Consider the following 229,802-nt stretch of genomic DNA (forward strand, 5'->3'; position numbering starts at 1 on the left):
ACATCGGGCCGTCGCCCTTACGCTCGGTTCATGTCAGAGGTCTACGCGGTCCGCCGCACCCGGCTCAGGGAGCGCTGCACTGCGGGTGGCAGCGCGGCGGCGCTGGTGACGCGACCCGTGAACGTGCGGTACCTCGCGGGGGCCGCCCCGCAGGGTGCCGTCCTGCTCCTCGGCAAACGCGAGGACCTGCTGGTGTGCCGCGTCGCGCCGGACGACCGGCCCCACGAGGGCCGTCCGGACGAGGCCCTGCGGGTGCATGTGCTGCCCCAGCCCTCCGGCGACCCGGCCGTCGCCGCGGCCGGCCTCGCCCAGGCCCAGGGTGCCGACTCGCTCGCCGTGGAGGAGCACCATCTCACCGTGGCCCGCCACCGGGCCCTCGCCTCGGTGGCGCCCCGGCTCCGCCTGACCGACCTGGGCACCGCGGTGGAACAGCTCAGGGTCGTCAAGGACGAGGAGGAGATCTCCTGCCTCAGGATCGGCGCCGAGATCGCCGACCAGGCCCTCGGCGAGCTGCTGGAGTCGATCCTCGTCGGCCGCACCGAGCGGCATCTCGCCCTGGAGCTGGAGCGTCGGCTGATCGACCACGGCGCCGACGGTCCCGCCTTCCCGACCTCGGTCGCCACCGGTCCGAACTCCGGCCGCCGCGGCCACCGGCCCACCGACCGCCGGGTGGAGGAGGGCGACTTCCTCACGGTCTGCCTGGGCGCCGCCTACCGCGGCTACCGCTGCGAGATCGGCCGCACCTTCGTGATCGGTACCTCGCCCGCGGACTGGCAGATCCAGCTGTACGATCTGGTCTTCGCCGCCCAGCGGGCCGGCCGCGAGGCGCTGGCGCCGGGCGCCGCCTGCCGGGACGTGGACCGTGCCGCGCGGCAGGTGCTGGACTCGGCGGGGCACGGAGAGCATCTGCAGCCGCTCACCGGCCACGGGGTCGGACTCGAAATCCACGAGGACCCGCAACTGGCCCCCGCGGCCATGGGTAAACTGGACGCTTGCGTGCCGGTCACCGTCGAACCGGGGGTCCACCTCCCGGGGCGGGGTGGTGTCCGGATCGATGACACGCTCGTCGTGCGCCCCGAGGCGGACGGCGGACCCGAGCTACTCACCATCACGACCAAGGAGCTGCTCGCCCTCTAGGCAGGTGCGTGCCCCGGGGTCGTCCACGTAAGTCCAGGAGATTGAAGCAACCGTGGCTTCCACGAACGACCTCAAGAACGGCATGGTGCTCAAGCTCGAAGGCGGCCAGCTGTGGTCCGTCGTCGAGTTCCAGCACGTCAAGCCCGGCAAGGGCCCGGCCTTCGTGCGCACCAAGCTGAAGAACGTGCTGTCCGGCAAGATCGTCGACAAGACCTTCAACGCCGGCGTCAAGGTCGAGACGGCCACCGTCGACAAGCGCGACATGCAGTTCTCCTACATGGACGGCGACTACTTCGTCTTCATGGACATGGAGACGTTCGACCAGCTCCACGTGGACCGCAAGGTCGTCGGCGACGCCGCCAACTTCCTGGTCGAGGGCTTCGAGGCCACCGTGGCCCAGCACGAGGGCGAGGTGCTCTTCGTCGAGCTGCCCGCCGCCGTGGAACTGACCGTCGCCGAGACCGAGCCGGGCGTCCAGGGCGACCGCTCCACCGGTGGCACCAAGCCCGCCACGCTGGAGACCGGCCACCAGATCCAGGTCCCGCTGTTCATCACCACCGGTGAGAAGATCAAGGTCGACACCCGCACGAGCGACTACCTCGGCCGGGTGAACAGCTGACCGTGGCTGCCCGCAACACGGCCCGTAAGCGCGCCTTCCAGATCCTCTTCGAGGGTGACCAGCGCGGTGCCGACGTCCTGACCGTGATGGCGGACTGGATGCGGCTCTCCCGCACCGACCCTCGGCAGCCGCCGGTGAGCGAGTACACGATGCAGCTGGTCGAGGGGTACGCCCAGCACGCGGCCCGCATCGACGAGCTGATCGCCCAGTACGCCGTGGGCTGGACGCTGGACCGGATGCCGGTCGTCGACCGCAACATCCTGCGCCTCGGTGCCTATGAGCTGATCTGGGTCGACGAGACCCCGGACGCCGTCGTGCTGGACGAGATGGTGCAGCTCGCCAAGGAGTTCTCCACGGACGAGTCGCCCTCCTTCGTCAACGGTCTGCTCGGCCGGCTGAAGGAGCTGAAGCCCTCACTGCGCCGGGACACCGACGCCCAGGCCTGACCCGGACCGCACCGTCCGCTCACCCGTCCCACAGAGGGGCCCGCACGCACCGCGGGCCCCTCTGTCGTGTCGGGGTCGGCCTCCTCGTCGTCCCGCTCACCGGTCACGGACAGGAACCGGGCGAGGACCGCGGGCAGGCACCGGGGGAGGACCATGGTCGGGCGCCGTGCGCGGAAGCGAGCCGCACGCAGAAGCGAGCCGGACGCAGGAGCAGGCGGAGCGAGCCACGCCGCGCAGAGTGACGCCGAGCGGAGAAACAACCGAGCGGAAAAACAGCCGGGGGCCGGACCATGGTGGTTCCGGCCCCCGGCGGCACGTTTCTGCTGATGGTGGCGGGACCTGTCGGCACCCGCGGCGAGGGTGGGCTCAGGACTCCTCGTGGGACGCCACCGCACGGCGCGCGTCCGCGTCCAGCACACCCCAGCTGATCAGCTGCTCGGTCAGCACGGAGGGCGACTGGTCGTAGATCACGGCGAGGGTGCGCAGGTCGTCCTGGCGGATCGAGAGCACCTTGCCGTTGTAGTCACCGCGCTGGGACTGGATCGTCGCGGCGTACCGCTGCAGCGGGCCCGCCTTCTCGGCCGGCACGGTGGCCAGCCGCTCCAGGTCCAGGACCAGTTTCGGCGGCGGCTCGGCGGCGCCGCCCGGGGTGCTGCCCGGAAGCAGCTCCTGCACGGGAACCCCGTAGAAATCGGCCAGCTCGGCGAGGCGCTGCACGGTCACGGCCCGGTCGCCACGCTCGTAGGAACCGACCACCACCGCCTTCCAGCGTCCCTGGCTCTTCTCCTCGACACCGTGGAGGGAAAGGCCCTGCTGGGTGCGGATCGCCCGGAGCTTGGCCCCGAGCTGTTTGGCGTATTCGCTGGACATATAGCTCCCCGGCACTGTGTCGACGCGGGACTGGCTTTCGGGTTCCAGACCGCGCGGCTGGTAACTCACTGTGAGGTTACGCAGCGTTACACTGCCGCGTCAAGCCGGATGGTCCGGACCGCCTCATCCGTGGTACCGCCGCCTCGCTGCGCCACTGGAGTGACGGAGCGCGTCCAGGGGAGCGACAGGGGCTGAGGAGGGGGCCGCCCGGGTGCGGGTGCGCCACCTGGTACCGTGGGCGGCGCATTGACGACGTCCTTTAAGGTCCGTCCCGTGAGGCGGAGAAGGAGGTCCGTTTCGTATGGACACGCACGCGGACACGTCCGCTGCCCGGCCCGTTCTCGAAGGCCCCGACATCCAGCGGGTGCTCACCCGCATCGCCCACGAGATCGTCGAGCGCGCCAAGGGCGCCGACGACGTGGTGCTGCTCGGCATCCCCACCCGGGGCGTCCACCTCGCCCGCCGGCTGGCCGCCAAGCTGGAACAGATCACCGAACGCCCGGTCCCCGCCGGCTCCCTCGACATCACCATGTACCGCGACGACCTGCGTCTGCAGCCGCCGCGGGCCCTGGCGCGCACCGAGATCCCCGGGGACGGCATCGACGGCCGGCTCGTCGTCCTGGTCGACGACGTGCTCTTCTCCGGCCGCACCATCCGCGCCGCCCTCGACGCCCTGAACGACATCGGACGCCCCCGCGCGGTCCAGCTCGCGGTCCTGGTCGACCGCGGCCACCGCGAACTGCCGATCCGCGCCGACTACGTCGGCAAGAACCTCCCGACGTCGCTGCGGGAGACGGTCAAGGTCCAGCTCGCCGAGGAGGACGGCCGCGACAGCGTGCTGCTCGGCGCCAAGCCGGCCGCCCAGGGCTCACGCCTGCACTGACCCCTGCGCGCGTCCGGCCCGTCCGCACGCACCCGCACCCACCCGCACGCAGGTCCGGCATGCCCTCGCCTGCCCTGAATCTCCCCTTCATGAACTTCGTCACGGAGCCCGACAGATGCAGCGCCATCTCATCTCGGCCGCCGATCTCACCCGCGACGACGCCGTCCTGATCCTCGACACCGCCGAGGAGATGGCCCGCGTCGCGGACCGGCCGATCAAGAAACTGCCCACCCTGCGCGGCCGCACCGTCGTGAACCTCTTCTTCGAGGACTCCACCCGGACCCGGATCTCCTTCGAGGCCGCCGAGAAGCGGCTGTCGGCCGACGTCATCAACTTCAGCGCCAAGGGCTCCAGCGTCTCCAAGGGCGAGTCGCTCAAGGACACCGCCCAGACCCTGGAGGCCATGGGCGTCGACGCCGTCGTCATCCGGCACAGCGCCTCGGGGGCTCCGTACCGGCTGGCCACCTCCGGGTGGATCGACGCCGTGGTCATCAACGCCGGCGACGGCACCCACCAGCACCCCACCCAGGCCCTGCTGGACGCCTTCACCCTGCGCCGCCGGCTGATCGGCCCCGACGCCGGATACGGCCAGGACCTGTCCGGCAAGCGCGTCACCATCGTCGGCGACGTCCTGCACAGCCGCGTCGCCCGCTCCAACGTCGACCTGCTGCACACCCTCGGCGCCGAGGTCACCCTGGTCGCCCCGCCCACCCTGCTGCCGGTCGGCGTGGAGAGCTGGCCCTGCGAGGTGTCCTACGACCTGGACGCCGCGCTGCCCAAGTGCGACGCGGTGATGATGCTCCGCGTCCAGCGGGAACGCATGAACGCCGCGTTCTTCCCCACCGAGCGCGAGTACTCCCGCCGCTACGGCCTGGACGCCCAGCGCATGGCCCGGCTGCCCGAGCACGCCCTGGTGATGCACCCCGGCCCGATGGTCCGCGGCATGGAGATCACCGCCGAGGTCGCCGACTCCGGCCGCTGCACCGCCGTCGAACAGGTCGCCAACGGCGTCTCCATCCGCATGGCCGTGCTGTACCTGCTGCTCGGCGGCATGGAGCCCGCCGTCACCCACTCTCGGAGCGAGGAGAAGTAACCCAGATGAGCAAGATCCTGATCCGTGGCGCGAAGGTGCTCGGCGGCGAGCCGCAGGACGTGCTCATCGACGGCGAGACCATCGCCGAGGTGGGCCGCGGCCTGAGCGCCGAGGGCGCCGAGGTCGTCGAGGCCGACGGCAAGGTGCTCCTGCCGGGCCTGGTGGACCTGCACACCCATCTGCGCGAGCCGGGCCGCGAGGACTCCGAGACCGTCCTGACCGGCACCCGCGCGGCCGCCGCCGGCGGCTACACCGCCGTGTTCGCCATGGCCAACACCTTCCCCGTCGCCGACACCGCCGGCGTCGTCGAGCAGGTCTGGCGGCTCGGCCGCGAGCACGGCTACTGCGACGTGCGGCCCGTCGGCGCCGTCACCGTCGGCCTGGAGGGCAAGCAGCTCGCCGAGCTGGGCGCCATGCACGACTCCGCGGCCGGCGTGACCGTCTTCTCCGACGACGGCACATGCGTCCACGACGCGGTGATCATGCGGCGCGCCCTGGAGTACGTCAAAGCCTTCGACGGCGTCGTCGCCCAGCACGCCCAGGAGCCCCGCCTGACCGAGGGCGCCCAGATGAACGAGGGCGCGGTCTCCGCCGAGCTCGGTCTGGGCGGCTGGCCGGCCGTCGCCGAGGAGGCGATCATCGCCCGGGACGTGCTGCTCGCCGGGCACGTCGGCTCCCGCGTGCACATCTGCCACCTGTCGACCGCCGGCAGCGTCGAGATCGTCCGCTGGGCCAAGTCCCGCGGCATCCAGGTCACCGCCGAGGTCACCCCGCACCACCTGCTGCTCACCGACGAGCTGGTGCGCACCTACGACCCGGTCTACAAGGTCAACCCGCCGCTGCGCACCGAGCGTGACGTGCACGCCCTGCGCGAGGCGCTCGCCGACGGCACCATCGACATCGTCGCCACCGATCACGCTCCGCACCCGCAGGAGGACAAGGACTGCGAGTGGCCCGCCGCGGCCATGGGGATGGTCGGCCTGGAGACCGCACTGTCCGTGGTGCAGGAGACCATGGTGGACACCGGCCTGCTGGACTGGGCCGGCGTCGCCGACCGCATGTCCTTCGCCCCCGCGCGGATCGGACGGGCCACCGGGCACGGCCGCCCCGTCTCGGCAGGTGAGCCCGCCAACCTCACCCTGGTCGACACGGCATACCGTGGCCCGGTGGACCCCGCGCGCTTCGCCTCGCGCAGCCGCAACACCCCCTACGAGGGACGCGAGCTGCCGGGTCGTGTCACCCACACGTGGCTGCGGGGCAAGGCCACCCTCGTCGACGGGAAGCTCACGTGACATCTGTATCCCCGTACGCAGCCGGGCTCGCGACCACGCTCGCCGCCCAGGAGAAGTCGGCGCCCGTGACCGACTGGGCCGCCCGCATCGGCTGGCTCGTGGGCCTCGCCCTCTTCGTCGCCCTCGTCTACTGGCTGATGCGCGAGGGCTGGAAATGGCGCGGCACCCTCCAGAGCGACCTGCCCGAGCTGCCCCAGGCACCCGAAGAGCCCGGCCCGGCCCGCCTGGCGATGACCGGCCGCTACCACGGCTCCACCACCGCCGGCCAGTGGCTGGACCGCATCGTGGCCCACGGCCTGGGCACCCGGAGCCGCGTCGAGCTGACCCTCACGGACGCGGGCCTGGACGTCGTGCGCCCCGGCGCGACCGACTTCTTCGTCCCCGCCGCGCAGCTGCGCGGGGCCCGGCTCGACAAGGCCATCGCCGGCAAGGTCCTCACCGAGGGCGGCCTGCTGGTCGTCACCTGGGAACACGGCGGGAAGCTGCTCGACTCCGGCTTCCGCTCCGACCGGGCCGAGGAGCACACCGCCTGGGTGAAGGCCCTGAACTCCATGACCGACACACAGCGCGACACGCACAGCAAGGAAGGCGCCGAACGATGACCACCGCGACCAGGGGAGCTGCACGGACTCCCGCCGTACTCGTCCTGGAGGACGGCCGGATCTTCCGGGGCCGCGCCTACGGGGCCGTGGGGGAGACGTTCGGCGAGGCCGTGTTCTCCACCGGCATGACCGGCTACCAGGAGACCCTCACCGACCCCTCCTACCACCGCCAGGTCGTCGTGATGACGGCCCCGCACATCGGCAACACCGGTGTCAACGACGAGGACCCCGAGTCGCGGCGCATCTGGGTCGCCGGCTTCGTCGTCCGCGACCCCGCCCGCGTGCCCTCCAGCTGGCGTGCCAAGCGCACCCTCGACGAGGAGCTCGCCGCCCAGGGCGTCGTCGGCATCAGCGGCATCGACACCCGCGCCCTCACCCGCCACCTGCGCGAACGCGGCGCGATGCGGGTCGGCATCTTCTCCGGCGACGCCGTCCGCGACGACGCCACGCTGCTCGCGCGGGTCGCCGAGGCCCCCGGGATGCTCGGCGCCGACCTGTCCGCCGAGGTCGCCACCGATGTGCCGTACGTCGTTCCGGCGATCGGCGAGAAGAAGTTCACCGTCGCCGCCGTCGACCTCGGCATCAAGGGCATGACCCCGCACCGCATGGCCGAGCGCGGCATCCAGGTGCACGTCCTGCCCGCCGACGCCACCCTGGAGGACGTCTACTCCGTCCGGCCCGACGGCGTCTTCTTCTCCAACGGTCCCGGCGACCCGGCCACCGCCGACCACGCCGTGTCCGTGATGCGGGGCGTCCTGGAGCGCGGCACGCCGCTGTTCGGCATCTGCTTCGGCAACCAGATCCTCGGCCGCGCCCTCGGTTTCGGCACCTACAAGCTGAAGTACGGCCACCGCGGCATCAACCAGCCCGTGCAGGACCGCACGACCGGCAAGGTCGAGGTCACCGCGCACAACCACGGCTTCGCCGTGGACGCCCCGACCGACCGGATCTCCGACACCCCCTACGGCCGGGTCGAGGTCAGCCACGTCTGCCTCAACGACAACGTGGTGGAGGGCCTCCGGCTGCTCGACAAGCCGGCCTTCAGCGTCCAGTACCACCCCGAAGCGGCCGCCGGCCCGCACGACGCCGCCTACCTGTTCGACCGCTTCGTCTCCCTGATGGAGGGCCAGCGTGCCTAAGCGCACCGATATCCAGTCCGTCCTGGTCATCGGCTCCGGCCCGATCGTCATCGGCCAGGCCGCCGAGTTCGACTACTCCGGCACCCAGGCGTGCCGGGTGCTGAAGGCCGAGGGCCTGCGGGTCGTGCTCGTGAACTCCAACCCGGCGACGATCATGACCGACCCGGAGATCGCCGACGCCACCTATGTCGAGCCGATCACGCCCGAGTTCGTCGAGAAGATCATCGCCAAGGAGCGCCCCGACGCCCTCCTGCCCACCCTGGGCGGCCAGACGGCCCTGAACACCGCCATCACGCTGTACGAGAGCGGCGTGCTGGACAAGTACGGCGTCGAGCTGATCGGCGCCAACGTCGAGGCCATCCACAAGGGCGAGGACCGCGACCGGTTCAAGGAGGTCGTGGAGCGGGTGCGGCAGAAGACCGGGCACGGAGAATCCGCCCGGTCGGTGATCTGCCACTCCATGGAGGAGGTCCTGGCCGGCGTCGAGCAGCTCGGCGGCTACCCGGTCGTCGTGCGCCCGTCCTTCACCATGGGCGGTGCCGGCTCCGGCTTCGCCCACGACGAGGAGGAGCTGCGCCGCATCGCGGGCACCGGCCTCGCCCTGTCCCCGACCACCGAGGTACTCCTGGAGGAGTCCATCCTCGGCTGGAAGGAGTACGAGCTGGAGCTGATGCGCGACAGCAACGACAACGTCGTGGTCGTCTGCTCCATCGAGAACCTGGACCCGATGGGCGTGCACACCGGTGACTCGATCACGGTGGCCCCGGCGATGACGCTCACCGACCGCGAGTACCAGATCCTGCGCGACATCGGCATCGCGGTGATCCGCGAGGTCGGTGTCGACACCGGCGGCTGCAACATCCAGTTCGCGGTCAACCCGGTCGACGGCCGGATCATCGTCATCGAGATGAACCCGCGGGTCTCCCGCTCCTCCGCGCTCGCCTCGAAGGCGACCGGCTTCCCCATCGCCAAGATCGCCGCCAAGCTGGCCGTCGGCTACACCCTGGACGAGATCCCCAACGACATCACCCGGGAGACCCCGGCCTCCTTCGAGCCGACCCTGGACTACGTCGTCGTCAAGGCGCCGCGGTTCGCGTTCGAGAAGTTCCCGCAGGCCGACTCCACGCTGACCACCACCATGAAGTCGGTCGGCGAGGCCATGGCCATCGGCCGGAACTTCACCGAGGCCCTGCAGAAGGCGCTGCGCTCGCTGGAGAAGAAGGGCAGCCAGTTCACCTTCACCGGGGACCCCGGCGACAAGGCCACGCTGCTGCGCGAGGCCGCCCGGCCCACCGACGGCCGCATCAACACCGTCATGCAGGCCCTGCGGGCGGGAGCGAGTCCCGAGGAGATCTTCGAGGCGACGAAGATCGATCCGTGGTTCGTGGACCAGCTGCTGCTGATCAAGGAGATCGCCGACGAGCTGGCCGAGGCGCCCGAGCTGACCGCGGACCTGCTCGCCGAGGCCAAGCGGCACGGCTTTTCCGACCAGCAGATCGGCGAGATCCGCGGGCTGCGCGAGGACGTCGTCCGCGAAGTGCGGCACGCGCTCGGCATCCGCCCGGTCTACAAGACGGTGGACACCTGCGCCGCCGAGTTCGCCGCGAAGACGCCGTACCTGTACTCCTCCTACGACGAGGAGACCGAGGTCGCGCCGCGGGAGAAGCCGGCCGTGATCATCCTGGGCTCCGGGCCCAACCGCATCGGCCAGGGCATCGAGTTCGACTACTCCTGCGTCCACGCCTCCTTCGCGCTGTCCGACGCCGGCTACGAGACCGTCATGGTCAACTGCAACCCGGAGACCGTCTCCACCGACTACGACACCTCCGACCGGCTCTACTTCGAGCCGCTCACCCTGGAGGACGTGCTGGAGATCGTCCACGCCGAGCGGCAGGCCGGCCCGATCGCCGGGGTGATCGTCCAGCTGGGCGGGCAGACCCCGCTGGGCCTGGCCCAGGCGCTGAAGGACGAGGGCGTGCCGATCGTCGGCACCCCGCCGGAGGCCATCCACGCCGCCGAGGACCGTGGCGCCTTCGGCCGCGTGCTCGCCGAGGCGGGCCTGCCCGCCCCGAAGCACGGCACGGCCACCACCTTCGCGGAGGCGAAGACCATCGCCGACGAGATCGGCTACCCGGTCCTGGTCCGCCCGTCCTACGTGCTCGGCGGCCGCGGCATGGAGATCGTCTACGACGAGGCCCGCCTGGAGGCGTACATCGCCGAGTCGACCGAGATCGGCCCCAGCCGGCCGGTCCTCGTCGACCGCTTCCTCGACGACGCGATCGAGATCGACGTCGACGCCCTCTACGACGGCGAGGAGCTGTACCTCGGCGGCGTCATGGAGCACATCGAGGAGGCCGGCATCCACTCCGGCGACTCGGCGTGCGCCCTGCCCCCGATCACCCTGGGCGGCCACGACATCAAGCGGCTGCGCGCCTCCACCGAGGCCATCGCCAAGGGCGTCGGCGTCCGCGGCCTGATCAACATCCAGTTCGCGCTCGCCGGCGACATCCTCTACGTCCTGGAGGCCAACCCGCGCGCCTCCCGCACCGTCCCCTTCACCTCGAAGGCGACCGCGGTGCCCCTGGCGAAGGCCGCCGCCCGGATCTCCCTGGGCGCCACCATCGCCCAGCTGCGCGAGGAGGGCCTGCTGCCCAAGAGGGGCGACGGCGGCACCATCCCGCTGGACGCGCCGATCTCCGTCAAGGAGGCCGTCATGCCGTGGTCGCGGTTCCGCGACATCCACGGCCGCGGCGTCGACACCGTCCTCGGCCCGGAGATGCGCTCCACCGGCGAGGTCATGGGCATCGACTCCGTCTTCGGCACCGCCTACGCCAAGTCGCAGGCCGGCGCCTACGGCCCGCTGCCCACCAAGGGCCGCGCGTTCATCTCGGTCGCCAACCGCGACAAGCGGGCGATGATCTTCCCCGCCCGTGAGCTGGTCGCCCACGGCTTCGAGCTGCTCGCCACCTCCGGCACCGCCGAGGTCCTCAAGCGCAACGGCATCAAGGCCACCGTGGTGCGCAAGCAGTTCGAGGGCACCGGACCGAACGGCGAGAAGACCATCGTCCAGCTCATCCACGACGGCGAGGTCGACCTCATCGTCAACACCCCCTACGGCACCGGCGGCCGCCTCGACGGCTACGAGATCCGCACCGCCGCCGTGGCACGCTCCGTGCCCTGCCTGACCACGGTCCAGGCGCTCGCCGCCGCCGTCCAGGGCATCGACGCCCTCAACCACGGCGACGTGGGGGTCCGCTCCCTGCAGGAACACGCCGAGTTCCTGACCGCGGCCCGCGACTAGCACCCGACGAGGGGGACACCACGAGCGGTGTCCCCCTCGCCATGAGGACCCCGAGGACTGACTCACCCGAGATGTACGCACTCTTCTTCCGTCTGGTCTTCCGGCGGATGGACCCCGAACGGGCCCACCACCTCGCCGTCGGCTGGATCCGCCTGGCCGCCCGCATCCCCGTCCTGCGCACCTTCCTCGCTGCCGCCCTCGCGCCCCGGTACGAGGAACTGCGCACCGAGGCCCTGGGGCTGCGCATGCACAGCCCCTTCGGGCTCGCCGCCGGCTTCGACAAGAACGCCGTCGCGATCGACGGGCTGTCGATGCTGGGCTTCGACCACGTCGAGATCGGCACCGTCACCGGCGAGCCGCAGCCCGGCAACCCGCGCAAGCGCCTGTTCCGGCTCGTCCCGGACCGCGCGCTGATCAACCGCATGGGCTTCAACAACGACGGCTCGCTGGCCGTCGCCGCCCGCCTGGCCTCCCGCACCCCGGTGTTCCGGACCGTCGTCGGCGTCAACATCGGCAAGACCAAGGTCGTCCCCGAGGAGGAGGCCGTCGCCGACTACGTGAAGTCCGCCGAGCGCCTCGCGCCTCACGCCGACTACCTGGTCGTCAACGTCTCCTCCCCGAACACCCCCGGCCTGCGCAACCTCCAGGCCACCGAGGCGCTTCGCCCGCTGCTCACCGCCGTGCGCGAGGCCGCCGACCGGGTCGTGCCCGGCCGTCGCGTCCCGCTGCTCGTCAAGATCGCCCCCGACCTCGCCGACGAGGACGTGGACGCGGTCGCCGACCTGGCCGTGGAACTCGGCCTGGACGGCATCATCGCCACCAACACCACCATCGCCCGCGAGGGACTCGGCCTGCGGTCGGCGCCCGCCCTGGTGAAGGAGACCGGCGGGCTGTCCGGCGCCCCGCTCAAGGAACGCTCTTCGGAGGTCCTGCGCCGCCTGTACGCCCGTGTGGGCGACCGCGTCACCCTGATCGGCGTGGGCGGCATCGAGACCGCCGAGGACGCCTGGCAGCGCATCCTGGCCGGTGCCACCCTCGTCCAGGGCTACAGCGCCTTCATCTACCAGGGACCCTTCTGGGCCCGCAGCATCCACAAGGGGCTCGCCGCGCGCCTGCGCACCAGCCCGTACGCCACGCTCGCCGACGCGGTCGGCGCCGATGTGAGGAACACGCACGCATGAGCCGACCGGAGCCCTTCGGCGCCCGGCTGCGCCGCGCCATGGACGAGCGCGGGCCGCTGTGCGTCGGCATCGACCCGCACGCCGCCCTGCTCGCCGAGTGGGGCCTGAACGACGACGCGGACGGCCTGGAGCGCTTCAGCCGCACCGTCGTGGAGGCGGTGGCCGACCGGGTCGCCGTCCTCAAACCGCAGAGCGCCTTCTTCGAGCGGTTCGGCTCCCGGGGCGTGGCCGTGCTGGAGCGGACCGTGCGCGAGGCGCGTGCGGCCGGCGCCCTGGTGGTCATGGACGCCAAGCGCGGCGACATCGGCTCCACCATGGCCGCCTACGCCGCGTCCTACCTGCACCGCGACGCGCCGCTGTTCTCCGACGCGCTGACCGTCTCGCCCTACCTCGGCTACGGCTCGCTCGAGCCCGCCGTGGAGCTGGCGCGGGAGCACGGCGCGGGCCTGTTCGTGCTGGCGCTGACCTCCAACCCGGAGGGCGCCGAGGTGCAGCACGCCGTGCGCCCCGACGGCCGCACCGTCGGCGCGACCGTCCTCGCCCACCTGGCCGCCGAGAACGCCGGTGAGCAGCCGCTCGGCTCCTTCGGCGCCGTGGTGGGGGCCACCCTCGGCGACCTGTCCTCCTACGACCTGGACATGGGCGGGCCGCTGCTCGCGCCCGGGATCGGCGCCCAGGGCGCCCGGGCGGCGGACCTGCCGGCGGTCTTCGGCGCCGCGGTGCGCAACGTCGTGCCGAACGTCAGCCGGGGTGTTCTTCGTCACGGTCCCGACGTCGCCGGGCTGCGGGACGCGGCCGCGCGGTACGCGGACGAGATCCGTGCGGCCGTGGGGTCCGGCTGAGCCTTCCGTGGCGGTCCGAGGCGCTCCGGAGTCCGGACACCATTTCAAATACAGGGTGATATGTCCCGAATGTCCGTCCGTGACTGAGGCTGACCAGGACTTTTCCGCTGTTCTCGCTGACTCCGGCGCCCTCGACCGCTAGTCTCCGTCGAGTGGGGACGCCTCCCAGGCCCTGCAAGCCGTGGGGGAGGACGGGCGAGCGTGTTGCTCGTGGCTCCCCAGGTGTGGGGCTACTAGGTTCCTCACCGGTCCGTATCCGACAGTTCGACATCCGAGGTGACGTAGGCGTGGCTCTTCCGCCCCTTACCCCTGAACAGCGCGCAGCCGCGCTCGAAAAGGCCGCCGCGGCTCGCCGGGAGCGGGCCGAGGTCAAGAATCGACTCAAGCACTCCGGCGCCTCCCTGCACGAGGTCATCAAGCAGGGCCAGGAGAACGACGTCATCGGCAAGATGAAGGTGTCCGCCCTTCTCGAGTCCCTGCCGGGCGTGGGCAAGGTCCGCGCCAAGCAGATCATGGAGCGGCTCGGCATCTCCGAGAGCCGTCGTGTGCGCGGCCTCGGCTCCAACCAGATCGCTTCCCTGGAGCGCGAGTTCGGCGGCACCGGTTCCTGAGTCGGGCCGGCCGCTCGGCCCGCCCTCCGGGCGGACGACGCGCCGTTCCCGGCCTGACCCGAGGGTGCCCGGACCTCGAGTGCCGGGCACCCCGGGATTGCTGGAATAATCGCTGCATGGCTGGAACACCCCGGGGGGCGTCCCCCGTGCCCCCGGACGCACGTCCGCGACTGACCGTGCTCTCCGGCCCCTCAGGGGTCGGCAAGAGCACGGTCGTCGCCCACATGCGCAAGGAACACCCCGAGGTCTGGCTCTCGGTGTCCGCGACGACCCGCAAGCCCCGCCCCGGCGAGGAGCACGGCGTCCACTACTTCTTCGTCACCGACGAGGAGATGGACAAGATGATCGCCAACGGGGAGCTGCTGGAGTGGGCCGAGTTCGCCGGCAACCGCTACGGCACCCCGCGAGCGGCCGTCCTGGAACACCTCGAGGCCGGCGTGCCGGTGCTGCTGGAGATCGACCTCCAGGGCGCTCGCCAGGTGCGCGAGACGATGCCGGAGAGCCGGCTCGTCTTCCTGGCCCCGCCGTCCTGGGACGAGCTGGTCCGCCGGCTCACCGGGCGGGGGACCGAGCCTCCCGAGGTCATCGAACGGCGGCTGGAGGCGGCCCGCACCGAGCTGGCGGCCGAACCCGAGTTCGACCAGACCCTGGTCAACACCTCCGTCGAGGACGTGGCGCGTGAGCTGCTAGCCTTGATGGGTGTTGCGTGATCGTGACGGTCGCCGTGACGGCCCCGCCGACCACACCGACTGATTTTTTCCCATCCATCGGAAGGTAGAGCGTGTCCTCTTCCATCTCCGCGCCCGAGGGCATCATCAACCCGCCGATCGACGAGCTTCTCGAGGCCACCGACTCGAAGTACAGCCTCGTGATCTACGCGGCCAAGCGCGCCCGTCAGATCAACGCGTACTACTCGCAGCTCGGCGAGGGCCTCCTGGAGTACGTCGGTCCGCTCGTCGACACCCACGTCCACGAGAAGCCGCTGTCCATCGCCCTGCGTGAGATCAACGCCGGTCTGCTGACCTCCGAGTCCGTCGAGGGCTCCGGCCAGTGAGCCGCTGAGGACGCATCGGCCCGCCCGAGGCGTCCCGAGCCGGTCGTACCGGCAGACCGCTACAAGGTTCCATCCACAGGCCCGGCATCACGACTGCCGGGCCTGTGGTGTGTCATAGAAGACGTGCGCCGCACCGGGCGCACCCGGGCCGCATCGGGGAGTGACGGTGGACAAGCCGAAGGTCGTTCTGGGAGTGAGCGGCGGCATCGCCGCGTACAAGGCGTGCGAGCTGCTGCGCCGGCTGACCGAGTCCGGGCACGACGTACGGGTCGTCCCGACGGCCTCCGCGCTGCACTTCGTCGGCGCCGCCACCTGGTCCGCCCTGTCCGGCCACCCCGTGGCCACCGAGGTCTGGGACGGCGTCCACGAGGTGCCGCACGTCCGCATCGGCCAGCAGGCCGACCTGGTGGTCGTGGCTCCCGCCACGGCCGACATGCTCGCCAAGGCCGCGCACGGCCTCGCCGACGACCTGCTGACCAACACCCTGCTCACCGCCCGCTGCCCGGTGGTCTTCGCCCCGGCCATGCACACCGAGATGTGGGAGCACCCGGCGACCCAGGAGAACGTGGCGACGCTGCGCCGCCGCGGCGCCGTCGTCCTCGAACCCGCCGTCGGCCGCCTCACCGGCGCCGACAGCGGCAAGGGCCGCCTGCCCGACCCGGCCGAGATCTTCGAGGCGTGCCGCCGCGTCCTGGCCCGCGGCGTCCGCGAGCCCGACCTGGCCGGCCGGCACGTCGTGGTCAGCGCCGGCGGCACCCGGGAACCCCTCGACCCGGTCCGCTTCCTCGGCAACCGCTCCTCCGGCAAGCAGGGATACGCCCTGGCGCGCACCGCGGCGGCCCGCGGCGCCCGCGTCACCCTGGTCGCCGCCAACACCTCCCACCTGCCCGACCCGGCCGGTGTCGACGTCGTCCCGGTCGGCACGGCCGTCCAGCTGCGCGAGGCCGTGCTCAAGGCCGCCGCCGACGCCGACGCGGTGGTCATGGCCGCCGCCGTCGCCGATTTCCGGCCCGCGGCCTATGCGACCGGAAAAATCAAGAAGAAGGACGGCCAGGATCCCGAGCCCGTCGTGCTGGTGCGCAACCCGGACGTGCTGGCCGAGATATCGGCCGACCGGGCGCGGCCCGGCCAGGTGATCGTCGGCTTCGCCGCCGAGACCGACGACGTCCTGGCCAACGGCCGCGCCAAGCTCGCCCGCAAGGGCTGTGACCTGCTGGTGGTCAACGAGGTCGGGGAGCGCAAGACCTTCGGCGCCGAGGACACCGAGGCCGTCGTTCTGGCCGCCGACGGCACCGAGACCCCGGTCCCGCACGGGCCGAAGGAGGCCCTGGCCGACACCGTGTGGGACCTGGTCGCCGCCCGGCTGAGCTGAGCTCGTGCCCGGCCCGAGGATCACTCGGGCGGCTTGTTCAGAGGTGTTCATGACCGGCGGCCATCGGGCAGAATGCCCGTGCCGCAGGTCACAGAGCTCCCGAGAGGCGAGACAGGTGGGCCCGTGGCGGAAGTCGACCGATAAACTGTCCACGGTCGGCGCCGGGTGCAGCCCCGTGCCGACCGTCAATGATCAGCCAGCAGCCGCTGCAACCCCAGGGAGCGTTGTGTCCCGTCGCCTGTTCACCTCGGAGTCCGTGACCGAGGGTCACCCCGACAAGATCGCTGACCAGATCAGCGACACCATTCTCGACGCGCTTCTGCGCGAGGACCCCACTTCGCGGGTCGCTGTCGAAACGCTGATCACCACCGGCCTGGTGCACGTGGCCGGCGAGGTCACGACCAAGGCGTACGCGGACATCGCGACCCTGGTCCGCAACAAGATCCTCGAGATCGGCTACGACTCCTCCAAGAAGGGCTTCGACGGCGCCTCCTGCGGCGTGTCCGTCTCCATCGGCGCGCAGTCCCCGGACATCGCGCAGGGCGTGGACGCGGCCTACGAGGCCCGGGTCGAGGGCGACGACGACGAGCTGGACCGGCAGGGCGCCGGCGACCAGGGCCTGATGTTCGGCTACGCCTCGGACGAGACGCCCACCCTGATGCCGCTGCCGATCTTCCTGGCGCACCGGCTGGCCAAGCGCCTGTCGGACGTGCGCAAGAACGGCACCATCCCCTACCTGCGCCCGGACGGCAAGACCCAGGTCACCATCGAGTACGACGGCGACAAGGCGGTCCGCCTCGACACCGTCGTCGTCTCCTCGCAGCACGCCAGCGACATCGATCTGGACTCGCTGCTGGCCCCCGACATCCGCGAGTTCGTCGTCGAGCCCGAGCTGAAGGCCCTGGTCGACGAGGGCATCAAGCTGGACACCGACGACTACCGCCTGCTGGTCAACCCCACCGGCCGGTTCGAGATCGGCGGCCCGATGGGCGACGCGGGCCTGACCGGCCGCAAGATCATCATCGACACCTACGGCGGCATGGCCCGCCACGGCGGCGGCGCCTTCTCCGGCAAGGACCCGTCCAAGGTCGACCGCTCCGCCGCCTACGCGATGCGCTGGGTCGCCAAGAACGTGGTCGCAGCGGGCCTGGCCTCCCGCTGCGAGGTCCAGGTCGCCTACGCCATCGGCAAGGCCGAGCCGGTCGGCCTGTTCGTCGAGACCTTCGGCACCGCCAAGGTCGACCACGAGAAGATCGAGCAGGCCATCGAGGAGGTCTTCGACCTCCGTCCGGCCGCCATCATCCGCGACCTCGACCTGCTCCGCCCGATCTACGCCCAGACCGCCGCCTACGGCCACTTCGGCCGCGAGCTGCCCGACTTCACCTGGGAGCGCACCGACCGCGTGGACGCGCTGCGCAAGGCCGCGGGTCTGTAGGCAGCAGCCCGACCGAGCGTCGCCGGGCCCGGCTCCGCGGTGCGGGGCCGGGCCCGTGCCGTACCTGTTCGGTCGTCCGGTCGGTCAGGGGTGCTGGTCGCCCGGTTGCTGTGCCTCGTCGGGACCGTCGCCGCCATCGGCGGGTGCTGCGTCGGGGCCGGAGCCGTCCGGTGCGCCGTTCTCGCGTGCGAGGCGTGCGTGCCGGTGCTCCAGTGCTTCGGCCATCTCCGTCTCCCCGGCCAGCTTGACGTCTTCGGCCAGTCGTCCGATGAAGAGCGCGAAACGCGGATCGTCCTCCGTGATGCCGATGGACTCCAGCAGCTGATCCACCCGTTCGTCGGGCGTCCGCGGTGCCGCGCGGTCCTGTGCCGGCTCGCGCTCCTCCTCCGGCTCCGGGGCGGGCGGCTGCGCGGCGAGCCCCGGGACGAAGCGGCGGAAGTCCGCCGGAACGGGCTGGTCGTGCGCGGCCGAGGCCAGCTCCGCGAGCAGCCCGATGTCCGCGACGGTCTTGTCGACCTGCTCGTCGTTCTTCGCCAGCCACCACACCACCGCGCTGCCGGGGGTCTTCAGGACGTCCTCGCCCAGGTAGGCGCGCTTGTTCTGCTCGTATTTGCGCTCGTGCTCCCAGACCGCCTCGTCCTTGCGCACGGTGGCCAGCTTCGCCAGGCGCTCACGGTCCGCGTCGTCCAGCCGCAGCCGCACGTTCTCGGCCATGGCCGTCACCAGGCCGCCGGCGTCCGGCAGCATCGTCGCCAGCTCTGCGTGGAGGCGGTGCTGGACCAGTGAGCAGCGGTGCGGCTCGAAGCGTTCGGTGACCTGCCGGGCGCGTTGCAGCACCGCGTCCACCGCCAGTGCGCCGGCGTTGACGACGAGCGGGTCGGAGGCCGGATGCTGCGGCACCCAGCGGACGGTCGCCGAGAACAGGAAGTCGTAGTCGTCCCAGTGCGAGGGCAGAGCGACGTCCCGGACGACGCACTCCCACCGGTCGACCGGTGGAATGGGTCGATCCGGTTCATCCAGGAACTCCGGAGGGATGAGCGGCCGGTGGCGGCGCTCCCAGACGAGCGAGGCGGTGGTTCCGGCACCGAGGACGGCGGCTGCCACGGGCCAGGCCCACAGCGGCCACTGTGCCGCCAGGCCGACGATGAGGACGAGCAGAGCGAGGATGACCGTGACGAAGCCCGTCACGGCCCTGTGGCCGGGGTGCATGACGTGTCTCCTGCGACGATCAGATGCGTGTGCGAAGACGGCCCTGGGCGGCGTCGATCTTCTGCTGGACGAGGGGAGCCACTCGGTGCGGCAGTGCCCGCCGGTAGAGCACCGCGAGACGGACAGGCTGCTTCCGGCAGGCGCCCACGAGGATGTCGACGAGGCGCGCGCGGTCGTCGGGGGTCGCCTGGTCCGCGGCCGACAACCACGCGTGCAGCAGGCCGTGCCAGTGGGTTCCGGGCACGTGCTCGAACAGCGCGGCCCAGCAGTCCGTGAGGCTGCCGGCGACTTCCGTGCCGACGGGCAGCGTGCGGGCGGTCGGATCCGCGGACGAGAAGGCCAGGCGGTGCGGAGACGCCAGCGCGGCGAAGAGGCGGACGTCCGTCTCGCAGCGGTCGGCCAGCCCTCCTGGCAGGCGTTCCAGCATCCGGCGGTGGAGCAGGTGGTCGCCGAGGGCCAGCTCGATCAGACGGGTCTCCGCCGGGGGGCCGGCCGGCATACGACGGGCCACATGGTGCAGTCGCACCATGGCCTGCTCCGGGTGGCGCGAGGCGAGGTCTCCCGAGCACACCGCGGTCAGGACCTCGGCGAGCGCGGGCGCCGGCGAGGCGGACGTGGCCCAGGCGTACAGCTCCTTGCGCACCGCCCGGCCGTGGTCCGGGTGGAGGGCGCCGTAGGCCAGGGCATGGACGGCCGCCTTCCGGACGGAGGGATCCGCGTGACCGGCCCAGTGCCGGGCACGCTGCAGAAGATCCTCCGGGGTGTCCGCGCCGAGTACCTGTTCGGCATAGCGCTCGGCCAGCAGAACCCGGTCGTCTTCCGTGAGCGTGCGCAGGGCGACGGCCGTGCCCACCCATTCGCCCAGGTGCGCCCGCAGACCCGGCATGTTGGTCCAGAAGTACGCGCGGACCGGGACGTCGTAGTCCGTCTCGGTGAAGGCGACCCTGCCGTCCCGGCCGGCGGCCGCCCCGATCTCCTCCAGCTGCGCGGACAGGGCCTCGCGCTCCAGAAGAGGACGGTCGTCCACCGGATGGCCGACGGTCTCCAGCAGCGACTCGCAGGCCTCGTGCACCGCGTCGGCCCGGGCACCGCGGAGCATCGCCGCGGTCAGCAGCAGTGCCCTACGCCGGCCGTCCTGCAGCTTGCCCACATGGTCGGCCACGTCTTTTGGGCTCCGGTTGAGGGCTTCCAGCGCGGCTCGGCACCAGTCGGCGAACTTCTCCCGCCGTCCGGCGGCCGCCTCCTCGCGGATGAGCCGGGCCAGGTGGGCGACCTCGCGCAGGGGTGGCTGTTTCTCCAGATGGCGCTCGATGTCGTCCGGCAGATCGCGCACGTCCCGCAGTCCGGCCTGACGGAGCGCACCGAGGAGCACCAGCCGGGCGTCCGGCCGGCCGATCGCCACCCTGAGCGGGGCGAGATCCGCGTGCAGAGCACGGGCCGGCAGGCGGGCCGGCAGGACGACCGCCAGCCGGGAACCGCTGGTGCGGACCGAGGCGTGCAGACCGGGGAGGCCGTCGTGGACGACGCGCCAGGTCGCGAGGTCGGCCTCCGACAGGTCCAGCAACAGCCCCTCGGGTTCCGGGAGCGGACGTGTCGCGAGCCGGACGTTGCCCTCGTCGTCCTCGGCCAGAACCTCGCGCAGGCTGTCCCGCAGGGCCCGGTGCTCGAACAGCAGCATGCGGGCCGCGGTGCTCCGGCCGCTCCCCGGCTCACCGTCGATCAGCACGGTGCGGGACTGTTCGAGCACCTGGCGGGCCTCGGCGAAGCCGTGAGGAGGCTCGAAGCGCCGACGCAGGTCGGCGAGCAGATCGTCGGCCAGGGGCCGGGAACGGGACGCGCGATGCTCCGGACCGCTGCCGTAGTACTGGTGGATGAACTGGGGGCCGGACCCTGTGTTGTAGACGCTTCCCGGGGCCCCGTCGAACCAGTTGTGGAAGGTGCTCACCGGGCGGTCCCGTCACGCCCGCTGTCCCGGCCGCGCTCGAAGACGTGCCGGACGCCTCCGTGGTTGTCCCCCGCCACATAGGTCGCACCGTCTCCGGTCAACCGCGGGGCGTTGACGTACTGGTCGCCCGGACCGGTGTTGAAAGCGCCCGTGTTGCCCTTGTAGATCGCCCCGGCGACGTCCCCGGAGAAGTCGCGGCCCTGCACGACCGTGCCGTGCCGTCCCCCGGTCGTCGCGTTGCTCGTGTGCGGGGCGGCCTCGTGCGCCGGACGGCCCCCGCCCTGGTCGAGCACGGGAACGAGGTCGAGCAGCTCGTCCCCGATGACCGCCAGGTCCTGCGCCGAACGGTAGGGGGTGTAGCGCAGGGCCTGGAGCTCCGCCAGCCAGCCGAGTTCGGGCGGGAGCTGCTCCCGGCGCAGCCAGCGCACCGAGGGGTCACTGAGCACGGGGACGACGGGGATGCGGCACTCCCGGGCTTCCACGAGCTCCAGCCGCACCCAGTCGTCCTCCTGCCGCAGCTCGTCGGCCGTCGCCCAGCGCGGACCGATGACGGCGAGCACCACCTCGCTGCGACGCAGGCGGGTCAGCAGCTCATGGGGGTACTCCGCGCCCGCCGGGATCGACCGTCCGTCCCGGAAGACGGCATCGTCACCGAAGCGGTGGCGCAGTGCCTCGTCCAGGGTGGCGGCGAGATGGTCCCCGTCGCCGGTGCGGTAGTTGATGAAGATCTCGTACATGACAGGACTCCGCGTGAGTGGTCGGTCGATGGCGAGGGAGGCGTCGTGGACGGCGCCGGGGAGCACTCACTGCACGGTCGGATGCAGTGCGGCCGTCAGGTCGGGCGAGAGCGACGCCACGGCGGGGACGGAGCGGAAGCGTGCGAGCGTGCGCGCCAGGCGCCGCAGGTCGAGCCGGATCGTGGCCGAGTCGGCCGCGCGCACGGCGGGCAGCAGCTCGCGGGCGAGAGAGCAGGCGTGCTCCACCTCGCCGGCGCGGGCGTGGGCGAGTGCACGGCGGATGCCGTACCGGGCCCGGGTGCGCAGCGCGTGCGGCGGCAGGCGTTCGCAGCAGGCGTCGAGCAGCTCAGCCGCCTGGCGTGGACGTCCCAGATCGAGCAGACACCACCCGGTGATCATGGTGATGGGATCGTCGAGGTTGCTGGGTCCGAGCCGAGGGGTGTCCGGGTCGGGGGCTTCGGACTCCAGCAGACACCGGGCCTGTTCCAGGTGCCGCAGGCATGCGGTGTGGTCTCCCGCCAGTGCGTGTCCCTGGCCCACGTGCTGCGCGGCGAATCCGCGGATGCGGGCGGGTACGCGGGGAGACAGCGCCCCGGATGCCAGGGAAATCGTCTCCGTGGCGTCGCCGGCGTAGTAGCTGATCAGTGCGCGGCGGGTGAGCGCGTAGGCGGACAGGACGCGGTCCCCGGCCGCGTCGGCGAGTCGCACGGCATGCTCGGTCCAGTCGAGGGCGGCCTCGTCGTCGCCCGACTCCTGGGCCATCCAGCCGGCGAACTCCGCGTGGCGGGCGGCGAGGTTCAGCAGGCCGGACTTCGTGCGGCCCGCGCAGTGGTCCGACAGGTCGCGCAGACACCGCGTCTGCTCGGCGAGCACGGGCAGCAGCGTGTGCGGCGGGGACAGCTGTCCCACGCGGCGGAACTGGGTGAAGAGGTCCCGGTACGTCGCCACCGGATCCGGACCCGGATCAGGATCCGCCGACCCGAGGCCCGGGACGTGGGCGGCGATCCTGTCGTCGAGAGGCGCTACGGCCAGCACCGACGCCGCGCCCACGGCCATGACCTGGCGCCTGGTCGGCCGTCCGTCGTCGTACGACCGGAGGACTCCGGCCGCCGTACGACGCCGCCCGGGCGTCTTTGGCCGGTCGGCCGGTGTCCGTGCGCCTCGGCGGTCCTTCACGGCCGGTACCAGGCGGGCCAGTGTTCCGCCGGTGCCGAGCACTGCGTCGCACAGGCGGGCGAACTCCGGTGTGGGACGCCTCAGCCCGTTCTCGATCTTGCTCAGTTGACTCTTGCTGTAGTGAACAGCGGCAGCGAACTGCGACAGCGTGAGACCGGCTCTGATGCGCAGACGGCGTAACTCCGCGCCGAACACGGCTGGCTCGTGCAGCACTGACCCCCCTCATGTGCCGGACCCGCCGGGCCCCTCATGTGTCCCTTCTGCACGACCAGCGTCGGCCGGAGATCGTGCCCGGGACAAGCGATCGGCGGCGTTTCCCGTTTCCAGTTCGGCTGCCTGTACCGCGGGGCCGGCGCGTATGCCCGGGGCGGCGCCGACGGCCGGATTGCGGGGGCGAATGTCCGATCCTGCGGTCTTGCGCCGCCGGACGCGGTGATCGTCCCGGCGCCGCAGGCGGCCGGTGCCGGATTCCGGCAGGCGTCCGTTGTCGGTGGCCTTTGGTAAGAATGCAAGCGTGAGCAGCGAGAACAAGGCGGGCAACGGCGCGGGGGCGCCGCCGGAGCAGCTCGCGCTCATCCGGGAGAGCGTGCGCAAGGCGAAGGCGCCCCGTGCCAAGCCGCGCACCTGGCGGGGTGCGGCGCTGGCCGAGCGGCTGCCCGTCGCGCGGGTGCTCGTCGACAAGGGCGTGCTCCACCTCGACCGGTACTTCGACTACGCCGTGCCCGCGGACCTGGACGCCGACGCCCAGCCCGGCGTACGGGTGCGAGTGCGGTTCGGGGCCGGGCGGCACCGGGTGCGCGAGGGGCGCCGGGAGGGCGGGGGACTCGTCGACGGATTCCTGATCGAGCGGCTCGCCGAGTCGGACTACAACGGGCCGCTGGCCGCCCTCGCCCAGGTCGTCTCGCCGGAGCCCGTGCTCAGCGAGGAGCTGCTGCGGCTGGCCAGGGCGGTCGCCGACCGGTACGCGGGCAGTGTCGCCGACGTGCTGCAGCTCGCCGTCCCGCCGCGCAGCGCCCGGGCCGAACAGCAGCCGTCGCCTCCTGCGCTGCCTCCACCGCCCGCCCCGGACGCGGGCTCCTGGTCCCGGTACGAGCACGGCAGCTCCTTCATCGCCTCACTGGCCTCCGGGGGCACTCCGCGAGCCGTGTGGACCGCGCTGCCCGGCCCCGGGTGGAGCGAGGAACTGGCCGTCGCCGTCGCCGCGACCCTCGCCTCCGGCCGCGGCGCGCTCGTCGTCGTGCCCGACGGCCGGGCCGCGGCCCGGGTGGACACCGCGCTCACCGCGCTCCTCGGCGAGGGCCGGCATGCGCTGCTCACCGCGGACGCCGGCCCCGAGCGGCGGTACCGGCAGTGGCTCGCGGTGCGCCGGGGTTCGGTGCGAGCCGTCGTCGGCACCCGGGCCGCGATGTTCGCGCCGGTGCGCGACCTGGGCCTGGTCGCCGTCTGGGACGACGGGGACGACAGCCACAGCGAGCAGCACGCTCCTCAGCCGCACGCCCGGGACGTGCTGCTGCTGCGGGCCGCTCAGGACCGGTGCGCGTTTCTGCTCGGCAGCCGGAGCTGCACCGTGGAGGCCGCGCAGCTCGTCGACAGCGGCTGGGCCCGCCCCCTGGTGGCGCACCGGGAACAGGTCCGGCGGGCGGCGCCCCTGGTGCGTACCGTCGGCGACGCCGATCTGGCGCGGGACGAGGCGGCCCGCGCGGCACGGCTGCCCTCGGCGGCCTGGCAGGTGGCCCGGGACGGACTGCGGCACGGCCCGGTGCTGGTGCAGGTGCCCCGGCGCGGATATGTGCCGCGGATGGCGTGCGCCCAGTGCCGGGCTCCGGCCCGCTGCCGTCACTGCCAGGGGCCGCTGCAGGGGCAGGACGCCTCGGTGCTGCGCTGCGGCTGGTGCGGCCGGGAGGAGTCCGCGTGGCACTGCCCGGAGTGCGGTGCGTTCCGGCTGCGCGCCCAGGTCGTCGGTGCCCGGCGCACGGCCGAGGAACTGGGGCGGGCCTTTCCCACGGTTCCGGTGCGCACCTCGGGACGTGAGCACGTCCTGGACACGGTGCCGGCGTCGCCCGCGCTGGTGGTGAGCACACCCGGCGCCGAACCGGTCGCGGAGGGGGGATACGCGGCGGCGCTGCTCCTGGACGGCTGGGCCATGCTGAGCCGGCCCGACCTGCGGGCGGGCGAGGACGCGCTGCGCCGCTGGATCGCGGCGGCGGCGCTGGTGCGGCCGCAGGCGGAGGGCGGCACGGTCGTGGTCGTGGCCGAGCCCACCCTGCGGCCTGTGCAGGCGCTGGTCCGCTGGGATCCGGTCGGCCACGCGATGCGTGAACTCGCCGAGCGGGCCGAACTCGGGTTCCCGCCGGTGTCCCGGATGGCGGCCGTGACCGGCCCGCCCGCGGCGGTCGCGGAGTTCCTGCGTGCGGTGGAGCTGCCCGCCGAGGCCGAGGTGCTGGGACCGGTGCCGTTGCCGGTCACTCCGCCCGGGCGGCCCCGGCGGCCGGGCGCGCCGCCACCCGGGGAGCACTGGGAGCGCGCACTGGTCCGGGTGCCGCCGGGCCGCGGCGCCGCGCTCGCCGCCGCGCTGAAGACGGCGCAGGCGGCACGCATGGCGCGGGGGAACGGCGAGCCGGTGTGGGTGCGGATCGACCCGCCGGACATCGGCTGAGTTTGTCCGCCGGGCGCCGGGCCGGCTTCGCTGGACACCGGCGGGACCTGCTGGACTTCGGCTGATGCGGAGCCGCAGTGCCGTCCGCCCACGCGTCGGCCATCGGCGCTCTTCCGGGCGTGCCGGAAGAGCGCCGGGTGCGGGGCCGTGGAAGACCGACGGTGTGCTTGTGCGCCGGACCAGGAGGAGGACGCAGGCGTCCGGGGACGGTCCGGCGGCGTATCGCTGCCGGACCGAGGCCGGACGTCAGCCGTTGCGGGGACCGGGCAGCGGAGTGGCCCGGGACTCCTCGCGCAGCGCCGGGCTGCCCGCCGTCGGCTGCGCCGGCATGGAGCGAGCCGCGGGCACCACCGGCACGCCGCCGACGTTGACCGTCCGGGTGCCCGACGGCTCCGTACGGCGCTCGGCCTCCGCGGCCGCCTGCGCGGCGGCGCGCCGCGAACCGTACCGGCGGTGGACCGCCTGCTTGGTGACGCCGAGCGCCGAGCCCACGGCGTCCCAGGAGAAGCCGAGCGAGCGGTCGAAGTCCACGGCGGCCGTGACCAGGGTCTCGACGCTGTCGCGGAGTTCCTGGGCGAGACGGACGGTCGGGGCGGGGGCGCGTCCGTAGACGACGAAGCCCGTGGAGGGGCCGGTGCGGCGCGGGCGGTAGACGTTGCCCAGCTGCGCGGTGAGCGTGCGCAGGGCGTCCACCTGCCGGCGGACCCGCTCGATGTCCCGCACCAGCAAGTGCAGGCTGGCCCGGGCCTGGGCGTCGTGGGTTGAGTGGTCGGCCATGAACAAGCCTCTCGAACCGGCGTGGAAAGGAAGCGGGCCGCGCGAGCGGCCCACGGGGTCAACTCTGTCTTGACCAACGTCCGTGACGTGTCGCTGGTCACGGTGCGGGGCGTGGACGCCGATCCGTACGCCCCCTCGCGGGCCGGGCGTGCGCTGTGCTTCCGCGACACGCGACTGCGCCGTGTTCCCGTGCGCGGGGCGTGCGGGAGTCCGGCTGCCGCTCCGCGCCGTCCAAGGTCATAAACTGGTGGGCCGCCTGCCCACCCGCCCCCGACCGAGAGGCCCGCACCCGCCCATGAAGCTCGTCTTCGCCGGTACCCCCGAGGTCGCCGTTCCCGCTCTGGACGCCCTGCTCGCCTCCGACCGGCACGAGGTCGCGGCCGTCGTCACCCGTCCCGACGCGCCCGCCGGACGCGGACGCCGGCTGGTCGCCAGCCCGGTCGCCGAGCGGGCCGAGGAGGCCGGCATCGAGGTGCTCAAGCCGGAGCGGCCCCGCGATCCGGGGTTCGTGGAGCGGCTGAAGCAGATCGCCCCCGACTGCTGCCCGGTCGTCGCCTACGGCGCCCTGCTGCCGCGCACGGTCCTGGACATCCCCCGGCACGGCTGGGTGAACCTGCACTTCTCCCTGCTGCCGGCCTGGCGCGGCGCCGCGCCCGTGCAGCACGCGATCATGGCGGGCGACGAGATCACCGGCGCGTCCACCTTCCTCATCGAGGAGGGTCTGGACTCCGGACCGGTCTACGGCACGATCACCGAGCCCGTCCGGCCCACCGACACCAGCGGCGACCTGCTCACCCGGCTCGCGCTGGCCGGTGCCGGGCTGCTCGCCGCCACCATGGACGGCATCGAGGACGGCACCCTGAAGGCCGTGCCGCAGCCGGCCGAGGGCATCACCCTCGCCCCGAAGATCACCGTCGAGGACGCCCGGATCGACTGGCAGGCCCCGGCGCTGCGCGTGGACCGCGTGGTGCGCGGCTGCACCCCGGCCCCCGGCGCCTGGACCACGTTCCGCGGGGAGCGGCTCAAGCTGATCCAGGTCGCCCTGGTCCCCGAGCGCACGGACCTCGCCCCGGGCGCGCTCGCCGCGGGCAAGAACAACGTGTACGCCGGCACCGGCTCGCACGCCGTCGAGCTGCTGTGGGTGCAGGCACAGGGCAAGAAGCCGATGCGGGCCGCGGACTGGGCGCGCGGGGTGCGCATCGCGCCGGGCGAGACCCTCGGCAGCTGACCGGCGCACCGGCCCACCGGCCCAGCGGCGGGCGACGTAGGCTGGGGGCGCGGTGACCGGCCGCCCGGAGCGCGACTGCGCGGAGGACGGCGGAGCGGCACCCGCGGCTCCGTGGGGCGGCCCGCGCGGCTCGTGAGGCGCCTCGGTCGGGGTCCTCGTCCGCTGCGAAACGGCATCACCGGCGGCAGACCACGACACCGTACGCACCGCGCACGCCCCGGCGGACCCGCTGCTGCCCCGCGCGTCCCTGTCCGGCGCACCGCCCGCGCACCCGACCGGCGCACGGCTTTCCGGCCGGCGCCCCCGCACCACGACCGGAGCACCTTTTTCGTGAGCGACACCCCCCGTCGGCCCCGCAGGCCAGCCAAGCCCTACCGGCGGCCCAAGAAGGACCCCGTCCGCCTCCTCGCCTTCGAGGCGCTGCGCGCCGTGGACGAACGCGACGCGTACGCCAATCTCGTCCTGCCGCCGCTGCTGCGCGCGGCACGCGAGAAGGAGGGGCCGGACCAGTTCGACGCGCGGGACGCCGCGCTCGCCACCGAGCTGGTCTACGGCACCCTGCGCCGCCAGGGCACCTACGACGCGATCATCGCCGCCTGCGTGGACCGTCCGCTCAGGGAGGTCGACCCGCCGGTCCTGGACGTGCTCGGCCTCGGCGTCCACCAGCTGCTCGGCACCCGCATCCCCAGCCACGCCGCCGTCTCCGCCACCGTCGAGCTGGCCCGGGTCGTCCTCGGCGACGGGCGGGCGAAGTTCGTCAACGCCGTGCTGCGCAAGGTGGCCCGGGACGACCTCGACGGCTGGCTGGAGCGGGTCGCTCCGCCCTGGGACGAGGACCCCGAGGAGCACCTGGCCGTCGTCCACTCCCACCCGCGCTGGGTCGTCTCCGCGCTGTGGGACTCCCTGGGCGGCGGACGCGCCGGCATCGAGGAACTGCTCCGCGCCGACAACGAACGCCCCGAGGTCACTCTGGTCGCCCGGCCCGGACGGGCGAGCACCGAGGAACTGCTGCGCGAGCGGTCCGCGGTGCCCGGCCGCTGGTCGCCCTACGCCGTGCGGCTCACCGAGGGCGGTGAACCGGGAGCCGTTCCGGCCGTGCGGGAGGGCCGGGCCGGAGTCCAGGACGAGGGCAGCCAGCTGGTCGCGCTCGCCCTGGCCGGCGCACCGCTGGACGGGCCGGACGAGCGCTGGCTCGACGCGTGCGCCGGACCGGGCGGCAAGGCGGCCCTGCTGGCCGCGCTGGCCGCCGAGCGCGGGGCCGCGCTGGTCGCCTCCGAGAAGCAGCCGCACCGCGCCGGGCTGGTCGCCAAGGCCCTGGCCGGAAACCCGGGCCCGTACCAGGTCGTCACCGCCGACGGCACCCGCCCGGCCTGGCGGCCCGGCAGCTTCGACCGGGTGCTCGTCGACGTGCCCTGCACCGGTCTCGGCGCCCTGCGCCGGCGCCCCGAGGCACGGTGGCGGCGACGCCCGGAGGACCTGGACGGCTTCGCCCCGCTCCAGCGCGACCTGCTGCGCACCGCCCTGGAGTCGGTCCGCGTCGGCGGAGTCGTCGCCTACGCCACCTGCTCGCCCCACCTCGCCGAGACCCGCGCCGTCGTCTCCGACGTGCTGAAGAAGATGCCCGAGGCGGACCTCCTCGACGCCCGTCCGCTCCTCGACGGCGTACCGGAGCTGGGCGACGGCCCGGACGTGCAGCTGTGGCCGCACCTGCACGGCACGGACGCGATGTACCTGGCGCTGCTGCGCAGGACCGGCTGACGGGCCCGGCCACCGGCACGGCCGCCGTGCGGGAGCGGCCGACGGCCCCCGTGCACCCGGCGCTGCCGCGCGCCACCGGCTCGAGGAACCCGAGCGTCTGACGCCGCCGTGCCGCCGCGCGGGACCGGACCGCACGGACCGGCCGCGCGGCGTACCGGCGTAGGTCACCCCACGGCGGCTGGCCGCCCGCCGGGGACGCCGCGCACCCGCACCTCGCCGGTGCCGGACAGCGACGTCCCACGGCCCCGATCCGGGCGTCGGCCCGTGCACCCCGGACCGCGTTCCGGCCGGGCCTCGCGGCATGGCAGGCTTGAGGGCATGGCCGTGCAGATCAACCCCAGCATCCTGTCCGCGGACTTCGCGCGTCTCGCCGACGAGGCGAAGGCGGTCGAAGGCGCCGACTGGCTCCACGTCGACGTGATGGACAACCACTTCGTCCCCAACCTCACCCTCGGCGTGCCGGTCGTGGAATCCCTGGCGCGGGCCACGGACACCCCGCTGGACTGCCACCTGATGATCGAGGACCCCGACCGCTGGGCCCCGCAGTACGTCGAGGCGGGCGCCTCCTCGGTCACCTTCCACGCCGAGGCCGCCGCCGCCCCGGTCCGCCTGGCCCGCGAGATCCGCGCCAAGGGCGCCCGGGCCTCCATGGCGCTCAAGCCCGCCACGCCCGTCGAGCCGTTCGAGGACCTGCTCCCCGAGCTGGACATGATCCTGATCATGACGGTGGAGCCCGGCTTCGGCGGGCAGGCGTTCCTCGACATCATGCTGCCCAAGATCCGCCGCACCCGAGAGCTGATCGCCAAGCACGGCCTGTCGCTGTGGCTCCAGGTCGACGGCGGGGTCTCCGCCGCCACCGTCGAGCGCTGCGCGGAGGCCGGCGCCGACGTCTTCGTGGCCGGTTCGGCCGTCTACGGCGCCGACGACCCGGCGGAGGCGGTCCGTGCCCTGCGCGCCAGTGCCGAGGCGGCCACCTCCAGGGCGGCCTGGGCCTGCGCCCACGGGGGTCCGCGAAGCGAAGGCGGGGCATCAGCATCGTGAACGGTCCTCCACAGGGCTGATCGAGTGCGCCGGATCTGCAAGGATGAACGGCGAATCCAGAGTGTGAACAGCAGTGCAGTGAGGAGAGCGCCGTGTCGGGTATGTCAGCGGGCCGGTCAGCAGTGCGGATGGGACCCGCTGAGCTGGTTCAGGCGGCGGCCATGGCCCGCCGTTTCTACCTCGAGGGCAAATCCAAGATCCAGATCGCCGAGGAGTTCGGGGTCAGCCGGTTCAAGGTGGCCCGGGTCCTGGAGACCGCTCTCGAACGGGACCTCGTCCGCATCGAGATCCGTGTGCCGGCCGAGCTGGACGCCGAGCGCTCCGACGCCTTGCGCGCCCGCTACGGCCTGAGGCACGCCGTCGTCGTGGAGTCCCCGGCCGACGCCGAGGAGACCCCCGACCCGGAGAACCTCGGCGAGGTCGCCGCCGACCTGCTCGGCGAGCTCGTCACCGAAGGGGACGTCCTGGGCCTGGCCTGGGGCCGTTCCACCATCCACATGGCGGCGGCCCTGGACCGGCTGCCGCCGTGCACCGTCGTACAGCTGACCGGCGTGTACGACGCCGGCACCGCCGAGCGGGGCTCGGTCGAGGCCGTCCGCCGCGCCGCGCAGGTCTCCGGCGGCGACGCGCACCCCATCTACGCGCCGATGCTGCTGCCGGACGCGGCCACCGCCGCGGCGCTGCGCAACCAGACCGGCATCGCCCGCGCCTTCGAGTACTTCGACAAGGTCACGGTGGCCTGCGTGTCCATCGGCTCCTGGGAGCCGGGCATCTCCACCGTGCACGACATGCTCAGCGAGGAGGAGCGCGCCCACTACGCCTCGCTGGGCGTGGCCGCGGAGATGTCCGCGCACCTCTTCGACGCCGAGGGCCGCCGCATCGGACGGGACCTGGGGGAGCGGTGCATCACCGTCAAGGCCGACCAGCTGCGCCGCATCCCCGAGGTGGTGGCCATCGCGGGCGGGCAGCGCAAGGCGCCGGCGATCGACGCGGTGCTGCGCTCCGGCCTGGTCACCAGCCTGGTCACGGACACCTCGGCCGCCGACTACCTGATGACGGCCGGCCCCGCCCCGAAGCCCGCCCTGAACCGGGCGGACCCCGACGGAGCCTGACGGACCCCGCAGCGGGGGCGCCGCCCGGCGCCCCCGCGCTGCTGCGGACGACACCCACCGCGGAGACGAGACGACACCGAGATGAGCGAACACACCCCGCGGACCGAGCTCGCGGACCGGGCCGTGGTCACCCTCGACCTGGACGGCGTCACCGACAAGGCCGCCCTCATGGACCGCGTCGCCGCCGCGCTGCGGCTGCCCGACTGGTTCGGCCGCAACTGGGACGCACTCGCCGACAGCCTCGGCGACCCCTCGGTGTGGCCCGCCCCGGCCGCCGAGCGCGGGCTGCTGCTCGTGGTCCGCGGCTGGCAGGCGTACGCGCAGGCCGACCCGCGGGAGTGGCAGATCGCACAGGAGGTCTTCACCGAGGCCGCGGACCGCAGCCGGGCCGTCACCGTGGCCCTGGCTCTCGGAGGAACCTCCTAACGCGTCCGCGCTGTGCTGGGCGATGCGACAGGGCATGCCAGGCCCTTTCGCATGGGAGAATGAAGTACGTGCTTTTTCCCCCTGGCTGTCCCGTCGGGGGGCCACCTTTGATCCCTTGGGATGTGCAGCACGTGCGTTTCCTCAACGACATCCAGCCCCCGTACGACCTGACGTACGACGACGTCTTCATGGTGCCGCGCCGCAGCGCGGTCGGCTCGCGTCAGGGCGTGGACCTCAGCTCCCCGGACGGCACGGGCACCACCATCCCGATCGTCGTCTCCAACATGACCGCGATCGCCGGCCGCCGCATGGCCGAGACCGTCGCCCGCCGCGGCGGTCTGGTGGTCATCCCCCAGGACATCCCGATCGACGTGGTCACCGACGTCATCTCCTGGGTCAAGAGCCGTCACCTGGTGCTGGACACCCCGATCGTCCTGGCCCCGCACCAGACGGTCGCCGACGCCCTCGCCCTGCTGCCCAAGCGGGCGCACAACGCCGGCGTGGTCGTCGACGACGAGCAGCGGCCCATCGGCGTCGTCACCGACCGGGACCTGACCGGTGTCGACCGCTTCACCCAGCTCGAAGTGGTCATGTCCCGGGACCTGCTGCTGCTCGACGCGGAGATCGACCCGCGCAAGGCCTTCAACACCCTCGACGCCGCCAACCGCCGGTACGCGCCCGCCGTCGACAAGGACGGCCGCCTGGCCGGCATCCTCACCCGCAAGGGCGCACTGCGCGCCACCCTGTACACCCCGGCCACCGACGCCGCCGGCAAGCTGCGCATCGCCGCCGCCGTCGGCATCAACGGCGACGTGGGCGGCAAGGCCAAGCAGCTGCTGGACGCGGGCGTCGACACGCTCGTCATCGACACCGCGCACGGCCACCAGGAGACGATGATCGCCGCGATCCGCACGGTCCGCGCCCTGGACCCGCAGGTGCCCGTCGTGGCCGGCAACATCGTCTCCGCCGAGGGCGTGCGCGACCTCGTCGAGGCGGGCGCGGACATCATCAAGGTCGGCGTCGGCCCCGGCGCCATGTGCACCACCCGCATGATGACCGGCGTGGGCCGGCCGCAGTTCTCCGCGGTGCTGGAGTGCGCCGCCGAGGCGAAGAAGTACGGCAAGCACGTGTGGGCCGACGGTGGCGTCCGTCACCCGCGCGACGTGGCCATGGCCCTCGCGGCCGGCGCGTCCAATGTGATGATCGGCTCCTGGTTCGCCGGCACCTACGAGTCGCCCGGCGACCTGCAGCAGGACGCCGACGGCCGCCTGTACAAGGAGTCCTTCGGCATGGCCTCCGCGCGCGCGGTGCGCAACCGCACGGCCGAGGACTCCGCGTACGACCGCGCCCGCAAGGCGCTGTTCGAGGAGGGCATCTCCACCTCCCGGATGTTCCTCGACCCGGCCCGCCCGGGTGTGGAGGACCTGATCGACTCGATCGTCGCGGGTGTCCGCTCCGCCTGCACCTACGCCGGTGCCGCCACCCTGGAGGAGTTCGCCGACAAGGCCGTCGTCGGCGTCCAGAGCGCCGCCGGCTACGCCGAGGGCAAGCCGCTGCACGCCAGCTGGACCTGACCGGCGCACCCTGCTTCCACGGCCCCTGACCGCCCGCCGCCCGCGGGGGGACAGGGGCCGTACGCATGCCCGCACACCGGGACACACTGCCCGAGCCGTGCGCAAAAGTCCGTATCCTGGTGTGCAACGAAGATCCATTTCGGGCCCGAGAACGCAATGATCGTGCGCAGGCGCGCAAGGTTGCTGCGTTACGCTCGTGAAGCACGGCCTCGTATGGTCTGCGCAGTACTCGGCGTGGCAGGGACCCCGCTCGGTGGTGCCCTGGGACGGGCGCCGCCTGCCCCCGCCGCGATCCACCACCCAGCGACAAGGAGCCCGCGCGTGCTCGATCAGGGCGCACCCCCGGACCACAGCAGCCCCGCCGTCCCCGCGACCGCCGGGGCCCGTCTGATGCGGCGCAAGTCCGTGGAACGCCTGGTCGCGGAGGGTGGCCAGGGTGAGGGTGGCTCGCTGCGCCGCTCCCTCGGCCTGTGGCAGCTGACCATGATCAGCATCGGTGCCACCCTGGGCACCGGCATCTTCGTGGTCCTCGGCGAGGCGGTCCCCAAGGCCGGGCCCGCCGTCACCCTGTCCTTCGTGATAGCCGGCCTCACGGCCCTGTTCTCGGCCCTGTCCTACGCCGAGCTGGCCGGCACCATCCCGGTCTCCGGCTCCTCGTACTCGTACGCATACGCAACGATGGGCGAGCTGATCGCCTGGGTGTGCGGATGGTGTCTGGTGCTCGAGTACGGCGTGTCGGTGGCCGCGGTCGCCGTCGGCTGGGGCGAGTACCTCAACGAACTGCTGAAGGGCACGATCGGCGTCACCCTCCCGGCGTCGCTGTCGGCCCCGCCCGGCGACGGCGGCGTGTTCAACCTGCCGGCGCTGATCGTCGTCCTGCTGGCCATGGTCTTCCTGCTGGGCGGCGCCCGGGAGTCCGCCCGCGCCAACACGATCATGGTGATGGTGAAGATCGCCGCACTGGTGCTGTTCTGCGCCATCGGCGTGCAGGGCTTCCGCTCCGGCAACTACTCCCACTTCATGCCGCTGGGCATGAGCGGTGTCAGCGCGGCCGGCGCCACGCTGTTCTTCTCCTACATCGGCTTCGACGCCGCCTCCACCGCCGGCGAGGAGGCGAAGAACGCGCAGCGCGACCTGCCCCGCGCGATCATGCTGTCGCTGGTCATCGTCACCGCCCTGTACGTCCTGGTCGCCGCCGTCGCCGTGGGCGCCAAGCCGTGGCGGCAGTTCGACGACTCCGAGGCGGCCCTGGCGCAGATCATGCGGGAGGTCACCGGGCAGAGCTTCTGGGGCACCCTGCTGGCCGCGTGCGCGGTCGTCGCCATCGCCAGCGTCGTGCTGACCGTGCTCTACGGCCAGACCCGCATCCTGTTCGCGATGTCCCGCGACGGGCTGGTGCCCAAGGTGTTCTCCCGCGTCCACCCGAAGACCGGGGCGCCCCGTGCCAACACCCTGATCGTCTCCGCGTTCTGCGGTGTGCTGGCTGCGGCGGTCCCGCTGGGCCAGCTCGCCGACGCCACCAGCATCGGCACCCTGTTCGCCTTCGCCCTGGTCAATGTCGCCGTCGTGGTGCTGCGCCGGACCCGCCCGACCATGCACCGCACCTTCCGGGTGCCGCTGTCACCGGTGCTGCCCGCGCTGGGCTTCCTCTTCTGCGTCTGGATGATGGGCAGCCTGTCCGCGGTGACCTGGGTGGTCTTCGGAGTCTGGATGGTCGTCGGACTCGTGTTCTACTTCGTATACGGCTATCGCCGATCCCGCCTCGCGGCACCCGCAGGTTGCGCGACGGCGGAGCAGTAGAACCACCGAAGACGAAGAAGTGACCCGTACCCCGTGCTGAACGATCTCGACGAACGCATCGTGCACGCCCTCGCCGAGGACGCCCGCCGCTCCTACGCGGACATCGGGCAGCTCGTCGGCCTCTCCGCCCCCGCGGTCAAGCGGCGCGTGGACCGGCTGCGCGCCACCGGAGCCATCACCGGTTTCACCGTCCGTGTCGATCCCGCGGCGCTCGGCTGGGCGACCGAGGGGTTCGTCGAGATCTACTGCCGCAGCAACACCTCCCCGGAGACCATCCAGCGCGGGCTGGAGCGGTACCAGGAGGTCGTCGCCGCCTCCACCGTCACCGGCGACGCCGACGCGATCGCCCACATCTTCGCCGCGGACATGCGGCACTTCGAACGCGTCCTGGAACGCATCGCCGGCGAGCCGTTCGTGGAACGCACCAAGTCGGTGCTGGTCCTCTCCCCGCTGGTGCGTCGCTTCACCTCCGGCTCGCCCGCCTGACGCCGGAGCCGGCCGGACGGTACCGGTACCCGCCGCACTCCCGGCGACCGCCCCGGGACGGCCCGACTCCGCGGACCGCCCCGGGACGGCCCGACTGCACGGACCGCCCCGGGACACCGGTGTCTCCGGCCGCCCCGGGGCACAGGTCTCTTCAGCCGGCCCACGGCCGTGGACCCCGACCTGCCGCCCGACCGGTCGAACAGGCGCCCGCACAGATCCCGCCGGACGGCGCCCGGCCCCTTCGACCAGCCCTTCCGCCCCCGCGCAACGAATCACCGCCGACCCGCCCCGGTACGCAACGATCGGCGCCTTACCCCGCAACAGCTGATGCTTGTCCGCGCGAGCCGGGCGACCGTACCGTCGTAACGCCTTCGTCAGGCGCCCCGATCACCCCCTCACCGGCGAGGATTCCGCATGCGCACCGCCCTGCTCCAGAGCTCCGGCCGTCCCGGCAGTGTCGCCGAGAACCTCAAGGAGCTGGACGAGGCCGCGGGCCGGGCCGCCGAGGCGGGGGCCGCGCTGCTCGTCGCCCCGGAGCTGTTCCTGACCGGATACGCCATCGGCGACGACGTCGCCCGACTCGCCGAGCCCGCCGACGGCCCGGCCGCCGACGAGGTCGCCCGGCTGGCCCGCCGGCACGGACTGGCCGTGGCCTACGGCTACCCCGAGCGCGACGGCGCGGCGGTCTTCAACTCCGCCCAGCTGATCGCCGCCGACGGCACCCGCCTGGCGAACTACCGCAAGACCCATCTGTACGGCTGCTTCGAACGCGACCAGTTCGCCCCGGGCGGGCAGCCGGTCGTCCAGGCCGAGCTGGACGGCCTGACCGTCGGCATCGTCATCTGCTACGACGTGGAGTTCCCGGAGACCGTCCGCGCCCACGCCCTGGCCGGCACGGACCTCCTCCTCGTCCCGACCGCCCAGATGCACCCCTTCCAGTTCGTCGCCGAATCCCTGGTTCCGGTGCGGGCCTTCGAGAACCAGATGTACGTGGCGTACGTCAACCGGGCCGGCCGCGAAGGGGAGTTCGAGTTCGTCGGGCTCTCCGTCCTCGCCGGACCCGACGGTGTGGCCCGCGCCCGCGGCGGGCGCGGCGAGGAACTGCTCCTCGCCGACGCCGACCGCGCCCTCCTGGCCGCCTCCCGCCTGGCCAACCCGTACCTGCGCGACCGCCGCCCCGGCCTGTACGGGTCCCTGGTCTGATCCGGTCCGCCCCCGGCCGGACCGTTCCCCCCCCCCCGAACCCTCCCGAGTTCGTCTGTGCAAGGAGTCCGTACCCCATGACGTCCACGGTGCCCAACGCCGTCGAGCACGCCGACCCGCAGCTGCCGCCGATCACCATGTTCGGTCCGGACTTCCCCTACGCCTACGACGACTATCTCGCCCACCCGGCGGGCCTGGGCCAGATACCCGCGACCGAGCACGGCACCGAGGTGGCCGTCGTCGGCGGCGGTCTGTCGGGCATCGTCGCCGCCTACGAGCTGATGAAGATGGGCCTCAAGCCCGTCGTCTACGAGGCCGACCGGATCGGCGGCCGGCTGCGCACCGTCGGCTTCGAGGGCTGCGACGCATCGCTGACCGCCGAGATGGGCGCGATGCGCTTCCCGCCGTCCTCCACGGCCCTGCAGCACTACATCGACCTGGTCGGCCTGGAGACCAAGCCGTTCCCCAACCCCCTGGCGGAGGCGACCCCGTCGACCGTCGTCGACCTCAAGGGCGAGACGCACTACGCGCGGACCATCGACGACCTGCCGCAGGTCTACCGGGACGTCGCCGACGCCTGGACCGCCTGCCTCGAGGAGGGCGCCCGCTTCTCCGAGATGAACCGTGCCATCCGGCAGCGGGACGTGCGGCGCATCCGCGAGATCTGGTCCGAGCTGGTCGAGAAACTCGACAACCAGACCTTCTACGGCTTCCTCTGCGCCTCCGAGGCCTTCCGTTCCTTCCGGCACCGCGAGATCTTCGGCCAGGTCGGCTTCGGCACCGGCGGCTGGGACACCGACTTCCCGAACTCCATTTTGGAGATCCTGCGCGTCGTCTACACCGAGGCCGACGACCACCACCGCGGCATCGTCGGCGGCTCCCAGCAGCTGCCGCTGCGGCTCTGGGAACGCCGGCCCGAGAAGATCGTCCACTGGCCGCACGGCACCTCGTTGAAGTCCCTGCACCCGGACGGCGCCCCGCGTCCGGCCGTGACCCGCCTGCACCGCACCGCCGGCAACCGGATCACCGTCACCGACGCCGGCGGCGACATCCGCACCTACCGGGCGGTGATCTTCACCGCGCAGTCGTGGATGCTGCTCTCCAAGATCCGGTGCGACGAGGAACTGTTCCCGATCGACCACTGGACCGCCATCGAGCGCACCCACTACATGGAGTCCTCCAAGCTGTTCGTCCCCGTCGACCGGCCGTTCTGGCTGGACAAGGACGACAACGGCCGCGACGTGATGTCCATGACCCTCACCGACCGGATGACCCGCGGCACCTATCTGCTCGACGACGGACCGGACCGGCCCGCCGTCATCTGCCTCTCCTACACCTGGTGCGACGACAGCCTGAAGTGGCTGCCGCTGTCCGCCGAGGAGCGGATGGAGGTCATGCTGGCGTCCCTGTCGGAGATCTATCCGAACGTCGACATCCGGAAGCACATCATCGGCAACCCGGTCACCATCTCCTGGGAGAACGAGCCCTACTTCATGGGCGCGTTCAAGGCCAACCTGCCCGGCCACTACCGCTATCAGCGCCGCCTGTTCACCCACTTCATGCAGGACCGGCTGCCCGAGGACAAGCGGGGCGTCTTCCTGGCCGGCGACGACATCTCCTGGACGGCCGGCTGGGCCGAGGGCGCCGTCCAGACCGCGCTGAACGCGGTCTGGGGCGTCATGCACCACCTCGGCGGCTCGACCGACCCGTCCAACCCCGGCCCGGGCGACGTCTTCGACGAGATCGCGCCGGTGGAACTGCCGGAGGACTAGATCGTCACTCGGCGTGGTCCTGCCGGGCCCGCGGGCTGTGCGGGGCGGGCCCGGCGAGGACGTTCCGGGAGCGCGGCGTGCCCGGTCAGACTCCGGCTGCCCGGACCTTCTCGTACACCTCCGCTGCGAGGTCCTTCAGCTCCTCGGCGTCGCGGACCCCGCTCTGCAGGTCCACCAGGATCTCGTCCAGGCCGATGGCCGCGTGGGCGACCACGTCCTCGACGATCTGGTCGGCGCTGCCGTGGAACGGGGGCCGGTCGTCGCCCCGGTGGCCTTCGGGCGTGTAGTGCGCGTTGGTCCGCAGCACCGTGCGGAGCGGCCGCGTGCGACCCCGTTCGGCGGCCAGCTCCTGCAGCGCCTTCCACTGGCGGGCGATGCCGTCCACGCCCGAGGAGACGGGCAGCCAGCCGTCGGCGCGGTCCACCAGACGTTCGCGGGCCTTCCGCGAGCCGGCGGCCAGCAGGATCGGGATGGGGCGGGCCGGCTTGGGCCCGATCGCGGCGGACTCGATCGTGGTGATCCGGCCCCGGTAGCGCACCGGGTCGGGGCCCCACACCGCCCGGCACACGTCGAGCACCTCGTCGAGCACGGACCCGCGCTCCTCGAACGGCCTCACGCCCGTGGCCGCGTACTCGTCCAGGGACCAACCGGTGCCGAGGCCGGCGATCACCCGGCCGCCGCTGGCCGCGTCCAGCGAGGCCAGCGCCTTGGCGAGCTGGAGCGGCAGGTGCAAAGGTGCCACGAGCACGCCACTGCCCAGCTCGACCCGTTCGGTGGCCGCCGCGGCCAAGGCGAGCGTGACGATCGGGTCCGCCACATGCCGATAGGAGTCGGGCCACGGCATGCCCTCGATGCCGTACAGCCCCTGCGTGGCGGGCTCGGGGAACAGGGCCCGCTCGTACACCCACACACTGTCGTAGCCGATGCGTTCCGCGGCGCGCGCCACGTCGGGAACGTCTCTGCCCAGGTGGAATCGATGGTACTGGGGGAGGCCGAGGCCCAGCCGGGTCGCCATGTGCCCTCCTTCGTCATCGAACGTGTCGACGGTGCAACGCAAGGTGACGACGGTGCATTCCCGGGCCTGCCGCGGTCTGCGGCGGATGCGTACCGTCGGTCGTCCGAGTGCCGTACGGGTGCGGCCGCGCGGATCCCTGGCCGCCCGGTCAGGCCGACAGCGGCGTGAGCATCATGCGTCCGGCGAACCCGACGGCCGCGTCCAGCCGCTCGGCGAACTCCTCCGCCAGGTCGGGCAGCCGGCGCAGTGCCCACAGGGCCCGCGCGGCCGACCAGGCGGCGCTGCGGGCCTGCTCCAGACTCCACGCGTCCACCAGATGGGTGAGCGGGTCGGCCAGCTCCAGCAGGTCGGGGCCGGGCATCAGATCCTCGCGGACCCTCTCCTCCAGGGCGACGAGCAGGTCGCCGACCCGGTCGTAGTCGTTCTCCAGATCGGCCGGTTCGCAGTCCAGGGCCCGGCAGGCGTCCACGACGGCCAGGGCCAGGTCGTGACCGATGTGCGCGTTGATGCCGGCCAGTGCGAACTGCAGCGGGCGGATCCCCGGGTGCCGGCGGAACCGGATCAGCGGCCGCCAGCAGGCGGGCGGTCGCCGCCCCGCGTCCGCCGCGTCCACGGCGTCGAGATACCGCACCGCGAAGTGCACGTCCAGCGTCGCGGTGGCCCGCGGGTCCCGGAACCGCCCGGTCGTCAGGCTCCGCGCCACCTCCTCGGTGACGGTGAGGTAGACCCGGTTGAACACCGCGATCCCGTCCCGCTTCGGCAGTGCGGCGTCCAGCGCGCGCATCCGGGCGAGCACGCTGTCCACTGTGTCCGGGCGGCGGATGAGTTGTGCCGATTGCCCCATGCGGGCAGAGTCCCAGGCCCGGCCCGCCTCCGGCTCCTGTCGGCCCCGCACTTCCCCGGATCGGGGGAACCTCGCGCGTGTCGCACTGCCGCGACGGGGCCTCGCACGGCCCTCGGTGCCGTGCGCGCGGCGGCGGGGGTGCCGGACGAGTCGCCGGCCCACGAGGGGCGCACCGCGATCGATTCGGTCAGGTGGCCAGGCGTCTTGTATTTTCGTGCGGCAGTAAAACGAACGGAGCGTTTCCAGATGTCGGGTTTCGGTTGGAAGCTGCACGGCGACGGGCGGCACCTGAATCCGGGTGAGGTCGTCCGGCCGGGAGAGCGGCTCACCTGGACCCGCACGATCGGCCTGGGCGCACAGCACGTCGTCTCCATGATCGGCGCGTGCTTCGTCGCCCCGGTGCTCATGGGCCTCAACCCCAGCCTGGGCCTGATGGCCTCGGGTGTGGCGACCCTGCTGTTCCTGGTGATCACGCGGGGGAGGGTGCCCAGCTATCTGGGGTCGTCGCTCTCCTTCGTCGGAGTCGCCGCCGTCATCGGCAGCCAGGGCGGGGGCCCGGCCGAGCTGACCGGCGCCCTGTTCGTCGTGGGTCTGGCCCTCGCGGTGGTCGGCCTCGTCATCCGGTTCCTCGGCTCGCGGGTGGTCCACGCCGTGCTGCCGCCCGCGGTCACGGGTGCCGTGGTCATGCTGATCGGCTTCAACCTCGCCCCGGTGGCCGCCTCCAGTTACTGGCCGCAGGACCAGTGGACCGCACTCGCCACCCTGCTGTTCACCGGGCTCGCCCTGGTGGTGCTGCGCGGGTTCTGGTCGCGCATCGCGATCTTCCTGGGGCTGGTCTTCGGATACGTCCTGTCCTGGATCCTGGACCTGACCGCGGGCAAGATCCACTCGGTGGACGGCAGCGGCAAGGTGACCGACCACTGGCGTCTGGACCTGACCGCGGTGAAGCAGGCCGCCTGGGTCGGCTTCCCCGACCTGCACGCCCCCGCGTTCAGCGCCTCTGCGATCGTCGTGGCCCTGCCGGTCCTGATCGCGCTCGTCGCGGAGAACACCGGCCACATCAAGGCGGTCGGCGAGATGACGGGCGACCCGCTGGACGACGAACTCGGCACCGCGATCATGGCGGACGGCGCGGCCACCATGGTCTCCACGGTGGCCGGCGGCCCGGCGACGACCACCTACGCGGAGAACATCGGTGTCATGGCCGCCACCCGCGTCTACTCCACCGCGGCCTACCTGTGCGCGGCGTTCTTCGCGCTGCTCTTCGGCCTGTGCCCGAAGTTCGGTGCCTTCGTCGCGGCGATCCCGGGCGGCGTCCTCGGCGGCATCACCGTCATCCTCTACGGCATGATCGGCCTGCTCGGCGCCCAGATCTGGATCCGCAACAAGGTCGACTTCGGCCGTCCCCTCAACCTCATCCCGGCGGCGGCCGGACTGATCGTGGGCATCGGCGGCGTCAGCCTGAAGATCACCGACAACTTCGAGCTGAGCGGCATCGCCCTGGGCACCCTCCTGGTCCTGGTCGGTTACCACAGCCTGCGCTGGCTGTCCAAGGCGGCGGGCACCTACCAGCCCGCCCTGCTGGACGCCGGACTGACCGAGTACGACGACCAGAAGCGGCCGTAGGCGGCGGGGGCCGGTGGTCCCCGTGTCTCCCCGGTTCTCCGGCAGGGCCACGACCGGCGGCTTCTCCGGCCGGCCGTGACACGATGCCGGTCACGCGGGTACGGGACGGTTAGGAGGCGTCCACGCACCGCGGTGACGCCCTCGCTGGAGGGCCTGCCGGTCCCTACAATCCGCCGCCATGGAGCTGAGGCAGCTGGAGTACTTCGTGGCGGTCGCCGAGGAGGCGAACTTCACCCGGGCGGCGGAACGCGTCCACATCAGCCAGTCCGGCGTGAGCGCCCAGGTGAAGCAGCTGGAGCGGGAGCTGGGCGCCGTGCTGATCGACCGGTCCGGACGCACCGCGGGCCTGACCGCCGCCGGACGTGCCGCGCTCGGCCACGCCCGTGCCGCGCTCGCCTCGGCCGAGTCCCTGCGCCGGGCGGTCGACGAGGTCAAGGGCCTGATACGCGGACGGATCGTCGTCGGCACCGTGCCGGCCTGCCCGGTGACCCCGCTGTTCGACGCGCTGTCCGGCTTCCACCGGGACCACCCCGAAGTGGAGATCACCCTCGTGGAGGACGCCTCCGACCGCCTGCTGGACCGGCTGGGCACGGGAGCCGCCGATCTGGTCCTGACGGGCTGCGCCGGAGGCCCGCCGGCCGGCCACCACTCCCACACGATCATCAGCGAACCGCCGGTCCTCGCCGTGCCCCAGGACCATCCCCTGGCCGGGCTGCCCCGGGTGACCTTGGCCGATCTCGCGGAGCACCGGCTGATCTGCATGCCCCGGGGCACAGGAGTGCGCACGGCCTTCGACGAGGCGTGCGCGCGGGCGGGAGTGCGCTGCACCGTGGAACTCCAGGCCAGTGCCCCCTCGGCGGTGGCGGACCTGGCGATCCGGGGCTTGGGGGCGGCCGTCCTCACCCCGTCCATCGCCGACAGCCACGCCCCCTGGCTCACCTGGCGCCGTATCGAGGGAGCGGACATCCCGGCGCTGCTCTGTCTGGTGTGGGCCGGCACCGACAACCCCGCCGTGGAACGCCTGCTGGACCACTGCCGTCGTACCTTCGCCGAGCCGCCCGCGGAGTCTGCCACGCCTGCGGCGGATGCCGGCGTCACGGCGGGGTGACGGAACGGGAGTCGTCGGCCGCGGCCCGGGCTTCTCCCCGAGCCGGTGGTTCTCGACCGCCCCGCGCTGCCGGCCGGGCGGTTCCAGCGCGTGGGCGCGGCGGAACGGGTGATGTGCGAACCCGGGCGCCACCGGACCGGAGCATCTGCGGGGCTTGGAGGAGCGCGCGGCCATCGGCGCGCCGGTGCGTTACGCCGCGGACCTGACGCAGTGGCCGGAGAACCAGAAGCAAGAGTTCTGGACGTCATCCGAATCATGCGTTGGACGTGAGGTGTCCGGCTCCACGACGATGCCTGCGAAGCACCTCGCCTTCGTCATCCACGCAGGGGACTCCCACAGATGACTCATGTCTCGACGACTCATGCCTCCGCGGGCTCGCAGCCCGTACCGACCCCGTCGTCCGGTGTGCGGCGCGAGCTGGCGCGACGCGTGAGCGGGCCGGTCCTGCTGCCCGGCGACGACGGCTACGACGCCGAGCGCATCGGCTACCAGACCCTCGTCGCGCACCGTCCCGCCGTGGTGGTGGGCGCCACCGGCGCGGAGGACGTCCGCCTGGCGGTGGAGTTCGCCGCCGCGCACGCTCTGCCGGTCGCGGTGCAGGCCACCGGGCACAGTCCGCATCCGGCCGCCGACGGTGGTGTGCTCGTCACCACCGGACGGATGGCGGGCGTCCGGGTCGACCCCGTGGCGCGTACCGCCCGCATCGAGGCCGGCGTGCGGTGGCAGCAGGTCCTGGAGGCGACCGTGCCCCACGGCCTCGCCCCGCTCAACGGCAGCGCGCCCGGTGTCGGCGCCGTGTCCTACACACTCGGCGGCGGTCTCGGGCTGCTGGCCCGGCGCTACGGCTGGGCCGCCGACCATGTGCGGTCGATCGACCTGGTCACCGCGGAGGGCAAGGCCGTCACCGTCACGGCGGAGAGCGACCCGGAGCTGTTCTGGGCACTGCGCGGCGGCCGGGACAACTTCGGTGTCGTCACCGGCATGGAGATCGGCCTCTTCCCCGTCACCCGGCTGTACGGGGGCGGCCTGTACTTCCCCGGCGAGCGGGCGCGGGAGGTGCTGGAGGCCTACCGCGACTGGACCCGGACCGTGCCCGACGAGACGACCTCGTCGATCGCGCTCGTTCCCCTGCCGCCGAGGCCGTCGCTGCCGGAGGCGATCCGCGGCAGGTACGTGGTCCACGTCCGCATCGCCCACCTGGGCACCGCGGCTCATGGCGAGGAACTCGTGGCGCCGCTGCGCGCCCTCGGCCCGCGGCTGCTCGACACGGTCGCGGACATGCCGTACGCCCGGTGCGGCGCCATCCACGGCGATCCGCCGTTCCCGATGGGGTACGTCGCGGACAACGTGCTGCTCCGGGAGTTCGGCGAGGACACCGCGGACCTCGTGCTCGACCTGCTGGGCCCCGCCGCGCCGGTGACGGCGATCGTCGAGATCCGTCATCTCGGCGGTGCGCTCGCCGCCCAGCCGGCGGTGCCCAATGCCGTCGGGCACCGCGACGCCGCCTATCTGCTGGGCGTGCTGTCCCGGGTGGGGGAGGGCGACGATCCCGCCGGGTTCACGGCGGCCCACGACCGGCTGCTGACGGCACTGGCCCCGCTGACGGCAGGGCGTGCGCTGAACTTCCTGTACGGGGCCGATGCCCGGACCGTCCGGGCCGCCTACGAGGAGGACGACTACCGGCGCCTGCGCGCGCTGAAGGCCGCGCACGACCCGCACAACCGCTTCCGCGGCAACCACAACATTCCTCCGGCGAGCAGCTGATGCGGAGTCGGACGCGACCGAGGGGCAGACAACCACCGAGGGGCAGGGAACCTTCGACAGCGCGCCGGCCCTCACCCGGCGGTCCGCGCCGCCTGGGCCGTGTCCGCGCCGGTGCCGCCCGTGTGCAGACCGTCGGTGAAGTCGTGGTCCCGGGTCTCCGGCAGGGCGAGCACGCACAGCAGGCTCACCACGCCGAGCCCCATCAGGACGAGACAGACCGGCACCGTGGAGTGCGTGGACGCCCACAGACTCGTGGCGATCAGCGGCACGACGCCGCCTCCGACGATGCCGGAGGCGCTGTAGGCGAGCGAGGCACCCGAGTAGCGGTACCGCACCCGGAACAGCTCGGGCAGGTACGCCCCCATCGGCCCGTACAGCATCGCGAAGCACAGCAGACCGCCGGTGAACCCGAGCGTGAGCAGCACCGGGTTGCGCGTGTCCAGCAGGGCGAACAGGGGGAACGCCCACACGATCACGCAGACGGCTGCCGCCGCGCTCAGCCGGCGGCGGCCCCAGCCGTCCGACCGGACCGCGAACACGAGCGTGCCGACGCCCATCACGAAGGCCGCGACGAGCAGGCCGACGAGAAGGGTGGTGCGCTCGATGCCGAGCGAGGACGTGCCGAGGGAGAGGCAGAAGGTGGTGACGGTGTAGAAGAGGGCGTGCGCGAGGACGAACGACAGGGTCGACAGCAGCAGGACCCGCGGCTGCCTGCGCAGCAGTTCGAACAACGGCACCTTGGCCCGTTCCGTCCGGTCCACAGCGGCCTGGAAGACCGGGGTCTCCGCGATCTTCATACGGATGTAGAAGCCCACCACCAGCAGCACGGAGGAGAACAGGAACGGGATGCGCCAGCCGTAGGAGACGAAGTCACCGGCCGGCATCACGGAGCTCAGCACGAGGAAGAAGCCGTTGCCGAGGATGAAACCGAGGGCAGGTCCGAGCTGCGGGAACGCCGAGTACAGCCCGCGTTTGCCCGGTGGCGCGTACTCGGTGGACAGCAGCACCGCGCCGCCCCACTCGCCGCCGAGCCCGATGCCCTGCACACAGCGCAGCACGACCAGCAGGACCGGCGCCCAGATCCCGATCGCCGAGTAGCCGGGGACCAGACCGACCGCGACCGTCGACAGCCCCATCATCAACAGGGAGACGACCAGCATCGACTTGCGCCCGATCCGGTCGCCCCAGTGCCCGAACAGGACCGCCCCGACCGGGCGGGCGACGAACCCCACGGCGAAGGACCCCAGCGACGCCAGCACGCCGGCCGTCTCGGACACCGTCGGGAAGAACACCTTCCCGAACACCAGGGCGGTGGCCGTTCCGTAGATGTAGAAGTCGTAGAACTCGATGGCGGTTCCGATGCAGCTGGCGGTCGCGATGCGCGACCGCGACACCTCGCTGCGAGGCGCTGGGTTCATGGGGGACTCCAGGACTCGGCGACGACGAGCAGCAGTGCTGCTCCACGGCTGGGTGCGTCCACGGCTGTGGGGCAAAGGGAGTTCGGCCGCCGGGAGTGCCGGCAGGACAGCGGGGGCGGTCGTGGCCGCCAGGTGGGGGACGCCCGCGGGGGGCTGTCCGGCGGTTGACCGGACAGCGTGCCCGAGCTGCCGCTTGTGGCGGTGAGACGCGGCTCGGCACGGCGAGATCGTACGGGGAGTGATGCGTGGCGTACACCGTGCGCCCGACGCCGGGCGGGGTCTGCCGTGCCTGCCGCCGACGGGGCGGCTCCCTCCGGTCGGCGCACCTGAGCGGCTGCTTAGTATGGCGGGGTACCAGTCTTCCACCAGCAGCACAGGAGTCCCGCGTGACCGCCGAAGCACCCGTCGCCCCCGCCCTGTCGTACGGGCGGCTGATCCCCGTCACCGTCCACTTCGACGACCTGGACGCGCTCGGGCTGCTGCACAACGCGCGCTACCCGCTGCTGGTGGAGCGGGCCTGGTCCCGGCTGTGGCAGGAGCACGGCCTGGGCTTCACGGGCGACTGGACGGCGGCCGGCGACGCCTGCAACGCGGTCAAGGAACTGCGCATCACCTACGAGTCCCCCGTCACCCGGCCCGGCGAGTACGCCGTCCACCTGTGGCTCGACCGGCTCGGCACCACCGGGCTGACCTACGGCTTCCGGTTCTGCTCCGCCGACGGCGCGCACACCTACGCGCACGGCACCCGGGTCCTGGTCCGGCTGGACGCGGACACCCTGCGTCCGGCCCCCTGGAGCGAGGAGTTCAGGGCCGCGGGCCGGGAACTTCTGCGGAACGCTGACTGACCACCGGCCGGCTCCGGTCGCCGGGCCGCAGCACCCCGGCGAAGCCGGCCACCCCGCACGCCAGCAGCGTCACCAGCGAGAACGACGCCACCAGGCCGGCCGCCTGGGCGAGCCCGCCGATCGCGCTCGGCGCGATCAGCCCCGAGGTGTAGGTGACGGTCGCCACGCCCGCGATCGCCTGACTGGGATTCGGGCCGCTGCGCCCGGCCGCCGCGAAGCACAGCGGCACCACCACGGCGATCCCGAGGCCCAGCAGCCCGAAACCGCACATCGCCATGGCCGGATGGTCCGCCAGCACCACGAGCAGCCCGCCGAGAACGGCCAGCACCCCGCTCGCCCGCACCGTGCGCACCGAGCCGAACCGGTCCACCACCCGGTCGCCCGCGAACCGGGCCGCCGCCATGGTGAGCGTGAAGCCCGTGGTGCAGGCCGCCGCCAGCCCGGCCGAGGTGTGCAGCCGGTCGTGCAGATACACCGCCGACCAGTCCAGGCTCGCGCCCTCGCCGAAGACCGCGCAGAACCCGACAGCACCGATCAGCAGCGCCGACCTCGGCGGCAGCGCGAACCTGGGCGGCGGCTCCTCGTCCGCGCCCGGCGTGACGTCCAGCACCCAGGTGCAGGCCACCAGCCCCAGCACGGTGAGCACACCGGCCGCCAGGGCGTGATGCAGACGGGCGTCCGAGCCGAGGTGTGCGGCGAGCGTGCCGCCCGCCGAGCCGATCAGTGCGCCCGCGCTCCACATGCCGTGCAGCCCCGACATGATCGAGCGGCCCAGCCGGTTCTCCACCTCCACGCCCAGGGCGTTCATCGCCACGTCCGCCATGCCCGAGGAGGCGCCGTAGACGAACAGCGCCGCGCACAGGGTGAGCAGATTCGGGCTGAGGGAGGGCAGGACGAGACTGAGCGTCCACAGGGCGAGCAGTCCGCGCAGGGCGGTGCGGGCACCGAAACGGTGGCTGATGCCGCCGGCCAGCGGCATCGCCACGGACGCGCCGAGGGCGGGGAAAGCGAGCGCGAGGCCGAGTTGCCCGGCGCTGACGGAGGCGTGGTCCTGGATCCACGGCACCCGGGTGGCGAACGACCCGGTGACGGCCCCGTGCACCGCGAACACGGCGGCCACGGCGTACCGTGCGCGCCGTACCTGGCGCTGCTGTTCGACCCCTGCGCTCATGCTCAGGCCCCTCCCCGGATCGCGGGCGTCCACGCGTGCGGCGGCGCGGGCCGTGCCCCGGGAGGCGGGTGCCCGGGTCCCCGCGCCGTCACGCCGCGTAAACTATCAGGAACCCTGCCTGATAGAAAGAGGGCAGAAGAGAGGGAGAGGCGGTCGCCGTCGCGCGGCCCACCGGATCTGGGAGGATTCCCGGCATGCCCGCATCCCCGAGCACCGCCCGGGTCATCAACGACCGGCTCGCTCTGCGCCTGCTGCAGCAGCGCGGACCGCTCACGGCCGGGCAGCTCAAACAGCTCACCGGTCTGTCCCGGCCGACGGTCGCCGACCTGGTCGACCGCCTGACCGCGGCCGGTCTGATCACCGTGGTGGGGGAGTCCGACCAGCAACGGCGCGGACCGAACGCCCGGCTGTACGGCATCGCCGCCGACCGCGCCCAGCTCGCCGCCCTCGACGTGCGCACCGACGGCGTGACGGTGACCGTGGCCGACCTGCTCGGCCGGGAACTGACCCGGGCCGCCGCCCCGATCGCCACCGACACCGCCACCGGCCCCGCCGTGGAACAGGCCGTCGCCCTGGTGGAACGGGCGGTGCGCGGGGCCCGGGCCGAGCGGCTGCACACCCTCACGGTCGGCGCGCCCGGCCTGATCGACCCCGCCACCGGCGAACTGCGCGACTCCTCCGGCCTGCCCGTGTGGCACCGCCGGCTGGTGGGAGTGCTGCAGCACAGGCTGCCCGGCACCCGGGTCGTCGTGGAGAACGAGACCAACCTCGCCGCGCTCGCCGAACAGCGCGACGGCGCGGCACGCGACCGGGACACCTTCGTCCTGCTGTGGCTCGGCGGAGGCACGGGCGCGGCCGTGATCCTGGACGGCACCCTGCGCCGGGGCGCCTCCGGCGGCGCGGGCGAGATCGGTTTCCTGCCGGTGCCGGGCACCTCGGGGCTGCCCTCCGCCACGGATTGCGAGGGCGGCTTCCACCAGCTGGCCTCGGCACCGGCGGTGATGGACCTGGCGGCGGAGCACCGGATCGCCGGCCACGCCTTTGACAAGCCGCAGGCCCGCGGCGCCGCGGACGCGGCCGGCCTGGTGGGGCACGCGGTACGGCTGGCCGCCGGGCAGGCGCGGGCCGAGGCGGACGGGACGGCACCGGGCGGGCCGCCGGAGGCCGACGGCACCGGGAACGCGGCGCGCTTCCTGGAGGCGCTCGCCGACCGTCTCGCCCTCGGCGTCGCCTCCGTCGCGGCCGTCCTGGACCCCGGCTGTGTGGTCCTCGGCGGGGAGATCGGGCAGGCCGGCGGGGACGCGCTCGCCGCGCGGGTGGAGGAACGGGTGGCCCGGCTCTCGCCGCTGCGCACCGAGGTGCGGGCGAGCGTTCTCGGGGGCGCCGCCGTGCTGCGCGGCGCCCTGCTCACCGCCCGCGACAGCGCTCAGGAGGACCTGGCCACCCCGCCCGGTGTCGACCCCGACTCCTCGTCAGGACAGGGGAGTTGACCTGACCGGTCGGTCCGCCCGGACCCGGTCGCCCGCCTGTCGCAGGGGCGGCAGGCCGGACACGGGCCGTGGACGCGAACCGGCGGCGGGCGGCAGCGCGCGGGCGGCGACCGCGGGCACCGGACGCACGCCGACTGCGCTCTGTGAGCGACCACACACCGGTCACCTGTCTGGACGCCGACCGGGCGTGGCACACTTGCCCTGTAGCTGAAGCAGCGCACTCCGGGGTCGGTGAAAGTCCGAACCGGCGGTGAAAGTCCGCGACCCGGCCGCGTCCAGCGGTCGGTTGACCAGGTGGAATTCCTGGACCGACGGTGAAAGTCCGGATGGGAGGCAGTGCGCGGCGGGCGGGCACACATCTGTGTGGACGCCGCCGTTCGCGGGTGCGCCCTCACGGGCGTCCTCCGTCGCGGCGCCGTTCGCCCCGAGTGTCCTCGCCCGTGTTCTCTGTCGTCCGTCGACAGCCCCGGAGTCCGTGCCCGAGGAGGCAGGAGGACCCGGGAAGTGTTCACCGGAATCGTCGAAGAGCTGGGCGAGGTCACCGCCGTCGAGGACCTCGGCGACGCCGCCCGTTTCCGGCTCCGCGGCCCCGTCGTGACCCAGGGCGCCCGGCACGGCGACTCCATCGCCGTCAACGGGGTCTGTCTCACCGTCGTCGACCACGAGGGCGACGAGTTCACCGCCGACGTCATGGCGGAGACCCTCAAACGCTCCAGCCTCGGCGTCCTCACCGTCGGATCCCGGGTCAACCTCGAACGCCCCACCGCCGTCGGTGCCCGCCTGGGCGGCCACATCGTGCAGGGCCACGTCGACGGCACCGGCACGATCCTCGAGCGCACCCCCTCCGAGCACTGGGAGGTCGTGAGGATCTCCCTGCCCGCTCACCTCGCCCGCTATGTCGTGCAGAAGGGCTCCATCACCGTCGACGGCATCAGCCTCACCGTCGTCGAGGCCGGCGAGGACTTCTTCACCGTCAGCCTCATCCCCACCACCCTCGCCCTGACCACCCTCGGTCTCAAGCAGCCCGGCGACCCCGTCAACCTCGAGGTCGACGTCGTCGCCAAGTACGTCGAACGGCTGCTCGGTGACCGCGTGCAGGGAGCCGACCGGTGAACTGGCTCAACTCGGAGGCCTTCACCCTCCTCGGCCAGCACATCAAGTGGTCCGACATGACCGGCAACGTCATCGGCCTGCTCGGCCTGGCGTTCGGCTGGCGGCGGTCCCTGTGGAGCTGGCCCACCCAGTTCCTGTCCGGCCTGATCCTCTTCGCCGCGTTCGCCACCGCCCACCTGTCCGGCAGCGCCGGCAAGCAGGTCGTCGTCATGGCCGTGGCCGTCTACGGCTGGTGGCACTGGAGGCGCGGCAGCGGGCAGGCGGAGGACGGTCACATCGCCGTCCGGTTCGCCACCTGGCGCGAGCGGGCGGCCCTGCTGGCGGCCGCCGCCGTCGGCACCCTCGCCGTCGCCGGGCTGTTCCACGCCTACCCGTCGCTGTCCTGGGACCCCTGGCCCGACGCCTACATCTTCGTCGGCACCGTCGTCGCCATGTACGCCCAGGCGCACGGCATGGTCGAGTTCTGGTTCGCCTGGCTGCTCGTCGACGCCGTCGGCGTCCCGCTCAACTTCGCCCATGGCTTCGCCTTCTCCGGCTTCGTCTACGTCATCTACGGCGCGCTCGTCCTGTGGGGCATGCGCGACTGGTGGCTGCGCTCGCGCCGGAGCGCACAGCCCGTCCCGGAAGGAGCGCCCGCATGACCGCGGCACCCGTCCTCTGCAGCACCGACCAACTCGCGGACATCACCCTCGACCCGGTCGAGCAGGCCGTCGCCGACATCGCCGCCGGCCGCCCGGTCGTGGTCGTCGACGACGAGAACCGCGAGAACGAAGGCGACCTCGTCGTCGCCGCCGAGAAGGTCACCGACGAGATCGTGGCCTTCATGATGAGCGCCTGCCGCGGCCTGATCTGCGCCCCCATGACCGGGGACGAACTCGACCGGCTGAACCTCCCTCAGATGGTCGAGGACAACACCGAGTCGATGCGGACCGCGTTCACCGTCTCCGTGGACGCCGCCGCCGGGCACGGCGTCACCACCGGCATCTCCGCCGCCGACCGCGCCACCACCCTGCGCCTGCTGGCGAGCGGCACCGCACAGCCGGACGACTTCGTCCGCCCCGGCCATGTCTTCCCGCTGCGCGCCCGGCCCGGCGGCGTGCTAGAACGCGACGGCCACACCGAGGCCGCCGTCGACCTCGCCCGGCTCGCCGGACTGCGCCCGGCCGGCGCGATCGTGGAGATCGCCGGGGACGACGGGCGCATGCTGCGCCTGCCCGAGCTGTTCGTCTTCGCCCGCGAACACGGCCTGACGATCATCTCCATCGAGGACCTCGTCGCCTACCGCCGCTCCCGCGAGCACCCGGCCCCGGCCGGGCAGGGCGACGGCACGGACACACCCGCCGTGCGCCGCGAGGCCGAGGTGCACCTGCCCACCCGGCACGGCACCTTCACCGCCCACGGCTACCGCGCCACCGCCGACGGCGTCGAGCACATCGCCCTCGTCCACGGCGACCTCAAAGACGGCGAGGACGTCCTGGTGCGGATGCACTCCGAGTGCCTCACCGGCGACGTGTTCGGCTCGCTGCGCTGCGACTGCGGCCCCCAGCTCGACGCCTCCCTGGAACGCATCCGGCGCGAGGGCAGGGGAGTGGTGGTCTACCTGCGCGGACACGAGGGGCGCGGCATCGGGCTGCTGTCCAAGCTGCGCGCCTACGAGCTGCAGGAACGCGGCCGGGACACCCTCGACGCCAACCTGGAACTCGGCCTGCCCGCCGACGCCCGCGACTACGGTGCCGGCGCCGAGATCCTCAAGGACCTCGGGGTCGCGAGCGTACGGCTGATGACCAACAACCCCGACAAGACCGAGGCGCTGCTGCGCCACGGCATCAAGGTCACCGGACGGGTACCGATGCCCGTGCAGGCCGGTGAGCACAACCTCCGCTACCTGCGCACCAAGCGGGACCGGATGGGCCATGACCTGCCCTGGCTGGACGCGGCATCCGCCTCCACCTGCGGCAATCAGTGACGACACACGAGGAGAGACGTGAGCGGCAAGGGTGCACCGGAGCTGTCGGTACGGAACGTCGGAGACCTCAGGGTCGCCGTCGTCGCGGCGCAGTGGCACGAGAAGGTGATGGACGGCCTGGTCGACGGCGCCCTGCGCGCCCTGCACGAGCTGGGCATCGACGAACCGACCCTGCTCAGGGTCCCCGGCAGCTTCGAGCTGCCGGTGGTGGCCAAGGTGCTGGCCGGCCGGGGCTACGACGCGATCGTCGCCCTCGGCGTCGTCATCCGCGGCGGCACCCCGCACTTCGACTACGTCTGCCAGGGCGTCACCCAGGGCCTCACCCAGGTGGCCGTCGACACCGGCGTGCCGGTCGGTTTCGGCGTGCTCACCTGCGACACCGAGGAGCAGGCCCTGGACCGGGCAGGACTGGAGGGATCCAGCGAGGACAAGGGCCACGAGGCGGTCACCGCGGCGGTGGCGACGGCCGCCACGCTGCGCTCGGTCTCCGAGCCCTGGCGCTGACCGGCGGGGCGGACCGCGTAGGGTTAGGACCACCATGTCCAAGAAGACGTTCGAGGAGCTGTTCGCCGAGCTCCAGCACAAGGCCGCCCACGGCGACCCCGCCACCTCCCGCACGGCCGAACTGGTCGGCAAGGGAGTCCACGCCATCGGCAAGAAGGTCGTCGAGGAGGCCGCCGAGGTCTGGATGGCGGCCGAGTACGAGGGCAAGGAGGCGGCCGCCGAGGAGATCTCCCAGCTGCTGTACCACGTCCAGGTGATGATGGTCGCCCGCGGCATCTCCCTCGACGACGTCTACGCCCACCTGTGACCCACCTGCTGTAAAAAGCTGTAACAACCCCCTCACGCAAAGGAAGCCGACCTCATGCTGCGCATCGCCGTCCCCAACAAGGGTTCACTCTCCGGCCCTGCGGCGGACATGCTGCATGAGGCCGGCTACCGGCAGCGCCGCGAGTCCAAGGAACTGCGCATCGTCGACCCGGTGAACGAGGTGGAGTTCTTCTACCTCCGCCCCCGCGACATCGCGATCTACGTCTCCTCCGGCCGCCTCGACATCGGCATCACCGGCCGCGACCTGCTGATCGACTCCGGAGCCGGCGCCGAGGAGATCCTCGCCCTCGGCTTCGCCCGCTCCACCTTCCGCTACGCCGCCAAGCCGGGCACGGCCGGTGGCATCGGCGACCTGAACGGCAGGACGATCGCCACCTCCTACGAGGGCATCGTCGCCAAGCACCTCGCCGACAACGGCATCGACGCCTCCGTCGTCCACCTCGACGGCGCCGTGGAGACCGCCATCGAACTGGGCGTCGCCGAGGTCATCGCCGACGTCGTCGAGACCGGCACCTCGCTGCGCAACGCCGGCCTGGAGCCCTTCGGCGAGCCGATCATGACGTCCGAGGCGATCGTCGTGCGCCGTACCGGCGCGGACGCCGAGGACCCCAAGGTGCAGCGCTTCCTGCGCCGCCTGCAGGGCGTCCTGGTGGCCCGGACGTACGTGATGATGGACTACGACTGCCGGGTCGAGCAGCTGGAGAAGGCCGTGGCGCTCACCCCCGGCCTGGAGTCCCCGACCGTCTCCCCGCTGCACAACGAGGGCTGGGTCGCCGTGCGCGCCATGGTCCCCGCCAAGGACGCCCAGCGGATCATGGACGACCTGTACGCCATCGGCGCCCGCGCCATCCTCACCACGGCCATCCACGCCTGCCGCCTGTGAAGGACGAGCGATGTCCGACCTGCCCGCACTTCCCGTCACCTTCCGGCCGGGGCACGTCCGCGCGGTCCTGCTGACGGCCGCGGTCGCCCTCTTCGTGGTGATCACGGCCGTCGCCCTGCTGCTGGACCCGCTCAGCCCCGGTGAGCGCCTCAGCTTCGTCCTCACCGCCGCGCTGATCTCCGCCGTGCTGGTCCTGCTCTCCCGGCCCAAGGTGGTCGCGGACGACTCCGGCGTCACCGTGGTCAACATCGCCAGCAGCCGCCGGCTGGCCTGGCCGGAGATCCTCCAGGTGAACCTCCGCACGGGTGACCCGTGGGTCTTCCTCGACCTCAGCGACGGCACCAGCCTGCCCGCGCTCGGCATCCAGCCCGGCATCGCGCGCAAGCGCGCTCTCGCCGACGCCCGGGCCCTGCGCGCCCTCGTCGAGGCCCGCTCGCTGCACGACCCCGAGCCGTCCCGCGACACGCCCCGGGGCTGAACCAGGGTCCGTCTCAGGGAAGGGTCCGGGGCCTTCGCCCTGACGCATTCGCCGCGGTCTTGATTAATCTGGGGGGCGGAAGCGCGTCCACCGCGCTTCCGCCCCTGTGCGCGCCCGGCGCCAGGGGCTCCTGCTACCCGAGGAGTGACTCCCTCCGGCGATGGACGGATCGTCCTGCAGTACCTGCGCCGCCCCCAGCCGACATAGCGCGGAACCCACCGAGGTCCGCGCCCGTGCCCGGGCGGCGGCATCATGACCATCCCCCTGCTGCTCCTGGCAGCTGCCTTCCTGCTGATCCTCGCCAACGGTTTCTTCGTCGCCGCCGAGTTCGGCCTGGTCACGGTCGAACGGCAGGACGCCGAACAGGCCGCCGCCGACGGCGACCGACGCGCCCGCCGGGTCGTCGAGTCGCTGGGCGAGCTGTCCTTCCAGCTGTCCGGCACCCAGCTCGGCATCACCATCACCTCCCTGGTGGTCGGCATGCTGGCGGAACCGGCCCTGGCCGACCTGCTGCGCGGACCCTTCGCCGCCGTCGGCATACCCGACGGGGCGGTGTCCGGGACCGCCGTGGTGGTGGGCATGCTGCTCGCCTCCGCGTTGCAGATGGTGATCGGCGAGCTGGTGCCCAAGAACTGGGCGGTGTCCCGGCCGCTGCAGGTCGCGCGGTTCGTCGCCGGCCCGCAGCACGTCTTCTCGCGGCTGTTCCGCCCGGTGATCAGCGCGCTCAACACGGTCGCCAACCGGCTGGTGCGCATGCTCGGCGTGGAACCCGCCGACGAGCTGGCCTCCGCCCGCACCCCCGCCGAGCTGGTCTCCCTGGCCCGGCACTCGGCACAGGCCGGCGCCCTGGAGGAGGACACCGCCGACCTGTTCGTCCGCACCCTGTACCTGGGCGAGCTGACCGCACAGCACGTGATGACCCCGCGGGTGAAGGTCAGCGCCCTGCAGTCCTCGGCGACCGCCGAGGACGTGGTGAACCTCACCCGGGCCACCGGCCTGTCCCGCTTCCCGGTCTACCGGGAGCGGATCGACGAGGTCGTCGGCATGGTCCACCTCAAGGACGCCCTCGCCGTCCCGGCCCACGAGCGGCTGCGCACCCCCGTGGGCCGCATCGCCCGCCGGGCGCTGCTGGTGCCCGAGACGCTGCCGGTGCGGCCGCTGCTGGCCCGGCTGCGCAGCGAGCAGCCCATCGCGGTCGTCGTCGACGAGTACGGCGGCACCGCGGGCGTGGTCACCCTGGAGGACGTCGTCGAGGAACTGGTGGGCGAGGTCCGGGACGAGCACGACGCCAAGGACGTGCCGGAACTGGCCCCCGCCCCGCCCGAGGACGGCCGGCCCGCCTGGGACGTCGACGGCGGCTGCCGGGTCGACGTGCTGCGGCGCATCGGCCTTCAGGCTCCCGAGGGCCCCTACGAGACCGTCGCCGGCCTGGTCGCCGACCTGCTCGGCCGTATCCCGGCCCCCGGTGACAAGGCGGAGCTGCCCGGCTGGCGGCTGTCCGTGCGCCAGGTCGGCCACTACCGCGCCGAGCGGGTCCGCGTGGTCCGCACCGCACCGGCGGCCGAGACCGCCGCGTCCCTGGCGGAGGCCGCCCGATGAGCGTGCTGCAACTCGTACTCGCCGCGCTGCTCGTGCTGGCAAACGGTTTCTTCGTCGGTGCCGAGTTCGCGTTGGTCTCCGTCCGCCGCAGCCAGATCGAACCGCTCGGCACCGCCCGAGCCCGCCAGGTGCTCTACGGCCTCGAGCGGCTGCCGCAGATGATGGCGGCCGCCCAGTTCGGCATCACCGTCTGCTCGCTGACGCTCGGCGCCGTCGCCGAACCCACGGTGGCGCACCTGCTGGAGCCGGTGTTCACCTGGCTCCACCTGCCCGAAGGCATGATCCATCCGCTGGGCTACGTCATCGCGCTCGCCGCCGTGGTCTTCTTCCACCTGGTGGTGGGCGAGATGGTGCCGAAGAACCTGGCCATGGCCGCCCCGGAGAAGGCCGCGCTGTGGCTCAGCCCCGGCCTGGTCGCCTTCGCCCGGCTGTGCAAGCCGGTCACCGTGGCGCTCGGCGCCTGCGCCCAAGGCGTCCTGCGTCTGTTCCGCGTCGAGCCGAAGGACGAGGTCGAGGCGGTCTTCACCAGCGAACAGCTCAACCGTCTGGTGGAGGACTCCGGGCAGGCGGGTCTGCTGGACCCGGAGGAGCAGCAGCGCCTGGAGGACGCCCTGGAGCTGGGCTCCCGCCCGGTCATGGACGTGGTGCTGGGCCGCGAGGACCTGGTGACGGTCAGTCCCTCGGTGACCCCCGGGGAGATCGTGGAGCTGACCGCGCGCACCGGTTACTCGCGGTTCCCCGTCTGCGCCGACAGCGGGGCCTTCATGGGCTACCTGCACGTCAAGGACGTCCTCGACCTGGAGGACTCCGACCGGGCCGTCCCGCAGCACATCTGGCGTCCGATGACGACGCTGCGCTCCGAGCTGCCGCTGGACGACGCCCTGACCGTGATGCGCCGCGCCGCCACCCATCTGGCCCAGGTCGCGGACGCCTCCGGGCGGGTGCTGGGCGTGGTGGCCCTGGAGGACGTGCTGGAGCTGCTGGTCGGCGAGGTACGGGACCCGGCGCACCGGGTCACGTCGGAGATCCGCCTGACCGGCCCGCGCGAGACCGACGAGCCGGAGCAGGTGCTGGCGACCTGAGCGCCGTCCACGGATGGCACGCCCGCGGGCAGCGACCGCAACCCGGCCGCTGCCCGCGGGCGTTGCGTCCGGCTCCGCGGCGAGGGGGTTCAGGCGCCCTGGGGGTCCTGCGGTCCCCGGCCCGACAGCACCTCGCCGTAGGCCTGCATCAGGTCCGGCAGCCGCAGCGTGGCCAGGTCCTCACGGGTCAGCGGGCCCGCGCAGGAGGACAGCCGCAGATCCCGGTAGGCGCAGCTCTTCTCGTACAGCGTGCGCAGGAACCTTCCGTTGCCCAGCTCGTCGATCCACCCCTGGTCGACCACGTGCGTGGCGATCGAGGACAGCTCCTCCAGCGCCTCCTCGTCCCACTGGTCGCCGTTCTCCGCGGCGAGCACCTTGCCGATCTCGGTCAGTTCGTGCGGGCGGTAGGACGGGAAGTCGATGCGGGTGGTGAAGCGGGAGGACAGCCCCGGGTTGGCGGCCAGCAGCCGGTCCATGCCCTCCGGGTAGCCGGCCAGGATCACCACCAGGTGGTCGCGGTTGTCCTCGGCACGTTTGAGCAGCACCTGCAGTGCCTCGTCGCCGTAGGCGTCGCCCTTGCCGTAGCCGGCGTTCGACAGCGCGTACGCCTCGTCGACGAAGAGGACGCCGCCGATCGCGGAGTCGATCAGCTCGTTGGCCTTCACGGCGGTCTGCCCCAGGTACTCTCCGACCAGGTCGGCCCGCTGGGCCTCCACCAGGTGGTCGCCGCCGAGCAGTCCGAGGGCGTAGAAGACGCGGCCGAGGATGCGGGCGACCGTGGTCTTGCCCGTGCCGGAGGGCCCGGAGAACACGAAGTGCCGCTTGGGCGGCTGCACGGGCAGCCCCTGACCGGCCCGCAGCCGGGCCATGTTCAGCTGTGCGGACAGCGCCTTGACCTGCCGTTTGACCGGTTCCAGACCCACCATGCGCTCCAGCTCGGCGAGCGCCTGTTCGAGCAGGGCGGGGTCGGTCGGGCCGGTCGGCAGCGAAGCGGCCGGTGAGGAGGAGCGTTCCCGCACGCGCGGCGGGGTGAGCGGGGGCAGGGCGGCGGAGCCCGGGAAGGCGCCGTCGCCGCCTTCCGCCGCGCGGCCCTCGGTGCCGACCGGCGGGTCGAGGGTGTCCGGCCCGTCCGCGGTCTCCTGGCCGGTGCCGGACAGGGTGACCGTCGCGAGGTCGCCGCCGTCGCCGTATCCGTCGGACTCGGTGATCGCCGCGAGCCGTGCGGCGGTGTCCATGAACGCCGGGTCGACCCGGTGCACCGCCCGGTACAGCGGGAGCGCGGCGGCGCTGCGTCCGGTGCCCTCGTGGGCCCGGGCCAGCCAGTACCGCAGTTCCTTGCGCTGCGGCTGCTCGCTGCGGCAGCGCATCAGCGCCGCCGACAGCAGCGGCTCGGCCTGGCTGTACATCTCCAGCCGCACCCGCGCCATGCCGCCGAACAGGCCGGCCTCGATGCCCAGCACCGGGTCGTCGACCAGCGGATCGGTGTGCCGGACCAGCTCCTCCCAGTCCTTGACCAGGTAGGCGCGGCAGGCGTGCAGGAACCGTACCTGGGGATCGGTGTCCACCGGCGGCAGCCCGGCCAGCGCACGGTCCAGCTCGGGCACATGACGCCCGTCCAGCCAGTGCGAGGCGTGCGCCAGCAGCAGATCCCGGGGGGTCTCCAGCACCGGCTGCACCCACCAGCCCAGCCAGTACCAGGAGTTGAGGGTGCGGCCGTGCCGGGCCCGTTGCTCGCCGAACCGGTCCCGGTGCCGGAACATCTTCAGCAGCGCGGTCGTGGTGTCGACGCGCAGCGCGTGCAGCCCCAGCCAGGCGTCGGCCATCCCGGGGTCCATCCGCACCGCCGCGCGGAATTCCTCCTCCGCCTGCGGATAGGCGCCCATGGTGTAGGCGTCCACGCCCCGCAGCCAGGCAAGATCGGCCGGGGCCTGGTGGCCCTGCGCGCCGAAGTCCATCCCGTCCCCCACACGAACCCGTGCCCCCGTTGGTCGGCCACCGGGCGGTCGCCCGATGGCTGCCGTCGGCCGAACCGCTGTTGCGCGGACCGGAGTTGCAGGTGCGCGAAGCAGCCGTTCGAAGGTCGCACCGAGGGCATGGTACCCGCGGGGTGCCCGCCCGCCGAAGGGTGCGGTACGGGGCGTTCGACGAGGTGGAAGCAGACACGAGCGCCCCGCGCTCGGTGACCGAGGGTGATCGGACGACGCCGTGCGGCGCCCCGGAGGAGGGGCCGGGACAGAACGAAGCCCCCGGTCACGGGGGAACAACCGGGGGCTTCGTGTCTTCGAGCGGTCCCACGATGACCGCACATTGAGAACGTAAGGCCTGTACGGCCCCCCGGTCAAGCGAAGTTGGGGGACTGGCTCAGGTTCCCCCGTGCGGGTCTTCACATGTCCCACACCTTGCCGACGGGTCCTCACGGTGCGTGACCAAAAGCCCGGGTCCGAGCCGTCCGGAAGACCCCGGCAGCACCTCGTACCCCTGCTCGGTCTGCCGCACCAGCAGGTCGGCGAACGGGCGGGAAGGATCTCCGGCGAAGTGCCGGCGCTCCGCCTCGGTCCACCCGGACCAGAACTCCCGCTGCTCCTCGCCGTCACGGGCCCGCCCCCGCGCCCAGGCCTCCTCGCGCGGCAGGTCCATCCACAGCAGCCCGGCCAGGTACGGCCGCAGCGTCCGGCGGCCCGCACCCACACCCTCGACCAGGATCACCGGCGCCGGCGGCAGCGCACGTGGGGACCCGAAGCACCGGGCGCGCCAGTCGTAGGGGCGGTACCGGGCGGTCGCGCCCCGCCCCAGCGGTGCGATCACCTCGTCGAGCAGCCGCCCGTCCCAGGCAAACAGCTCCTCGTGGCAGGCGATGTCGTCCAGATGCAGCACGGGCGCGCCGCCCAGTGCGGCCGCCAGCCGCCCGGCGAAGGTCGACTTCCCCGAGCCCGCGTGGCCGTCGACGCCCACGAGCCGCACGGGACCCACGGACGGTGCGAGACGGCGCAGACGGCGGGCGAGGACGTGGATGGCGGGTTCCTGACGGGACGTGCGAGGCGGACGGTGCCTGCGGGCGGTTCCTGACGGGGACGTGGGGCGGAGGGGGCTGGACGAGGGACGTGGAGCGGAGGGTTCCTGGCGATGACGTGGGACGGAGGGCTCCCGACGGGCGCACTTGGCGGACGACGGAATTCCGCCCACAGTCTACGGCCGCCCCTCCGGCCCGGGCGGGCGCGCCCGACCGATCACGGTGCCCGCCCAGGCGCACCATCGGTCCAGACCAATAACGGAGAGCGTGGCATGGCCCGAAGTACTGGCAGGACCCGTCGCGCGCCGCCATAGTGGGCGCATCGCCGTGCACGGACCGCCCTCCGCCCCGACTCGGACACCTGGGGGTTCCACCACCCATGAGCACAGTCGACCAGCCGTCCCGCAGATCCGTCCTGACCGCCGCGGTCGTGGCCGCCGTGGCCGGTGCCACGGCCCCGGCGGCCGCCGCCGCAGCCGCCCCGTCCGGCGCCCCCGCCCCGGCGGGCGGCGCCCGCTCCGGTTCCGCCCGCCCGATCGACTACCACGCCTGGACCGGCTTCGCGGACTGGCGCAGCGGCACCGCCCACGGCACCCGCCCGCGCGCCGGAGCCCGCCCCGGCCTCGAACTCGCCACGCCCGCCGGCACCACCGACTACACCGACCCGCACACCGGGAAGACCGCCACCTGGGAGTACGCCATCTGGACGAGCCCGGTGCACCGGCTGCCCGTGCCCGCCACCGAGGCCGTCGTCTCGTGGAACGCCCAGACCCCGGCCGGCACCTGGCTCCAGGTCGAACTGCAGGGCACCTACACGGACGGCACCGCCACCCCCTGGTACGTCATGGGCCGCTGGGCCGCCGGCGACCAGGACATCAAGCGGACCAGCGTCGACGGCCAGAAGGACGGCAGGAGTTCGGTCTGGACGGACACCTTCTCCGTCGACGACCCGTCCACCGGGCTGCGTCTGGCCTCCTACCGGCTGCGCCTGACGCTGTATCGCAGGCCCGGCACCCGGCTCACCCCCGTGGTCCACCGGATCGGCGCGATGGGCTCCGACATCCCCGACCGCTTCACCGTCCCCGCCTCCGTCCCCGGCGGCACCGCCCGGGAACTGAGCGTCCCCCGGTACTCGCAGGAGATCCACAAGGGCCAGTACCCCGAGTACGACAACGGCGGCGAGGCCTGGTGCAGCCCCACCTCCTCGCAGATGGTCGTCGAGTACTGGGGAGGCCGGCTCACCCCCGAACAGCTGTCCTGGGTGGACCCGTCCTACGCCGACCCGCAGGTCTGCCACGCGGCCCGCTCCACCTACGACCACCAGTACGGCGGGTGCGGCAACTGGCCCTTCAACGCCGCCTACGCGGCCACCTTCGACGGTCTGCAGGGCGTGGTGACCCGGCTCGCCTCTCTCACCGAGGCCGAGACCCTGATCGCCGCCGGCATCCCGGTGATCACCTCGCAGTCCTTCCTCAAGACCGAGCTGACCGGCGCCGGTTACGGCACCTCGGGACATCTGATGGCGATCGTCGGCTTCACCAAGGACGGCGACGTCGTCGCCAACGACCCGGCCTCGCCCAGCGACGAGGCGGTCCGGCGGGTCTACCGGCGCCGCGAGTTCGAGACCGTCTGGCTGCGCACCAAGCGCCACGACGCCGACGGCAAGGTCAGAAGCGGCTCGGGAGGCATCTGCTACCTCTACTTCCCGGCCCGCCCGACCCCGGAGCAGCGCCGCGCGCTGGAGAGCGTGGGAGTGCGCTGACGGTGCGGCTCGCGGACGTGCGCCGTGCGACCTCGCGCCGACGCTCCGCGTCGTCGTCACGGCGTGCGTCCCGTCAGCCGGGCCGACCTTCCGCAGCATCCGTCCCGATCCGGCCGGACGCGTGACGGAGAGAACCGGCGACCCGTCAGCCGTTCGGCGCTCCTCGCGTCATCCGGCACGACGATCGCGTCCACAAGACCGCCGCCTGCGGCCCCGCGGACGCGGTGGCGTTCAGCCCCGTGCACGCACCGGCGGCTCGGGCACCACGGCCACCGGGCAGGGTGAGTGATGCAGGACGGTGTGGGCGACCCGGCCGAGCGGGAGCCCGGCATGCACCGCACGGCGGCCGGCTCCGATCACCAGCAGATCCGCCGTGGAGGCGAGGTCCAGCAGGACGTGCCGGGCCGGCCCGTCCACGAGGCGCTGCTGGATGGTCACCCCTTCAGGGATGTCTCGCAGCGCTGCCTCCAGGGCTTCGGCAGCCCGTCGTGCGGGTGCGTGGTCCGGCGCCGCGGCGGTCCCGCGACGGCCGACCGGTTCGTGCGCCGCGGGACGCCGCCGGGCCGTGACCACCTCCAGCACGGACCCACGCCGGTCCGCCTCCTCGGCGGCGAAGCGCACCGCTGCCCCGCTCGTGTCCCCTGCACCGACGACGATGCGTCCCTGCGCCGAGAGGCGGGCCGGGGGGTCCTGGTCACCGCGGACCACGATGACGGGACAGGCGGCATGGGCGGCCACGAACAGGCTGACCGAGCCGAGCAGCAGGGAGGGGACGCCACCGCGGCCCCGGCTGCCCACGGCCAGTGCCCAGGCGTGCTCGCTCTCCCGCACGAGTGCGTCCTCGGGCGATCCCGACAGGACAGCCGTGCTGATCGGCAGATCGGGCTGACGACGGCGGGCGCGGCGCGCCGCACCCCGGACGATGAGTTCCACGAGCTTTCCGGTGTCCGGGCTGCTGCTGCCTCCCGCGAACTCCGCGCTCTCGTAGCGCACCCACAGGGGCGCATACACCAGCCGCAGAGGCAGCCGACGCAGGGCCGCCTCGTCGGCCGCCCAGTCGACGGCCCGAAGAGCGCTTCCGGAGCCGTCCACACCGACGACCAGTGGCTGGTCCATCGTCCTCGCAGTCCCTCCGAGCGGGGCCGCCCAGCACTACCTTCATATCCGGTTCCTTCAGACGCAACAGGAACATCAGTGCTGGACGGTCGTGCGCCGCTGCTCCCGATCAGTGGACGGCTTCCCCCAGCCCGCTGTGCGCGACGTCCAGACCCGGCCTGCACCGAGGCCCGCACCCGCGAAACGGCCTTGCGCCGTCCTTCTCACCGGGGCGACGGCCCGGTCGGTTCCCAGGACCAGTCGACGACCTCCGGCAGATCCGTGCCGTGCTCACGGATCCAGGAGTGGTGGCGCAGCCGCACGTCTTCCATGCGCTGGCGCACGACCGAGGCGCGCACGGCGAGGCCAGGGACGCGGTCGATGACGTCCATGACGAGACGGTAGCGGTCCAGGTCGTTGGCGACCACCATGTCGAAGGGGGTGGTCGTGGTGCCGATCTCCTTGTAGCCGCGCACGTGCATGTGGCGGTGGCCGGTGCGGCGGTAGGCAAGGCGGTGGATCAGCCAGGGATAGCCGTGATACGCGAAGATCACCGGCTTGTCGGCGGTGAACAACCCGTCGTACTCGAAGTCGCTCATGCCGTGCGGGTGTTCCCCGCTGGGCATCAGCCGGGCGATGTCCACGACATTGACCACGCGCACGGACAGGTCGGGCAGGTGCCGCCGCAGCAGTTGGGCGGCGGCCAGCACCTCGAGCGTGGGCACGTCGCCCGCGCAGGCCAGGACGACGTCGGGCTCGCGGCTGCCGTTCTCGGTGCCGGCCCACTCCCAGACGCTCGCGCCGCGGGCGCAGTGCACCGTGGCGTCCTCGAGGGACAGCCAGTCGAAGCAGGGCTGCTTGCCGGCGACGATCACATTGACGTAGTCGCGGCTGCGCAGCACGTGATCGGTCACCGCCAGCAGGGTGTTGGCGTCCGGCGGGAAGTACACGCGCACCGCCTCGGGACTCTTGTTGAGGACGTGGTCGACGAAACCGGGATCCTGGTGGGAGAAGCCGTTGTGGTCCTGGCGCCACACATGGGAGGTCAGCAGATAGTTCAGCGAAGCGATGGGGGCGCGCCAGGTCAGGCGGCGGGTGGTGCGCAGCCACTTGATGTGCTGGTTGACCATCGAGTCCACGATGTGCACGAAGGCCTCGTAGCAGGAGAACAGCCCGTGCCGCCCGGTGAGGAGGTAGCCCTCCAACCAGCCCTGACAGGTGTGCTCGGAGAGTATCTCCATGACCCGGCCGTGCCGCTCGAGGTGTTCGTCCACGGGAAGCAGCCGCGCCTGCCAGGCCTTGCCGCTGGCCGCGTAGACGGCGTCCAGGCGGTTGGAGGCGGTCTCGTCGGGGCCGACGAGACGGAAGTCGCGCCGGTCGGCGGTGGCGGCCATGACGTCCCGCAGCAGCGCGCCGACGACACGGGTGGGTTCGTGCAGCGTGGCGCCGGGCCTGTCGACCTCGACGGCATACTTCCCCAACGGCGGCAGGGGCAGCTCGCGCAGCAGCAGTCCCCCGTTGGCGTAGGGGGTGGCGCCCAGCCGCCGGCGGCCGGCGGGGATGCAGGCCAGGACGTCCGCGCGGGGCACGCCGTGTTCGTCGAAGAGTTCCTCCGGGCGGTACGAGCGCAGCCACGCCTCCAGCTGCCGCAGGTGTGCCGGATCGTCGCGGACGGCGGCCAGCGGCACCTGGTGGGAGCGCCAGGTGCCCTCCACGGGCACCCCGTCGACCTCGGCCGGGCCGGTCCAGCCCTTGGGGGTGCGCAACACGATCATCGGCCAGCGGGGCCGGTCGGTGACACCGCCCTCGCGGGCGGCACGCCGGACGGTGTCGATGCGGTCGACGGCGGTGTCCAGCGCGGCGGCCAGGGCGCGGTGGACGGCGGCAGGCTCGTCGCCGGTGACGTGCAAGGGGTCGTGGCCGTAGCCCCGGAGAAGGGCGTCGAGATCGTCCTCGGGGAGCCGGGCGAGCACCGACGGATTGGCGATCTTGTACCCGTTGAGGTGGAGGATCGGCAGCACCGCTCCGTCGCCGACCGGGTCGAGGAACGCGGTGGAGTGCCAGGCGGCAGCCAGCGGCCCGGTCTCCGCCTCACCGTCCCCGATCACGCAGACCACCAGCAGGTCGGGGTTGTCCAGCGCGGCGCCGTAGGCGTGCGAGAGCGCGTAGCCGAGCTCGCCGCCTTCGTGGATGGACCCCGGGGTCTCGGGGGCCACATGGCTGGGCACCCCGCCGGGGAAGGAGAACTGCCGGAACAGCCGCGCCATGCCGGCCGCATCGCGCGTGACGTCCGGGTAGGTCTCGGAGTACGACCCCTCCAGCCAGGAGTTGGCCAGCACGGCGGGTCCGCCGTGGCCGGGCCCCCACACGCACAGGGTGTTCAGATCCCGGTTCTTGATGAGGCGGTCGAGGTGGGTGTGGATCATGTTCAGGCCCGGTGACGTCCCCCAGTGGCCGAGCAGCCGCGGCTTGACGTGCTCCGGGCGCAGCGGCTCGGTCAGCAGCGGGTTGTCCATGAGATAGATCTGACCGACCGAGAGGTAGTTCGCGGCACGCCAGTGCGCGTCCAGCGACCTCAGCTCGTCGTCGGTCAGCGGGGCAGGCGTCTGGCGCATGTCGCTGGACATCCGTGTTCCTTTCCGTGCCGGTGCGCAGCAGGCCGCGCGGAACGGTCGGTGCGCAGCCACACCCTTGTGACCGGCGGGTACCCGGAAGGACCTGCCGGACCACAGCGACCACAGCATCCGGGAGCGTCGGCACGGGACGGCGAGGACCGCCGCGTCGAGCACCTGCGGCACGGCGGCCGCGGACGGGCACGGACGACGGTCCCCGTCCGCTCCGGTCGACGGGGCTGTGACTCGTGCCCGCCTGCCGGTGGGGCGCGCGCCCGTTGCCGCGCCGTGCGGCGAGCGTGTGCCGGACCGACGCGGGAACGGGGCTCCGCGGTGTACGGAGCCCCGTCCGGCGTGGGTGCGGTCAGCTGGTGGGGAAGTCGTCCGGGGTGCTGATCCGGCTCTTGATCAGCGCACCGGACTCGGTCAGCACGTTGTCGCTGCTGTAGTCGCTGCCGGAGCAGGTGTCCGGCTTGAACGCCGCGGCGCCCTCGGGTGCGTCGGAGTAGTTCCAGTCCGCGTAACTGATCTTCAGCTGGTCGAGCAGGTCCAGCCACGCGGTGGTGCTCTCCCGGTCCACCTCGCCGTCACCGGTGGCGGTCACCGTGCCGAACTCGGACACGAACAGCGGCAGCTGCGAGGCCGCGCGGCTCACCGTGGTCCGGTAGTTGTCCTTGTGCGACGCGGCGTAGAAGTGGAACGCGTACATGATGTTGTCGGCGTTCACCGGGTCGGCGAGGATCTCGCTCTCGTCGGAGCCGTCCGAGACCCCCAGCGAGGACCAGCCGCGGGTGCCGACGATGACCACGGCGTCCGGGTCGGCCGCCCGGATCACCGGGATCACCTGCTCGGCGTACTGCTTGATGGCGGCCCAGCTCACGCCGTTGGGCTCGTTGGCGATCTCGTAGATCACGTTGTCCTTGGCGGCGTTGCGGGCGGCCACGGAGGCGAAGAAGGTCTTGGCGTGCTCGAGGTTGTAGTTGGGGTCACCGGGCGTCAGCGTGTGGAAGTCGATCAGGGCGTACAGGCCCCGGGCCTCGGCCTCGTCCACGAGGCTGTTCACCCGGCGGGTGAAGCCTTCCGGGTCGGTCTCGTAGCCGTCCTCCTGCACATACATGGCGATGCGGAGCAGGTCGGCCTTCCAGTCCCGCGCCAGCGCGTCCAGGGACGCGTCGTTGTAGCACTGGCTGAACCACTGCAGTCCGTGCGTGCTCATGCCGCGCAGCTGGATGGGACGGTCGTACTGGTTGCACAGGTGCACGCCGCAGACGTGGAGCCGGCCGTTGATCCCGACGGGCGTGCCGTCGTCGCCGGTGCCGGGCGGCGTGGTGCCGTCGGCGGAGCCGGTGCAGGCGACGCCGTTGAGTGCGAAGCCGGTCGGTGCGGGGTTGGCGTCGGTGAACGCACCGATGAAGCCGGCGTCGACCGAGGCGCCGGTGGCCAGCGAGCGGTTCCCTTCGGTGCCGACGGCGGTGACGGTGGAGCCGGACTGCGACCACGTGGCGTTCCAGCCCTGGACGACCTTCTGCCCGGCGTCCGGCAGGGTGAAGGTCAGCGTCCAGCCGTTCAGCGGATCACCGAGGTTCCTGATCCTCACTCCGGCCTGGAAGCCGCCCGGCCACTGGCCGGCGACGGTGTACTCCACCCGGCATCCGGCGGCGGCGGTCGCCGCCGGGCCGGCCAGCGCCACCAGCCCCAGCGCGGTGGCGAGGGCCGCCAGTAGTGCCATGAGACGTCTCACGCGTTCCTCCTGCATGACGAACCGACGTGACATCGTGCGGGACGAGCGAAGGGTGGGAGCGCTCCCATGAAGTGCATACGGCCCGAGACCGTACCGCCGTCGGGAGGGTGTGTACAGGGATGCGAACGGGCAAATTTGTCGCGAACCTGTCAGCGGGTCGGGTGGGCCGGCTGTGACCGAAGTCTCCGCCGCGCCGTCCGTGGCGGGTGGCAAGGTGGATGGGGGCCGTGGGCACGAGTCCGGCGGCCGGGGGGAGTCCATCGATCGACGACCGTTCCCCAGCCTTTTCCAGTGAGATGCCCATGACCGCGCACTCCGCCTCTGCCGGCCCTGTCACTCCCGTCCGCGTCCGCACCGGTGGCCCGAAGGGTGACGGCGACGGCCCCGCCCTCCTCGAGCACGTCCTCGGCTGGCTCCTCGTCGTGGTGATCGCGATGCTCGTCACCCGGCTCGGCCTGCTCTGAGACCCCCTGTTCCCCGGGGCGTGGAGCGCCTGGGAGCTTTCTTCAAGTAAGCGCTCGTTAACCGGTGACTGAGCGCCGCCCATCGGGCATACTCACTGCGCGCAGCCGCTGGTCAGCCGCTTCCGCGACCCGGAAAGCGCGAGCACCGGCCGGCCCCGAGGAACCCTCCGGCGGAGCCGCCCACCCAAGGCGTTCTTCCGCCACTGTGCCCGACAGGGAGGAGAGCGTCGCCATGCCCGACCGCGCCCCGCAGCCGGTGGACCGGCAACTGCCCACGGACGAGGCCCGGGAGCTGATCTCGCTCGTGCGTGACATCGCCCGGAACGAGATCGCCCCGAAGGCGGCCGAGGAGGAGGACGCCGGCCGTTTCCCCCGTGAGGTGTTCGGCCTCCTGTCCCGCTCGGGCCTGCTCGGCCTGCCCTACGACGCGGAGTACGGCGGCGGGGACCAGCCGTACGAGGTCTATCTGCAGGTCCTGGAGGAACTGGCCGCGGCCCGCCTGACCGTCGGCCTGGGCCTGAGCGTGCACACCCTGGCCTCCTACGCGCTCGCCACCTACGGCACCAAGGAGCAGCGGGCCGAGCATCTGCCCGCCGTGCTCGGCGGCGACCGGCTCGGCGCCTACGCCCTGTCCGAACCCACGTCCGGCTCGGACGCCGCCTCCCTGCGCACCAAGGCGGTCCGCGACGGCGACGACTGGGTGCTCACGGGCACCAAGGCGTGGATCACCCACGGCGGCATCGCCGACTTCTACACGGTCATGGCCCGCACCGGGCCGGACGGGGCGCGGGGCATCACCGCGTTCCTGGTGCCCGGCGACGCCGAGGGCCTGACCGCGGCACCGCCGGAGAAGAAGATGGGCCTGAAGGGCTCACCGACCGCGCAGATCCACCTCGACGGCGTCCGGATCCCCGACGAGCGGCGCATCGGCGAGGAAGGACAGGGCTTCGCCATCGCGCTGTCCGCGCTGGACTCCGGTCGGCTCGGCATCGCGGCCTGCGCCATCGGCCTGGCCCAGGCGGCCCTCGACGAGGCGGTGGCCTACGCCGCGGGGCGGCAGCAGTTCGGGCGGCCGATCTCCGACTTCCAGGGGCTGCGCTTCATGCTCGCCGACATGGCGACCCAGATCGAGGCCGGCCGTGCGCTGTACCTGGCCGCGGCACGGCTGCGCGACGCGGGCCGGCCGTTCGCCCGCGAGGCCGCCATGGCCAAGCTGTTCTGCACGGACACGGCGATGAGGGTGACCACCGACGCGGTGCAGGTGCTCGGCGGCTACGGCTACACCGCCGACTTCCCGGTCGAGCGCTACATGCGGGAGGCCAAGGTGCTGCAGATCGTCGAGGGCACCAACCAGATCCAGCGCATGGTCATCGCCCGTCACGTCGCGGGTCCCGAGAGTCGCTGAACAGGCCGAGCCCCGGGAACGGCGCGGCGAGCCGGGTCCACTCCGGGTCGTGGCGGCCCGGCAGCATCCGGCCGCGGTCGGCCCAGGTGCGCACCAGGTCGCGGTAGATCGGCGGATCCGCCGACGGGGCCGGCACGGGCGGCAGCGGTGCCGCGGGCTGCGGCACGACGATCCGGCGCCGGCGTGGGCCGGCCGTGGCGATACGGGTCATACCTGGGCAACGCGTCACGGCGGGCCCGGGTCACTGTCGACGGAATCGTGCGTGCGTGCACCGGCGTCCGTGCCGGTGCCGCCGCGCCGCTCACGGGCTCCCGCCTCCGGTGTGCCGCGCCGCCCGCGGCGCCCACGGGATCCCGTGGCGGGGCGGCCGGTGCGCCCCGGTGCGGAGCGCCGACGCCGGGCAGGGCGCCTCGGCGGCTCGAACGGCCCGACGGCTCAGGCGGCCCGACGGCGCAGCGTCGGGACCGGCACGCGCATCGGACGGGTGCCCGGGCCGCCCACGTGGGAGAAGGGCTGCATCCGCCAGTCGAGTCCCTGAGGGAGCGTCAGCACCACGGCGGTCTTCTCCTCCTGCGGGGTGAAGGTCTCGCTCGCCGGACGGGCGTCGGACGCCTTGCGTCCGGTGCCCGAGCAGACCGTCGCGCCGAACGGGTTCCACGGCGAGGCGCACCGTGCGTGCTGCGGCAGCACCTCGTCGTCCGGCAGCAGGGCGATGGGCTGGGCGCACTCCGGGCAGATCACCCGGTACACCTCGGTGTCGTGGTCGTCGAACTCCTCGGCGTCGCCGTCGTCGAACGCGGCGCTGTCCGGCAGGAGTTCGAGAACCTGCTGCTGCCGCTTGGACACGGGACGGCGCTTGACACTGTGCATGGGATTCTCCCCCTAGAGCTGGGCCGTGAGGCGCTCGGCCTCGACCACAGCAAGCACTTCCCGTCCGCTCACGGCGGTAATCACGGAAGCATTACGAACGGCACCGGCACGGTGTGGTGTTGCTCACATACGGGCAGGGGGAGTGCGCCGCGGGTGACGCGACCGGCGCGGAGCCGCGCGCGCCCTGTAGGTTCTTGCGCCATGGAGGAGCTGGACCGACAGATCGTGCAGCTGCTCGTCAAGGACGGGCGGATGAGCTACACCGACCTGGGCAAGGCCACGGGCCTGTCCACCTCGGCCGTGCACCAGCGGGTGCGGCGGCTGGAACAGCGTGGCGTCATCCGCGGATACGCCGCGGTCGTCGACCCCGAGGCCGTGGGACTGCCCCTGACGGCGTTCATCTCGGTGAAGCCCTTCGACCCCAGTGCCCCCGACGACATCGCCGACCGCCTCGCCGGAGTGCCGGAGATCGAGGCCTGCCACAGCGTGGCGGGCGACGAGAACTACATCCTCAAGGTGCGCGTGGCCACCCCCCACGAGCTGGAGGAGCTGCTCGCCCGCGTGCGCAGCCTGGCCGGCGTGTCGACCCGGACGACGGTGGTGCTGTCCACGCCGTACGAGGCGCGTCCGCCGCGCATCTGACCGCCGTCGGCGCCGTGCGCGTCGTCCGCCGCCCTGCGTGCCGGGCCGCACCGGTGACGCGCGAGACTGGTGCGCATGAGTGAGCGCACCGCCGAACCCCGTACCGTCCTCCTCCGCCGCGGGGAGATCCACAGCCCCGCCGACCCGTTCGCCACCGCGATGGTCGTCGAGTCGGGGCACATCGCCTGGGTCGGGTCCGAGGGCGCGGCCGATGCCTTCGCGGACGGCGTCGAGGAGGTGATCGACCTCGACGGTGCCCTGGTCACCCCGGCGTTCACCGACGCCCATGTGCACACCACCGCCACCGGCCTGGCGCTCACCGGGCTGGACCTGTCCGACGCGCCCTCGCTGGAGGCGGCCCTGGCCCGGGTGCGGGAGTTCGCCGCCGCCCGGCCGCACGACCGGGTCCTGCTCGGTCACGGCTGGGACGCGGCCCGCTGGCCCGGCGGGCGCCCGCCGACCCGCGCGGAACTGGACGAGGCCACCGGCGGCCGCCCGCTGTACCTCAGCCGCATCGACGTGCACTCCGCGGTCGTCACCACCGCGCTGCTCGACCTGGTGCCCGGCCTCGGCCCGGTGGACGGCCCGCTGACCGGCGACGCCCACCACGCCGTGCGCGCGGTCGCCCACGGTGCGATCACCCCGGCGCAGCGGGCCGAGGCGCAGCGCGCCGCGCTCGCCCACGCGGCCTCCCTCGGCATCGGCGCCGTGCACGAGTGCGGCGGCCCGGACATCTCCGGCGAGGACGACTTCACCGCCCTGCTGAAGCTCGCCGCGCAGGAGCCCGGCCCGCGGGTCGTGGGCTACTGGGCGGAGCGGGACGTGGACAAGGCCCGGGAGCTGGGCGCGGCCGGCGCCGCCGGCGACCTGTTCGTCGACGGCTCCATCGGCTCGCACACCGCCTGCCTGCACGCGCCGTACGCCGACGCCGACCACACCGGCACGGCGCACCTGGACGCCGACGCGGTCGCCGCGCACGTCGTCGCCTGCACCGAGGCGGGCCTGCAGGCCGGCTTCCACGCCATCGGCGACGCGGCCGTCACCTCGGTCGTCGAGGGCGTGCGGGCCGCCGCGCAGAAGGTCGGCCTGGCCCGCATCCGAGCCGCCCGGCACCGCGTGGAGCACGCCGAGATGCTCACCGGGCAGACCATCGCGGCCTTCGCCGAACTGGGCCTGACGGCGTCCGTGCAGCCCGCGTTCGACGCGCTGTGGGGCGGCGCGGACGGCATGTACGCCCAGCGGCTGGGCGCCGAGCGGGCCCGCACCCTCAACCCGTTCGCGGCCCTGCTGCGCGCGGGCGTGCCGCTCGCCTTCGGTTCCGACAGCCCGGTCACCCCGCTGGACCCCTGGGGCACCGTCCGGGCCGCCGCGTTCCACCGCACTCCCGAACACCGGGTCTCGGTGCGTGCCGCGTTCACCGCGCACACCCGTGGCGGCTGGCGGGCGATCGGACGGGACGACGCGGGCGTCCTGGTGCCCGGCGCGCCCGCGGACTACGCCGTGTGGCGGACCGGCGCGCTCGTCGTCCAGGCCCCCGACGACCGGGTGGCCCGCTGGTCGACCGACCCGCGCTCGGGCACCCCCGGGCTGCCCGACCTCACCCCCGGCCAGGAGCTGCCCGTGTGCCTGCGGACGGTCGTGGGCGGGCGGACGGTGTTCGTACGGCCGGGCGAGTGATCTGACCGCACGCTTCGGAGCGGATCCGGTCCCGGCCCGCCCCCCGCCTCCCCTCGCGCTACCTGCGCTTTGTCCGCTCCGGCCCGCGGCGGGTGCCCCGTCCGGCGTGCCGGGCGGCTGTTTGACAGGCGGCGGCGGGGGGCCGGTAGGTTCTGCCGCGTCCACCACCGGACGCCCGGCCTGGGAACTTCCGTGCCCGCGTCGCAGTGCCGCTGGGTCAGGGACGGTGTGCCGTACCGGGACACCGTCACGGGAGCCAGGCGCAGCGCCCGCGGCGGCGGGGGAGACGTTCCGGACGGTCGGCAGGTGTGACCCGGGTGGGGCCCGGGTGCTCAGTAGACAACGGCTCTCGGTCGACCCGCAGCCAGCGGGTCCCAGGTCGGCCCGAAGGGCACCGGGCCCCGTCCGCAGGCCGGCGGATCCCGGACCCGCGGCGGTCGTGTCGCGGTCCGCCGCGGCCGGGCGCGGGCCCTCGCGGCCGCACGGGGGTGCGGCGGACCGCAGGGGAGGGGGCCGGTTCGCCCCGCTTGCGCCGCACCGGCGCCACCGCACGGCCGTGGTGGCACATCCCCGCAGGCCCTGACCACTAAGGTGGTGCCCTGCGTTCGGACATGAAGGGGCAGCAGTGAACGACGGCGAGGGCACCCGCGCGGAACGGGGCCGGCAGAGGCGGTTCGGTCCGCTCGGCACCACGCTGGTGATCATCCCGACCTACAACGAGGCGGAGAACATCAAGGCCATCGTGGGCCGGGTGCGCAAGGCCGTTCCCGAGGCGCACGTCCTGGTGGCCGACGACAACAGCCCCGACGGCACCGGCAAGCTCGCCGACGAACTGGCCGCCGAGGACGAGCAGATCCACGTCCTGCACCGCAAGGGCAAGGAGGGCCTGGGCGCCGCCTACCTCGCGGGCTTCCGCTGGGGCCTGGAGCGCGACTTCGGCGTGCTGGTCGAGATGGACGCCGACGGTTCCCACCAGCCCGAGGAGCTGCCCCGGCTGCTGACCGCCCTCAAGGGCGCCGACCTGGTGCTCGGCTCGCGCTGGGTGCCGGGCGGACGTGTGGTGAACTGGCCCAAGGGCCGCGAGTTCATCTCCCGCGGCGGCAGCCTGTACTCCCGTCTCGCCCTGGACCTGCCGCTGCGGGACATCACCGGCGGCTACCGGGCCTTCCGGCGGGAGACGCTCGAGGGCCTGGGCCTGGACGACGTCGCCTCCCAGGGCTACTGCTTCCAGGTCGACCTGGCGCGGCGCGCGGTGAAGGCCGGCTACCACGTCGTCGAGGTCCCCATCACCTTCGTCGAGCGGGAGCTGGGCGACTCCAAGATGAGCCGCGACATCCTCGTGGAGGCGCTGTGGCGGGTCACCGCCTGGGGCGTGGGCGAGCGGGTGGACAGGATCACCGGCAAGAAGGGCCCGGCGTCCCGGCCGTAGCGCTCGTCCGGTTCCGGCCCCGGCTCTTATCCGGTCCTGAGCCGGGGTTCGGCACACTGGGAGCATGACGACAGGCGCTTCGACCTCCTCGTACACCACCCACCCCGCGCGCTCCCGGCTGCGCAGGTATCTGCCGGCGGCCCTCGTGGTCTGGCTGGTGCTGGAGGTCTGGCTGCTGAGCCTGGTCGCCGGGGCGGCGAACGGGTTCACGGTCTTCCTGCTGCTGGTCGCGACCTTCGTGGCCGGTGCCGCGGTGATCAAGCGGGCGGGCCGGCGCGCCTTCCGGGATCTCGACGCCACCCTGCGCCACGGCGCGGTTCCGTCCGGGCGCCGGGGCGGCAACGGCCTGACGATGCTGGCCGGGCTGCTGCTGATGATCCCCGGCATGATCTCCGACGCCGCGGGACTGCTCCTGCTGATCCCGCCGGTCCAGCGGCTGGTGAGCCGGCGCGTGGAGCGGTCGGTCGACCGCCGGCTGCGCCGGGCCGGCGTCGGCCCGCTGGGCGACACCTTCGCATGGGTCCGCACCGACGGTCCCGGCGGCCCCGGCGGCAAGGTGGTCCCGGGCGAGGTGATCCGGCAGGAGCCCGAGGACGGTCCGGACCAGCAGCGCCCGCCGCTGACCCGCTGAGAGGCCGTCGGTGACCCGCCGAGCGGCGTCCTCCGGCCTTCGTTGAGCATGACAAGGGGCCGTGTCCCGGAGCGAACCGCTCGGGGCGCGGCCCCCTCCGGTGCGGCGGGTGCTGCCTGCCGCCTGTGCGGAACACGACAAAAGCCGCGGGCGCCGTACGTCCCCTGAAAAGACGTACGGCGCCCGCGGCCCTGTCGGAGGAATGTGCCGGACGAGCCGGCACACATCCGCGCGAGGACTAGGCGCTCTTGCGGCTGTCCCGCGGATGGACGGCGATGTTCATCGCACCGGAGCGCAGAACGGCGAGGCGCTCCTCGAGGACCTCTTCGAGCTCCTCACGGGTGCGCCGCTCCATCAGCATGTCCCAGTGCGTACGCGCCGGCTTGGCCTTCTTCTCCTCCGGCCCGTCGCCGTCCACCAGGAGTGCCTGGCCCCCGCAGACCTTGCACTCCCACTCCGGCGGGATCTCCGCCTCGACCGAGAAGGGCATCTCGAAACGGTGCCCCTTCTCGCATGCGTACTCCACGGCCTGGCGCGGGGCCAGGTCGATACCGCGGTCGGTCTCGTAGCTGGTCACCACGAGGCGCGTGCCGCGAAGAGCTCGCTCACTCATGAATCGTGCCTCCCGGGCTGGTCGCCCACAGGACAGGTGTCGCTGTCGTCGTCATCCGGTCAACGTCCGGTCGGCGGTGAAGATTCCCGTTCCGAGTCCCGTTCCGGGGTCATGCGTCGCCGTCGTAGCCGCAGCCTGGTCTCCAGTGCAGTACCCACCGGCGCCCGGTTTGTCACGTCTGCCAGGTGTTGTCACCCAGCGTTCCGGCACCTTCGGCGCGCAGTAACGGTACGCCTGGGGCAGGCCGAACGCGTACGGTACCGTTCTCGCGCGCCGAGTGCTAATCCTTCGGCCGGAGCGTTGCGCCGGGCGCTCCGGCGCGCGGGGGTCCGCAGCGGGCTCAGAGCCACACGCCGCGCTCCTCCATCACCTGCCGCAGCGTGCCGAGAGCGTCGGTCACGATGCCGTCCACGCCCAGGTCCAGCAGCCGGTGCATCGTCGCCGCGTCGTTCACCGTCCACACGTGCACCTGCAGCCCCCGCGCGTGCGCGGCCCGGACGAACCGCGCGTCGGCCACCGGCACACCCCACCGGGCGAGCGGCACCTGCACCGCCACGGCCGGCCGGCGCGGTGCCGCCGGCAGCCCCCAGGAGCCCAGCCGCAGCGCCAGCACCCCGCGTGTGCCGTACGACGTCGCCAGGCGCGGCCCGGCCAGCCGCTGCGCCCGCGCCACCCGCGCCTCGGAGAACGAGCCGACGCACACCCGCTCCCAGGCGTCCGCGCGCTCGATCAGCTCCAGCAGGGGGCGCAGCGCACCGTCCGCCTTGACGTCCACGTTCCAGCGCGCCCCGGGGAAGGCCGCCAGCAGCTCCTCGAAGAGCGGCACCGGCTCCCGTCCGCCCACGCGGGCGAGGCGCACCCGGTCCCAGGGCAGGTCGGCGATCCGGCCCGAGGCGTCGGTCACCCGGTCCAGGACGGCGTCGTGGAAGGCGACCAGCCGCCCGTCCGCCGTGGCGTGCACATCGGTCTCCAGGTACCGGTAGCCCGCCGCGACCGCCCGACGGAACTGGGCCAGGGTGTTCTCCGGGCCGTCGGCCGCCCCGCCTCGGTGCGCGAAGGCGAGGGGCCCGGGATGGTCGAGGAACGGGTGGCGGGCGGGCGCGGTCACGGGTGCAGTATCACCCGCTCGGGTGAGGGCGGGGCAACGGCCCGGGGATCGGAGGCGGCCTTGCGGACGGCGAACAGGCGCAGGAACAGCTGGGCCAGCGGGCCGATCGACACCGCGTACAGCACGGTGCCCACCCCGGCCGTCCCGCCCAGGAGGAACCCGGTGACGACGACCGTCACCTCCACCACGGTCCGCATCAGCCGGATCGAGCGCCCGGTACGCCGGTGCAGGCCGGTCATGAGCCCGTCCCTGGGGCCGGGACCCCACCCCGCGGCGATGTACAGCCCCGTCGCCGCACCGTTGAGCACGATCCCCGCCACCAGCTCGGGGACGCGTACGGCCAGGGCGTGCACGCCGGGCAGCAGGGCGAGGGTGCCGTCCATGACCAGGCCCACGACGAGGACGTCGCCGAGCGTGCCGAGGCCCGGGCGCTGCCGCAGCGGTATCCACAGCAGCAGCACCAGCGCGCCCGTCAGGATCGTCACCACGCCGATGCTCAGCCCGGTCCGCTCGGCGAGTCCCTCGTGCAGCACGTTCCAGGGGCCCAGCCCGAGGCCCGACGCCACGACGAGCGCGGAACTGACGCCGTACAGCACGAGGCCGACGACGAGCTGGACGCCGCGCCGGACCAGGCGGCGCGACCGGGGCGGGGCAGCGGACACAGCGGTCCCCCTCACGGTGGGTGATGATGGACGTGGCCTGGTCGTGCCACTCTGTGGCCGCGCGCAGAAGGTCATCCACGGCCAATTCGAGGAAGGTGGACTGGTTCGCATGCCGCAGTGGACCTCGGTGGTGAGTGCCGCGCAGCTCGCCCGGCTGCTCAACTCCCAGCAGCACCGCCCGGCGGGCCCCGGCAGCCGGCGCCCGCCCGCCTACCGGGCCCTGGCCGACGGCGTCCGGGTGCTCGTGCTGGAGGGACGCGTCCCCGTGGCCGCCCGGCTGCCCGCCGAGCGGGAACTCGCCGCCGCGCTGTCGGTGAGCCGCACCACGGTCGCCGCCGCCTACGAGGCGCTGCGCACCGAGGGCTTCCTGGAGTCCCGGCGGGGCGCGGGCAGCTGGACGGCGGTCCCGGCCGGCAATCCGCTGCCCGCCCGAGGACTGGAACCCCTGCCGCCGGAGGCGCTGGGCTCGATGATCGATCTGGGCACCGCGGCCCTGCAGGCACCCGAGCCGTGGCTCACCCGGGCCGTGCGGGGCGCGCTGGAGGAACTGCCGCCCTACGCCCACACGCACGGCGACTACCCGGCCGGGCTGCCCGCGCTGCGGTCGATGATCGCCGAGCGCTACACCGCGCGGGGCGTCCCGACCATGCCCGAGCAGATCATGGTCACCACCGGTGCCATGGGCGCCATCGACGCCATCTGCCACCTCTTCGGCGGCCGCGGCGAGCGCATCGCGGTGGAGTCGCCGTCCTACGCCAACATCCTGCAGCTGATGCGGGAGGCCGGTGCCCGGCTGGTGCCCGTCGCGATGGGGGAGGGGCTGAGCGGCTGGGACCTGGACCGGTGGCGCCACGTGCTGCGCCAGGCCGCGCCCCGCCTCGCCTACGTGGTCGCCGACTTCCACAACCCCACCGGCGCCCTCGCCGACGAGGACCAGCGGCGCCGCCTGGTGGAGGCGGCCCGCGCGGCCGGGACGGTGCTGGTCGTGGACGAGACGATGAGCGAGCTGTCCCTCGACCCTGACCTGCGCATGCCGCGGCGGATGTGCGGGTTCGACCCCGCCGGCTCCACGGTGATCACCGTGGGCTCGGCCAGCAAGGCCTTCTGGGCCGGGCTGCGCATCGGCTGGGTGCGCGCCGCGCCGGACGTGATCCGCAGTCTGGTCGCCGCCCGCGCCTACGCGGACCTGGGCACCCCCGTCCTGGAGCAGCTGGCCGTGAACTGGCTGTTCACCACCGGCGGCTGGGAGGAGGCGGTGCGGCGGCGCCGCGAGCAGGCCCGGGAGAACCGGGACGCCCTGGTCGCGGCGGTGCGGCGGGAACTGCCCGACTGGGAGTTCGAGGTGCCGCACGGCGGCCTGACCCTGTGGGTGCGCACCGGCGGCCTGTCGGGCTCGCGCCTGGCCGAGGCGGGCGAACGGCTGGGGGTACGGATTCCCTCCGGTCCGCGGTTCGGCGTCGACGGCGCCTTCGAGGGATACGTCCGGCTGCCGTTCACGGTCGCAGGAGCGGTGGCCGACGAGGCCGCGGTGCGGCTGGCGGCGGCGGCCCGCCTGGTCCGCACGGGCGCGTCCGGCAACGGCGCACAGCCTCGCAGCTTCGTGGCCTGACCGCCGCGCCGTCGGCCGGAGCGGCGGGAGGGGCGGGGCCGCGGTCGACGGACGGCGGCGGTGCCGTCCGCCGCGGGACCGACGGTCCTCCGGGGCCTCCGGTGCTACGGCATCTACGGCTGCTACGGCAGCCTCCGGGTCTTCGGGGCCCGCCCGGGACGGCGCCGCCCGTGTCCTCGCGCCAGGCGCGCCGCGCCCACGCGCGGGCCGCGCACCGTCGGCGGCGGCACGCGGCCGCCGGCGGCGTCTCAGGACCGGTCCGGCACCGCCGCCTTCGTCGTCATCGACGCGTCGACGGTCTCGACGGTCCCGACCGCGTCGACGGCCTCGGCGGCCTTCGCGGTCTCCTCGCTCACCGGTGTGCCGTTCTCCGGCACCCTCTCCCCGTCCGGCGGCGTCGTCCTGGGCGGCAGCAGGTCGAGCACGGCCCGGCGCAGCTCCTCGCTCACCGTGTCGTCGTACGGGTCGGGAGTCGCCGGCACCTGCAGCCGGTGCACGGGGCCCGTGCCCAGCCGGGCGTATCCGCGCCCGGGCGGGACGGCGGCGGGCGGCGTGGTGTGCGGAGGGGCGCCGAGCACGGCCTTGACCTGCTCCGGTGTCGCCGGCCCCAGCACCACGCGGGCACGGGTGTGCTGCCGTACCGCGTCGCACAGCGCGTCGGCGCTGTCGAACTGCTCGGCCACCACCACCGTCACGTTGGCCGCGCGGCCGTGCCGCAGAGGCATCTGCAGCAGCGTCTGCGGGTCCTTGCGGCCGTCGGAGGCGGCCAGATGGGTGAACGCGGTGGGCCGGTCGAGCAGCAGCCACAGCGGGCGCCGGGTGTCGTCGGGCGGCGGGTGCCCGGCCTGCCGTGCGCGGTTGACGGCGACCAGCCGGCGCTCGGTCTCGGTGGCGGCCCACTCCAGGCTCGCCAGCACCCCGCCCAGCGTGCACTCGACCGCGAGGACGCCGTCGCGCCCGGTCAGGCAGGCGTACTCGCCGGTGCCGCCGCCGTCGACGACGAGTACGTCGCCGTGGCGCAGGGCCTGCAGCGCGATCGAGCGCAGCAGGGTGGAGGTGCCGCTGCCCGGCTGGCCCAGAGCCAGCAGATGCGGCTCGGTGGAGCGCAGGCCCGTGCGCCAGACGACCGGCGGCACATCGCGCTGTTCCTCGCCGAAGCTCAGGGGGAGGGTGCGCGGAACCTCACCGGGGTCGGTGAAGCCGAGCACGGTCTCGCCGGGGGCGGTGACGAAACGCTGGGCGGGGATGCCGTGGGGCAGCGGGGCGAGTGCGGTCACCGCCAGCTCGTTGTCCTCCTCGTTCCAGGTGAAGAGGTACTCCCTGCCGCGGCCCGCCTTGGCGGCCAGCAGGTGCTCGATGCGGGCGCGGGCCTCCGGTTCGCCGTCGGTGAAGTGGGCGGGGTAGCGGATCACCAGATGGCACAGGCGGCCGGAGTCGTCGAACCGGTGGTCGGGGAAGGCTTTCTGCCACGCGCCGCCGTGGGCGTACAGCGGGTCGGGGTCGCCGGCGGCGGAGAAGTAGGGCACGAGGGCTTCGTACAGGGCGACCAGGCGCTGGGTGCGCGGCTCGGCCGGGTCCTCGGACGGGGGCGGGGTGCGGTCACGGCCCTGCCAGGCGGCCGCCGCGGTCACCGTCAGAGCAGCGAGCAGCGGTCCGTACGGCACCATCGCCACCACCAGGATCACCGACCCCACCAGGAACAGCACGGGGCCGCGCCGGTCCTTCGGGGTCTGCGCCCACCTGCGCCGGCCGGCCGCCGCGAGCCGGCGCAGGCCGCGGGCGATGACGATCAGCGGGTGGAGGACGTCCGTGGCGTTGTCGGCGGCGGTCCGGGCCAGCTCCCGGCTCCGCGCGAGCTGGGCGCCGCCGGTGGTGAGAATGCGGGGGAGGGGGCGCCGGGCCACTTGAGCCTCCTTGGGTGGTGCGTGGGGCGGGTGTCCCCGCTCGGACGGTCGCGGGTCAGAACCTCATGCCGCCGAGCAGGCTCGCCAGACTCTCTCCGCCGGCCTTGATGCTCGGTGCGATGGCCGTGCTGGCGAGGTAGAAACCGAACAGGGCCGACACGCACGCGTGGGAGGGTTTCAGTCCGTCCTTGCGGAAGAACACGAAGACGAGGATGCCGAACAGGACGACGCCTGAGACGGAGAGGATCATGGGAATCTCCTGGTGTCGAGGGGGACAGTCACCCTGAGTCCTTCCAGCATCACAGGATGTGTCTATATGACAAAAGGTGCAACTGGGTGAGATCAGGCCGATTTCCGCCGCGTGGCGGAACCGGCACGGGAACCGGCCGCCTGGTCCTGTTGCGCCCGTCCCGGTCCGCGGTGATCTTTACCCCGGCACCGGGCGCGAAGGGCGCCGCCCGAGCCAGTACGCTGGCGGTTCACCCCCACGGCCGAGTCCGCGCACGGCCGTACCCGGCGCCCCGCGGAAGCCCGCGCGGCCCCCGCAGTCCCCGACGTCCACAGCGAGAGGCGGTCCGCACGCATGAGTGAAGCCCCTGACCCCGAGGTCGTGGAGCTGGCGACCAAGATCTTCGATCTGGCCCGGCGGGGGCAGACCGAGGCGCTCGTCGCCTACATCGACGCCGGTGTCCCGGCCGACCTCACCAACGACCGCGGCGACTCGCTGGTGATGCTCGCCGCCTACCACGGACACGCCGGCACCGTCCGCGCCCTGCTCGCGCGCGGCGCCGAGGCCGACCGCGTCAACGACCGCGGCCAGACACCCCTCGCCGGGGCGGTGTTCAAGGGCGAGCGGGAGGTCGTCGAGGCCCTGCTGGAGGGCGGTGCGGACCCCGACGCGGGGACGCCGTCGGCCGTGGACACGGCCCGCATGTTCAACAGGACCGAGCTGCTGGAGCTGTTCGGCCGGCCGTGACACGACGGGCCGTGCACGTCCCGGACGACCCGCCCGCCGGCGGCCCCGCGGCCCCGGCGGCGCGCCCCGCCGCCGTACGGGTGACGGGCGACGGCCATGGCCGGAGGGGACGTGCCGCCGGAAATTTCGGTCGCGGCGGCGCGGACGCCGGGTCATCATGACGTCGTGATTCACGGACGCGACGGCCGGGCAGGTGTTGCCGCACCGCGCGGTCCGTGACGCGGCCCGTCCGGGCCACCGACGAGAGGCAGAGGGACATGGTCTACAGCAAGCAGGCAACGGCGGGCGCCCCGACGTGGTGTCACGCAGCCCGGTGAGGTGCGGTTCCCGGTTGCGTCGACGCTCGATGTGAGGCTGTGTTGTCCATGTTCGATCCGGTCATAGCGCCCAGCGGCACGCTGCTCGGCCTTCTGCAGCGGGGCCGAGGCGACGGCACGCTGCACGCGCTCACCGCCCCCCGCGCCGAGGCGCTGGCGGCGCTGGAACAGTGCGTGCGGCACGACCCCCGCCACGACTGGCGGGTGGAGAACCGCTCCTTGTACTACGCCCGGCTCTATCTCGACCTCGCCGGCGACCTGGACGCGATCGAGGCCCACCTGTTCGCCCCCGAGGACACCCTCGACCCCGACGAGTCACGCACCGGGCTGTCCCTCTCCGTCCTCGGCCACCTCGCCTCCTACGGCCGGCGCGACGCCCTCGCGCTGCTGCGCCGGTACGCCGTGAGCGGCGCCAACTGGGCCTGGGCGTTGGACGAGCTGGCCCTCAGAGACGACGACGCCGGGCTGCGCGCGCTGGCCGAACCGGTCCTCGCGCGCTTCCCCGCCGACCCCCAGGGCGAGGCCGAGCTGGCCGCCGCCGTCCGCGACGCCTTCGAACCGCGCCCGTGGCGGCTGTGGGCCGAGGATCCGCGTCCGGCGATCGCCGCACGGGTGCGGGCCGCCCAGGAGGCCGGCAGCTTCGACCGCTGGCAGCGGCAGCTGCGGCCCGGCGGCCCCCGCCCCGGGTGGAGCGTGCAGGCCGTGTTCGACTGGGCCCAGCAGGGCCTGGAGCGCGGCACCGCCCGCCATGTTCCCGCCGCGCGCTGTCTGGCCGCCGTGGCCGGACCGGGGGACCGCGGCACGATCCTGCGGGTCGCCCGCGAGGGTGCCGAGGCCGCCCGCTGCACCGCCCTGCGCTACCTCGCCGACAGCGGCGACCCGGACGCCCTCGACCTGATCGAGGCGGCCGCGACGACCGGCCCCGCCCCGGTGGCCGAGGCCGCCGTCGAGGCCTTCGAACGGATGCGCGGCGACGCCGCCCTGGACCGGGCCCGCGGCTGGGCCCCGCGCCCCGGCGCGCTGGGCGCCGCCGCCGGCCGCATGCTCGCCTGTCGCGGCGGCGCCCGGGACCGCGACCTCGTCCTCGCCGCCCTGCGCCGGACCGTGCGGGGCGAGGGCCCCGACGCGCCCGACCTGTGGACCCTCGTCGAGGGCGCCGGCCGCCTGGGCATCACCTGTGCCGCACCGGTGCTGCGGCACATCTACCGGGAGACGGCCTCCTCCCATCTGCGCGGTCGCGCCGCCCGCGCGCTCGCCGCGACCGACCCCTCCTTCCGCGCCGGGTTCGCCGTGGAGTGCCTCTGGGACTGCGAGGAGACCACCCGCGAACTCGCCGCCCGCTACGCCGAGACCGGGGACAGCCGCGTCGTGGAGCGCCTGCGCCGGCTGGCCGCCGACCCCGCCGAGGAGGCCGAGGTGCAGACGGCCGTCCGCAGCCGCATCGGATCCGGCGACACGCCGACCGCCTGACGGCCCGGCCGCCCCCGCCGCACGGTCCGGCGAGAGGCCGGGCGCGGCGGCGCTCCGGTCGCTGCGAGGGAAGCGGGGCCGGTGCCGTACGACGGTCCCGGCCCCGCCCCGGCTCACCGGTCGAGGTCGGACAGGTCCAGCACGAACCGGTAGCGGACGTCGCCCGCGGCAAGCCGGTCCGGAGCGGTCTCCACCTGGCTGGACGGCAGCACCTCGACGTCCGCGGTGATGCCGTGCTCGGCGCAGAAGGCGAGCATCTGTGCGGTCTGCCGCAGCCCTCCCGTACCGGAGGCGGTGAGCTTCTTGCGGCCGGTGACGAGCTCGTACGGCCTCGGACCGTCCATCAGGGGGTTGTGCCGAGGACGCACAGGGTGCCGTCGAGGCCCAGCATGCCGAGCAGCGGCACGAGGTCGTGGTCGGCCGAGATCGTGTCCAGGACGAGGTCGAAGCGCCCCCTGGCCGCGGCCACCTGGGCCTCGTCGGTGGTCACGATCAGCCCGGCCGCCCCGAGCCGCAGGGCGTCCTTCTCCTTGGCGGCGCTGCGGCTCAGGACGGTGACCTCGGCGCCGAGCGCCGCGGCGAACTTCACCGCGAGGTGGCCGAGCCCGCCGAGCCCGGCGACGGCCACGCGGTGCCCCGGACCCGTGCCGGCGGCCCGCAGCGGCTCCCAGACGCTGATGCCGGCGCACAGCAGCGGCGTCGCCGCGGCCGGGTCGAGCGCCTCGGGCAGGCGGAACGCGAACGTCTCGCGCAGCACGTACTCCCGGCTGTAGGCGCCCAGGGTCGGCGTGCCGTCGATGCGGTCGGTGCCGCCGTAGGTGGTGGTCGGACCCTCGTGGCAGTAGTTCTCCTGCCCGGCCCGGCACATGGCACATGTCCCGCACGAGTCGACGATCGTGCCGATGGCGACCCGGTCGCCCGTGCGGAAACGGGTGGCCTGCTCCCCGGTGGCGACGACCACGCCGGTCGCCTCGTGACCGGGGACGAGGTTCTTCTCGCCGAGCATCCCGTGGATGCGATGCAGGTCGCTGTGGCAGACACCGCAGTGGTCGATCCGCACGGCGATGTCGTCGGGCCGCAGGTCACGCCGGTCGAGGGTGACGCGGGTCAGTGCGTTGGAGGCGGGGTCGAAGCTCCGTCAGCCGGTCGTCCTCCTCATGGACGGCTCCTTGCGATGAAAGTGAATCGGAATTTCCGTTCATCTTAATCCGCCTGCGGAACGATCGTTCCGATTCGCTTAGACTGAGGGTGATGCGCGAACGACCCGGCCCCTCGTCCTCCCGGCGTGCGCCCCGCCGCGACGCGGTGCGCAACGACGCCGTCGTCCTCCAGGCGGCACGCGAGGTCTTCGCCGAGCAGGGGCCGCAGGCGAGCATGGAGTCCATCGCCGCGCGGGCCGGTCTCGGCGTCGGCACGATCTACCGCCGCTTCCCGGGCAAGGACGCCCTCCTCGACGCGATCGCCCGGCTCTTCGTCGACGAGCTGGACGAGGCGAGCGCGGCGGCCCTGGCGGATCCCGATCCCGCGGCCGGGCTGGAGCGGTTCCTCGACTTCGTCGGCGCCTTCAACACCGAGAAGCGCCGCTACGCGTCCTTGCTGGCCGGCCGGATCGGCCCCGACGACGAGGTGAGCAGACGCACCTTCGAGCGGATCCGGCAGCTCACGCAGAAGGCGGTCGACGCCGGCCATCTGGCGCCGGACGTGACCGGGGACGACATCCGGGCGCTCGTCGCGGCGATCCACGCGGTGGTCGCCGCGACACCGGACGAGGGCGGCTCCGCATGGCGCCGTTTCGTCCGCATCCACCTCGCCGGGCTGCGCGCCGACCGGACGGAGGGCTGACCGGGCGCGACGACGACCGCTCGCCCGGCGCCGGACCACGGCGCACCGCTGTCGCCGGACGGCCGGACACCGCCGCAGCCGGCGGACGCCCCGGCGCCGGACGGCGCGCCCCCCGGCGCCACGCCGGGCGATCATTTTCGGCCGGTCGTTCAACGATTCCGCGATACCCGTGTTGTTTCGTTCTCGCACGATGCGGTTGAATCACGAGCATGGCTGAGCACCTGAGAGATCTGGCCGACGACCGGGCCCTTCTGGGGCGCACCAGCACCGCCGAGCGGGTCGCGGACATCCTCAGGAGCCGTATCGCCGAAGGGTACTTCCCGCCCGGGACCCGGCTGTCGGAGGACAGCATCGGCGGCGCGCTCGGCGTCTCCCGCAACACCCTGCGCGAGGCCTTCCGGCTGCTCACCCACGAGCGGCTGCTCGTCCACGAGCTGAACCGGGGCGTGTTCGTCCGGGTGCTCACCGTCGAGGACGTCGAGGACATCTACCGCACCCGCCGCCTGGTCGAGTGCGCCGTCGTGCGCGGCCTGGGCGAGCCGCCGTACGCGCTCGACGACGTGGCGGAGGCCGTCGCCGAGGGCCGGCGGGCCGCCCGCGCCGGCGACTGGAAGGCGCTGGGCACCTCCAACATCCACTTCCACCGCGCGCTGGTCGCGCTCGCGGGCAGCGAACGCACCGACGAGCTGATGCGCAGCGTCTTCGCCGAACTCCGGCTCGCCTTCCACGTCGTGGACGACCCGCGCCGGCTGCACGAGCCCTATCTGGTCCGCAACGAACAGCTGTTGCGCACCCTGCGGGAGGGCCGGCGCGAGGAGGCCGAGCAGCAACTCGCCGTCTACCTCGACGAGTCGTTGGACGGCGTCGTCGAGGTCTACCGGCGGAGGGTCGGCCAGACCGTCTGACCCGCCCGGCCCGCACGGGGTTGCGAGCGCACGGCACGTCACGGACGTGGCGTGTCCTCGACGGCCGCGGCCGACGCCGTTTGGGAGGTTGTCAGATCGAGGACCTAGTCTGTGACCGTGACTTCGCCTGCAACGACGGACAGTGATCCGCCCCAGCTCAGCGCGGGGCCGCGGCCCGCTGTGGGCCCGGCCGCCGACGAGGGACTGGCGCGGCGGCTGCGCGCACTCGCCTGCACCGCGCCCCTGCACGACCTCGACGCGCGCAAGGCCAATCTCGCCGGCGAGTACACGGTGTACGGCATGGCGGAGATCGCCCTCGCCGCGATCGATCTCGTCACGCTGCACATGGACTTCGACACCGGCGCCGACCACGACGAGGTCGTCGCCCGGCTGATCCCGCGCGTCGCCGCCCAGGCCCCCGACCGGCCGGCCGCCGAGCACGAGCGGGTGGCCCGCTGGGTCCTGGAGAACCTGATCAACGTCGGCAGCGCCGACCGCGGCTTCCGCGTCGTCTACGGCATGTTCGAGCCCGACGGCACCTATGTGCGGCGCGACTACGACTTCAAGCTGATCGAGGAGGTCCCCGGCCCCGGCGGCACCGTGTACCTGCGCACCACCGACGAAGCCGTCAACGTCCTCGTCGGCGCCCTCGACACCGACGTCACCAGCGCGCAGATCGCCGCCGAGGTCAAGCTGGAGGTGCTCATCAGCCGGGGCCGGCTGGCCGACGCCCAGCTCGCCGCCGAACAGGCCCGCTACCGCACCGTGCAGTACGCCGAGTCGCTGCGCCGCGCCCTGGAGGCCACCCGGCGCAACGTCCGCGCCGTGGACTGGCTGAAGGCGGTCCCCGACATGATCGCCGAGGCGCTGGACCACGTCGCCGAGCGCTACCGGCACGAGAACGCGATCCTCACCAACATCCGCCGGGCCCGCGACGAGTCCGAGGACCCCGAGCACAAGCGGCGCGCCGCCGAACTCGTCGACATCGTCAAGGACTGCATCCGCCGCCACACCCAGCTGCAGGTCCGGCTGCTGGAAGCCGGCCCCCTCTTCCGCGCCGAACAGGACCGGCAGGCCTTCGCCACCCCGGTCACCGCCTCCGGCACGGACCTGTACGGGCACCTGCTCGCGCCCACCCTGCCGTTGCCGCTGGAGCAGGCGCTCCGCGTCACCGACGCGTTCTTCGCCCACGGCACCGGCCTGCGCACCCCCGTGTCCGTGCGCCTCGGCGACCTGGTGGACATCCTGTTCACCCCGCCCGCCGAACGCGACCACCTCGGTGCGGAGATGCCCGAACCCGACCTGATCGCCACCCCGGACGACAGCCGGTTCAGCGAGGAGCAGATGGCCGCCGCCCAGCAGCTGCTGGACCTGCCGGCCGACGCGCCGCGCCGGCTGTCCGGGCTGCTCGCCGAGGCCCGCGCCCAGGACCCCGACCTGCCGTACCTGGTCGCCCTGCTGGCCGTGCACGCCGCCAGCCCGCCGGTCGGCACCGCCTACCGCCAGGGCGAGGAGAAGCTGCTGTTCGCCGTGGACGACGGCACCGAGCTGGACGACCCCGAGTTCGGCGGGGCGGACCTCATCGTCGGCACCGCGCTGCTGGACGCCGCCGGGATGGCCGCCGACCGCACGGAGGCCGTGTGACCCTCCGCCCCACCACCCCGGCGGGGCCGGCCGCCGACCGTCCCGCGTGCCCGCCGCCCGCCCCCGCCCGTCGTCGTCCCACCGTGAAATACAAGGAGTTGTGTCCGTGACCGAGCACGTCGAGCGCATCGAGCCGGACAGCGGCGGTGCGGCCGGGACGGCCCCCGTCACGCCCGCCGACGCCGCCGACGCGGCCCGGCTCGTCGCCTTCGGTCTGCAGCCCAAACTGCAGCCCGCCCGCGACCAGGAGTACGCCGACCTGCTGCGCCGCCACCGCGAGGACCCGGCCTTCGCCCGGCTCGCCGACGCCGTGGCCGCCGGCCTCGGCCTGGTCGTACTGGAGGTGTCCCCGCGCGCCGGCATGGTGGTCACCGCCGCCGAGGACTCGGTGTTCGCCGTCCGCATGGGCGACTACGCCCGCCGCACCGCCGCCGACTCCGGCGACCGCTTCCTGCACGGGCTCGCCCATCTCGCCGTCGCCGCCCTCGCGTTCCCGCGCCCCGAGGACCTCGCGGACGACGCCTACGTCGGCCGGGTCACGGTCAACGGCGTCGACGCCTTCGTCCGCCAGGCGTGCCGCCGCCTGGAGGAACGCGCCGAGGAACGCGGCGAGAACACCGACCCCGCCACCGACGCCCCCGGGCTGGAGGCCGCCTGGCGGGTGTGGGCCCGGCGCAGCGCCACCGGCGCCACCAAGGACGCCCGCCGTCCCGCCTCCTCCACCACCGGCATCGTCGCCAAGGCCATGGCCTTCCTCGCCGACTCCGGCTTCCTGCAGCGCACCGGCGACGACAACGGCGGCACCTACCGCACCACCGCCCGCTACCAGCTCCAGGTCCGCGACATGGCGGGCAGTGCCGCCCTGGCCGAACTGCTGGACCTCGGTATCGTCCCGGTCACCGACGGCACCCCCAGCCTGCTGCCCGCCGAGGACACCGACGACCTGGACCTGGTCGCCGAGGCCGGGCTGCCGTTCCACTCGCCGTCCTGACCCCGGGGCCCGCCTCCCACGGCCCCGCACCACCCCGATTAGCACCAACACTGACGAGAGTCCGCCATGTACGAGCTGTCCCGGGTCCGCCTCTACTCCATCGGGCCTGCCGGTGCGCGTTACGCCGACACCGTGCTCGACCTGCGGGGCGTGGGCGAACCGGTGCCCGAACCCGCACCCACGCAGGGGGAGTTCTTCGAGGAGGAACCGGCCGGCCCGCCGCGCCGACCCGCCCCCGCCGGTGTGCTGTTCCTGGAGAACGGCGGCGGCAAGTCGGTCCTGCTCAAACTGATCTTCTCGGTGATGCTGCCCGGTCACCGCAACACCCTCGGCGGCGCCAGCTCCGGCGTGCTGCGCAAGTTCCTCCTCGCCGACGACTGCGGGCATGTCGCGCTGGAGTGGCAGCACGTGCTGACCGGCGAGTGCGTGGTCGTCGGCAAGGTCAGCGAGTGGCGCGGACGCCAAGTGTCCACCGACCCGCGGAAGTTCGCCGAGGCCTGGTACTCCTTCCGCCCCGGCCCCGGCCTCACCCTGGACAACCTGCCCGTGGCCGAGGCCACCTCCATCCGCCCGCCCGCCGAGGGCACCTCCGGTGCCAAGGGCCGGCGCCGCACCATGAAGGGATTCCGGGACGCCCTCACCGAGGCCGGCAAGACCTACCCGCACCTGCAGGTGCACTGGGAGGAGATCCACGAACGCTGGACCGAGCACCTCGGCGAGCTGGGCCTCGATCCCGAACTCTTCCGTTACCAGCGGGAGATGAACGCCGACGAGGGCGAGGCGGCCGGCCTGTTCGCGGTGAAGAAGGACTCCGACTTCACCGACCTGCTGCTGCGCGCCGTCACCGACACCCGCGACACCGACGGCCTCGCCGACCTGGTCAGCGGCTTCGCCGACAAGCTGGGCCGGCGCGCCGAGCTGATGGCCGAACGCGACTTCACCGCCGGGTCGGTGGAACTCCTCGGCCGGGTCGTGGATGCCGACCAGGCCCGCGCCCGCGCCCGCGACGTGCACGCCGGCGCCGAACGCCGCACCCGCACCCTGGCCCGCCGGCTGTCCGCCCGGGCTGCGCAGGAGCGGGCCCGCGCCGCCGACCTCGCCCAGCGCGTCACCGCCGCCGCCCATGCCGTCACCGACTGCGAGAGCGCCCGCGAGCGCAGCGCGCTGATCTCCGCCGAACTCGCCTACCGGCACGCCTCCCTGGCGCTGGCCGCCGCCGAGAAGGCCGCCGCCGCGCAGAAGAAGGAACTCGCCGAGGCACGCACCCTGCACTCCGCCTGGCAGGCCGCCGAGGCCGTGCTGCGCCACCGCGCCGCCGCCGACCGGGTGGCCCGCGTCTCCGCCGCGATCCAGGAGGCCGAACGCGACGCGGCCCCCGCGCTCGCCGCCCGCACCGAGGCCGCCGTGGACCTCGTCCGCGCCCTGCACGCCGCCGCCGAGGAGGCCGAGGCCCTCGCCAACGAGGGCGAGGAACGCTCCGCGCAGCTGCAGGAGTCGAGCGAGACCGCGCACCGGGACGCGACCACCGCCGCCACCGAGGCGCAGCGCGCCCGCAGCGAGGCCGAGCACCTGCGGCAGCGGCTGGCGGAGGTCGAGCAGGAGACCGCCGAGGCGGTCCGCGCCGGCTGGCTCGACGACAGCGGCCCCGACGCCGACCCGGCCCGTGCCGCGCTGGCCGCCGGTGACGCGGAACAGACCGCCGTCGCCGCCTTCGACGAGGCCCGCGAGGCCGCCCGCACGGCCGCCGAGCGCGCCCGCGAGGCGGCCGCCGCGGCCTCCCGCGCCGAACTGACCGCCGCCCGCGCCGCCGACGCGGCCGCCGCCGCCGAACGGGACTACGACGCCGAACGCCGCACCGCCGAGGCGCTCGCCGCCGAGGAACGGCTCGCCGAACTGCTCGGCCTGCCCTCGGCGGCCGCCCGCGTCACGGTGCCCGGACCGCGTCCCGCCTCCGACGACACGGACGGCACCGGCGCACCGGGGCAGGCGTCCCCGCGCGCCGAAGAGGCCGACGGCCGCCCCCGGACCGACGGACCGCTGACCGCCGAGGACCTGGACCGCTACGCCGAGGAGCTGCGCGGCCTGCTGGACGACGCGGTCGCCTCCGCCGAACGGCAGCTGTTCGACCTGCGCACCGCCGCCGCGGACGACGCGCGGATCCTCGGCGCGCTCGGCGACGGCGGCCTGCTCCCGCCGTCCCCGGACGTGCTGGCCACCGTCGAGTTCCTCGGCGAGCACGGCATTCCCGCCCTGCCCGGCTGGCGTTACCTCGCCCAGTCCGTCGACCCCGCCGACCACGCCCGTGTGCTGGCCGCCCGGCCCGAACTCGTCGACGGTGTGATCATCACCGACCCGGACACCCACGCCCGGGCCCGCGAGGCACTCGCCGACGCCGCTCTGCTGCCCAGGTCCGCGGTGGCCGTCGGCACCGCCGCCGCGCTGCTCGCCCCGGCCCCGGAGACCGGCCCGGGCGACGGCGAGGTCTTCCTCGTCCCGCCGAACCCGGCCATGCACGACGAACTCGCCGCCGACGAGGAACGGCAGGCGCTGCGGGAACGGGCCGCCGAACGCGACGAGGAGATCCGCCGGCTCGCCGCCCGGCTCGGCAAGGACCGCGAACTGTCCGCCCGGCTCGCCTCCTGGCGCGCCGGCTGCCCGGCGGGACGGCTGGCCGAACTCGCCGAGGCCGTGCGCGCCGCCCGCGCCTTCGCCGAGGAGGCCGAGGCCGACCTGGCCGAGGCCCGCGCCGCCCTGACGGAGGCCGAGGAGACCGCCGCCGAGGCCGCCCGGCTCCGTGACGAACGGCAGGAGGCCGCCCAGCAGGCCCGCCGTGCCGCCGCCGCCCTGTCCGGGCTCGCCTCCCGGCTGCGGGAACGCGCCGGCTGGCAGGCTCGGCTGCGCGAACTCGCCGACGAGGCCGCCGAGGCCGAGGCCCGCGCCCAGGCCTGCCTGGAGCGCGCCCGCGCCGCCGACGAGGACCGCCGGGCCGCCCAGCGCGCCGCCGACGACGCCCGCCGCACCGCCCGCGCCCTGCGCGCCGAACGCTCCGAGATCGCCGGCGCCCCCGACGACCTGCCCGAGGCGGACGCCGAGGCGCCCAAGGCGTCCCTGCCCGCCCTGCGCGAGGCCTACCGGGCCGCCTCCCAGGTGTACGAGAAGGTCGGTGTCGGCGCCGACCTGCGCGCCGAACAGGCCCGCGCGGAGAGCGACGAGAGCGCCGCCCGCGCCGAACTGGACCGCCTGAGCAACAAGGTCCGCACCCGCGCCGAACAGCTCCTGCAGTCGCCCGACGGCTCCGACGGGCCGTCCCGGCAGGCCGCCGCCGCCCGCGCGGAGGAACTGGTGCACGTGCTGGAGGCCCGCATGTCCTCGGCGAGCGAACAGCTCGGCCGGCTGCGCGGCGAGGCCGAGCGCCTGGCCCCCGCGGACGGCGAGGGCCACACCGACCTGCCCGAGGACCTGGTGCCCGCGGACGCCGACCACGCCCAGGCCCTGCTGCGCACCGCCACCGCCGAACTCGCCGCCCGCACCGAGGCCTTGGAGCAGGCCCGGCAGACCCACCAGGAGCTGCTCGACGCCCACCGGGCCGCCGAGGACGCGGCCGGCGGCTTCGACGAACTCGCCGCGATGCTCCGCGATTCGCTGCGCGACCCGGCCGGGGAGGAGGAGCAGACCGACCCGGAGCCCTACCCCGGCAGCATGGAGGCGGCCCGGCAGGCGGCCGCCGAGGCCCGCCGCTCGCTGCGCGGCTGCGCCGCCGACCTGTCGGCCGCCGAGGCCGCCGTGCGCGAGGCCGCCGACGTCCTCGTCCGGCACGCCAACTCCGCCCGCTACGAGCAGGTGCGCACTCCCGCCCGGCAGCAGATCCGCGAACTGCCCGCCTCCGCCCTGCCCGAACACGCCCAGCGATGGGCGGACGCCTTCGCGCCCCGGCTGCGCGTCCTCACCGACGAACTCGCCCAGCTGGAACGCAACCGGGACTCGATCGTGGACCGGCTGCGCGGCCTGGTCGAGTCGGCGCTCGCCACACTCCGCTCCGCCCAGCGCCTGTCCCGGCTGCCGGAGGGCCTGGGGGAGTGGTCCGGGCAGGAGTTCCTGCGCATCCGCTTCGAGGAACCCGACCAGGCCACCCTCACCGAGCGGCTCGGGGAGGTCATCGACGACGCCACCCGCGCCGCCGTGAAGAAGAACTCCGATCTGCGCCGCGACGGCATGTCCTTGCTGCTGCGCGGAGTCGCCGCCGCACTGCAGCCCAAGGGCGTCGCCGTGGAGATCCTCAAACCGGACGCGGTGCTGCGCGCCGAGCGCGTCCCGGTCGGGCAGATGGGCGACGTCTTCTCCGGCGGCCAGCTGCTCACCGCCGCCATCGCCCTGTACTGCACCATGGCGGCCCTGCGCAGCAACGACCGCGGCCACGACCGGCACCGCCATGCCGGCACCCTGTTCCTGGACAACCCCATCGGCCGGGCCAACGCGACGTATCTGCTGGAGCTGCAGCGCGCCGTCGCCGACGCCCTCGGCGTCCAGCTGCTGTACACCACCGGCCTGTTCGACACCACGGCGCTGGCGGAGTTCCCGCTGGTCATCCGGCTGCGCAACGACGCCGATCTGAGGGCGGGACTGAAGTACATCAGCGTCGAGGAACATCTGCGCCCGGGCCTGCCGCAGCCGGTCCCGGAGGGGCAGGCGGTGCACAGCGAGATCACGGCCACGCGGATGTTCAAACGCCCGGCCTGACCGCCCGATCCGGGGCCGGGCCCGCCCGGCGGCAGCCAGACAGGCGGGGCGGGTGGGTTCAGCACCGGAGTGCGACGCCGGCCTTCATGACCCGCTGGGGGCGTGGAGGCCGGTGCCGTGCCATGTCCGCCCCGGAGCGGCGGTTCAGGCACAGCGGTCGAACAGGGACTCGATGTGACCCTCCAGACGGTGCGTGAGGACATCCGCCGTCAGGTCGCTGCGGCCCAGCTCACGCCAGGGCACGGCGACCTTCTCCGCGTCCGGGCGAAGCCCGGCGCGTCCAGCAGCCGCCAGTACAGCCGGGCGGTGTCGTCCTCGGTCAGGGTGCCTCCCGCGGCGACATGGCGGTCGGTGAAACGCACGCCCGCGTCGACCCCGTGCAGCAGGGCGCGAGCCGTCGAGCAGTGCGCCACGTCCAGGTCGGCCGGTCCCCAGGAGGTCTCCACCCAGTCGACGACCCCGCTGATCCGGAGGCGACCGTCGTCGGTGCCGGTGAAGAGGACGTCGCCGGGATGGAAGTCCCGGTGCAGGAAACACCCCTGCCGGGCCGGGGGGTCGCGGCGGATCACGTCGAGGGCCCGCCGCCGGAGCCCGGGCCGTCGGGTGGCCGTCGGCACGGTCACCCGCTCGGGCAGGGGCCCAGGGGATAGGTGCGGGGCCGCTGCCGCGCGGTCACCGGCACCCGGTGGATGCGCAGGAGTTGACGGGTCATCAGCTCAGCACGGGCATCGGCCCCCGGTCGTCCAGGCGCACGGTCGGTCCCGGGCAGGTGGGACATCAGCAGGGACGGGTGGTCGCAGTACCGCGCCGTCGCGTCCGCCGCCACGAGCGTGGCGGCGGGCACGTCCGGGCGGCCGGCGAGGCCGGCCAGCAGGCGCAGTACGGCCGCCTCACGGGTGACCAGGCCTTCCGTGCCGGACGAAGAACGGCTCGACGAAGGACCGCAGGACGAGCGAGCGCCGGCCGTCGGGACCGCGGACGTCCAGTCGGCGCATCGGTGACGTCCAGCCGCCGCGCAACCGCTCGACCCGCCCGACGCGTTCCCCCGCGGACAGCTGCTTCTCCACCCAGGCACGCGTCGCACCCCAGCTCCGACCGGCGACGTCCACGCCGACGTTCTCCGCCCCCTCGTCCATGGAGGGCACACTGTCCGTCTGACGGCCTGCGCACCGGGTGAACCGAGTCCGCCGGCGGCACCGGGACGGCACGGCCGGTCGCGCGGCCGCCGCCGGACGCCCGGGCGACATCCGTACAGCCGGGTCGGCCGGCCCCGTACCGGCGTGTCACGGGTGCGACAGCTGCTCCGACCCGCCCCTGCGGCGCATGCGCGCCTCGGCGCGCGCGGCGGCCTTCGCCTCCCGGCGGGCCCGGCGCCGTTCGCGCCGCAGGGCCCGCGCGGTGCTGCGCGGGGTGGAGATCACACCGCCGCGCTGCACCCACACCTGCCGGGTCACCCAGACGTCCAGCACCGCCCAGGTCGCCACCACCGTGCCGGCCACGGCGAACAGGACCATGGGGAAGGCCAGCCAGGACCCCGCCATCGTCAGCAGGAACGCGGTCACGGCGAGCACGAGCGTCACGGCGACGATCAGCACCGCCCGCACGGCCGCCTCGCGTACGGGATCGGGCAGCCTGGGCCGCCGCGCGGGCTCCTCCACCCACAGGGGTCTGCGCGGACCGGGGCGGTCCGAATGCTGTGGTGTGCCCCTCATGTGTCCCTCCCCGCTGCCGGCACCGCCCGCCCCCGGGTGTCCCCGTACCGGCCACTTGGTGACTGCCCGTCACGCACCGCTTCACGCCTGGGCACCGGCCGGTACCCCGCCCGGCCGTGGTGACGTCGCGCGTCCGGTGCGCCCCGGACCGTCCCGATGCGCCGTCGCCACCGACAAGGACGCACGGCAGGCCGTGAAGATTCCCGCCCGCCGGAACATACCGGACCCTCACCCCCGAACCTCGCACAACGGCACCCGTCCGGTACATCCCCCTTCCGGCCCGGACGACCGTCGTGCCGGGACGAGTCGACCCGGTCGCGACCGAGAACGGACGTTTGCGTTCCGGTCGGCTCTTCGAATAATCCGGTGGTCGGTAGTAGGCTCGCGCCGTTTCGTGACGCACAGGTACACCCCCGGCCCAAGGGGGCGAGCTGGGGGAGGCCATGCGCTTTCGCGGGAAGTCCATCCGCAGGAAGATCGTGGCGCTGCTGCTCGTGCCGCTGCTGTCGCTGACCGTCGTCTGGGCCTTCGCGACCGTGATCACCGGACGCCAGGCGGCCCGGCTCCTCGCCACCTCGTCCGTGGCGGAGCAGGTCGCCCGCCCCGCCGGGGACACCGTCCGCGTGCTGCAGCAAGAACGCCGCCGCACCCTCGTCCACCTCGCCGGCCCCGGTGACTCCGGCGCCCTCACCGCGCTGCGCCGCAGCCGCACCGCCACCGACGAGGCCGTCGCCCAGCTGCGCAGCGCCGCCCGCGACCCGAAGGTCCGCGGCGTGCTGGGCACCGGCGGCGCAGGACGCCTGACCGCCGTGATCGACGCCCTGAACGGCCTGGACGACCTGCGCCGCAGCGTCGACGACCGCACCGTCGACCGCGCCCAGGCCCTGGACCTGTACGACCGCCTGGTCGACCCCTGCTTCGACCTGCTCGCCGGGCTGCACGTCACCGACGACGCCCGCCTCGCCCGCGAGTACCACGCGCTGGTCGACCTCGGCCGCGCCCGCGAGCTGCTCTCCCGCGAGGACGCGGTGCTCGGCTCCGCCCTGGTCACCGGCACCCTCACCCGTGACGAGAGCCGGATCGTGGCCGAACTCGTCGCCCAGCGCACCCTGCTGTACGACGTCAGCCTGCCGCTGCTGCCCGCCTCGGAACGCGAGCGCTACCAGCGGTTCTGGTCCGACGCCTCCTCCGCCCCGGTGCGCACCGCCGAGCAGGCGGCCGCCGAGGCCGACTCCGGGCCGCCCCGGGGAGTGACGGCGAAGAGCTGGGACGCGGCCGCAGCGAACGCCCTCGGCGACCTGTCCGCCCTCGGTGAACAGTCCGCCAACCGCTACGAGGACCGCGTCGGCCCGGTCGAGACCGGGATCGTTGTGAAGGCGGTCGTCTCCTGCGGGCTCGGTCTGCTGACCCTGCTGCTCTCCCTGCTGGTGTCCGTGCGCTTCGGCCGCGAGCTGATCCGCGACCTCAAGCGGCTGCGCGCCCAGGCCCACGAGGCCGCCTCCGTCCGCCTGCCCGAGGTGATGCGCCGCCTGTCGGCCGGCGAACAGATCGACGTCGCCGCCGAGGTGCCGCAGCTCACCCACGACCGGAACGAGATCGGCGAGGTCGCCCAGGCCGTCGACACCCTGCACCGGGCCGCCGTCGAGGCCGCCGCGAAACAGGCCGAACTCCGCGTCGGCCTCTCCCAGGTCTTCGTCAACCTCGCCCGCCGCAGCCAGGTGCTGCTGCACCGCCAGCTCACCCTCCTCGACGCCATGGAACGCCGCACCGAGGACACCGACGAGCTGGCCGACCTGTTCCGCCTCGACCACCTCACCACCCGCATGCGCCGGCACGCCGAGGGCCTGGTGATCCTCTCCGGGGCCGCACCGACCCGGCAGTGGCGCCGGCCCGTGCAGCTCATGGACGTCGTCCGTGCCGCGGTCGCCGAGGTCGAGGCCTACGAACGCGTCGAGGTCCGCCGGCTGCCGCGCATCGCCGTCACCGGCCCGGCGGTCGGCGACCTGACTCATCTGCTCGCCGAACTCCTGGAGAACGCCACGGTGTTCTCCCCGCCGCACACGACCGTGCAGGTCGTCGGCGAACGGGTCCCCAGCGGTTTCAGCGTGGAGATCCACGACCGGGGTCTGGGCATGCCGCCCGAGGCCCTGATGGAGGCCAACCTCCGGCTCGCCGAGACCCCGGAGTTCGAACCGTCCGAGACCGACCGGCTCGGCCTGTTCGTGGTCAGCCGCCTGGCCCGGCGGCAGAACGTCCGCGTCTCCCTCCAGCTGTCCCCCTACGGCGGCATCACCGCGGTCGTCCTCATCCCCGACGCGCTGCTGACCGACGACGTCCCCGACACCAACGGCGTCGGCTTCCGCCTCGACCGGCCCCGCCTCACCGGGAGGAGGCAGCCGGAGGACCGCCGCGGGACGGAGCAGACCGAGGCCCCCGTACGGCTGCCCCGGCTGCCGGAGGAGGCCGAGGGACCCGAGGAGCCCGAGGAAGCGGGGGACGCCGAGGCCCCGTCCGGCACGGACGCGGAGGAGCAGACCCCGGCCGCGGACGCGAAGGAACAGGCCCTGGCCGCCCCCGGCGAGCAGGACGCCGCAGCTGGATCGTTCCGCCCGCGCCCCGCCCCGGTTCGGCCCCGTACGGACAGCGCGGACACGGGGAACGACGAGGACGAGGCGCCCGGCCGGCCGGTGCCGTTGCCCCGCAGGCGACGGACGCCGAAGCCGGTCGGCTCGCCCGGCCGCCCGGTCGCCGAGCAGCCGGACCCCTCCCTCCGCGAACCGGGCGACGCGCCACGCTCCCCGAGCGACAGCGACAGCGACAGCGACAACGGCACCAGCCCCGCACCCTCACCGCTGCCCGCGCTGCCGCGCCGGCGCAGCACGTCCGCCGGGGCACCGGAGGGTCCCGCCCGGGCCGTGCCCGGGGAGCGGGAGGAGCAGGCCGCCCCGGGGACCGCCGCATCCGGGCCCGCCCGGACCCCCGCCGACGAGGACGGCGCGCCCGCCGCCCGGCCGCTGCCCCGGCGGGTGCGGCAGGCGAGCCTCGCCCAGCAGCTCCAGCAGACTCCGCGACGGCGCACCGCCCGCCGGGCCGATCCGGCCGAACGGGACGCCGAACAGGTCCGCGCCCGCATGGCCTCGCTCCAGCGGGGCTGGCAGCGCGGCCGGCAGGAGAACGCCGCGGGTGACGACACCCGCGACGACAGCACAGCACCAGGAACGACTAAGGGGGACGGTCGATGACCGCACCGAAGGCGACCGGCCAGAGCGCGACCGACAAGAAGGAGCTGAACTGGCTCCTGGACGACCTCGTGGAACGGGTCACGAGCATCCGCAAGGCCATGGTCCTGTCCAGCGACGGCCTGCCGACGGGCGTGTCCAAGGACCTCACCCGCGAGGACAGCGAGCACCTGGCCGCGGTGGCCTCCGGCTTCCACAGCCTCGCCAAGGGAGTGGGCCGGCACTTCGACGCCGGCGGGGTCCGCCAGACGGTCGTCGAACTCGACGAGGCCTTCCTGTTCGTCACGGCCGCCGGCGACGGCAGCTGCCTGGCCGTGCTGTCGGAGGCCGAGGCGGACATCGGTCAGATCGCCTACGAGATGACTCTCCTGGTCAAGCGGGTCGGCGCGCACCTGGGGTCCGCCCCGCGCACCGACCTGCCCTCCGCCGGGTAGTGGGAAGGCATGAGCAGGGACGGTCAGGCAGGGCACCACTGGTTCGACGACGAGGCCGGACCGGTGGTCCGCCCCTACGCCATGACGCGGGGGCGCACCAGCCATGCTGCCCAGCACCGCCTGGACCTGATCGCGGTGGTCGTCACCGAACCCGACGCGGACGACCCGGACACGGACGACGCGCTGTCCCCGGAGCACGTGGAGATCGTCGAACGGTGCCGTGACACCCCGCAGACGGTCGCCGAACTGGCCGCGGACCTCGATCTGCCCGTCGGCGTGGTCCGCGTGCTCGTCGGTGACCTGCTGGACCAGGGGTACGTGTACGTCAACCGCCCCGTACCGCCTGCGGAACTGGTGGACGAGAGTATTCTGCGCGATGTGATCAACGGCCTGCGGGCGCTGTGAGCGGCACGCACGGAAGCGGGGTAGCGACGTGGCAGGCTGGCAGTTCTGGATCGACCGGGGCGGCACCTTCACCGACGTCGTCGCGCGCCGCCCGGACGGCCGCCTGCTCACGCACAAGCTGCTGTCCGACAACCCCGCGCGGTACGCCGACGCGGCCGTCGCCGGCGTCCACGCGCTCCTGGACGGCTCCGCCGCACCGGTCGACTCCGTCCGCATGGGCACCACCGTGGCCACCAACGCCCTGCTCCAGCGCACGGGGGAGCGGACCGTCCTGGTCGTCACCCGCGGTTTCCGGGACGCCCTGCGCATCGCCTACCAGAACCGCCCGCACATCTTCGCCCGCCGCATCGAGCTGCCCGAGCTGCTGTACGAGCGGGTGATCGAGGTGGACGAGCGGATCGCCGCCGACGGCACCGTGCTGCGCCCCGTGGACCTCGACGCCCTCGCCGGCCCGCTGCGGCAGGCGTACGACGACGGCATCCGCGCCGTCGCCGTCGTCTGCCTGCACGCCCATCTCCACCCTCAGCACGAGCGGGCCGTCGGCGCGCTGGCCGAGCGCATCGGCTTCCCGCAGATCTCGCTGTCCAGCGAGGTCAGCCCCTTGATGAAACTCGTCCCGCGCGGCGACACCGCCGTCGTCGACGCCTATCTCTCGCCCGTGCTGCGCCGCTACGTCCGCCAGGTCGCCGACGAGCTGAGCGGAGTGCGGCTGCTGTTCATGCAGTCCAACGGGGGGCTCGCCGAGGCCGGGCAGTTCCGCGGCAAGGACGCCGTGCTCTCCGGGCCCGCGGGCGGCATCGTCGGCATGGCCCGCCTGTCCCGGCTGGCCGGCTACGACCGGGTGATCGGCTTCGACATGGGTGGCACCTCCACCGACGTCTCCCACTACGCGGGCGCGTACGAACGCGTCCCGACCGTGCAGATCGCCGGCGTCCGGCTGCAGGCCCCCATGCTGGACATCCAGACCGTGGCCGCCGGCGGCGGCTCCGTGCTGCACTTCGACGGCTCCCGCTACCGGGTCGGCCCGGACTCCGCCGGCGCCGACCCCGGCCCCGCCTGCTACCGCGGCGGCGGCCCGCTCGCCCTCACCGACGCCAACGTCATGCTCGGCCGCATCCAGCCGCAGCACTTCCCCCACGTCTTCGGGCCCGGAGGCGATCAGCCCCTGGACGACGCCCTGGTGCGGGAACGCTTCACCGCCCTCGCCGAGACGATCCGCCGGCACACCGGCGACGACCGCACCCCCGAGCAGGTCGCCGAGGGCTATCTGCGGATCGCCGTCGCCGGCATCGCCAACGCCATCAAGCGGATCTCCGTGCAGAAGGGGCACGACGTCACCCGCTACGCCCTGACCACCTTCGGCGGCGCGGGCGGGCAGCACGCCTGCCAGGTCGCCGACGCCCTGGGCATCCGCACCGTCCTGGTCCCGCCCATGGCCGGTGTGCTCTCCGCCCTCGGCATCGGTCTCGCCGACATCACCGCCCTGCGCGAGCAGTCCGTCGAGGCCCCCCTGGACGAGGCCGCCCTGCCGCGGGTGATGCGCACCGCCGACGACCTGGAGCGCGCGGCCCGCGCCGAACTGCGCGCCGAGGACGTCCCCGACGAAGCCGTCCGCGTCACCCGGCGCGCCCGGCTGCGCTACGACGGCACCGACACCCCCCTGACCGTCGCCCTCACCGACGCCGCGGGCATGCGCGCGGAGTTCGAGGAGCTCCACCGCCGCACCTACTCCTTCACCCTGGACCGCCCCGTCGTCGTGGAGTCCCTCGAGGTGGAGGCCACCGGCGTCACCGAACCCCCCGACCTGTCCGCCCTCGCCCCGTGCGCCGGCGCCCCCGCGAACGGCACCCCTGCGACGACCGTCCGGCTGCACACCGGCGGAGCCTGGCGCGAGGTGCCCCTGCACCGCCGCGAGGAGCTGCCGCAGGGCGCCACCGTCACCGGCCCCGCGATCATCACCGAGGCCAGTGCGACCACCGTCGTCGACGACGGCTGGCGGGCCACCGTCCGCGCCGGCGGCCACCTGGTCATGGAACGGGTGACGGCCCCCGAGAGCGCGAAGCTGAGCACCCGGGCCGATCCCGTCCTGCTCGAGGTGTTCAACAACCTCTTCATGTCCATCGCCGAACAGATGGGGGCCCGCCTGCAGTCCACGGCCCAGTCGGTCAACATCAAGGAGCGCCTGGACTTCTCCTGCGCCCTGTTCGACCCGGACGGCAACCTGGTGGCCAACGCCCCGCACATCCCCGTCCACCTGGGCTCGATGGGAACCAGCGTCAAGGAGGTGATCCGGCGCCGCCGGGGGCGGATGCGGCCCGGGGACGCCTATGCGGTCAACGACCCCTACCACGGCGGCACCCACCTGCCCGACATCACCGTCATCACCCCGGTCTTCGACACCTCCGGCGGCGGTGACGGCGAGCGGATCCTGTTCTACGTCGCCTCCCGCGGCCATCACGCCGAGATCGGCGGCATCGCCCCGGGCTCCATGCCCGCCCGCAGCCGCACCATCGAGGAGGAGGGCGTCCTCTTCGACACCTGGCTGCTCGCCGAGGGCGGCCGCCTGCGCGAGGAGGAGACCCGCCGCCTGCTCACCTCGGGCCCGTACCCCTCCCGCGACCCCGACACCAACCTCGCCGACCTGCGCGCCCAGATCGCCGCCAACCAGAAGGGCGTCGACGAGGTCGGCCGCATGATCGAGGAGTTCGGGCTCGACGTCGTCCAGGCCTACATGAAGCACGTCCAGGACAACGCCGAGGAGGCCGTGCGCCGGGTCGTCGACGCCCTGGACGACGGCGCGTACACCTACGAGACCGACGCGGGTGCGGTGATCGAGGTACGGGTGAGCGTGGACCGCGCCGGCCGCTCGGCGACCATCGACTTCACCGGCACCTCACCGCAGCAGCCCACCAACGTCAACGCACCGCGCGCCGTCGTCGACGCGGCCGTCCTGTACGTCTTCCGCACCCTCGTCGCCGACGACATCCCCCTCAACGACGGCTGCCTGCGCCCGTTGCGCATCGTCGTCCCGCCCGGCACCATGCTCAGCCCCGAGCCGCCGGCCGCGGTCGTCGCCGGCAATGTGGAGACCTCCCAGGCGATCACCGGGGCGCTGTACGCCGCCCTGCGCGTCCAGGCGGAGGGCTCCGGCACCATGAACAACGTCACCTTCGGCAACGACCGCCACCAGTACTACGAGACGGTCGCCTCCGGCTCGGGCGCGGGGGAGGGCTTCGACGGGGCGAGCGTCGTGCAGACCCATATGACCAACTCCCGGCTCACCGACCCCGAGGTCCTCGAATGGCGGCTGCCGGTGCGCCTGGAGGAGTTCTCGGTCCGTCACGGCAGCGGCGGCGCCGGACGCTGGCGCGGCGGAGACGGAGCGGTGCGCCGCATCCGCTTCCTGGAGCCGATGACCGTCACCACGCTGGCACAGCACCGCCGGGTGCCGCCCTACGGCATGGCGGGCGGCCGGCCCGGCGCCCTGGGCGCGGCCCGGGTGGAGCGCGCGGACGGTACGGTCGTCGAACTCGCCGGAAGCGACACGGCCGAGGTCGCGGCGGGCGATGTGCTCGTCGTCGAGACCCCTGGCGGCGGGGGCTACGGCCCCGTGCCGGACGACCCTCAGCGAGCAGGAGAGACACATCGATGATCCGCGGGCGTTCCGTACCGGGCAAGGCACCCGTCGAGCCGGTCACGCTCAAGATCCTGGTGGCCGGTGGCTTCGGCGTGGGCAAGACCACCTTCGTCGGCGCGGTCAGCGAGATCAGGCCGCTGCGCACCGAGGAGGTGCTCACCGAGGCGGGCCGCCCGGTCGACGACCTCGCCGGAGTCGAGGGCAAGCGAACCACCACGGTCGCACTGGACTTCGGGCGGATCACGGTGCGCGAGGACCTGGTGCTGTATCTGTTCGGCACCCCGGGCCAGGAGCGGTTCTGGTTCATGTGGGAGGAGCTGACCGAGGGGGGGCTCGGCGCGGTGGTGCTGGCCGACACCCGCCGACTGGAGGACTGCTTCCCCGCCGTCGACTACTGCGAACGGCGCGCGATCCCGTTCGTGGTCGGCGTCAACTGCTTCGAGGGGGCCGTCCGCTACCCGGTCGAGGACGTCCGCGAGGCCCTCGACCTGGACCCGTCGATCCCGGTGGTGCTGTGCGACGCACGCGAGCGGGAGTCGGTCAAACAGGTCCTGGCCGCGGTCGTCCAGCACGCCCGGCAGCACGCGGCGGTCGCGGCCCGGCGTCAGGTCACCACCTGAGCCGCGGACACCGGGACGGCGCAGCCGACGCCGACGGCCGTCCCGGTGGATCTTCCCGGCGGACCCCCGCACCCGATATGTAGGAGACATGACATCCCTGACGCGTCTCCTGCGCACCACGGTCACCGCCGTCGCGGCGCTGCTCACCCTCACCACCGCCTCCGCCACCGCGTCCGCCGCCCCGCAGCACCACGACGATCCGCGGGCACCCGGCGACTTCGTCGCGCTCAGCAGCGTCGACCCGACGATCGTCCAGGAGATCCGCTACTTCACCCCGCACAACTTCGTCGGGGAACGCATCGACGGCTACCGGCAGCCGCTGTGCATCCTGACCCGCCCCGCCGCCGAGGCCCTGCACCGCGCCCAGCAGCAGCTGCTGCGCCAGGGCCACTCGCTGAAGGTCTACGACTGCTACCGGCCGCAGCGCGCCGTCGACCACTTCGTCCGCTGGGCCGAGGACCTCGACGACCGCAAGATGAAGGACGAGTTCTACCCGCGCGTGGACAAGACCCGGCTGTTCGAGGACGGCTACATCGCGGAGAAGTCCGGCCACAGCCGCGGCTCCACGGTCGACCTGACGATCGTCCCGCTCCCGGCGCGGCCGACCCGCCCCTACGTCCCCGGACAGCCCCTCGTGCCCTGCTACGCGCCCCAGGAGGAGCGCTTCGAGGACAACTCCCTGGACATGGGCACCGGCTTCGACTGCTTCGACACCCTCGCCCACACCCTCGACCCCCGCATCCAGGGACAGCAGCGCGCCAACCGCCTGCTGCTGAAGTCCACCCTGGAGAAACTCGGCTTCGTCAACCTCGCCGAGGAGTGGTGGCACTACACGTACCAGCCCGAGCCCTACCCGGACACCTACTTCGACTTCCCGGTCTCCCGCGCCTCCCTGCCCCCCGGCCGCTGAACGGAGGACCACCGCGAGGTACGGCCGCCGGGCGCCCGGCGAAGCGGTGATGACGGCAGACCGGCTGTGACGGAAATGTGCCTGCTGCTGATCGGATACAGTCCGCGCGTGTCCGAGAAACAGCAGCCGACTGTCACATCCGTGGCCCATTCCCACTGTTCGAGCTGCGGGGCGCCCTACGGCGAGGGCGTCTCCGGCTGGCCCCGCACCTGCCCCGCCTGCGGGGACGTCGCCTACGGCAACCCGCTGCCCGTCGCGGTGGCCCTGCAACCCGTGTACGACACCCGGGGCACCGCACTGGTCGTGATCACCCGGACCGTCGACCCCGTGGGACCGGCGCTGCCCGGCGGCTACATCGACCACGGGGAGGACTGGCGGCACGCCGTCGTCCGCGAACTGCGGGAGGAGACCGGCATCGAGGCGGCCGCCCGCGACGTACGGCTGGCCGACGCCATGAGCGCGCCCGACGGCCACCTCATCCTCTTCGGCCTGCTCCCCGAACGCCCCGCCGACACCCTGCCGCCCTCGGCCCCCACCGACGAGACGGAGGGCCGGCACCTGCTGCGCCGGCCCGCGGAGCTGGTCTTCCCCCTGCACACCCGCGCGGTACGGGCCTTCTTCGAGGGCCGGTACCTCTGACCCCGGGCCGGCCCCGCAGGCCCCGCCGCCCCGCCCCTTTCGGACGCGCATCGCGCGGGACGGCGCGCCGAGCAGGCCGCTGCGCCCCAGGCCCCGGCCCCCGCCTCGGCATCACCGGGCTCGGACCACATCCTCACGACACGGACTATCTGTGGCGCACCCTGGTGCGGGAGTCGATCACGTGGCATCGTCCGTGTCAGCCGCGTCACGCGCACACCCCGGCCCGTGCGCGGAACGACGCACACGACGCGCACAGTCCAGGAGCCGCCCCATGACGACCGCGAACCCTTCGCCGCTCTGGCAGCCCGACCCGCAGCGGATCGCCCAGGCACGGATCACGACATTCCAGGCCTGGGCGGCGGAACACCACGGCGCACCGGCCGAGGGCGGATACCCGGCCCTGCACCGCTGGTCCGTCGACGAGCTGGAGACGTTCTGGCGTGCCGTCACGGAGTGGTTCGACGTCCGGTTCAGCACCCCCTTCACCCGCGTCCTCGGCGACCGCGCCATGCCCGGCGCCCAGTGGTTCCCCGGAGCCACCCTGAACTACGCCGAGCACGCCCTGCGCGCCGCCGCGACCCGTGCGGACGAACCGGCGCTGCTGCACGTCGACGAGACCCACGAACCCCGCCCCGTGACCTGGGCCGAGCTGCGCCGCCAGGTGGGCTCCCTCGCCGCCGAGCTGCGCGCCCTCGGCGTGCGCCCCGGCGACCGGGTCAGCGGCTACCTGCCGAACATCCCCCAGGCCGCCGTCGCTCTCCTCGCCACCGCCGCGGTCGGCGCCGTGTGGACCTCCTGCGCCCCCGATTTCGGCGCCCGCAGCGTCCTGGACCGCTTCCAGCAGGTCGAACCGGTCGTGCTGTTCACCGTCGACGGCTACCGCTACGGCGGCAAGGAACACGACCGCCGCGCCGTCGTCGCCGAACTGCGCCGCGAACTGCCCAGCCTGCGCGCCGTCGTCCACATCCCCCTGCTCGGCACCGAACCCCCCGAGGGCGCCCTGGAATGGTCCGCGCTGACCGGCGCCGACACCGAGCCCGTCTTCGAACAGGTGCCGTTCGACCACCCCCTGTGGGTGCTGTACTCCTCCGGCACCACCGGCCTGCCCAAGGCCATCGTGCAGTCCCAGGGCGGCATCCTGGTCGAGCACCTCAAACAGCTCGGCCTGCACAGCGACCTCGGCCCCGGGGACCGTTTCTTCTGGTACACCTCGACCGGCTGGATGATGTGGAACTTCCTCGTCTCCGGCCTGCTGGTGGGCGCGACGATCGTCCTCTACGACGGCAGCCCCGGCCACCCCGAACCGGGCGCCCAGTGGCGGGTGGCCGAGCGCACCGGCGCCACCTTCTTCGGCACCTCGGCCGCCTACGTCATGGCCTGCCGCAAGAACGACGTCCACCCGGCCCGCGACTACGACCTGTCCCGCATCCGGTGCGTGGCCACCACCGGCTCCCCGCTGCCGCCCGACGGATTCCGCTGGCTGCACGACGAGGTCCGCGCCGACCTGTGGATCGCCTCCGTCAGCGGCGGCACCGACGTGTGCTCCTGCTTCGCCGGAGCCGTCCCCACCCTCCCGGTGTACACCGGAGAGCTGCAGGCGGCCTGCCTCGGCACCGACCTGCAGTCCTGGGACCCGGCCGGCAAGCCGCTGACCGACGAGGTCGGAGAGCTGGTCGTCACCAACCCCATGCCGTCCATGCCGATCCGCTTCTGGAACGACCCCGACGGCAGCCGCTATCACGACAGCTACTTCGCCATGTACCCCGGCGTCTGGCGCCACGGCGACTGGATCACCCTCACCTCCCGGGGCTCCGTGATCATCCACGGCCGCTCCGACTCCACGCTCAACCGCCAGGGCGTACGGATGGGCTCCGCCGACATCTACGAAGCCGTCGAGCGGCTCCCGGAGATCAAGGAATCCTTGGTCATCGGCCTCGAACAGCCCGACGGCGGCTACTGGATGCCCCTCTTCGTGCACCTGACCCCCGGGGCCGTCCTCGACGAGGATCTCGTGACCAGGATCAAGCGGACGATCCGCGAGCAGCTCTCCCCGCGCCACGTCCCCGACGAGATCATCGAGGTGCCCGGGGTCCCCCACACCCTCACCGGCAAGCGCATCGAGGTCCCCGTCAAGCGCCTGCTCCAGGGCACCCCGCTGGACAAGGCGGTCAACCCCGGCTCCGTGGACGACCTCGATCTGCTGCGCTTCTACGAGGACCTGGCCCGCACCCGCGCCAGACGTACGCGCGCCTGAACTCACGCACCGTCACCGCCACCCTCTGCCCTCCCGGCCGACGGGTGGCGGTGCGGTCACCCTGTGACCTGCACCGTCACGCCCACGTACGGTCCTCTCCCGCGGTACCGGGACGTCCTCGACGGAGGCGTTGTCAGTGCCGTCGATTACGGTGAGTGAGCATTGAGCACCGATCGACCATGTGCACAGGGGGAGACATGGCGGACACCGACCACCGGACGATGCGACGCGTCCTGCGCCAGGAGATGGCCGGCACCATCGGCCTGCTCGCCGACGAGGACGACTTCCGCGCCATGCGGCGCTACCGCAGCTTCACCTTCGACGACCACCACACCTATCTGCGACAGGTCGAAGCCCTCCTCGAAGCCCGGGCCGCACAGGGAAGTCACACCACCGTGGCCCTCCTCGACCCCGAGGAGTACGCCGCCTACTGCGCGGACACCGGCATCGACCCCGACACCCCCGCGAGCCGCGCCCGCTTCGCCGCCGAACTCGCCACCGGCGGTGCGACCGTTCCCTACGACGGCCGGCCACTCGCGGAACTCGTCCCCGACCTCGTCGACGCGGCCGTACGCCGCGCCACCTGGGAGTACGCCTCCCAGGTGCTCGCCCGGCTCGGCCGGTGCGCCGTCTGCGGGGCGGACATCGGCCACACCACGTACACACGGGCCGCGCACCTGCTCGCCCGCATCCTCGACACCGCACCACCGGGCCACCGCCACCTCGTCTGCAGTGTCACCGCCGCACCGGAGACCCTGCTCGCGGTCCTGCGCGCGGACCAGGAGGCCGACGGATCCCACCGGTTCGACGACACCGAGGCGATGGAGCTGACCGCGGTCCTCGCCGTCGGTCTCGCCACGCACCGCCCCGGCGGCCTCGTCATGCGCACCACAGCACCGGGAGCGCCGGACCGTGTCTACGGCTGGCGCCTGCGCGGCCACGGACTGGAGCCCCTGACCGCGGCCGAGGTCTTCGACGCCTACTGCACCGACATGGACTCCGGCGACCTGGTCGCCCCCGAATCCGGCGTCGACTACACCGCACCGCCCGACCTGGGCGACAGCGCGACGGCACCCCCGCACCAGCACTGAACCCCACCGACACCGCACGGCTCCGGCACCGCGGAGGCGACGCAGCGGTCCCGGCAACCGGCCGCCTCCGAGGACACAGCCGGTGAACGGACACGGCCGGTGAACGCCGTGGGGCGCTCCACTCGACGGTGGAGCGCCCCACGGACCACGGCCGTCGCCCGGCGACCCGGCCGGTCACTCTCCGGACAGCACCGCCTGCGCGGCAGCCCGCGCCTCCGCGGCGCTGTCCGTGGCCCGCGCGGCCGCCGCCGCACGCTCGCACTGCGCCAGCGTGTGCTTGGCCAGCGTCGCCCGCACGTACGGGATCGACGCCGCACCCATGGACAGGGAGGTGACGCCCAGACCCGTCAGCACACACGCCAGCAGTGGATCCGACGCGGCCTCGCCGCACACACCGCAGCTCTTGCCCTCGGCCCGCGCCGCCTCCGCGGCCATGGCCACCAGGTCGAGCAGGGCGGGCTGCCAGGGGTCCTGCAGCCGGGACACCGCACCCACCTGGCGGTCCGCGGCGAAGGTGTACTGCGCCAGGTCGTTCGTCCCCAGCGACAGGAACTCGACCTCCTGCAGCACCGAGCGCGCCCGCAGCGCCGCGGACGGCACCTCGACCATGGCACCGAACTTGGCCCGCAGCCCCGCCGCACGGCACGCGTCCGCGAACGCCTTCGCATCGGCACGGTCCGCGACCATCGGCGCCATGACCTCCAGGTGGACCGGCAGCCCCTCGGCGGCCCGGGCCAGCGCGGTCAGCTGGGTGTGCAGCACCTCCGGGTGGTCCAGCAGCGTCCGCAGCCCCCGCACGCCGAGCGCCGGGTTCGGCTCGTCGGCCGGCGTCAGGAACTCCAGCGGCTTGTCCGCGCCCGCGTCGAGCACCCGCACCACCACCCGGCCCTCCGGGAAGGCCTCCAGCACCTGTCGGTAGGCGGCGACCTGCTTCTCCAGCGACGGAGCCTTCTTGTGGTCGTCGAGGAAGAGGAACTCGGTCCGGAACAGACCGACACCCTCCGCACCGGCCTCCACGGCCGCCGCCACATCGGCCGGACCACCGATGTTGGCCAGCAGCGGCACCTTGTGCCCGTCGGAGGTGGCACCGGGACCCGTCGAGGCGGCCAGCGCGGCCTTGCGCTCGGCGGCCAGCGCCTGCAGCTGCCTCTTCCTGTCCTCGCTCGGGTCGACGAAGACCTCCCCGGTGCTGCCGTCCACCGCGATCACCGTGCCCTCGGCCAGCTCGGCCGCACCGGGCAGCGCCACCACGGCCGGCACGCCGAGCGCCCGCGCCAGGATCGCGCTGTGGCTCGTCGGGCCGCCCTCCTCCGTCACGAAGCCCAGCACGAGCGCCGGGTCCAGCAACGCCGTGTCGGCCGGAGCCAGATCCCGCGCCACCAGCACATAGGGCCGGTCGCTGTCCGGCACTCCCGGCATGGGCACGCCGAGCAGCCGCGCGACGATCCGGTTCCGCACATCGTCCAGGTCGGCCACCCGGCCGGCCAGGTACTCACCGGCACCGGCCAGCAGATCACGGTAGGCGGCGAACGCGTCGTAGACGGCACGCTCCGCCGTGCTCCCCACCGCGATGCGCCGCTCCACGTCCGCGATCAGTTCGGGGTCCTGCGCCATCATGGCCTGCGCCTCGAGCACCGCCTGGGCCTCGCCGCCGGCCAGATTGCCCCGGGCCATCAGATCGGCCGCCACCGCCTCCACGGCCCGGCGGGCGCGCCCCTGTTCACGCTCCGCCTCCTCGGCCGGAATCTGCTTGGCCGGCGGCTCCAGCACCGCCGTTCCCATGTGCCGGACCTCGCCGATCGCCACGCCGTGGCTCACACCGACGCCTCGCAGGGTTGTCTCCATGTCACCCGTCTCCGATGAGTGCGGCGGCGGTGCCGCCGCGGTGGTCTTCCTGCCGGCGCCCTCGCCGTCCCCGCCGTCCCCGCGGCGTCATGGGACGGGAAGGGGCCTCACTCCCAGACGAAGAGAACGTCGCCGACCGTCACGTCGCCGCTGTCGTGCAGGCCGGAGAGCGCCTCCGCGGTGGCCTCCAGGGCCACGACCGGGCAGACCGGGGACTTGCCCGCGGCCTCCACGTCGGCCGGGTTCCAGCGCACCACGGCCTGCCCGCGGGTCACCCTGTCCCCCTTGTTCACCAGGAGTTCGAAGCCGGCGCCGCCCAGCTGCACGGTGTCGATGCCGAGGTGGGTCAGCACCCCGTGCCCCTCGTCGTCGACGACGACGAAGGCATGGGCGTGCAGCGAGACGATCACACCGTCCACGGGAGACACGGCCTCGCACGGCTCACGCACCGGATCGATCGCCGTCCCGGGGCCGACCATGGCGCCGGAGAAGACGGGGTCCGGCACGGCGGCCAGTCCGATGGCACGTCCGGCGATCGGGGACGTCACGGTGGTCATGGGAAGCCTCCCAGGGGTGGAGATCGAAGCGGCCGTTCCCGCGGTCGTCGGACGGCACGCCTGTTGTGCAGGGTATGTCACGGTAAGTACCGGAGCCGGGCGAGAGCTTACGACAGCTTCCCTTGGTGGTCTAGACCACCAAAGAACCTCATTTGCACGGCGTCTGCCGCCCCCTGTAGAGTCGATGCCCTGCCTGGGGGCGAGAGACGCCGTCGGACGTCCTCGACCGGGTGGAACCCGATCTGTCAGATCCTATCTCGGGATCACTTTCGGCATGCCTGCCGGAGGGTGGTCAGGGAGAACGGAAAAGCCTGATAGAGTCGGAGACGCCGAAGGGAAAACGCCCGGAGGAAAGCCCGAGAGGGTGAGTACGAAGGAAGCGTTCGTTCCTTGAGAACTCAACAGCGTGCCAAAAGTCAACGCCAGATATGTTGATGCCCCGTCTGCCGAAACTTCGGTTTCGGTGACTGGGTTCCTTTGAAAACACAGCGAGGACGCTGTGAACCGGAGGAATTATTCCTTCCTCTGGTTCCGCTCCCGTGTGTGTGAACCGGATCACCGGTAGGCATTCACGGAGAGTTTGATCCTGGCTCAGGACGAACGCTGGCGGCGTGCTTAACACATGCAAGTCGAACGATGAAGCCCCTTCGGGGGTGGATTAGTGGCGAACGGGTGAGTAACACGTGGGCAATCTGCCCTGCACTCTGGGACAAGCCCTGGAAACGGGGTCTAATACCGGATACGACCCAGGACCGCATGGTCTCTGGGTGGAAAGCTCCGGCGGTGCAGGATGAGCCCGCGGCCTATCAGCTTGTTGGTGAGGTAACGGCTCACCAAGGCGACGACGGGTAGCCGGCCTGAGAGGGCGACCGGCCACACTGGGACTGAGACACGGCCCAGACTCCTACGGGAGGCAGCAGTGGGGAATATTGCACAATGGGCGCAAGCCTGATGCAGCGACGCCGCGTGAGGGATGACGGCCTTCGGGTTGTAAACCTCTTTCAGCAGGGAAGAAGCGCAAGTGACGGTACCTGCAGAAGAAGCGCCGGCTAACTACGTGCCAGCAGCCGCGGTAATACGTAGGGCGCAAGCGTTGTCCGGAATTATTGGGCGTAAAGAGCTCGTAGGCGGCTTGTCGCGTCGGTTGTGAAAGCCCGGGGCTTAACTCCGGGTCTGCAGTCGATACGGGCAGGCTAGAGTTCGGTAGGGGAGATCGGAATTCCTGGTGTAGCGGTGAAATGCGCAGATATCAGGAGGAACACCGGTGGCGAAGGCGGATCTCTGGGCCGATACTGACGCTGAGGAGCGAAAGCGTGGGGAGCGAACAGGATTAGATACCCTGGTAGTCCACGCCGTAAACGGTGGGCACTAGGTGTGGGCAGCATTCCACGTTGTCCGTGCCGTAGCTAACGCATTAAGTGCCCCGCCTGGGGAGTACGGCCGCAAGGCTAAAACTCAAAGGAATTGACGGGGGCCCGCACAAGCGGCGGAGCATGTGGCTTAATTCGACGCAACGCGAAGAACCTTACCAAGGCTTGACATACACCGGAAACATCCAGAGATGGGTGCCCCCTTGTGGTCGGTGTACAGGTGGTGCATGGCTGTCGTCAGCTCGTGTCGTGAGATGTTGGGTTAAGTCCCGCAACGAGCGCAACCCTTGTCCCGTGTTGCCAGCAGGCCCTTGTGGTGCTGGGGACTCACGGGAGACCGCCGGGGTCAACTCGGAGGAAGGTGGGGACGACGTCAAGTCATCATGCCCCTTATGTCTTGGGCTGCACACGTGCTACAATGGCCGGTACAAAGAGCTGCGATACCGTGAGGTGGAGCGAATCTCAAAAAGCCGGTCTCAGTTCGGATTGGGGTCTGCAACTCGACCCCATGAAGTCGGAGTCGCTAGTAATCGCAGATCAGCATTGCTGCGGTGAATACGTTCCCGGGCCTTGTACACACCGCCCGTCACGTCACGAAAGTCGGTAACACCCGAAGCCGGTGGCCCAACCCCTTGTGGGAGGGAGCTGTCGAAGGTGGGACTGGCGATTGGGACGAAGTCGTAACAAGGTAGCCGTACCGGAAGGTGCGGCTGGATCACCTCCTTTCTAAGGAGCACTTCTTGGCTGCTTCGGCAGTCCAGAGGCCAGTATGTGAGCGAGTGTCTCGCACTGGTTGCTCATGGGTGGAACGTTGACTATTCGGCATTCGTGGCTTGCTTGCACGGTTAGTACTGCTCTTCGGGGCGTGGAACGCGGGTGTGAGGGCTGGGGATGTCGGGCACGCTGTTGGGTCCTGAGGGAACGAGGTTTTCCTCAGTGCCGGCCCCGGTGTAGGTCTGCGGAAGTGGGCTGTGACGGGTGGCTGGTCGTTGTTTGAGAACTGCACAGTGGACGCGAGCATCTGTGGCCAAGTTTTTAAGGGCGCACGGTGGATGCCTTGGCACCAGGAACCGATGAAGGACGTGGGAGGCCGCGATAGGCCCCGGGGAGTCGTCAACCAGGCTTTGATCCGGGGGTGTCCGAATGGGGAAACCCGGCAGTCGTCATGGGCTGTCACCCGCTGCTGAACACATAGGCAGTGTGGAGGGAACGCGGGGAAGTGAAACATCTCAGTACCCGCAGGAAGAGAAAACAACCGTGATTCCGGGAGTAGTGGCGAGCGAAACTGGATGAGGCCAAACCGTATGCGTGTGAGACCCGGCAGGGGTTGCGTATGCGGGGTTGTGGGGTTGCTCTTCCACGGTCTGCCGGCCGTGGGGCGAGTGAGAAACCGTATGGATAGGCGAAGGGCATGCGAAAGGCCTGGCGTAGAGGGTAAGACCCCCGTAGTCGAAATCTGTGCGGCTCGCTTGAGTGATTCCCAAGTAGCACGGGGCCCGAGAAATCCCGTGTGAATCTGGCGGGACCACCCGCTAAGCCTAAATATTCCCTGGTGACCGATAGCGGATAGTACCGTGAGGGAATGGTGAAAAGTACCCCGGGAGGGGAGTGAAATAGTACCTGAAACCGTGTGCCTACAAGCCGTGGGAGCGTCGCTGGCGGGTTTTCCCGTCAGTCGTGACTGCGTGCCTTTTGAAGAATGAGCCTGCGAGTTTGCGGTGTGTTGCGAGGTTAACCCGGGTGGGGTAGCCGTAGCGAAAGCGAGTCCGAAGAGGGCGTTTGAGTAGCACGCTCAAGACCCGAAGCGGGGTGATCTAGCCATGGGCAGGTTGAAGCGGAGGTAAGACTTCGTGGAGGACCGAACCCACCAGGGTTGAAAACCTGGGGGATGACCTGTGGTTAGGGGTGAAAGGCCAATCAAACTCCGTGATAGCTGGTTCTCCCCGAAATGCATTTAGGTGCAGCGTCGTGTGTTTCTTGCCGGAGGTAGAGCACTGGATAGGCGATGGGCCTTACCGGGTTACTGACCTTAGCCAAACTCCGAATGCCGGTAAGTGAGAGCGCGGCAGTGAGACTGTGGGGGATAAGCTCCATGGTCGAGAGGGAAACAGCCCAGAGCATCGACTAAGGCCCCTAAGCGTGCGCTAAGTGGGAAAGGATGTGGAGTCGCAGAGACAACCAGGAGGTTGGCTTAGAAGCAGCCATCCTTGAAAGAGTGCGTAATAGCTCACTGGTCTAGTGATTCCGCGCCGACAATGTAGCGGGGCTCAAGCGTACCGCCGAAGTCGTGTCAATCCAGCATGTGGGTTAACGCCCGCTGGGTTGGGTAGGGGAGCGTCGTCTGCCGGGTGAAGCAGCCGTGGAAGCGAGTTGTGGACGGTTGACGAGTGAGAATGCAGGCATGAGTAGCGATTCACACGTGAGAAACGTGTGCGCCGATTGACCAAGGGTTCCTGGGTCAAGCTGATCTGCCCAGGGTAAGTCGGGACCTAAGGCGAGGCCGACAGGCGTAGTCGATGGATAACCGGTTGATATTCCGGTACCCGCTGTGAAGCGCCCGACATCGAATCCAGTGATGCTAAGCCCGTGAAGCCGCCCGTCTTCAGCTTTGCTGTTGGTGGGAGTGGTGGAGCCGGTGGCCCGAGCTGGTAGTAGGTGAGTGATGGGGTGACGCAGGAAGGTAGTCCATCCCGGGCGGTGGTTGTCCCGGGGTAAGGGTGTAGGACGGTGTGTAGGTAAATCCGCATGCCATTGAGTCTGAGACCTGATGCCGAGCCGATTGTGGTGAAGTGGATGATCCTATGCTGTCGAGAAAAGCCTCTAGCGAGTTTCATGGCGGCCCGTACCCTAAACCGACTCAGGTGGTCAGGTAGAGAATACCGAGGCGTTCGGGTGAACTATGGTTAAGGAACTCGGCAAAATGCCCCCGTAACTTCGGGAGAAGGGGGGCCAGTCCTGGTGGTGGGCCTTGCGCTCGGAGCTGGGGTTGGCCGCAGAGACCAGCGAGAAGCGACTGTTTACTAAAAACACAGGTCCGTGCGAAGCCGTAAGGCGATGTATACGGACTGACGCCTGCCCGGTGCTGGAACGTTAAGGGGACCGGTTAGCTGGCTTTCGGGCCGGCGAAGCTGAGAACTTAAGCGCCAGTAAACGGCGGTGGTAACTATAACCATCCTAAGGTAGCGAAATTCCTTGTCGGGTAAGTTCCGACCTGCACGAATGGCGTAACGACTTCTCGACTGTCTCAACCATAGGCCCGGTGAAATTGCACTACGAGTAAAGATGCTCGTTTCGCGCAGCAGGACGGAAAGACCCCGGGACCTTTACTACAGTTTGATATTGGTGTTCGGTTCGGCTTGTGTAGGATAGCTGGGAGACTGTGAAGCCTGGACGCCAGTTCGGGTGGAGTCGTCGTTGAAATACCAGTCTGGTCGTGCTGGATGTCTAACCTGGGTCCGTGATCCGGATCAGGGACAGTGTCTGATGGGTAGTTTAACTGGGGCGGTTGCCTCCTAAAGGGTAACGGAGGCGCCCAAAGGTTCCCTCAGCCTGGTTGGCAATCAGGTGTTGAGTGTAAGTGCACAAGGGAGCTTGACTGTGAGACCGACGGGTCGAGCAGGGACGAAAGTCGGGACTAGTGATCCGGCGGTGGCTTGTGGAAGCGCCGTCGCTCAACGGATAAAAGGTACCCCGGGGATAACAGGCTGATCTTCCCCAAGAGTCCATATCGACGGGATGGTTTGGCACCTCGATGTCGGCTCGTCGCATCCTGGGGCTGGAGTCGGTCCCAAGGGTTGGGCTGTTCGCCCATTAAAGCGGTACGCGAGCTGGGTTTAGAACGTCGTGAGACAGTTCGGTCCCTATCCGCTGTGCGCGTAGGAGTCTTGAGAAGGGCTGTCCCTAGTACGAGAGGACCGGGACGGACGAACCTCTGGTGTGCCAGTTGTTCTGCCAAGGGCATGGCTGGTTGGCTACGTTCGGGAGGGATAACCGCTGAAAGCATCTAAGCGGGAAGCCTGCTTCGAGATGAGGGCTCCCACCCACTTGATGGGGTAAGGCTCCCAGTAGATGACTGGGTTGATAGGCCGGATCTGGAAGCCAGGTGACTGGTGGAGGTGACCGGTACTAATAGGCCGAGGGCTTGTCCTCAGGTGCTCGCGTTCACTGTGTTGGTTCTGAAGCAATGAACAGCCGATGGCTGGTTGGTTGATTGTTTCATAGTGTTTCGGTGGTCATAGCGTAGGGGAAACGCCCGGTTACATTCCGAACCCGGAAGCTAAGCCTTACAGCGCCGATGGTACTGCAGGGGGGACCCTGTGGGAGAGTAGGACGCCGCCGGACTATTTTTGGAGCTCTGGCTCCTGGGCAAGAACAGCCCGGGAGCCAGAGCTTTTTTACGTTGCGGTAAGGTCAGGAGGCAATGTCGTCCCATTCCTCCAGGAGGCTCCCGGGTGGAGGTCCAGGAGACCCGGATCCAGACAGACCGGGTCCTCACCGTCCCCAACATCCTCAGCATGGCACGGCTCGTCGGCGTGCCCCTCTTCCTGTGGCTGATTCTCAGGCCTGAGTTCGGCGGCCCCGAGAGCGACGGCTGGGCGCTGCTGGTGCTCGCCCTGAGCGGCGTCAGCGACTATCTGGACGGCAAGCTGGCCCGCCGGTGGAACCAGATCAGCAGCCTGGGCCGGCTGCTCGACCCCGCGGCGGACCGCCTCTACGTCCTGTCCACCCTCGTCGGGCTGACCTGGCGCGACATCCTGCCGATCTGGCTGACCGCGGTCCTCCTGGCCCGGGAATTGATGCTTCTCGTGGCCGTCGGCGTGCTCCGCCGCCACGGCTACCCGCCGCCCCAGGTCAACTTCCTCGGCAAGGCCGCGACCTTCAGCCTCATGTACGCCTTCCCCCTGCTGTTGCTCAGTGACGGAAGTGGATGGATCCCGTCACTCGCTGCTATTTTCGGATGGGCGTTCGCCGGATGGGGTACGACGCTCTATTGGTGGGCAGGAGTCCTCTACGTGGTTCAAGTCCGCCGCCTGGTCCGTGCGGACGCCATGGCCGACTGAACTCGCCATTCCAGCAGCCGTGACGGGCTCCGATGGCTCGCCTCGAAAAAGTGCGGGACAATCGGGACGGGTGACGTCGGCTAGATCGTCGTCTCTTGGAGGAGGACGCTTCCGACATGAAGGCCGTCGTGATGGCCGGAGGAGAAGGCACGCGCCTTCGTCCGATGACCTCGAGCATGCCGAAGCCGCTGCTGCCAGTGGCCAACCGGCCGATCATGGAGCATGTGCTGCGGCTGCTCAAAAGGCATGGGCTCAACGAGACCGTCGTCACAGTGCAGTTCCTCGCGTCGCTTGTCAAGAACTACTTCGGTGACGGCGAAGAACTCGGCATGGAACTGACCTATGCCAACGAGGAGAAGCCACTCGGTACCGCCGGAAGCGTCAAGAACGCCGAAGAGGCGCTGAAAGACGATGCCTTCCTGGTGATCTCCGGCGATGCGCTGACCGACTTCGACCTCACCGATCTCATCCGGTTCCACAAGGAAAAAGGCGCCATGGTGACGGTGTGCCTCACCCGGGTGCCCAACCCTCTGGAATTCGGTATCACCATCGTCGATGAAGAAGGCAAGGTCGAACGCTTCCTGGAAAAGCCGACCTGGGGACAGGTCTTCTCCGACACCGTCAACACGGGCATCTATGTGATGGAGCCGGAGATCTTCGACTACGTCGAGCCCGACGTCCCCGTCGACTGGTCCGGCGACGTCTTCCCGAAGCTGATGAAGGAAGGCAAGCCCATCTACGGCTATGTCGCCGAGGGCTACTGGGAGGACGTCGGCACCCACGAAAGCTATGTGAAGGCGCAGGCCGACGTGCTGGAGGGCAAGGTCGACGTCCAGCTCGACGGCTTCGAGATCTCGCCCGGCGTCTGGGTCGCGGAGGGAGCGGAGGTGCACCCCGACGCCGTGCTGCGCGGGCCTGTCTACATCGGCGACTACGCCAAGGTGGAGGCCGGCGCAGAGATCCGCGAGCACACGGTCATCGGCTCCAACGTCGTCGTCAAGAGCGGCGCCTTCCTGCACAAGGCCGTCGTCCACGACAACGTCTACATCGGCCAGCACAGCAACCTGCGCGGCTGCGTCGTCGGCAAGAACACCGACATCATGCGTGCCGCACGCATCGAGGACGGCGCCGTCATCGGCGACGAATGCCTCATCGGTGAAGAATCGATCGTGCAGGGCAATGTGCGGGTCTACCCGTTCAAGACGATCGAGGCCGGTGCCTTCGTCAACACCTCCGTCATCTGGGAATCGCGCGGCCAGGCCCACCTGTTCGGCGCCCGTGGTGTCTCCGGCATCCTCAACGTGGAGATCACCCCGGAGCTCGCCGTACGCCTCGCCGGTGCCTACGCGACGACCCTGAAGAAGGGCGCCACCGTCACCACCGCCCGCGACCACTCCCGGGGCGCCCGCGCCCTGAAGCGTGCCGTCATCTCCGCGCTCCAGGCCAGCGCCATCGACGTCCGCGACCTGGAGAACGTGCCGTTGCCCGTCGCCCGCGAACAGACCGCGCGCGGCAGCGCCGGCGGCATCATGATCCGCACGACGCCCGGTGTGCCGGACTCGGTGGACATCATGTTCTTCGACGGGCAGGGCGCCGACCTGTCCCAGGCCGGGCAGCGCAAACTGGACCGGGTCTTCGCCCGCCAGGAGTACCGGCGGGCGTTCCCCGGCGAGATCGGCGACCTGCACTTCCCCTCCAGCGTCTTCGACTCCTACACCGGTTCGCTGCTGCGCAACGTCGACACCACCGGGATCGCCGAGTCGGGGCTGAAGGTCGTCGTGGACGCCTCCAACGGCAGCGCCGGCCTCGTCCTGCCGAGCCTGCTGGGCAAGCTCGGCGTCGACTCCCTGACCATCAACCCCGGCCTGGACGAGTCCCGGCCGACGGAGACCGAGGAGATGCGCCGCAAGGGCCTGGTGCGGCTCGGCGAGATCGTCGCGTCCTCCGGGGCCGCCTTCGGTGTGCGGTTCGACCCCGTCGGCGAGCGGCTGTCGCTGGTCGACGAGAAGGGCCGCATCATCGAGGACGACCGGGCGCTGCTGGTCATGCTCGACCTGGTCGCGGCGGAACGGCGCAGCGGCCGGGTGGCGCTGCCGGTGACCACCACGCGGATCGCCGAACAGGTGGCCGCCTACCACGGCACCCAGGTCGAGTGGACGACCACCTCGCCGGACGACCTGACGCGGGTCGGCCGTCAGGAGGGCACGATCTTCGGCGGCGACGGCAAGGGCGGGTTCATCGTCCCCGAGTTCAGCAGCGTCTACGACGGCACGGCGGCCTTCGTCCGGCTCATCGGGCTGGTGGCCCGCACCCAGCTCACGCTCAGTCAGATCGACGCCCGGATCCCGCGCGCCCACGTCCTGAAGAAGGACCTGGCCACGCCGTGGGCGGTCAAGGGCCTGGTGATGCGCACCGTGGTGGAGGCGGCCGGCGACCGGCACGTCGACACCACCGACGGTGTGCGGGTCGTCGAGAGCGACGGCCGCTGGGTCATGGTGCTGCCGGACCCGGCCGAGGCGGTCACGCACCTGTGGGCCGAGGGGCCGGACGACGCCTCCGCCCAGGCGCTGCTCGACGAGTGGTCCGCGGTGGTCGACAGCGCCGGACGCTGACCCGGACCGAGCGGTGACGGCCGGCGCGCGGGACGGTGCCCGTGCGCCGGCCGTCCGTGCGGACGGCACCCGGTGACCGGACGGACAGCACGCACGTGCCGGACAAGTGCCCCTGCAACGGGCCTGTCCGGCACGCCGGTGGGGCCGTTCGATGGACCGGCCGGGCACGTGCGACGATGTGCGGCATGCCGCAGCAACCCCTCGATCGGCGTACCCCCGCGCGGCCTTCCCGTCCGGACGCCTCCATGTCGTTGATCACCAACGTGATGGATCACAGCCTCGACGACGGCTACGCCGAGGCAGCCGCACGGAAGAAGGACCCCGGCGGGCGCGGCCTGCCGAAGACCCTGCGCGCACGGCTGGTGCTGGCCGGCGGTCTGGTGCTGGCCGCCGCGGTCGTGACCCTGGGGGCCGCACAGGCACGTGAGGCGGCTCCCGTGGTCGCCAAGGAGCGTCAGGAACTGATCGACCGCATCGACCGGGAGACGGCCTCGGCGGACAAGCTGCAGCGCAGTGTCGACGCGCTCCGCGCGGACGTCGGCGCGCGGCAGCGCCAGGCCCTGAGCCACAGCGGCGACGACGCGGGCGCCGACCTCGTGGGCGTCCTGTCGGGCGCCACGGCCGTGCACGGGCCGGGCGTCAAACTCGTCGTCGACGATGCCAAGGAGGCCTCCACCGGCGGTGACGGGGATCCCCGGATCTCGTCCGGGTTCTCCGACACCGGCCGGGTGCGCGACCGGGACATGCAGCGGGTCGTCAACGGACTGTGGCAGTCCGGGGCCGAGGCGATCGCCATCAACGGGCAGCGGCTGACCGCCCTGTCGGCGATCAGGGCCGCGGGAGACGCCATACTGGTCGACAACAGGCCGCTGGTGCCGCCGTACACGGTGCTCGCGGTGGGGGACGGGCAGCGGCTGAGCAGCCGGTTCCAGAACAGTGCCGACGGGCTGTACCTGCACGCGCTCCAGGACGACTACGGCATCCGTACCGCGATCTCCGTGGAGAACGACCTGAAACTGCCCGCCGCACCGACTGTGATCTTGCGCACCGCACAGCCGGCCGGGACGTCCGCACAGCCGAACGCACAGAAGACTGAGAAGGGCACATCGTGATCGCCGTACTGGGCCTCATCGTGGGAGTCGTGGCCGGACTGTTGGTCCGGCCCGAGGTTCCAGCGGTCGTCGAGCCGTACCTGCCGATCGCCGTCGTGGCGGCGCTGGACGCCGTCTTCGGCGGGTTGCGGGCCATGCTCGACGGCATCTTCGACGACAAGGTGTTCGTGGTGTCGTTCCTGTCGAACGTGGTCGTCGCCGCGCTGATCGTGTTCCTGGGCGACAAGCTGGGAGTCGGAGCCCAGCTGTCCACCGGCGTCGTGGTCGTGCTCGGCATCCGTATCTTCTCCAACGCCGCGGCCATCCGGCGGCACGTCTTCCGGGCGTGAGAGAACGATGAGCGACGCGAAGGAACTGCCCGGCGCCCAGCCGGTGCCCACCCCGCCCGACCACCGCGACAACAGGCTGCGCAGGGAACTGCCCCCGGAGGTGCCCGGACGGGCACCCGAGGAGGCCGTCGGGGCCGGCGAGGACCCGCAGCCCGAGCCGACCGGTCGGCAGCGCCTGGTCCAGGGGCTGTGGCCGCCGCGCTTCACGCGCAATCAACTCGTCGTCGCCCTGCTGCTGTTCGGCCTGGGCTTCGGTCTGGCGGTGCAGGTCGCCTCCACCAGTGACAGCAGCAGCGCGCTGCGGGGCGCCCGTCAGGAGGATCTTGTGCGGATCCTCGATGAACTGGACGACCGCACACAGCGTCTTGAGGACGAGAAGCAGGGTCTCGAAAAACAGCGCCAGGAGCTGGAGAACAGCTCCGACCAGGCCGAGGAGGCCCGGAAGCAGACGCTCGAGAAGGAGAGGCAACTCGGCGTGCTGGCAGGCACGGTGGCCGCGCAGGGACCCGGCATCACCATGACGATCGAGGACACGAAGGGGACGGTCCAGGCGGACATGCTGCTCGACGCGATACAGGAGCTGCGCGCGGCCGGAGCGGAAGCCATCCAGGTCAACGGGGTACGCGTGGTCGCGAACACGTACCTGACGGACTCCGGCAAGAACGTGGACGTCGACGGGAACAAGATCGAAGCGCCGTATCGTTTCAAGGTCATCGGCAAACCGCAGGACCTGGAACCGGCGCTCAACATCCCTGGAGGCGTGGTGCAGACGCTGGAGAAGGAGCAGGCCACCGTGAGCATCGAGCGGTCGGACAAGATCGTCGTGGACGCCTTGCGAGCGGCGGAGCAGCCTGACTACGCTCGGTCGTCCGCCCGGTGACCCGGGGGCGCATGACGACCGTCCGGCGAGGGCATGAGGTTGCGGGGGGTCGGCGCACCGGCTCGACGGTGCGTGATGGAAACTGTCCGGTGGACACGGACGTTGTGAGGATGTCCGGTTCGACCGGCCTATGCAGTCAGGGTTCGTCCTGCCCCACGGGCGGGTCTGTTTCGGTCAAGGGGAATCGCCCGTGAAGTTGTTTGCGAAGTTGTTCGGCAAGAGCGCGCGAGAGGACGGCGGCAACGCGACCGCCCGCCACCGCGCCCAGCCCGATGCGGAAGGCCAGCGTCCGCTCTTCCGCGACCAGGTCCCGGGGCCGGCCGGAGGCAATTCCGGCACACCGGGCGCGGCGTCTGTTGACCCTGCCCAGGCCGGCGGCATAGGTTTCGGCCAACCGTCAACCTCACGCACGGGTGGAGGGCTTGCCACCGACCCGTACGCGTCACCCGCCCCGGCGGGGCAGCCGCGGCAGGAGGATCCGTCCATGTCCGCCCTGGTCTGTTCGCGGTGTGCGCACCACAACGCGGAGGACAGCCGCTTCTGCTCCCACTGCGGTGCGCCGCTGCGGCCCGGTGCCGTGCCGGAGCGTGCGTCGGAGACGACGTCGACGATCTCCATCTCCGGCCTGGAGGCCTACGACTCGGAGAGCACCGGCCAGACGCCGATGCTCTCGCCGGAGGCCCTGGCCGCAGTGGAGGCGCTGCCGGCCGGATCCGCGCTGCTGGTGGTGCGCCGCGGCCCGAACTCCGGCAGCCGCTTCCTGCTGGACGGCGAGGTGACCACGGCGGGGCGTCATCCGGAGAGCGACATCTTCCTGGACGACGTGACGGTCTCGCGTCGCCACGTGGAGTTCCGTCGCGGTCCGGACGGCGTGTTCAAGGTGGCCGACGTCGGCAGCCTGAACGGCACCTACGTCAACCGGGAGCAGATCGACGAGGTCGCCCTGTCCAACGGTGACGAGGTGCAGATCGGCAAGTACCGGCTGGTCTTCTTCGCGAGCCGGCAGGGCTACTGAACCTGCCGGTGCCCGGCCGGCCTGTCCTCCATCCGGCCAGACCCCAGGGAAGGTCCATGCTTCGAACACCGAGCGGTGGCGTCGGCAACGGCGCCACCGCCGCGGACGGCGAGCTGATGAGCATCGGCACCGTGCTGAACGTGCTGCGCGAGGAGTTCCCCGAGGTCACCATCTCCAAGATCCGTTTCCTGGAGTCGGAGGGGCTCGTCGAGCCGCGGCGGACCCCGGCGGGGTACCGCAAGTTCAGCGCCGAGGACGTCGAGCGGCTCGGCCGGGTGCTGCGGATGCAGCGGGACCACTACCTGCCGCTGAAGGTCATCCGCGAGTACCTGGACGCCGTCGAGCGCGGCGAGGCCGTCCAGCTGCCGGTCCTGGGCCGGCAGCGCGACGGCGAGCCGCTGCCGGCGCCCTCGGGGGCACCCCCGGGGGCCCGGATCGGGCGGGACGAGCTGCTCGAGGCCGCGGAGATCGCGGAAGGCGAGCTGGAGGAGTGGGAGTCCTGGGGGCTGCTCACCCCGATGGAGGACGGCGCCTACGACGCCGATGCGGTCACCGTGGCCTCGCTGGTGCGGGCCCTGGGCGGCTTCGGCATCGAGCCGAGGCACCTGCGGCTGATGAAGGCCGCCGCGGACCGGGAGGCCGGGCTGGTCGAGCAGGTCGTGGCGCCGCTCAGGCGGCACCGCAATCCGCAGACCAGGGCGCATGCCGAGGCCCGGGCCAAGGAGCTGGCGGCGCTGACCCTGAAGCTGCACTCCGCGCTGGTGCAGAGCGCCCTCGGGGTGCGGCTGCCCTGAGCAGGCGGCGTCCGTGCGACCGGATCGCCGTCCCGGTCCCGGCCCGACTACCCAAACGTCCCGGCATCGGCCTAGGGTTGCTGTGTGAACGAGCTCGATGTCGTAGGTGTCCGGGTCGAGATGCCCTCCAACCAACCGATCGTGCTGCTGCGTGAAGTGGGAGGCGATCGGTACCTCCCCATCTGGATCGGACCGGGGGAGGCGACGGCGATCGCCTTCGCCCAGCAGGGGATGGCCCCTGCGCGACCGCTGACCCACGACCTGTTCAAGGACGTGCTGGAGGCCGTCGGCCAGGAACTGACCGAAGTACGGATCACGGATCTGCGGGAAGGCGTCTTCTACGCGGAGCTGGTCTTCGCCAGCGGAGTCGAGGTGAGCGCGCGGCCGTCCGACGCCATAGCGCTGGCCCTGCGCACCGGCACGCCGATCTACGGCAGTGAGACGGTCCTCGACGACGCGGGCATCGCCATCCCCGACGAGCAGGAGGACGAAGTGGAGAAGTTCCGCGAATTCCTCGACCAGATCTCGCCGGAGGACTTCGGCACCAGCAACCAGTGACCGCCGGGGGCCGCCGCCGGCCGCACGGTCACAGGCGGTGACCGGGGGGACCCGTCCGGCCCCCGGACGGCATTCGGCTAGCCTTTCCCCGCGGTGAGGCACGAGAAACCACTCGTAGGGTGATTATCACTCGGCGTGCCGAGTGTGGCGATCGTTGACGCACCCCCGGTGACTGCCTACCGTCGAGGAGGCAGGTCAAGGACGGAGGTCGGCGTGAGAAGCAGCGGCGACGGTACGGCTGGGGGCGTTCCCGGACGCGGTGTCGGAAAGAACGGCGCGTACTCATCCCCGGGCTCCCGGCTCCGCTCCACGGGATACCCGAAGCAGGGCGGGGCGGCCGATCACTCTCCGCTGCGGCCCCTGCCCGCCCCGAGCAGCAGCACCGGGGCGGCGACTGTGGGGTCCGACCAGATCGGCTACCGGGGCCCGACGGCCTGCGCGGCGGCCGGCATCACCTACCGGCAACTGGACTACTGGGCCCGCACCGGGCTCGTCGAGCCGAGCGTGCGGCCCGCCTACGGCTCCGGCACGCAGCGTCTGTACAGCTTCCGGGACGTCGTCGTCCTGAAGATCGTCAAGCGGTTCCTGGACACCGGTGTGTCCCTGCAGAACATCCGGACCGCCGTCCAGCACCTGCGTGAGCGTGGATTCCGCGACCTGGAGCGCATGACGCTGATGAGCGACGGCGCCACCGTCTACGAATGCACTTCGCCCGACGAGGTGCACGCCCTGCTCCAGGGCGGCCAGGGCGTGTTCGGGATCGCCGTCGGCGTGGTGTGGCGCGACGTGGAGAGCGCGCTGTCCCAGCTGCACGGCGAGCGCATCGACACCGGCGAGACCCTGATCGGCCACAACCCGGGCGACGAGCTGGCCCGGCGCCGCAACCGGGCCGTCTGACCACACCCGCCCGGCCCGCCCCTGTCGCGGCCCTCCCGGCGCCCGGGCGGTGTCAGTGGTGTGGTGCAGCATCGAAGACGTGAGGACCACACCGACGATCCTGCATCTCGACATGGATGCCTTCTTCGCCCAGGCGGAGCAGGCGTCCAAGCCGAGCCTGCGCGGCAAGGCCGTCGTCGTCGGCGGGCTCGGACCGCGCGGGGTGGTGTCGACCGCGTCGTACGAGGCACGCGCCTTCGGCGTCCACTCGGCGATGCCGATGGCCCAGGCGCGGCGACTGGCACCGCACGCCGCCTACCTGGTGCCGCGCTTCGGCTTCTACCGCTCCATCAGCGAGCAGGTGATGGGGCTGCTGCGGACCCTGTCACCGCTGGTGGAACCACTCAGCCTGGACGAGGCGTACGTGGACCTGGAGGCCGGCGGCGCCGCCCGGGACGCGGATGCGGCCGAACGGGTGGGCAGAAAGCTGCGCGCCGACATCCGGGCCGTCACCGGACTGACCGGCTCGGTGGGCCTCGCGGCCTCCAAGATGCTCGCCAAGATCGCCTCGGAGCAGGCCAAACCCGACGGACTGGTCCTCATCCCGCCCGGCACCGAACGCGACCTGCTCGCGCCGATGCCGGTGCGGGCCCTGCCGGGCGTCGGCCCGGCCACCCAGAACCATCTGCGCCGGGCCGGCATCCACACCGTCGGGGAACTCGCCGAGGCCGGCGAGGACGAACTCGTCCGGCTGCTGGGCAAGGCCCACGGGCACGCGCTGTACGCCATGGCGCTGGCCCGCGACGACCGGCCGGTGGTGGCCGAGCGGGAGGCGAAGTCGGTGTCGGTCGAGGACACCTACGACGTCGACATCCACGACCGGCTGCGGGTGGGACTGGAGGTGCGCCGGCTCGCCGACCGCTGCGTCGCGCGGCTGCGCGCGGCCGGGCTGTCGGGACGCACGATCGTGCTGAAGGTACGGAGGTACGACTTCTCCACCCTGACCCGGTCCGAGACCCTGCGCGGCCCCACCGACGACCCCGCCGTGGTGCGCGAGGCGGCCGCCCGGCTGCTGGACGCGGTGGACACCACGGGCGGCGTACGGCTGCTCGGGGTGGGGGTGACCGGACTCGCCGACTACACGCAGGAGGACCTGTTCGCGCAGGCCGCCGGCGGGCAGCGGACTTCGCCGGGCGAGGAGCCCGCGGACGGGACGGCCCCTGAGCCGTCCGGACCCGCCGAGCGGCAGTGGCGCGCGGGCCACGACGTGCGGCACGAGGAGTACGGGCACGGCTGGGTGCAGGGCAGCGGCCTGGGCCGGGTCACCGTCCGGTTCGAGACGCCGCACTCGGCACCGGGCCGGGTGCGCACCTTCCGGGTCGACGACCCGGCCCTGCAGCCCGCCGAACCGCTGCCGCTGGTGTGCCCGGGCCCCTCCGGCACGCCGGGGGACACCGGGCTCCGAGGCGGAACGGCGGCCTGAGGACCCCCGCCGTGCCCGACATCGGCACCGGCACCGGCGCCGGCGGACCGGGAACGGCGCCGGGCGGTGCCAGATGCTCCGTTCGGGTGGACGGAAGCCGGTCGGGTCGGGGTCAGGCCTCCTCCGAGCCCGACCCCGCCAGCTTGCCGAAGTCCCGGTCCGGCAGCGGCTCGGGGGCGGACACGTCGAGGCCGTAGTGGCGGTAGAGCCGCAGCTCCTGCTCGGGGGAGAGGTGGCGGCCGACACCGAGGTCCGGGGCCTGCCGGACCAGGGTCCGCTCGAAGGGGATGCGCAGGACGCCGTCCACCAGTTCGCTCGGTTCCAGCGGCACGAAGGCGTCGCGGGAGAACAGCCCGGTGCGTATGGCCGCCCACTCCGGTTCGCCGGTCGCGTCGTCGAGGTAGACCTCGTCGACGGTACCGATCTTGCGGCCGTTGCGGTCGACGGCTTTCCGGCCGATCAGACTGCGCGGATCGATGTCGGTCTGCACGGATCCTCCACTGGGTCGCACCTCATCCGTCAGCACAACGAAAAGGCAGAATCCGTCGAACGGCCACCCGAGTCGGCCGTCGTGCCCGCTGGTACGCTGACAGCGGCTGCTGACCCCGTGCGGGAGAGTCCCCCGGCGACCGCCGGAGGCGCCGAAGGAGCAAATCCTCCCCGGAAACTCTCAGGCCCCTGTACCGCACGGACGAGGTCACTCTGGAAAGCAGAGCGGGTGTCGACGGCTTCCGCTCTCACCGACGGTGAAAACCGGGTGCCCTAGGGCAGTCCGGTGAAGCTCTCAGGTCGATGACAGAGGGGGAGGCCGTCGGGACACCCGAGCCGTGGTGTCCCTCGAAGGTCGCGTCAGACCAGGAGGCCTCCGCATGACCGCCCAGCGCATCCCCCTCTCGCAGCTCGAACGGGGAACGCCCTTCGAACACCGCCACATCGGCCCCGACCAGGAAGCCCGGGCCAAGATGCTCGCGCAGGTCGGGTACGGCTCGCTCGACGAGCTGACCGCCGCCGCCGTCCCCGAAGTGATCAAGAGCGCCGACGATCTCGACCTGCCCGGCGCCCGCACCGAGGCGGAGGTGCTGGACGAGCTGCGCGCGCTGGCCGGCCGCAACCAGGTCCTCACCTCGATGATCGGCCTCGGCTACTACGGCACCTTCACCCCGCCCGTCGTCCTGCGCAACGTCCTGGAGAACCCCGCCTGGTACACGGCCTACACGCCGTACCAGCCGGAGATCTCCCAGGGCCGGCTCGAGGCCCTGCTGAACTTCCAGACCATGGTCGCCGACCTGACCGGGCTGCCGACCTCCGGAGCGTCCCTGCTCGACGAGGGCACCGCGGCCGCGGAGGCGATGGCACTGTCCCGGCGCGTCGGCAAGAACAAGAAGGGCCTGTTCCTCGTCGACGCGGACACCCTGCCGCAGACCGTCGCCGTGGTCCGCACCCGCGCCGAACCGACCGGCGTCGAGGTCGTCGTCGCCGACCTCGGCGACGGCATCCCGGCCGAGATCGCCGAACGCGAGATCAACGGCGTCCTGCTGCAGTACCCGGGCGCCTCCGGCGCGGTGCGCGACCTGAAGCCGGTCATCGACCAGGCGCACGAGCTGGGCGCCGTGGTCACCGTCGCCGCCGACCTGCTCGCCCTGACCCTGCTGAAGTCCCCCGGCGAGCTGGGCGCCGACATCGCCGTCGGCACCACCCAGCGCTTCGGCGTGCCGATGGGCTTCGGCGGACCGCACGCCGGCTACATGGCCGTCCGCGAGGAGTTCACCCGCAACCTGCCCGGCCGTCTGGTCGGCGTCTCCGTCGACGCCGACGGCGCCAAGGCCTACCGGCTCGCGCTGCAGACCCGTGAGCAGCACATCCGCCGCGAGCGGGCCACCAGCAACATCTGCACCGCACAGGTGCTGCTCGCCGTGATGGCCGGCATGTACGCCGTCTACCACGGCCCCGACGGCCTGAAGGACATCGCCCGGCGCACCCACCGCTACGCCGCGATCCTCGCCGCGGGCCTGCGCTCGGGCGGCGTGGAGATCGTGCACGACGCCTTCTTCGACACCGTCACCGCACGGGTGCCCGGCAGGGCCGCCGAGGTCGTCGCCGCCGCCCGCGACAAGGGCGTCAACCTGCACCTCGTCGACGCCGACCACGTCCTCGTCGCCTGCGACGAGACCACCCGACGCGCCCACCTTCAGGCCGTCTGGGCCGCCTTCGGCACCGAGGGCGACATCGACGCGCTGGACGCGAGCACCGAGGACGCCCTGCCCGCGACGCTGGAGCGCACCGACGCCTACCTGACCCACCCGGTCTTCCACCAGCACCGCTCCGAGACCGCGATGCTGCGCTACCTGCGCAGGCTGGCCGACCGCGACTACGCGCTGGACCGCGGCATGATCCCGCTCGGCTCCTGCACCATGAAGCTGAACGCGACCACGGAGATGGAGCCGGTCACCTGGCCGGAGTTCGGGCAGCTGCACCCCTTCGCGCCCGCCGAGCAGGCCGAGGGCTACCTCACGCTCATCCGTGAGCTGGAGGACCGGCTCGCCGAGGTCACCGGCTACGACAAGGTCTCCCTGCAGCCGAACGCCGGCTCCCAGGGCGAGCTGGCCGGCCTGCTGGCCGTGCGCGGCTACCACCGGGCCAACGGCGACGAGCAGCGCACCGTGTGCCTCATCCCGTCCTCCGCGCACGGCACCAACGCCGCCAGCGCGGTGATGGCCGGCATGAAGGTCGTCGTCGTCAAGACCGCCGAGAACGGCGAGATCGACGTCGAGGACCTGCGGGCGAAGATCGACAAGCACCGCGACGAGCTGGCGGTCCTCATGATCACCTACCCGTCCACGCACGGGGTGTTCGAGGAGCACGTCGCGGACATCTGCGCCCAGGTGCACGAGGCCGGCGGGCAGGTGTACGTCGACGGCGCCAACCTCAACGCGCTGGTCGGCCTCGCCAAGCCGGGCCACTTCGGCGGCGACGTCTCCCACCTGAACCTGCACAAGACCTTCTGCATCCCGCACGGCGGCGGCGGACCCGGCGTCGGCCCGGTGGCGGTGCGCGCCCACCTGGCGCCGTACCTGCCCAACCATCCGCTGCAGCCGTCGGCCGGCCCGGCGACCGGCGTCGGTCCGGTCTCCGCGGCGCCGTGGGGCAGCGCGGGCATCCTGCCCATCTCCTGGGCCTACATGCGCCTGATGGGCGGCGAGGGCCTCAAGCGGGCCACGCAGGTGGCGGTGCTGTCCGCGAACTACATCGCCAAGCGCCTGGAGCCGCACTACCCGGTGCTGTACACCGGCCCCGGCGGCCTGGTCGCGCACGAGTGCATCATCGACCTGCGCCCGCTGACCAAGGCGACCGGTGTGACCGTCGACGACGTGGCCAAGCGGCTGATCGACTACGGCTTCCACGCGCCGACGATGTCCTTCCCGGTGGCCGGCACGCTGATGATCGAGCCGACCGAGTCGGAGGACCTGGCCGAGCTGGACCGCTTCTGCGATGCGATGATCGCGATCCGGGCCGAGATCGACAAGGTCGGCGCGGGCGAGTGGCCGGCGGACGACAACCCGCTGCGCAACGCCCCGCACACCGCCGGTTCCCTCGCCGGCACCTGGGAGCACCCCTACACCCGTGAGGAGGCCGCCTTCCCGGGCGGAGTGCAGGCCGCGGACAAGTACTGGCCGCCGGTGCGCCGGATCGACCAGGCCTTCGGCGACCGCAACCTCGTCTGCTCCTGCCCGCCGCCGGACGCCTACGAGGACTGATCCGCCGGACGGACGGCGCGGCCCTGCCGGCCGCGCCCCACGGCCCAAACTGTGCCCCGGTCCGCGTGCACCGCGCACGCGGACCGGGGCACAGCCCTGTGGGCGGTGTCAGCCGCGGTCGACGTGGACGTTGGTGGCTTTCACCCGGGCGGTTGCCTCCATGCCCACCTCCAGGCCGAGTTCCTCCACGGCCTCCCGGGTCAGCAGGGAGACCAGGCGGTGCGGGCCGGCCTGGATCTCCACCTGGGCGGCGACGTCGCCGAGTTTGATCGCGGTGACGATGCCGGGGAAGGCGTTGCGCACGGAGGTGCGGGGGGTCTCGCCGGCCTCGTCGCCGGAGCGGGCCAGGTCCACGGAGAACGCGGCCAGGTCCCGGCCGTCGATGACCCGGCGCCCGCTCTCGTCGCGGTGCGTGGCCACCCGGCCCGCGTCCGCCCACCGGCGGGCGGTGTCCGGGCTGACTCCGAGCAGGCGGGCCGCCTGACCGATGGTGTAGGACTGCATGCCCGTCACGATAGGACGCGCCGGGACCGGTGCGGACGCGGGGCGGTCGCCGTCCGGGCACGGACGGCGACCGCCGTGCCCCTGTGGTTCCCCTGCGAACCCACAGAAGGCCCTCACCCGTTCACGCACCCGTCCCGCGTGTCACCGACGTCCCGGAACAGCACACCTGGGCGGTCGGGGCATGGGACAGGAACCCCGAGGGCTCGTCGCCGCAGCGGGGAACTCCCTCCGCTGGACAGGCACGCCGACGACGAAGCCGGGCAGCCCGTCCTCCCAGCGCAATGGGGCGCGGACCGCGTCTCGATATGACCGTGTCCAGCTGTCGGCACAGCCCGGCTCACACCCGTTTCGCGCCATGTGCCCAGGGAACCCGCCACGTCCCGACGGACAGGACGCATGGAGGACAACCATGAGCGGTTCCCGAGAAGCGCGCGAACCCTCGTCGCCTCTGGAGAGGGAGACGAAAGAGCGGGACGTCCACCCCGAGGAAGAAGGTCGCTCCAAGCCGGACACATCCGGCGAGACCACGGACCAAGCCCTGAAGCACCGGTCGGAGTCGGAGAAAGGCGCCGGCTGACACCGGGACGGGGAACAGCAGGCACGGGCAACCGAGTGCCTGCTTTCTCACTGTCGGGGTCCCGAGGGCGGGTACCCGGCATGCGTCATGGCCCGTCCCGCAGCCCGACAGGCGGGCGCGTCCCTGTCCCGGAGCACACGAGCGATCAGAGAGCGACCATGCCGAGGACCCTCACGGACCAGACCGTCGAGCAGCTCGGTGGAAGCGGCAGCATCCTGGTGCGGCAACGGCGCGAGCACGAAGAGATCGACCGTCTGATGAGCCGTTACCTCGACGCCGAGGAGGATCTGCGCCGGCGGGAGCGCGCCCTGAAGCAGGTGGTGCAGCTGGTGTTCAGCCATGCCTTCGCGGAGGAGACGGTGCTGTGGCCCGTGGTACGAGCCACCGTCCCGGACGGCGAGGAACTGACGGCCCGGGTCGAGGAAGAGCACCAGCAGATCAACGATCTCGTCGCGGACATCGAGCGACTGCCCGCCGGTGCCCCGGAGCGGGAGGACAAGGTCCGGCGCGTCTTCTCCCTGATCCGCGAAGACGTCCGCGACGAGGAGGATCTGCTCCTGCCCCGGTTGCAGGAGGTGACAGGCACCGCCCGGCTGCGCACCCTCGGCACCACCTGGGCGGCGGTGAGACGGACCGCCCCGACACACCCGCACCCCGTCGTCCCCCGGCGGCCACCGGGGAACGCCCTGCTGGGCGTACCGCTGAGCGTCTACGACCGTGTGCGGGACGCCCTCGGCATGGGCGGCTCCGCCTCACGTCGGCGACGGTGACCCGGCCGCACGTGCCAGGAGGCAGAACCGAAGTCCGCCGGCACGGCTGGGTCGATCGTCGTCACGACGTCCACCGAGGAACGTCCGCCTCGTGCGGCTGTCGCGGGTACTGCCGGTGACTCGGGGCGGGCATCGCCCGCATCCGATGCGGGTGCACGTCTCGCCCTCCGGCCGGGCGCGGCCCGCCCTCGAAGGGGCCGGTCTTCGGATGATCCGGCGCCGCTGAACGGCACCGCGGGCGAGCGGGGATCAGCCGGTGTGCACACGGGGCCGTCGGGCCGGGTCCGGCTCGGCCTCGCGCAGCACCTGCCGGGCGGCGGTTGCGACCTCGCCTTGCCGAAGAGGAAGAAGCGCAGGACATTGTGGAAGGGGTTCCCCTCGGTCCACGGGAAGTAGACGTGCGGGATGCTGCCGGTGGTGTCGCGGACGTACAGCAGCAGGGCGGCCAGGGCGTTGGGGATCGAGGTGGACTCCAGGGAGAGCACACGGTAACGGTCGTGCACGACGCCGCCGTGGACGCACAGGCCCGTCTCGAACTCGGAGGGGTCGGTGACCGTGACCTCGACGAAGACGAAGTCCTCGGTGCCGGGCAGGCCGTTGTCGTCGCGGATCCGCTCGATCTCGTCGTGACAGGCGGCCCGGTCCCGGTGACCGGGCACGTGGGCGACGAACCGGATGGTCCGGCTGGCGATGTCCCTGACGCGAAGCGTTCCGCCAGGGGGTCGAGGGTCACCCCGGTCACCCGTAGCTCGACGGCGCGGGCCAGCCGGGACAGCGGCGACACCGGGATGATCCCGGCGATGAAGCAGCCGCCGATCCTCACACCGTCCGGGCGCTCGACCACGTTCGCCGCGGTGGTGTACAGGAACACCGTGGAGATCACCGCGAACACGGCGGTCCACGCCCGCCGGCCCCGCTGGTGCGCGGAGATGGTCACCGCGATGGCCGCCGAGGAGATCAGCACCAGGACACCGGTGGCGTACGCCCCGCGCTGCCGGTCGATGCCGGCGTCGGAGATCCAGGTGACCAGGAAACCGAGCAGCGTGCACACGAAGACCAGCAGCGCCGCCCCGACCATGACCAGGACGCCGCTGTGCTGGGCGGTCGGGGCACTGGGCCAGCCGGTGACCACGTGCTCGGCGGTCAGGACGTGCCACAGGCGGGTGATCACCACGACGACGTTCAGCGCGAGGTAGACACCGGCGAGCGCTATGGCGACACCGATCGCCTGCAGGAATCCCTCGAGGAACACGGCGCCGAGCAGGGCCAGCAGCACCAGGGTGATCAGCACGTGGTGGTCGTGGCGGACCCCGGTCAGGTAGGGGTTCTCCACCAGGTGGGTCGAGGCGTCGGCGGCCGACAGGGTGATGGTGATCGGGAAGACGGTGGCGGCGAAACCGAGCAGGGTCAGGACGCACAGCTTGCCCTGCCAGAACGACAGCAGCCGTCTGCGCCGGCCCCGCCCGTCCGGCGTCGGCGGCCGGCGCCCGGAGGTCAGACGGTGGTCACCGCCCGGTCGCCCCAGTCGCCGTCCAGCGGGCGGTGCGGGTCGATGATCCGGCCGTCCGGCAGCAGCTCACCGGTGTCCTCGAAGAGCAGGACGCCGTTGCAGAGCAGGCTCCAGCCCTGTTCCGGGTGGTGCGCCACCCGGCGGGCGGACTCCCGGCCGGCGGAGTCGGCCGGCGGGCACGGCGGCTGGTGCGGGCACGCCCGGGGCGGGACGTGCCGTGCCGTGGGGTCCTGGGCGCTCGTGATGTCTGTCCTGCGGCTGGTGGGATGCTCCATGGCCGTCCCCCGAAACAGTGAGTGGGACCGATACCCGTGCCGAGCGCGCGTGTGCGGTGAGACCGCGGGACGGTCGCCGCAGCGCTGCTCACCGGTACAGGACGCGCCGGTGGGCCTGCGCGGTTCAACGGAACGGGGCACAGCCGGCGGGCAGGGGGCACGGACCGGCGGGCGGTGTGCGCCGGTGCACGGCCGGGTCGGCACGGCGCACCACGAGCGCCGTGCGACGAGGCCCCGCATGGGACGCCGCGTGCCCCACTGCGACGCACGGCAGCGAGGCACGCGGCGGGTCTGCGGACCGGCCGGGGCCGCTCAGGCGGGCGACCCCATGAGCCGGACGGGAGTCGCCCGGTGGGTGAGGACCGGGAGCAGGTCGGCCACGCGGTGCGGCACATGGGACGGGATGCCGGGCGGGGCCGGGGCCAGTGGCACCAGCAGATCCGTGGCCGCCGGGTGCCCGTCGGCGCTGTCGTCGGACAGGTCGCCGTGCAGCCACAGGGTGAGCATGTAGAGGCCGGGCATGGACAGCAGCCGCGGCTGGTAGTGCCCGCTCAGGGACTCCGCCTGGCGCAGCGCGCGTTCGGTGGAGGCGACGTAGGGGCCTTCGAAGAAGTGCGCGAAGGCCCAGCCGTCAGGGGTGAGCCTGGTTTCGGCGGCGGCCACTGCGCGGTCGCCGCAGCGGATGAGGAACCGCCACCCGGCCAGCCGGGTCGCGGAGAGCCCCTGAGGGGTGAACTGCTCCAGGACGTGCACCGGCAGCGGGAGTTCCGGGGTCGCCGGTTCCTGGGCGGAACGCAGGGCGGGGGTGGGTGCCTCGCGGACCGCGGTGGGGGAGCCGAGGGCCGTGAGGACGGAGCGCAGGGCGGGAGCGGGAGCCGGGGGTATGTGCAGCGGCATGGTGGGTCGCCTCTCGTTGACAGGCACGATGACGCGAGGGGTGGGGGCGGACGACACTGTCAGCTCTCGGAGGGCGAAGGGGGGCGAACGAGGCCGTCGAAGCCTCGGATCCGCGCGTCCGTGAGAAGAAAGGAAATCGGACGACGAGGTATCCGGGCGTGACCCCGCCCGCGGTCCAGCGCCACGGGTGCCGACCTTCTGCCGTAGGGGAGAGTTTATACGACACATGTTCAGTTGGTGTTTCGGCTAGCTGTTTCCGGTGAGTACAACAAGTCGTTATCCGGCCGGAATTCTGAGGCCCGATGCTTCGTGTGCAGGGGGACGGGTGCCGTGCGTGGCCCTCCGGTTGCCGTCGGTGTCGCGTGGCGGCTCGGTCGCCGTCGGTGTTTTTTCCCTGGCCGCCGGGGGTACCAGGAGATGCCGCCGCCTCATGCCCGTCGAATGTGCCTCCGCTCCAGCGGTCCGGGGCCGACGAGAGTGGGGAGAACGGGACGTTATCGATCGTGTATGCGGGGCATCATCCCACCTGACTTCGATCCCGGCGGCCGGAGCCAAGGCCGGCCCGAGCGAGGGAGGACGCCGCGATGGGCGAGAAGGTCGTCGCAGGCGAGTTCGACCTGTCCGATCGCAACCGTTACCGCGAGAAGCTCAAACGGTGCCTGGAGGCACTGGCGCGGCTGTTGGAACAGAAACGGTTCGACCGGCCCAAGAACCTCATGGGGCTGGAGATCGAATTGAATCTCCTCGGCGCCGACGGATTGCCGAAAATGCTGAATGCGCAAGTGCTCGAGCGCATCGCCAGCCGGGACTTCCAAACAGAACTCGCCATGTTCAATCTTGAAGTGAACATAGCGCCCCACCGGCTGGGCGGCCGGGTATTCGACCGGCTCGCCGAGGAGTTGCGCACCTCACTGGCATATGCAGACCGCAAGGCCGCCGAGGTCGACGCCGGAATAGCGATGATCGGCATTCTTCCCACCCTCGGCCGGGACGACCTCGTCTCCTCGAATCTGTCCGCCGTCGACCGGTACACCTTGCTCAACGACCAGATCGTCGCGGCCCGCGGCGAGGACTTCACCCTGGACATCGACGGCGTGGAGCGTCTGACCTGCACCTCCCAGTCGATCGTGCCCGAGGCCGCCTGCACCTCCGTGCAACTGCACCTGCAGGTCACCCCCGGCCGCTTCGCGGACGTGTGGAACGCGGCTCAGGCGGCGAGCGCGGCGCAGATCGCCGTCGGTGCCAACTCCCCTTTCCTGTTCGGCCGTGAGCTGTGGCGGGAGTCCCGCCCCCCGCTGTTCCAGCAGTCCACCGACACCCGGCCTCCGGAACTGCAGGCCCAGGGGGTCCGTCCGCGCACCTGGTTCGGTGAGCGCTGGGTGACCTCGGCGTACGACCTGTTCGAGGAGAACGTGCGCTACTTCCCGGCGCTGCTGCCGATCTGCGACGACGAGGACCCCCTCGAGGTGCTCGAGGCCGGCGGGGTGCCCCGGCTGGCCGAGCTGGTCCTGCACAACGGCACCGTCTACCGCTGGAACCGGCCGGTGTACGACATCACCGACGGCGTCCCGCATCTGCGGGTCGAGAACCGGGTGCTGCCCGCCGGGCCGACGGTCACCGACGTCATCGCCAACGCGGTCTTCTACTACGGCCTGGTGCGCGCCCTCGCGGAGGAGCCGCGCCCGGTGTGGACCCGGATGCCGTTCCGGGCCGCGGCCGCCAACTTCGACGCCGCCTGCCGGCACGGGATCGACGCCCGGCTCATCTGGCCCCGGCGCGGCCGCCTGTCCGGCACCACCGAGGTCGACGCCGTCACCCTCGTCCGGGACGAACTGCTGCCGCTGGCCGAGGCCGGGCTGAACGCGTGGGGCGTGGAGCCCGCGGACCGGGACCGGTACCTCGGGGTGATCGAGGAACGGTGCCGGCTGAGGGTCAACGGCGCCCAGTGGCAGGCCGCGACCTTCCACCGGGCCTTGGAACGCGGCCTGGACCGGCAGGAGGCCCTGGCCGCCACGACACGCCGCTACCGCGAGCTGATGTGGCTCGACGACCCGGTGCACACCTGGCCGGTCGGATTGCCGGAGCCGGCCGTGGTGCCGATGACCTGACCGCCGCCGGCACCGTCCGGGCACGCCGTGCCGGGGGCCGGTCGCTCCCCTTCCGGGCTGATCGGGCAAGCTGAGACGTCCCGAGACGGTGGAGTGGAGGCGCGCGTGCAGTCCGAGACCGGGCCGATGTCCGCAACCGAGTCCCAGCAACGGCCGTCACGGCGCATCCTGCGGGACGAGACCCTGCTCGTCCTCGCGCTCTCCCTGGGCGCCAGCGGGGTGTCCGCCGTGATCAGTTTCGTCGGCTCGGTGACGAAACCGGGTGGTCTGAAGGACCAGGCGGCCACCCTCAACGCCTCCGCCGCACCGGGCCGCCCCTGGCTCGACCTGGCCTGGCAGCTGTTCGGGATCGCCACCGCGCTCGTGCCGGTGGCGCTTGTCGCCCACCTGCTGCTGCGCGAGGGACGCAGCCTGCGCACCCTCGGCTTCGACCGCTCCCGGCCCTGGCCGGACCTCGGCCGCGGAGCGGTGATCGCGGCGCTGATCGGCAGCGCCGGCATCGCCTTCTATCTGGCCGCCCGCGGCCTGGGCTTCAACCTCACCGTCGTGCCCGAGGCACTGCCCTCGGTGTGGTGGAAGTACCCGGTGCTCGTCCTGTCCGCGGTGCAGAACGCGGTGCTCGAGGAAGTGATCGTCGTCGGGTTCCTGCTGCGCAGGCTGGACCAGCTGGGCTGGTCGGCGGGGCGGTCGCTGGCGGCCAGCTCCGTCCTGCGCGGCTCGTACCACCTGTACCAGGGCGTCGGCGGCTTCCTCGGCAATGTGGTGATGGGCCTGGTGTTCGTGCAGCTGTACCGGCGGTGGGGACGGGTCGGACCGCTGGTGGTGGCGCACTCCCTGCTCGACATCGGTGCCTTCGTGGGCTACGCCCTGCTCGCCGGCAAGGTCGGCTGGTTGCCCACGGCATAGCCCGGCAGCCCGGGCATCGATCCGCCGCGAGCAGGGCGCCCGGCCACCCGGTCACGCACGGGGCGCGCGGGCCCTCGCCGTGGACGAGCGGGCGCCCGCCGCGGACAGGCGCCCGCTACACCAGCAGATCGCCCTCGATGACGGTGACCGCGTGCCCGGCCAGCAGGGTGCGCTCGCCGCGCACGGTGGTGCGCACCAGCCCGGAGCGGGCCGAGGCCTGCAGGCCGGTGAGGTCGTCGCGGCCCAGGCGCGCGGACCAGAACGGGGCCAGGGCGGTGTGGGCGCTGCCGGTCACCGGGTCCTCGTCGATGCCGACGTTCGGGAAGAAGCAGCGCGAGACGTAGTCGTAGCCGCGGGCGGGGTCCTCGGCGCGGGCGGTGGCGATGACGCCGCGCGCGGAGCAGGCGGCCAGGGCGTGCAGATCCGGTTCCAGGGCGCGGACGGTCTTCTCGTCGGCGAGCTCGACCAGCAGATCGCCGACGGACGCCCCGGTGTCCACGACCGTGCTCGGTGCGGCGCCCAGCGCCTCGGCGACCCCGTCGGGCACCTCGACCGGCGTCAGCGACGCGGTGGGGAAGTCCAGGGTGATCGAGCCGTCGTCCGCCGGGGCCGCGCTCAGCACACCGCTGCGGGTGGCGAAGCGCACCGGCCCGGTGTGGGCGCCGGTGGTGTACAGGACATGGGCGGTGGCGAGCGTGGCATGGCCGCACATCGCGACCTCGGTGGCGGGCGTGAACCAGCGCAGCGCCCAGTCCGCCTCCGCGTCCTCGGGCAGCGGGTGCGCGAACGCCGTCTCGGGATGGTTGATCTCCCGTGCCACCCGCTGGAGCCAGTCGTCCTCGGGGAAGGTGTCCAGGAGAAGGACCCCTGCGGGGTTGCCGGTGAAGGGGCGGTCGGTGAAGGCGTCCACGATTCGCATGCGCATGCCCTGACGGTACGGGCGGGCACGGTCCGTGGCCAAGCCGGTGCGGGCTGCGGTTCGGGTGTCCTGCCCCGCCGACAGCGGTCGTCCAAGCTGACCTGCGTGGGCCGTGGGCCGGACCGGGTGGGACGCGGGGGCATGGTGCCTCGAGACACGTCGCGTCTCGCTGACGCGGTTCCGCGTTCGGATCGCGATGCCGGTCGCCTGATCCAGGCGGCTTCGTAGGCGTGCAGGGCGGTGATGACCGTGGCACGTTCCGCGGGCGTGAGGCCGCGCATGACGCGTTCGCAGGCGAAGGCACTGCGGAAAGCCTTGCGCCGATCGGTGCGGCGTAGTCGGGGGCGATGGAGACGATGCGGCGGCGGCGGTCGGCGGGATCGGCGGTGCGCTGCAGGACGCCCGGCCGTGACAGCTCGCTGACCATGAGGCTGACGGTCGTCGGGGCCATCTCCAGCCGAGCGGCCAGCTCGTCGATGCCGGCGGGGCCGTCGTACTCCAGGTGGGCCAGCAGTGCGGGGTCGGTGAGGATCTCCGTTCCGGCACCATGGTCGAAGTCGTGGCTCGCGACCGGGAGGCCGCCGGCGACATCGCCCAGTCACCCTCGGTGTCATGGAGGCCTTCCGGGAGGTGTGGCGTACCGGCGTCAAGGAGCGGCAGGAGGAGGCGCTCGCCGTCGCGCCGTGACGCGCAAGCGGCTGTCCCGATCCTCGCCGGCGACGAGTGACCCGGCCGCCGGTACGGCGGGGCGGGGCGTGTGCCGGGGCGGCAGTGCCGGACGGTGCGCACGGGGTGCCCTCGTACCACCCGTCCGGCCCGCGCAGCCTGCGAAGAATGGCCGGATCTCCTCCGTAAGGAGGAGATTCCGTCCGGTCGGATCCGCTTGGCGAGGGACGCGCAGATGCTCCCCGTCGGCGATGCGTGCGGGCCGCGGGACTGATGAGGTGGAGGGGTGCAACCCCGCATCCCCAGGCAGCCGGCACCCGAGGACGGCTGCGTTCCCGGTGAGGGCGCCGGGCTCGGCGCCGAGCTGGCGGCCGTGGTCACCGCCGCCCGCAGGAGGGCGGTCCGCGACGCGGACCGGCACACCGACACCGCCCACCTGCTGCACGCCCTGCTGGAGGCCGACCCCGAGGTGCGCGCAGCCCTCGGCGACGGCCCGCTGATCGCCCGGCTGCTCGGCTACCTGGTCCAGCGCAGCATCGGATACGGGCTGCGCTGGCGCGGCAGTGTCGAGGACTCCGGGGCGCTGCCCGTGTTCACCGAGGACGCGCGCCCCACGGCGGACGGCCGGCGCTGCTCGCCCGCGGCCCGCGCCGCCCTCGCCCACGCCCGCAGGCGCGCCGCGCGGCACGGCCGGGACGCGGCGTGCGGCCTGGATCTGCTCGCCGGCCTCCTGGCCGACCCCCGGTCGCGGGCCGCCGAGGTGCTCACCCGCGCCGGGGCCTGCCCGGACGAACTGGCCGCCCGGCTCGACGACGACGCCCGGACCCGGCCCCACCGCACCTCGCCCACGCACGGGGACCACGCCGGCCTTCCCGATCCCGCCTGACCCGGCCGCGGATCGCCCGAGACCGGTGAGCCGCACGGCGGCACCGTCCGGCCGGTGAGACAGGTGTCAACGGGGGTGACGCTGGTGTCGGCGCCTGTCATCATGTGCCGGTGGTGACGTCGTCGATCGGTCGCAGGCCGCCCGGCAAGGCCGTGGGGCTCGGTATCGCGCTGGTGTCCGCGTTGTCCTTCGGCGGGTCCGGAGTCGCGGCCAAGCCGCTGATCGCGGCGGGCCTCGACCCGCTGCACGTGGTGTGGCTGCGGGTCACCGGCGCGGCCCTGGTCATGCTGCCGCTCGCGGTGCGCCACCGGGCACTGCTGCGGCAACGGCCCGCGCTGCTCGCCGGATTCGGGCTGCTCGCGGTCGCCGGCGTGCAGGCCTGCTACTTCGCCGCGCTCTCCCGGATCCCCGTCGGGGTCGCCCTGCTCATCGAATACCTCGCTCCCGCGCTGGTGCTGGGCTGGGTGCGGTTCGTGCGGCGACGGCCGGTGTCCCGGGCCGCCGTGCTCGGCGTGGTCCTCGCGGCCGGCGGACTCGCCTGCGTCGTGGAGGTCTGGTCGGGCCTGGGCTTCGACCCGCTCGGGCTGCTGCTCGCGCTGGGCGCGGCCGGCTGCCAGACCGGCTACTTCGTCCTCTCCGACCAGGGCACCGGCAGCGGCCGTGCCGCCCCCGACCCGCTCGGGGTCATCGCCTACGGGCTGCTCGTCGGCGCCGTCGCCCTGACCGCCGTCTCCCGGCCCTGGACCATGGACTGGACGGTGCTCGCCGGCACCGCGCACCTCGACGGCACCCCGGTCCCGGCCGCCGTTCTGCTGGGCTGGATCGTGCTGATCGCGACCGTCCTCGCCTACGTCACCGGGGTCGTCTCGGTGCGAAGGCTCACCCCGCAGGTCGCGGGCGTCGTGGCCTGTCTGGAAGCGGTGGTCGCCACGGTGCTGGCCTGGGTGCTGCTGGGCGAGCACCTCTCCGCGCCCCAGGTGGCCGGCGGTGCCGTCGTGCTGCTGGGCGCGCTCATCGCCCAGTCCTCGACCCCCGCCGAGGGCGCGGCGGAACCGGTGGCCGGCGGCGGCACGGACCGGACGTTGTCGGCACGGGGCAGTGCGGCTTAGGGTTCCGCTCATGCACGCGAAAGCACTCGTTCTTCCGCCCCCCGCCGCCTGAGGCGGGCCCCGGTGGACCGGCCCGGCACGACGCCGGGCCGGACAGCCGTACGACCGGACCGGGTCCGACGGGTCCGGCGCGCGGCGTCGGCCTGTCGCACAGCGGATGACCGCCCGCTGCGACAGGCCCGGACGGTGCTGCCCGCAGAAGGAAGTCCCACGACCCCGACGCACCGGGGTTCGCCCTGTGCGCTTCTGCTCTGCGGAGAGACAACGTGTCACATACTTCCTCGGGCCTGCCCGTCGGGCGCGGCCTGCTCTGTCTGATCGTCGCCGGTGCCGCGTGGGGCACCGCGGGCGCGGCCGGCTCCCTGGTCTACCGGGTCAGCGACATGGGTCCGGCCGCCCTGTCGTTCTGGCGCTGCGTGACCGGCGCCGCCCTGCTGGCCGGCGTGCGGCTGCTGCGCCCGCGCACCGCCGGGCCCGCGCCGTTCCTGCCGCGCGCCCGGCGGTTGTTGCGGGCCTGCGCCACCGGGGCCGGACTGGCCGTGTTCCAGACGGCGTACTTCGCCGCCGTCGAGGCCACCGGGCTCGCGGTGGCCACTGTCGTCACCCTCGGCGCCGGGCCCGTCCTCATCGCCCTCGGCGCCCGCCTCACCCTCGGCGAACGGCTCGGCCGGGGCGGAGCGGCCGCCGTGGCAGGGGCACTGGCCGGACTGGGCGTGCTGGTGCTGGGCAACGGCGGGGGAGAGGTGCGCCCGCCGGGGGTCGTGCTCGCCCTCGCCTCGGCGGCCGGCTACAGCGCGATGACGCTGCTGACCCGGCGCTGGGGCCGGTCGGGCGACGCCGACCACGCGGGCACCACCATCGAGGCGTTCGCCGTCTGCTGCGTGTGCCTGCTGCCGTTCGCCCTGGCGGAGGGGCTGGTGCCGCACACCGGGGATCCCGTCCGCCTGCTGGCGCTGCTGGGCTGGATCGGGTCGGTGCCCACGGCCCTCGCCTATGCCCTGTACTTCGCGGGCGCGGCCGTCGTCCGCTCGGCCACCGTCTCCGTGATCATGCTGCTGGAGCCGGTCAGCGCGGCCGTGCTGGCCGTCGCGCTGCTCGGTGAGCAGCTGACCGCGGCGACCTGCCTGGGCGCCGCGCTGCTGCTCGGGTCGGTCACCGGTCTCGCCCTCGCGGAGGCGCGCGGAACCCGCGGCGGCCGCGGGGACCACAGCGAAGCCGGCGAAGTGCAGGGGCTGGACGAAGGACGGCTCGCCGGGCGGGCCCGACACGGTGAGACGGCCGAAGTCGTGGCCGACCGGTCGGTCCTGCCGTTCGGTGTCCTCCAGGGGCGCGTCCCAGGGATGGATCAGGATCACAGCGCCATCAAGTAGGCGGGGAGGGCAGCGCCGGGGGCCAGGTCCGCCGCGGCGACCGGGGTGCCGTAGCGCTGCCGCACCGGTATCACCCCGGCCCAGTGGGGCAGCGCCAGATCCTCCGGTTCGTCGGCGACACCGCCGGTGCGCACCTTGGCCGACACCTCCGCCAGGTCCAGGCGGAGCACGGCGGTCGCGGCCAGCTCCTTGGCGTTCGCCGGGCGGCAGTCGGCGGCCCGGCCCGGCACGGCATGGTCGACCAGGGCGTCCAGCGCCGCCCGCTTCTCCTGCTCGTCGGTGACCGGGCGGGCCGTGCCGTGCACCACCACGGAGCGGTAGTTGACCGAGTGATGGAAGGCGGAACGGGCCAGGACCAGACCGTCGACATGAGTGACCGTCAGGCACACCGGCAGCCCGTCATCGGACCGGCCGGCCGAGCGCAGCGGACGCGAGCCCGTCGAGCCGTGCACGTACAGCCGCTCGCCGGCCCGGGCGTACAGCGTCGGCAACACCACGGGCGCCCCGTCCCGCACGAAACCGAGGTGGCAGACCCGGCCCTCGTCCAGGATCGCGTGCACCAGCTCCCGGTCGTACGAGACCCGGTGCGCGCTGCGGGTGGGCACGGTGCGGTCGGTCGGCTCGTAGACGTCGGAGGGCGGCGGGGTCCCCATGGCGACTCCTCTGTACTAGTACAATCCATGCATTGTGCTAGGAGAATATCCGATCGAGGGGCGTCGTGCGGCGGACATCGCCGCGAGCATCGAGCGCGCGGTGGGCTCGGGGACGCTGCAACCAGGGCACCTGCTGCCGCCGATCCGGGAGCTGGCGGCCCGTCTGGAGGTCAACCCGAACACCGTGGCGGCCGCCTACCGCGTGCTGCGCGACCGCGGAGTCATCGAAACCGCCGGGCGCCGCGGCAGCCGGGTCCGCCCCGCGCCCGCGACCACCGGACACCACCTCCGCGTCGAGGTGCCCGAGGGGGTGCGCGACGTCTCCAGCGGCAACCCCGACCCCGCGCTGCTGCCGCCGCTGGCCCCGGCGTTCGCGGCGGCCGCCGCCCGCCAGGACGACGCGCCGGTGCTGTACGGCCACGCGGCAGTGGACGAGGAACTGGAGCGCCGCGCGCGGGCCGCACTGGACGCGGACGGAGTCCCCGCAGGCCCGCTCGCGGTGGTGTCCGGCTCCCTGGACGGCATCGAACGCGTCCTGGCCGCACATCTCAAACCCGGCGACACCGTCGCGGTCGAGGACCCCGGCTGGGGCCGGACGCTCGACCTGGTGCCCGCGCTCGGACTGCGCCTCGCCCCCGTCCGCGTCGACGACGACGGCCCGCTCCCGGACGACGTCGCCCGTGCCCTGGACGCCGGCGCCCGAGCCCTGATCGTCACCGACCGCGCACAGAATCCGACCGGAGCCGCGCTGAGCGCCCCGCGCGCCCGCACCCTGCGCACCGTGCTGCGCGACCACCCGGACACCCTGCTCGTCGAGGACGACCACGGTCACGGCATCGTCGGCCTCCCCCTCCACCCGCTCGCCGGCGCCACCCGGCACTGGGCCTTCGTCCGCTCGGCCGCCAAGGCCTACGGTCCCGATCTGCGCCTGGCCGTCCTCACCGGGGACGAGACCACCACGGACCGGGTTCGCGGACGGCAACGCCTCGGCCCCGGCTGGGTGAGCCTGCTGCTCCAGCGCGCCGTCGTCCGGCTGTGGGACGACGACGGCTTCGACGTGCGCGCGGTGGCGGCCGCCTACGATCGCCGGCGCCGGGCACTGACCGACGCGCTGGCCGAGCGCGGCGTCACCGCCCACGGGCGCAGCGGCCTGAACGTGTGGGTGCCGGTACCGGACGAGACGGCTGCCGTCGCCCGGCTGCTGCACGCCGGCTGGGCCGTCGCCCCCGGCGCGGGCTACCGGCTCGGCGCGCCCCCGGGCATCCGGATCACCGTCTCCACGCTCCCGGAGCACGAGGCACCGGCCCTGGCGGACGCGGTGGCGTCCGCACTGGCGCCGGGGCCCGCGAGGACCTATGTGTGACGGCGGTCCGGCGCGGAGCTGCGTATGACGGCGGTCCGGCGCGCCGCACGTGTGGAAGAGATCCGGCGCGCCGCTACGTGAGACGGAGATCCGGTCAGGAGCCACGTGGGACAGTGCTGGGGCGCGGGACTGTCTCCGAGACCGGGTCGGGTACGTCTGAGAGCAGGTCAGGGCCTCCCCCATCGACGCGGCACGGTCACACCGGCTGCCCGTCCCCCGTGCGCCGCCCGGACGTGCCGGCGCTGCGGGCGGCGGGGGAACGGGTCGGCCGACGGCGGCGGGACGCCCCCGGCGGGTGAGCGCCGGCCGATGCGCGCGGGCCGGCGCAGCCGGTGCCGGCTCAGACGAGCCTGATCTCGTCCCCGGACACGGAGATCGGCCGGGAGGGCAGCGGCCGGGTCGCCGGGCCGTTGCGGACGCTGCCGTCGGTGGCGGAGAAGGCGCTGCCGTGACAGGGGCACGTGATCGTGCCGTCGGTGATGCCGGCGACCGTGCAGCCCTGGTGGGTGCATGTCGACGAGAACGCCTTGAACTGCCCCTTCGCCGGCTGTGTCACCACCACTCCCTGCGAGCCGAAGACCTTGCCGCCGCCCTCGGGGATGTCGGAGGTCTTGGCCAGGACGGTGCCGGAGGAGCCGGTCGTGGCACTGTCGCCGCCGGTGCCGCCGGTGCCGTCGGTACCGTCGGCGCTCCGGGAGGGGGCCGCGCCGGAGCCGGAGGTGTCGTGGGAGCCGCACGCGGCCAGGACCGCCGCCAGACCCGCCGCGCCCGCCGCCGCCACGACGGTGCGGCGGGCCGGCGCCGCCTGCGGACGGTGCGTCCCGCCCGCTTCACTGCTCGAGGTCACCGACATACCCGTGTTCCTTTCGTCAGAATTTCGTCAGGACGTGCCGTACTGCTGCGCAGGACATGCCGTGCCGATCCGCACGGACCTGCCGGGCGTACCGATGCGCACGGCCCTGCCGTGCCGATGCGCATGCGCACAGGGGTACGGCCGTAGGCGCCCGCGCGTTCACCCGTGCGCCACGGCCCGGCCGGGACGCCGATAACCTGGGGCGATGCTGAAGGAAGTCAACGCGACCCGGTTCATCGCGCCGTTGCGCGAGGGCGGGTCGCTGCCGGGACTCGTCGAGGCCGACGACTTCGGGACGTACGTGCTGAAGTTCACCGGCGCCGGGCAGGGCCGCAAGACACTGATCGCCGAGGTGGTGTGCGGCGAACTGGCCCGTCGGCTGGGTCTGCGGGTGCCGCGCCTGGTGACCGTCGCACTCGATCCGGTGCTCGGCGTCGGCGAACCCGACGAGCAGGTGCAGGAGCTGCTCAGGTCCAGCGGCGGATGCAACCTCGGGATGGACTTCCTCTCCGGCGCCCTCGGGTTCGACCCGCTCGCCTTCCCGGTGGACGCCGAGGAGGCCGGGCGGATCGTGTGGTTCGACGCTCTGGTGAACAACGTGGACCGCTCCTGGCGCAACCCCAACCTGCTGCGCTGGCAGGGCGAGCTGTGGCTCATCGACCACGGCGCCACCATGATCTGGCACCACAACTGGCCCGGCGCCGAGGCCTCCGCCGCCCGCCCCTACGACGCCTCCGACCACGCGCTGGCCGCCTTCGCCCCCGACGTCCCGGCCGCCGCGGCCGATCTCGCCCCGCTCGTCACCGAGGAGCTGCTGGACGAGGTGACGGCCGAGATCCCCGAGGTCTGGCTGAGCGAAGAGCCCGGCTTCGCCACGCCGGACGAGGTGCGCCGGGCGTACGCGCGCCCGCTGCTGGCCCGCGCCGCCGTCGTCCACGAACGCATCACCGGCCTGGAGGGCACCCGATGAACCGGCCCGCGGGGAATTCGATGAGCGACCGTCCTGTGCTCGGCGGCCGGCAGGCGGGCGAGCGTCACATCACCCGCGCCGGCCAGGGCGGCGGCCGGGACGTCTTCGAGTACGCGCTGCTGCGCGTCGTGCCGCGGGTGGAGCGCGGCGAGTGCATCAACGCGGGCGTCGTCGTCTACTGCCGCGCCCGCTCCTACGTCGGCGCCCGCACCCACCTGGACGAGGCACGGCTGCTGGCTCTCGACCCGGCGGCCGACGTCGCGGGGGTGCGGGCCGCGCTGCGGGCCGTGGAGAAGGTGTGCGCCGGAGGCGAGACGGCCGGGGCGGCGGGCGGCGACGACGCCGGGCGACGGTTCCGCTGGCTTGTCGCGCCCCGCTCGACGATCCTGCAGCCCGGGCCGGTCCACACCGGTCTGACCACCGACCCGGTGGCCGAGACGGAACGGTTGCTGCGGCTCCTGGTGAGGTAATGGATCACATCACACCCGGTGTCCCGTTGACACCGGGTGTGAGGGCTTCTAGCGTCACGTCTGCCGAAGGTACTAAGCGGTCGCTCACCGTAGGTCGGCCGGGATCCCAAAACCCGGACCGGGTTGTCCGGCAAGGCGTTGTCTAGGGCGAGGAGAAGCAGCAATGTCCACCACTGAGCAGCGAGTAGCCGTCGTCACCGGTGCCGCGCGCGGCATCGGCGCGGCCACCGCCGTCCGTCTGGCCGCCGAGGGGCGCGCGGTCGCCGTGATCGACCTCGACGAGTCCGCCTGCAAGGACACCGTCGAGAAGATCACCTCCGCCGGGGGCCGGGCCCTCGCCGTCGGCGCCGACGTCTCCGACGAGGCGCAGGTCGAGGCCGCTGTCGCCCGCGTGGTCGAGGAACTCGGCGCGCCCACCATCCTGGTCAACAACGCCGGCGTGATCCGTGACAACCTGCTGTTCAAGATGAGCGTGTCCGACTGGGACACCGTCATGAACGTGCACCTGCGCGGCTCGTTCCTGATGACCCGTGCCTGCCAGAAGCACATGGTCGACGCCGGTTTCGGACGGATCGTCAACCTCTCCTCGTCCTCCGCGCTCGGCAACCGCGGCCAGGTCAACTACTCGGCGGCCAAGGCCGGTCTGCAGGGCTTCACCAAGACCCTCGCCAAGGAGCTGGGCAAGTTCGGCATCACCGCCAACGCCGTCGCCCCCGGCTTCATCGCCACCGAGATGACCAAGGCCACCGCCGACCGGGTCGGCATGAACTTCGAGGACTTCAAGGCCGCCGCCGCCACCCAGATCCCGGTGCAGCGCGTCGGCGAGCCGGAGGACATCGCCAACGCCATCGCCTTCTTCACGGGCGACGCGGCCGGCTTCGTCTCCGGCCAGGTGCTGTACGTCGCCGGCGGACCGCTGAACTGAGGACGAGGACCAGATGACTTCCGTGGAACTGCCCGAGCTGTCGGGAAAGGTCGCCCTCGTCACCGGCGCCAGCCGCGGCATCGGCTACGGCATCGCCGAGGCGCTGGTCGCCCGCGGCGACCGGGTGTGCATCACCGGCCGCAACGAGGAGACGCTGAAGGAGGCCGCCGAACGCCTCGGCTCGGAGCGGGTGATGACCGTCGCGGGCAAGGCGCACGACGAGGCCCACCAGCGCGAGGCCGTCGAACGCGTCATGGAGACGTTCGGCCGCATCGACTACCTGGTCAACAACGCCGGCACCAACCCGGTGTTCGGCCCGCTCGCCGACCTCGACCTCAACGTGGCGCGCAAGGTCTTCGAGACCAACGTCCTCTCCGCGCTCGGCTTCGCCCAGCGCACCTGGCACGCCTGGCAGAAGGACAACGGCGGCGCGATCGTCAACATCGCCTCCATAGCGGGCCTGGCCCCCTCCCCGTTCATCGCGGCGTACGGCGTCAGCAAGGCCGCGCTGGTCAACCTCACCCAGCAGCTGGCGCACGAGTTCGCGCCCAAGGTGCGGGTCAACGCGATCGCGCCCGCGGTGGTGAAGACCAAGTTCGCCGCGGCCCTGTACGAGGGCCGGGAGGAGGAGGCGGCCGCCGCCTACCCGCTGGGCCGGCTCGGGGTGCCCTCCGACATCGGCGGTGCGGCGGCGTTCCTCACCTCCGAGCAGTCCGACTGGATCACCGGCCAGACTCTCGTCATCGACGGCGGCATCTTCCTCAACGCCGGCGTCGGCTGAGATCCGCCGGCGGTCGCGATCCGGTCACGACCGCCGCCCTCCTGGGACGGCACCCGGTCCCGCTCCCGCGGCAGGCCGGGTGCCGACGGTCATCCGCGGGACGGGCGGGGTGAAGCGCTTCGCCGGCCGCATCCGTGGCGGGCGGAGCAGCCGTCGCCTGCGGAAAGCGTGCTCGGGGGTCGTCGGCGGCCAAGGAGACCATCAGGTCCGTCGTCGGCCTCCGTCGTCGGCCGTGTAGAGACCTCCCCGTGCGTCGTCGACCATGGAGACGGGGAGCTGTCCGGCGGGAGCAGCCGCGCGGCGCGGGTCGACTCGGCCGCCGTAGGGCGTTGTCAGTGGTCGCCGGTAGGTTCGGTGTCCTGCAAGTGACCGCACACCGGTGAAGGACGGACGACGTGACCGACATCGCCATGCTGCCCGAGTCCTGGCGCGGGGTTCTGGGCGACGAGCTGCAGCAGCCCTACTTCCAGGAGCTGACCGAGTTCGTCGAGAAGGAGCGGGCGAACGGTCCCGTGTACCCGCCGCGCGAGGAGGTCTTCGCCGCGCTGGAGGCCACGCCGTACGACCGGGTGAAGGTGCTGATCCTCGGGCAGGACCCGTACCACGGCGAGGGTCAGGGCCATGGCCTGTGCTTCTCCGTCCGCCCCGGGGTGAAGATCCCGCCGTCGCTGCGCAACATCTACAAGGAGCTCCACGAGGACCTGGGCGTTCCCGTCCCGGACAACGGCTACCTCATGCCCTGGGCCCGGCAGGGCGTGCTGCTGCTGAACGCGGTGCTCACGGTCCGCGCCGGCGAGGCCAACTCGCACAAGGGACGTGGCTGGGAGCGGTTCACGGACGCGGTGATCCGCGCGGTCGCCGAGCGACCGGACCCGGCGGTCTTCGTGCTGTGGGGCAACTACGCCCAGAAGAAGCTCCCGCTGATCGACCAGGACCGGCACGTGGTCGTCAAGGGCGCCCACCCCTCCCCGCTGTCCGCCCGGAAGTTCTTCGGCTCCCGCCCCTTCTCCCAGATCAACGAGGCGATCGCCCGCCAGGGCCACGAGCCGATCGACTGGCGCATCCCGGATCTGGGCTGAGCGAGCCCCGCCCTCCCGCCGGCCGGGGCGCTCCGGGCCGGCCGGCGGGAGACGGGACCGCAGTGCGTGGGCGTGTCCGTCGTGTCACGGGCCGCCTGACCTGGATCGACCGCGGCTGCGGCTAGCGTCGTAGGCGTCGGTCGGAACAGGGCTGGAGGCCGGGTGACGGAACGACAGGAGCGGACGGCGTCGGACGCCGTGCTGACGCGGATCGGCCAGAGCGTGCTGCTGCACCACGCCGGGGACCGCGAGGAGGCACGGCTGCGGCTGCTCGATCTGTGGCACGAGATCGCCGAGGACGGCGATCCGCTGCACCGCTGCACGGTGGCCCACTACATGGCCGACACCCAGGACGATCCCGCGGACGCGCTGGCCTGGGACCTCAGGGCACTGTCCGCCGCGGAGGAACTGCGGGACGACCGGCTCGGCGGCCACGCCGGCGCACCGGCCGCCCGTGCCCTCTACCCCTGCCTCCACCTCGACCTGGCCGCCGACTACGCGCGGCTCGGCCGCGCGGAGGCCGCCCGGAGCCATCTGCGCCGCGCGCGGGCGGCGGCCGACGCCCTGCCCGACGACGGCTACGGCGCCTCGGTGCGCGCGGCGATCCGGCGGCTGGAACAGCGGCTGGGACAGGACGACGGCACCGACGGCCCGGGCGGACCGCCCCGGCAGCGCGCCTGAGACCACCGCAGCCGCACCGCCGAACCGGCGTGCTGCCCAACCGGCGTCCGGCCGCACCCGGCCTGGCACGGATCAGCGGCCGAAGGTGTGCCCGCAGATCTTCTCCTCCGGACTGCCGATCCGCCAGCGGCCGTACTGCGTGCCGAGCGCGCACAGGCCCGAAGCACGGGCCGCGGGGTTCGGCAGAGCGGGCACGGGCAGCGGGGCGTGGGTGTGCGAGCTGCGCTGGGTCTGCCGTGGACGCGGTACCTCAGGCTGCTCGGGCCGCTCATGGCGCTCGTGGGAGCGCGGTGCCGGTGCCGCGGGCCGCGCTGTCCCGGCCGGCGCCCCGGCCTCGGCCCCGGCCGTGGGGCGGGAGGGAGTCCGGCCGGCCGGGTCGCCGGCGGCGGACGGGTCGGTCCGTTCCAGCGCCTGCCGGGGCGAGGCCTGGGCGGCCGGGGCGGCGGCGCCGTCCGGGCGGGTCCCCGGCGGCCGGGCGGTGGCCGCGGCATGGCCGGGCTCGGGCGTCCGCTGGACCGTGACGCAGCCGGTCAGGGCCGAAACGGCCGCCATGACGAGGAGCGTTGCGGTGGTCGTCGGTCGATGCACCCGTGCCACTCTGCTCGGGTCGCCGGGCCGGTGGCCGGGGGACAGGCCGAGGATGCCCCGCACGGGTGACCTCGCACGCCCCGTGAGGGTTGGGTGCGCGGCCCGAAGCTGACGCCGTGCGCCACCGGGCGGGGGACCGTCGCAGGCCCCGGTCCCCGGCGTCGGATGCCTCGGCTCCCCGGTCGCTTGCGCCGCTGGTGGGCTCGCGGTGCACGTCGGCGCGGCCGCCCTGCCGCGCGTACTCCTCGGACGTTGTCGGGTGCCGTGCCCTCCTCGGGCGTTTTCCGGTCCCGCGCTCTTCTCGGTCGTGCCGATCCGGCGCCGAGTCTGCCGATCGGTCCCGCGTCGGTCGTGCCGATCCCGCCCCCGTCTCTGCCGTGCCGGTCCGGCGCCCCTCTCGGCCGTTCCGGTCCCGCTCCGGATGCGGCGCTCACGCCACCGGTCGTCCCGCCCCGGTCATCCCCGCCAGCAGCTCGCGCAGCCCTGCCCGTACCTCCGCCGGATCCGGCACCCGCGCGTGGTAGGTCCCGGCGACGCAGGAGTACATCAGCCCGTCCGCCCAGGCCACCAGGGACAGTACGTGCCGCTCCACCGCGGTCGAGCCGAGGGCGGTGAGCAGCGCGGTGAGCTGCTCGCGGAAACGGGCGCCGGCCGCGTCGAAGTGGGCGCGCAGCTCGGGGCGGCGGGTGGCCTCCAGGGCCAGTTCGTAGCGGGCGACGGTCAGGTCGCGGTTGCGGGTCAGGGCGCGGTGCGTGGCCAGCGCGAGCGCCTCCACCACGGAGTCCAGGCCGCCGGTGTGCGGGTCGGGCAGCTCGTGCAGGGCCAGCACACGGGCCTCCCGCTCGGCCAGGCGCCGCACCGCGAGCTCCAGCAGTGCCTGCCGGGTGCGGGCCACGTTGGAGGTGGAGCCCTGCGGCAGCCCGGCCGCCTCGTCGACCGCCCGGTGCGTCAGACCGCGCATGCCGCGCTGGGCGAGCAGGGCGAGGGCGGCGTCGGCGACACGGTCGGCCCGGGACGAGGCCGCGGTGCCCGGGGCGGACGCCGGCGGCACGGGGTGTGCGGGGGTGTGGGACATGAGGACGAACCTACCGCCGACCCCTCCACTGCACCTGTAGTGAACGCACTACAGATGTAGTACAGTCATCGTCCAGTCCGGGTACTACAGGCGTAGTCCGCGTCCACCGCAGGAGGAGACATGTCCCAGTCCCGGCCGCACCGTGTCGTCGTCATCGGCGGGGGCATCGGCGGCCTCGCCGCCGCCGCGGCCCTGCACCTGTCCGGGCGGCAGGTCACCGTCCTGGAGCGGGCCCGTTCCCTGGAACCCGTTGGTGCCGCCATCTCGCTGTCCCCGAACGCCCTGCGCGCCCTGGACGTCCTCGGTGTCGGCGACCGCATCCGTGACCTCGCCGCCTGGCAGGGCGCCGGGGGACTGCGCACCCCCGGCGGCCGCTGGCTCGCCCGCACCGATGCCGCCGCGGCGGCCCGGCGGTTCGGCGGCCCGCTGGTCCTGCTGCACCGCGCCACCCTCGTGGACACCCTGGCCGGGCTGCTGCCGCCCGGGACCGTCCGTACCGATGCCCCCGCGCAGCTGACCGACCCCGGTGACGCCCACCGTCCCGCCCGCGTGAGCACCCCCGACGGCGAGCTGGAGGCCGACCTGGTCGTGGCCGCCGACGGCATCCGCTCCGCGACCCGCCGCACGCTCTTCCCCGCCCACCCCGGCCTCGTCCACTCGGGCTTCACCACCTGGCGCATCGTCGTCCCCGACCCCGGCGTGCCGTTCGCCTCGCACGAGACCTGGGGCACGGGCCGGATCTGGGGCACCCATCCGCTCAAGGACGGCCAGGTGTACGCCTACGCCGCCGCCGTCACCCCCGCCGGGCGGCGCACGGCCGACGAACGGGCCGAACCGGTGCGCCTGTTCGGCCGGTGGCACGACCCGATCCCGGCCGTTCTCGCCGCCGTCGGCCCCGAGGACGTGCTGCGCCACGACGTCCACCACCTCGCCGCGCCGCTGCCGGCCTTCCACCACGGCCGGGTCGCCCTCCTCGGCGACGCCGCGCATCCCATGCCGCCCACCGTCGGCCAGGGCGGCAACCAGGCCGTGGAGGACGCTGTGGTCCTCGCCCACCACGCGGGCGACCTCGCCGCCTACACCGCGGCACGGCTGCCCCGCACGAGCGACATCACCCGCCGCGCACTGCGTGTGGCGCGCGTGAATCTGCTGAACAGCCGCGCCGCGGCCGCCGTCCGCGACGTCCTGATGGTCGCGCTGTCCCGGATCCGGCCGGACGCGCTGCTGCGCGGCTTCGACGGCATCGCCGACTGGCGGCCGGAACAGCCCCCGTATGCTGCGGGGCGGACCGGCGCGACGACAGGGGAGCACACGTGAGGGTCGGCTGTATCGGACTGGGCGACATCGCCACCAAGGCGTATCTGCCGGTGCTCGGCATGCTGCCCGACGTGGAACTGCATCTGCACACCCGCACGCCCGCGACCCTGCAGCGGGTGGCCGACAGCCTGCACCTGCCCGCCGCGCAGCGCCACGCCGCCCTGGACCCGCTCCTCGCCCAGGGACTCGACGCCGCGTTCGTGCACGCCTCCACCGCCGCCCACCCCGAGCTCGTCACCCGGCTGCTCGAGGCGGGCGTGCCCACGTACGTCGACAAGCCGCTGGCCTACCGGATCGCCGACTCCCGGCGGCTGGTGGCCCTCGCCGAGGAGCGGAACGTCTCCCTCATGGTGGGCTTCAACCGGCGTCACGCCCCCGGATACGTGCAGTGCGCCGAGCACCCACGCGAGCTGATCCTGATGCAGAAGAACCGTGTCGGGCTGCCCGAGGAGCCCCGCACGCTGATCCTCGACGACTTCATCCATGTCGTGGACACGCTGCGGTTCCTGGTGCCCGGCCCGGTCGACGACGTCACCGTGCACGGCCGGATGCGGGACGGCCTGCTGCACCACGTGGTCCTGCAGCTCGCCGGCGACGGCTTCACCGCGCTCGGGGTGATGAACCGCCTGAGCGGTTCCACCGAGGAGATCCTCGAGGTGTCCGGGCAGGACACCAAACGCCAGGTGATCAACCTCGCCGAGACCGTCGATCACAAGGGCCAGCCGACCGTGCGGCGGCGCGGCGACTGGGTGCCGGTGGCCCGGCAGCGCGGCATCGAGCAGGCCGTACTGACCTTCCTCGACGCGGTCCGTGCCGGCACGGTGCTCAGCGCCCGGGACGCGCTGGAGACCCATGAGCTGTGCGAGCGGGTCGTGCGGACGGTGCTGGAGCGCTCCGGCGCCGCCTGACCGCCCGCACCCCCTCCCGCACGCCGAACACGCCGAGCACCACCAGGGCCGCGTGCACCGGCCAGTCACCCAGACGGACGTACAGCGTGTCGTCGCGCGCGGCGGGCACCTCGGACACCCGCGCCGCGCTCGCGTCCGTGCCCAGCCGGGCGCCGACGCGCCGCCCGTCCGGTCCGGTCCGTACCCGGCGGACACCCCGCCTGAGGCTGGCATGCACCATGGGCCGCCCGGTCTCGGCGGCCCGCAGCGCGGCCGGCGAGGCGTGCCGGGCGGGCGCCCAGCTGTGCTGGAAGGTGGACGTCGACGACTGCGCCCGCAGCAGGTCGGCGCTCCGGCCTGCCAGGTCGCGGCTCATGTCCGGGAATGCGGACTCGGAACAGATCAGCGGCCCGATGCGCAGCCCGCGCCCGGCCTCCATCACCACCTGCTCGCGGCCCCGGCCGCGGTCCTCGCCGGCCACCCGGCCCACCGAGGTCGCCCAGCCGAGCAGCGGACGCAGCGGGATGTACTCCAGAACGGCACCAGGCGCATCTTGTCGTGCCGGTCGCCGGTCGCCGGTCGGGCCGTCCGGTCGACGAGCACGGAACTTGTGTGGATGCCCGGCCGGTCCGTGCGCCGCGTGTCGACGTTCACGAGCACCGGCGCCCCCGTCGCCCTGGACAGTTCCGTCAGCCGCCGTGCCAGGTCCGGCCGCTCCCGCAGGTCGAAGCCGACGCTGCTCTGACGGAAGCACCACCAGGGCCGCCGCCTGCCCCGGTGACAGCGGCCCGCCCAGCAGCCGCCGCGCCAGCCACCCCCCCAAGGCCCCCACAGCGCCCCCAGCAGCGCCGCCGGCACCAGTGAGCACATGCGTGCTGGGCAGCAGCCAGTGGTGCACCGCCAGCACGAACCCCAGCTCGCCCCACCAGCCGTCCGCCACGGCCCGCCGACCCGTCGGCGCGCTACGGATCAGCTGGATCCACGGCACGAGGGCGACGCAGGCGACCCACCACAGCGAGGGCGCGGGGAAGGCGAACACCGGCAGGCCGCCCGCGAGCATCGCGAGCAGTGGACGTGACCACCGGCCGGAGACGAGCCGGCGGCCGCGCACCTGCACAGGGCGTCCTCCCATCCCGGGCCGTGCCGCGACCCCACCGACGCCTCCAGCGGGCCCGTCCGGCGCCGGGCGCGGCAGCCCGCCTGTGCGGCCCGCGGCGCTGCTTCCACAAGGGCACCCGGAGGGGGCGTGACCGCGTTCCCCGGCGTCGCGTCCCGGTCACCCGGCCCGGAGGTGAGCGCCGCGCGGGGCAGGGCGTGTCGCGCTGTTCGCCGGACACGGCGCGCGGCACGCCCGCATACTTGAAGGTGCACGGACACCCCGGCAGCGCGTGCGGCGGCCGGGGTCCCACCCGCCGAACAGCGGAGGTCTGGATGAAGCGTCTCGTCACCGTCGTCACCGGCGGCAGCCGTGGCATCGGTGCCGCCGTCTGCCGCAGGCTGGCAGCCGACGGGCACGACGTGGTGATCGGTTACGTCCACGACACCAAGGCCGCCGAAGCCGTGGCCGACGAGGTGCTCCAGGCGGGGGCGCGCGGTATCGCCGTACGCGCGGACACCTCCGTGGAGGCGGACGTGGACCGGCTGTTCGCCACGGCGGAGCAACGCCTCGGCCCGGTGACCGGACTGGTGAACAACGCCGGCGTGGCCAGTCCGCTGGGCCGGCTCGCCGACACGGACACCGCCGATCTGCGCCGGGTGGTCGACGTCAATCTCCTCGGCACCCTGCTGTGCTGCCGCCGTGCCGCACAACTGATGACGCCCCGCCGCGACGGCGTGATCGTGAACATCTCCTCCGTCGCGTCCACGCTCGGCAGCCCGGGGGACTACGTCCACTACGCGGCCACCAAGGCCGCCGTCGACGCCCTGACGATCGGACTGTCCCAGGAACTCGGTCCGGACGGCATCCGTGTCAACTCGGTGGCACCCGGCCTGATCGACACCGACATCCATGCCGCGACGGGCGATCCGGACCGGGTCCGGCGCGTCGGCCCGGAGATCCCGCTGGGCCGGGCCGGCCGTGCCGAGGAGGTCGCGGCCGCCGTCGCCTGGCTGATGTCACCGGACGCCTCCTACACCTCCGGAGCGGTGCTCCGGGTCTCGGGCGGCCGCTGACCCCATCGGGCCGACCGGCGACGGCGGGCCGCCCTCAGGCCGCCTTGATCACCTCACCACGCACGGCGGCGGCCCACTCGACCACCAGCAATTCGTACTCCGCGCGTTCCTGGGCGGACAAGGAGCCGCCCGAACGCAGCCACAGCGCCCGGATCTGCTCGTTCAGCTCGGCAGCGGAGCGCACGGAACCAGGGGCGTTGGAATCGGGGGACATGCCCCAAAGCCTAGGGGCAAGCACTGACGCTCCGCTACCGGACGGCTACGAAACGGCGGGAACGACGCTCAGCGACCCCGGAGCCGGTGGCGTTTGCGCCAGGCCACCACCGCGCCCGCCACCGCGGGCAGGGCGATGCACGCCGCCGCGATCAGGAACGCCGGCGAGGCCGGCGCGGTGGCGCGGGCACCGGCCACGACATAGGCGGCCGTGTTCGGCAGCACGCCGAGCGCGGTCGCGCACAGGAACGCCGGAGCGCTCATGCGGGAGACGGCGGCGCCGTAGTTCGCCGCCCAGAACGGCACCCCGGGGAACAGCCGGGCTGCCAGCATCGAACGGAAGCCGTGCCGGCTGAGCTGCCCGTCCGCCGCCTTCAGCAGCCGGCCCCGCAGCAGCGGGCGCAGCGCGTCCTGCCCCAGCACCCGGCCCAGGCCGAAGGAGGCCCCCGCGCCCAGGACCGTGCCGGCCACCGCGGCCGCGAGGCCCAGCGGTGTGCCGAACAGGGCGCCCGCGGCCAGGTTCAGCAGCGGCCGCGGCACGAACGCCACCGTGCACACCCCGTACGCCACCGCGAACGCCGCTGCCGCGGCGACCCCGCCCAGCTGCGGCGGCCAGCCGTGGGCCAGCAGCCGCTGCGGCTGGAACACCAGCACGCACGATCCGGCGCCCGCGAGCAGCGCCAGCAGCAGCGACAGCCGGGACCAGGGCGACAGCAGGACACGGAGCAGCCGTGCCGACCGTCCCGCCCGGAGCGCGGCGGCCGCGGGACCGGCGGGTTCCGCGGTACGGGTGTGGTCAGAGGCCGTGGCGGTACCCCCGGAGCGGTCGGTGGCATCGAACATCTGGTGACATTAACCGACGGACGGGGGTGATCGCTGCAGCGCCCCAGGGCTGACGACCCCTCAACTCCCCTCCGGCGCAAACCGAGCGCACGCCGGCCGCGCGACGCGCGGCAGGGCGCGGCCGGGCCGAGCGGGCCACATCAGGCACAGGATCACCGGCGCCGCCCGCCCGGCGGGGCCCGTCCCGCCGTCCGCCCGCCGGCCGGTCCGGAAGCGCAGGAGGGGTCGGAAGGGCCGACAGGACCGGAGGGGGCAGGCACCCGCCTCACGGCCCCGGCCGCCCGGCGGCACAATGGGACGGTGACCGAACCGATCCCCGTGACCCGTGCCGTGGACCACGGGATTGCCAAGCTGATGCCCGACGTCGACCGCGCGCGGGCCTGGCTGCTGACGGTGGACGGTGCGCCGCAGTCGTACGTCGACCTGGACGCACCCACCCACCTGGAGTTCGAGTACGCCCGCCGGATCGGGCACGTGCTGGACACCGTCGCCGAGCCCGGCCGCCCGCTGGACGTGCTGCACCTGGGCGGCGGCGCACTCACCCTGCCCCGGTACGTGGCGGCCACCCGCCCCGGATCCCGGCAGGAGGTCGTCGAGAACGACCGGGCCCTGCTGGAGCTGGTCACCGGTCACCTGCCGCTGCCGGAGCGCAGCGGCGTCACGGTGCACACCGCCGACGCCCGGGCCTGGCTCGGTCAGGCCCCGGACGGCTCGGCGGACGTACTGATCGCCGACGTCTTCGGCGGCTCCCGCGTCCCGGCCCACCTCACCTCGCTCGCCTACGCCCACGAGGTCCGGCGGGTGCTGCGGGCCGACGGCGTCTACCTCGCCAACCTCCCCGACGGGGCGCCGTTCGCCTTTCTCCGCTCCCAACTGGCCACCTTCGCCGAGGTGTTCGAGGAGCTGGCGGTGATCGCCGAGCCGGCGATGCTGCGCGGCCGACGCTTCGGCAACGCCGTGCTCGTCGCCGCGCACCGGCCCGTCGACACCGCCGCCCTGGCCCGGCTGACCGCGGCCGACGCGTTCCCGGCCCGCGTCGCGCACGGTGAGGCCCTGCGGGACTTCACCGGCGACGCCGCGGTCGTGCGGGACGAGAACGCCGTACCGTCGCCGCAGCCACCGGACGGCGCCTTCACCATCGGCTGAGCCCGCGCGACCGAGGGACGCGCGACCGAGGGACGCGCGACCGAGGGACGCGGCCGTCCGCGGCGACGGTCGGACGGCCGGCGGGTGTCGGTCGGAGCCGGCCGACGGGCGGTCAGTCGGAGGTGGGCGTGCCGTGCAGACGCACGCTGCTGAGGATCTTCATGACGGTCTCCTTGGACACCGCGCCCTCCACCCCCGTGGGGCCGTAGAAGCTGAAGGCCACGAAGTCACCTGCGGAGTTCTTGAAGCCGAAGCTGACCGCCTGGCCGTCGGTCGCGCACTTGCCCTTGTTCGGATTGTCCTTCGAACTGGCCCAGGCGATGCTGCCCTGCACGCCGGACGTGGTGGTGTACGGCTCCGCCTCGTCGGGGAGCTGCAGGCTCTTCTTGTCGGGCTTGGTGAAGGCGCCGTAGACCCACCATCCGGCCGTGTTGATCGCGACCTCGTCGGTGTTCTTCGCGCCGCGGCCGCCCTTGACGCCCGTCGTCCCCAGTGAGGTGTCGTCCGTGTAGCCGTCCTTGTCGTCGTCGGAGGTGCACCACTTCGACTTGTACTGGGCGGCGCCGCCCATCACCTGCAGCGGCTTGCCGTCCTCATCCTCCACGTAGATGCTGATGCCGGGAGACAGCACCTCCCAGTCCTGCGGCACGTCGTAGGCCACGCCCCACTTGGGGTTGACGACGACCTTCCAGCCGGAGATCTCCGGCTCGAGGGTCTCGGTGCCGCGCGGGTTGTCCTCGGAGTCCGTCGCGGACGGGCTCGCCTGCACCGTCGGAGAAGCGGACCCGCCGCCCTTGGCGTCGTCGGACGTCCCGCCGCCCAGGACCAGGAATCCGGTGACACCGGCGGCCACCACGACGGCGGCGGCCGCGACGATCGCCACGAGCTTGGTGCGGTTGCGGCCGGCACCGCCCGAGCCGGATCCGCCGGGCCCCGGCTGCGGCGTGGCCGCGGGCACGGCACCGCCCCAGGGCTGCTGCTGGGCGTAGGGGCCGGTCTGCTGGTAGCCCGGCTGCTGGTACGGATTGGGCTGCTGGTACCCCGGCTGCTGGTAGGGGTTCGGCTGCTGGTACGGGTTGTTCTGCTGGGTCCCCCCGGCGCCGGGAGGCTGCTGGTACGGGTTGTTCTGCGGGTTCTGCTCGCCCCCGGGCGGCTGCTGATACGGGTTGTTCTGCTGATCGCCCCCGCCCCCGGGCGGCTGCTGATACGGGTTGTTCTGCTGATCGCCCCCGCCCCCGGGCGGCCGCTGGTACGGGTTGCTCTGCGGGTTCCCCCCGCCGCCGGGAGGCTGCTGGTACGGGTTGTTCTGCGGGTTCTGCTCGCCCCCGGGCGGCTGCTGTCCTGGCCACATGGGCAGCAACACTAGAAGGCCAGGGACACGATTCGGTCACCGGGCATGGACAGGGCGGTAGCGGACGGTGTCCGGGCCGGTCCCGCGGTGAGCGTGACACGCAGTCCGGTGCGGCTGAACCGGTAGGCTTTTCGGAGCGTCTTTCACGACGCCCAGGCATGGCACGGACGCGAAACGGGGAGGAACCGGCGGTGCACGTCCAGGAATGGCTCGACACGGTGCCACCGGGTGCCGTCTACGCCGTGGTGGCCCTGGTGATCGGCTTGGAGAGCCTGGGCATCCCGCTGCCGGGCGAGATCGTTCTGGTGTCGGCCGCCCTGATGTCCTCCCAGCACGCCCACATCAACCCGGTCGTGCTGGGCGTCTGCGCCACCGTCGGCGCGGTGGTGGGCGACTCCATCGGCTACGCCATCGGCCGCAAGGGCGGCAGACCGCTGCTCGCCTGGCTGGGCAAGAAGTTCCCCAAGCACTTCAGCGAGGGGCATGTGGCCACCGCCGAGCGGTCCTTCGAGAAGTGGGGCATGTGGGCGGTGTTCTTCGGCCGCTTCGTCGCTCTGCTGCGCATCTTCGCCGGCCCGCTCGCCGGCGTGCTGCACATGCCGTACTGGAAGTTCCTCATCGCCAACCTGCTCGGCGGCGTGTGCTGGGCCGGCGGCACCACGGCCGTCATCTACTACGTCGGGGTCGTCGCCGAGGCCTGGCTGAAGAAGTTCTCCTACCTGGGCCTGGTGGCGGCCGTGCTCATCGGCCTGGTGTCGATGCTGGTGGTCAAGCGGCGCGCGAAGAAGGCGCAGGCCGCGCACCAGAAGGCGGAGGAGGCCGAGCCGGTCGCCGCCGGCGAGTGACCGCCGGCGGACGCCGTCGGCCGTGGCCCGGCCGCGGCCGGCGACCTAGGCGAACACGTCCCGGTGCGCCATGGCCAGCTCCGCGTACATGGTGCCGTTGAGCGTGATCCCCTCGCGCTCCTCCTGCGTCAGCTCCCGCCGGACCTTCGCGGGCACCCCCGCGACCAGCGACCCCGGCGGCACCCGCATCCCCTGCGGCACCAGCGCCTGCGCGGCCACCAGGGAGCCGGTGCCGATCACCGCGCCGTTCAGCACGGTCGCACCCATGCCGATCAGGCAGTCGTCCTCCACGGTCGCACCGTGCACCACCGCGTTGTGACCGATGGAGACACGCTCGCCGACCTCGACCGGGAACCCGGGGTCGGCGTGCAGGGTGCAGTTGTCCTGGACGTTGCTGTGCGCGCCGACGGCGATCCGCTCCACATCGCCCCGCAGCACCGCGCCGTACCACACGCTCGCCCCCGCGCCGAGCACCACGTCACCGATCACCGTGGCCGTCGGCGCGACGAACGCCTGCTCGTCCACGCGCGGCCACCGGCCGCCGATGCCGATGATCAGCTCTTCCTGCGCCATCCGTACCGCCTTCCCGAGTCCGCCGGCGGTCCCGCCGTCCGGACCGCCCCACCGGAACCGTACGCCATCGGGTGGGGCGAAGATCACAGGTGCCCGCCGCCCGGACGCCCGTTCGGGCTGAGTACAGTCTGCGGGTGCCCACGCGCAAGAACACGTTCTCGTCCTGGCGGCGCCGCCTCGCCCAGCGCGCCGTCCATGCGGCCTGGTCCTGGGTGCAGCGCACGGGCTCCGTCACGGCCGAGCATCCCGGGCGGTTCCGTTTCGGCGCGATAGGAACAGGTACCAGACTCGCCTTCCCGCTCGGCACGGTCTTCGGCGAGCCGTGGATCCACCTCGGCGCCCACTGCATCATCGGCGAACAGGTCACCCTGACCGCCGGTCTCATGCCCGACCTCGACCTCGGCCCGGACCCGATCCTGCGCATCGGCGACGGGGTCGTGCTCGGCCGCGGCAGCCATGTCGTCGCCGACACGTCGGTCACCATCGGCAGCGACTGCTACTTCGGTCCGTACGTGTACGTCACGTCGACGAACCACTCCTACGACGACCCGCACCAGCCCATCGGCAAGCAGTGGCCCCGCATGGAGCCGGTCGAGATCGGGCCCGGCTGCTGGATCGGCACCGGCGCGGTGATCCTGCCCGGCGCGCGCATCGGACGGAACGTGGTGGTCGCGGCCGGGTCGGTGGTCCGCGGCGAGGTGCCCGACCATGCCGTCGTGGCCGGGGCACCCGCCCGCGTCGTCCGCCGTTGGACACCGGACGAGGGCTGGCAGCCGCCCCTGCGCACCCCGCCACCGGTGCCGATACCGGACGGAGTCACCTCCGAGCAGCTGATCGCCCTGGGCGAGCTGGACGAGGAGGCCGCCGCCCGGCTCGCCGCGCTCGGCGAGGCCCAGCAGAGCAGGGGCGCACGGCGTTGAGCCCCGGGAGAGCCAGGGCGCACGGTCCCGAGGCTGCGTCCCGCCGGGGTGCCGGGCCGGAGGCGCGCGGTGCGGGTGGACACGCGCGGTACGGGGCAGCCCGGTCACCGCGGGCGGGCTCCGGGCACCCGGGCACCCCTCGGCCCCGGGCCGCCCTCTCGGTCCCCGGGACGCCCCTCGGCCTGCCGCCGGGCCGCTGCTAGCGTGCCGTCATGCGCGCACCCATCGGCACCTTCGACCGGGCGACCCCCGCTCCGGACTGCCTCGGCCAACTGATCGGTCCCGTCGCCGACGCCGTACGCACCTGGCGCGGCGGCGTCCCCGCCGGACAGATCCTGTACGTGGACACCGAACCGGACTGGGCCGACACCGCCGTCTTCGTCGAGCACTACGGCCGCGACCTGCTGGACACGTCCGCGAACTGCGTGGTGGTGGCGGGCAAGCGGGCCGGCGAGACCCGGCTGGCCGCCTGCCTGGCCCTGTCCACCACCCGTGTCGACGTCAACGGGCTCGTACGCCGGCACCTCGGCGTGCGCAAGGCCTCGTTCGCGCCGAGGGAGGTGGCCACGGGCGAGACCGGCATGGAGTACGGAGGCATCACGCCGATCGGTCTGCCGCATCACTGGCCGATCCTGGTCGACGCCGCGGTCGTCGAGCTGCCGTACGTCCTGGTGGGCAGCGGCCGCCGCCGCGGCAAGCTGCTCGTGCCGGGCAAGGCCTTCGCCGAGCTGCCCGGCGCCGAGGTGCTGGAAGGGCTCGGCATCTGACCGCGCCGGCGCCCGGCCCGCACACGGGACACGGGCGCCGGCGTACCCGCCCTCGGCAGGAACGGTTCCTCAGTAGCTCGCCGCGCCGAGATACCGCTCGGCGAAGGCGGACGCGGCGGCCCGCGAGGCGAACAGCCGGCGCAGACGGGCCAGGGAGGTGCCCGCACGGTACGGGTCGTCCGAGGACGCGCCGTGGTAGACGTCGGACAGCCAGTGCGAGAACTCCTGGTAGTCCCACACCCGCCGCAGACTCGCCTCCGAGTAGCCCGCCAGGCCGCTGTCGTCGTCCTTGGTGAGACGGGCGGTGAGCGCGTCGCCGAGCAGGAAGGCGTCGTGCAGGGCCAGGTTCATGCCCTTGGCCGCGATCGGTGCGGTGAGGTGGCCGGCGTCACCGGCCAGGAAGAGACGGCCGGCCGCCATCGGCTCCACCACGTAGTCGTGCATGCCGAGGACCCGCTTCTCCAGCAGCCTGCCCTCCCGCAGCGGCGGCACGTCCGCCGCCGCGAGCCGTTCCCGCAGCTCGGCCCAGACCCGTTCGTGGGTCCAGGCCTCGGGGGCGTCGCCGGGCGGGCACTGCAGGTAGAACCGGGTGACCTCGGGACTGCGGGGCATCTGCCCGGCGAAGCCCCGCGGGTGGACACCGAACAGGACGCAGTCGGTGGACGGCGGGGTCTCGGCGAGCAGCGCCAGCCAGCCGACGCCGTGGTCGTACCGGGCGATCCGGGCGAGCCCGGCATCCGTCAGCGCCGCCCGGCTCACGCCGCGCGCCCCGTCGCACCCGGCGATGAAGTCGCAGTACACCTGCCGGCGCCGACCCGTCTCCGGGCAGACGTAGGACACCGACGGCCGGTCGGTGCCGATGCCGTGCAGGGCGACGTCCCGGACCTGGAAGCGGATGGCGCCGCCCCGGACGTCGGCGTACTCGTGCACCAGGGCCTTCACCAACCGCGGCTGCGGACAGACGACATGGTGGTACCCCGTCAGCTCGGCGTAGTCCAGGCGGCGGGCCTCGCCTTCGAAGCGGAACTCGCAGGCGGTGTGCCGTTCGGCGTGCCGCAGCAGCTCCACCGCCAGGCCGCGCTGCATCAGCCCGCGGGCGGCCGGTTCCTCCAGGACCCCGGCGCGCGGCCGCTCCTCGATGAACTGCCGGGACTCGGTCTCCAGGACCAGGCAGTCGATGGAGGCGGCACGCAGGATGCCGGCGATGGTGAGTCCTGCGGGACCGGCGCCGAGGACGACGACCGGGACGTGTTCGGGACGGCACGACGTGTCCGGGTGATGTGAATCATGTATCACCCGCGCATTATGACGGTGTACGGACAGCACCCTGGTCCGGGTCCGCCTCCGCCCTCTTCGCTCGGGCCCGCCTGCGCCGTCGCGCCCGCTGCCCGGTCACGCGCCTGCGGCCGTCCCTCCGGCCCGCTGCCGCCGGCCTGCGTCCCCAGGGCCTCTATCCCAGACGGGGGATCTCGATCGCCGGGCAGCGGTCCATCACCATGTCCAACTCCGCGGCCCGCGTCCGCGCGTAGGCGTCCTCGTCGACGACCCCGAGCTGGAACCACACCGCCTTCGCGCCCTTGGCGACCGCCTCGTCGGCCACCGCACCGGCCAGAGCGCTGTTGACGAACACGTCCACCACGTCCACGTCGAACGGGATGTCCGCGAGCGAGGCGTACCCCTGCTCGCCGTGCACGGTCTCCGCCTTCGGGTGTACCGGGACGATGCGCTTGCCGAACTGCTGCAGCACCTGCGCCACCCTGTAGGCGGCGCGGTCGCGGTTGTTCGACAGGCCCACCACGGCCCACGTGTCACCGGTCTCGGTCAGGATCTTCCGGATCGTCGCCTCGTCGCCGTACCCCACTGCTCCGGTCTCCTTCAGCCTCCCGACGCGCGCGCCCGTCGCGGCCGCCCGCGGCGCCCCGAAAGGGGTGCGTCCACTCAACAGCGCGCCCGCGCCGCCCATTCCCCGCGCTGCCCGTTCCCCGGGCCGCGCCGCCCGCGCGGTGCGCATAGGCTGGCCGGATGCAGGACGAGTACCGCACCGTCGCCCGCGCGGGCACGCACGAGATCGAGATCAACCGCTCGCGCTTCCTGTGCTCCCTCGCGCCCGCGGCCACCGAGCAGGAGGCACAGGACTTCATCGCCGCGGTCCGCACGGAGCACGCCACCGCCACCCACAACTGCTGGGCCTACGTCATCGGTGCCGACGCCGGCATCCAGAAGGCCAGCGACGACGGCGAACCGGGCGGCACCGCCGGCGTGCCCATGCTCCAGATGCTGCTGCGCCGCGAGATGCGCTACGTGGTGGCCGTCGTCACCCGCTACTTCGGCGGCGTCAAGCTCGGCGCCGGCGGCCTCATCCGGGCCTACGGCGGCGCGGTCGGCGAAACCCTGGACGTGCTCGGCACCCGCACCCTCCGACGCTTCCGGCTGGCCACGGTGACCGTGGACCACCAGCGGGCCGGCAAGGTCCAGAACGACCTGCGGGCCACCGGTCGCGTGGTGCGCGACGTGCGCTACGGCGAGGCGGTCACCCTGGAGATCGGCCTGCCGGACGCCGAGATCGACGCCTTCCGGGCCTGGCTGGCCGACATCACCGCGGGCACCGCGGGCTTCGAACTGGGCGGGGAGATGTACGGGGACGCGTGAACGGCGCGCTTCGGGCCGGCCCTGGCGACGGTGCTGTGGCCGGCCGCGCCGGACACGCGCGTCGGCAGGGCAGTGACCTGGCAGTGGGGACACCTCCGCGGAGGGGATCTCGTCCGCTGCGCTGCCCTGCTCGGCAGGCTGCCGCAACGGGTGAACGAATGCGGGTGCGCAGGCCTTTGCCCGGCAGGTGATCGTCACCGTCACCGTCGACCGGTGGTGAACGCCGGGCTGCTCACCGACTCCCCGCGCGGCTCGACCCTCTGCGTTCGAAGAGCGTGCTGTTGGCACCGCTGGTGACTACGGGAGAACCGTCCGGTGCGACGGCCACGAGGATGGGCGGTGCTGGTCGAAGGGCGCCAATGTGACTCCCCCCAGTGGTCGAACTCCCCAGAGGCACCGTGTTGTCGCGGCTGCCGGTGACGGCAATGGGTCGGCTGTCGAGGGCCGTGCATGCCATCGCCTCACCCGGCCGGTGCGGCCGGCCAACGTGTCCGGCGACCACAACTCATCATCAACCAGCCAGGGTTGGGCATCACGCTTCCTCACACACACGCACCCGAGTCGCACAGCCGGAAGACACACACCCACCGGATTCTGACAACAGATCCATGGAGGTGACGTTGTTCACACAGAGGTCGGACCGGGACGGTCCGTCACAGTTCTGATCAGACGCCACCGACCCAAGTGCTACAGACAGTCCCGGCGCACGGGCGGCAGCTGCACGCCGCGGCCGCCCGAGGGAGCGGCCGCCCCCGCTGTCGGCCCCGGCCGATAGTCTTCGAGGACCATGAGGCTGCTGCACACTTCCGACTGGCATCTGGGCCGGGCGTTCCACCGCGTGAACATGCTCGGCGCCCAGGCCGGCTTCATCGCCCACCTCGTGGCGACCGTGCGGGAACGGGACGTCGACGCGGTGGTCGTGTCGGGAGACGTGTACGACCGGGCGGTGCCCCCGCTGGCCGCCGTCGACCTGTTCGACGACGCCCTGCACCGGCTCGCCGACCTCGGCGTGCCCACGGTGATGATCTCGGGCAACCACGACTCGGCGCGTCGGCTCGGTGTCGGCGCGGGGCTCATCGACCGTGCCGGCATACATCTGCGGACCGATCCGGCCGGCTGCGGCACCCCGGTGGTACTGCGCGACGCCTTCGGCGACGTCGCCTTCTACGGGCTTCCCTACCTCGAACCCGCGCTGGTCAAGGACGAGTTCGGGGTGGACCGGGCCGGCCACGAGGCGGTGCTGACGGCCGCCATGGACCGGGTCCGCGCCGATCTCGCCGGCCGCGCGCCCGGCACCCGCTCCGTCGTCCTCGCGCACGCCTTCGTCACCGGCGGCGAGCCCAGCGACAGTGAACGCGACATCACGGTCGGTGGTGTCGCCTCCGTCCCCGCGGGTGTCTTCGACGGCGTCGACTACGTCGCGCTGGGGCACCTGCACGGCTGCCAGACCATCACCGAGCGGGTGCGCTACTCCGGCTCCCCGCTGCCGTACTCCTTCTCGGAGGCCGGCCACCGCAAGAGCATGTGGCTGGTCGACCTGGACGCCGACGGACAGGTCACCGCCGAGCGGATCGACTGCCCGGTGCCGCGCCCGCTGGCCCGGATCCGCGGCACCCTGGAGGAGCTGCTCGCCGATCCCGCGCTCGCCCGGCACGAGGCGTCGTGGGTGGAGGCCACGCTCACCGACGCGATCCGGCCCGTCGAGCCCATGGCCCGGCTCGCCGAACGCTTCCCGCACATCCTCAGCCTGGTCTTCGCCCCGGAACGCGCCCCCGGCGACCCGGTCCTCACCTACGCCCGCCGGCTCGCCGGCCGCAGCGACCAGCAGATCGCGGAGGACTTCGTGGCCCACGTCCGCGGCGCCGGCCCGGACGCCTACGAGCGGGACGTCCTGCGCGAGGCCTTCGACGCCGTCCGCGCGGACGCCGCGGAACGAGAGGCGGTGGTCCGGTGAGCACGGCGGAGGACACCTCGATGCGCGGGGACGATGCGCGCGGCACACGTGCGCACACCCGCCCGGCTGGCGGGCGGCGCGTGCCCGGCGGTGACGGTCGGAGGCGGACCGCATGAGGCTGCACCGGCTCGACATCACCGCCTTCGGCCCCTTCGCCGGCACCGAGAGCATCGACTTCGACGCGCTCTCCGCGGCCGGGCTGTTCCTGCTGCACGGGCCGACCGGCGCCGGCAAGACCTCCGTGCTGGACGCCGTCTGCTACGCCCTGTACGGCTCGGTGCCCGGCGCCCGGCAGAGCGGGCAGGGCATGACCCTGCGCAGCGACCACGCCGCCGCCACCACCCGCACCCAGGTCACCCTCGACCTCACCGTCGCCGGACGCCGCCTGGAGATCACCCGGCAGCCGCCCTGGGAACGTCCCAAACGCCGCGGCACCGGCACGACCGTGGACAAAGCACAGACCTGGCTGCGCGAGTGGGACGCCGGCACCGGCACCTGGAAGGACCTCAGCCGCTCCCACCAGGAGATCGGCGAGGAGATCACCCGGCTGATCGGCATGAACCGGGAGCAGTTCTGCCAGGTCGTGCTGCTGCCGCAGGGCGACTTCGCCCGCTTTTTGCGTGCCGACGCCGAGGCCCGCGGCAAACTGCTCGGCCGGCTGTTCGACACCCAGCGCTTCGCCGACGTCGAGAAACGCCTCGCCGAGCGCCGCCGCGCCACCGAAACCCAGGTGCGCGAGGGCGACGCCGCCCTGCTCGCCGACGCCCACCGGATGCAGCAGGAGGCCGGGGACGCCCTGCCCCTGCCGGACCTCACCCCCGGCGAGCCCGGGCTGGCCGAGACCGTGCTCGGTGCCGCGGCCGTCGCCCGCAGCACCGCACGCGAGCAGCTGACGATCGCCGAGCTGCGGCTCACGGCCGCCGAGACCGCCCAGCGGGCCGCCGAGAACGCCCTGGCCGAGGTGCGGGAACGGGACCGGCTGCAGCGCCGCTTCGCCGAGGCCCGCGCACGCGCCGCACGCCTTCAGGAACGGGCCGGGGCCCACCGCGAAGCGGTCGAGCGCATGGAACGCGGCCGCAAGGCCCAGACCGTGGCCCCGGCGCTTCAGCTGCGGCAGGCCGCCGACGCCGAGCACCGGCGGGCCGCCGCCGCCGAGGCCCGCGCCCGCGCCCGGCTCCCGCGCGAGCACGCCGAGGACGGCGCGGCCGGACTCGCCGCCGCCGCGCGCCGCGCCACCGAGGAACTGGGCGGCCTGGAGTCCGCGCGCCGCACCGAACACCGCCTCGCCGCCCTCGTCGCCGAACGCGCCGACGCCGACCGTCAGGAACGCGCCGACGAGGACGCCCTGCGCGAGGCCGAGGCCTGGCTCGACGGATGGGAGACGACCCGCACCGCGCTGCAGCGCCGCATCGACACCGCCCAGGAGGCCGCCGCGCAGGCCGAACAGCTCGCCGTGCGGTACGACACCGCCCGGACGCGCCTGGAGGCGGCCCGGACCCGGGAGCGCCTGGCCGAGGAAGCCGACGAGGCACGGCAGCGGGCCCTCGCCGCGGCCGAGCAGGCCACCCGCGCCAAGGACCACTGGCTGCGACTGAAGGAACAGCGCCTGAACGGCATCGCCGCCGAACTGGCCGCTCACCTCACCGACGGCGAACCCTGCGCCGTGTGCGGCGCCACCGAACACCCCGCACCGGCCCGCAGGACCGCCGGACACGTCGACCGCGAGGCCGAGGAACAGGCGCTGGCCGCCTACCAGGACGCCGAGGAACGGCGCGCCGCAGCCGAACGCCGCCTGGGCGAGCTGCGCGCCGCTCTGGCCGCCGCCGGCGCCGAGGCCGGCGACACCCCCGCCGCGGAACTCGCCGACGCCGCCGAGGACCTCCGGCAGCAGCTCGCCTCCGCCCGCGACACCGCCTCCGGTCTGCACGCCGCCCAGGAGGAGCTGCGCCGCGCCGAACAGGAACGCGAACGGCGCCTCGCCGACCGACAGCAGGCCGAGCTCCGGGCCACCGCCCGGCTCACCCGCCGCGAGGAACTGGAACGGCAACGGGCCGCCCTGGAAGCCGAACTGGCCCAGGCCCGGGGCGACGCGCCGAGCGTCGCCGCGCGCGCCGCACAGCTGGAACGGCAGGCGGCCCTGCTCACCGAGGCCGCCGAGGCCGTGCGCGCCGCCGCGGAGAGCGCCGAACGGCTCAAGGAGGCCGACGGACGACTCGCCGAGGCCGCCTTCACGGCCGGGTTCGACACCCCCGAGGCCGCCGCCGCGGCCCTCCTCGACGACGCCACCCACCGGGAACTGCAGCACCGTCTGGACGCCTGGCAGCGCGAGGAGGCCGCCGTGCGCGCGGTGCTCGCCGAGGCCGACACCGCGGCCGCCGCCGCACAGCCGCCCGCCGACGTCGCCGCCGCCGAGGCCGCCGCGGCCGAGGCCGGCCGCCTGCTGCGCCAGGCCGTCTCCGCACGGGACGCCGCCGCCCGCCGCTGCGCCGAACTCGACCGGCTCTCCGCCCGCGCCGCCCGCTCCGCGGCCCGCCTGGCACCGCTGCGGCACGAGTACGACCGCGTGTCCCGCCTCGCCGCCCTCACCGCGGGCACCTCCGCCGAGAACGAACGCCGGATGCGCCTGGAGTCCTACGTCCTGGCCGCCCGACTGGAACAGGTCGCGGCCGCCGCCTCCGTACGCCTGCAGCGCATGTCGTCCGGCCGCTACACCCTGGTCCACTCCGACGACCGCACCGGACGCGGCCGCAGCGGCCTCGGTCTGCACGTGGTGGACGCCTGGACCGGCCGGCAGCGGGACACGGCCACCCTGTCGGGCGGCGAGACGTTCTTCGCCTCCCTCGCCCTCGCCCTCGGCCTCGCCGACGTGGTCACCGAGGAGGCGGGCGGGGTGCGCCTGGACACCCTCTTCATCGACGAGGGGTTCGGCAGCCTCGACGAGCAGACCCTCGACGAGGTCCTGGACGTGCTGGACTCCCTGCGGGAACGCGACCGCAGCGTCGGCATCGTCAGCCACGTCCCCGATCTGCGGCGGCGCATCCACGCCCGCCTGGAGGTCGTCAAGGACCGCACGGGGTCGTCGCTGCGGCAGCACGGGGCGGCCTGAACGGGACCGGACGCCGGACGGGGCAGAGGACCGGCCCCGCCGGGACGGGAACGGAGCGGGGACGGGACCAAGGCGTGCCAGGCCGGGAACGGACCGGGGGACGACCGGTCGCCGGCCGCCCCCCGCAGCACACCCCGGCCGGGCGTCAGAGCTGCGACAGCTCGTCCACCAGGTCGTCCAGGCCCAAAGACCCCAGGGAGAGGGCCGCCATGTGCCAGGCCTTCGCGTCGAAGGCGTCGCCGTGGCGCTTCCGGGCGTTCTCCCGGCCCGTCAGCCAGGCACGTTCGCCCAGCTTGTAGCCGATCGCCTGGCCCGGCATCGACAGGTACCGCACCAGCTCGCTCTCCACGAAGTCCCGCGGCCGGCTGCTGTGCCGGCCGAAGAACTCCTGCGCCAGCGCGGGAGTCCAGCGCTCACCCGGGTGGAACGGCGAGTGCTCCGGGATCTCCAGCTCCAGGTGCATGCCGATGTCGACGATGACCCGCGCCGCCCGCATCATCTGCGCGTCCAGGTAGCCCAGCCGCCGCTCCGGGTCGGTGAGGAAACCGAGCTCGTCCATCAGCCGCTCCGCGTACAGGGCCCAGCCCTCCGCGTTGGCGCTGACCATGCCCACGGTCGCCTGGTAGCGGGAGAGACTGTCCGCCACGTGCACCCACTGCGCCAGCTGCAGATGGTGGCCGGGGACGCCCTCGTGGTACCAGGTCGACACCAGGTCGTACACCGGGAACCGGGTCTCCCCCATGGTCGGCAGCCAGGTGCGGCCCGGCCGCGAGAAGTCGGCGGACGGCGGCGTGTAGTAGGGGGCGGCGGCCCCGCCGGGCGGCGCGATGTGCGCCTCCACCTTCCGCACCCGCTCGGCGAGATCGAAGTGGGTGCCGTCGAGCGCGTCCATCGCCTCGTCCATCAGCCCCTGGAGCCAGGTGCGCACCTCGTCCACACCCTCGATGTGCGCCCCGTGCTCGTCCAGGTGCTTCAACGCCACCCACGGCGTCTCGGCACCCGGCAGGATCTTCTCCGCCTCCTGCTTCATCTCGCCGAGGATGCGGTGGAACTCCGACCAGCCGTAGGCGTACGCCTCGTCCAGGTCCAGGTCGGTGCCGTTGAAGTAACGGGCGAAGCGGGCGTAGCGCTCACGGCCGACCGTGTCCGGCGCGCCCTCGACCGCCGGCGCGTACACGTCGCGCATCCAGTCGCGCAGGTCGGCCACGGCCGCGGTCGCCGTCCGGGCGGCCTCGTCCAGGTCCGCGCGCAGCGTCTCGGGACCGGCGGAGGCGAAGTCCTCGAACCAGCCGTGTCCCTTCCCGGTGTCCGCCCACTCGGTGAGCTGCTCGATGAAGGTGGCCGTCGGCCGCGGACCGCCGTACAGCTTGCGCTCCAGGCCGAGCGCGAGGGACTCGCGGTAGCCGCGCAGCGCGTCCGGCACGGCACGCAGCCGCTCGACGATCGCCGCCCAGTCCTCCTCGGTGTCGGCGGGGGTGACGGTGAAGACCTCGCGCACCGAGTGGACGGGGCTGTGGATGTTGCTGACCACACGCAGGCCCTCGTCGGCCTCGTGCACGGCGAGTTCGGCGGTCAGCCGCTCGCGCAGCAGGCGCGCGCACCGGCGCTCGACGTCACTGTCCGCGCCGGGCAGGCGCTCGGCCTCGTCCAGCCGGGCCAGGGTGGTCCGTGCCAGCTCGGCCAGTGCCTCCTGACCCTCGGGGGAGGTGTCGGGCAGTTTGCTCGAACTCTCCTTCACCCCCAGGTAGGTGCCGGTGATCGGGTCGAGGGCGATGAGGTCGTCGACGTAGGCGTCGGCGACCTGACGGGGCAGCAGGCTGTTGGTCTGTGACATGCGGACCATCCTCGTACGAGGACACGGCCCACGTCAGCCCCGTAAGGGCGAGGGCGTGCCGCGGGACGACCGAGATCCGATCCTCGCACCCGGGGTCACCGGGCTGCCAGGCCACGGCACCGGGCGGCGGGACAGGGCCGCAGTTCCCTGTCGGCGCGCCGGCCATGTCCGCGTCGGGTCCGCCTACCGACGCGCCGGGAACTCGTCCAGAACCAGTCGCCCAAGATCGGCCGCATCCGCCACCACCCCGGCCAGGCGGGCGGCCGTCGTCGACCCGCCCGGCATGCATGTCATGCGCGCCGACGCCCTGTCAACTCGGAACACTGACGCGGTGTTGACAGCAGTACCGTGGGAGTGTCGACGTCTGAACGGGAGGTCCCGGTATGGCCCACTCGACCCCGTTGGGAGACATTGTCCGCGCCCACCGCCGTACCGCCGGGTGGAGTCAGGAGCGGCTCGCGGAAGAGTCCGGCCTGTCCGTGGGCACGGTGCGGAACATCGAACAACGGGGACACGCCCGCCTGGAGACGTTGAGCAAGGTCGCGGCCGCCTTCGGTCTCACCACCACCGAACTCTTCGCATCGGGAGCGCCGCTTCCGGTGGGTGAGGACAGCCAGAACCGGCAACTGCTCGCCCACTTCCGGCAGGCGCTCATGCCTCCGGTCGGCATCGGGCCGGAGCCCCTGACGGACCCGGGCGAGCCCGAGGCGCTGCCGGTCGTCCGCCGACGGATCGAGGACGCCAATCAGCTCTACTACGCCCATCGGTACGACAGCGCCGCCCGGATGCTCCCGGGGCTGTTGCGCTCCGCGGAGGCTGCGCTGGTGGCGGCCGGGGACGGGGAAGACCGCCAGGAGGCCGTTCTCGTACGCGCCGACGCCCTGTTCCTGGCCGGCAAATACCTCACACAGGTCAGGCAGTACGACCTGGCCTATCAGGCGCACACGGCAAGCATCCGGCTCGGCCGGGAGTCGGGCAACATGCTCACCGCGGCGACCGGTGTCATCGGCTTGTGCTGGTTGCTGCTGCGCCAGGACCGTTTCGACGAGTGCGAGCACCTGGCGGCCACCACCGCAGAGGCCATCGAGCCGAAGCTGTCCACCGCCTCACGCGGGCAGCTCGCGGCGTGGGGAGAGCTGCACCTGCGGGTCGCCGCCGCTGCCATCCGGAACAACAGGCCGGACGAGGCGAAAGAAGCGCGGAGGATGGCGGCCACCGCAGCGGCGGCCATCGGTGTGGAGCACACCGATCACCGCAGCCACTTCGCGTGTTTCGGGCCGGTGACTGCGGAGCTGAAGGTGGTGGAGGACCTGGCTCTCGCCGGGGACCACCGCGCCGTTCTGCGTCGTGCGGACGACGGTCTGCTCTCGCAGAGCGCCATGCGGAAGATCGGCAAGCCGGCCGAGAACGACTACAACCGGCACAGGCTGGATGTGGCGCAGGCGCACGTGAAGCTGGGCTCCACGCAGGACGCCATGGACGAGCTGGTCCGAATCCGCACCACTGCGGGGGAGTGGATCAAGCACCAGCCGATGGCCCGCTACATCATGGAGGACATCCTTCGCACCCGTAAGCGCACCCTGACCAAGGAGATGCGGGAGATGGCGGCCTATCTCGATGCGCACGCGTGACCGACCCGCAGAAGTACCACCCCGCTTGGTAGTTCCGGCAACGTTCACCAGCGATCTACGACGCAACAGGGCGCGCACGGAACGTTGATAAGCGGATTACCAACTGTGATGAACCGCTTGTCAGCAACCAAGGGTGAAACAGCAGACACACTGTGTGGTCAAAGGCTCCTGTCCTGCCGTACCTTCCTGGGCGTCCAAGCGAAGCCAACGGCAGGGAACTGGACCATGCGGAGAACTCCGGGGGAACGTCAACGGCGCCTCGAGCTGGCCGATCTCTCCGTGAGCGCCACGACACAGGTGACCGCATCGACGCGTCGCGGCCACCGCGTGACGGAGGCCGGCCGAGCGGGAGCCGCGAACGGAACGGCCGGCGAGCGACCTGTGACGGTCCCCGCGCAACGGGTGACCGCGCAAGAGCGCGCGCACGCCGTCGCGCACTGGCTTCTGTGCGCCGCCGAGGACGTGGAGGCGGCCCAGCGGCACTGGCGGGAAGGAGGCGCGGCCCTCCTGGCCTGCGGCCGACTCTTCGCCGCGATCCGGCTGCCCGGCCATCTGCTGCGCGCCGCCGCGGGCACGCGGAACCCGGGCGAGCTGGACGCCTACGTCTGGGGAGCCCTGGAGGGCGGCCCGGTGATCGCGGACCCGCATGCCGACCACTACTACGCGCTGACGCCGGCCTCCACCGCCTGGAGCCTGGGCGACAAGGGGCCGGGCGGGGTGGCCGTGCTCGGCCGGGGCTGCTACCTGGGCGTGCCCTCGCCCTTCCCGGAGGTCCCGCAGCTGCGCGCGTACTGGGCCGTGCCCATGGAGAGCGCCGGGGAACTGTGCGACCCGCGCCTGGTGCGCAGGCTGGTCCAGCGCGGTGTGAGCTGCCTGGCCGCCGTGGACGCCAACGCACGGTGAGCGCGCGCACCCAGCCGACCTCCGAACCCGCCGCCCGCCGGCCGCTGCCGTCTCCTCCGAGGAACCCATGACCACGACCAGCCACGCCACTCAGCTGCAGGCCGCCGGAGCGGCCGTCACCGTCCTGTCCGCCGACCCGCGTGTCACCGGCCGGGTCCAGCGCTCCATCGGCCCGTGGTGGACGGCGGTTCGCGTACCGCCGGAGAGCGTCGAGGCGGGCCCGGTCGTCGAAGCCGTGCTCGACACCGACAGCTACGGTGACACGGCTCTCGCGGTGACCCGGTCGCCGCACCGGAGCACCACGTACGCCGGAACCCGCATCCTCGTGGCCGACAGCAGCCCGGACGGTGTCGTCCTCGCGGTGTCGCCGGGCGACAGGCTCGCCTACCGGTCCGAGCCGGCCTCGGGGCACCTGACCGTCGTCGGCTGCGAGGTCGAAACGGTCGCCACGGCGACCGCGCGCATGGCCCGCGAGGCCATGCGCGGAGTGCTGCTGCGGGACGGCTGGGCCGTGCTGCACGCATCCGCCGTCGCCCTGGACGGCCGGGTCGTCCTCGCCCTCGGGGAGAAGGGCGCGGGCAGGACGACCACGGCGCTCACGCTCGCCGCACGGCACGGCTGGGAGCTGCTGGCCGACGACCGCGTCTTCGTCCGGCCGGACAGCACCGGCGGAGTGACCGTCCTGCCGTGGCCGTCGACGGCCGCGCTCGGGCTCGGCCTGCTCGACGCCCTCGGCTGGGCCGAAACCGCCCGGGAACGGCTCAAGGACGGCGAGGCTGTGCACCCCACGCAGCACCGGCGGGTGACGGACGCGCTGATCACCGGCGACTTCACCCCACTGCGGCAGAAGGGCAAGGAGCTGAAGGCGCAGGTCTACCCCGACCAGTTCCCCCGGTGGTTCGGCGTCCCGCTCGCCACCGGCGGCAAGGCCGCCGCTCTCGTCTTCCCCCGCATCGATCCCGACGCCACCCCGGCCGTGACCGATGTCGGCCGCGAACTGAGCGACCTCGACTTCCTGAGCGGCCCCACCGAAAACCGCTCCCCGGACATCTTCCGCCTCGCCCGCGTCGACGGCGGCGGCACCGCCGAGGCCCGCCGGGTGGTCGTGCGCCGCCTGTCCGCGCTGCCGCACCACGCGGTGACCCTCGGCCACGACATCACGGCCAACGCCGCCTTTCTCGCGTGGCTTCTGCACCAGTCGGCGTCCTGACCCGGGCATCGCCCACCGTGTCGGCCGTCACGGCAAGTGCAGGGACGGCTGGGAGTGCTTCTTCCGCGCCGTGGTCCTTCCACGCCGTGGTCCCCGACGCCGTCGCTGACGGTTCCGGGCTGTCCGACTCGACGCCGTCGCGGCGCCCGAGCAGGAGGGGGCCGCCGCTGCGGGTGCACGGCGATCCGCTTCCGGTGAACGTCGTCTTCCCGGACGGGACGCTCTCGGGCGTGATCGCCGATTTCGATGACATGTCCGCCGGTGATCCGGTATGCGGCCTCGCCGCCGCATGGCTCGTCCTGCTCGCCGGCGCCGCCTCACGCTTCTTCGACGTCCATGCGCGAGCGGACGCGGCCACGATCCGGCGTGCCCGCGGGCCGGCCGTCCTGGAGAGCCTGATTCTCGTTCCGCAGCCGCACGTTGATGCCGCAAGGCGGGTGCGCCGGCGCCTGAACCGCGTTGCCGCACCCGCCTCCTCCAGCCCTGTCGGCCCGGCGCCCCAGCGCCGCGCGGTACATCCCGTCAGTCGTGCGACGTCGGCTCGCCGGACTCCTCCGCCGTGCCCTCGGACGGCAGCCACGCCGGTACGGGCGGCTCGTCGAGGCGGGCGGTGATCACCAGGGTGCCGCCCTCGACCTGGTAGTCCAGCGGCAGACCCAGCCCGCGCATGGCGGCGACCATGGCGGTGTTCGACGCCTGGGTCACGGCGTACACGGTGGCGCAGCCCGCCTCGGCGGCCATCGCCACCAGGCGGCCGAGCAGTTCGGAGCCTATGCCGCGGCCCTGCCACTCGTCCTCGACGAGCAGCGCGACCTCCGTCTCGTCGCCGTCCCACAGCAGATGGCCCAGGCCGACGATCCGCCCGGAGTCCGTGCACGCGGCGAGGGTCCGGCCGAAGCGCGGGCTGAGCAGGTGGTCGAGGTAGCGGTCGGCGTCGCGGACGGGACCGTGGTAGCGCATGGAGAGGGTCCGGGCCGAGCACCGCTGGTGCATCTCCCGGGCCGCCTCCAGGTCACGGGTGTCGGCCCTGCGCACGGTGACCGAAGAACCCTCGGGCAGGGTCAGCATCTCCCGGCCGCGCGGCAGGCGCGGGCCGAGCCGGGCGTCCAGGTCCACCAGCGCACGGGCGCGCGCGAACTCGGTGGGCGTGAACGGCAGATACGGCCGCTCCACGCTGATCACCCCGCCGTCCGGCTGCCGCAGGCGCAGCACGGTCCCCTCCAGCGACCCCTCTGCGGGCGCCTTGTGGGCCGGCAGCGAACGGATGGTGCACCGGCCCAGCAACTGACGCAGCGCCAGCGGAAGTTCGGCCGGGTCGAGAGCGGTGCGGGCGGCCAGGTTCAGCACGCGGGTGGGCGCGTCCACCAGGTCGTGGACGTCGGCCCGCTCGATCCAGGTGTCGGTGCCACCGGCCAGCGCGACCGCCTCGGTGAGCTGCGCGGCCTCGATGCCGGACGGGGCCCGCAGCAGGAACTCGTCCACCGTTCCCTCGGCCAGCGGGTGCGTCTGCAGACTGAGGATGTCGGCCTGCCGGGCGGCCAGTGCCGTGCACAGCGCGGCCAGGGAGCCTGGCTGGTCCTGCACCGTCGTCCGCATCCGCCACAGGGTGTGCGCGGTCACTTCCTCCTCGCGGCCCTCGGGCGCCTCCCGGCTCCCCGCCGGCGCGGCGGTGCGGGGCCCGGCCTGCCGGAGGCCGACGGCAGGCCGGGCGCCGGTATCCGCCGCAGGAGGTGCGTGGCCGTGGCGCCGTGCCCACCAGGTGTGGAAGGCGGCCGTGGCGATCAGGACCACTGCGGAGACCAGCAGCAGGGCCGGGCCGTCGGGGCCGTGCCCGATCAGGTTGGCCACCCCGTCCGCGACGGCGACGGCCGTGAACAGTGCGGCCAGCTCGACCAGGTCCCGCCGCCAGTGGTGGACCGGTCGGCCGTGCTTCCTCCGCGTCACGTCGGACAAGTCATGCGTCATGCTGCCACTGTGGACGCACCGTGTTGCCCGGTCGCGAACGCCCTGTGACGTGTGGGTAAAGGCAGGTTGGGAGAAAAAGCCCGCTGTGTGGTGGAGTATCCGTGCCCGCGTGCTTCGTGCCGTTGTGCGGCGCGTGTCTCGCCGGGGCGGACATCACGGCGCCTTCCCGGCGCCTTCACCGTGCGTGTGCGTCCCGGGCCCGGCGCCGGTGCCGGTGGGCCATGGTGTCGGCGTGCCGTCGGTGGGCGCGTGACGTGTGCCGCGCGCCGGGGGATGACGCCGGTGCGCGGCACAGTCCAAAGGGTAAGGGAAACACGGCAGTTGATCCGGTACGTGGCCGCCCGGCGCGTCGCCCGTCGCCCGTCGCCCGGCCGCCCCGGCCTGTCGCCCGCGGCCCGGGTGCGCGGAGCCGGCACGGACGCCGGGCCCGGTGTCCGGAGTCAGCCGGTGAAGGCGGCTCCGCGGAAGAGGCCGGAGCCCAGCGGGTCAGCGGCTGCCGTCCAGGATCACCCGGGCCACCAGCGCCGGGTCGTCGTTCATCGGCACGTGTCCGCAGCCGGGCAGCCGCACCAGCCGGGCGCGGGGCAGGATCCGCTTGGCCCGCACACCCTGGCGCGGCAGCAGCAGGCGGTCCTTGCTGCCCCAGGCCACGGTGACCGGGATGCCGGGGACGTCGTCCGTGAACAACACGTCCGAACCCGCGCGCAGGGTCCGCTCGAACCCGGTGGCCCGGGCCAGCGCCAGGGTGTCGGCGACCACCGCCTCCGGTGCACGGCGGCCGGGGTGGGCGTAGACGGTGCTGGTCAGGGCGGCGCGGCCGACGGCCGTACGGGAGAGCCGTTCGACCACCGGCACCGGCATCCGTCGGGCGGCCGCCCGCATCGTCAGCAGCACCGCGAAGGCGTAGCGCTGCTCGGCCCGCGTCCAGAACCCGGCCGGCGACAGTGCCGTGACGGACCGCGCGAGCCCTGTCCGGCCCAGTTCCAGCGCCAGCAGGCCGCCCAGGGAGTTGCCCGCCACATGAGGCCGTTCGATCTTCAGTGCCTCGCACAGGGCGCCCAGCACGGCCGTCGTGGTCGGCAGATCGTGCCGCAGCTCCTCGGGCAGTGCGGGCGAGCCGCCGAAGCCGGGCAGGTCCACGCTGATCACGTCCCGCTCGGCGGCCAGGACGGGGATCACCGGGTCCCAGGCCTGCCGGTGGTGGCCGATGCCGTGCAGCAGGAGCAGCGGCTCGCCGTGGCCCGTGCGCGAGTAGGAGACGCTCACGGTCCGCGGGCCGTGAGCGGAGGGGACCGGGAAGGAGGCGATCGCGGGCATGGGGGCTCCTCGAATCGGTGCATCGCTGACAGAGCGGGTAGACAGCTTGTCAGCAATTGCTACCGACCGGTAGTGCTATACCTGCGCTGACCTGCCCGACCTGCCGGTGCTGTGCGAACAGCGTGTGCAGCACGTACGACACAGGCGGCACGAACCCGCACTCTTCGGGACGATTGGTCTTGACCAAGGCTGAGGGCGGATCTATGGTCGCAGGAAAGTGCAACAACCTTTCAAAAACCCGGGCGCCGAAACACCTGGTCGACAGGGACCGGGGGCGCCCCAACACCGTCGGCCGGTGAACTCCCGGCAGGCGGACTCCGGAGGACTAGGGTGGGGACCACGCAGCTGGAAACGGTGCCGGAGCCGAAGTACTGGCACCTGAAGACCGTGCTCAGTGAGGCACTGGACTCCGACTTCTCGGTCGGTGAGGTCCTTCCGAACGAGCGGGAGCTGGCCGCGCGCTTCGGAGTGGCGCGCGCCACGCTCCGCCAGGCCCTGGAGCAGCTCGAACTGGAGGGGCGGCTGCTGCGCCGCCGCGGGGTGGGCACGACCGTCGCACCGCCGCGGGTGGGTGTGGCCGTGGGCACCGAGCAGCACACCTGGCCGGGCGCTCCCTCGGACGTCTGGGAGCCCGTGGACTGTTTCCTGAAGGTGCCGCCGGCCGCCGTCGCCGACACCCTGGGGACGGACCGCGCCGACGAGGTGCACACCGTCCGCCGGCTGCGCACCAGTGACGGTCAGCCGGTCGCGGCCGAGCTGCTCTACATCCCGGCGTCGTCGGTTCCCGGCCTCACCGCCGTCGACGCACCTTCGGGGGCGGCACGTGCCCGTGCCGTGCTGCGTGAACTGCAACGTCTGGAACTGCAGGGCCGGCAGAGCGCCGTCGAACTGGGCTCCGCCCGCGCGGACGACGCCAGGGAACTCGACCGGCTGCCCGGTGCGCCGGTCCTCGTCGTCACCACCCGCTTCCTGTCCGGCGGGCGGACCGCTGCGCTGGCCGTCGCCACCTACCGCGCGGACACCTGCCGGCTGACCTTCTCGGACTCCGGCGCCGTGGAGATCCACCACGAAGCAGCCGAGCGTCAGGTGTCCTGACCTCGCCGTCGGCGGGGCCTGTCGGCCGCACCGACCGCGGGCCCCCGCCGCACGGGGTGGGCACCGTCGGCCGCTTCACCGATCCGGCCCCCGGACCGGCCGCGGCACACCTGCATCACACCCACGACACACCCACGACCGCGTACGGAGCCCGGGGCCGGCCCGGCTCGGCGACGGACCGTCACCGCGCCCGACGACGGGCCGTCACCGTGCCATCGACCGCGAAGAGCTGCTGCTCCACATGGTCCAGGGCCAGCCGCAGTGCGCCGGTCGCCACGACCGCCTCGCCGAGCGAGGACAGCGCCACCTGCGGCGGACGCAGGCAGCAGCGGGCCAGTTCCCGGCGCAGCGGCTCCAGGACGCCGTCCAGACCGGCCGCCAGGCCGCCGATGACCACCAGCTCCGGGTCCAGGGCGAGCACCAGCGCGGCCACGTCCTGCACCAGCCGCTGCACGAACCGGTCCACCGCGGCCAGAGCCCGCGGGTCGCCCTCGCGGGCCAGCGCGAACACCTCGGTCACCGCCTGCTCGTCCAGCGGATGCAACGGCCGGCCCGTGGTCGACAGCAGCGTCTCGGGGGTCTCCCCCCGGCCGAGCAGATGCAGGGCACCGATCTCCCCGGCCGCCCCGCCGAACCCGCGGTGCAGCCGGCCGCCGATCAGCGAACCCGCCCCGGGGCTCAGCCCGGCCAGGACGAAGACGACGTCGTCGCAGCCGGTCGCGGCGCCCTTCCAGTGCTCGGCGACCGCCGCCACGTTGGCGTCGTTCTCCACCAGCACCGGGCACTTGAAGGAACGGCGCAGCCGCGCACCCAGCCGCAGCCCCGTCCACCCCGGCAGCGCGGTGCTCAGCCGTACGGTGCCGTCCGCCTCCACGATGCCGGGGGTGCCGACGCCGACGGCCCGCAGCGAGCTGCGCGGCACCCCGGCCCGGCGCAGCAGCTCCGCGATCGCGGTGCGCAGCCGCTCCAGCCGTTCGTCGGCCGGGGCCGTCTCCGGCACGTCCCGGTCCTGCGCGCCCAGCACCCGGCCGTCCAGGTCGGACAGCAGCGCCGTGACCCGGCGGGTGCCGATCTCCAGACCCAGCAGATGCCCGGCCTCCGCGCGGAAACGGAACCGGCGGGCGGGCCGCCCCTGTCGCCGGGCCGTGTTCTCCTCGGGTGCCGCCTCGACGACGAGCCCGGCGGCGGCCAGATCCTCCACGACGCCCTCCACCGTGGGCCGGGACAGCCCCGTCACCCGGGCGATCTCCGTGAGCGTCGCGCGGTCCGCCGCACGCAGCGCGTGCAGCACCACGGCGGAGTTGATCCTCCGCAGCAGCGAGGGATCCCCGCCGGTCAGCCGCCCCACCGTCCGTCCTCCCAGCTCGAGCGCGTGTGGGGCGGATCGTACTCGGCGCGGCGCGCGGCGGCGAACGCCGGTCCGGGACGCCGCCGCAGGACCTGACGCACCGCCAACTGTCAGTGCTCACCGCTTTACTGGACCGCATGGACATCGCGCAGGCGCTCACCGTGATCGACCGGCTGTGCTCCGCACCGCTGCCGCGGCAGCACGCCCGGACGGACACCGGCACGGCCGGACCGGGCTGGGCGGTGGCCGAACTGCAGACCAGCGAGGACTCCTGGGAGGACTGCTCACGGCGGCAGCAGGTGCGGGAGCAGTACGAGTGCGACCGGGAGGCGCTGGCGGCCCGGCTGGCCGAACGCTGGGGGCCGCCGCAGACGTTCAGCCTCTACAGCGTCCTGGAACGGACCATGGAGGGGGAGGCGCTCGCCGAGCCGTGGGCCTCGCTGAGCCACCACGTCGTGGACCTCACGGTGTGGCGGCACGAGGAGTCCGGGCGGTGGACGGGCCTGGGGGTCTCCCAGTGGGACGCCGAACTGCCCTTCCAGCTGCTCGCCGTGGTCACCGACCAGGACCCGCCGTGACGTCCAGCCCGGGCGGGGCGGGTCCAGCCCGGGCGGGGCGGCCGCGCGACGGCACCGGCCGCCCCGTGCGCCGCCTTCGCTGTCAGTCGGCCTGTGCGCCGCCTGTGCCGTCGGCCGCAGCCGACCCGTGCCGCCTCTGCTGTCGGTCGGCCTTGCCGCCGGCCGGCCGTGCTGCCCCTGCTCTCAGTCGGCCTGTGCCGCCTCGCGGAGCCGGGCGAACTCCTGCGCCATCGTCTGGGCCGTCCAGTGCGCGTTCAGTCCGCTGGGGTTGGGCAGCACCCACACCCGGGTGCCGCCGATCGTCCGCTGCTGTTCCCCCACCTGCGCCTTCGGCTCACCGAAGGCCGCCCGGTAGGCGGTCACACCGACCACGGCCAGCCACCGGGGCCGCAGCCGTGCCACCTTCTCCACGAGCAGCCGCCCGCCCTCGCGGTACTCCTGCGGCGACAGCTCGTCCGCCCGTGCCGTGGGACGCGCCACGACATTGGTGATGCCCAGCCCGTACGAGGGCAGCTCGTCCTGCTCGGACGGCTTCAGCAGCCTCGGTGTGAACCCGGACAGGTGCAGCACCGGCCAGAACCGGTTGCCCGGCCGCGCGAAGTGGTGCCCCGTCGCGGCCGTCATCAGGCTGGGGTTGATGCCGCAGAACAGCACCCGCAGGTCCTCGCCGACCACGTCCGGCACGCGCCGGGCGCGGGCCGCCTCGAGTTCCTGCGGGGTGAAACGCGTCAGAGGATCGCCCCCGGGACGTAGCCGGCGGCCTCGGGGTGCTGCTCGACGAGCTTCTCGATCCGGGCGACCACCGCGCCGACCTGGTCGGCCGCCGCACCGGTGAAGGACAGCCGGTCGGCCATGAGAGCCTCGAGCCGGTCCCGGTCGAGCGGCAGGCGCTCGTCGGCGGCGAGCTTGTCGAGCAGGTCGTTGCGCTCGGCGCCCTGCTCGCGCATGGCGAGCGCGGTGGCGACGGCGTTCTCCTTGATCGCCTCGTGGGCGACCTCCCGGCCGACCCCGGCCCGCACCGCGCCCATGAGAACCTTCGTGGTGGCCAGGAACGGCAGGTAGCGGTCCAGCTCCCGGGCGATCACGGCGGGGAACGCACCGAACTCGTCGAGGACCGTCAGGAACGTCTCCAGCAGACCGTCCAGGGCGAAGAACGCGTCCGGCAGTGCGACCCGGCGCACCACCGAGCAGGACACGTCGCCCTCGTTCCACTGGTCGCCCGCCAGCTCCCCGGTCATCGACGCGTAACCGCGCAGGATCACCATCAGGCCGTTGACGCGCTCGCAGGAGCGGGTGTTCATCTTGTGCGGCATCGCCGAGGAGCCGACCTGCCCCGGCTTGAAGCCCTCGGTGACCAGCTCGTGCCCGGCCATCAGCCGGATCGTCTTCGCCAGCGACGACGGCGCCGCCGCCAGCTGCACCAAGGTGGTGACGACCTCGTAGTCCAGGGAGCGCGGGTAGACCTGGCCGACGGAGGTGAAGGCCCGCGAGAAGCCCAGGTGCTCGGCGATCCGCCGCTCCAGCTCGGCCAGCTTGCCGGCGTCGCCGCCCAGCAGGTCCAGCATGTCCTGCGCGGTGCCGACCGGGCCCTTGATGCCGCGCAGCGGGTAGCGGCCCAGCAGCGCCTCCAGGCGCTCGTAGGCGACCAGCAGCTCGTCGGCGGCGGTGGCGAACCGCTTGCCCAGGGTGGTGGCCTGCGCGGCGACGTTGTGCGAGCGGCCGGCCATGACCAGCTCGCCGTGCTCGGCGGCCAGCTTGCCGAGGCGGGCCAGGACGGCGACCGTGCGGTCGCGCATCAGCTCCAGCGACAGGCGGATCTGCAGCTGCTCGACGTTCTCCGTCAGGTCGCGGGAGGTCATGCCCTTGTGCACGTGCTCGTGCCCGGCCAGGGCGTTGAACTCCTCGATGCGGGCCTTCACGTCGTGCCGCGTGACCTTCTCGCGCTCGGCGATGGAGGCCAGGTCGACCTGGTCCAGCACCCGCTCGTAGTCGGCGATCGCCTCCTCGGGCACCTCGATGCCGAGATCCTTCTGGGCGCGCAGCACGGCGAGCCAGAGCCGGCGCTCCAGCTTCACCTTGTGCTCGGGCGACCACAGCGTGGCGAGCTGGGCGGAGGCGTAGCGTCCGGCGAGGACGTTCGGGATACGGGGCTTGGCGGGCGCAGAAGTCACGTGTACGGATTCTACTGGCGATTCGTGCAGGCCAGCGCCACGGGGGTGTTCGTCGGAAGCTACGAGAACGCCGTCATGCCGGGCCGGTTCCGGCCGTGTCCGTCGCCGGGGCCGACTCCGGAAGGCAGGGGAGCAGCTCGGGTCGCTTGGGCGGGCGGCCGTCGCCGGAGGAGCGGCCGGTCAGACGCCGGCCTATCCAGGGCAGCAGATGCTCGCGGGTGAAGCGGAGGTCGGAGATCCGGCGGCTGACCCAGCTCGGCGGCGCGGTCGGCGGCAGCGGAGTGCGCCACTCGGGGTCCTCCGGCTCGTAGCCGAGCGCCTGCCACACCGCCTCGGCGACCCGGCGATGGCCCTCGGCGGTCAGGTGCAGCCGGTCCACGGCCCACATCCGGGGGTCGGCCAGCGACGGGGCGCCGTACAGGTCGACGACCACGGCACCGTGCCGGGCGGCGAGGTCGTCGATGCAGGCGTACAGCTGCTCCATGCGCGGCCTGACCCGCTCCAGGACGGGGCCCCGCCGGCCGGGGCTGTGCATCAGCACCAGCTGCTTGCAGGACGGCGCCAGCCGCTCCACCGCCTCCGTCAGCAGGCCCCGCACCCGGCCCATGTCGCACCGGGGTCGCAGTACGTCGTTGAGGCCGCCGACCAGCGTCACCACGTCGGCCCCCATGGCCGCCGCCACGTCGACCTGCTCGTCGAGGATCTGCCCGATCAGCTTGCCGCGCACGGCGAGGTTGGCGTACCGGAAACCGGGCGTGCGGGCGGCCATCCGGGCCGCCAGCAGGTCGGCCCAGCCCCGGTAGGAGCCGTCCGGCAGCTGGTCCGACATGCCCTCGGTGAAGGAGTCGCCGATCGCGACCAGGCTGGTGTGAGCGGGGGACGGGGCGGGGGGTTCGGGGAGCGTCTGCATGGCGGGGAGATCCTATCCCGGCCCGCACCAGCGCATACCAAGCGGTCGGTCCGGTCCCGCCCGGCCGCTTCCGCTCACCGTGCGGCCCGGCCGCCCGTCACACGGGCTGCCCGAACAGCTGCCGCAGCACGTCCTCCATCGTCACCAGACCGGCCAGGCGGCCGTCCGCGCCGAGCACGGCCGCGAGGTGGGTGCGGCTCGCCCGCATCGCGGTGAGGACGTCGTCCAGCGGTGTGCTCTCCCTGACCCGGGCGATGCGGCGCATGTCCTTCAGCCGGAACGGCTCGGTGCGCGGCGAGGCGTCCAGCGCGTCCTTGACGTGCAGATAGCCGATGATGCGCCGGGCCTCGTCGACCACGGGGAACCGGGAGAACCCGGAGTCGGCGGACAGTTTCTCCAGCTGCTCCGGGGTGACACCGAGACGGGCGTAGACGACCCGCTCCAGCGGCAGCACCACGTCCCGCACCGGCCGCCGCCCCAGCACCAGCGCGTCGCTCAGCCGCTCCTGGGCCCGGTCGTCGATGAGACCGGCCTGGCTCGCGTCCTTGACGATGTCCGCCAGCTCGGTGTCCGTGTAGGTCGCCGGAACCTCGTTCCTCGCCTCCACCCGCAGCAGCTTCAGCAGCCCGTTCGCGAACGCGTTCACCGTGAAGATCACCGGCCGCAGGGCACGGGACAGCGCGACCAGCGGCGGGCCGAGCAGCAGAGCGCTGCGCACCGGCTCCGCCAGCGCGACGTTCTTCGGCACCATCTCCCCGAGCAGCATGTGCAGATACGTCGCCAGCGTCAGCGCGATCACGAAGGACACCGCGTGCCCGGCGCCCTCCGGCACGCCCAGGGCGTGGAAGACGGGCTCGAGCAGGTGCGCGATCGCCGGTTCGGCGACCACGCCGAGCACCAGGGTGCACAGGGTGATCCCGAGCTGTGCGGCCGCCAGCAGCGCCGAGACGTGCTCCAGGCCCCACAGCACGCTGCGTGCCCGCCGGTCGCCCGCCTCGGCGTACGGCTCGACCTGGCTGCGGCGCACCGAGATCAGCGCGAACTCGGCGCCCACGAAGAAGGCGTTGACGACCAGGGTCGCCAGACCGATCAGGACCTGCACGACGGTCACGGACCAGCCCCCTTCCCGTCGCCCACCTGCTGCTCGCGCCGCCGCTTGGGGGGCCGGGCGGCCGGCGGGTGGGCGTCGTCGAGCGGGGCGTGCAGCAGCACCCGGGCGGCCCGGTGCCCGGTCGCGTCCACCACGTCCAGCCGCCACCCGGCGACCTGCAGCACGTCCCCGGTCACCGGTATCCGGCCCAGGCGGGTGGCGACCAGGCCGGCGAGGGTCTCGTAGGGGCCCTCGGGGGCCCGCAGTCCCAGCCGGGCCAGCTGGTCCACGCGGGCGGAGCCGTCGGCGGAGTACAGGGCGTGACCGGTGGCGTCGGCGCCGGCCGGGACGATGCCGGGCGTCTCGGGCAGGTCGTGCTCGTCGTGGACCTCCCCGACGACCTCCTCGACGATGTCCTCCAGCGTCGCCACGCCCGCCGTGCCGCCGTACTCGTCGATGACGACCGCCATGGTGCGCCGCCCGCCCAGCCGGTCCAGCAGCCGGTCCACGGTCAGCGACGCCGGCACGAACAGCGGCTCGCGCATGATCTGCGACACGGGCGTGCGGGTGCGCTGCTCGGCGGGCACCGCCAGCACGTCCTTGATGTGGGCGGTGCCCACCACCGCGTCCAGGCTGCCGCGGTAGACGGGGAAGCGGGACAGGCCGGTCGCCCGGGTCGCATTGGCCACGTCCTCGCAGGTGGCCTGCGCGTCCAGGGCCACCACCTGCACGCGCGGGGTCATCACGTTCTCCGCGGTCAGGTCGGCCAGGTTCAGCGTCCGCACGAACAGCTCGGCGGTGTCCGGCTCCAGGGCGCCCTCGCGCGCGGAGTGGCGGGCCAGCGCGGCCAGCTCCTGGGGGCCGCGCGCGGAGGCCAGCTCCTCGGCGGGCTCCACCCCGAGCCGGCGCACCACACGGTTCGCCGTGTTGTTCAGATGGGTGATGAACGGCCGGAAGGCCGCGCTGAACCAGCGCAGCGCGGTGCCCACCCGGCGGGCCATCACCAGCGGGGAGGAGATCGCCCAGTTCTTCGGCACCAGCTCGCCGACGACCATCAGGAACACCGTGGACAGCGCCGTGCCCAGCACCAGCGCCACCGAGCGGGCCGCGGACCGGGAGACGCCGGTCTCCTGGAGCGGTCCGGCGATCAGGGCGGCGATGGACGGCTCGGCGAGCATGCCGACCACCAGATTGGTGGCGGTGATCCCGAGCTGGGCGCCGGACAGCTGGAAGGTGAGGTTCCGTACCGCCTTCAGGGCGCCGGCCGCACCGTGCTCGCCGCGTCGGGCCGCCCTCTCCAAGGCACCGCGGTCCACGGTGGTCAGCGAGAACTCGGCCGCGACGAAGCCACCGCAGGCCACGCACAGCACCACCGCCACCAGCAGCAGGAGCACCTCGGTCATCGGCTCACCCCCGTCCCATCATTGGACAGGACCGGAGCGCGTGCGCGGCGGCGGACATCGGGCGGGTCGTCGGTGGACGGACGGTGACTGCCTCTCATGGGGGATCGGGTTCTCCACGCGAGGTGAAGAATGGGTAAAGCCTGGGTGTGCGGTGCTCCCGGGGCCCGTGCGGGCGGCCCGCGCTCGGAGGCGCCCCGGCTGGATCGGCGCCCCGGCCGCAGTGAGCACGGGGCGCGCCGACGACACCTCGGCCGGAACGGGCACGGGCGCCCCGGCCGGAACGGACGCGGGCCGGAACCGGCACGCCCGCGGCACCCCGCGGCCTACGCCTCCCGCAGCCGCGCCATCACCTGGGCGAAGTCCTCCATGTACGGCTCCAGCACGGTCAGATAGGTGAAGCCGTACCGGTCGCGCAGCTCCCGCACCTGCTCGACGAGCTGCTCCAGCGGGCCCACCAGGATCGCCGGCAGTTCCCGCGCCTGCTCCAGCGTCAGGCCCGGCACATGCTCCAGCAGCGGCCGGAGCACCGCCTCGGGATCGTCGGTGACCGCCACGATCTGCAGCAGCAGGTTCAGCTCGGCCGGCTCGGCGCGGTCCGCCGCGAGCTTGCGGTACAGCGTCACCCGTTCGTCCAGCTCCTCGGCGTCCAGCGGCAGCAGTCCCGTGGCGCTGCCGGGCGCGGAGCGCGCGGCCGTGAACGCCGCGATGTCCGCGTGCCGCGCGGTCAGCCGCAGCATCCGGTCGCCGTTCGCCCCGATCAGCAGCGGCACCCGGCGCTGCACGGGCCGCGGCAGGTGCTCCTCGGATCCCAGCAGCCGGTCCAGCTCCTCGACCGTGCGCCGCAGGCGGTCCACGCGCTCCCCCGCGGAGCCGAAGGGCAGCCGGGCCCGCTCGTGCTCCTCCCGGACGTACCCGGTGCCCAGCCCCAGCTCCAGGCGGCCGTCGGTCAGCGCGTCCACCGTCGCCGCCTCCCGGGCGAGCAGCACCGGGTTCCAGAAGCCCGCGTTGAGCACGAACGTCCCCACCCGGGGCCTGCTCGTCGCCTGGGCGGCGGCCACCAGTGCCGGGAAGGGCGCGACGGTGCCGAGGTGGTCGGGGACGAGGAGCACGTCGTAGCCGAGGTCCTCGGCCCTGCGGCAGGTGGCGCGCCACTCGGCGGCGGGTGTCGGCCGGGTCAGGTTCACTCCGAAGCGGAACGGGCGCGGCATGATCTCTCCCCCTTCGACGGTCTCCCTCGAGGTCCGCCGCGATTGCATCATTCGTGCGCGATCGCCGCCAGTACATTCAGGCGGGAGGCGCGCGCCGCCGGCACCACGGCCGCCACCACGCCCACCACCGCCGAGCCGGCCATCACCGCGACGACGGTGCCCCAGGGGATCGCCAGGGCCGTGACGCCCTGCAGCGCGAGCACCCGCTGTGCGCACACGCCCCACACCAGCCCCAGCGCCAGCCCGAGCACCGCACCGAACACCGCGATCACCACCGACTCCAGCCGCACCATCCGGCGCAGCTGCCGCCTCGCCAGCCCGATGGCCCGCAGCAGCCCGATCTCCCGGGTGCGCTCCACCACCGACAGCGCCAGCGTGTTGACCACCCCGAGCACCGCGATCACGATGGCGAGCCCGAGCAGCGCGTACACCAGGTACAGCAGTACCGCGATCTGCTCGTGCACCAGCTCCTTGTAGTCGGCCTGGTCCCTGACCTGCACGGCCGGATAGGGCGCCAGCGCCTTGTCCAGTGCGGCGCGCAGCTGCCCGGTGCTCGTGCCCGGTGCCGCGTTCACGTACAGGGCGGCGTCCGCGGCCTCCGGCACCTGTCGGGTGAAGGTGCTCATGCCCATGAACAGCCCGCCCTGCACCCCGAAACCCTCGGCCTGGTCCTGGTCGGTCAGCGCCGCCACGGTCAGCGTGGTGCGGCGCCCGCCCTGGAACTCGGCCGGCAGCACGCTGCCCGCCCGCACACCGTGCCGGCGGGCGAAGCCGGCGTCCATGGCCAGGTGGCCGTCGGCGAGCGCGGCCGCGGTGTCCCCGGCCGCGTACCGCAGATGGGCGACGGAGTCGAGCTGCCGGTCGTAGGCGGAGGCAAGCGTCTGGACCCGCCGGCCGTCCGGCAGCCGTACCGCGATCGGCGCCAGCCGCTGCCGTACCACGGTGCCCGCGCCCGGAGTGGCCCGCACCGCGTCGGTGACCTGCTGCGGGAAGGGCAGGAAGGTGCGGTTCTGCACGATGTAGTCGGCGCCCAGCGTCCGGTCGATCTGTCGGTCCACGGACCGGGTCACGCTGGCGCCGGCCACCGACATCCCGGTGACCAGCGCCAGGCCCACCATCAGGGCGGCCGCGGTGGCGCCGGTGCGGCGCGGATTGCGCAGTGCGTTGCGCCGGCTCATCCGCCCGACCGGCCCGAACAGCGCGGGGAACGCCGCGCTCAGCACCCGGATCAGCGGGCGCACCAGCAGCGGCCCGGCGACCACGGTCGCGATCAGGGTCAGCACGACGCCCACGCCCAGCAACCAGACGGCGGTCGCGGTCCGGGACACCAGCGCACAGCCCGCGAGCGCGGCCGCACCCGCCGCCCCCATCACCGCACCCGCCACGGCCCGCAGCGTCAGCGGCCGCCCCACGTCCGCGGCCTCGGTGTCGGCCAGAGCGGCCATCGGGGAGACCGCCGCGGCCCGCCGGGCCGGCAGACAGGCCGCCACGACCGTGACGCCGGTGCCCACCACACAGGCGGCCACCGGCGTGGTCCAGCGGACGGTCATCTCCGCCGCCGACAGGTTCATGCCGAACACGCCGAGCAGCCGGATCAGCCCGGCCGCCAGTCCGATGCCCGCCGCCAGGCCCACCGCGGAGGCGACCAGCCCCAGCAGTGCCGCCTCGGTCAGCACCGACCGCCGCACCTGCCCGCGGTCGGCGCCCAGCGCGCGCAGCAGCCCCAGCTCACGGGTGCGCTGGGCGACCAGCATCGCGTAGGTGTTCACGATCAGGAAGACGCCGACGAGGACCGCGATCCCGGCGAAGCCGAGCATCACATATTTGATGATCTTCAAAAACGAGCCCAGGCTCTCCGCGGCCGACTTGGCCTGCTCGCCGGCGGTGCGCACGTCGTACGCCGTCGTCCCGACCGCCGCGGCGACCCTGCCCTTGAGGCGCGCGTCGCTCACTCCCGGCGCCGCCTCGACGGAGATCCCGGTCGCGCGGGACGTGGAGCCCAGCAGCCGCCGCTGTGCGACCGGTGTGTCGAGGCAGACCAGCGCCGAGCCCGGATTGGTCGTGGTGAACGCGGCGATGCCGACCACCCGCACCCGGAACGTGCCCGGCTGCGCCTGCACCGACAGCGGATCGCCGAGGCGCACGTGCTGCCGCCCGGCGGTGTCCGCGTCCAGCACGGCCTCCCCGTCACCGCGCGGAGGGCGGCCGGAGGCCAGCCGGAGCGGGTTGCGGCCGGTCTCCTCCCAGTTCCGTACCGTGATGGGGCTGCCGGTGGCCGGGCCGACCGGGCGGTTGCGGCGGTCGACGACCGTCGCGTTCCGCACGACGACGTCCAGCTGGACCGCCGCGACGCCGGGCACCTCGGCCACGCGCCGCGCGAGGTCGGCCGGCAGCGTCCGCACCACACCGGTGGGCACCGGGCTCCTCAGGTCCTGCCGAGGGGTGACCGACACATCGGCGGCGGTGGAGGCGAACAGCCGGTCGAAGGTCCGGGAGACCGTGTCGGAGAAGACCAGACTGCCCGCGACGAACGCCACGGACAGCACCACCGCCAGAGCCGACATCAGCAGCCTGCCCCGGTGAGCCAGGAAACCGCGCAACGTCGCCTTGAGCACGGTCAGCTCTCCTCGGCGGCCGCGGCGTCGCCGTCACCGGGCGACGCCCCGTCCGCGGCGCACGGCTCCTGCGCGAGCCGGCGCTCCGGCGCCCCGTCGGCCGTGATCCGGTGCGGACCGGTGCGGCGCGTGCCCGGCCGGCGGTCCGGGTCCTCCGGGCCCCGGTCCGTCGCCCCGGGATGGCCGCCGCGGCCCGCGGCGAACAGACGCATCCGCTCCAGCAGCGCCTCGGCCGTGGGGTGTTCCATCCGGTCCACGATCCGCCCGTCCGCGAGATAGAGGACCAGGTCGGCGCGGGCCGCCGCCCCCGGGTCGTGGGTCACCATCACCACCGTCTGCCCGAGACCGTCGACCGCCTCCCGCAGGAAGCCGAGCACCTCCTGGCCGGCCCGGGAGTCGAGGTTGCCCGTCGGCTCGTCGGCGAAGATCAGCTCGGGCCGGGAGGCCAGCGCCCGCGCGCAGGCCACTCGCTGCTGCTGCCCCCCGGACAGTTGGGCAGGCCGGTGGCCGAGCCGGTCCCGCAGCCCCAGGGTGTCGACGATCCGGTCCAGCCACCGCTCGTCCGGCCGGCGCCCCGCGATGTCCAGGGGCAGCGTGATGTTCTCCAGGGCGTTCAGCGTCGGCACCAGGTTGAACGACTGGAACATGAACCCGATCCGGTCCCGCCGCAACCGGGTCAGCTCGCGGTCCCTCAGCCCCGTGATCTCGGTGTCCCCGATCCACACCCGTCCGGCCGAGACGCTGTCCAGCCCGGCCAGGCAGTGCATCAGGGTGGACTTGCCCGAACCGGACGGGCCCATCACCGCCGTGAACCGGCCGCGTGCGATGTCGACGTCCACCGAGTCCAGCGCGAGCACGGCGGTCTCGCCCGACCCGTACGCCTTGGTCAGCCCACGAGCACGGGCCGCGACGGCGTCGGCAGGCGCCACGGCGGATGGGGACACGGCGGCCTCCTCGGGGTGCGCCGAGCGGAACGTCCTCGGCCCTGACTGCTTCGTCCCCCGCCGAGCCTAATGTGACCGTTCGCACACCCGGTATCCCCCGTTGAGCCGAGCCGCACCGCGCCGCAGGACGCCCCGGGAGTCCCGATACGGGCGGCAACGGTGCACGCCCGTGGGCCGAGCCGGGCCCCGCCCCGGGCTTGTGGGTGCTAGCGGCGTGGCGCTAGCGTCGACGCATGGCGAAGACGCAGTTGAACGTGAGGGTGGACGAGGGCACGGCCCGTGCCGCCCGGGAACGTGCCCTGGCCCGCGGCATCAGCGTCAACCGGTACATCGAGGAACTCGTCCTCCAGGACACCGGCGAGGCCGGCCGGACGTTCGTGGAGGCCGCCGCCGACTTCATGAAGAGCTACGAATCCGTCTTCGCCGAGGAGTTCGGGGCCGAACGGGAGGGCCGCCGCAGGTACAGCAGCGAAAACCGGCGCTGAACCCTTGAACGATCTCAGAATCGACCTCGCCTGGCTGCTCATGCTGGCCGAACGGATGACGCCGGGAGATCCCCAGGTCACCGACTGGGGCGCCCTGGTTGCCGCGGTGGCGCGGCACCAGGCGGAGATATTCGGCGTCCCCGTCTACGACACCCCGTACACACGGGCCGCCGCGCTGCTGCAGCTGCTCGTCCACGTGCCCGCCCTGGAGCGCTCCAACGTGCTCTTCGCCTCCGCGGTCGCCTACGCCTACCTCGTCGCCAGCGGCCTGAAGGTCGTCACCTCCCCCGAGCAGGTGCGGGACCTGGCCCGCCTGGTCAAGACCGGGGAGGCGACCGTGCAGGACATCGCCCGGGAACTGCGCCAGTGGAGCCTGTGAGCCGCCGACGGCGGCACCGCCCGCGCCCGGCACCTCAGTGCGCGCCGGGTGGTCCGTCCGGTGCCGGGCGCCGGGCGCTGCCCAGTGCGCAGTAGGAGTGGGGCAGGGCGGGGCCCGACGCGGGGATGCGCACCGGGCGACAGCAGCGCACCTCGAACCCGGCGGCACGCAGCGCCGCGACCGGGTCGCGGGAGAGATGACAGCCGCCGTTCAGCGCCGGCCACACGGTGCGGTCCAGCACGCGCCGCGTCAGACGCATGGCCGGGCCGCCGCCGACGCCGTGCTCGAAGAACCGCACCTCGCCGCCCGGCCGCAGCACCCGCCGCACCTCCCCGAGCGCCCTCGGCACGTCCCGCACGCTGCACAGCACCAGCGACAGCACGGCCGCGTCGAACGCCTCGCTCTTGACCGGCAGCGCCTCGGCGCAGCCGGGCACCACGTCGACGGGAACCTCGGCGCGCAGGGCCGCCTCCCGCGCCTTGTGCCGCAGCAGGCGTTCCGGCTCGATGGCGACGACCTCCGCGACGGTGCCCGGGTAGTGCGCGAAGTTCAGCCCGCCTCCCGCGCCGATCTCGACGATCCGGCCGGTGAGTCCGGCGAGCAGGCGTTCGCGCACGCCCGCGAGGCCCAGCCGGGTCTCGGCGACCGTGCTGAAGCGCGCGTACCGGCGGGCGAACAGCGGATGGCGGACGGCGTCGTGCGCCGTCCTGCCGGAGCCGGGGGAGCGCAGCGGCATGGCGACCTCCTGAACAGGGCCGGATCGCACGGGACGGAGGGGACCGGCCCACGGTGAGTGTCCCCCGTCCGCCCGCGCCGCACGCCCGCGTCCGCCGGCCGGCCCGGTGCTGTGCGGCGCACCGTCCCGGGCCGGTCCGGCTACGCCGCCGGCTCCGGGGTGTGCCGGGCCGTGAACGCCTCCGCGTCCCAGATGCCGTGCAGGCGGGGCGCCAGCCACCGGGGTGCCTCGGCCCGGAAGGCGGCGGGCGGCAGCGCCCCGGCCCCGTCGGGCAGCGCGCCCAGCAGCGGTGCGCCGGCCACCTCGGGCAGGTCGGCCACGTTGCAGCGGCAGGCGAGGCCGGGCGCGGCGGGCCAGCTGCCCACCACCACACCCAGCAGATCCAGGCGTCGCGAGCGCAGTTCACGGGCCGTCAGCTCGGTGGCGTTCAGGGTGCCGAGCCCGGCGGAGGCCACCACGAGGACCGGCGCCCCCAGCTGTTCGGCCGCGTCCGCCAGGGTGCCGCCCTTGTCGTCGAACCGGACGAGCAGGCCGCCCGCGCCTTCGACCAGCACCAGATCGTGCTCGGCGGCCAGTGCGGCGGCGGCCTCGGCCACCTGCCGCGGACTCACCGGCTCCCGGCCGGAGCGGCGGGCCGCGGTCGCGGGTGCGAGCGGTTCCGGATAGCGTGCCACCTCCTCGGCGGTCACCGCACCGGCCAGCCGCGCGACCTCGGCCGCGTCCCCGGGCTCCGCCGGGCCCACGCCCGTCTGCGCGGCCTTCAGCACCGCCACCGACCGCCCCGCACGCAGGGCAGCCGCGGCGACGGCCGCGGTGGTGACGGTCTTGCCGACCTCCGTGCCCGTGCCCGTGATCACCACAACCGTCATCTCATCCCTCCCGTGCCGCGGCGCACACCGCGCGTGCGATCCGGGCCAGGTCGTCGTCGCCGGTGACATAGGGCGGCATCGTGTACACCAGATCCCGGAACGGCCGCAGCCACACGCCCTCGCGCACGGCGGCCCGGGTCGCCGCCGCCATGTCCACCTCGTGGTCGAGCTGGACGACGCCGATGGCACCGAGCACCCGGACGTCCCGCACGCCGTCCAGGCCGGCGGCCGGCGCCAGACCCTCCCGCAGCCCCTTCTCCAGCCGCTCGACCTCGGCGCGCCAGTCCTGGCCGAGCAGCAGCTCGATCGAGGCACAGGCCACGGCCGCCGCCAGCGGGTTGCCCATGAACGTGGGTCCGTGCGCCAGCACCGGAACCTCGCCGCGCGAGATGCCGTCGGCCACCCGCGCCGTGCACAGTGTCGCCGCCAGCGTCAGATAACCGCCGGTCAAAGCCTTGCCCACGCACATCACATCCGGCGCGACCTGCGCGTGCCCGGCCGCGAACAGGGCGCCGGTGCGGCCGAACCCGGTGGCGATCTCGTCGAACACCAGCAGCACGTCGTGCGCGTCGCACGCCTCGCGCAGCACCCGCAGATACGCGGGGGAGTGGAACCGCATCCCGCCCGCGCCCTGCACCACCGGCTCGACGATCACAGCGGCCAGTTCCCCGGCGTGCCGTTCGATCATCTCCCACAGGTGGGCGGCGTACGCCTCGTCGTACGCGGCGGGCGGGGCGTCGGCGAACACCTGGCGCGGCAGCACACCGGTCCACAGCTCGTGCAGGCCGCCCTCGGGGTCGCACACCGACATCGGATGCCAGGTGTCCCCGTGGTAGCCGCCCCGCCAGGTCAGCAGGCGCCGTTTGTCCGGGCGGCCCAGCGAACGCCAGTACTGCAGGCACATCTTGACGGCGACCTCGACCGAGACCGAACCCGAGTCGGCGAGGAACACGTGCTCCAGGCCGTCGGGTGTGATGTCGACGAGGTGTTTCACCAGCCGGACCGCGGGCTCGTGGGTGAGCCCGCCGAACATCACATGGCTCATCCGGTCCAGCTGGGCGCGTACGGCCTCGTTGAGCACCGGGTGGTTGTAGCCGTGGACGGCCGACCACCAGGAGGACATGCCGTCGACCAGTTCGCCCGCGCCGCCGGCCAGCTTCAGCCGGACCCCGCTCGCCGACTCCACGACGAGCGGTTCCTGCCGGCCGGGCATGGGACCGTAGGGGTGCCACACGTGCCGCCGGTCCAGGTCCAGCAGGACCGGCACGCTCAGAGCGGTCCCCTCAGGCATTGGGTGCGAGATCCGTTCCGGCGCCCCGGCGGCGCACCGCGACCAGGTCCGGGCGGGGCCCGCCGGCCGTCCGCGCCGACGGCGTCGACGTCGTCGAGGACGCGGACGCAGCGCACGACGCACCGGTGCCCGACCCGCACCCGCCGTCCTGCGACCGGTCGCCGCGCACCCGGTGCTCCGGGAGCGTCGCCTCTCCGGCGCCCTCCACCTCGAAACCGGCGTCCGCGATCATCTCCAGGTCGGCCTTGCCGGCCTGGCCCTCGCTGGTCAGATAGTCGCCCAGGAAGATCGAGTTGGCCAGGTGCAGGGCGAGCGGCTGCAGGGACCGCAGATGCACCTCGCGACCGCCCGCGATGCGCACCTCCACGTCCGGGCAGACGAACCGGACCATGGCGAGGATCCGCAGGCAGTGCTGCGGGGTCAGGTTCCACTCCTCGGCGAGCGGCGTGCCCTCGAACGGGATGAGGAAGTTCACCGGCACCGAGTCCGGGTCCAGGGCGCGCAGCGCGAACACCACGTCCACCAGGTCCTCGTCGCTCTCGCCCATCCCGGCGATCAGCCCGGAGCAGGCGGACAGCCCGGCCGCGTGCGCCTTGCGCACCGTGTCCACCCGGTCGGCGTAGGTGTGCGTGGTGGTGATGTCGCCGTACGTCGCCTCGGAGGTGTTCAGATTGTGGTTGTAGGCGTCGGCGCCGGCCGCGCGCAGCCGCTCGGCCTGCCCCTCGGAGAGCAGCCCGAGACAGGCGCACACCTCGACGTCCTCGTGGGCGTCCTTGATGGCCTCGATGGTCCGTGAGACCCGGTCCACGTCACGGTCGGTGGGCCCGCGCCCGCTGGCCACCAGGCACACCCGCTTGGCCCCGCCGGCCAGCCCGGCCGCCGCGGCCTTCGCCGCCTCCTCGGGCTTGAGCCAGGTGTAGGTGAGGATGTCCGCCTTCGAACCGAGCCGCTGGGAGCAGTAGGAGCAGTCCTCGGGGCACAGCCCGGACTTGAGGTTGACCAGGTAGTTGAGTTTCACCCGCCGGCCGAACCAGTGGCGGCGCACCTTTCCGGCCGCGGCCACCACGTCGAGCAGGTCGTCGTCGGAGGTGGCCAGCACGGCCAGAGCTTCGTCGCGGGTCGGCAGCTCACGCCGAAGCCCCTTGTCCACCAGTGTGTTCAGCAGGTCCATGGAAGCCGATCTTGTCCTACCGGACCGCCCGCGGCCAAGGAGACTTCCCACAAGACATGCCGGACAGGGTGTGGACACATCCACACGATGAGCGGGCTCTCGGGGCGCTAGGGTCTGTGCACTGTCTACAAACCTCCGGAGGGGCCATGGCGTTCGGCTGGATCGACGAGCAGGCCGATGCGCGCCGCCGGGCCGGACTGCTGCGGACCCTCCTGCCGCGGCCCGCGCGGACGCGGCTGCTGGATCTGGCGGGCAACGACTACCTGGGGCTGGCCCGCCACCCCGAGGTCGTCGAGGGCGCCGCGGCCGCCGCACGGACGTGGGGCGCCGGCGCCACCGGGTCCCGCCTGGTCACCGGGACCACCGAGCTGCACAGCACGCTGGAGCGCGAGCTCGCGGACTTCTGCGGCGCCGAGGCCGCCCTGGTGTTCTCCTCCGGGTACGCCGCCAACCTCGCCGCCGTCACCGCGCTGGCGCCGCACGGCTCGCTGATCGTCTCCGACGCGGGCAACCATGCCTCGCTCATCGACGGCTGCCGGCTGGCCCGTGGCACCGTGCAGGTGATCGGGCACGGCGATACCGAGGGCGCGCGCAAGGCGCTCGGCACCCATGACGGTCCGGCGGTCCTGGTCTGCGACACGGTGTTCTCGGTCGACGGCGATCTCGCGCCTCTGGCCGGGTACGCCGCCGCCTGCCGGGAGCACGGCGCGGGACTGATCGTGGACGACGCCCACGGGCTCGGCGTCGTCGGTGCCGGCGGCCGCGGCGCGGCACACGCGGCCGGGCTCGTGGGCGCCGACGACGTGGTGGTGACCGCCACGCTGTCGAAGTCGCTCGGCAGCCAGGGCGGTGTGGTGCTGGGCCCGGCCCGGGTCGTCCACCATCTGGTCAACGCGGCCCGCACGTTCGTCTTCGACACGGGCCTGGCGCCCGCCGCGGCGGGCGCGGCGCTGGCCGCGCTGCGGCTGCTGCGCCGCGAGCCGTGGCGGGCGGACCGGGTCCGTGAGGTGGCCGCACAGCTGCACGCGCGTCTGACCGCCGCGGGGCTCGACGCGGTACGGCCCCAGGCAGCGGTGGTCTCCGTGCGCGCACCGTCCGCGCGGGCGGCCGTCGACTGGGCGGCCGCCTGCCGCCGGGCCGGCCTGGCCGTGGGATGCTTCCGGCCGCCCTCCGTGCCCGACGGGGTGTCACGGCTCCGGGTGACCGCCCGCGCGGACCTCACCCCGGCGCAGATCGACCACGCGGTCCGGGTGATCGGCGACACGCGGCCATGAGCCCGCACGGCACGGCCGTGCGGTACCGGACGTGGCCGGGGGCTCCCTGGCCCTCTCGTTCGGATCAGCCCGGCCGCGAGGTGCGGTGCCTGTCGAACGACGTCGGGACGATCCGAACGACAGGCCGCAGGTCACATGCGGTGCACCGCGGCGGTGAACCGGGTCCAGCTGGCGGGGGAGAACAGCAGCGCGGGCCCGGCGGGGTCCTTCGAGTCGCGTACGGCGAGCAGCCCGGCGCAGGGCCCCGAGGCCGGCCGGGCCGTCTCGACGCAGTTGTTGGCGCCCGTGCTGTAGCTGCTGCGCAGCCACCGCACGCCGTGCAGGTCCTTGCTGGAGCGTACGTTCCGCGGCAGAGCAGACATGGTGCCTCCTTACGCGGTCGCTCGCCGTGTCACCAGTCCTGGCGTATCTCGGCGATGTATTCCAACGAGTCCTCGGCCGGCATCGCGTGGAGCCGAAGGGTGTCGAAGGCCTCCGAGTAGGCCTGCAGGTCTTCTTTCCGTTCCAGATGGAGGCTACTCGTCAAATGGTCGAGAACTACCACGTCGAGATCAGATGTGTTCGAAAAGGAGAAGATTACGAAAGGGCCTGTGACGCCGATATGAGCACCCGCGGAAAAGGGCAGTACCTGAAGTGTCACCTGGGGGAGCCGGGCCGCCTCCATCAGGCGGTCCAGCTGGCGTGCCATCACCTCAGGACCGCCGACCTGACGGCGCAGCACCGCCTCGTCCAGTACTGCGTTCAGCCGCAGCGGAGGGTCGCCCCGCAGCACGCCCTGCCGGGTCAGCCGCACCTCGACCAGGGTGTCCAGCCGCTGCTCGTCGACCCCGTCCACAGCCGCCCGGGTCACCGCACGGGCGTACTCGGGGGTCTGCAGCAGTCCGGGGACGACCGAGGTCTCCAGGGTGCGCATGCCGGTGGCCTGGGACTCCAGGCTGATGAAGTCCCGGTAGGTCGGCGGCAGCACCCCGCGGTAGGCGTGCCACCAGGGACGGTCCTCGGCGTCGCCCGAGCCAGCCAACGCCAGCAGCAGTTCGCGCAGTTGACCGTCCTCGACCTCGTATGCGTCGAGCAGTAACCGGACGTCGGCCGGTTTCACCCCGCTGGTGCCGGTCTCGATCCGGCTCACCTTGGACTGGTGCCAGCCCGCTCTGCGGGCCGCCTCGCCGCTGGTGAGTCCCGCCGCCGTGCGCAAGGCACGCAGTTCCGCGCCCAACTTGCGCCGGCGCACCTCAGGACCGTGATGCATCGCAACTCCTCGTCTTCTCGAAAGGTCCGCCGTGGATCGGGACGGCGGCAACGGCCCGCTGCACAGGCCGGTGTCAAATACGTTCTTCCGTAGCAGAGTTCACCGCATCGAGCGACAGATATATGCATATCTTGGTGGATCGCCACCCGTGACCGTCGTGGTGATGGCAGTCTGACGGGCAAGCACCGGTCCGGGACCGCACGCGCACCTCCGCTTTTTTCCGGAACGCGGCCCCGTGGGAAAGGGACGACGTCGCATGGCAGACCATTTGGAAGCATCCGTCACTCTGCCGAGCGAACCCGCCTCGGTGTCCGCCGCGCGCGCATATGCGGTGGGCATTCTCGCGGAGTGGGGTCTGCCGCCGGACTCGGACATCGCCGACACCGTGCGGATCATCGTCTCCGAACTCGCCACCAACGCCGTCCAGCACACCCTCGGACAGTCCCCCACCTTCACGGTGGACCTCGCCCTCGACCGCGACGAACGGCTGCGCATCGGCGTCACCGACAGCCATCCGCGCCTGCCCAGACGACTGCCGGCCGCTGTCCAGCAGGACAACGGCCGGGGGCTGGTGATCATCCGGTGGCTGACCGCCGAGCGCGGCGGCCGTATGACCGTGCGGCCCCTCCGGGAGGGCGGCAAGACGGTCGGTGTCGAACTCCCCTGGTCCCTGCCCGACCGCCCCGCGGGCACGGCCCGGGCGGACGCCGGGCGGCCCGCGGGACGGAATGCGCGCGGGGTGTTCTGACGGGCACCCGGCCCGGTCACCTGACCCTGCCGTACCAGACGTTCTTGGTCCAGATCTTCTCCAGCCGCACCACGGCTCCGGTGCGCGGCGCGTGCCAGATCTTGCCGTGGCCCGCGTAGATGCCGACGTGGTAGACGTACGAGCCCCGGTGGAAGAACACCAGGTCGCCGGCGCGGCGGCTGCGCGCGGAGATGTGGCGGGTCTTGTTGTACTGCTGTGCGGCGGTGCGGGGCAGCTTCTTGCCGGCCTTCTTGAAGGAGTACAGCGTGAGCCCGGAGCAGTCGAATCTCCGCGGGCCCGTCGCTCCCCACTGATAGGGGGAGCCCTTCTTGGACGCCGCGATCTTCAGGGCCTTCGTCGCCAGAGTCGCTGCCGAGGCCTCGGTTGCCGCTCCGGGGATCGCGATCGAGCTGCCCACGGCGGCGAGGGTGAGGGCCGAGGCCGTACCTGCACGGGCTACAAAAGACGGGACACGATTGAGCGCAGTCATGCGCAACCCTTCGTCAGCCGCCTGTGAAGGATGACCTGTCGGATTCGGGCTGGCGAAGTAGCCCGGCCGCGGTGTGCGGCTTCACCCCAAGGGTCCGCCCGGCCCGGTCATGGCGTGACCGTTCCGGCGACCCGTCGTGCTCGGGTCCTCCACTCCTGCCGATCCACTGCGTCGACCGGTCGCCCGGGCGGCGGCAGGACTCGGCGTCCGCCCGGACCGCCCCGCCACCGGTGGCGGGGGCTTGTCGTCAGACACGGATCTTGGCCTACGGGGGTCTGAAAATCCCAACAGTGCCGCTGTGTGGTGTCGTTTCTCGCCATTAGCCCGTTCGGGTGAAATCGGCTGCGTCAACTCGTCCTGCGGTGGTGTGCACGCCCCTGCGACCAGCGCCGAAGCGGCCCGTACCGGCGATCGCGGGGTCCCGGTGCGCAACCGGAACACGACGCTCCGCCGGGGCGTGCCTCCCTCAAAAGGCCGTATCCCGGTTGGTCCGATCCGGGGTTTTGTGCCCTGAGCCGCGTAGCGCGAGGGCCTCGTGCGCCCGCCTGTCCGTGCCTGCGGACGGCGCCAGCGGGGTGGATCACGCGGGTGGTGCAGGGGTCACGCAGGGGTGGTGCACACACGGGCGTGGTGTGAGGGGACGTGGTGGTGTGCGGAGGGATGGCACGGTGTTCCGGGAGGTGTGCGTCCGCCGGGACACCACCGCCCGGCGCGACGCGTGTCCAGAACATGCAGAACGTGCAAGAACGTGCCCGTCGAACGGGGGAGGGCTTCGCTCGTCCGGCCTCCGGTCGTGCGCCGGGTGCTCCTGACGCAAGCTGGAGATGGAACTCGGCCGCTCGACGACCCAGGGGAACTCCATGGCGTTCTTCGCGATGTCCCGGCGGCATCCCCTCCAGCCGCTGTCCGTCACCGACCTGGTGCTGGAGCACGAGCGGCTGCACGAGGAGATCGACCAGCTCCAGCACGCGCTCACCTCGCACGCCGTGATCGACCAGGCCATCGGCGCGGTGGTGGCCTTCGGGCGGATGCCTCCCGACGACGCCTGGCTGGTCCTGCGGGAGGTCTCCCAGCGGACCAACACCAAGGTGCGCACCGTCGCCGAGCATGTGCTGAAGTTCGCCCAGGGAGGCGCCCTGCCCGACACCGAGCTGGAGGCGCTGCGACGCGCCCTCGCCCGGCGCGCGGCGCACGAGCCCGCGGGCCAGTCGTAGACCCTGGGGCGGTGGCCCGGTCGGAGGCGCCGGGCCGGTGCCGCCAAGGCGGTGGGCAGGGCCGCCCCGGTGCCGCGGCGGCGCTCCCCGGACCGCGATGGCGGAACGGGCCGTAGACCACCGGACCGGGATGGCAGAACAGGCCGTAGACCACCGGGGCCGGCCACCATCCACACGGCGCGACGCGGCCAGGTCACCCGGCCCCGGTGGGCGATCAGCCCGACCGAGAAGGCGAAGCCGACGGCCGGGACCAGGGGCACCAGCGGGGTGCGGAAGGCGCGGGGCAGGTCGGGGCGTGTCCGGCCGGCGCAGCACCACGACGGCGACGGCCATCACGCTGTGGCACCGGTGCGCGGGCGCACGCACAGCCGACGGTCCCCGCGCCGAGCACCGCGACCCGCGGCGCGCACCACGAATCAGCTCGCCGCCGGGCCGCCTGTCCAGCAGGTCGGAGATCGGCACCTCGAGCATGCGCGAGAGGTTGAACACCGTCTCGATGGTGGGGTTGCCGGTGCCGGACTCCAGCTGCGACAGCGTCGCCTTGCCGTTCTTCGAGCGTCGCGACAGCTCGCACAGCGACAGCCCCGCTCGGTTCTCGCCCGTCTCGGATCAGCGGCCGGCATGCCCCGGAGCGACCCTGCGCGGCTGCTCACGCGCTCGCCCCCTCTGAGCCCGGTGCGTTCGGTTCGGCGTACAGGCGCCGCAGGGGAGGGACGCCCGAAGCGGGGCACACGAACTGTGTGGCCAGGTGGTCGCCGCGGCGTCGCGCACACCGGTCCGTACGTGCCGTGGACACCGCGGGCCGTCGGCGCCGCACACGGTCTCCGGCCCGCCCCACCCCGGGCGCCGCCGGATGCACCGGGCGGCTCGGGCGAGAACGGAGACGGTGATGAAGATCGTGGTGATCGGCGGTACGGGACTGATCGGCCGGCAGGTCGTGGCACTGCTGTCACAGGCGGGGCACGAGGCGGTGGCGGCCTCTCCCTCCACGGGCGTCGACACCCTGACCGGCGAGGGCCTGGCCCAGGCCCTGCAGGGAGCGGACGTGGTGGTGGACGTGTCGAACGCACCGTCCTTCGACGCCGGGCCCGCGCTCGACTTCTTCACCCGGTCCGCACGACACCTGAGCGAGGCCGAGCACGCGGCGGGGGTCGGCCACCACGTCACGCTCTCCATCGTGGGGGTCGACCAGGTGCCGGACTACGGCTACTACCGGGCCAAGGTCGCCCAGGAGGAGGCCGCCCGCGCGAGCGGCATCCCCTGCGACATCGTGCGCGCCACCCAGTTCTTCGAGTTCATCGGCCCGGTGATGGACATGGGCACCGAAGGCGACGAGGTGCGTCTGCCGTCCACGCGTCTGCGTCCCATCGCCTCGGCCGATGTGGCCGCCGCCGTCGCCGGGACCGCGCAGAGGCGTCCGCTGCCGGGCGTGCATGCCGTCGCGGGACCGCAGACGTACCGGCTCGACCGGCTCGCCGAGATCACTCTGGAGGCGAGGCCGGACGGCCGCCGTGTCGTCACCGACGAGACGGCCGGCCTGTTCGCCGGCATGCCCGAGGGGGTTCTGACCGGCGACGACACCACACACCTCGCGCCCACCCGCTACGAGGACTGGCTCGCCCGGCAGCCGCGCCCCTGACGGCCCCGTCGGCCACCACGCAGGGGAACGGCAGAGGAAGGGCACGCACACCGGCATGGGGCCTGTGCGGTGCGGAACCGTCGGTGCGGAAGACCGTATCGGATCGCTTGGTCCACACACCTGTTGTGGTCGACGCATGGCCCGACCGAGGAACTTCGCCGAGGAACGGGCCCTGGACGCGGCGATGCACACGTTCTGGGAGAAGGGCTTCGAGGCCACTTCCACGCAGGATCTGTGCGAGGCGACCGGGCTGCGACCGGGCTGGGGCGCAACAGCGTCCACGACACGTTCAAGGGCACGCGCGATCCCTTCGAGCGTGCACCGGCCCGGTACATCGACACCATGACGGCCGCCCGTCTGGCCGTCCTGGAGGATGTCCGGCTCAGCGGTGCCGAGCGTATCCGTGCCCTGCTCGCCATGATCTCGTCGACAGCGAGACCGAACACCGCGCGAGCGGCCGCAGCCCCGGTGTCTGACCGTGAACACCACGGTCGCACTCGCCGGCCGCGACCCGCGGGCGGCGCGGATGCTTGAGCGAGACACGGCCCGTCGACGGCCCTGATGGCGCTGTTCTCGATCTTCCTGGCGGACGATGTGCTGGCCGCTTCCGCCACCGGCTGCACCATGATCCTGACCGCGCGGATCATCACCGGCGCGGCCTTTCAGGCCTTCTTCGGCGTAGGCATCTCGCTGTGCGCCCGGCTCACCCGCCCCGAGGTGAGGGGCCGCGCGATCGCGGTCGCCAGGACGGCCTGATGCTGGGGTACCGTGCTCGGCCCGCCGGTCAACACCGTGCGCACCTCCTCACCTCCTTCGTCACCTCCGGCATCATCAGCACCTCCGCCGGCGGTGTCGTGATCGACGCCTGGGGCCTGCGCGCACCGCTGTGGCTCGGTGCGGCCATGGCCGTCACGGGCCTGCTCACCGTCCTGCCCGACTTCGGCCATCGCGCCGCGACCCGCACGTCCTCGGTCGTCGCCGGCAGCAGCACACCCGCCGAGCGGCCCGAACGGTCCTGACGCCCGATCAACGCGTCGGCAGCCGTGGTGTCTCGGCGGCCGTCGCCGGTTCGGTTTCCGGCGGTGCCGGACCGAGCACCCCGCCACTTCCGTGGCCACCTGGCCGTGCGGACGGCGGGGAGCGCCGGGTGCGGGAGCGCGGGTGGCGCGGACGGACGGGCGACCGACGGGCCTGCGACCGCAGCGCGTCGACGTGCGCCGTCAGAGCGCCGCGTGCTCGGGAGCACCGCTCAGCGGAACCCGCCGTGCCGGTTATCGGATTGGCAACGAAAGCCCGATGCCCTCTGTTCTCCGGCACCTCACAGCCGGAAGGATCCCCGTACCGACATCGAACCGTGCGCGGGGAGGGCCCACTTGAGGCACAACAGACCGAAGAGCCGGATCATGGCGCTGGGCTCGGCCGGAGCACTGGTGGCGGCCACGCTGATAGCCGGCACCGTGGCGGCTCCCGCGGCCAGCGCCGACAGCCGCCCCGGCCAGGACCGCGAGGCACGCGGCGTGGCGATCGCCGCCGCCCGCGCCGCCAAGGCCGGGATCGACTGGCGGGACTGCCCCGAGGACTGGGGGCTGGACAAACCCATCCAGTGCGGCTGGGTCACGGTCCCGCTGGACTACGCCCACCCCGACGGCAAGCAGATCAAGCTCGCCGTGGACCGTGTCCGCAGCACCGGCACCCCGCAGGAGCGGCAGGGCGCGCTCATCTACAACCCGGGCGGCCCCGGCGGCTCCGGCCTGCGCTTCCCGACCCGGGTCACGACGAACAACAAGGTCTGGGCGAACGTCGCCAAGGCCTACGACTTCGTCGGCTTCGACCCGCGCGGTGTCGGCCACTCGGCGCCCATCTCCTGCATGGACCCGCAGGAGTACGTCAAGGCGCCCAAGATGGACCCGGTTCCCGACTCCGAAGCCGACAAGCTCGCCCAGCGCAAGCTGGCCCGCGAGTACGCCGACGGCTGCCTGGAGCGCACCGGTCGCGCCATGCTCCAGCAGATGACCACGCCGAACACCGCCCGCGACCTGGACGTCATCCGAGCCGCCCTCGGCGAGGAGAAGCTGAACTACCTCGGTGTGTCCTACGGCACCTATCTCGGCGCCGTCTACGGCACGCTGTTCCCGTCCCATGTGCGCCGGATGGTCGTGGACAGCGTCGTCAACCCGGACCGCGACAACATCTGGTACCAGGCCAACCTCAACCAGGACATCGCGTTCGAGACCCGCTGGAAGGACTGGGAGGACTGGGTCGCCGCCAACGACGCCACCTACCACCTGGGCACCACCCGCGACGCCGTCCAGGCCAAGTGGCTCGAGCTGCGCGCCACCGCCAAGAAGCATCCGATCGGCGGCGTGGTCGGTCCGGCCGAGCTGCTCGGCTTCTTCCAGAGCGCCCCGTACTACGACTCCTCCTGGGCCTCGGTGGCCACGGTGTTCAGCAAGTACGTCGCCGGTGACACCCAGGCGCTCGTCGACGCCGCGGCCCCCGACATGTCCGACATCGCGGGCAACCTCTCCGAGGAGAACGGCAACGCCGTCTACACGGCCGTGGAGTGCACCGACGCCAAGTGGCCGACCAACTGGCCCACCTGGGACCGGGACCACACCCGCCTGCACGCCGCGTACCCGTTCCTGACCTGGTCGAACGCCTGGATGAACCTGCCGTGCGCGACCTGGCCGGTCAAGCAGCAGACCCCGGTGGAGGTCCGCACCGGCAAGGGCCTGCCGCCCGTGCTGATCGTGCAGTCCACGCGGGACGCCGCCACCCCCTACCAGGGCGCCGTCGAGCTGCACAAGCGCTTCAAGGGCTCCCGCCTGATCACGGAGAAGAACGCCGGCTCGCACGGCGTCACCGGTCTGGTCAACCCGTGCATCAACGACCGGGTGGACACCTACCTGCTCACCGGACGGGTGGACCGGACGGACGTGACCTGCGCCCCGCACGCCACGCCGCAGCCCTGACCCACCCCGCGAACCCGCGACGGGGCGGCCGGACGATCCGGCCGCCCCGTCGGCGTGCCCGGTCCCTTGCGCGCCGGCAGGGCCGCGCGCCCTTCGCCGCCGTGGTGCGCGCACTCGTTCTCCCGCGCGCGCCGCACCACAGGGGGCGCCGATCCGACCGAGAACCAGGCCGGTCGGGCGGCCACCGGCCCGTCCCCGCGTCCTGCGAGACACCCGTCGAGCCGAGGAGTACGGGCCGCCTGCACGGCGTCGAAGGCCGCCGTGAGCACCCTCACCAGGGTCGCCGCCCTGGACCACATCAAGGACACCGTGCGCATCAACGCGGTGAGCCCCGGCGCCACGGACACCGGCATGTCCCTGCGTCCCGGGGAGACGGAGGCCGACCGCGCGGCCCGGCTGGCCACGACGGTGCCGATCGCCCGCGTGGCGTCGACGCAGGAGATCGTCGACGCGGTGCTGTGGCTGGCACCCGACGAGGCCGCTGTCGTCGTCGGGCACGACCTCGTGGTCGACGGCGGCGTCACCGTCTGAAGCCCCGACGGGCCGTCACCGGCCGCGCCGAGGCGGTGCCGGACCGGCCGACGCGCACCGGTTGCCGTGGTGCGGCCGAAGTGCCGGGTGCAGGGCGCAGCGTGCCGGCGCGGACCGCGAAACCCCCGTCCTGCCGGGCCTGCTGAGGAGGGCGGCGGTGGCGGTGGAGCGCCGGGCGACCGCGGCGGGGGACCGCCCGGCGGCCGGCCGGCGGGGCTGACGCACACGGCCGGTGCGGATGCCGCCCGGATCCTCGGCCCCGCCGATGCCTCACCGGCCGGAGCGCGCACCGCCCGCCGGGGTGAAGCGGACCGGTGTGCCCGGGCGGGCCTGGGCCATCGCGTCCAGCGCCGACGGATGGACGACACCGACGACGGGATAACCGCCGGTCGTCGGATGATCCGACAGGAAGATCACCGGGCGGCCCTCGGGCGGCACCTGCACCGCGCCCAGCACCATGCCCTCGCTGGCCAGCTCCCCGTCCCGGGCACGGGCCAGCGCGGGCCCCTCCAGCCTCAGCCCGATGCGGTTGCTGGCGGCGGACACCCGGTAGTCACCGGTGAACAGCGTGCGCAGCCCCTCGGGGGTGAACCAGTCGTCCCGCGGGCCGAGCGTCACCGGCAGGACGAGTTCGCGCGGCGGTGCCGGCCACGGCGCCGCGTCCACGGCGGCCGGGCGTTGCCGCGGGGACACGGCACCGAGTGCGAGGGTGTCGCCGTCGCGCAGCGGGGACGGGCCCAGCCCGGAGAGCAGATCGGTGGCACGGCTGCCGAGCACCTCCTCGGCGTCCACCCCGCCGGCGAACCCCACGTAGGACCGCACCCCGTGGGTGGCCGCTCCCACGTCGAGCACGGCACCGGCCGGGACGGGTACCGGCTGGCCCCAGGCCGCCGGACGCCCGTCGACCGTGACCCGGCAGGGCGCGCCGGTGACCACGGCGAGCACGGGACGCAGCGCGCGCACGGCGCAGCCGGTGAGCGTGGTCTCCAAGGTGGCGGCGGTCTCCGGGTTGCCGATCAGCCGGTTGGCCAGGCGGTGCGCCGCCCGGTCCAGGGCGCCGGAGTGCGGCACCCCGAGGTGGGCGTGCCCGGGACGGCCGAGATCCTGAACGGTGGTCAGCGCCCCGGCCCGTACGACGCGCAGGGCCTCAGTTCCCACGGCCGCCTCCCGCCTCCTCGGCGCCGTCGAGCGGCACGAAGCGCACCCGGGTGCCGGGCGACAGCAGCGCGGCGGGGGAGCGGCGGGCGTCCCACAGCACGGTGTCCGGTGCCGTGCCGATCAGCTGCCAGCCGCCCGGGGAGGACCGCGGGTAGACGCCGGTGTAGCCGCCGGCCAGTCCCACGGCACCGGCCGGGACCCGGGTGCGGGGCGTGGCCCGGCGCGGGACGTGGTAACGCTCGCCCAGTCCGGTCAGGTAGCCGAAGCCGGGCGCGAACCCGCAGAAGGCGACACGGTATGCGGTGGCCGCGTGGATCCGGGCCACCTCGTCCTCGGACACCCCCCACAGCGCGGCGACCTCGGGCAGGTCGGGGCCGTCGTAGCGGACGGGTATCTCGACCACGGCCGTGTCGCCGCCGGTGAGCGGAGGCACCTCCCAGCCGGGCAGCTCGGCGGCCAGCCGGCGCGCGGCGTCCGGTCCGGCGAACCCGTCGAGCAGGACCGTCCGGGCGCCCGGCACGATCTCCCGGACGGGCGGCAGGGTGCCGGCGGCGCGGCGGCGCAGCAGCTCCGCGTGGAGCGCCTCCGTCCCCTCGCTGGTACCGAGTTCGACCAGCAGCCCGTCGGTGCCCACGGGCCGTACGGTCAGACGGGCGGCGTCCGCCGGGGGCGCAGCCTCCGTGGTCGTGCCGGCCGCACAACCGTCGGCGGGCGCGGACGTGGCCGGTGGGGCATCGGCGGCGGGGTGTGGGGCGGGAGTGCTCATGCGAACGCCTTGACCGTGATGCCGGCCGACTCCAGTTCCTCGCGCACCCGGCGGGCCAGCAGAGCGGCCGCGGGGGTGTCGCCGTGCACGCACAGCGACCGGGCGCCGGAGCGCAGTACCTGCCCGTCGGCGGCCACGATCTCCCCGTCCCGGGCCAACCGCACCGACCGGGCCACCACCTGCTCCGGGTCGTGCAGCACGGCGCCCGGCTCCCCGCGTGGCACCAGGGTGCCGTCCGGCCGGTAGGCGCGGTCGGCGAACGCCTCCTCCACGGTGGGCAGTCCGGCCTCGGTCGCCGCCGCGAGCAGCCGGGAGCCCGGCAGTCCGAGCACCGGCAGCGGCTCCCCGCCCGCGGCGTCACCGGCCAGCCGGACCCCGGCGACCACCGCGGCGGCCTGCTCGGCGTCGTGCACCGCGCGGTTGTACAGGGCGCCGTGCGGCTTGACGTAGGCCACGGCGGTGCCCGCGGCGCGGGCGAAGACGTCCAGCGCGCCTATCTGGTACGCCACTTCGGCGGTCAGCTCGGCGGCGGGCACGTCCATGGCGCGACGACCGAATCCCGCCAGGTCCCGGTAGGAGACCTGGGCGCCGATGCGCACCCTGTGCTCGGCGGCCAGTTCGCACACGCGGCGCATGGTGGCGGGATCGCCGGCGTGGAAGCCGCAGGCGACGTTGGCGCTGGTGACCGAGGCGAGCAGGGCCTCGTCGTCGGTGAGCCGCCAGTGGCCGAAGCCCTCACCGAGGTCGGCGTTGAGGTCGATCGTCGCGTTCATTCCGCGCAACGTATGCGATCGTTCAACGATCCTGCAAGATGCTTGTCGGTCGGGCGAGAGTCCGATCGGGGCCCTTCCCGCCCGGGCGAGACGCCGTGTCACCTGCGGCGGACCGACCCCCGTGCCTGGGTCAAGGATCGAGCGAGTGGCGTTGGTCACCCTTGTGGGATTGTTCAACAAGCCTCTAGCCTGCCGAGGAATTCAGCCAACCCCGAAGGGAGGAGGCGGCATGATCGTTCTCCTCGGTGTCCTCGTGGTGGTCCTCGGCTTCGCGACACGCCGCAACCCGCTGCTGGTCGTGGGCGTGGCCGGGATCGTCACCGGGCTGCTGGGCAGACTCTCCCCGCTGGAGATCCTGCGGACGTTCGGCGAGAGCTTCGCTTCCAGCCGCTCGGTGACGATCTTCGCCATCACGCTGCCCGTCATCGGCCTGCTGGAGCGCAACGGCCTCCAGCAGCAGGCCCGTACGCTCATCGCCAAACTCGGCAGCAAGCTGACCACCGGCCGTTTCCTGACGCTGTACCTGCTGGTGCGTCAGCTCACCGCGGCCGTCGGCCTGCAGACCATCGGCGGTCCCGCGCAGAGCGTGCGGCCGATGATCGCGCCGATGGCGGAGGCAGCCGCCGAGCGCCGCAACAACGGACAGCCGCTGCCCGAGAAGATCCGGGAGAAGGTCCGCGCGCACGCCGCGGGCGCCGACACCGTCGGGGTCTTCTTCGGCGAGGACTGCTTCCTCGCCATCGGCTCCATCCTGCTGATCACCGGACTGGTCAACAGCACCTACCACACGCATCTGGAACCGCTGCACCTCGCGCTGTGGGCCATCCCCACCGCCGTGTGCGCCTTCCTCGTCCACGGCGGACGGCTGCTGCGCCTGGACCGCACGTTGGAACGTGAACTGGTCACCGCGAACGCGCAGATGGCCGTCGCGCACGAGGACGCGCACAGCCGCGGCACCGAGAAGGGGCGGACCGTCAAGTGATCAAGGCTGAATGGTTCTTCTGGCTGGTCGGTCTCGTCTTCGTGGTGATGGCCGTCCAGATGTTCTTCGACCGCAGCAACCCCAAGCGCCTCGGCACCAGCGCGTTCTGGGGCCTGCTGGGCCTGTGCTTCTTCTACAGCACCGGGGTCAACGACACCTCCCTGCCCGCCGAACCGCTCGGCATCGCCGTCCTGGTGCTGATCTGCCTCGGCGGCTTCAACCTCACCGGCAAGGGAACCCCGCGCACCACCGGCGAGAGCGAACGCGTCCGGCTCGCCGGACGCTTCGGGAACAAGCTGTTCATCCCCGCCCTGACCATCCCGCTGGTCGCCATGATCTGCGCGGTCGTGGTGCCCAAGTTCGACATCGGCGGCCACCCGCTGCTGGAGAAGGGCAGCGAGACCATCCTCGGCCTGGGCGTGGGCGCCGTCGTCGCGCTCGGCGTGGGCATGTGGGTGCTGCGCGAGCGCCGGATCGGCGTGCCGCTGCACGCCGGACGCGGCCTGCTGGAGTCCATGGGCTGGGCCCTGGTGCTGCCGCAGATGCTCACCGTCATGGGCGCCATCTTCCAGGCGGCCGGGGTCGGCACCCAGGTCGGCAAGATCACCGAGACCGTGCTGCCGGACGGTCAGAAGCTCGCCGCCGTCGCCCTGTTCTGCGTGGGCATGTTCGTCTTCACCGTCATCATGGGCAACGCCTTCGCGGCCTTCCCCGTGATGACCGCCGCCGTCGGCTGGCCGGTGCTGATCGAGCAGATGCACGGCAACCCGGCCGCCGTCCTCGCGGTGGGCATGCTCGCCGGGTTCTGCGGCACGCTGTGCACCCCCATGGCGGCCAACTTCAACCTCGTCCCGGCCGCACTGCTGGAGCTGAAGGACCAGTACGGACCCATCAAGGCGCAGATACCCACGGCCGGGATCCTGCTGGTCTGCAACATCCTCATCATCTACCTCTTCGCTTTCTAGGCGGTGCCCGATGACCGACACCACGCCCACCGCACCCACCCCGCAGCGCACGGCCTCCGGCACACCCGACGGCACCGTCAAGGTCCTGGTCACCGGCTTCGAACCGTTCGGCGGGGAGAGCGTCAACCCCTCCTGGCAGGTCGCCGAACAGCTCGCGGCCCACCCGCCGGCCGGGCTCGACATCACCGCCGTCCGCCTCAGCTGCGTCTTCGGCACCGCCCTGGAGGAACTGCGCGCCGCCGTCGACGCCGCCGGAGAGGACCTCGCCCTGGTCGTCTCGCTCGGCCAGGCCGGCGGACGCCCCGACCTGACCGTCGAACGCGTCGCGATCAACGTGGACGACGCCCGCATCCCCGACAACGCCGGCCGGCAGCCCGTCGACGAACCCGTCGTGCCCGGCGGCCCCGCCGCCTACTTCAGCACCCTGCCGATCAAGGCCTGCGTCGCCGCCTCGCGTGCCGCCGGCGTCCCCGCCTCCGTCTCCCAGACCGCGGGCACCTTCGTGTGCAACCACGTCTTCTACGGGCTGGCCCACCTGCTCGCCACCGAGCGCCCCGGCATACGCGGCGGTTTCGTGCACGTCCCCTACAGCCCCGAGCAGGCGGCGGCGCTGAGCCCCGTCCCGCCGTCGCTGTCCGTGCCGGACGCCGTGCGCGGCCTGGCCGCGATCCTCACCGCCGCCGCCCGCACCACCACCGACATCCGCGTCACCGGAGGAGCCACCCATTGAGCACGCCCAGCGGCACTCCGGACACCCCGCCCGCCGGCACACCCGACGAGGTCCTGCTCACGGCCCGCGCCGCGCGCTTCGCCGAGGTGGCCCTGGCCAACATCACCCGCGAGTACCCCAACGCGCCCGCCCACCTGCTCGCCGGCCCGCACGAACTCGTCCCGCCCCGCACCCTGCACCCCGCCTTCTACGGCGCCTACGACTGGCACTCCAGCGTCCACATGCACTGGCTGCTGCTGCGTCTGCTGCGGCTGCCCTGGGACGACGGCGGCGAACCGGAGCGGACGGCCGCACTGCGGGAGGAGGCCGTCCGCACCCTGGACGCCCATCTGACCGCCGCGTCCCTGGACGCGGAGGCCGCCTATCTGCGCGCCCACCCCTGGTTCGAGCGGCCCTACGGCTGGGCGTGGCTGCTCGCCCTCACCGCCGAGAGCGCCGCGCCGGGCGATGAGGGAGGGCGCGACGCCCCCGTGCAGGACTGCGTCCGCGACGCGGCCCGGCGCTGGCACGCGGCACTCGCCCCCGCCGCCGCCACCGTCGCGGACCTGCTGCTCGCCTGGCTGCCGAAGGCCACCTACCCGGTCCGGCACGGCACCCACGCCAACAGCGCCTTCGCCCTCGGCCTGGTCCTGGACAGCGCCGAACGCGCCGGGCAGCCGCAGCTGGTGACCCCCGTCGCGGAGAAGATCCGCGCCTGGTACCTGACCGACCACGGCGCCGCCGGCCGCTGGGAACCCTCCGGGCAGGACTTCCTCTCGCCGCTGCTGTGCGAGGCCGACGCGGTGCGGCGCGTCCTGCCGCCGGGGGAGTTCGCCGACTGGCTGGACCGCTTCCTGCCCGAACTGCGGGACGCCGGGGAGTTCCTGCCGCCCCCGCGGATCTCGGACACGGCGGACCCGCAGATCGGGCACCTGCTCGGCCTGTGCCTCAGCCGCGCCGCCGCGTTGCGCGCCCTCGCCGACGCGCTGCCGCAGGACGATCCGCGTGTCCCCGTCCTCACCGCCGCCGCCACGGCCAACCTGACGGCCGGGCTGCCCGCCACCACCTCGGGCGACTTCACCACCGACCACTGGCTCGCGACGTTCGCGGCCCTCGCCCTGGGCGGCGGCGTCCGCGCCTGACCCGAACGGCCCTGCCGCGCCGCCCTTACGGCGTCCCGGCCCGGCCCCTCGGTGCCGCCCTTACGGCGACCCGGGGGCCGGCGCCGTACGGTGGGGGACATGCCCCCTCCGCTGCCGGGCCCGTTCGAGCATCTGGCACCGCTGCTCACCTCCTACGGCTACTGGGCGGTGGGCGGTGTCGTCCTCGTGGAGGACTTCGGCGTCCCGGCGCCCGGCGAGACCATCCTGATCGCGGCGGGCGTGTACGCCGGGGCGGGCGAGCTGAACGTCGTCGCCGTGGGACTGATCGGGTTCCTCGCGGCCGTCCTCGGCGACAACCTCGGCTATCTCATCGGCCGCGTCGGCGGGCGGGCCTTCGTCCACCGCTGGGGCCGGTACGTGTTCCTCACTCCGGAGCGGTTCGAGCGAGCGGAGCGGTTCTTCCTCCGGCACGGCGGCAAGATCGTCACCGTCGCCCGCTTCGTCGAGGGACTGCGCCAGGCCAACGGCATCATCGCGGGCACCACCGGCATGCACTGGCTGCGCTTCCTCGCCTTCAACGCGCTCGGCGCGGCCCTGTGGGTGGGCCTGTGGGTCACGCTCGCCTACGTCGCGGGCTCGCACATCGACACCGTCTACGCCGCCGTCGAACACTACGAGAAGTACGTGCTGGCGGCGCTCGGCGTGGTCGTCGCCGCCCTGATCACCCGGCACGTCGTACGACGCCGCCGGCGCCGGCGGTCCTGAGCCGGGCTGCCCGCACGCGCCTCGCCCCCCACGCGCCCGCCCGCACCTGCCCGGGGATGGCACCGCGGTCCCGGCGGCCGGTGAGAAGCGACGAGACGATCACCGTACGATGGAGCCCATGTCGTCCGGCGCCCGCATCCCCCGCGCGGCCGGTCGTGCCCGCTGGGCGCTGCTCGTCCTGGCCGTGCTGACCGGACTGCTCGGGATGCACGCCCTGTCGCCCGGCGGCATGCCCGCGGTGGGCGAGCACGCCGCCATGACCGTGACGGCCGGCCACCACCCGGTGAGCCACCACCGCGCCGCGCCGCCCGAGGACGGCCACCGCGCCGCGCCCGTGCACCGGCCCGGCGACTCCTGCCGTCATCTGACCGCGCCGGACCCCGGCGGCCCGGCCATGCGGCACCACGGCGGCACCTGCACGGCCGCCGGGGTCGCCACCGGATACGCGCCGCCCGCCCTGCCGGCCTCCCCGGCCGCCCCCGACCGGCACGCCCAGGCGGCCCGCACGGCTCCGGACACACGCCTTTCCGACGGCCGGGACCCGCCCGACCTGGCCGAACTGCAACTGCTGCGGATCTAGCAACGCCCGCACCCGCCCCGACGGTGGCGGGTGCTGCGCACCGTTTCCCGATCCGTTCCTCCCGCGTGCCCGCACGCGGGCCGTTCAGGAGTTGCACCCATGAAGACCCGTTCCCTCCCGCTCCGCCGTGCCCGCCTCGGCCGGACCACCGCCGTGGCCGCCCTCGCGGCCGCCGCCGTGTTCCTCACCGGCTGCGGCGGCGAGGACGACACCGCGTCCTCCGCACACGCGGGCCACAGCGCGAGCGCGACCGCGCCGAGCGCGCAGAGCGGCCACAACGCCCACGACGTGACCTTCGCCCAGCAGATGATCCCGCACCACCGGCAGGCGGTCGCCATGGCGGACCTCGCCCCGACCCGGGCGCAGTCCCAGCAGGTCAAGGACCTCGCCGAAAAGATCAAGAAGGCGCAGGACCCGGAGATCACCACGATGTCCGGCTGGCTGAAGGCCTGGGGCGAGCAGGTCCCGGAGGACGACGGCGCCGACGGCATGCCGGGCATGGACGACATGGCCGGCCGGGACCACTCCGGTCACTCCGGCACCTCCGCCTCGCCCATGCCCGGCATGATGGACCACTCCGAGATGGAGAAGCTGAAGAAGATGTCCGGTGCCGAGTTCGACCGGGCGTTCGTGCAGATGATGGTCGAGCACCACGAGGGCGCGCTCACCATGGCGCGTGCCGAGCAGAGCGACGGCGCCTATGCCCCGGCCCGCACGCTGGCCGAGTCCGTCGTCGCCACGCAGACGGTGGAGATTACGGAGATGAAGAAGCTGCTGGGCGAGCAGTAGAGGACCGGTGGGAGAGTCGGTCCCCGACACCGTGACCGTCCTCCAGGGCCGGCCCGTGTCCCGGCCCGGCCCCACACAGGAGACGGGAGCCGACCGGCCGCGTCGGCTCCCGTCCCTCTTCGTCCGCCCGCGCGTGGAGGTCGCCCCGGCGGCGTCCCGGCCTCGCCCACCGGCCGCCGGCCACCCGCCGGAGAACGCGCCCCGGGGCCGTGTCAGCGGACGCCGCGGTCGTCCCGGCCCGGCCTGCCGCCTCCGCCACGACCGTAGGGCGCCGCGAGCCGGTGGGAGTGCCGGCGGTGCGTCGCGGCCGCGGCCATCAGGGTCAGCCCCAGGCAGAAGATCAGGGCGAGCGCGAGCCCGGAGGCGAAGATGGCGAGGGCGTTCAACGTGACGATCTCGTTGCCCAGGATGGACACCGTGTACTGGGGTCCGCCCGTCAGGTTCCCGGCGATGGCGAGACCGGTGAAGGCGCCCGCAGCCGCGAGGAGGAGCAGGCCAAGAAGCAACATCGCAGTCATCTCCTCAGACAGTGCCGTCGCACCGCCGGGTACCCGCATCGCGCCCGGTCAACGGTCCGTGTGCGGGCACGCGGGAACGAGGCGGTGGCGGCAGGGTCCGGGCCGCGCACGACACAGCGCGGACCCGGCCGGGGAAGCGGGCGTGGGCGTCCCGGCCGGGTCCGGGTCGACGTCGTCAGGCGGCCAGCACCCTCGCCAGCGCGGCGAGGGCCTCGCGCAGTTCGGTCTCCGTCACGGTCAGCGGCGGGGCCAGCCGGATCGTGGAACCGTGGGTGTCCTTGACGAGGATGCCCTCCGCCAGCAGCCGTTCGCTGATCTCCCGGCCGCTGCCGAGCGCCGGATCGACGTCCACGCCCGCCCACAGCCCGCGCGCCCGGAAGGCGACCACGCCCCGGCCGAGCAGCGCCTGCAGCTCCTCGCGCAGCACCACGCCCAGCTCGGCGGCCCGGCGCTGGAAGTCGCCGGTCTCCAGCAGGTCCACCACCGCCGTGCCGACCGCGGCGGCCAGCGGATTGCCGCCGAACGTCGAACCGTGCTCGCCCGGCCGCAGCACCCCGAGCACGTCCCGGCGGCCCACCACCGCCGACACCGGCACGATGCCGCCGCCCAGCGCCTTGCCGAGCAGCACCAGGTCCGGCACCACGCCCTCGTGGTCGACGGCGAGGGTGCGCCCGGTGCGGCCCAGCCCGGACTGGATCTCGTCGGCGACGAACAGGCACCCGGCCCGGCGGGTCAGCTCCCGGACCCCGGTGAGATATCCGTCGTCGGGGACGATCACGCCCGCCTCGCCCTGGATCGGCTCGAGCAGCACCGCCGCCGTGGTGTCGTCGATCGCGGCCTCGAGCGCGGCCAGGTCGTTGTACGGGACGATCCGGAAACCCGGCGTGAACGGCCCGAAGCCCGCCCGTGCCGTCCCGTCCGTGGAGAAACCGACGATCGTCGTCGTCCGCCCGTGGAAGTTGTTCTCGGCGACCACGATCGTCGCCCGGTCCGCGGGGACACCCTTGACCTCGTACGCCCACTTGCGGGCGACCTTGATGCCGCTCTCCACCGCCTCCGCGCCGGTGTTCATCGGCAGCACCATGTCCTGCCCGGTCAGCCGCGCCAGCCGCTCGGCGAACTCGGCGAGCCGGTCGTTGTGGAAGGCGCGCGAGGTCAGGGTGAGCCGGTCGAGCTGCGCACGGGCGGCGTCGAGCAGCGCGGGATGCCGGTGGCCGAAGTTGAGGGCCGAATAGCCGGCCAGCATGTCGAGGTAGCGGCGGCCCTCCACGTCCTCCACCCAGGCGCCCTCGGCACGGGCGACGACGACGGGCAGCGGATGGTAGTTGTGCGCGAGGACCGGCTCCTCGGCCCGGATCAGCTCCTGTGAGGTACGGATGTCAGCGGGTGCGGTCATGAACGGATCTCCTGGGTGCAGCACTTGATGCCGCCGCCGGCCTTGTGGAACTCCGACAGGTCGACGGGGACGGGGACGTAGCCGCGCTCGGCGAGCCGGCCGATCAGCGTGGTGGCGCCGGGCGAGACGAAGACATGCCGTCCGTCGCACACGGAGTTCAGCCCGAAGGCCATCGCGTCCTCGCGGGTCGCGGTCACCGCGTCCGGGTAGAGCCGGGCGAGCACCTCGCGGCTGCCGGGGGAGAACGCCTCCGGGTAGTAGGCGATGTTCTCCGCGCCGGCGGTGTCGTCCAGGACGAACAGGGCCGTGTCCAGGTGGTAGAAGTACGGGTCGGTCAGCGTCAGGGAGATCACGGCCGTGCCCAGGTACTCCTGCGCCTCCTGATGGGCCTCACGGGTGGTGCGGAAGCCGGTGCCGGCCAGGATCCAGCGGCCGGCCGGCACGAAGTCGCCCTCGCCCTCGCACACCGACTCCGGCCGGTAGACGTCGAACCCCGCCGACTTGAACCAGGTGTCGTACGGGAGGGACTCCGGGCGCCGCTGAGGCGCCTTGAACAGGGAGCCGAACACCCGGCCGCCGACGGTCACCGCCGCGTTGGCGGCGAAGACCATGTCCGGCAGGCCCGGCACCGGCTCCACCGTCTCCACGGTGTGCCCGTGCGCACGGTAGGCGTCGACCAGCGCCCTCCACTGGGCCAGGGCCCGGCCGGTGTCCACGGGACGCTCCGGATGCATCCACGGGTTGATCGCGTACTGCACGGCGAAATGTCTGGGTTCGCAGACGAGGAAACGCCGCCGGCGCGGCACACGGGACTCGGACACGAAGGTGTTCCTCCGCTTCCATGGTCGTCTTCGAGGTGACACCACCGTAGGAAGCGACCGATACGCGCGACAAGGAACGAAAGCTGCGTGTCCGCGCAGCGATGCTGCGATTTCTCCCGGCTCAGCGCACGTCTGCTGCGTCGTCGGGGGCGGCGTGGCTGGCGCCGGCCTCCGGGCTCTCCGGCAGCAGATGGGACAGCACCATCACGCTGATGGTCTTGCGGATGAACGGCTCGGTGCGGATCCGCTCCAGCACCTCCTCGAAGTGCTCCACGTCCCGCGCCCGCACATGCAGCAGCGCGTCCGCGCCGCCGGTCACGGTCATCGCCGCCGTGATCTCCGGATGGTTGCGCACCACCTCCGCCAGCCGCCGGGGCGGCGCCGCGCCCTCGCAGTACACCTCCACGTACGCCTCCGTGCGCCACCCGAGCGCCGACGGTTTCACCGTGGCCGTGAACCCGGTGATCACCCCCGTCTCCCGCAGCCGGTCCACCCGGCGCTTGACCGCCGTGGCGGACAGGCCGATCTCCGCGCCGATCTCGGCGAAACTGCGGCGGGCGTTGGCCATCAGCGCGGTGAGGATCTTCCGGTCGAGGTCGTCGAACGGTGCCGGCCTGCTGTTCATGCGGGCACTGTATCCAGCCCCGATCCACCACGGACCTCCCTGACGGACACGTGTTCACGGCCGCCCGTCGCCCCTACACTCCACGTTCATGCTGCGCGCCCTCGCCGTCGACGACGAACGCCCCTCGCTGGAGGAACTGCTCTACCTGCTCGACGCCGACCCACACATCGCCTCGGTGGAGGGCGCCGGCGACGCCACCGAGGCACTGCGCCGCGTCAACCGCGCGATCGCCTCCGGCCCGGACGGCCCCGACGCCCTCGACGTCGTCTTCCTCGACATCCAGATGCCCGGCCTGGACGGCCTGGAGCTGGCCCGGCTGCTCTCCGGGTTCGCCGCGCCCCCGCTGATCGTGTTCGTCACCGCCCACGAGGACTTCGCCGTGCAAGCGTTCGACCTCAAGGCCGTCGACTACGTCCTCAAACCCGTGCGCGCCGAGCGGCTCGCCGAAGCCGTCCGCCGCGCCGCCCGGCTGCGCGAGGCGGTCCCGCCCGTCCCCGTCAGCGAACCCGACCCCGACCAGCTGCCCGTCGGACTCGGCGGCGTCACCCGCTTCGTCGCGGTCGACGACATCACCCACGTCGAGGCACAGGGCGACTACGCCCGCCTGCACACCGCCCACGGCTCCCATCTCGTGCGCATCCCGCTGTCCACGCTGGAGGAACGCTGGCGCGCCCGCGGCTTCGTCCGCATCCACCGCCGCCACCTCGTCGCCCTGCGCCACATCACCGAACTCCGCCTGGACGCCGGGTCGGTGAGCGTCCGGGTCGGCACCGAGGAACTCCAGGTGAGCCGGCGCCACGCGCGCGAGCTGAAGCAGCTGCTGATGCGCCGGTCCCTCCGCTGAGGCAGGGCACCCGCCATCCGTCGAAGAAAGGCACCCGATGCCGCAGGACGCCACCGGACGCCGGGTCGTCGTCACCGGCCCGCCGCGCCGCACCCGCCGGGTCCCCGGCCAGGCCCGGCCACGCACCGAGATAGCCGAGCAGACCGCCCTCGGCCACACCTACGTCCGCTCCCTGATGCGCAGTCAGCTGCGCACCACGCTCACCGTGTTCGCGGTGCTCGTACTGATGGTGGGCCCGCTGCCGCTGGTGTTCGCGGCCGCCGAGGGCCGGCGGACCACCTTCGTGGTCCTCGGCTTCGGCCTGTACGCCCCGCTGGTGCTGCTCGCCCGCTGGTACGTGCGCCGCGCCGAACGCAACGAACACGACTTCGTCCGGCTCGTCGAGGACCGCTGAAGCGCCGCAGGACCGCTCCGGACCCGTCGAGCACCGCACAGCGCCGCGCCGAGCACCGCCGAGGACCCTGGGACCGCCGCCGTGAACTCCGTCTACACCGTCCCCGCCGTCGCCCTGGTCACCATGGCCACCGCCTTCGTCGGCGCCTTCGGCCTGCGCATCTCCCGCACCACCTCCGACTTCTACGTCGCCTCCCGCACCGTCGGCCCCCGCCTGAACGCGGCCGCCATCAGCGGCGAGTACCTCTCCGCCGCCTCCTTCCTCGGCGTCGCCGGCCTGGTCCTGCTCCAGGGCCCGGACATGCTGTGGTACCCGGTCGGCTACACCGCCGGATACCTCGTCCTGCTGCTGTTCGTCGCCGCCCCGCTGCGCCGCTCCGGCGCCTACACCCTGCCGGACTTCGCCGAGGCCCGCCTCGCCTCCCGCGGCGTGCGGCGGCTCGCCGGTGTCTTCGTCGTCGGCGTCGGCTGGCTGTACCTGCTGCCCCAGCTGCAGGGCGCCGGGCTGACCCTGGCGGTGCTCACCGGGGCACCGGACGCGCTCGGCGCGCTGATCGTCGCCGTGGTCGTGGTGGCCACGGTCGCCTCCGGCGGCATGCGCAGCATCACCTTCGTCCAGGCCTTCCAGTACTGGCTGAAACTGACCGCGCTGCTCGTCCCCGCCCTCTTCCTGCTGCTGGCCTGGCAGCACGACGGCGCGCCCCGCCACCCCTTCGCCGAACCGGCCGCCTTCCGCGACCAGCGCACCGTCCGCGTCGACGACACCCTCGACCTGCGCCTGGACCGCCCGCTCACCGTCACCGTCGACGGCACCGTCGACGGCCGCGCCCACCACGACCGGACGGTCACCCTGCCCGCCGGACCGCACCGCGTGACCGCCGGCACCCGCCTCACCTTCCCGCAGGGCGCCCAGGTGCCCGAGACCGCACCCGACCGGGCGGGCGCGGCCACCGCCTCACCGGCCGCCTCGGGCGAGCGACGCCCGCTGTACGCGACGTACGGTCTGATCCTCGCCACCTTCCTCGGCACCATGGGGCTGCCGCACGTCGTGGTCCGCTTCTACACCAGCCCGCACGGTGTCGCCGCCCGCCGCACCACCGTGGCCGTGCTCGCCCTCACCGGCGCGTTCTACCTGCTGCCGCCGCTGTACGGCGCCCTCGGCCGCCTCTACACCCCCGAGCTGGCCCTCATCACCGGCGACGCCGATGCCGCCGTGCTGCTGCTGCCCGAGCGGATGATCGGCGGGGTCGGCGGCGACCTGCTCGGCGCGCTGGTCGCGGGCGGCGCCTTCGCCGCGTTCCTGTCCACCGCCTCCGGGCTGGCCATCGCCGTGGCCGGGGTGCTCACCCAGGACATGCTGCCCGCGCGCGGTGCCCTGCCCGCCCGCGCCGTGCGCCGCTTCCGGCTCGGCACGGTGCTCGCCGTCGCCGTGCCGCTCGTCGCGAGCGTCCCGGCCGGCAACCTGCCCGTCGCCGACGCGGTCGGCCTGGCCTTCGCCGTGTCCGCCTCCTCCTTCTGCCCGCTGCTTGTCCTCGGCATCTGGTGGCGGCGGCTCACCCCGCCCGGTGCGGCCGCCGGGATGCTCGCCGGCGGCGGAGGCGCCCTGCTCGCGGCCGGCGCGACCATGGCCGGCCCCACCGGGCCCGGGCCGCTGCACGCCCTGCTCTCCTGGCCCGCCCTGTGGTCGGTGCCGCTGGGCTTCCTCACCATGGTGCTGGTCTCCCTCGCCACCCCGGGCCGTGTCCCGGACGGCACGGCCGCCGTGCTGGCCCGGCTGCACCTGCCCGAGCAGCTGCGCACGGAGGCCGCGTCGTGAGCGGCTTCGTCGCGGGGCTGTGCGCGGCCGTGCTGCCGCTGCTCGCCGCCGGTTTCTGGCTGGGCCGCCGCACCGCCCGCACGGCCGGCCCGGGCGACCTCGGCACCCCCGTCGAGCACGCCACCTTCCGCACCCTGCACACCGCCTCGCTCGCCGCGCCCCCGCTGCGGGCCGGGCTGACCGAGGAGACCGCCCGCAAGTCCGCCCGCCGGCTGCGCTCCCTGCTGGGCACCGACGCGCTGTGCCTCACCGACGACACGCGCGTCCTGGTCTGGGACGGTGTGGGCGCCCACCACCGCACCGAGATCATGGAGCGGCTCGCCGGCCCGCTCGACACCGGCCGCGGCGAGGCCTTCCACCTCACCTGCCGGGCCCCCGACTGCCCGGTGCGCTGGGCCGTCGTCGCCCCGCTGACCGTGGACGACCGTGTGCACGGCGCCCTGGTCGCCTGCGCGCCCCGCGAGTCCGCCGTGCTGGCCCGGGCCGCGGCCGAGGTCGCCCGCTGGATCTCCGTCCAGCTGGAACTCGCCGAGCTCGACCGTTCCCGCACCCGGCTGATCGAGGCCGAGATCCGGGCGCTGCGCGCGCAGATCTCCCCGCACTTCGTCTACAACTCGCTGTCCGTGATCGCCTCGTTCGTGCGCACCGATCCCGAACGCGCCCGCGAGCTGTTGCTGGAGTTCGCCGAGTTCACCCGCTACTCGTTCCGCCGGCACGGCACCTTCACGACGCTGGCCGACGAACTGCACGCCATCGAGCAGTACCTCTCCCTGGCCCGGGCCCGCTTCGGCGACCGCCTCGCCGTCACCCTGCAGATCGCGCCCGAGGTGCTCCCGGTCACCCTGCCGTTCCTGTGCCTGCAGCCGCTGGTGGAGAACGCCGTCAAACACGGCCTGGAGGGCAGGGCCGGCACCTGCCACATCGAGATCACCGCGCAGGACGCCGGCGCCGAGGCACTCGTCGTCATCGAGGACGACGGCGCCGGCATGGACCCGGAGCTGCTGCGCCGCATCCTCGCCGGGGACGAGAGTCCCTCCGGCGGCATCGGGCTGTCGAACGCCGACGACCGGCTGCGGCAGGTCTACGGCGACGACCACGGACTGGTCATCGAGACCGCGCCCGGAGCCGGCATGAAGATCACCGTCCGGCTGCCGAAGTACCAGCCGGGCGTGCACCCCTCCGGGCACCTCGGGCATCTCGGGCAGCTCGGCCGGGACTGAGCGGCGGGACGGGACGCGCCCCGGGCTGTCATCTGCCGCGCAGGAGCATCAGACACAGGGTGACCAGTCCGAGCACCACCCAGCCGAACCACAGCCAGCCGTTGCCGCCGAGCGCCACCGTGTACGCCGTCACCGCGACCAGGGAGCCCACCGTGAGCGCCCCCATGGTCCGCGTGGCACCGTCCGTCGAACCGGGCATCGCAGGCACCTTTCTCGTGGATGGATCCGCGGGAGCCGAGTCACTCCATGGTGCCGCGATTCCCCCGTCCCGGCGGTGCCGGTGCGGGGGAACCGTGCGCGTCAAGATGTGTCCCGGACGGGGTGTGCGGGCCGGGAGGGGTGTCAGTTGCCGCGGGCGTGGAGCGAGGCGAGGTAGGCGTTGTAGGCCTCCAGCTCCTTGTCGCCGTCCCGGTCCGCGGCCCGGTCCTTGCGCCTGGCCTGCCGCTGCTCGGAGCGGTACCACTGGAACAGCAACGCGAGCAGCACCAGCACGGACGGGACCTCGCTGAAGGCCCAGGCGATGCCGCCGGCCGCGCTCTGGTCGGACAGGGCCTCGATGCCCAGGGAGGCGGGCGGGTGCCGGAAGGTGTCCACCATCGGGGTGGACCCCATCATCAGCGCGATGCCGAAGAACGCGTGGAACGGCATGCCCGCGAACAGCTCCAGCATCCGCATCAGGTACCCCGGGCGGTGCGGACCCGGGTCCACGCCCATGATCGGCCAGAAGAACACCACGCCGACCGCGAGGAAGTGCACCATCATCGCGATGTGCCCCGTCTTGGAGCCCATCAGGAAGTCGAACAGCGGAGTGAAGTACAGCGCGTACAGGCTGGCGATGAACACCGGGATGGTGAACCCGGGGTGGGTGACGACCCGCACGTACCGGCTGTGCAGCAGCGCCAGCAGCAGCTCCCGCGGGCCCGTGCGGCCCCGGCCCGCCGGCGGCAGCGCCCGCAGCGCCAGGGTGATCGGGGCGCCCAGCAGGACGAGGATCGGCGAGAGCATGCTGATCACCATGTGCTGGACCATGTGCACGCTGAACATGACCATGCCGTAGTCGTTCAGCGCGGTGCACATCATCAGGGCCACGGTCAGCACACCGACGACGAAGGAGATCGTGCGGCCCACCGGCCAGGTGTCGCCGCGCCGCCGCAGCCGCACCACGCCCCAGCCGTACAGCACGAGCGCGAGCACGCAGGCCACCAGGAAGAACGGGTCCGCGGACCACTGCAGTCCACGTCCCAGCGTGAACGGCGGAAGATCCGCCATCATGCCGTGCCCGCTGTGATCCATCCGCCGGCTCCTGATTCGTGGGGGTATGTGCTCTGCGACCACAGCTGGAGGCATCCGCAGCTGTCTGTCCGCACCCAGATTAGAGGCGCCCCCGGCCGCGACCGCGACCGGGGGCGGGGTGAGCGCGGGGCGTCCTACAGCACGCAGTCCGCTTCGGCGTAGCGGTCCGCCGGCACCGTCTTCAGGGTCTCCACGGCGTCGGCCAGCGGCACCGTGACGATGTCCGTGCCGCGCAGCGCCGTCATCCGGCCGAACTCGCCGCGGTGCACCGCCTCGACGGCGTGCCAGCCGAACCGGGTGGCCAGCACCCGGTCGTAGGCCGTCGGAGTGCCGCCGCGCTGCACATGCCCGAGGATGACCGGACGCGCCTCCTTGCCCAGGCGCTGCTCCAGTTCCCCGGCGAGCTGCCGGGCGACGCCGGCGAACCGCTCGTGGCCGTAGATGTCCGTGCCGCCCTCGTCGAAGTCCATCGTGCCGGGCTTGGGCTTGGCGCCCTCGGCGGCCACCACGATGGCGAACCGCTTGCCCGCCGCGAACCGCTCGCCGACCTTCCGCGTCAGCTCCTCGATGTCGAAGGGCCGCTCCGGCACCACCACGGCGTGCGCGCCGGCCGCCATCCCGGACTGCAGCGCGATCCAGCCGGTGTGCCGGCCCATGACCTCCACGATCAGCACCCGCTGGTGCGACTCGGCGGTGGTCTTCAGCCGGTCCAGGGCCTCGGTGGCGACGGTCACGGCCGTGTCGAAACCGAAGGTGACGTCCGTGGCGGCGATGTCGTTGTCGATGGTCTTGGGCACACCGACGATCGGCAGGCCGGCGTCCGACAGCAACCGGGCCGCCTTGAGGGTGCCCTCGCCGCCGATCGGGATGATCGCGTCCAGTCCCAGGTCCTGGACGTGGCCCTTGGCCCGCTCCACGCCGCCCCGCAGATGCTCGGGGCGGACCCGGGAGGAGCCGAGGATGGTGCCGCCGCGGGAGAGGATGCCGCCGACCGCGTCCAGGTCGAGCTTGAGGTAGTCGCACTCCAGGAGGCCCTTCCAACCGTCCCGGAAACCGATGACCTCGTCGCCGTGGTCGGCGACGGCACGGTGCACGACGGACCGGATGACGGCGTTCAGGCCGGGGCAGTCGCCGCCGGACGTGAGGACACCAATGCGCATAGCCCGATATACCTTCTCCACAGGGGCTGGGACCGGACCGCCCTGTCCGGCTCGATCCCCGCCACCCTAGCGGCATCCGGGGCCCTGTCAGCACCGTGCGTCCGTCTGCTGGACGGCCCTGCTCACCTGTGCATACGTCCCGTCAGACGGGCTCTCGGCGGCGTGCCCGCGGGCCGGTTCCCCGAACACGCGCGGCGACCGCCGCCCGGACGCGCCGGCCGCGGTCGCACACACGCCGGCGCCCGCCCGGCGGCTCCCTCGCGGAAACCTGCCGGGCGGGCGCCGTCACACGCTCCGTGTCACGCGGCCTGTGTCACACGCTCCGTGTCACGCGGCCTATGTCACGCGGCCCGTGTCACGCGGCCTCCTGCGCGGCCGCGATGCGCTCCTGGCGCAGTGCCTCGTACCAGTGGTCGTCGACCGGCGGCAGCGCGTTGACGTCCAGGGCCAGCTTCAGCAGCAGGTCCGCGATCTGCGGGTTGCGGGCCAGCACCGGGCCGTGCATGTACGTGCCGAAGACGGTGTCGTTGTACGCGCCCTCCGTGCCGTCGCCCGTGCCGTTGCCCCGGCCGATGCGGACCTGCGCGAACGGCCGGGCCGTCGGACCCAGGTGGGTGACGCCCTGGTGGTTCTCGAAGCCGGTGAGCGGCGGCAGGCCGAGCTGCGGGTCGATGTCCGCCAGCACGTCGCCGACGCACCGCTCGCCCTCGCCGCGCATCGACACCACGTCCAGCAGTCCCAGACCCGGCTCGCGCTGGCCGAGGTCGTTGACGAACTCGTGGCCGAGGATCTGGTAGCCGGCACACACCGCGAAGACGATCGCACCGTTCTGCACCGCCTGGTACAGGTGGCCGTCGCGGCGCAGCCGCTCGGCGGCCAGCCGCTGCGGCCGGTCCTCGCCGCCGCCGATCAGGTAGATGTCGCCGGAGGTCGGGATCGGCTGGTCGCTGCGCACGTCGAGACGCGCCACGTCCAGGCCCCGCTGCCGGGCCCGCCGCTCCACGACGAGCACATTGCCCTGGTCGCCGTAGGTGCTCAGCAGGTCCGGGTAGACCCACACCACCCGCAGTTGGTTGTCGCTCATGAAGTGGTCGTCCTTTTCGGTCAGTTGCCGACGCGGCGGCGCAGGTCCTGGAACGCTGTGTAGTTGGCGATGACCTCGATCCGTCCGGGCGGGGCCTGCTGGATGGCCTGCTCGAGGCTGTCGCAGACCTGGAACTGCTGGTTCGCGACCTCCAGACGCACCGCGAGGTCCAGCTTGCGGTCGCCGAGCACGAAGATCGGGTGGCCGGTCAGACGGGTGTAGTCGACGTCCCACAGCCAGGAGGTGTCGGTGCCGTCGGCGCTGCGCGCGTTCACGGACAGGATGACCGGGGCGGGTGCCGGGTCGATCAGCGTGAAGGTCTCCAGCCAGCCGGCCGGGTTCTTCGCCAGCAGCAGCCGCAGGTCCCGACCCTGGAACTGCACCACGTCGTAGCGACCGGCGACCGCCTGCACCTGGTACATCCGCTCCAGGGCGACCTGCGGCGGCACCCCGAAGACGGCGGCGACGGCCGCGGAGGACGCGGCGTTGGCCTTGTTGGCGCGGCCCGGCAGCTGCAGGTGGATGGGCCAGGCGGACCCGTGCGGGTCCAGCACGTGGTCGCCGGAGAGCGCCCAGCTCGGCGTGGGCCGGCGGAAACCGCACTCGTGGCAGTACCAGTCGTCGTCCGGGCGCTGCAGCACGCCGCCGCAGGACGGGCAGGACCAGGCGTCGTCCTTCCACATCTGCCCGGCCGCCACCCAGATGACGTTCGGGGAGGAGGAGGCGGCCCACACCACCAACGGGTCGTCGCAGTTGGCCACGATCACCGCCTTGGACCCGG

General features: G+C 73.0%; 196 protein-coding genes, 3 rRNA genes, 11 pseudogenes and 3 riboswitches (1 of these 213 cut by a window edge). Of the genes and pseudogenes, 131 read left to right on the plus strand and 79 right to left on the minus strand.

Going from position 1 to position 229,802, the window contains the following annotated elements; all coding sequences use genetic code 11:
- Positions 1-30 precede the first annotated feature (30 nt).
- The 3 genes from OG899_RS22445 to nusB are packed head-to-tail and all read left to right on the plus strand — an operon-like array spanning position 31 to position 2,202.
- On the plus strand, positions 31-1,137 hold the full coding sequence (locus OG899_RS22445) for an aminopeptidase P family protein (RefSeq protein WP_125496100.1): 1,107 nt from the start codon (positions 31-33) through the stop codon (positions 1,135-1,137).
- 52 nt (positions 1,138-1,189) lie between these two features.
- Complete coding sequence (efp, locus tag OG899_RS22450; RefSeq protein WP_125496099.1) at positions 1,190-1,756, plus strand: elongation factor P; 567 nt, start codon at positions 1,190-1,192, stop codon at positions 1,754-1,756.
- A 2-nt stretch (positions 1,757-1,758) separates the two neighbouring features.
- Positions 1,759-2,202, plus strand: coding sequence for a transcription antitermination factor NusB (nusB, locus tag OG899_RS22455; RefSeq protein ID WP_125496098.1), 444 nt, complete (start codon positions 1,759-1,761; stop codon positions 2,200-2,202).
- 366 nt (positions 2,203-2,568) lie between these two features.
- On the opposite strand, the gene bldD is transcribed toward nusB, so the two are convergent.
- On the minus strand, positions 2,569-3,072 hold the full coding sequence (gene bldD, locus OG899_RS22460) for a transcriptional regulator BldD (RefSeq protein WP_125496097.1): 504 nt from the start codon (positions 3,070-3,072) through the stop codon (positions 2,569-2,571).
- Between the two features lie 301 nt (positions 3,073-3,373).
- Here bldD and pyrR point away from each other — a divergent pair, with 301 nt between their 5' ends.
- From pyrR to metK, 13 genes are all read left to right on the plus strand, one after another.
- Positions 3,374-3,955 (plus strand): bifunctional pyr operon transcriptional regulator/uracil phosphoribosyltransferase PyrR, encoded by a 582-nt coding sequence (gene pyrR, locus OG899_RS22465; protein WP_125496096.1) that lies wholly within the window; start codon positions 3,374-3,376, stop codon positions 3,953-3,955.
- 115 nt (positions 3,956-4,070) lie between these two features.
- Positions 4,071-5,048 (plus strand): aspartate carbamoyltransferase catalytic subunit, encoded by a 978-nt coding sequence (locus OG899_RS22470; protein ID WP_125496095.1) that lies wholly within the window; start codon positions 4,071-4,073, stop codon positions 5,046-5,048.
- Positions 5,049-5,053: 5 nt separating this feature from the next.
- On the plus strand, positions 5,054-6,340 hold the full coding sequence (locus OG899_RS22475; protein WP_125496094.1) for a dihydroorotase: 1,287 nt from the start codon (positions 5,054-5,056) through the stop codon (positions 6,338-6,340).
- Positions 6,337-6,942 (plus strand): hypothetical protein, encoded by a 606-nt coding sequence (locus OG899_RS22480; RefSeq protein ID WP_125496093.1) that lies wholly within the window; start codon positions 6,337-6,339, stop codon positions 6,940-6,942. The genes OG899_RS22475 and OG899_RS22480 overlap by 4 nt, the downstream gene beginning before the upstream one ends.
- Positions 6,939-8,081, plus strand: coding sequence for a glutamine-hydrolyzing carbamoyl-phosphate synthase small subunit (gene carA / locus OG899_RS22485; protein WP_125496092.1), 1,143 nt, complete (start codon positions 6,939-6,941; stop codon positions 8,079-8,081). The genes OG899_RS22480 and carA overlap by 4 nt, the downstream gene beginning before the upstream one ends.
- A complete protein-coding gene (gene carB, locus OG899_RS22490; RefSeq protein WP_168130722.1) occupies positions 8,074-11,382 on the plus strand; it encodes a carbamoyl-phosphate synthase large subunit in 3,309 nt (1,102 codons plus the stop codon). Before carA ends, carB begins: the two co-directional genes overlap by 8 nt.
- Before the next feature lie 71 nt (positions 11,383-11,453).
- A complete protein-coding gene (locus tag OG899_RS22495; RefSeq protein WP_125496090.1) occupies positions 11,454-12,563 on the plus strand; it encodes a quinone-dependent dihydroorotate dehydrogenase in 1,110 nt (369 codons plus the stop codon).
- Positions 12,560-13,405, plus strand: a complete 846-nt coding sequence (pyrF, locus tag OG899_RS22500; RefSeq protein WP_168130721.1) for an orotidine-5'-phosphate decarboxylase — start codon at positions 12,560-12,562, stop codon at positions 13,403-13,405. The genes OG899_RS22495 and pyrF overlap by 4 nt, the downstream gene beginning before the upstream one ends.
- A 287-nt stretch (positions 13,406-13,692) precedes the next feature.
- A complete protein-coding gene (locus OG899_RS22505) occupies positions 13,693-14,016 on the plus strand; it encodes an integration host factor (protein WP_125496088.1) in 324 nt (107 codons plus the stop codon).
- A 116-nt stretch (positions 14,017-14,132) separates the two neighbouring features.
- On the plus strand, positions 14,133-14,726 hold the full coding sequence (gene gmk, locus OG899_RS22510; protein ID WP_125496087.1) for a guanylate kinase: 594 nt from the start codon (positions 14,133-14,135) through the stop codon (positions 14,724-14,726).
- A 71-nt stretch (positions 14,727-14,797) separates the two neighbouring features.
- The gene (gene rpoZ / locus OG899_RS22515) at positions 14,798-15,070 is read left to right on the plus strand and encodes a DNA-directed RNA polymerase subunit omega (RefSeq protein ID WP_125496086.1); all 273 of its coding nucleotides are present in this window, start codon (positions 14,798-14,800) and stop codon (positions 15,068-15,070) included.
- Positions 15,071-15,236: 166 nt separating this feature from the next.
- Positions 15,237-16,442, plus strand: a complete 1,206-nt coding sequence (coaBC, locus tag OG899_RS22520) for a bifunctional phosphopantothenoylcysteine decarboxylase/phosphopantothenate--cysteine ligase CoaBC (RefSeq protein WP_168130720.1) — start codon at positions 15,237-15,239, stop codon at positions 16,440-16,442.
- Between the two features lie 226 nt (positions 16,443-16,668).
- A complete protein-coding gene (metK, locus tag OG899_RS22525; RefSeq protein WP_125496084.1) occupies positions 16,669-17,877 on the plus strand; it encodes a methionine adenosyltransferase in 1,209 nt (402 codons plus the stop codon).
- A gap of 84 nt (positions 17,878-17,961) precedes the next feature.
- On the opposite strand, the gene OG899_RS22530 is transcribed toward metK, so the two are convergent.
- The 5 genes and pseudogenes from OG899_RS22530 to OG899_RS22550 all read right to left on the minus strand — a co-directional run.
- Positions 17,962-19,086, minus strand: a complete 1,125-nt coding sequence (locus OG899_RS22530) for a hypothetical protein (protein ID WP_168130719.1) — start codon at positions 19,084-19,086, stop codon at positions 17,962-17,964.
- A gap of 19 nt (positions 19,087-19,105) precedes the next feature.
- Positions 19,106-21,031, minus strand: a complete 1,926-nt coding sequence (locus OG899_RS22535) for a hypothetical protein (protein ID WP_406311125.1) — start codon at positions 21,029-21,031, stop codon at positions 19,106-19,108.
- Positions 21,028-21,768, minus strand: a complete 741-nt coding sequence (locus tag OG899_RS22540) for a toll/interleukin-1 receptor domain-containing protein (protein ID WP_125496081.1) — start codon at positions 21,766-21,768, stop codon at positions 21,028-21,030. The genes OG899_RS22535 and OG899_RS22540 overlap by 4 nt, the downstream gene beginning before the upstream one ends.
- Positions 21,769-21,834: 66 nt before the next feature.
- Positions 21,835-22,824 (minus strand): hypothetical protein, encoded by a 990-nt coding sequence (locus OG899_RS22545; protein ID WP_306467619.1) that lies wholly within the window; start codon positions 22,822-22,824, stop codon positions 21,835-21,837.
- A gap of 192 nt (positions 22,825-23,016) precedes the next feature.
- Positions 23,017-23,157: pseudogene (locus OG899_RS22550) on the minus strand (helix-turn-helix domain-containing protein); the annotation flags it as partial.
- A gap of 301 nt (positions 23,158-23,458) precedes the next feature.
- On the opposite strand from OG899_RS22550, the gene OG899_RS22555 reads away from it, so the two are divergent.
- Positions 23,459-25,600: a primosomal protein N' gene (locus OG899_RS22555; protein ID WP_125496079.1), complete on the plus strand. Its 2,142-nt coding sequence runs from the start codon at positions 23,459-23,461 to the stop codon at positions 25,598-25,600.
- Positions 25,601-25,846: 246 nt separating this feature from the next.
- Here the strand turns inward: OG899_RS22555 and OG899_RS22560 are convergent, their stop codons facing one another.
- Entirely contained in the window at positions 25,847-26,377 is a 531-nt protein-coding gene (locus OG899_RS22560; RefSeq protein ID WP_125496078.1) for a hypothetical protein, read from the minus strand.
- Positions 26,378-26,672: 295 nt separating this feature from the next.
- On the opposite strand from OG899_RS22560, the gene fmt reads away from it, so the two are divergent.
- From fmt to OG899_RS22610, 10 genes are all read left to right on the plus strand, one after another.
- Positions 26,673-27,605, plus strand: a complete 933-nt coding sequence (gene fmt / locus OG899_RS22565; protein WP_125496077.1) for a methionyl-tRNA formyltransferase — start codon at positions 26,673-26,675, stop codon at positions 27,603-27,605.
- A gap of 330 nt (positions 27,606-27,935) precedes the next feature.
- Positions 27,936-29,363 carry an RsmB/NOP family class I SAM-dependent RNA methyltransferase gene (locus tag OG899_RS22570; RefSeq protein WP_125496076.1) on the plus strand — a complete coding sequence of 476 codons (1,428 nt, stop codon included), beginning with the start codon at positions 27,936-27,938 and terminating at the stop codon, positions 29,361-29,363.
- 318 nt (positions 29,364-29,681) lie between these two features.
- Positions 29,682-30,404 carry a ribulose-phosphate 3-epimerase gene (rpe, locus tag OG899_RS22575; RefSeq protein ID WP_125496075.1) on the plus strand — a complete coding sequence of 241 codons (723 nt, stop codon included), beginning with the start codon at positions 29,682-29,684 and terminating at the stop codon, positions 30,402-30,404.
- A 128-nt stretch (positions 30,405-30,532) separates the two neighbouring features.
- Positions 30,533-31,516 (plus strand): sugar-binding transcriptional regulator, encoded by a 984-nt coding sequence (locus OG899_RS22580; RefSeq protein WP_229813820.1) that lies wholly within the window; start codon positions 30,533-30,535, stop codon positions 31,514-31,516.
- Between the two features lie 81 nt (positions 31,517-31,597).
- Positions 31,598-31,942: a barstar family protein gene (locus OG899_RS22585; protein ID WP_125496074.1), complete on the plus strand. Its 345-nt coding sequence runs from the start codon at positions 31,598-31,600 to the stop codon at positions 31,940-31,942.
- A 122-nt stretch (positions 31,943-32,064) separates the two neighbouring features.
- Positions 32,065-33,516: a GuaB1 family IMP dehydrogenase-related protein gene (locus tag OG899_RS22590; RefSeq protein WP_125496073.1), complete on the plus strand. Its 1,452-nt coding sequence runs from the start codon at positions 32,065-32,067 to the stop codon at positions 33,514-33,516.
- A gap of 321 nt (positions 33,517-33,837) precedes the next feature.
- The gene (locus OG899_RS22595; RefSeq protein ID WP_125496072.1) at positions 33,838-35,316 is read left to right on the plus strand and encodes an amino acid permease; all 1,479 of its coding nucleotides are present in this window, start codon (positions 33,838-33,840) and stop codon (positions 35,314-35,316) included.
- Positions 35,317-35,349: 33 nt separating this feature from the next.
- Positions 35,350-35,802: an Lrp/AsnC family transcriptional regulator gene (locus OG899_RS22600; protein WP_125496071.1), complete on the plus strand. Its 453-nt coding sequence runs from the start codon at positions 35,350-35,352 to the stop codon at positions 35,800-35,802.
- Between the two features lie 414 nt (positions 35,803-36,216).
- Positions 36,217-37,005 (plus strand): carbon-nitrogen hydrolase family protein, encoded by a 789-nt coding sequence (locus tag OG899_RS22605; RefSeq protein ID WP_125496070.1) that lies wholly within the window; start codon positions 36,217-36,219, stop codon positions 37,003-37,005.
- A gap of 77 nt (positions 37,006-37,082) precedes the next feature.
- The gene (locus OG899_RS22610) at positions 37,083-38,777 is read left to right on the plus strand and encodes an NAD(P)/FAD-dependent oxidoreductase (protein ID WP_125496069.1); all 1,695 of its coding nucleotides are present in this window, start codon (positions 37,083-37,085) and stop codon (positions 38,775-38,777) included.
- Positions 38,778-38,862: 85 nt separating this feature from the next.
- Here the strand turns inward: OG899_RS22610 and OG899_RS22615 are convergent, their stop codons facing one another.
- The gene (locus tag OG899_RS22615) at positions 38,863-39,792 is read right to left on the minus strand and encodes an LLM class F420-dependent oxidoreductase (RefSeq protein WP_168130717.1); all 930 of its coding nucleotides are present in this window, start codon (positions 39,790-39,792) and stop codon (positions 38,863-38,865) included.
- Between the two features lie 148 nt (positions 39,793-39,940).
- On the minus strand, positions 39,941-40,636 hold the full coding sequence (locus tag OG899_RS22620) for a DUF5995 family protein (protein WP_168130716.1): 696 nt from the start codon (positions 40,634-40,636) through the stop codon (positions 39,941-39,943).
- Positions 40,637-40,882: 246 nt separating this feature from the next.
- On the opposite strand from OG899_RS22620, the gene OG899_RS22625 reads away from it, so the two are divergent.
- The 3 genes from OG899_RS22625 to OG899_RS22635 all read left to right on the plus strand — a co-directional run bounded on the left by OG899_RS22625 (position 40,883) and on the right by OG899_RS22635 (position 45,134).
- Complete coding sequence (locus OG899_RS22625; RefSeq protein ID WP_168130715.1) at positions 40,883-42,262, plus strand: uracil-xanthine permease family protein; 1,380 nt, start codon at positions 40,883-40,885, stop codon at positions 42,260-42,262.
- 178 nt (positions 42,263-42,440) lie between these two features.
- A complete protein-coding gene (locus OG899_RS22630; protein WP_125496065.1) occupies positions 42,441-43,370 on the plus strand; it encodes a LysR family transcriptional regulator in 930 nt (309 codons plus the stop codon).
- 339 nt (positions 43,371-43,709) lie between these two features.
- The gene (locus tag OG899_RS22635; protein WP_125496064.1) at positions 43,710-45,134 is read left to right on the plus strand and encodes an FAD-binding oxidoreductase; all 1,425 of its coding nucleotides are present in this window, start codon (positions 43,710-43,712) and stop codon (positions 45,132-45,134) included.
- A 71-nt stretch (positions 45,135-45,205) separates the two neighbouring features.
- Here the strand turns inward: OG899_RS22635 and OG899_RS22640 are convergent, their stop codons facing one another.
- Positions 45,206-46,552: an MFS transporter gene (locus tag OG899_RS22640; protein ID WP_168130714.1), complete on the minus strand. Its 1,347-nt coding sequence runs from the start codon at positions 46,550-46,552 to the stop codon at positions 45,206-45,208.
- A gap of 386 nt (positions 46,553-46,938) precedes the next feature.
- Between OG899_RS22640 and OG899_RS22645 the strand changes: the two genes are divergently transcribed.
- On the plus strand, positions 46,939-47,397 hold the full coding sequence (locus tag OG899_RS22645; protein WP_125496062.1) for a thioesterase family protein: 459 nt from the start codon (positions 46,939-46,941) through the stop codon (positions 47,395-47,397).
- Here the strand turns inward: OG899_RS22645 and OG899_RS22650 are convergent.
- A complete protein-coding gene (locus OG899_RS22650; protein WP_125496061.1) occupies positions 47,357-48,568 on the minus strand; it encodes an MFS transporter in 1,212 nt (403 codons plus the stop codon). The genes OG899_RS22645 and OG899_RS22650 overlap by 41 nt on opposite strands.
- 194 nt (positions 48,569-48,762) lie before the next feature.
- Here OG899_RS22650 and OG899_RS22655 point away from each other — a divergent pair, with 194 nt between their 5' ends.
- The 10 genes from OG899_RS22655 (at position 48,763) to OG899_RS22700 (ending at position 58,010) form a co-directional block, all read left to right on the plus strand.
- The gene (locus OG899_RS22655) at positions 48,763-50,058 is read left to right on the plus strand and encodes an ROK family transcriptional regulator (protein WP_168130713.1); all 1,296 of its coding nucleotides are present in this window, start codon (positions 48,763-48,765) and stop codon (positions 50,056-50,058) included.
- 213 nt (positions 50,059-50,271) lie between these two features.
- Positions 50,272-50,402, plus strand: a riboswitch (FMN riboswitch).
- A gap of 160 nt (positions 50,403-50,562) precedes the next feature.
- A complete protein-coding gene (locus OG899_RS22660; RefSeq protein WP_125496059.1) occupies positions 50,563-51,171 on the plus strand; it encodes a riboflavin synthase in 609 nt (202 codons plus the stop codon).
- On the plus strand, positions 51,168-51,812 hold the full coding sequence (locus OG899_RS22665; protein WP_125496058.1) for a nicotinamide mononucleotide transporter family protein: 645 nt from the start codon (positions 51,168-51,170) through the stop codon (positions 51,810-51,812). The genes OG899_RS22660 and OG899_RS22665 overlap by 4 nt, the downstream gene beginning before the upstream one ends.
- Positions 51,809-53,137, plus strand: a complete 1,329-nt coding sequence (locus OG899_RS22670; protein ID WP_125496057.1) for a bifunctional 3,4-dihydroxy-2-butanone-4-phosphate synthase/GTP cyclohydrolase II — start codon at positions 51,809-51,811, stop codon at positions 53,135-53,137. The genes OG899_RS22665 and OG899_RS22670 overlap by 4 nt, the downstream gene beginning before the upstream one ends.
- Before the next feature lie 18 nt (positions 53,138-53,155).
- Positions 53,156-53,641 carry a 6,7-dimethyl-8-ribityllumazine synthase gene (gene ribH, locus OG899_RS22675; RefSeq protein ID WP_125496056.1) on the plus strand — a complete coding sequence of 162 codons (486 nt, stop codon included), beginning with the start codon at positions 53,156-53,158 and terminating at the stop codon, positions 53,639-53,641.
- Between the two features lie 34 nt (positions 53,642-53,675).
- Complete coding sequence (locus tag OG899_RS22680; protein ID WP_125496055.1) at positions 53,676-53,948, plus strand: phosphoribosyl-ATP diphosphatase; 273 nt, start codon at positions 53,676-53,678, stop codon at positions 53,946-53,948.
- Between the two features lie 54 nt (positions 53,949-54,002).
- A complete protein-coding gene (gene hisG / locus OG899_RS22685) occupies positions 54,003-54,851 on the plus strand; it encodes an ATP phosphoribosyltransferase (protein WP_125496054.1) in 849 nt (282 codons plus the stop codon).
- 10 nt (positions 54,852-54,861) lie between these two features.
- Entirely contained in the window at positions 54,862-55,329 is a 468-nt protein-coding gene (locus tag OG899_RS22690; RefSeq protein ID WP_125496053.1) for a PH domain-containing protein, read from the plus strand.
- Positions 55,330-55,581: 252 nt separating this feature from the next.
- The gene (locus OG899_RS22695) at positions 55,582-56,928 is read left to right on the plus strand and encodes a hemolysin family protein (protein WP_125496052.1); all 1,347 of its coding nucleotides are present in this window, start codon (positions 55,582-55,584) and stop codon (positions 56,926-56,928) included.
- Positions 56,925-58,010 (plus strand): hemolysin family protein, encoded by a 1,086-nt coding sequence (locus OG899_RS22700; protein ID WP_125496051.1) that lies wholly within the window; start codon positions 56,925-56,927, stop codon positions 58,008-58,010. Before OG899_RS22695 ends, OG899_RS22700 begins: the two co-directional genes overlap by 4 nt.
- Positions 58,011-58,099: 89 nt before the next feature.
- Here the strand turns inward: OG899_RS22700 and OG899_RS22705 are convergent, their stop codons facing one another.
- A complete protein-coding gene (locus OG899_RS22705) occupies positions 58,100-59,965 on the minus strand; it encodes an AAA family ATPase (protein ID WP_125496050.1) in 1,866 nt (621 codons plus the stop codon).
- A gap of 406 nt (positions 59,966-60,371) precedes the next feature.
- Complete coding sequence (locus OG899_RS22710; RefSeq protein ID WP_125496049.1) at positions 60,372-61,022, minus strand: uridine kinase; 651 nt, start codon at positions 61,020-61,022, stop codon at positions 60,372-60,374.
- Positions 61,023-61,399: 377 nt separating this feature from the next.
- Here OG899_RS22710 and OG899_RS22715 point away from each other — a divergent pair, with 377 nt between their 5' ends.
- Complete coding sequence (locus OG899_RS22715) at positions 61,400-62,782, plus strand: peptidase C39 family protein (RefSeq protein WP_125496048.1); 1,383 nt, start codon at positions 61,400-61,402, stop codon at positions 62,780-62,782.
- Between the two features lie 231 nt (positions 62,783-63,013).
- Here OG899_RS22715 and OG899_RS22720 read toward each other — a convergent pair whose 3' ends face one another.
- The 3 genes from OG899_RS22720 to OG899_RS22730 all read right to left on the minus strand — a co-directional run bounded on the left by OG899_RS22720 (position 63,014) and on the right by OG899_RS22730 (position 68,230).
- Positions 63,014-63,898, minus strand: a complete 885-nt coding sequence (locus tag OG899_RS22720) for a universal stress protein (protein WP_125496047.1) — start codon at positions 63,896-63,898, stop codon at positions 63,014-63,016.
- A gap of 203 nt (positions 63,899-64,101) precedes the next feature.
- On the minus strand, positions 64,102-66,504 hold the full coding sequence (locus tag OG899_RS22725) for a phosphoketolase (protein ID WP_168130712.1): 2,403 nt from the start codon (positions 66,502-66,504) through the stop codon (positions 64,102-64,104).
- A gap of 349 nt (positions 66,505-66,853) precedes the next feature.
- Positions 66,854-68,230, minus strand: coding sequence for a cellulase family glycosylhydrolase (locus OG899_RS22730; RefSeq protein ID WP_406311126.1), 1,377 nt, complete (start codon positions 68,228-68,230; stop codon positions 66,854-66,856).
- Between the two features lie 302 nt (positions 68,231-68,532).
- Between OG899_RS22730 and OG899_RS22735 the strand changes: the two genes are divergently transcribed.
- Positions 68,533-68,694 carry an SCO1431 family membrane protein gene (locus OG899_RS22735; protein WP_125496044.1) on the plus strand — a complete coding sequence of 54 codons (162 nt, stop codon included), beginning with the start codon at positions 68,533-68,535 and terminating at the stop codon, positions 68,692-68,694.
- Between the two features lie 232 nt (positions 68,695-68,926).
- Complete coding sequence (locus tag OG899_RS22740; RefSeq protein ID WP_125496043.1) at positions 68,927-70,099, plus strand: acyl-CoA dehydrogenase; 1,173 nt, start codon at positions 68,927-68,929, stop codon at positions 70,097-70,099.
- Here OG899_RS22740 and OG899_RS22745 read toward each other — a convergent pair.
- Both OG899_RS22745 and OG899_RS22750 read right to left on the minus strand, forming a co-directional pair.
- Positions 70,062-70,310, minus strand: coding sequence for a hypothetical protein (locus tag OG899_RS22745; RefSeq protein ID WP_185867765.1), 249 nt, complete (start codon positions 70,308-70,310; stop codon positions 70,062-70,064). The two genes, OG899_RS22740 and OG899_RS22745, sit on opposite strands and share 38 nt — an antisense overlap.
- A gap of 224 nt (positions 70,311-70,534) precedes the next feature.
- The gene (locus tag OG899_RS22750; RefSeq protein ID WP_125496042.1) at positions 70,535-70,969 is read right to left on the minus strand and encodes a hypothetical protein; all 435 of its coding nucleotides are present in this window, start codon (positions 70,967-70,969) and stop codon (positions 70,535-70,537) included.
- 201 nt (positions 70,970-71,170) lie between these two features.
- On the opposite strand from OG899_RS22750, the gene OG899_RS22755 reads away from it, so the two are divergent.
- From OG899_RS22755 to fxsA, 4 genes are all read left to right on the plus strand, one after another.
- The gene (locus OG899_RS22755) at positions 71,171-71,611 is read left to right on the plus strand and encodes an Lrp/AsnC family transcriptional regulator (RefSeq protein WP_029382997.1); all 441 of its coding nucleotides are present in this window, start codon (positions 71,171-71,173) and stop codon (positions 71,609-71,611) included.
- Positions 71,612-71,686: 75 nt separating this feature from the next.
- Entirely contained in the window at positions 71,687-73,288 is a 1,602-nt protein-coding gene (locus OG899_RS22760; RefSeq protein WP_125496041.1) for an amidohydrolase, read from the plus strand.
- A 625-nt stretch (positions 73,289-73,913) separates the two neighbouring features.
- Positions 73,914-74,717 (plus strand): polyprenol monophosphomannose synthase, encoded by an 804-nt coding sequence (locus OG899_RS22765; protein WP_125496040.1) that lies wholly within the window; start codon positions 73,914-73,916, stop codon positions 74,715-74,717.
- A gap of 64 nt (positions 74,718-74,781) precedes the next feature.
- Positions 74,782-75,348 (plus strand): FxsA family membrane protein, encoded by a 567-nt coding sequence (gene fxsA / locus OG899_RS22770; RefSeq protein ID WP_125496039.1) that lies wholly within the window; start codon positions 74,782-74,784, stop codon positions 75,346-75,348.
- A gap of 238 nt (positions 75,349-75,586) precedes the next feature.
- Here the strand turns inward: fxsA and OG899_RS22775 are convergent, their stop codons facing one another.
- From OG899_RS22775 to OG899_RS22785, 3 genes are all read right to left on the minus strand, one after another.
- Entirely contained in the window at positions 75,587-75,961 is a 375-nt protein-coding gene (locus tag OG899_RS22775; RefSeq protein ID WP_125496038.1) for an RNA polymerase-binding protein RbpA, read from the minus strand.
- A gap of 340 nt (positions 75,962-76,301) precedes the next feature.
- Positions 76,302-77,069 (minus strand): glycerophosphodiester phosphodiesterase, encoded by a 768-nt coding sequence (locus tag OG899_RS22780; protein ID WP_125496037.1) that lies wholly within the window; start codon positions 77,067-77,069, stop codon positions 76,302-76,304.
- On the minus strand, positions 77,066-77,806 hold the full coding sequence (locus OG899_RS22785) for a YitT family protein (protein ID WP_229813823.1): 741 nt from the start codon (positions 77,804-77,806) through the stop codon (positions 77,066-77,068). The genes OG899_RS22780 and OG899_RS22785 overlap by 4 nt, the downstream gene beginning before the upstream one ends.
- A gap of 34 nt (positions 77,807-77,840) precedes the next feature.
- Here OG899_RS22785 and OG899_RS22790 point away from each other — a divergent pair, with 34 nt between their 5' ends.
- Positions 77,841-79,340, plus strand: coding sequence for a PLP-dependent aminotransferase family protein (locus OG899_RS22790; RefSeq protein WP_125496035.1), 1,500 nt, complete (start codon positions 77,841-77,843; stop codon positions 79,338-79,340).
- Between the two features lie 248 nt (positions 79,341-79,588).
- Here OG899_RS22790 and OG899_RS22795 read toward each other — a convergent pair whose 3' ends face one another.
- Together OG899_RS22795 and OG899_RS22800 are read right to left on the minus strand one after the other, a co-directional pair.
- A complete protein-coding gene (locus OG899_RS22795; protein ID WP_125496034.1) occupies positions 79,589-81,244 on the minus strand; it encodes an ABC transporter ATP-binding protein in 1,656 nt (551 codons plus the stop codon).
- A gap of 55 nt (positions 81,245-81,299) precedes the next feature.
- Positions 81,300-81,494 carry a hypothetical protein gene (locus OG899_RS22800; protein ID WP_125496033.1) on the minus strand — a complete coding sequence of 65 codons (195 nt, stop codon included), beginning with the start codon at positions 81,492-81,494 and terminating at the stop codon, positions 81,300-81,302.
- A gap of 333 nt (positions 81,495-81,827) precedes the next feature.
- Here OG899_RS22800 and OG899_RS22805 point away from each other — a divergent pair, with 333 nt between their 5' ends.
- Positions 81,828-82,220: an ankyrin repeat domain-containing protein gene (locus OG899_RS22805; RefSeq protein WP_125496032.1), complete on the plus strand. Its 393-nt coding sequence runs from the start codon at positions 81,828-81,830 to the stop codon at positions 82,218-82,220.
- A 365-nt stretch (positions 82,221-82,585) separates the two neighbouring features.
- Entirely contained in the window at positions 82,586-84,007 is a 1,422-nt protein-coding gene (locus OG899_RS22810; protein ID WP_125496031.1) for a HEAT repeat domain-containing protein, read from the plus strand.
- A 113-nt stretch (positions 84,008-84,120) separates the two neighbouring features.
- Here the strand turns inward: OG899_RS22810 and OG899_RS22815 are convergent.
- Positions 84,121-85,118, minus strand: a pseudogene (locus OG899_RS22815) (NAD(P)-dependent alcohol dehydrogenase).
- 140 nt (positions 85,119-85,258) lie between these two features.
- On the opposite strand from OG899_RS22815, the gene OG899_RS22820 reads away from it, so the two are divergent.
- From OG899_RS22820 to OG899_RS22840, 5 genes are all read left to right on the plus strand, one after another.
- A complete protein-coding gene (locus OG899_RS22820) occupies positions 85,259-85,849 on the plus strand; it encodes a TetR/AcrR family transcriptional regulator (RefSeq protein WP_125496030.1) in 591 nt (196 codons plus the stop codon).
- A 209-nt stretch (positions 85,850-86,058) separates the two neighbouring features.
- Positions 86,059-86,754, plus strand: a complete 696-nt coding sequence (locus tag OG899_RS22825; RefSeq protein WP_125496029.1) for a GntR family transcriptional regulator — start codon at positions 86,059-86,061, stop codon at positions 86,752-86,754.
- A 117-nt stretch (positions 86,755-86,871) separates the two neighbouring features.
- Entirely contained in the window at positions 86,872-88,398 is a 1,527-nt protein-coding gene (locus OG899_RS22830; protein ID WP_125496028.1) for a hypothetical protein, read from the plus strand.
- Positions 88,399-88,504: 106 nt separating this feature from the next.
- Complete coding sequence (locus OG899_RS22835) at positions 88,505-89,389, plus strand: hypothetical protein (protein ID WP_125500110.1); 885 nt, start codon at positions 88,505-88,507, stop codon at positions 89,387-89,389.
- Between the two features lie 66 nt (positions 89,390-89,455).
- Positions 89,456-94,126: a hypothetical protein gene (locus tag OG899_RS22840; protein ID WP_406311127.1), complete on the plus strand. Its 4,671-nt coding sequence runs from the start codon at positions 89,456-89,458 to the stop codon at positions 94,124-94,126.
- 144 nt (positions 94,127-94,270) lie between these two features.
- On the opposite strand, the pseudogene OG899_RS22845 reads toward OG899_RS22840, so the two are convergent.
- Both OG899_RS22845 and OG899_RS22850 read right to left on the minus strand, forming a co-directional pair.
- Positions 94,271-95,262, minus strand: a pseudogene (locus OG899_RS22845) (phosphotransferase family protein).
- 147 nt (positions 95,263-95,409) lie between these two features.
- Positions 95,410-95,838 (minus strand): hypothetical protein, encoded by a 429-nt coding sequence (locus OG899_RS22850; protein ID WP_168130704.1) that lies wholly within the window; start codon positions 95,836-95,838, stop codon positions 95,410-95,412.
- A 443-nt stretch (positions 95,839-96,281) separates the two neighbouring features.
- Between OG899_RS22850 and OG899_RS22855 the strand changes: the two genes are divergently transcribed.
- From OG899_RS22855 to OG899_RS22895, 9 genes and pseudogenes are all read left to right on the plus strand, one after another.
- On the plus strand, positions 96,282-99,080 hold the full coding sequence (locus tag OG899_RS22855) for a nitrate- and nitrite sensing domain-containing protein (RefSeq protein ID WP_168130703.1): 2,799 nt from the start codon (positions 96,282-96,284) through the stop codon (positions 99,078-99,080).
- On the plus strand, positions 99,077-99,511 hold the full coding sequence (locus tag OG899_RS22860) for a roadblock/LC7 domain-containing protein (protein ID WP_125500105.1): 435 nt from the start codon (positions 99,077-99,079) through the stop codon (positions 99,509-99,511). The genes OG899_RS22855 and OG899_RS22860 overlap by 4 nt, the downstream gene beginning before the upstream one ends.
- Before the next feature lie 9 nt (positions 99,512-99,520).
- Positions 99,521-99,916: a DUF742 domain-containing protein gene (locus tag OG899_RS22865; RefSeq protein ID WP_125500104.1), complete on the plus strand. Its 396-nt coding sequence runs from the start codon at positions 99,521-99,523 to the stop codon at positions 99,914-99,916.
- A gap of 28 nt (positions 99,917-99,944) precedes the next feature.
- Positions 99,945-103,581: pseudogene (locus OG899_RS22870) on the plus strand (hydantoinase B/oxoprolinase family protein); the annotation flags it as partial.
- Entirely contained in the window at positions 103,565-104,173 is a 609-nt protein-coding gene (locus tag OG899_RS22875; RefSeq protein WP_125500102.1) for an ATP/GTP-binding protein, read from the plus strand. The pseudogene OG899_RS22870 and the gene OG899_RS22875, both read left to right, overlap by 17 nt.
- Before the next feature lie 88 nt (positions 104,174-104,261).
- Positions 104,262-105,083, plus strand: a complete 822-nt coding sequence (locus OG899_RS22880) for a M15 family metallopeptidase (RefSeq protein ID WP_168130701.1) — start codon at positions 104,262-104,264, stop codon at positions 105,081-105,083.
- 108 nt (positions 105,084-105,191) lie between these two features.
- The gene (locus OG899_RS22885; RefSeq protein ID WP_229813824.1) at positions 105,192-105,722 is read left to right on the plus strand and encodes an NUDIX domain-containing protein; all 531 of its coding nucleotides are present in this window, start codon (positions 105,192-105,194) and stop codon (positions 105,720-105,722) included.
- A gap of 271 nt (positions 105,723-105,993) precedes the next feature.
- Positions 105,994-107,976: an acetoacetate--CoA ligase gene (locus OG899_RS22890; RefSeq protein WP_168130700.1), complete on the plus strand. Its 1,983-nt coding sequence runs from the start codon at positions 105,994-105,996 to the stop codon at positions 107,974-107,976.
- 197 nt (positions 107,977-108,173) lie between these two features.
- Positions 108,174-109,067: a hypothetical protein gene (locus OG899_RS22895; RefSeq protein ID WP_125500099.1), complete on the plus strand. Its 894-nt coding sequence runs from the start codon at positions 108,174-108,176 to the stop codon at positions 109,065-109,067.
- Between the two features lie 174 nt (positions 109,068-109,241).
- On the opposite strand, the gene ptsP is transcribed toward OG899_RS22895, so the two are convergent.
- Together ptsP and OG899_RS22905 are read right to left on the minus strand one after the other, a co-directional pair.
- Complete coding sequence (ptsP, locus tag OG899_RS22900) at positions 109,242-110,912, minus strand: phosphoenolpyruvate--protein phosphotransferase (RefSeq protein WP_168130699.1); 1,671 nt, start codon at positions 110,910-110,912, stop codon at positions 109,242-109,244.
- Positions 110,913-111,019: 107 nt separating this feature from the next.
- Positions 111,020-111,469, minus strand: a complete 450-nt coding sequence (locus OG899_RS22905) for a PTS glucose transporter subunit IIA (RefSeq protein WP_125500097.1) — start codon at positions 111,467-111,469, stop codon at positions 111,020-111,022.
- Positions 111,470-112,037: 568 nt separating this feature from the next.
- On the opposite strand from OG899_RS22905, the gene OG899_RS22910 reads away from it, so the two are divergent.
- The 13 genes from OG899_RS22910 to OG899_RS22970 all read left to right on the plus strand — a co-directional run bounded on the left by OG899_RS22910 (position 112,038) and on the right by OG899_RS22970 (position 127,558).
- Positions 112,038-113,565 (plus strand): 16S ribosomal RNA (locus tag OG899_RS22910).
- A gap of 299 nt (positions 113,566-113,864) precedes the next feature.
- Positions 113,865-116,988 (plus strand): 23S ribosomal RNA (locus OG899_RS22915).
- A gap of 75 nt (positions 116,989-117,063) precedes the next feature.
- A 5S ribosomal RNA gene (gene rrf, locus OG899_RS22920) occupies positions 117,064-117,180 on the plus strand.
- The 16S, 23S and 5S rRNA genes sit together here, the layout of an rRNA operon.
- Positions 117,181-117,290: 110 nt before the next feature.
- Positions 117,291-117,899 carry a CDP-alcohol phosphatidyltransferase family protein gene (locus OG899_RS22925; RefSeq protein WP_125500282.1) on the plus strand — a complete coding sequence of 203 codons (609 nt, stop codon included), beginning with the start codon at positions 117,291-117,293 and terminating at the stop codon, positions 117,897-117,899.
- Positions 117,900-118,015: 116 nt separating this feature from the next.
- The gene (locus OG899_RS22930) at positions 118,016-120,511 is read left to right on the plus strand and encodes a mannose-1-phosphate guanyltransferase (RefSeq protein WP_125500281.1); all 2,496 of its coding nucleotides are present in this window, start codon (positions 118,016-118,018) and stop codon (positions 120,509-120,511) included.
- Between the two features lie 176 nt (positions 120,512-120,687).
- Positions 120,688-121,623, plus strand: coding sequence for a DUF881 domain-containing protein (locus tag OG899_RS22935; protein WP_125500280.1), 936 nt, complete (start codon positions 120,688-120,690; stop codon positions 121,621-121,623).
- On the plus strand, positions 121,620-121,952 hold the full coding sequence (locus OG899_RS22940; protein ID WP_006134295.1) for a small basic family protein: 333 nt from the start codon (positions 121,620-121,622) through the stop codon (positions 121,950-121,952). Before OG899_RS22935 ends, OG899_RS22940 begins: the two co-directional genes overlap by 4 nt.
- A gap of 7 nt (positions 121,953-121,959) precedes the next feature.
- A complete protein-coding gene (locus OG899_RS22945; protein WP_125500279.1) occupies positions 121,960-122,832 on the plus strand; it encodes a DUF881 domain-containing protein in 873 nt (290 codons plus the stop codon).
- Between the two features lie 130 nt (positions 122,833-122,962).
- Positions 122,963-123,847 carry an FHA domain-containing protein gene (locus tag OG899_RS22950; protein WP_125500278.1) on the plus strand — a complete coding sequence of 295 codons (885 nt, stop codon included), beginning with the start codon at positions 122,963-122,965 and terminating at the stop codon, positions 123,845-123,847.
- 56 nt (positions 123,848-123,903) lie between these two features.
- Entirely contained in the window at positions 123,904-124,641 is a 738-nt protein-coding gene (locus OG899_RS22955; protein WP_125500277.1) for a MerR family transcriptional regulator, read from the plus strand.
- 84 nt (positions 124,642-124,725) lie between these two features.
- Complete coding sequence (locus OG899_RS22960) at positions 124,726-125,199, plus strand: bifunctional nuclease family protein (protein ID WP_125500276.1); 474 nt, start codon at positions 124,726-124,728, stop codon at positions 125,197-125,199.
- A gap of 213 nt (positions 125,200-125,412) precedes the next feature.
- Positions 125,413-126,096, plus strand: a complete 684-nt coding sequence (locus tag OG899_RS22965) for a MerR family transcriptional regulator (RefSeq protein ID WP_125500275.1) — start codon at positions 125,413-125,415, stop codon at positions 126,094-126,096.
- A 79-nt stretch (positions 126,097-126,175) separates the two neighbouring features.
- A complete protein-coding gene (locus OG899_RS22970; protein WP_168131439.1) occupies positions 126,176-127,558 on the plus strand; it encodes a DNA polymerase IV in 1,383 nt (460 codons plus the stop codon).
- A gap of 112 nt (positions 127,559-127,670) precedes the next feature.
- On the opposite strand, the gene OG899_RS22975 is transcribed toward OG899_RS22970, so the two are convergent.
- Entirely contained in the window at positions 127,671-128,048 is a 378-nt protein-coding gene (locus OG899_RS22975) for a PRC-barrel domain-containing protein (protein ID WP_125500273.1), read from the minus strand.
- 110 nt (positions 128,049-128,158) lie between these two features.
- A riboswitch (glycine riboswitch) is annotated at positions 128,159-128,254 on the plus strand.
- A 173-nt stretch (positions 128,255-128,427) separates the two neighbouring features.
- Here OG899_RS22975 and gcvP point away from each other — a divergent pair.
- The gene (gene gcvP, locus OG899_RS22980) at positions 128,428-131,313 is read left to right on the plus strand and encodes an aminomethyl-transferring glycine dehydrogenase (RefSeq protein ID WP_125500272.1); all 2,886 of its coding nucleotides are present in this window, start codon (positions 128,428-128,430) and stop codon (positions 131,311-131,313) included.
- A gap of 108 nt (positions 131,314-131,421) precedes the next feature.
- Here gcvP and OG899_RS22985 read toward each other — a convergent pair whose 3' ends face one another.
- Positions 131,422-131,817 carry a molybdopterin-binding protein gene (locus OG899_RS22985; protein WP_125500271.1) on the minus strand — a complete coding sequence of 132 codons (396 nt, stop codon included), beginning with the start codon at positions 131,815-131,817 and terminating at the stop codon, positions 131,422-131,424.
- Between the two features lie 409 nt (positions 131,818-132,226).
- Here OG899_RS22985 and OG899_RS22990 point away from each other — a divergent pair, with 409 nt between their 5' ends.
- Positions 132,227-132,394, plus strand: coding sequence for a hypothetical protein (locus tag OG899_RS22990; protein ID WP_185867966.1), 168 nt, complete (start codon positions 132,227-132,229; stop codon positions 132,392-132,394).
- A 158-nt stretch (positions 132,395-132,552) separates the two neighbouring features.
- Positions 132,553-133,164: a hemerythrin domain-containing protein gene (locus OG899_RS22995; RefSeq protein ID WP_125500270.1), complete on the plus strand. Its 612-nt coding sequence runs from the start codon at positions 132,553-132,555 to the stop codon at positions 133,162-133,164.
- A 249-nt stretch (positions 133,165-133,413) separates the two neighbouring features.
- Here OG899_RS22995 and OG899_RS23000 read toward each other — a convergent pair.
- The 3 genes and pseudogenes from OG899_RS23000 to OG899_RS23010 form a co-directional block, all read right to left on the minus strand.
- Positions 133,414-134,638, minus strand: a pseudogene (locus tag OG899_RS23000) (hypothetical protein); the annotation flags it as partial.
- Between the two features lie 20 nt (positions 134,639-134,658).
- The gene (locus OG899_RS23005) at positions 134,659-134,919 is read right to left on the minus strand and encodes a DUF5999 family protein (protein ID WP_125500283.1); all 261 of its coding nucleotides are present in this window, start codon (positions 134,917-134,919) and stop codon (positions 134,659-134,661) included.
- 342 nt (positions 134,920-135,261) lie between these two features.
- Positions 135,262-135,846, minus strand: a complete 585-nt coding sequence (locus OG899_RS23010) for a hypothetical protein (protein WP_168131440.1) — start codon at positions 135,844-135,846, stop codon at positions 135,262-135,264.
- A gap of 584 nt (positions 135,847-136,430) precedes the next feature.
- On the opposite strand from OG899_RS23010, the gene OG899_RS23015 reads away from it, so the two are divergent.
- Together OG899_RS23015 and OG899_RS23020 are read left to right on the plus strand one after the other, a co-directional pair.
- Positions 136,431-137,954 carry a glutamate-cysteine ligase family protein gene (locus OG899_RS23015; RefSeq protein ID WP_189427639.1) on the plus strand — a complete coding sequence of 508 codons (1,524 nt, stop codon included), beginning with the start codon at positions 136,431-136,433 and terminating at the stop codon, positions 137,952-137,954.
- 126 nt (positions 137,955-138,080) lie between these two features.
- Positions 138,081-138,860: a CPBP family intramembrane glutamic endopeptidase gene (locus OG899_RS23020; protein ID WP_125499965.1), complete on the plus strand. Its 780-nt coding sequence runs from the start codon at positions 138,081-138,083 to the stop codon at positions 138,858-138,860.
- Positions 138,861-138,975: 115 nt separating this feature from the next.
- Here OG899_RS23020 and OG899_RS23025 read toward each other — a convergent pair whose 3' ends face one another.
- Positions 138,976-139,785: a PhzF family phenazine biosynthesis protein gene (locus OG899_RS23025; protein WP_125499964.1), complete on the minus strand. Its 810-nt coding sequence runs from the start codon at positions 139,783-139,785 to the stop codon at positions 138,976-138,978.
- A gap of 418 nt (positions 139,786-140,203) precedes the next feature.
- Positions 140,204-140,377: pseudogene (locus tag OG899_RS23030) on the minus strand (hypothetical protein); the annotation flags it as partial.
- Positions 140,378-140,731: 354 nt separating this feature from the next.
- Between OG899_RS23030 and OG899_RS23035 the strand changes: the two are divergent.
- The 3 genes and pseudogenes from OG899_RS23035 to OG899_RS23045 all read left to right on the plus strand — a co-directional run.
- Positions 140,732-141,331 (plus strand): Clp protease N-terminal domain-containing protein, encoded by a 600-nt coding sequence (locus tag OG899_RS23035; protein WP_125499963.1) that lies wholly within the window; start codon positions 140,732-140,734, stop codon positions 141,329-141,331.
- A 104-nt stretch (positions 141,332-141,435) separates the two neighbouring features.
- Positions 141,436-142,440 (plus strand): DMT family transporter, encoded by a 1,005-nt coding sequence (locus OG899_RS23040; protein WP_125499962.1) that lies wholly within the window; start codon positions 141,436-141,438, stop codon positions 142,438-142,440.
- A gap of 266 nt (positions 142,441-142,706) precedes the next feature.
- Positions 142,707-143,630: pseudogene (locus OG899_RS23045) on the plus strand (DMT family transporter); the annotation flags it as partial.
- 161 nt (positions 143,631-143,791) lie between these two features.
- Here the strand turns inward: OG899_RS23045 and OG899_RS23050 are convergent.
- Positions 143,792-144,463 carry a pyridoxamine 5'-phosphate oxidase family protein gene (locus OG899_RS23050; protein WP_168131443.1) on the minus strand — a complete coding sequence of 224 codons (672 nt, stop codon included), beginning with the start codon at positions 144,461-144,463 and terminating at the stop codon, positions 143,792-143,794.
- A 34-nt stretch (positions 144,464-144,497) separates the two neighbouring features.
- Here OG899_RS23050 and OG899_RS23055 point away from each other — a divergent pair, with 34 nt between their 5' ends.
- Complete coding sequence (locus OG899_RS23055; RefSeq protein ID WP_125499959.1) at positions 144,498-145,826, plus strand: aminotransferase class I/II-fold pyridoxal phosphate-dependent enzyme; 1,329 nt, start codon at positions 144,498-144,500, stop codon at positions 145,824-145,826.
- Between the two features lie 340 nt (positions 145,827-146,166).
- On the opposite strand, the gene OG899_RS23060 is transcribed toward OG899_RS23055, so the two are convergent.
- A complete protein-coding gene (locus OG899_RS23060; RefSeq protein ID WP_168131444.1) occupies positions 146,167-146,679 on the minus strand; it encodes a Rieske (2Fe-2S) protein in 513 nt (170 codons plus the stop codon).
- A 205-nt stretch (positions 146,680-146,884) separates the two neighbouring features.
- Between OG899_RS23060 and OG899_RS23065 the strand changes: the two genes are divergently transcribed.
- The 6 genes from OG899_RS23065 to OG899_RS23090 all read left to right on the plus strand — a co-directional run bounded on the left by OG899_RS23065 (position 146,885) and on the right by OG899_RS23090 (position 151,585).
- On the plus strand, positions 146,885-147,649 hold the full coding sequence (locus OG899_RS23065) for a HipA family kinase (protein WP_168131445.1): 765 nt from the start codon (positions 146,885-146,887) through the stop codon (positions 147,647-147,649).
- 20 nt (positions 147,650-147,669) lie between these two features.
- Positions 147,670-148,119, plus strand: a complete 450-nt coding sequence (locus OG899_RS23070; RefSeq protein WP_125499956.1) for a DUF3037 domain-containing protein — start codon at positions 147,670-147,672, stop codon at positions 148,117-148,119.
- 163 nt (positions 148,120-148,282) lie between these two features.
- Positions 148,283-149,044 (plus strand): 3-oxoacyl-ACP reductase FabG, encoded by a 762-nt coding sequence (fabG, locus tag OG899_RS23075; RefSeq protein ID WP_125499955.1) that lies wholly within the window; start codon positions 148,283-148,285, stop codon positions 149,042-149,044.
- A gap of 13 nt (positions 149,045-149,057) precedes the next feature.
- Complete coding sequence (locus OG899_RS23080) at positions 149,058-149,825, plus strand: SDR family oxidoreductase (protein WP_125499954.1); 768 nt, start codon at positions 149,058-149,060, stop codon at positions 149,823-149,825.
- 395 nt (positions 149,826-150,220) lie between these two features.
- Complete coding sequence (gene ung / locus OG899_RS23085; RefSeq protein ID WP_125499953.1) at positions 150,221-150,904, plus strand: uracil-DNA glycosylase; 684 nt, start codon at positions 150,221-150,223, stop codon at positions 150,902-150,904.
- A 162-nt stretch (positions 150,905-151,066) separates the two neighbouring features.
- On the plus strand, positions 151,067-151,585 hold the full coding sequence (locus OG899_RS23090) for a hypothetical protein (protein WP_406311128.1): 519 nt from the start codon (positions 151,067-151,069) through the stop codon (positions 151,583-151,585).
- 72 nt (positions 151,586-151,657) lie between these two features.
- Here OG899_RS23090 and OG899_RS23095 read toward each other — a convergent pair whose 3' ends face one another.
- Together OG899_RS23095 and OG899_RS23100 are read right to left on the minus strand one after the other, a co-directional pair.
- Entirely contained in the window at positions 151,658-152,137 is a 480-nt protein-coding gene (locus tag OG899_RS23095) for a hypothetical protein (RefSeq protein WP_168131448.1), read from the minus strand.
- 466 nt (positions 152,138-152,603) lie between these two features.
- The gene (locus tag OG899_RS23100; protein ID WP_125499951.1) at positions 152,604-153,248 is read right to left on the minus strand and encodes a TetR/AcrR family transcriptional regulator; all 645 of its coding nucleotides are present in this window, start codon (positions 153,246-153,248) and stop codon (positions 152,604-152,606) included.
- Between the two features lie 120 nt (positions 153,249-153,368).
- Here OG899_RS23100 and OG899_RS23105 point away from each other — a divergent pair, with 120 nt between their 5' ends.
- A complete protein-coding gene (locus tag OG899_RS23105; RefSeq protein WP_168131449.1) occupies positions 153,369-154,565 on the plus strand; it encodes an FAD-dependent monooxygenase in 1,197 nt (398 codons plus the stop codon).
- Positions 154,562-155,473, plus strand: a complete 912-nt coding sequence (locus tag OG899_RS23110) for a Gfo/Idh/MocA family protein (protein WP_168131450.1) — start codon at positions 154,562-154,564, stop codon at positions 155,471-155,473. Before OG899_RS23105 ends, OG899_RS23110 begins: the two co-directional genes overlap by 4 nt.
- Here the strand turns inward: OG899_RS23110 and OG899_RS23115 are convergent.
- Positions 155,391-156,569 (minus strand): annotated as a pseudogene (locus tag OG899_RS23115) (nitrilase-related carbon-nitrogen hydrolase). The gene OG899_RS23110 and the pseudogene OG899_RS23115 sit on opposite strands and share 83 nt — an antisense overlap.
- 314 nt (positions 156,570-156,883) lie before the next feature.
- Here OG899_RS23115 and OG899_RS23120 point away from each other — a divergent pair.
- The gene (locus tag OG899_RS23120; RefSeq protein WP_125499949.1) at positions 156,884-157,624 is read left to right on the plus strand and encodes an SDR family oxidoreductase; all 741 of its coding nucleotides are present in this window, start codon (positions 156,884-156,886) and stop codon (positions 157,622-157,624) included.
- Positions 157,625-157,658: 34 nt separating this feature from the next.
- Here OG899_RS23120 and OG899_RS23125 read toward each other — a convergent pair whose 3' ends face one another.
- Positions 157,659-157,838, minus strand: coding sequence for a hypothetical protein (locus tag OG899_RS23125; protein ID WP_125499948.1), 180 nt, complete (start codon positions 157,836-157,838; stop codon positions 157,659-157,661).
- Between the two features lie 68 nt (positions 157,839-157,906).
- Positions 157,907-158,680 (minus strand): TVP38/TMEM64 family protein, encoded by a 774-nt coding sequence (locus OG899_RS23130; protein ID WP_125499947.1) that lies wholly within the window; start codon positions 158,678-158,680, stop codon positions 157,907-157,909.
- Between the two features lie 300 nt (positions 158,681-158,980).
- Between OG899_RS23130 and OG899_RS23135 the strand changes: the two genes are divergently transcribed.
- A complete protein-coding gene (locus tag OG899_RS23135; protein ID WP_125499946.1) occupies positions 158,981-159,826 on the plus strand; it encodes a spermidine synthase in 846 nt (281 codons plus the stop codon).
- Positions 159,827-159,938: 112 nt separating this feature from the next.
- On the opposite strand, the gene OG899_RS23140 is transcribed toward OG899_RS23135, so the two are convergent.
- Positions 159,939-161,177 carry a hypothetical protein gene (locus OG899_RS23140; protein ID WP_168131451.1) on the minus strand — a complete coding sequence of 413 codons (1,239 nt, stop codon included), beginning with the start codon at positions 161,175-161,177 and terminating at the stop codon, positions 159,939-159,941.
- A gap of 191 nt (positions 161,178-161,368) precedes the next feature.
- Between OG899_RS23140 and OG899_RS23145 the strand changes: the two genes are divergently transcribed.
- Positions 161,369-162,022 carry a DedA family protein gene (locus OG899_RS23145; protein WP_125499967.1) on the plus strand — a complete coding sequence of 218 codons (654 nt, stop codon included), beginning with the start codon at positions 161,369-161,371 and terminating at the stop codon, positions 162,020-162,022.
- Between the two features lie 45 nt (positions 162,023-162,067).
- Here the strand turns inward: OG899_RS23145 and OG899_RS23150 are convergent, their stop codons facing one another.
- Positions 162,068-162,595: a gamma carbonic anhydrase family protein gene (locus OG899_RS23150; protein ID WP_125500051.1), complete on the minus strand. Its 528-nt coding sequence runs from the start codon at positions 162,593-162,595 to the stop codon at positions 162,068-162,070.
- A gap of 134 nt (positions 162,596-162,729) precedes the next feature.
- On the opposite strand from OG899_RS23150, the gene OG899_RS23155 reads away from it, so the two are divergent.
- Together OG899_RS23155 and OG899_RS23160 are read left to right on the plus strand one after the other, a co-directional pair.
- Complete coding sequence (locus tag OG899_RS23155; protein ID WP_406311129.1) at positions 162,730-163,515, plus strand: acyltransferase; 786 nt, start codon at positions 162,730-162,732, stop codon at positions 163,513-163,515.
- Between the two features lie 212 nt (positions 163,516-163,727).
- Positions 163,728-164,282 carry a YbaK/EbsC family protein gene (locus tag OG899_RS23160; protein WP_125500049.1) on the plus strand — a complete coding sequence of 185 codons (555 nt, stop codon included), beginning with the start codon at positions 163,728-163,730 and terminating at the stop codon, positions 164,280-164,282.
- A gap of 69 nt (positions 164,283-164,351) precedes the next feature.
- On the opposite strand, the gene OG899_RS23165 is transcribed toward OG899_RS23160, so the two are convergent.
- Together OG899_RS23165 and OG899_RS23170 are read right to left on the minus strand one after the other, a co-directional pair.
- Positions 164,352-165,575, minus strand: coding sequence for a 4-hydroxybenzoate 3-monooxygenase (locus tag OG899_RS23165; protein ID WP_399416751.1), 1,224 nt, complete (start codon positions 165,573-165,575; stop codon positions 164,352-164,354).
- A 157-nt stretch (positions 165,576-165,732) separates the two neighbouring features.
- Complete coding sequence (locus OG899_RS23170) at positions 165,733-166,143, minus strand: CoA-binding protein (RefSeq protein ID WP_356846548.1); 411 nt, start codon at positions 166,141-166,143, stop codon at positions 165,733-165,735.
- Positions 166,144-166,304: 161 nt separating this feature from the next.
- Between OG899_RS23170 and OG899_RS23175 the strand changes: the two genes are divergently transcribed.
- The 3 genes from OG899_RS23175 to OG899_RS23185 all read left to right on the plus strand — a co-directional run bounded on the left by OG899_RS23175 (position 166,305) and on the right by OG899_RS23185 (position 171,991).
- A complete protein-coding gene (locus OG899_RS23175; RefSeq protein WP_125500046.1) occupies positions 166,305-166,931 on the plus strand; it encodes a YigZ family protein in 627 nt (208 codons plus the stop codon).
- A gap of 787 nt (positions 166,932-167,718) precedes the next feature.
- Positions 167,719-168,885 (plus strand): exonuclease SbcCD subunit D, encoded by a 1,167-nt coding sequence (locus OG899_RS23180; RefSeq protein WP_168131455.1) that lies wholly within the window; start codon positions 167,719-167,721, stop codon positions 168,883-168,885.
- A gap of 112 nt (positions 168,886-168,997) precedes the next feature.
- Complete coding sequence (locus tag OG899_RS23185) at positions 168,998-171,991, plus strand: AAA family ATPase (protein ID WP_125500044.1); 2,994 nt, start codon at positions 168,998-169,000, stop codon at positions 171,989-171,991.
- A 145-nt stretch (positions 171,992-172,136) separates the two neighbouring features.
- On the opposite strand, the gene OG899_RS23190 is transcribed toward OG899_RS23185, so the two are convergent.
- Positions 172,137-173,825: a DUF885 domain-containing protein gene (locus OG899_RS23190; RefSeq protein WP_168131457.1), complete on the minus strand. Its 1,689-nt coding sequence runs from the start codon at positions 173,823-173,825 to the stop codon at positions 172,137-172,139.
- 383 nt (positions 173,826-174,208) lie between these two features.
- Between OG899_RS23190 and OG899_RS23195 the strand changes: the two genes are divergently transcribed.
- The 4 genes from OG899_RS23195 (at position 174,209) to OG899_RS23210 (ending at position 178,183) form a co-directional block, all read left to right on the plus strand.
- Positions 174,209-175,456: a helix-turn-helix domain-containing protein gene (locus OG899_RS23195; RefSeq protein ID WP_125500042.1), complete on the plus strand. Its 1,248-nt coding sequence runs from the start codon at positions 174,209-174,211 to the stop codon at positions 175,454-175,456.
- Positions 175,457-175,858: 402 nt separating this feature from the next.
- Positions 175,859-176,359, plus strand: a complete 501-nt coding sequence (locus OG899_RS23200; RefSeq protein WP_125500041.1) for a hypothetical protein — start codon at positions 175,859-175,861, stop codon at positions 176,357-176,359.
- Positions 176,360-176,426: 67 nt separating this feature from the next.
- Positions 176,427-177,569 (plus strand): hypothetical protein, encoded by a 1,143-nt coding sequence (locus tag OG899_RS23205; RefSeq protein WP_168131458.1) that lies wholly within the window; start codon positions 176,427-176,429, stop codon positions 177,567-177,569.
- Between the two features lie 86 nt (positions 177,570-177,655).
- Positions 177,656-178,183, plus strand: coding sequence for a phosphotransferase (locus OG899_RS23210; RefSeq protein WP_406311130.1), 528 nt, complete (start codon positions 177,656-177,658; stop codon positions 178,181-178,183).
- Here OG899_RS23210 and OG899_RS23215 read toward each other — a convergent pair.
- Both OG899_RS23215 and OG899_RS23220 read right to left on the minus strand, forming a co-directional pair.
- Positions 178,092-179,534, minus strand: a complete 1,443-nt coding sequence (locus OG899_RS23215) for a GNAT family N-acetyltransferase (protein WP_125500039.1) — start codon at positions 179,532-179,534, stop codon at positions 178,092-178,094. The two genes, OG899_RS23210 and OG899_RS23215, sit on opposite strands and share 92 nt — an antisense overlap.
- A gap of 486 nt (positions 179,535-180,020) precedes the next feature.
- Entirely contained in the window at positions 180,021-180,851 is an 831-nt protein-coding gene (locus OG899_RS23220) for an alpha/beta fold hydrolase (protein ID WP_125500038.1), read from the minus strand.
- A gap of 330 nt (positions 180,852-181,181) precedes the next feature.
- Between OG899_RS23220 and OG899_RS23225 the strand changes: the two genes are divergently transcribed.
- A complete protein-coding gene (locus tag OG899_RS23225) occupies positions 181,182-181,946 on the plus strand; it encodes a GntR family transcriptional regulator (RefSeq protein WP_125500037.1) in 765 nt (254 codons plus the stop codon).
- Between the two features lie 181 nt (positions 181,947-182,127).
- On the opposite strand, the gene OG899_RS23230 is transcribed toward OG899_RS23225, so the two are convergent.
- A complete protein-coding gene (locus tag OG899_RS23230) occupies positions 182,128-183,294 on the minus strand; it encodes an ROK family transcriptional regulator (protein ID WP_168131459.1) in 1,167 nt (388 codons plus the stop codon).
- 137 nt (positions 183,295-183,431) lie between these two features.
- Here OG899_RS23230 and OG899_RS23235 point away from each other — a divergent pair, with 137 nt between their 5' ends.
- Positions 183,432-183,872, plus strand: coding sequence for a hypothetical protein (locus OG899_RS23235; protein ID WP_168131460.1), 441 nt, complete (start codon positions 183,432-183,434; stop codon positions 183,870-183,872).
- Between the two features lie 183 nt (positions 183,873-184,055).
- Here the strand turns inward: OG899_RS23235 and mug are convergent, their stop codons facing one another.
- The 8 genes from mug to OG899_RS23275 form a co-directional block, all read right to left on the minus strand.
- Positions 184,056-184,556: a G/U mismatch-specific DNA glycosylase gene (mug, locus tag OG899_RS23240; protein ID WP_260604192.1), complete on the minus strand. Its 501-nt coding sequence runs from the start codon at positions 184,554-184,556 to the stop codon at positions 184,056-184,058.
- A gap of 44 nt (positions 184,557-184,600) precedes the next feature.
- The gene (gene purB, locus OG899_RS23245; protein WP_125500034.1) at positions 184,601-186,043 is read right to left on the minus strand and encodes an adenylosuccinate lyase; all 1,443 of its coding nucleotides are present in this window, start codon (positions 186,041-186,043) and stop codon (positions 184,601-184,603) included.
- A 73-nt stretch (positions 186,044-186,116) separates the two neighbouring features.
- Positions 186,117-186,953 (minus strand): SGNH/GDSL hydrolase family protein, encoded by an 837-nt coding sequence (locus OG899_RS23250; RefSeq protein WP_168131461.1) that lies wholly within the window; start codon positions 186,951-186,953, stop codon positions 186,117-186,119.
- Between the two features lie 97 nt (positions 186,954-187,050).
- Complete coding sequence (locus OG899_RS23255; RefSeq protein ID WP_125498902.1) at positions 187,051-188,064, minus strand: hemolysin family protein; 1,014 nt, start codon at positions 188,062-188,064, stop codon at positions 187,051-187,053.
- A complete protein-coding gene (locus tag OG899_RS23260; RefSeq protein WP_125498901.1) occupies positions 188,061-189,446 on the minus strand; it encodes a hemolysin family protein in 1,386 nt (461 codons plus the stop codon). The genes OG899_RS23255 and OG899_RS23260 overlap by 4 nt, the downstream gene beginning before the upstream one ends.
- Positions 189,447-189,769: 323 nt before the next feature.
- The gene (locus tag OG899_RS23265; protein ID WP_168131462.1) at positions 189,770-190,654 is read right to left on the minus strand and encodes an LLM class F420-dependent oxidoreductase; all 885 of its coding nucleotides are present in this window, start codon (positions 190,652-190,654) and stop codon (positions 189,770-189,772) included.
- A gap of 47 nt (positions 190,655-190,701) precedes the next feature.
- On the minus strand, positions 190,702-193,269 hold the full coding sequence (locus tag OG899_RS23270; protein WP_125498899.1) for an ABC transporter permease: 2,568 nt from the start codon (positions 193,267-193,269) through the stop codon (positions 190,702-190,704).
- A gap of 2 nt (positions 193,270-193,271) precedes the next feature.
- Positions 193,272-194,213 (minus strand): ABC transporter ATP-binding protein, encoded by a 942-nt coding sequence (locus OG899_RS23275; RefSeq protein ID WP_229813724.1) that lies wholly within the window; start codon positions 194,211-194,213, stop codon positions 193,272-193,274.
- A gap of 233 nt (positions 194,214-194,446) precedes the next feature.
- Between OG899_RS23275 and OG899_RS23280 the strand changes: the two genes are divergently transcribed.
- Together OG899_RS23280 and OG899_RS23285 are read left to right on the plus strand one after the other, a co-directional pair.
- Positions 194,447-194,698 carry an antitoxin gene (locus OG899_RS23280; RefSeq protein ID WP_125498898.1) on the plus strand — a complete coding sequence of 84 codons (252 nt, stop codon included), beginning with the start codon at positions 194,447-194,449 and terminating at the stop codon, positions 194,696-194,698.
- Positions 194,699-194,702: 4 nt separating this feature from the next.
- A complete protein-coding gene (locus tag OG899_RS23285; RefSeq protein ID WP_125498897.1) occupies positions 194,703-195,077 on the plus strand; it encodes a fic family toxin-antitoxin system, toxin component in 375 nt (124 codons plus the stop codon).
- A 34-nt stretch (positions 195,078-195,111) separates the two neighbouring features.
- Here OG899_RS23285 and OG899_RS23290 read toward each other — a convergent pair whose 3' ends face one another.
- The 4 genes from OG899_RS23290 to bioB all read right to left on the minus strand — a co-directional run bounded on the left by OG899_RS23290 (position 195,112) and on the right by bioB (position 199,144).
- The gene (locus tag OG899_RS23290; protein ID WP_125498896.1) at positions 195,112-195,813 is read right to left on the minus strand and encodes a class I SAM-dependent methyltransferase; all 702 of its coding nucleotides are present in this window, start codon (positions 195,811-195,813) and stop codon (positions 195,112-195,114) included.
- 140 nt (positions 195,814-195,953) lie between these two features.
- On the minus strand, positions 195,954-196,682 hold the full coding sequence (gene bioD, locus OG899_RS23295; protein WP_168131463.1) for a dethiobiotin synthase: 729 nt from the start codon (positions 196,680-196,682) through the stop codon (positions 195,954-195,956).
- Between the two features lies 1 nt (position 196,683).
- Entirely contained in the window at positions 196,684-197,973 is a 1,290-nt protein-coding gene (locus tag OG899_RS23300; RefSeq protein WP_168131464.1) for an adenosylmethionine--8-amino-7-oxononanoate transaminase, read from the minus strand.
- Positions 197,966-199,144: a biotin synthase BioB gene (gene bioB / locus OG899_RS23305; protein WP_125498893.1), complete on the minus strand. Its 1,179-nt coding sequence runs from the start codon at positions 199,142-199,144 to the stop codon at positions 197,966-197,968. The genes OG899_RS23300 and bioB overlap by 8 nt, the downstream gene beginning before the upstream one ends.
- A 146-nt stretch (positions 199,145-199,290) precedes the next feature.
- Here bioB and OG899_RS23310 point away from each other — a divergent pair, with 146 nt between their 5' ends.
- Complete coding sequence (locus OG899_RS23310; RefSeq protein WP_125498892.1) at positions 199,291-200,418, plus strand: 8-amino-7-oxononanoate synthase; 1,128 nt, start codon at positions 199,291-199,293, stop codon at positions 200,416-200,418.
- A 131-nt stretch (positions 200,419-200,549) separates the two neighbouring features.
- Here the strand turns inward: OG899_RS23310 and OG899_RS23315 are convergent, their stop codons facing one another.
- Positions 200,550-200,780 carry a DUF397 domain-containing protein gene (locus tag OG899_RS23315; RefSeq protein WP_125498891.1) on the minus strand — a complete coding sequence of 77 codons (231 nt, stop codon included), beginning with the start codon at positions 200,778-200,780 and terminating at the stop codon, positions 200,550-200,552.
- Positions 200,781-200,809: 29 nt separating this feature from the next.
- The gene (locus OG899_RS23320; RefSeq protein WP_125498890.1) at positions 200,810-201,667 is read right to left on the minus strand and encodes a helix-turn-helix transcriptional regulator; all 858 of its coding nucleotides are present in this window, start codon (positions 201,665-201,667) and stop codon (positions 200,810-200,812) included.
- Positions 201,668-201,923: 256 nt separating this feature from the next.
- Between OG899_RS23320 and OG899_RS23325 the strand changes: the two genes are divergently transcribed.
- Positions 201,924-202,415 carry an ATP-binding protein gene (locus tag OG899_RS23325; protein ID WP_125498889.1) on the plus strand — a complete coding sequence of 164 codons (492 nt, stop codon included), beginning with the start codon at positions 201,924-201,926 and terminating at the stop codon, positions 202,413-202,415.
- A 16-nt stretch (positions 202,416-202,431) separates the two neighbouring features.
- On the opposite strand, the gene OG899_RS23330 is transcribed toward OG899_RS23325, so the two are convergent.
- On the minus strand, positions 202,432-202,905 hold the full coding sequence (locus OG899_RS23330) for a C40 family peptidase (RefSeq protein WP_125498888.1): 474 nt from the start codon (positions 202,903-202,905) through the stop codon (positions 202,432-202,434).
- Positions 202,906-202,907: 2 nt separating this feature from the next.
- Positions 202,908-203,030, minus strand: a riboswitch (cyclic di-AMP (ydaO/yuaA leader).
- A gap of 699 nt (positions 203,031-203,729) precedes the next feature.
- Between OG899_RS23330 and OG899_RS23335 the strand changes: the two genes are divergently transcribed.
- On the plus strand, positions 203,730-204,119 hold the full coding sequence (locus tag OG899_RS23335; RefSeq protein WP_308427024.1) for an ANTAR domain-containing protein: 390 nt from the start codon (positions 203,730-203,732) through the stop codon (positions 204,117-204,119).
- 170 nt (positions 204,120-204,289) lie between these two features.
- Here the strand turns inward: OG899_RS23335 and OG899_RS23340 are convergent.
- Positions 204,290-204,406, minus strand: a pseudogene (locus OG899_RS23340) (amino acid permease C-terminal domain-containing protein); the annotation flags it as partial.
- Positions 204,407-204,623: 217 nt separating this feature from the next.
- A pseudogene (locus OG899_RS23345) lies at positions 204,624-204,701 on the minus strand (XRE family transcriptional regulator); the annotation flags it as partial.
- Positions 204,702-205,008: 307 nt separating this feature from the next.
- Between OG899_RS23345 and OG899_RS23350 the strand changes: the two are divergent.
- The 6 genes and pseudogenes from OG899_RS23350 to OG899_RS23375 form a co-directional block, all read left to right on the plus strand.
- Positions 205,009-205,758, plus strand: coding sequence for an SDR family oxidoreductase (locus OG899_RS23350; RefSeq protein ID WP_189427628.1), 750 nt, complete (start codon positions 205,009-205,011; stop codon positions 205,756-205,758).
- Positions 205,759-205,942: 184 nt separating this feature from the next.
- Positions 205,943-206,104, plus strand: coding sequence for a hypothetical protein (locus OG899_RS23355; RefSeq protein WP_406311195.1), 162 nt, complete (start codon positions 205,943-205,945; stop codon positions 206,102-206,104).
- Positions 206,105-206,319: 215 nt separating this feature from the next.
- A complete protein-coding gene (locus OG899_RS23360; RefSeq protein ID WP_185867896.1) occupies positions 206,320-206,514 on the plus strand; it encodes a hypothetical protein in 195 nt (64 codons plus the stop codon).
- The gene (locus OG899_RS23365) at positions 206,514-206,777 is read left to right on the plus strand and encodes a hypothetical protein (RefSeq protein ID WP_406311131.1); all 264 of its coding nucleotides are present in this window, start codon (positions 206,514-206,516) and stop codon (positions 206,775-206,777) included. Before OG899_RS23360 ends, OG899_RS23365 begins: the two co-directional genes overlap by 1 nt.
- Before the next feature lie 384 nt (positions 206,778-207,161).
- The gene (locus tag OG899_RS23370; protein WP_406311196.1) at positions 207,162-208,730 is read left to right on the plus strand and encodes an alpha/beta hydrolase; all 1,569 of its coding nucleotides are present in this window, start codon (positions 207,162-207,164) and stop codon (positions 208,728-208,730) included.
- 234 nt (positions 208,731-208,964) lie between these two features.
- Positions 208,965-209,261, plus strand: a pseudogene (locus OG899_RS23375) (SDR family oxidoreductase); the annotation flags it as partial.
- Positions 209,262-209,531: 270 nt separating this feature from the next.
- Here OG899_RS23375 and OG899_RS23380 read toward each other — a convergent pair.
- From OG899_RS23380 to OG899_RS23390, 3 genes are read right to left on the minus strand one after another with little or no spacing between them, the layout of a single operon-like run.
- Positions 209,532-210,419 carry a biotin-dependent carboxyltransferase family protein gene (locus tag OG899_RS23380; RefSeq protein ID WP_168131466.1) on the minus strand — a complete coding sequence of 296 codons (888 nt, stop codon included), beginning with the start codon at positions 210,417-210,419 and terminating at the stop codon, positions 209,532-209,534.
- Positions 210,409-211,185: an allophanate hydrolase subunit 1 gene (locus tag OG899_RS23385; RefSeq protein WP_189427627.1), complete on the minus strand. Its 777-nt coding sequence runs from the start codon at positions 211,183-211,185 to the stop codon at positions 210,409-210,411. Before OG899_RS23385 ends, OG899_RS23380 begins: the two co-directional genes overlap by 11 nt.
- Positions 211,182-211,958, minus strand: coding sequence for a LamB/YcsF family protein (locus OG899_RS23390; RefSeq protein WP_168131467.1), 777 nt, complete (start codon positions 211,956-211,958; stop codon positions 211,182-211,184). Before OG899_RS23390 ends, OG899_RS23385 begins: the two co-directional genes overlap by 4 nt.
- Before the next feature lie 229 nt (positions 211,959-212,187).
- Between OG899_RS23390 and OG899_RS23395 the strand changes: the two genes are divergently transcribed.
- From OG899_RS23395 to OG899_RS23425, 7 genes are all read left to right on the plus strand, one after another.
- On the plus strand, positions 212,188-212,940 hold the full coding sequence (locus OG899_RS23395) for a DUF969 domain-containing protein (protein ID WP_125498884.1): 753 nt from the start codon (positions 212,188-212,190) through the stop codon (positions 212,938-212,940).
- Positions 212,937-213,905, plus strand: coding sequence for a DUF979 domain-containing protein (locus tag OG899_RS23400; RefSeq protein ID WP_168131468.1), 969 nt, complete (start codon positions 212,937-212,939; stop codon positions 213,903-213,905). The genes OG899_RS23395 and OG899_RS23400 overlap by 4 nt, the downstream gene beginning before the upstream one ends.
- Positions 213,906-213,915: 10 nt before the next feature.
- Positions 213,916-214,635 (plus strand): pyroglutamyl-peptidase I, encoded by a 720-nt coding sequence (gene pcp / locus OG899_RS23405; RefSeq protein ID WP_125498882.1) that lies wholly within the window; start codon positions 213,916-213,918, stop codon positions 214,633-214,635.
- Complete coding sequence (locus OG899_RS23410; protein WP_373296020.1) at positions 214,632-215,756, plus strand: DUF2891 family protein; 1,125 nt, start codon at positions 214,632-214,634, stop codon at positions 215,754-215,756. Before pcp ends, OG899_RS23410 begins: the two co-directional genes overlap by 4 nt.
- A gap of 99 nt (positions 215,757-215,855) precedes the next feature.
- A complete protein-coding gene (locus OG899_RS23415) occupies positions 215,856-216,482 on the plus strand; it encodes a DedA family protein (protein WP_125498881.1) in 627 nt (208 codons plus the stop codon).
- A 118-nt stretch (positions 216,483-216,600) separates the two neighbouring features.
- Positions 216,601-217,062, plus strand: a complete 462-nt coding sequence (locus tag OG899_RS23420; protein ID WP_125498880.1) for a DUF6153 family protein — start codon at positions 216,601-216,603, stop codon at positions 217,060-217,062.
- 99 nt (positions 217,063-217,161) lie between these two features.
- A complete protein-coding gene (locus OG899_RS23425; RefSeq protein WP_125498879.1) occupies positions 217,162-217,851 on the plus strand; it encodes a DUF305 domain-containing protein in 690 nt (229 codons plus the stop codon).
- A 212-nt stretch (positions 217,852-218,063) separates the two neighbouring features.
- Here the strand turns inward: OG899_RS23425 and OG899_RS23430 are convergent, their stop codons facing one another.
- From OG899_RS23430 to OG899_RS23445, 4 genes are all read right to left on the minus strand, one after another.
- A complete protein-coding gene (locus OG899_RS23430) occupies positions 218,064-218,360 on the minus strand; it encodes a hypothetical protein (protein WP_168131469.1) in 297 nt (98 codons plus the stop codon).
- A gap of 184 nt (positions 218,361-218,544) precedes the next feature.
- Positions 218,545-219,765, minus strand: a complete 1,221-nt coding sequence (gene rocD, locus OG899_RS23435; RefSeq protein WP_125498877.1) for an ornithine--oxo-acid transaminase — start codon at positions 219,763-219,765, stop codon at positions 218,545-218,547.
- Positions 219,762-220,586 carry a dimethylargininase gene (gene ddaH / locus OG899_RS23440; RefSeq protein WP_125498876.1) on the minus strand — a complete coding sequence of 275 codons (825 nt, stop codon included), beginning with the start codon at positions 220,584-220,586 and terminating at the stop codon, positions 219,762-219,764. The genes rocD and ddaH overlap by 4 nt, the downstream gene beginning before the upstream one ends.
- A 121-nt stretch (positions 220,587-220,707) precedes the next feature.
- Positions 220,708-221,211: an Lrp/AsnC family transcriptional regulator gene (locus tag OG899_RS23445; RefSeq protein ID WP_125498875.1), complete on the minus strand. Its 504-nt coding sequence runs from the start codon at positions 221,209-221,211 to the stop codon at positions 220,708-220,710.
- Positions 221,212-221,299: 88 nt separating this feature from the next.
- Between OG899_RS23445 and OG899_RS23450 the strand changes: the two genes are divergently transcribed.
- The 4 genes from OG899_RS23450 to OG899_RS23465 all read left to right on the plus strand — a co-directional run bounded on the left by OG899_RS23450 (position 221,300) and on the right by OG899_RS23465 (position 225,484).
- Positions 221,300-222,055, plus strand: coding sequence for a LytTR family DNA-binding domain-containing protein (locus OG899_RS23450; protein ID WP_125498874.1), 756 nt, complete (start codon positions 221,300-221,302; stop codon positions 222,053-222,055).
- 37 nt (positions 222,056-222,092) lie between these two features.
- Entirely contained in the window at positions 222,093-222,449 is a 357-nt protein-coding gene (locus OG899_RS23455) for a hypothetical protein (protein WP_406311132.1), read from the plus strand.
- An 81-nt stretch (positions 222,450-222,530) separates the two neighbouring features.
- Entirely contained in the window at positions 222,531-224,264 is a 1,734-nt protein-coding gene (locus OG899_RS23460; RefSeq protein WP_168131470.1) for a cation acetate symporter, read from the plus strand.
- A complete protein-coding gene (locus tag OG899_RS23465; RefSeq protein ID WP_125498871.1) occupies positions 224,261-225,484 on the plus strand; it encodes a sensor histidine kinase in 1,224 nt (407 codons plus the stop codon). The genes OG899_RS23460 and OG899_RS23465 overlap by 4 nt, the downstream gene beginning before the upstream one ends.
- A gap of 28 nt (positions 225,485-225,512) precedes the next feature.
- Here the strand turns inward: OG899_RS23465 and OG899_RS23470 are convergent, their stop codons facing one another.
- From OG899_RS23470 to OG899_RS23490, 5 genes are all read right to left on the minus strand, one after another.
- Positions 225,513-225,683, minus strand: a complete 171-nt coding sequence (locus OG899_RS23470) for a hypothetical protein (RefSeq protein ID WP_168131471.1) — start codon at positions 225,681-225,683, stop codon at positions 225,513-225,515.
- A 143-nt stretch (positions 225,684-225,826) separates the two neighbouring features.
- A complete protein-coding gene (locus OG899_RS23475) occupies positions 225,827-226,777 on the minus strand; it encodes a cytochrome c oxidase assembly protein (RefSeq protein WP_125498869.1) in 951 nt (316 codons plus the stop codon).
- Positions 226,778-226,911: 134 nt separating this feature from the next.
- Entirely contained in the window at positions 226,912-227,937 is a 1,026-nt protein-coding gene (locus OG899_RS23480; protein ID WP_125498868.1) for a 6-phosphofructokinase, read from the minus strand.
- Between the two features lie 355 nt (positions 227,938-228,292).
- Positions 228,293-229,021: a type 1 glutamine amidotransferase gene (locus OG899_RS23485; protein WP_125498867.1), complete on the minus strand. Its 729-nt coding sequence runs from the start codon at positions 229,019-229,021 to the stop codon at positions 228,293-228,295.
- A gap of 20 nt (positions 229,022-229,041) precedes the next feature.
- Positions 229,042-229,802, minus strand: partial view of a MurT ligase domain-containing protein gene (locus OG899_RS23490; RefSeq protein WP_125498866.1) — the 3' portion only. Its footprint extends 478 nt past the window's final position; 761 of the gene's 1,239 nt are visible here — the last part of the coding sequence; its start codon lies off the right edge, out of view; its stop codon occupies positions 229,042-229,044.

The sequence above is a fragment of the Streptomyces thermoviolaceus genome, from assembly GCF_045209695.1.
Lineage (GTDB): Bacteria > Actinomycetota > Actinomycetes > Streptomycetales > Streptomycetaceae > Streptomyces > Streptomyces thermoviolaceus.

What these genes read in the sequence shown, in the direction of transcription:
- OG899_RS22445 (WP_125496100.1), top strand. Translation starts at nt 31, where the DNA reads ATGTCAGAGGTCTACGCGGTCCGCCGCACCCGGCTCAGGGAGCGCTGC.
- bldD (WP_125496097.1), bottom strand. Translation starts at nt 3,072, where the DNA reads ATGTCCAGCGAATACGCCAAACAGCTCGGGGCCAAGCTCCGGGCGATC.
- pyrR (WP_125496096.1), top strand. Translation starts at nt 3,374, where the DNA reads ATGGACACGCACGCGGACACGTCCGCTGCCCGGCCCGTTCTCGAAGGC.
- OG899_RS22470 (WP_125496095.1), top strand. Translation starts at nt 4,071, where the DNA reads ATGCAGCGCCATCTCATCTCGGCCGCCGATCTCACCCGCGACGACGCC.
- OG899_RS22475 (WP_125496094.1), top strand. Translation starts at nt 5,054, where the DNA reads ATGAGCAAGATCCTGATCCGTGGCGCGAAGGTGCTCGGCGGCGAGCCG.
- carA (WP_125496092.1), top strand. Translation starts at nt 6,939, where the DNA reads ATGACCACCGCGACCAGGGGAGCTGCACGGACTCCCGCCGTACTCGTC.
- OG899_RS22495 (WP_125496090.1), top strand. Translation starts at nt 11,454, where the DNA reads ATGTACGCACTCTTCTTCCGTCTGGTCTTCCGGCGGATGGACCCCGAA.
- pyrF (WP_168130721.1), top strand. Translation starts at nt 12,560, where the DNA reads ATGAGCCGACCGGAGCCCTTCGGCGCCCGGCTGCGCCGCGCCATGGAC.
- gmk (WP_125496087.1), top strand. Translation starts at nt 14,133, where the DNA reads ATGGCTGGAACACCCCGGGGGGCGTCCCCCGTGCCCCCGGACGCACGT.
- OG899_RS22530 (WP_168130719.1), bottom strand. Translation starts at nt 19,086, where the DNA reads ATGCACCCCGGCCACAGGGCCGTGACGGGCTTCGTCACGGTCATCCTC.
- OG899_RS22540 (WP_125496081.1), bottom strand. Translation starts at nt 21,768, where the DNA reads ATGTACGAGATCTTCATCAACTACCGCACCGGCGACGGGGACCATCTC.
- OG899_RS22545 (WP_306467619.1), bottom strand. Translation starts at nt 22,824, where the DNA reads ATGGCCGTGGGCGCGGCGTCGGTGCTGGCCGTAGCGCCTCTCGACGAC.
- OG899_RS22560 (WP_125496078.1), bottom strand. Translation starts at nt 26,377, where the DNA reads ATGGCCGACCACTCAACCCACGACGCCCAGGCCCGGGCCAGCCTGCAC.
- fmt (WP_125496077.1), top strand. Translation starts at nt 26,673, where the DNA reads ATGAAGCTCGTCTTCGCCGGTACCCCCGAGGTCGCCGTTCCCGCTCTG.
- rpe (WP_125496075.1), top strand. Translation starts at nt 29,682, where the DNA reads ATGGCCGTGCAGATCAACCCCAGCATCCTGTCCGCGGACTTCGCGCGT.
- OG899_RS22580 (WP_229813820.1), top strand. Translation starts at nt 30,533, where the DNA reads ATGGGACCCGCTGAGCTGGTTCAGGCGGCGGCCATGGCCCGCCGTTTC.
- OG899_RS22585 (WP_125496074.1), top strand. Translation starts at nt 31,598, where the DNA reads ATGAGCGAACACACCCCGCGGACCGAGCTCGCGGACCGGGCCGTGGTC.
- OG899_RS22605 (WP_125496070.1), top strand. Translation starts at nt 36,217, where the DNA reads ATGCGCACCGCCCTGCTCCAGAGCTCCGGCCGTCCCGGCAGTGTCGCC.
- OG899_RS22610 (WP_125496069.1), top strand. Translation starts at nt 37,083, where the DNA reads ATGACGTCCACGGTGCCCAACGCCGTCGAGCACGCCGACCCGCAGCTG.
- OG899_RS22615 (WP_168130717.1), bottom strand. Translation starts at nt 39,792, where the DNA reads ATGGCGACCCGGCTGGGCCTCGGCCTCCCCCAGTACCATCGATTCCAC.
- OG899_RS22620 (WP_168130716.1), bottom strand. Translation starts at nt 40,636, where the DNA reads ATGGGGCAATCGGCACAACTCATCCGCCGCCCGGACACAGTGGACAGC.
- OG899_RS22625 (WP_168130715.1), top strand. Translation starts at nt 40,883, where the DNA reads ATGTCGGGTTTCGGTTGGAAGCTGCACGGCGACGGGCGGCACCTGAAT.
- OG899_RS22630 (WP_125496065.1), top strand. Translation starts at nt 42,441, where the DNA reads ATGGAGCTGAGGCAGCTGGAGTACTTCGTGGCGGTCGCCGAGGAGGCG.
- OG899_RS22635 (WP_125496064.1), top strand. Translation starts at nt 43,710, where the DNA reads ATGACTCATGTCTCGACGACTCATGCCTCCGCGGGCTCGCAGCCCGTA.
- OG899_RS22640 (WP_168130714.1), bottom strand. Translation starts at nt 46,552, where the DNA reads ATGAACCCAGCGCCTCGCAGCGAGGTGTCGCGGTCGCGCATCGCGACC.
- OG899_RS22650 (WP_125496061.1), bottom strand. Translation starts at nt 48,568, where the DNA reads ATGAGCGCAGGGGTCGAACAGCAGCGCCAGGTACGGCGCGCACGGTAC.
- OG899_RS22655 (WP_168130713.1), top strand. Translation starts at nt 48,763, where the DNA reads ATGCCCGCATCCCCGAGCACCGCCCGGGTCATCAACGACCGGCTCGCT.
- OG899_RS22670 (WP_125496057.1), top strand. Translation starts at nt 51,809, where the DNA reads ATGACCGCGGCACCCGTCCTCTGCAGCACCGACCAACTCGCGGACATC.
- OG899_RS22680 (WP_125496055.1), top strand. Translation starts at nt 53,676, where the DNA reads ATGTCCAAGAAGACGTTCGAGGAGCTGTTCGCCGAGCTCCAGCACAAG.
- hisG (WP_125496054.1), top strand. Translation starts at nt 54,003, where the DNA reads ATGCTGCGCATCGCCGTCCCCAACAAGGGTTCACTCTCCGGCCCTGCG.
- OG899_RS22690 (WP_125496053.1), top strand. Translation starts at nt 54,862, where the DNA reads ATGTCCGACCTGCCCGCACTTCCCGTCACCTTCCGGCCGGGGCACGTC.
- OG899_RS22695 (WP_125496052.1), top strand. Translation starts at nt 55,582, where the DNA reads ATGACCATCCCCCTGCTGCTCCTGGCAGCTGCCTTCCTGCTGATCCTC.
- OG899_RS22700 (WP_125496051.1), top strand. Translation starts at nt 56,925, where the DNA reads ATGAGCGTGCTGCAACTCGTACTCGCCGCGCTGCTCGTGCTGGCAAAC.
- OG899_RS22705 (WP_125496050.1), bottom strand. Translation starts at nt 59,965, where the DNA reads ATGGACTTCGGCGCGCAGGGCCACCAGGCCCCGGCCGATCTTGCCTGG.
- OG899_RS22715 (WP_125496048.1), top strand. Translation starts at nt 61,400, where the DNA reads ATGAGCACAGTCGACCAGCCGTCCCGCAGATCCGTCCTGACCGCCGCG.
- OG899_RS22720 (WP_125496047.1), bottom strand. Translation starts at nt 63,898, where the DNA reads ATGGACCAGCCACTGGTCGTCGGTGTGGACGGCTCCGGAAGCGCTCTT.
- OG899_RS22725 (WP_168130712.1), bottom strand. Translation starts at nt 66,504, where the DNA reads ATGTCCAGCGACATGCGCCAGACGCCTGCCCCGCTGACCGACGACGAG.
- OG899_RS22735 (WP_125496044.1), top strand. Translation starts at nt 68,533, where the DNA reads ATGACCGCGCACTCCGCCTCTGCCGGCCCTGTCACTCCCGTCCGCGTC.
- OG899_RS22740 (WP_125496043.1), top strand. Translation starts at nt 68,927, where the DNA reads ATGCCCGACCGCGCCCCGCAGCCGGTGGACCGGCAACTGCCCACGGAC.
- OG899_RS22745 (WP_185867765.1), bottom strand. Translation starts at nt 70,310, where the DNA reads ATGACCCGTATCGCCACGGCCGGCCCACGCCGGCGCCGGATCGTCGTG.
- OG899_RS22750 (WP_125496042.1), bottom strand. Translation starts at nt 70,969, where the DNA reads ATGCACAGTGTCAAGCGCCGTCCCGTGTCCAAGCGGCAGCAGCAGGTT.
- OG899_RS22755 (WP_029382997.1), top strand. Translation starts at nt 71,171, where the DNA reads ATGGAGGAGCTGGACCGACAGATCGTGCAGCTGCTCGTCAAGGACGGG.
- OG899_RS22760 (WP_125496041.1), top strand. Translation starts at nt 71,687, where the DNA reads ATGAGTGAGCGCACCGCCGAACCCCGTACCGTCCTCCTCCGCCGCGGG.
- fxsA (WP_125496039.1), top strand. Translation starts at nt 74,782, where the DNA reads ATGACGACAGGCGCTTCGACCTCCTCGTACACCACCCACCCCGCGCGC.
- OG899_RS22775 (WP_125496038.1), bottom strand. Translation starts at nt 75,961, where the DNA reads ATGAGTGAGCGAGCTCTTCGCGGCACGCGCCTCGTGGTGACCAGCTAC.
- OG899_RS22785 (WP_229813823.1), bottom strand. Translation starts at nt 77,806, where the DNA reads ATGACCTTCTGCGCGCGGCCACAGAGTGGCACGACCAGGCCACGTCCA.
- OG899_RS22790 (WP_125496035.1), top strand. Translation starts at nt 77,841, where the DNA reads ATGCCGCAGTGGACCTCGGTGGTGAGTGCCGCGCAGCTCGCCCGGCTG.
- OG899_RS22800 (WP_125496033.1), bottom strand. Translation starts at nt 81,494, where the DNA reads ATGATCCTCTCCGTCTCAGGCGTCGTCCTGTTCGGCATCCTCGTCTTC.
- OG899_RS22805 (WP_125496032.1), top strand. Translation starts at nt 81,828, where the DNA reads ATGAGTGAAGCCCCTGACCCCGAGGTCGTGGAGCTGGCGACCAAGATC.
- OG899_RS22810 (WP_125496031.1), top strand. Translation starts at nt 82,586, where the DNA reads ATGTTCGATCCGGTCATAGCGCCCAGCGGCACGCTGCTCGGCCTTCTG.
- OG899_RS22820 (WP_125496030.1), top strand. Translation starts at nt 85,259, where the DNA reads ATGCGCGAACGACCCGGCCCCTCGTCCTCCCGGCGTGCGCCCCGCCGC.
- OG899_RS22825 (WP_125496029.1), top strand. Translation starts at nt 86,059, where the DNA reads ATGGCTGAGCACCTGAGAGATCTGGCCGACGACCGGGCCCTTCTGGGG.
- OG899_RS22840 (WP_406311127.1), top strand. Translation starts at nt 89,456, where the DNA reads ATGTACGAGCTGTCCCGGGTCCGCCTCTACTCCATCGGGCCTGCCGGT.
- OG899_RS22850 (WP_168130704.1), bottom strand. Translation starts at nt 95,838, where the DNA reads ATGAGGGGCACACCACAGCATTCGGACCGCCCCGGTCCGCGCAGACCC.
- OG899_RS22855 (WP_168130703.1), top strand. Translation starts at nt 96,282, where the DNA reads ATGCGCTTTCGCGGGAAGTCCATCCGCAGGAAGATCGTGGCGCTGCTG.
- OG899_RS22860 (WP_125500105.1), top strand. Translation starts at nt 99,077, where the DNA reads ATGACCGCACCGAAGGCGACCGGCCAGAGCGCGACCGACAAGAAGGAG.
- OG899_RS22865 (WP_125500104.1), top strand. Translation starts at nt 99,521, where the DNA reads ATGAGCAGGGACGGTCAGGCAGGGCACCACTGGTTCGACGACGAGGCC.
- OG899_RS22875 (WP_125500102.1), top strand. Translation starts at nt 103,565, where the DNA reads ATGATCCGCGGGCGTTCCGTACCGGGCAAGGCACCCGTCGAGCCGGTC.
- OG899_RS22880 (WP_168130701.1), top strand. Translation starts at nt 104,262, where the DNA reads ATGACATCCCTGACGCGTCTCCTGCGCACCACGGTCACCGCCGTCGCG.
- OG899_RS22890 (WP_168130700.1), top strand. Translation starts at nt 105,994, where the DNA reads ATGACGACCGCGAACCCTTCGCCGCTCTGGCAGCCCGACCCGCAGCGG.
- OG899_RS22895 (WP_125500099.1), top strand. Translation starts at nt 108,174, where the DNA reads ATGGCGGACACCGACCACCGGACGATGCGACGCGTCCTGCGCCAGGAG.
- ptsP (WP_168130699.1), bottom strand. Translation starts at nt 110,912, where the DNA reads ATGGAGACAACCCTGCGAGGCGTCGGTGTGAGCCACGGCGTGGCGATC.
- OG899_RS22905 (WP_125500097.1), bottom strand. Translation starts at nt 111,469, where the DNA reads ATGACCACCGTGACGTCCCCGATCGCCGGACGTGCCATCGGACTGGCC.
- OG899_RS22930 (WP_125500281.1), top strand. Translation starts at nt 118,016, where the DNA reads ATGAAGGCCGTCGTGATGGCCGGAGGAGAAGGCACGCGCCTTCGTCCG.
- OG899_RS22935 (WP_125500280.1), top strand. Translation starts at nt 120,688, where the DNA reads ATGTGCGGCATGCCGCAGCAACCCCTCGATCGGCGTACCCCCGCGCGG.
- OG899_RS22945 (WP_125500279.1), top strand. Translation starts at nt 121,960, where the DNA reads ATGAGCGACGCGAAGGAACTGCCCGGCGCCCAGCCGGTGCCCACCCCG.
- OG899_RS22950 (WP_125500278.1), top strand. Translation starts at nt 122,963, where the DNA reads ATGCAGTCAGGGTTCGTCCTGCCCCACGGGCGGGTCTGTTTCGGTCAA.
- OG899_RS22955 (WP_125500277.1), top strand. Translation starts at nt 123,904, where the DNA reads ATGCTTCGAACACCGAGCGGTGGCGTCGGCAACGGCGCCACCGCCGCG.
- gcvP (WP_125500272.1), top strand. Translation starts at nt 128,428, where the DNA reads ATGACCGCCCAGCGCATCCCCCTCTCGCAGCTCGAACGGGGAACGCCC.
- OG899_RS22985 (WP_125500271.1), bottom strand. Translation starts at nt 131,817, where the DNA reads ATGCAGTCCTACACCATCGGTCAGGCGGCCCGCCTGCTCGGAGTCAGC.
- OG899_RS22990 (WP_185867966.1), top strand. Translation starts at nt 132,227, where the DNA reads ATGAGCGGTTCCCGAGAAGCGCGCGAACCCTCGTCGCCTCTGGAGAGG.
- OG899_RS22995 (WP_125500270.1), top strand. Translation starts at nt 132,553, where the DNA reads ATGCCGAGGACCCTCACGGACCAGACCGTCGAGCAGCTCGGTGGAAGC.
- OG899_RS23010 (WP_168131440.1), bottom strand. Translation starts at nt 135,846, where the DNA reads ATGCCGCTGCACATACCCCCGGCTCCCGCTCCCGCCCTGCGCTCCGTC.
- OG899_RS23015 (WP_189427639.1), top strand. Translation starts at nt 136,431, where the DNA reads ATGGGCGAGAAGGTCGTCGCAGGCGAGTTCGACCTGTCCGATCGCAAC.
- OG899_RS23020 (WP_125499965.1), top strand. Translation starts at nt 138,081, where the DNA reads ATGTCCGCAACCGAGTCCCAGCAACGGCCGTCACGGCGCATCCTGCGG.
- OG899_RS23025 (WP_125499964.1), bottom strand. Translation starts at nt 139,785, where the DNA reads ATGCGCATGCGAATCGTGGACGCCTTCACCGACCGCCCCTTCACCGGC.
- OG899_RS23050 (WP_168131443.1), bottom strand. Translation starts at nt 144,463, where the DNA reads ATGGGGACCCCGCCGCCCTCCGACGTCTACGAGCCGACCGACCGCACC.
- OG899_RS23060 (WP_168131444.1), bottom strand. Translation starts at nt 146,679, where the DNA reads ATGTCGGTGACCTCGAGCAGTGAAGCGGGCGGGACGCACCGTCCGCAG.
- OG899_RS23065 (WP_168131445.1), top strand. Translation starts at nt 146,885, where the DNA reads ATGCTGAAGGAAGTCAACGCGACCCGGTTCATCGCGCCGTTGCGCGAG.
- OG899_RS23070 (WP_125499956.1), top strand. Translation starts at nt 147,670, where the DNA reads ATGAGCGACCGTCCTGTGCTCGGCGGCCGGCAGGCGGGCGAGCGTCAC.
- fabG (WP_125499955.1), top strand. Translation starts at nt 148,283, where the DNA reads ATGTCCACCACTGAGCAGCGAGTAGCCGTCGTCACCGGTGCCGCGCGC.
- OG899_RS23080 (WP_125499954.1), top strand. Translation starts at nt 149,058, where the DNA reads ATGACTTCCGTGGAACTGCCCGAGCTGTCGGGAAAGGTCGCCCTCGTC.
- OG899_RS23095 (WP_168131448.1), bottom strand. Translation starts at nt 152,137, where the DNA reads ATGGCGGCCGTTTCGGCCCTGACCGGCTGCGTCACGGTCCAGCGGACG.
- OG899_RS23100 (WP_125499951.1), bottom strand. Translation starts at nt 153,248, where the DNA reads ATGTCCCACACCCCCGCACACCCCGTGCCGCCGGCGTCCGCCCCGGGC.
- OG899_RS23105 (WP_168131449.1), top strand. Translation starts at nt 153,369, where the DNA reads ATGTCCCAGTCCCGGCCGCACCGTGTCGTCGTCATCGGCGGGGGCATC.
- OG899_RS23120 (WP_125499949.1), top strand. Translation starts at nt 156,884, where the DNA reads ATGAAGCGTCTCGTCACCGTCGTCACCGGCGGCAGCCGTGGCATCGGT.
- OG899_RS23125 (WP_125499948.1), bottom strand. Translation starts at nt 157,838, where the DNA reads ATGTCCCCCGATTCCAACGCCCCTGGTTCCGTGCGCTCCGCTGCCGAG.
- OG899_RS23130 (WP_125499947.1), bottom strand. Translation starts at nt 158,680, where the DNA reads ATGTTCGATGCCACCGACCGCTCCGGGGGTACCGCCACGGCCTCTGAC.
- OG899_RS23140 (WP_168131451.1), bottom strand. Translation starts at nt 161,177, where the DNA reads ATGTGGCCAGGACAGCAGCCGCCCGGGGGCGAGCAGAACCCGCAGAAC.
- OG899_RS23150 (WP_125500051.1), bottom strand. Translation starts at nt 162,595, where the DNA reads ATGGCGCAGGAAGAGCTGATCATCGGCATCGGCGGCCGGTGGCCGCGC.
- OG899_RS23160 (WP_125500049.1), top strand. Translation starts at nt 163,728, where the DNA reads ATGCGCGCACCCATCGGCACCTTCGACCGGGCGACCCCCGCTCCGGAC.
- OG899_RS23175 (WP_125500046.1), top strand. Translation starts at nt 166,305, where the DNA reads ATGCAGGACGAGTACCGCACCGTCGCCCGCGCGGGCACGCACGAGATC.
- OG899_RS23180 (WP_168131455.1), top strand. Translation starts at nt 167,719, where the DNA reads ATGAGGCTGCTGCACACTTCCGACTGGCATCTGGGCCGGGCGTTCCAC.
- OG899_RS23185 (WP_125500044.1), top strand. Translation starts at nt 168,998, where the DNA reads ATGAGGCTGCACCGGCTCGACATCACCGCCTTCGGCCCCTTCGCCGGC.
- OG899_RS23190 (WP_168131457.1), bottom strand. Translation starts at nt 173,825, where the DNA reads ATGTCACAGACCAACAGCCTGCTGCCCCGTCAGGTCGCCGACGCCTAC.
- OG899_RS23195 (WP_125500042.1), top strand. Translation starts at nt 174,209, where the DNA reads ATGGCCCACTCGACCCCGTTGGGAGACATTGTCCGCGCCCACCGCCGT.
- OG899_RS23205 (WP_168131458.1), top strand. Translation starts at nt 176,427, where the DNA reads ATGACCACGACCAGCCACGCCACTCAGCTGCAGGCCGCCGGAGCGGCC.
- OG899_RS23215 (WP_125500039.1), bottom strand. Translation starts at nt 179,534, where the DNA reads ATGACGCATGACTTGTCCGACGTGACGCGGAGGAAGCACGGCCGACCG.
- OG899_RS23220 (WP_125500038.1), bottom strand. Translation starts at nt 180,851, where the DNA reads ATGCCCGCGATCGCCTCCTTCCCGGTCCCCTCCGCTCACGGCCCGCGG.
- OG899_RS23235 (WP_168131460.1), top strand. Translation starts at nt 183,432, where the DNA reads ATGGACATCGCGCAGGCGCTCACCGTGATCGACCGGCTGTGCTCCGCA.
- OG899_RS23250 (WP_168131461.1), bottom strand. Translation starts at nt 186,953, where the DNA reads ATGCAGACGCTCCCCGAACCCCCCGCCCCGTCCCCCGCTCACACCAGC.
- OG899_RS23260 (WP_125498901.1), bottom strand. Translation starts at nt 189,446, where the DNA reads ATGACCGAGGTGCTCCTGCTGCTGGTGGCGGTGGTGCTGTGCGTGGCC.
- OG899_RS23265 (WP_168131462.1), bottom strand. Translation starts at nt 190,654, where the DNA reads ATGCCGCGCCCGTTCCGCTTCGGAGTGAACCTGACCCGGCCGACACCC.
- OG899_RS23280 (WP_125498898.1), top strand. Translation starts at nt 194,447, where the DNA reads ATGGCGAAGACGCAGTTGAACGTGAGGGTGGACGAGGGCACGGCCCGT.
- OG899_RS23290 (WP_125498896.1), bottom strand. Translation starts at nt 195,813, where the DNA reads ATGCCGCTGCGCTCCCCCGGCTCCGGCAGGACGGCGCACGACGCCGTC.
- bioD (WP_168131463.1), bottom strand. Translation starts at nt 196,682, where the DNA reads ATGACGGTTGTGGTGATCACGGGCACGGGCACGGAGGTCGGCAAGACC.
- OG899_RS23300 (WP_168131464.1), bottom strand. Translation starts at nt 197,973, where the DNA reads ATGCCTGAGGGGACCGCTCTGAGCGTGCCGGTCCTGCTGGACCTGGAC.
- bioB (WP_125498893.1), bottom strand. Translation starts at nt 199,144, where the DNA reads ATGGACCTGCTGAACACACTGGTGGACAAGGGGCTTCGGCGTGAGCTG.
- OG899_RS23310 (WP_125498892.1), top strand. Translation starts at nt 199,291, where the DNA reads ATGGCGTTCGGCTGGATCGACGAGCAGGCCGATGCGCGCCGCCGGGCC.
- OG899_RS23315 (WP_125498891.1), bottom strand. Translation starts at nt 200,780, where the DNA reads ATGTCTGCTCTGCCGCGGAACGTACGCTCCAGCAAGGACCTGCACGGC.
- OG899_RS23320 (WP_125498890.1), bottom strand. Translation starts at nt 201,667, where the DNA reads ATGCATCACGGTCCTGAGGTGCGCCGGCGCAAGTTGGGCGCGGAACTG.
- OG899_RS23325 (WP_125498889.1), top strand. Translation starts at nt 201,924, where the DNA reads ATGGCAGACCATTTGGAAGCATCCGTCACTCTGCCGAGCGAACCCGCC.
- OG899_RS23330 (WP_125498888.1), bottom strand. Translation starts at nt 202,905, where the DNA reads ATGACTGCGCTCAATCGTGTCCCGTCTTTTGTAGCCCGTGCAGGTACG.
- OG899_RS23335 (WP_308427024.1), top strand. Translation starts at nt 203,730, where the DNA reads ATGGAACTCGGCCGCTCGACGACCCAGGGGAACTCCATGGCGTTCTTC.
- OG899_RS23350 (WP_189427628.1), top strand. Translation starts at nt 205,009, where the DNA reads ATGAAGATCGTGGTGATCGGCGGTACGGGACTGATCGGCCGGCAGGTC.
- OG899_RS23355 (WP_406311195.1), top strand. Translation starts at nt 205,943, where the DNA reads ATGCACACGTTCTGGGAGAAGGGCTTCGAGGCCACTTCCACGCAGGAT.
- OG899_RS23360 (WP_185867896.1), top strand. Translation starts at nt 206,320, where the DNA reads ATGGCGCTGTTCTCGATCTTCCTGGCGGACGATGTGCTGGCCGCTTCC.
- OG899_RS23365 (WP_406311131.1), top strand. Translation starts at nt 206,514, where the DNA reads ATGCTGGGGTACCGTGCTCGGCCCGCCGGTCAACACCGTGCGCACCTC.
- OG899_RS23370 (WP_406311196.1), top strand. Translation starts at nt 207,162, where the DNA reads ATGGCGCTGGGCTCGGCCGGAGCACTGGTGGCGGCCACGCTGATAGCC.
- OG899_RS23385 (WP_189427627.1), bottom strand. Translation starts at nt 211,185, where the DNA reads ATGAGCACTCCCGCCCCACACCCCGCCGCCGATGCCCCACCGGCCACG.
- OG899_RS23390 (WP_168131467.1), bottom strand. Translation starts at nt 211,958, where the DNA reads ATGAACGCGACGATCGACCTCAACGCCGACCTCGGTGAGGGCTTCGGC.
- OG899_RS23395 (WP_125498884.1), top strand. Translation starts at nt 212,188, where the DNA reads ATGATCGTTCTCCTCGGTGTCCTCGTGGTGGTCCTCGGCTTCGCGACA.
- pcp (WP_125498882.1), top strand. Translation starts at nt 213,916, where the DNA reads ATGACCGACACCACGCCCACCGCACCCACCCCGCAGCGCACGGCCTCC.
- OG899_RS23415 (WP_125498881.1), top strand. Translation starts at nt 215,856, where the DNA reads ATGCCCCCTCCGCTGCCGGGCCCGTTCGAGCATCTGGCACCGCTGCTC.
- OG899_RS23420 (WP_125498880.1), top strand. Translation starts at nt 216,601, where the DNA reads ATGTCGTCCGGCGCCCGCATCCCCCGCGCGGCCGGTCGTGCCCGCTGG.
- OG899_RS23425 (WP_125498879.1), top strand. Translation starts at nt 217,162, where the DNA reads ATGAAGACCCGTTCCCTCCCGCTCCGCCGTGCCCGCCTCGGCCGGACC.
- OG899_RS23430 (WP_168131469.1), bottom strand. Translation starts at nt 218,360, where the DNA reads ATGTTGCTTCTTGGCCTGCTCCTCCTCGCGGCTGCGGGCGCCTTCACC.
- rocD (WP_125498877.1), bottom strand. Translation starts at nt 219,765, where the DNA reads ATGACCGCACCCGCTGACATCCGTACCTCACAGGAGCTGATCCGGGCC.
- OG899_RS23445 (WP_125498875.1), bottom strand. Translation starts at nt 221,211, where the DNA reads ATGAACAGCAGGCCGGCACCGTTCGACGACCTCGACCGGAAGATCCTC.
- OG899_RS23450 (WP_125498874.1), top strand. Translation starts at nt 221,300, where the DNA reads ATGCTGCGCGCCCTCGCCGTCGACGACGAACGCCCCTCGCTGGAGGAA.
- OG899_RS23455 (WP_406311132.1), top strand. Translation starts at nt 222,093, where the DNA reads ATGCCGCAGGACGCCACCGGACGCCGGGTCGTCGTCACCGGCCCGCCG.
- OG899_RS23470 (WP_168131471.1), bottom strand. Translation starts at nt 225,683, where the DNA reads ATGCCCGGTTCGACGGACGGTGCCACGCGGACCATGGGGGCGCTCACG.
- OG899_RS23475 (WP_125498869.1), bottom strand. Translation starts at nt 226,777, where the DNA reads ATGGATCACAGCGGGCACGGCATGATGGCGGATCTTCCGCCGTTCACG.
- OG899_RS23480 (WP_125498868.1), bottom strand. Translation starts at nt 227,937, where the DNA reads ATGCGCATTGGTGTCCTCACGTCCGGCGGCGACTGCCCCGGCCTGAAC.
- OG899_RS23485 (WP_125498867.1), bottom strand. Translation starts at nt 229,021, where the DNA reads ATGAGCGACAACCAACTGCGGGTGGTGTGGGTCTACCCGGACCTGCTG.